Annotated in this window: 219 protein-coding genes, 4 tRNA genes and 3 pseudogenes (1 of these 226 running past the window's edge); 103 read left to right on the plus strand and 123 right to left on the minus strand. The window is 70.7% G+C overall.

What is annotated here, in order from left to right:
* Window positions 1-383 precede the first annotated feature (383 nt).
* The 7 genes from OO67_RS11500 (at window position 384) to era (ending at window position 6,287) form a co-directional block, all read left to right on the plus strand.
* A complete protein-coding gene (locus tag OO67_RS11500; protein ID WP_033299514.1) occupies window positions 384-1,487 on the plus strand; it encodes a carbohydrate kinase family protein in 1,104 nt (367 codons plus the stop codon).
* Between the two features lie 127 nt (window positions 1,488-1,614).
* Window positions 1,615-2,637, plus strand: a complete 1,023-nt coding sequence (locus OO67_RS11505) for a PhoH family protein (RefSeq protein WP_051709292.1) — start codon at window positions 1,615-1,617, stop codon at window positions 2,635-2,637.
* A gap of 12 nt (window positions 2,638-2,649) precedes the next feature.
* Entirely contained in the window at window positions 2,650-3,147 is a 498-nt protein-coding gene (gene ybeY / locus OO67_RS11510; protein ID WP_033299517.1) for an rRNA maturation RNase YbeY, read from the plus strand.
* Window positions 3,144-4,427: a hemolysin family protein gene (locus tag OO67_RS11515; protein ID WP_033299519.1), complete on the plus strand. Its 1,284-nt coding sequence runs from the start codon at window positions 3,144-3,146 to the stop codon at window positions 4,425-4,427. The genes ybeY and OO67_RS11515 overlap by 4 nt, the downstream gene beginning before the upstream one ends.
* The gene (locus OO67_RS11520) at window positions 4,424-4,777 is read left to right on the plus strand and encodes an MmcQ/YjbR family DNA-binding protein (RefSeq protein WP_033299521.1); all 354 of its coding nucleotides are present in this window, start codon (window positions 4,424-4,426) and stop codon (window positions 4,775-4,777) included. The genes OO67_RS11515 and OO67_RS11520 overlap by 4 nt, the downstream gene beginning before the upstream one ends.
* 130 nt (window positions 4,778-4,907) lie before the next feature.
* Complete coding sequence (locus OO67_RS11525) at window positions 4,908-5,261, plus strand: hypothetical protein (RefSeq protein WP_033299522.1); 354 nt, start codon at window positions 4,908-4,910, stop codon at window positions 5,259-5,261.
* A 51-nt stretch (window positions 5,262-5,312) separates the two neighbouring features.
* Window positions 5,313-6,287: a GTPase Era gene (gene era, locus OO67_RS11530; RefSeq protein ID WP_208861002.1), complete on the plus strand. Its 975-nt coding sequence runs from the start codon at window positions 5,313-5,315 to the stop codon at window positions 6,285-6,287.
* Between the two features lie 46 nt (window positions 6,288-6,333).
* Here the strand turns inward: era and OO67_RS11535 are convergent, their stop codons facing one another.
* Both OO67_RS11535 and OO67_RS11540 read right to left on the minus strand, forming a co-directional pair.
* Window positions 6,334-6,600, minus strand: a complete 267-nt coding sequence (locus tag OO67_RS11535) for a protealysin inhibitor emfourin (RefSeq protein WP_033299525.1) — start codon at window positions 6,598-6,600, stop codon at window positions 6,334-6,336.
* A 54-nt stretch (window positions 6,601-6,654) separates the two neighbouring features.
* Window positions 6,655-7,731 carry a M4 family metallopeptidase gene (locus OO67_RS11540; protein WP_033299526.1) on the minus strand — a complete coding sequence of 359 codons (1,077 nt, stop codon included), beginning with the start codon at window positions 7,729-7,731 and terminating at the stop codon, window positions 6,655-6,657.
* A 292-nt stretch (window positions 7,732-8,023) separates the two neighbouring features.
* Between OO67_RS11540 and leuA the strand changes: the two genes are divergently transcribed.
* From leuA to OO67_RS11560, 4 genes are all read left to right on the plus strand, one after another.
* Window positions 8,024-9,814, plus strand: a complete 1,791-nt coding sequence (leuA, locus tag OO67_RS11545) for a 2-isopropylmalate synthase (RefSeq protein WP_033299528.1) — start codon at window positions 8,024-8,026, stop codon at window positions 9,812-9,814.
* A 233-nt stretch (window positions 9,815-10,047) separates the two neighbouring features.
* Window positions 10,048-10,749 carry a TerB family tellurite resistance protein gene (locus OO67_RS11550; RefSeq protein ID WP_033299530.1) on the plus strand — a complete coding sequence of 234 codons (702 nt, stop codon included), beginning with the start codon at window positions 10,048-10,050 and terminating at the stop codon, window positions 10,747-10,749.
* Between the two features lie 88 nt (window positions 10,750-10,837).
* Complete coding sequence (gene recO / locus OO67_RS11555) at window positions 10,838-11,584, plus strand: DNA repair protein RecO (protein ID WP_033299532.1); 747 nt, start codon at window positions 10,838-10,840, stop codon at window positions 11,582-11,584.
* Between the two features lie 22 nt (window positions 11,585-11,606).
* On the plus strand, window positions 11,607-12,419 hold the full coding sequence (locus OO67_RS11560; protein ID WP_033299534.1) for an isoprenyl transferase: 813 nt from the start codon (window positions 11,607-11,609) through the stop codon (window positions 12,417-12,419).
* A 64-nt stretch (window positions 12,420-12,483) separates the two neighbouring features.
* On the opposite strand, the gene OO67_RS11565 is transcribed toward OO67_RS11560, so the two are convergent.
* The 4 genes from OO67_RS11565 to OO67_RS11580 form a co-directional block, all read right to left on the minus strand.
* Complete coding sequence (locus OO67_RS11565) at window positions 12,484-12,918, minus strand: Fur family transcriptional regulator (protein ID WP_033299535.1); 435 nt, start codon at window positions 12,916-12,918, stop codon at window positions 12,484-12,486.
* Between the two features lie 65 nt (window positions 12,919-12,983).
* Window positions 12,984-13,883: a metal ABC transporter permease gene (locus OO67_RS11570; RefSeq protein WP_208861008.1), complete on the minus strand. Its 900-nt coding sequence runs from the start codon at window positions 13,881-13,883 to the stop codon at window positions 12,984-12,986.
* The gene (locus tag OO67_RS11575) at window positions 13,883-14,659 is read right to left on the minus strand and encodes a metal ABC transporter ATP-binding protein (RefSeq protein ID WP_033299537.1); all 777 of its coding nucleotides are present in this window, start codon (window positions 14,657-14,659) and stop codon (window positions 13,883-13,885) included. The genes OO67_RS11570 and OO67_RS11575 overlap by 1 nt, the downstream gene beginning before the upstream one ends.
* A gap of 35 nt (window positions 14,660-14,694) precedes the next feature.
* Window positions 14,695-15,708: a metal ABC transporter substrate-binding protein gene (locus OO67_RS11580; protein ID WP_033299968.1), complete on the minus strand. Its 1,014-nt coding sequence runs from the start codon at window positions 15,706-15,708 to the stop codon at window positions 14,695-14,697.
* Between the two features lie 220 nt (window positions 15,709-15,928).
* On the opposite strand from OO67_RS11580, the gene OO67_RS11585 reads away from it, so the two are divergent.
* The 6 genes from OO67_RS11585 to OO67_RS11610 all read left to right on the plus strand — a co-directional run bounded on the left by OO67_RS11585 (window position 15,929) and on the right by OO67_RS11610 (window position 24,104).
* Complete coding sequence (locus OO67_RS11585) at window positions 15,929-17,311, plus strand: glycine--tRNA ligase (protein WP_033299539.1); 1,383 nt, start codon at window positions 15,929-15,931, stop codon at window positions 17,309-17,311.
* 93 nt (window positions 17,312-17,404) lie between these two features.
* The gene (locus OO67_RS11590) at window positions 17,405-17,608 is read left to right on the plus strand and encodes a hypothetical protein (protein ID WP_033299541.1); all 204 of its coding nucleotides are present in this window, start codon (window positions 17,405-17,407) and stop codon (window positions 17,606-17,608) included.
* 179 nt (window positions 17,609-17,787) lie between these two features.
* Entirely contained in the window at window positions 17,788-17,991 is a 204-nt protein-coding gene (locus tag OO67_RS11595) for a DUF6243 family protein (protein ID WP_033299543.1), read from the plus strand.
* Between the two features lie 187 nt (window positions 17,992-18,178).
* Entirely contained in the window at window positions 18,179-19,327 is a 1,149-nt protein-coding gene (gene dusB / locus OO67_RS11600) for a tRNA dihydrouridine synthase DusB (protein WP_033299544.1), read from the plus strand.
* A gap of 573 nt (window positions 19,328-19,900) precedes the next feature.
* Window positions 19,901-22,612 (plus strand): pyruvate, phosphate dikinase, encoded by a 2,712-nt coding sequence (gene ppdK, locus OO67_RS11605; protein ID WP_033299545.1) that lies wholly within the window; start codon window positions 19,901-19,903, stop codon window positions 22,610-22,612.
* A gap of 472 nt (window positions 22,613-23,084) precedes the next feature.
* Window positions 23,085-24,104, plus strand: a complete 1,020-nt coding sequence (locus tag OO67_RS11610; protein ID WP_033299546.1) for an ArsR/SmtB family transcription factor — start codon at window positions 23,085-23,087, stop codon at window positions 24,102-24,104.
* A 2-nt stretch (window positions 24,105-24,106) separates the two neighbouring features.
* Here OO67_RS11610 and OO67_RS11615 read toward each other — a convergent pair whose 3' ends face one another.
* Window positions 24,107-24,691, minus strand: coding sequence for a hypothetical protein (locus OO67_RS11615; RefSeq protein ID WP_051709294.1), 585 nt, complete (start codon window positions 24,689-24,691; stop codon window positions 24,107-24,109).
* Between the two features lie 168 nt (window positions 24,692-24,859).
* Here OO67_RS11615 and OO67_RS11620 point away from each other — a divergent pair, with 168 nt between their 5' ends.
* Window positions 24,860-25,276: a VOC family protein gene (locus OO67_RS11620; RefSeq protein WP_033299547.1), complete on the plus strand. Its 417-nt coding sequence runs from the start codon at window positions 24,860-24,862 to the stop codon at window positions 25,274-25,276.
* A gap of 60 nt (window positions 25,277-25,336) precedes the next feature.
* Here OO67_RS11620 and OO67_RS11625 read toward each other — a convergent pair whose 3' ends face one another.
* The 4 genes from OO67_RS11625 to OO67_RS11640 form a co-directional block, all read right to left on the minus strand.
* Window positions 25,337-26,503: an alkaline phosphatase PhoX gene (locus OO67_RS11625; protein ID WP_033299548.1), complete on the minus strand. Its 1,167-nt coding sequence runs from the start codon at window positions 26,501-26,503 to the stop codon at window positions 25,337-25,339.
* Between the two features lie 116 nt (window positions 26,504-26,619).
* Window positions 26,620-26,979 carry a nitrite reductase small subunit NirD gene (gene nirD / locus OO67_RS11630; RefSeq protein ID WP_033299549.1) on the minus strand — a complete coding sequence of 120 codons (360 nt, stop codon included), beginning with the start codon at window positions 26,977-26,979 and terminating at the stop codon, window positions 26,620-26,622.
* Complete coding sequence (nirB, locus tag OO67_RS11635; protein ID WP_033299551.1) at window positions 26,979-29,564, minus strand: nitrite reductase large subunit NirB; 2,586 nt, start codon at window positions 29,562-29,564, stop codon at window positions 26,979-26,981. Before nirB ends, nirD begins: the two co-directional genes overlap by 1 nt.
* The gene (locus OO67_RS11640; RefSeq protein ID WP_033299970.1) at window positions 29,564-30,829 is read right to left on the minus strand and encodes an NAD(P)/FAD-dependent oxidoreductase; all 1,266 of its coding nucleotides are present in this window, start codon (window positions 30,827-30,829) and stop codon (window positions 29,564-29,566) included. Before OO67_RS11640 ends, nirB begins: the two co-directional genes overlap by 1 nt.
* Before the next feature lie 148 nt (window positions 30,830-30,977).
* Here OO67_RS11640 and OO67_RS11645 point away from each other — a divergent pair, with 148 nt between their 5' ends.
* Window positions 30,978-31,769 (plus strand): sulfite exporter TauE/SafE family protein, encoded by a 792-nt coding sequence (locus OO67_RS11645; RefSeq protein WP_033299972.1) that lies wholly within the window; start codon window positions 30,978-30,980, stop codon window positions 31,767-31,769.
* On the opposite strand, the gene OO67_RS11650 is transcribed toward OO67_RS11645, so the two are convergent.
* From OO67_RS11650 to OO67_RS11665, 4 genes are all read right to left on the minus strand, one after another.
* On the minus strand, window positions 31,770-32,402 hold the full coding sequence (locus tag OO67_RS11650; RefSeq protein ID WP_033299552.1) for a class F sortase: 633 nt from the start codon (window positions 32,400-32,402) through the stop codon (window positions 31,770-31,772).
* Between the two features lie 23 nt (window positions 32,403-32,425).
* Window positions 32,426-33,097: a hypothetical protein gene (locus OO67_RS11655; protein WP_033299553.1), complete on the minus strand. Its 672-nt coding sequence runs from the start codon at window positions 33,095-33,097 to the stop codon at window positions 32,426-32,428.
* Between the two features lie 432 nt (window positions 33,098-33,529).
* The gene (locus tag OO67_RS11660; protein ID WP_033299555.1) at window positions 33,530-34,006 is read right to left on the minus strand and encodes a DUF5990 family protein; all 477 of its coding nucleotides are present in this window, start codon (window positions 34,004-34,006) and stop codon (window positions 33,530-33,532) included.
* A gap of 27 nt (window positions 34,007-34,033) precedes the next feature.
* Window positions 34,034-34,828 carry an aminotransferase class IV gene (locus OO67_RS11665; protein ID WP_033299557.1) on the minus strand — a complete coding sequence of 265 codons (795 nt, stop codon included), beginning with the start codon at window positions 34,826-34,828 and terminating at the stop codon, window positions 34,034-34,036.
* A gap of 69 nt (window positions 34,829-34,897) precedes the next feature.
* Here OO67_RS11665 and OO67_RS11670 point away from each other — a divergent pair, with 69 nt between their 5' ends.
* The 3 genes from OO67_RS11670 (at window position 34,898) to OO67_RS11680 (ending at window position 36,430) form a co-directional block, all read left to right on the plus strand.
* The gene (locus tag OO67_RS11670) at window positions 34,898-35,476 is read left to right on the plus strand and encodes an NADPH-dependent FMN reductase (RefSeq protein WP_033299558.1); all 579 of its coding nucleotides are present in this window, start codon (window positions 34,898-34,900) and stop codon (window positions 35,474-35,476) included.
* Between the two features lie 97 nt (window positions 35,477-35,573).
* On the plus strand, window positions 35,574-35,912 hold the full coding sequence (gene cutA, locus OO67_RS11675) for a divalent-cation tolerance protein CutA (RefSeq protein ID WP_033299559.1): 339 nt from the start codon (window positions 35,574-35,576) through the stop codon (window positions 35,910-35,912).
* Between the two features lie 5 nt (window positions 35,913-35,917).
* On the plus strand, window positions 35,918-36,430 hold the full coding sequence (locus tag OO67_RS11680; RefSeq protein WP_208861003.1) for a gamma-glutamylcyclotransferase family protein: 513 nt from the start codon (window positions 35,918-35,920) through the stop codon (window positions 36,428-36,430).
* Here OO67_RS11680 and OO67_RS11685 read toward each other — a convergent pair.
* Window positions 36,393-38,468 (minus strand): molybdopterin oxidoreductase family protein, encoded by a 2,076-nt coding sequence (locus OO67_RS11685; RefSeq protein WP_033299561.1) that lies wholly within the window; start codon window positions 38,466-38,468, stop codon window positions 36,393-36,395. The two genes, OO67_RS11680 and OO67_RS11685, sit on opposite strands and share 38 nt — an antisense overlap.
* A 67-nt stretch (window positions 38,469-38,535) precedes the next feature.
* Window positions 38,536-39,288: a SanA/YdcF family protein gene (locus OO67_RS11690; protein ID WP_033299562.1), complete on the minus strand. Its 753-nt coding sequence runs from the start codon at window positions 39,286-39,288 to the stop codon at window positions 38,536-38,538.
* 179 nt (window positions 39,289-39,467) lie between these two features.
* Between OO67_RS11690 and OO67_RS11695 the strand changes: the two genes are divergently transcribed.
* From OO67_RS11695 to OO67_RS11715, 5 genes are all read left to right on the plus strand, one after another.
* Window positions 39,468-40,373, plus strand: a complete 906-nt coding sequence (locus OO67_RS11695) for a sirohydrochlorin chelatase (RefSeq protein ID WP_033299563.1) — start codon at window positions 39,468-39,470, stop codon at window positions 40,371-40,373.
* 36 nt (window positions 40,374-40,409) lie between these two features.
* Window positions 40,410-41,720 carry a deoxyguanosinetriphosphate triphosphohydrolase gene (locus OO67_RS11700; protein WP_033299564.1) on the plus strand — a complete coding sequence of 437 codons (1,311 nt, stop codon included), beginning with the start codon at window positions 40,410-40,412 and terminating at the stop codon, window positions 41,718-41,720.
* Window positions 41,721-41,837: 117 nt separating this feature from the next.
* The gene (locus tag OO67_RS11705) at window positions 41,838-43,097 is read left to right on the plus strand and encodes an NAD(P)/FAD-dependent oxidoreductase (protein ID WP_033299565.1); all 1,260 of its coding nucleotides are present in this window, start codon (window positions 41,838-41,840) and stop codon (window positions 43,095-43,097) included.
* A gap of 96 nt (window positions 43,098-43,193) precedes the next feature.
* The gene (dnaG, locus tag OO67_RS11710; RefSeq protein WP_033299567.1) at window positions 43,194-45,101 is read left to right on the plus strand and encodes a DNA primase; all 1,908 of its coding nucleotides are present in this window, start codon (window positions 43,194-43,196) and stop codon (window positions 45,099-45,101) included.
* Between the two features lie 178 nt (window positions 45,102-45,279).
* Entirely contained in the window at window positions 45,280-46,347 is a 1,068-nt protein-coding gene (locus OO67_RS11715) for an RNA polymerase sigma factor (protein ID WP_033299568.1), read from the plus strand.
* A 37-nt stretch (window positions 46,348-46,384) separates the two neighbouring features.
* Here OO67_RS11715 and OO67_RS11720 read toward each other — a convergent pair whose 3' ends face one another.
* The 4 genes from OO67_RS11720 to OO67_RS11735 form a co-directional block, all read right to left on the minus strand.
* The gene (locus OO67_RS11720; protein ID WP_033299570.1) at window positions 46,385-48,310 is read right to left on the minus strand and encodes an ABC transporter ATP-binding protein; all 1,926 of its coding nucleotides are present in this window, start codon (window positions 48,308-48,310) and stop codon (window positions 46,385-46,387) included.
* Complete coding sequence (locus OO67_RS11725) at window positions 48,310-50,043, minus strand: ABC transporter ATP-binding protein (protein ID WP_033299572.1); 1,734 nt, start codon at window positions 50,041-50,043, stop codon at window positions 48,310-48,312. Before OO67_RS11725 ends, OO67_RS11720 begins: the two co-directional genes overlap by 1 nt.
* A 112-nt stretch (window positions 50,044-50,155) precedes the next feature.
* Window positions 50,156-51,601 carry an FGGY family carbohydrate kinase gene (locus OO67_RS11730; RefSeq protein ID WP_033299575.1) on the minus strand — a complete coding sequence of 482 codons (1,446 nt, stop codon included), beginning with the start codon at window positions 51,599-51,601 and terminating at the stop codon, window positions 50,156-50,158.
* A 67-nt stretch (window positions 51,602-51,668) separates the two neighbouring features.
* Window positions 51,669-51,971, minus strand: a complete 303-nt coding sequence (locus OO67_RS11735) for a hypothetical protein (protein WP_033299577.1) — start codon at window positions 51,969-51,971, stop codon at window positions 51,669-51,671.
* Between the two features lie 181 nt (window positions 51,972-52,152).
* On the opposite strand from OO67_RS11735, the gene OO67_RS11740 reads away from it, so the two are divergent.
* The 8 genes from OO67_RS11740 (at window position 52,153) to OO67_RS11780 (ending at window position 56,555) form a co-directional block, all read left to right on the plus strand.
* Window positions 52,153-52,225, plus strand: a tRNA-Asn gene (locus OO67_RS11740).
* Between the two features lie 5 nt (window positions 52,226-52,230).
* Window positions 52,231-52,303: transfer RNA gene (locus OO67_RS11745), tRNA-Asn, on the plus strand.
* Window positions 52,304-52,515: 212 nt separating this feature from the next.
* A tRNA-Ile gene (locus OO67_RS11750) sits at window positions 52,516-52,589 on the plus strand.
* Between the two features lie 304 nt (window positions 52,590-52,893).
* Window positions 52,894-53,157, plus strand: a complete 264-nt coding sequence (locus OO67_RS11755; protein WP_033299579.1) for a hypothetical protein — start codon at window positions 52,894-52,896, stop codon at window positions 53,155-53,157.
* A complete protein-coding gene (locus OO67_RS11760) occupies window positions 53,154-53,600 on the plus strand; it encodes a hypothetical protein (RefSeq protein ID WP_033299580.1) in 447 nt (148 codons plus the stop codon). The genes OO67_RS11755 and OO67_RS11760 overlap by 4 nt, the downstream gene beginning before the upstream one ends.
* An 844-nt stretch (window positions 53,601-54,444) precedes the next feature.
* Entirely contained in the window at window positions 54,445-54,786 is a 342-nt protein-coding gene (locus OO67_RS36450; protein WP_051709296.1) for a beta/gamma crystallin domain-containing protein, read from the plus strand.
* Window positions 54,787-55,174: 388 nt separating this feature from the next.
* A complete protein-coding gene (locus OO67_RS11770; RefSeq protein ID WP_033299581.1) occupies window positions 55,175-55,408 on the plus strand; it encodes an SGNH/GDSL hydrolase family protein in 234 nt (77 codons plus the stop codon).
* Window positions 55,409-55,973: 565 nt separating this feature from the next.
* The gene (locus OO67_RS11780) at window positions 55,974-56,555 is read left to right on the plus strand and encodes a sigma-70 family RNA polymerase sigma factor (RefSeq protein WP_033299584.1); all 582 of its coding nucleotides are present in this window, start codon (window positions 55,974-55,976) and stop codon (window positions 56,553-56,555) included.
* A 161-nt stretch (window positions 56,556-56,716) separates the two neighbouring features.
* Here OO67_RS11780 and OO67_RS11785 read toward each other — a convergent pair whose 3' ends face one another.
* Window positions 56,717-56,905 (minus strand): ricin-type beta-trefoil lectin domain protein, encoded by a 189-nt coding sequence (locus tag OO67_RS11785; protein ID WP_051709297.1) that lies wholly within the window; start codon window positions 56,903-56,905, stop codon window positions 56,717-56,719.
* A 289-nt stretch (window positions 56,906-57,194) separates the two neighbouring features.
* Here OO67_RS11785 and OO67_RS11790 point away from each other — a divergent pair, with 289 nt between their 5' ends.
* Window positions 57,195-57,524 carry a beta/gamma crystallin domain-containing protein gene (locus OO67_RS11790; RefSeq protein WP_051709298.1) on the plus strand — a complete coding sequence of 110 codons (330 nt, stop codon included), beginning with the start codon at window positions 57,195-57,197 and terminating at the stop codon, window positions 57,522-57,524.
* A 429-nt stretch (window positions 57,525-57,953) separates the two neighbouring features.
* On the opposite strand, the gene OO67_RS11795 is transcribed toward OO67_RS11790, so the two are convergent.
* The 3 genes from OO67_RS11795 to OO67_RS40785 all read right to left on the minus strand — a co-directional run bounded on the left by OO67_RS11795 (window position 57,954) and on the right by OO67_RS40785 (window position 61,829).
* Complete coding sequence (locus tag OO67_RS11795) at window positions 57,954-61,049, minus strand: AfsR/SARP family transcriptional regulator (RefSeq protein ID WP_051709300.1); 3,096 nt, start codon at window positions 61,047-61,049, stop codon at window positions 57,954-57,956.
* A gap of 211 nt (window positions 61,050-61,260) precedes the next feature.
* Window positions 61,261-61,593, minus strand: a complete 333-nt coding sequence (locus OO67_RS40450; RefSeq protein WP_341864641.1) for a DUF5707 domain-containing protein — start codon at window positions 61,591-61,593, stop codon at window positions 61,261-61,263.
* Complete coding sequence (locus tag OO67_RS40785; RefSeq protein WP_382055873.1) at window positions 61,509-61,829, minus strand: DUF5707 domain-containing protein; 321 nt, start codon at window positions 61,827-61,829, stop codon at window positions 61,509-61,511. The genes OO67_RS40450 and OO67_RS40785 overlap by 85 nt, the downstream gene beginning before the upstream one ends.
* A 295-nt stretch (window positions 61,830-62,124) precedes the next feature.
* Here OO67_RS40785 and OO67_RS11805 point away from each other — a divergent pair, with 295 nt between their 5' ends.
* From OO67_RS11805 to OO67_RS11810, 3 genes are all read left to right on the plus strand, one after another.
* A complete protein-coding gene (locus tag OO67_RS11805) occupies window positions 62,125-63,273 on the plus strand; it encodes an EstA family serine hydrolase (RefSeq protein WP_033299586.1) in 1,149 nt (382 codons plus the stop codon).
* Window positions 63,274-64,141: 868 nt separating this feature from the next.
* Window positions 64,142-64,309, plus strand: coding sequence for a hypothetical protein (locus OO67_RS39655; protein WP_244300139.1), 168 nt, complete (start codon window positions 64,142-64,144; stop codon window positions 64,307-64,309).
* A 101-nt stretch (window positions 64,310-64,410) separates the two neighbouring features.
* Entirely contained in the window at window positions 64,411-65,244 is an 834-nt protein-coding gene (locus OO67_RS11810) for an alpha/beta fold hydrolase (RefSeq protein WP_033299587.1), read from the plus strand.
* A gap of 605 nt (window positions 65,245-65,849) precedes the next feature.
* Here the strand turns inward: OO67_RS11810 and OO67_RS11815 are convergent.
* Window positions 65,850-67,247, minus strand: coding sequence for a lipase family protein (locus OO67_RS11815; RefSeq protein ID WP_033299589.1), 1,398 nt, complete (start codon window positions 67,245-67,247; stop codon window positions 65,850-65,852).
* 21 nt (window positions 67,248-67,268) lie between these two features.
* Window positions 67,269-68,870, minus strand: a complete 1,602-nt coding sequence (locus OO67_RS11820; RefSeq protein WP_033299591.1) for a GMC oxidoreductase — start codon at window positions 68,868-68,870, stop codon at window positions 67,269-67,271.
* Between the two features lie 323 nt (window positions 68,871-69,193).
* Between OO67_RS11820 and OO67_RS11825 the strand changes: the two genes are divergently transcribed.
* The gene (locus tag OO67_RS11825; protein ID WP_244300148.1) at window positions 69,194-69,790 is read left to right on the plus strand and encodes a TetR/AcrR family transcriptional regulator; all 597 of its coding nucleotides are present in this window, start codon (window positions 69,194-69,196) and stop codon (window positions 69,788-69,790) included.
* A gap of 110 nt (window positions 69,791-69,900) precedes the next feature.
* On the opposite strand, the gene OO67_RS11830 is transcribed toward OO67_RS11825, so the two are convergent.
* Together OO67_RS11830 and OO67_RS11835 are read right to left on the minus strand one after the other, a co-directional pair.
* Window positions 69,901-70,635, minus strand: a complete 735-nt coding sequence (locus tag OO67_RS11830; protein WP_033299593.1) for a response regulator — start codon at window positions 70,633-70,635, stop codon at window positions 69,901-69,903.
* On the minus strand, window positions 70,632-71,930 hold the full coding sequence (locus tag OO67_RS11835) for a sensor histidine kinase (protein WP_033299980.1): 1,299 nt from the start codon (window positions 71,928-71,930) through the stop codon (window positions 70,632-70,634). Before OO67_RS11835 ends, OO67_RS11830 begins: the two co-directional genes overlap by 4 nt.
* Window positions 71,931-72,230: 300 nt before the next feature.
* Between OO67_RS11835 and OO67_RS11840 the strand changes: the two genes are divergently transcribed.
* Entirely contained in the window at window positions 72,231-73,412 is a 1,182-nt protein-coding gene (locus OO67_RS11840; protein ID WP_051709302.1) for an alpha/beta hydrolase family protein, read from the plus strand.
* A 181-nt stretch (window positions 73,413-73,593) separates the two neighbouring features.
* Window positions 73,594-73,869, plus strand: a complete 276-nt coding sequence (locus OO67_RS11845) for a GlsB/YeaQ/YmgE family stress response membrane protein (RefSeq protein ID WP_033299594.1) — start codon at window positions 73,594-73,596, stop codon at window positions 73,867-73,869.
* A 618-nt stretch (window positions 73,870-74,487) separates the two neighbouring features.
* Here the strand turns inward: OO67_RS11845 and OO67_RS11850 are convergent.
* Both OO67_RS11850 and OO67_RS11855 read right to left on the minus strand, forming a co-directional pair.
* Window positions 74,488-75,597, minus strand: coding sequence for an SPFH domain-containing protein (locus tag OO67_RS11850; RefSeq protein ID WP_033299595.1), 1,110 nt, complete (start codon window positions 75,595-75,597; stop codon window positions 74,488-74,490).
* Window positions 75,598-75,630: 33 nt separating this feature from the next.
* Window positions 75,631-76,068: an NfeD family protein gene (locus tag OO67_RS11855; protein WP_033299596.1), complete on the minus strand. Its 438-nt coding sequence runs from the start codon at window positions 76,066-76,068 to the stop codon at window positions 75,631-75,633.
* Window positions 76,069-76,446: 378 nt separating this feature from the next.
* Between OO67_RS11855 and OO67_RS11860 the strand changes: the two genes are divergently transcribed.
* Genes OO67_RS11860 through OO67_RS11875 form a run of 4 tightly spaced genes read left to right on the plus strand, consistent with a single transcriptional unit; the run spans window position 76,447 to window position 79,372 of the window.
* Window positions 76,447-76,971, plus strand: coding sequence for a hypothetical protein (locus OO67_RS11860; protein WP_033299598.1), 525 nt, complete (start codon window positions 76,447-76,449; stop codon window positions 76,969-76,971).
* Between the two features lie 51 nt (window positions 76,972-77,022).
* Entirely contained in the window at window positions 77,023-78,300 is a 1,278-nt protein-coding gene (locus OO67_RS11865) for a glycoside hydrolase domain-containing protein (protein ID WP_051709303.1), read from the plus strand.
* A gap of 59 nt (window positions 78,301-78,359) precedes the next feature.
* Window positions 78,360-78,686, plus strand: a complete 327-nt coding sequence (locus OO67_RS11870) for a hypothetical protein (RefSeq protein WP_051709304.1) — start codon at window positions 78,360-78,362, stop codon at window positions 78,684-78,686.
* 14 nt (window positions 78,687-78,700) lie between these two features.
* Window positions 78,701-79,372 carry a hypothetical protein gene (locus OO67_RS11875; RefSeq protein WP_033299600.1) on the plus strand — a complete coding sequence of 224 codons (672 nt, stop codon included), beginning with the start codon at window positions 78,701-78,703 and terminating at the stop codon, window positions 79,370-79,372.
* A gap of 168 nt (window positions 79,373-79,540) precedes the next feature.
* Here the strand turns inward: OO67_RS11875 and OO67_RS11880 are convergent, their stop codons facing one another.
* Complete coding sequence (locus tag OO67_RS11880) at window positions 79,541-81,067, minus strand: PQQ-dependent sugar dehydrogenase (RefSeq protein ID WP_033299601.1); 1,527 nt, start codon at window positions 81,065-81,067, stop codon at window positions 79,541-79,543.
* A 760-nt stretch (window positions 81,068-81,827) separates the two neighbouring features.
* Between OO67_RS11880 and OO67_RS11885 the strand changes: the two genes are divergently transcribed.
* Window positions 81,828-82,943 (plus strand): LLM class flavin-dependent oxidoreductase, encoded by a 1,116-nt coding sequence (locus OO67_RS11885; RefSeq protein WP_033299602.1) that lies wholly within the window; start codon window positions 81,828-81,830, stop codon window positions 82,941-82,943.
* 67 nt (window positions 82,944-83,010) lie between these two features.
* On the opposite strand, the gene OO67_RS11890 is transcribed toward OO67_RS11885, so the two are convergent.
* From OO67_RS11890 to OO67_RS11905, 4 genes are all read right to left on the minus strand, one after another.
* Entirely contained in the window at window positions 83,011-83,808 is a 798-nt protein-coding gene (locus OO67_RS11890) for a VOC family protein (protein ID WP_033299604.1), read from the minus strand.
* 82 nt (window positions 83,809-83,890) lie between these two features.
* The gene (locus OO67_RS11895) at window positions 83,891-85,249 is read right to left on the minus strand and encodes a carboxyl transferase domain-containing protein (RefSeq protein WP_244300152.1); all 1,359 of its coding nucleotides are present in this window, start codon (window positions 85,247-85,249) and stop codon (window positions 83,891-83,893) included.
* Window positions 85,242-86,705 carry an acyl-CoA synthetase gene (locus OO67_RS11900; protein WP_033299605.1) on the minus strand — a complete coding sequence of 488 codons (1,464 nt, stop codon included), beginning with the start codon at window positions 86,703-86,705 and terminating at the stop codon, window positions 85,242-85,244. The genes OO67_RS11895 and OO67_RS11900 overlap by 8 nt, the downstream gene beginning before the upstream one ends.
* 200 nt (window positions 86,706-86,905) lie before the next feature.
* Window positions 86,906-88,117 carry an MFS transporter gene (locus OO67_RS11905; protein WP_033299606.1) on the minus strand — a complete coding sequence of 404 codons (1,212 nt, stop codon included), beginning with the start codon at window positions 88,115-88,117 and terminating at the stop codon, window positions 86,906-86,908.
* A 161-nt stretch (window positions 88,118-88,278) separates the two neighbouring features.
* On the opposite strand from OO67_RS11905, the gene OO67_RS11910 reads away from it, so the two are divergent.
* Window positions 88,279-88,710, plus strand: a complete 432-nt coding sequence (locus tag OO67_RS11910; protein ID WP_033299607.1) for an Lrp/AsnC family transcriptional regulator — start codon at window positions 88,279-88,281, stop codon at window positions 88,708-88,710.
* Here OO67_RS11910 and OO67_RS11915 read toward each other — a convergent pair.
* The 3 genes from OO67_RS11915 to OO67_RS11925 form a co-directional block, all read right to left on the minus strand.
* Window positions 88,688-90,193, minus strand: coding sequence for a sensor histidine kinase (locus tag OO67_RS11915; protein ID WP_033299608.1), 1,506 nt, complete (start codon window positions 90,191-90,193; stop codon window positions 88,688-88,690). The two genes, OO67_RS11910 and OO67_RS11915, sit on opposite strands and share 23 nt — an antisense overlap.
* A gap of 16 nt (window positions 90,194-90,209) precedes the next feature.
* On the minus strand, window positions 90,210-91,247 hold the full coding sequence (locus OO67_RS11920; protein ID WP_033299612.1) for a rod shape-determining protein: 1,038 nt from the start codon (window positions 91,245-91,247) through the stop codon (window positions 90,210-90,212).
* Window positions 91,248-91,380: 133 nt separating this feature from the next.
* A complete protein-coding gene (locus tag OO67_RS11925; protein WP_033299613.1) occupies window positions 91,381-91,953 on the minus strand; it encodes a hypothetical protein in 573 nt (190 codons plus the stop codon).
* A 121-nt stretch (window positions 91,954-92,074) separates the two neighbouring features.
* Here OO67_RS11925 and OO67_RS36465 point away from each other — a divergent pair, with 121 nt between their 5' ends.
* On the plus strand, window positions 92,075-92,767 hold the full coding sequence (locus OO67_RS36465) for an SCO2400 family protein (RefSeq protein ID WP_106972734.1): 693 nt from the start codon (window positions 92,075-92,077) through the stop codon (window positions 92,765-92,767).
* An 18-nt stretch (window positions 92,768-92,785) separates the two neighbouring features.
* On the opposite strand, the gene OO67_RS11935 is transcribed toward OO67_RS36465, so the two are convergent.
* Window positions 92,786-93,223, minus strand: a complete 438-nt coding sequence (locus OO67_RS11935) for a MarR family winged helix-turn-helix transcriptional regulator (protein ID WP_033299617.1) — start codon at window positions 93,221-93,223, stop codon at window positions 92,786-92,788.
* 112 nt (window positions 93,224-93,335) lie between these two features.
* Between OO67_RS11935 and OO67_RS11940 the strand changes: the two genes are divergently transcribed.
* Window positions 93,336-94,355, plus strand: coding sequence for an NADP-dependent oxidoreductase (locus OO67_RS11940; RefSeq protein WP_033299619.1), 1,020 nt, complete (start codon window positions 93,336-93,338; stop codon window positions 94,353-94,355).
* A gap of 29 nt (window positions 94,356-94,384) precedes the next feature.
* Here OO67_RS11940 and OO67_RS11945 read toward each other — a convergent pair whose 3' ends face one another.
* Window positions 94,385-94,855: an MSMEG_6728 family protein gene (locus tag OO67_RS11945; RefSeq protein ID WP_033299621.1), complete on the minus strand. Its 471-nt coding sequence runs from the start codon at window positions 94,853-94,855 to the stop codon at window positions 94,385-94,387.
* 126 nt (window positions 94,856-94,981) lie between these two features.
* Between OO67_RS11945 and OO67_RS11950 the strand changes: the two genes are divergently transcribed.
* Both OO67_RS11950 and arfA read left to right on the plus strand, forming a co-directional pair.
* Window positions 94,982-95,410, plus strand: a complete 429-nt coding sequence (locus tag OO67_RS11950; protein ID WP_033299623.1) for an organic hydroperoxide resistance protein — start codon at window positions 94,982-94,984, stop codon at window positions 95,408-95,410.
* A 194-nt stretch (window positions 95,411-95,604) separates the two neighbouring features.
* The gene (arfA, locus tag OO67_RS11955) at window positions 95,605-97,122 is read left to right on the plus strand and encodes an arabinosylfuranosidase ArfA (protein WP_033299625.1); all 1,518 of its coding nucleotides are present in this window, start codon (window positions 95,605-95,607) and stop codon (window positions 97,120-97,122) included.
* A 60-nt stretch (window positions 97,123-97,182) separates the two neighbouring features.
* Here arfA and OO67_RS11960 read toward each other — a convergent pair whose 3' ends face one another.
* The 7 genes from OO67_RS11960 to OO67_RS11990 form a co-directional block, all read right to left on the minus strand.
* A complete protein-coding gene (locus OO67_RS11960; RefSeq protein WP_033299626.1) occupies window positions 97,183-98,349 on the minus strand; it encodes an aldose epimerase family protein in 1,167 nt (388 codons plus the stop codon).
* Between the two features lie 27 nt (window positions 98,350-98,376).
* Window positions 98,377-99,621, minus strand: coding sequence for a multiple monosaccharide ABC transporter permease (gene mmsB, locus OO67_RS11965; RefSeq protein WP_033299627.1), 1,245 nt, complete (start codon window positions 99,619-99,621; stop codon window positions 98,377-98,379).
* Window positions 99,618-101,168, minus strand: coding sequence for a multiple monosaccharide ABC transporter ATP-binding protein (gene mmsA / locus OO67_RS11970; protein ID WP_033299628.1), 1,551 nt, complete (start codon window positions 101,166-101,168; stop codon window positions 99,618-99,620). The genes mmsB and mmsA overlap by 4 nt, the downstream gene beginning before the upstream one ends.
* 32 nt (window positions 101,169-101,200) lie before the next feature.
* Entirely contained in the window at window positions 101,201-102,310 is a 1,110-nt protein-coding gene (gene chvE, locus OO67_RS11975) for a multiple monosaccharide ABC transporter substrate-binding protein (RefSeq protein WP_033299630.1), read from the minus strand.
* A gap of 130 nt (window positions 102,311-102,440) precedes the next feature.
* Entirely contained in the window at window positions 102,441-103,424 is a 984-nt protein-coding gene (locus tag OO67_RS11980) for a hypothetical protein (RefSeq protein ID WP_033299632.1), read from the minus strand.
* A 111-nt stretch (window positions 103,425-103,535) separates the two neighbouring features.
* Window positions 103,536-104,555 carry a zinc-dependent alcohol dehydrogenase gene (locus tag OO67_RS11985; RefSeq protein WP_033299634.1) on the minus strand — a complete coding sequence of 340 codons (1,020 nt, stop codon included), beginning with the start codon at window positions 104,553-104,555 and terminating at the stop codon, window positions 103,536-103,538.
* Window positions 104,552-105,706, minus strand: a complete 1,155-nt coding sequence (locus tag OO67_RS11990; protein WP_033299635.1) for a mandelate racemase/muconate lactonizing enzyme family protein — start codon at window positions 105,704-105,706, stop codon at window positions 104,552-104,554. Before OO67_RS11990 ends, OO67_RS11985 begins: the two co-directional genes overlap by 4 nt.
* 145 nt (window positions 105,707-105,851) lie before the next feature.
* Between OO67_RS11990 and OO67_RS11995 the strand changes: the two genes are divergently transcribed.
* Window positions 105,852-106,643 carry an EI24 domain-containing protein gene (locus tag OO67_RS11995; protein ID WP_033299636.1) on the plus strand — a complete coding sequence of 264 codons (792 nt, stop codon included), beginning with the start codon at window positions 105,852-105,854 and terminating at the stop codon, window positions 106,641-106,643.
* Window positions 106,644-106,709: 66 nt separating this feature from the next.
* Entirely contained in the window at window positions 106,710-107,318 is a 609-nt protein-coding gene (locus OO67_RS12000; protein ID WP_033299637.1) for a LysE family translocator, read from the plus strand.
* Window positions 107,319-107,330: 12 nt separating this feature from the next.
* Here the strand turns inward: OO67_RS12000 and OO67_RS12005 are convergent, their stop codons facing one another.
* From OO67_RS12005 to OO67_RS12015, 3 genes are all read right to left on the minus strand, one after another.
* Window positions 107,331-109,277 carry a flavin monoamine oxidase family protein gene (locus OO67_RS12005; protein ID WP_033299988.1) on the minus strand — a complete coding sequence of 649 codons (1,947 nt, stop codon included), beginning with the start codon at window positions 109,275-109,277 and terminating at the stop codon, window positions 107,331-107,333.
* A 125-nt stretch (window positions 109,278-109,402) separates the two neighbouring features.
* On the minus strand, window positions 109,403-110,401 hold the full coding sequence (locus OO67_RS12010) for an aldose epimerase family protein (protein ID WP_106972735.1): 999 nt from the start codon (window positions 110,399-110,401) through the stop codon (window positions 109,403-109,405).
* Window positions 110,402-110,406: 5 nt separating this feature from the next.
* Complete coding sequence (locus OO67_RS12015) at window positions 110,407-111,306, minus strand: SGNH/GDSL hydrolase family protein (RefSeq protein WP_033299638.1); 900 nt, start codon at window positions 111,304-111,306, stop codon at window positions 110,407-110,409.
* Between the two features lie 359 nt (window positions 111,307-111,665).
* On the opposite strand from OO67_RS12015, the gene OO67_RS12020 reads away from it, so the two are divergent.
* A complete protein-coding gene (locus tag OO67_RS12020; protein ID WP_033299640.1) occupies window positions 111,666-112,160 on the plus strand; it encodes a DUF3145 domain-containing protein in 495 nt (164 codons plus the stop codon).
* A gap of 179 nt (window positions 112,161-112,339) precedes the next feature.
* Here the strand turns inward: OO67_RS12020 and OO67_RS12025 are convergent, their stop codons facing one another.
* The 9 genes from OO67_RS12025 to OO67_RS12065 all read right to left on the minus strand — a co-directional run bounded on the left by OO67_RS12025 (window position 112,340) and on the right by OO67_RS12065 (window position 121,030).
* Window positions 112,340-113,191, minus strand: a complete 852-nt coding sequence (locus tag OO67_RS12025) for a hypothetical protein (RefSeq protein WP_033299642.1) — start codon at window positions 113,189-113,191, stop codon at window positions 112,340-112,342.
* 21 nt (window positions 113,192-113,212) lie between these two features.
* Window positions 113,213-113,824 (minus strand): hypothetical protein, encoded by a 612-nt coding sequence (locus OO67_RS12030; protein WP_033299644.1) that lies wholly within the window; start codon window positions 113,822-113,824, stop codon window positions 113,213-113,215.
* An 11-nt stretch (window positions 113,825-113,835) separates the two neighbouring features.
* Window positions 113,836-115,266, minus strand: coding sequence for a hypothetical protein (locus OO67_RS12035; protein WP_244300153.1), 1,431 nt, complete (start codon window positions 115,264-115,266; stop codon window positions 113,836-113,838).
* A gap of 70 nt (window positions 115,267-115,336) precedes the next feature.
* The gene (locus OO67_RS12040) at window positions 115,337-115,786 is read right to left on the minus strand and encodes a hypothetical protein (RefSeq protein ID WP_051709309.1); all 450 of its coding nucleotides are present in this window, start codon (window positions 115,784-115,786) and stop codon (window positions 115,337-115,339) included.
* A gap of 341 nt (window positions 115,787-116,127) precedes the next feature.
* Window positions 116,128-117,390 (minus strand): beta-ketoacyl-ACP synthase II, encoded by a 1,263-nt coding sequence (fabF, locus tag OO67_RS12045; protein WP_033299647.1) that lies wholly within the window; start codon window positions 117,388-117,390, stop codon window positions 116,128-116,130.
* A 79-nt stretch (window positions 117,391-117,469) separates the two neighbouring features.
* Complete coding sequence (locus OO67_RS12050; RefSeq protein ID WP_014045780.1) at window positions 117,470-117,718, minus strand: acyl carrier protein; 249 nt, start codon at window positions 117,716-117,718, stop codon at window positions 117,470-117,472.
* Between the two features lie 63 nt (window positions 117,719-117,781).
* Entirely contained in the window at window positions 117,782-118,813 is a 1,032-nt protein-coding gene (locus OO67_RS12055) for a ketoacyl-ACP synthase III (protein ID WP_033299648.1), read from the minus strand.
* Window positions 118,814-118,826: 13 nt separating this feature from the next.
* Entirely contained in the window at window positions 118,827-119,741 is a 915-nt protein-coding gene (locus OO67_RS12060; protein ID WP_033299650.1) for an ACP S-malonyltransferase, read from the minus strand.
* 89 nt (window positions 119,742-119,830) lie between these two features.
* The gene (locus OO67_RS12065) at window positions 119,831-121,030 is read right to left on the minus strand and encodes a PucR family transcriptional regulator (protein ID WP_033299651.1); all 1,200 of its coding nucleotides are present in this window, start codon (window positions 121,028-121,030) and stop codon (window positions 119,831-119,833) included.
* Between the two features lie 77 nt (window positions 121,031-121,107).
* On the opposite strand from OO67_RS12065, the gene OO67_RS12070 reads away from it, so the two are divergent.
* Entirely contained in the window at window positions 121,108-121,779 is a 672-nt protein-coding gene (locus tag OO67_RS12070; protein WP_078597849.1) for a pirin family protein, read from the plus strand.
* Window positions 121,780-121,787: 8 nt separating this feature from the next.
* Here OO67_RS12070 and OO67_RS12075 read toward each other — a convergent pair whose 3' ends face one another.
* From OO67_RS12075 to OO67_RS12090, 4 genes are all read right to left on the minus strand, one after another.
* Window positions 121,788-122,444, minus strand: a complete 657-nt coding sequence (locus tag OO67_RS12075; protein WP_033299653.1) for a response regulator — start codon at window positions 122,442-122,444, stop codon at window positions 121,788-121,790.
* Between the two features lies 1 nt (window position 122,445).
* Window positions 122,446-123,630: a sensor histidine kinase gene (locus OO67_RS12080; protein ID WP_033299655.1), complete on the minus strand. Its 1,185-nt coding sequence runs from the start codon at window positions 123,628-123,630 to the stop codon at window positions 122,446-122,448.
* Window positions 123,631-123,634: 4 nt separating this feature from the next.
* A complete protein-coding gene (locus OO67_RS12085; RefSeq protein WP_033299657.1) occupies window positions 123,635-125,860 on the minus strand; it encodes an MMPL family transporter in 2,226 nt (741 codons plus the stop codon).
* 122 nt (window positions 125,861-125,982) lie between these two features.
* Window positions 125,983-126,456, minus strand: coding sequence for a DUF2269 family protein (locus OO67_RS12090; RefSeq protein ID WP_033299658.1), 474 nt, complete (start codon window positions 126,454-126,456; stop codon window positions 125,983-125,985).
* 87 nt (window positions 126,457-126,543) lie between these two features.
* Here OO67_RS12090 and OO67_RS12095 point away from each other — a divergent pair, with 87 nt between their 5' ends.
* Window positions 126,544-126,885 carry a PadR family transcriptional regulator gene (locus OO67_RS12095; RefSeq protein ID WP_033299660.1) on the plus strand — a complete coding sequence of 114 codons (342 nt, stop codon included), beginning with the start codon at window positions 126,544-126,546 and terminating at the stop codon, window positions 126,883-126,885.
* Window positions 126,882-127,556 (plus strand): permease prefix domain 1-containing protein, encoded by a 675-nt coding sequence (locus OO67_RS12100; protein WP_033299661.1) that lies wholly within the window; start codon window positions 126,882-126,884, stop codon window positions 127,554-127,556. Before OO67_RS12095 ends, OO67_RS12100 begins: the two co-directional genes overlap by 4 nt.
* A 159-nt stretch (window positions 127,557-127,715) precedes the next feature.
* Here OO67_RS12100 and OO67_RS12105 read toward each other — a convergent pair whose 3' ends face one another.
* The 6 genes from OO67_RS12105 to OO67_RS12130 all read right to left on the minus strand — a co-directional run bounded on the left by OO67_RS12105 (window position 127,716) and on the right by OO67_RS12130 (window position 131,008).
* Entirely contained in the window at window positions 127,716-128,153 is a 438-nt protein-coding gene (locus OO67_RS12105) for a hypothetical protein (protein ID WP_033299662.1), read from the minus strand.
* A 248-nt stretch (window positions 128,154-128,401) separates the two neighbouring features.
* Complete coding sequence (locus OO67_RS12110) at window positions 128,402-128,803, minus strand: hypothetical protein (RefSeq protein WP_033299664.1); 402 nt, start codon at window positions 128,801-128,803, stop codon at window positions 128,402-128,404.
* Window positions 128,804-128,861: 58 nt separating this feature from the next.
* Window positions 128,862-129,386, minus strand: a complete 525-nt coding sequence (locus OO67_RS12115; protein WP_033299665.1) for an HAD domain-containing protein — start codon at window positions 129,384-129,386, stop codon at window positions 128,862-128,864.
* Window positions 129,387-129,408: 22 nt separating this feature from the next.
* Complete coding sequence (locus OO67_RS12120; RefSeq protein WP_244300155.1) at window positions 129,409-129,933, minus strand: GNAT family N-acetyltransferase; 525 nt, start codon at window positions 129,931-129,933, stop codon at window positions 129,409-129,411.
* Window positions 129,934-130,200, minus strand: a complete 267-nt coding sequence (locus OO67_RS12125; RefSeq protein WP_033299666.1) for a DUF397 domain-containing protein — start codon at window positions 130,198-130,200, stop codon at window positions 129,934-129,936. It lies immediately after the preceding gene.
* Window positions 130,160-131,008, minus strand: coding sequence for a helix-turn-helix domain-containing protein (locus OO67_RS12130; RefSeq protein WP_033299668.1), 849 nt, complete (start codon window positions 131,006-131,008; stop codon window positions 130,160-130,162). The genes OO67_RS12125 and OO67_RS12130 overlap by 41 nt, the downstream gene beginning before the upstream one ends.
* A gap of 84 nt (window positions 131,009-131,092) precedes the next feature.
* Here OO67_RS12130 and OO67_RS39660 point away from each other — a divergent pair.
* Window positions 131,093-131,503 (plus strand): annotated as a pseudogene (locus OO67_RS39660) (ATP-binding protein); the annotation flags it as partial.
* A 2-nt stretch (window positions 131,504-131,505) separates the two neighbouring features.
* Here the strand turns inward: OO67_RS39660 and OO67_RS12140 are convergent.
* Window positions 131,506-132,330, minus strand: coding sequence for a serine hydrolase domain-containing protein (locus tag OO67_RS12140; protein ID WP_033299673.1), 825 nt, complete (start codon window positions 132,328-132,330; stop codon window positions 131,506-131,508).
* Window positions 132,331-132,416: 86 nt separating this feature from the next.
* Between OO67_RS12140 and OO67_RS12145 the strand changes: the two genes are divergently transcribed.
* Together OO67_RS12145 and OO67_RS12150 are read left to right on the plus strand one after the other, a co-directional pair.
* On the plus strand, window positions 132,417-132,872 hold the full coding sequence (locus tag OO67_RS12145) for a MerR family transcriptional regulator (protein WP_033299674.1): 456 nt from the start codon (window positions 132,417-132,419) through the stop codon (window positions 132,870-132,872).
* A 4-nt stretch (window positions 132,873-132,876) separates the two neighbouring features.
* Window positions 132,877-133,893 (plus strand): aldo/keto reductase, encoded by a 1,017-nt coding sequence (locus tag OO67_RS12150; RefSeq protein WP_033299997.1) that lies wholly within the window; start codon window positions 132,877-132,879, stop codon window positions 133,891-133,893.
* A gap of 126 nt (window positions 133,894-134,019) precedes the next feature.
* On the opposite strand, the gene OO67_RS35660 is transcribed toward OO67_RS12150, so the two are convergent.
* The 3 genes from OO67_RS35660 to OO67_RS12165 form a co-directional block, all read right to left on the minus strand.
* The gene (locus OO67_RS35660) at window positions 134,020-134,895 is read right to left on the minus strand and encodes a hypothetical protein (protein WP_157841666.1); all 876 of its coding nucleotides are present in this window, start codon (window positions 134,893-134,895) and stop codon (window positions 134,020-134,022) included.
* 704 nt (window positions 134,896-135,599) lie between these two features.
* Complete coding sequence (locus tag OO67_RS12160) at window positions 135,600-136,622, minus strand: ABC-2 transporter permease (RefSeq protein WP_033299676.1); 1,023 nt, start codon at window positions 136,620-136,622, stop codon at window positions 135,600-135,602.
* Window positions 136,619-137,605, minus strand: a complete 987-nt coding sequence (locus OO67_RS12165; RefSeq protein ID WP_033299677.1) for an ABC transporter ATP-binding protein — start codon at window positions 137,603-137,605, stop codon at window positions 136,619-136,621. The genes OO67_RS12160 and OO67_RS12165 overlap by 4 nt, the downstream gene beginning before the upstream one ends.
* 274 nt (window positions 137,606-137,879) lie before the next feature.
* Here OO67_RS12165 and OO67_RS12170 point away from each other — a divergent pair, with 274 nt between their 5' ends.
* Together OO67_RS12170 and OO67_RS12175 are read left to right on the plus strand one after the other, a co-directional pair.
* Entirely contained in the window at window positions 137,880-139,091 is a 1,212-nt protein-coding gene (locus OO67_RS12170) for a sensor histidine kinase (RefSeq protein WP_033299679.1), read from the plus strand.
* Complete coding sequence (locus tag OO67_RS12175) at window positions 139,088-139,744, plus strand: response regulator (RefSeq protein ID WP_033299680.1); 657 nt, start codon at window positions 139,088-139,090, stop codon at window positions 139,742-139,744. The genes OO67_RS12170 and OO67_RS12175 overlap by 4 nt, the downstream gene beginning before the upstream one ends.
* Window positions 139,745-139,768: 24 nt before the next feature.
* On the opposite strand, the gene OO67_RS12180 is transcribed toward OO67_RS12175, so the two are convergent.
* From OO67_RS12180 to OO67_RS12210, 7 genes are all read right to left on the minus strand, one after another.
* Window positions 139,769-140,977, minus strand: a complete 1,209-nt coding sequence (locus tag OO67_RS12180; RefSeq protein WP_033299681.1) for an acyltransferase family protein — start codon at window positions 140,975-140,977, stop codon at window positions 139,769-139,771.
* Entirely contained in the window at window positions 140,974-142,017 is a 1,044-nt protein-coding gene (locus tag OO67_RS12185; protein WP_033299682.1) for an alpha/beta hydrolase, read from the minus strand. The genes OO67_RS12180 and OO67_RS12185 overlap by 4 nt, the downstream gene beginning before the upstream one ends.
* 191 nt (window positions 142,018-142,208) lie before the next feature.
* Window positions 142,209-142,889, minus strand: coding sequence for a response regulator (locus OO67_RS12190; protein ID WP_033299684.1), 681 nt, complete (start codon window positions 142,887-142,889; stop codon window positions 142,209-142,211).
* Window positions 142,886-144,235, minus strand: a complete 1,350-nt coding sequence (locus OO67_RS12195) for a sensor histidine kinase (protein WP_208861004.1) — start codon at window positions 144,233-144,235, stop codon at window positions 142,886-142,888. The genes OO67_RS12190 and OO67_RS12195 overlap by 4 nt, the downstream gene beginning before the upstream one ends.
* Window positions 144,236-144,405: 170 nt before the next feature.
* A complete protein-coding gene (locus OO67_RS12200; RefSeq protein ID WP_033300001.1) occupies window positions 144,406-145,332 on the minus strand; it encodes a DUF4429 domain-containing protein in 927 nt (308 codons plus the stop codon).
* A 108-nt stretch (window positions 145,333-145,440) separates the two neighbouring features.
* A complete protein-coding gene (locus OO67_RS12205) occupies window positions 145,441-146,661 on the minus strand; it encodes an alpha/beta hydrolase (protein WP_033299687.1) in 1,221 nt (406 codons plus the stop codon).
* 237 nt (window positions 146,662-146,898) lie between these two features.
* A complete protein-coding gene (locus OO67_RS12210; protein ID WP_033299688.1) occupies window positions 146,899-147,567 on the minus strand; it encodes a TetR family transcriptional regulator in 669 nt (222 codons plus the stop codon).
* Window positions 147,568-147,682: 115 nt separating this feature from the next.
* Between OO67_RS12210 and OO67_RS12215 the strand changes: the two genes are divergently transcribed.
* Entirely contained in the window at window positions 147,683-149,293 is a 1,611-nt protein-coding gene (locus OO67_RS12215) for an MFS transporter (RefSeq protein ID WP_033299689.1), read from the plus strand.
* A 208-nt stretch (window positions 149,294-149,501) separates the two neighbouring features.
* Complete coding sequence (locus OO67_RS12220) at window positions 149,502-149,921, plus strand: peptidase inhibitor family I36 protein (protein ID WP_033299691.1); 420 nt, start codon at window positions 149,502-149,504, stop codon at window positions 149,919-149,921.
* A 68-nt stretch (window positions 149,922-149,989) separates the two neighbouring features.
* On the opposite strand, the gene aceE is transcribed toward OO67_RS12220, so the two are convergent.
* Entirely contained in the window at window positions 149,990-152,731 is a 2,742-nt protein-coding gene (gene aceE / locus OO67_RS12225; RefSeq protein ID WP_033299692.1) for a pyruvate dehydrogenase (acetyl-transferring), homodimeric type, read from the minus strand.
* A 482-nt stretch (window positions 152,732-153,213) separates the two neighbouring features.
* Between aceE and OO67_RS12230 the strand changes: the two genes are divergently transcribed.
* From OO67_RS12230 to OO67_RS12255, 6 genes are all read left to right on the plus strand, one after another.
* Entirely contained in the window at window positions 153,214-153,651 is a 438-nt protein-coding gene (locus OO67_RS12230; protein ID WP_033299694.1) for a DUF3052 domain-containing protein, read from the plus strand.
* Window positions 153,652-153,816: 165 nt separating this feature from the next.
* Window positions 153,817-154,275 carry a peroxiredoxin gene (locus OO67_RS12235; protein ID WP_033299696.1) on the plus strand — a complete coding sequence of 153 codons (459 nt, stop codon included), beginning with the start codon at window positions 153,817-153,819 and terminating at the stop codon, window positions 154,273-154,275.
* Between the two features lie 246 nt (window positions 154,276-154,521).
* Window positions 154,522-155,097 carry a TerD family protein gene (locus tag OO67_RS12240; protein WP_033299698.1) on the plus strand — a complete coding sequence of 192 codons (576 nt, stop codon included), beginning with the start codon at window positions 154,522-154,524 and terminating at the stop codon, window positions 155,095-155,097.
* 153 nt (window positions 155,098-155,250) lie between these two features.
* Window positions 155,251-155,826, plus strand: coding sequence for a TerD family protein (locus tag OO67_RS12245; protein ID WP_033299700.1), 576 nt, complete (start codon window positions 155,251-155,253; stop codon window positions 155,824-155,826).
* Between the two features lie 69 nt (window positions 155,827-155,895).
* Window positions 155,896-157,044, plus strand: a complete 1,149-nt coding sequence (locus tag OO67_RS12250) for a DUF475 domain-containing protein (protein ID WP_033299702.1) — start codon at window positions 155,896-155,898, stop codon at window positions 157,042-157,044.
* A gap of 163 nt (window positions 157,045-157,207) precedes the next feature.
* Window positions 157,208-157,942, plus strand: coding sequence for a TerD family protein (locus tag OO67_RS12255; RefSeq protein WP_033299704.1), 735 nt, complete (start codon window positions 157,208-157,210; stop codon window positions 157,940-157,942).
* Window positions 157,943-157,975: 33 nt separating this feature from the next.
* Here the strand turns inward: OO67_RS12255 and OO67_RS12260 are convergent, their stop codons facing one another.
* Window positions 157,976-158,869 (minus strand): TerD family protein, encoded by an 894-nt coding sequence (locus tag OO67_RS12260; RefSeq protein ID WP_033299706.1) that lies wholly within the window; start codon window positions 158,867-158,869, stop codon window positions 157,976-157,978.
* Between the two features lie 212 nt (window positions 158,870-159,081).
* Here OO67_RS12260 and OO67_RS12265 point away from each other — a divergent pair, with 212 nt between their 5' ends.
* The 4 genes from OO67_RS12265 (at window position 159,082) to OO67_RS12280 (ending at window position 164,534) form a co-directional block, all read left to right on the plus strand.
* A complete protein-coding gene (locus OO67_RS12265) occupies window positions 159,082-160,242 on the plus strand; it encodes an HpcH/HpaI aldolase/citrate lyase family protein (RefSeq protein ID WP_033299708.1) in 1,161 nt (386 codons plus the stop codon).
* 74 nt (window positions 160,243-160,316) lie between these two features.
* Window positions 160,317-162,815: a phosphoribosyltransferase gene (locus OO67_RS12270; protein WP_033299710.1), complete on the plus strand. Its 2,499-nt coding sequence runs from the start codon at window positions 160,317-160,319 to the stop codon at window positions 162,813-162,815.
* Between the two features lie 158 nt (window positions 162,816-162,973).
* Window positions 162,974-163,816: an HAD family hydrolase gene (locus OO67_RS12275; RefSeq protein WP_033300003.1), complete on the plus strand. Its 843-nt coding sequence runs from the start codon at window positions 162,974-162,976 to the stop codon at window positions 163,814-163,816.
* 58 nt (window positions 163,817-163,874) lie between these two features.
* Window positions 163,875-164,534 carry an O-methyltransferase gene (locus OO67_RS12280; RefSeq protein ID WP_033299712.1) on the plus strand — a complete coding sequence of 220 codons (660 nt, stop codon included), beginning with the start codon at window positions 163,875-163,877 and terminating at the stop codon, window positions 164,532-164,534.
* A 75-nt stretch (window positions 164,535-164,609) separates the two neighbouring features.
* On the opposite strand, the gene OO67_RS12285 is transcribed toward OO67_RS12280, so the two are convergent.
* From OO67_RS12285 to OO67_RS12300, 4 genes are all read right to left on the minus strand, one after another.
* Window positions 164,610-164,831, minus strand: coding sequence for an FmdB family zinc ribbon protein (locus tag OO67_RS12285; protein WP_033299714.1), 222 nt, complete (start codon window positions 164,829-164,831; stop codon window positions 164,610-164,612).
* 9 nt (window positions 164,832-164,840) lie between these two features.
* Window positions 164,841-165,446: a DUF4383 domain-containing protein gene (locus tag OO67_RS12290; RefSeq protein ID WP_033299716.1), complete on the minus strand. Its 606-nt coding sequence runs from the start codon at window positions 165,444-165,446 to the stop codon at window positions 164,841-164,843.
* 288 nt (window positions 165,447-165,734) lie between these two features.
* A complete protein-coding gene (locus OO67_RS12295; RefSeq protein WP_033299717.1) occupies window positions 165,735-167,102 on the minus strand; it encodes a hypothetical protein in 1,368 nt (455 codons plus the stop codon).
* Window positions 167,103-167,172: 70 nt separating this feature from the next.
* Complete coding sequence (locus OO67_RS12300; RefSeq protein ID WP_033299718.1) at window positions 167,173-167,946, minus strand: DUF4097 family beta strand repeat-containing protein; 774 nt, start codon at window positions 167,944-167,946, stop codon at window positions 167,173-167,175.
* A 205-nt stretch (window positions 167,947-168,151) separates the two neighbouring features.
* Here OO67_RS12300 and OO67_RS12305 point away from each other — a divergent pair.
* A tRNA-Val gene (locus OO67_RS12305) sits at window positions 168,152-168,226 on the plus strand.
* A gap of 100 nt (window positions 168,227-168,326) precedes the next feature.
* Here the strand turns inward: OO67_RS12305 and OO67_RS12310 are convergent.
* From OO67_RS12310 to OO67_RS12360, 12 genes are all read right to left on the minus strand, one after another.
* A complete protein-coding gene (locus OO67_RS12310) occupies window positions 168,327-169,463 on the minus strand; it encodes a tyrosine-type recombinase/integrase (protein ID WP_033299719.1) in 1,137 nt (378 codons plus the stop codon).
* A complete protein-coding gene (locus OO67_RS12315; protein WP_033299720.1) occupies window positions 169,463-169,675 on the minus strand; it encodes a helix-turn-helix domain-containing protein in 213 nt (70 codons plus the stop codon). Before OO67_RS12315 ends, OO67_RS12310 begins: the two co-directional genes overlap by 1 nt.
* On the minus strand, window positions 169,600-171,054 hold the full coding sequence (repSA, locus tag OO67_RS12320; RefSeq protein WP_279626893.1) for a replication initiator protein RepSA: 1,455 nt from the start codon (window positions 171,052-171,054) through the stop codon (window positions 169,600-169,602). Before repSA ends, OO67_RS12315 begins: the two co-directional genes overlap by 76 nt.
* Window positions 171,051-171,245, minus strand: a complete 195-nt coding sequence (locus tag OO67_RS12325; RefSeq protein ID WP_033299722.1) for a hypothetical protein — start codon at window positions 171,243-171,245, stop codon at window positions 171,051-171,053. Before OO67_RS12325 ends, repSA begins: the two co-directional genes overlap by 4 nt.
* A 103-nt stretch (window positions 171,246-171,348) precedes the next feature.
* Window positions 171,349-171,900, minus strand: a complete 552-nt coding sequence (locus OO67_RS12330) for a GGDEF domain-containing protein (protein WP_033299724.1) — start codon at window positions 171,898-171,900, stop codon at window positions 171,349-171,351.
* A gap of 89 nt (window positions 171,901-171,989) precedes the next feature.
* Entirely contained in the window at window positions 171,990-172,301 is a 312-nt protein-coding gene (locus tag OO67_RS12335) for a hypothetical protein (RefSeq protein WP_033299726.1), read from the minus strand.
* Window positions 172,302-172,324: 23 nt separating this feature from the next.
* Entirely contained in the window at window positions 172,325-172,480 is a 156-nt protein-coding gene (locus tag OO67_RS37910) for a hypothetical protein (protein ID WP_106972736.1), read from the minus strand.
* Window positions 172,481-172,492: 12 nt separating this feature from the next.
* Window positions 172,493-172,684, minus strand: coding sequence for a mobile element transfer protein (locus tag OO67_RS12340; RefSeq protein WP_033299728.1), 192 nt, complete (start codon window positions 172,682-172,684; stop codon window positions 172,493-172,495).
* Window positions 172,685-172,705: 21 nt separating this feature from the next.
* Complete coding sequence (locus OO67_RS12345) at window positions 172,706-173,383, minus strand: DUF2637 domain-containing protein (protein ID WP_033299729.1); 678 nt, start codon at window positions 173,381-173,383, stop codon at window positions 172,706-172,708.
* Complete coding sequence (locus OO67_RS12350; RefSeq protein ID WP_033299730.1) at window positions 173,383-173,568, minus strand: hypothetical protein; 186 nt, start codon at window positions 173,566-173,568, stop codon at window positions 173,383-173,385. The genes OO67_RS12345 and OO67_RS12350 overlap by 1 nt, the downstream gene beginning before the upstream one ends.
* An 84-nt stretch (window positions 173,569-173,652) precedes the next feature.
* A complete protein-coding gene (locus OO67_RS12355) occupies window positions 173,653-175,008 on the minus strand; it encodes an FtsK/SpoIIIE domain-containing protein (RefSeq protein WP_033299732.1) in 1,356 nt (451 codons plus the stop codon).
* A 2-nt stretch (window positions 175,009-175,010) separates the two neighbouring features.
* Window positions 175,011-175,364 (minus strand): SCO3933 family regulatory protein, encoded by a 354-nt coding sequence (locus OO67_RS12360; protein WP_033299734.1) that lies wholly within the window; start codon window positions 175,362-175,364, stop codon window positions 175,011-175,013.
* A gap of 156 nt (window positions 175,365-175,520) precedes the next feature.
* Here OO67_RS12360 and OO67_RS12365 point away from each other — a divergent pair, with 156 nt between their 5' ends.
* Complete coding sequence (locus OO67_RS12365) at window positions 175,521-176,252, plus strand: helix-turn-helix domain-containing protein (protein WP_033299736.1); 732 nt, start codon at window positions 175,521-175,523, stop codon at window positions 176,250-176,252.
* Between the two features lie 34 nt (window positions 176,253-176,286).
* A complete protein-coding gene (locus OO67_RS12370; RefSeq protein ID WP_033299737.1) occupies window positions 176,287-176,757 on the plus strand; it encodes an NUDIX hydrolase in 471 nt (156 codons plus the stop codon).
* Here the strand turns inward: OO67_RS12370 and OO67_RS12375 are convergent.
* Window positions 176,745-177,305, minus strand: coding sequence for an HDIG domain-containing metalloprotein (locus tag OO67_RS12375; RefSeq protein ID WP_033300007.1), 561 nt, complete (start codon window positions 177,303-177,305; stop codon window positions 176,745-176,747). The genes OO67_RS12370 and OO67_RS12375 overlap by 13 nt on opposite strands.
* A gap of 246 nt (window positions 177,306-177,551) precedes the next feature.
* Here OO67_RS12375 and OO67_RS12380 point away from each other — a divergent pair, with 246 nt between their 5' ends.
* Window positions 177,552-177,968 (plus strand): hypothetical protein, encoded by a 417-nt coding sequence (locus OO67_RS12380; RefSeq protein ID WP_033299738.1) that lies wholly within the window; start codon window positions 177,552-177,554, stop codon window positions 177,966-177,968.
* A 515-nt stretch (window positions 177,969-178,483) separates the two neighbouring features.
* Here the strand turns inward: OO67_RS12380 and OO67_RS36480 are convergent.
* Entirely contained in the window at window positions 178,484-181,798 is a 3,315-nt protein-coding gene (locus OO67_RS36480) for a type ISP restriction/modification enzyme (protein ID WP_078597853.1), read from the minus strand.
* A gap of 327 nt (window positions 181,799-182,125) precedes the next feature.
* On the opposite strand from OO67_RS36480, the gene OO67_RS12385 reads away from it, so the two are divergent.
* Complete coding sequence (locus OO67_RS12385) at window positions 182,126-182,551, plus strand: hypothetical protein (protein WP_208861005.1); 426 nt, start codon at window positions 182,126-182,128, stop codon at window positions 182,549-182,551.
* 486 nt (window positions 182,552-183,037) lie between these two features.
* Here the strand turns inward: OO67_RS12385 and OO67_RS39665 are convergent.
* Window positions 183,038-183,191: pseudogene (locus OO67_RS39665) on the minus strand (helix-turn-helix domain-containing protein); the annotation flags it as partial.
* Window positions 183,192-183,322: 131 nt separating this feature from the next.
* On the opposite strand from OO67_RS39665, the gene OO67_RS12390 reads away from it, so the two are divergent.
* Window positions 183,323-183,745, plus strand: coding sequence for a VOC family protein (locus tag OO67_RS12390; protein ID WP_033299739.1), 423 nt, complete (start codon window positions 183,323-183,325; stop codon window positions 183,743-183,745).
* A gap of 268 nt (window positions 183,746-184,013) precedes the next feature.
* On the opposite strand, the gene OO67_RS12395 is transcribed toward OO67_RS12390, so the two are convergent.
* On the minus strand, window positions 184,014-184,961 hold the full coding sequence (locus tag OO67_RS12395) for a GlxA family transcriptional regulator (RefSeq protein WP_033299741.1): 948 nt from the start codon (window positions 184,959-184,961) through the stop codon (window positions 184,014-184,016).
* Window positions 184,962-185,031: 70 nt separating this feature from the next.
* Between OO67_RS12395 and OO67_RS12400 the strand changes: the two genes are divergently transcribed.
* Window positions 185,032-185,982: an NADP-dependent oxidoreductase gene (locus OO67_RS12400; RefSeq protein WP_033299742.1), complete on the plus strand. Its 951-nt coding sequence runs from the start codon at window positions 185,032-185,034 to the stop codon at window positions 185,980-185,982.
* A gap of 424 nt (window positions 185,983-186,406) precedes the next feature.
* A complete protein-coding gene (locus OO67_RS12405; protein ID WP_033299743.1) occupies window positions 186,407-186,841 on the plus strand; it encodes a VOC family protein in 435 nt (144 codons plus the stop codon).
* Window positions 186,842-186,992: 151 nt separating this feature from the next.
* Here OO67_RS12405 and OO67_RS12410 read toward each other — a convergent pair whose 3' ends face one another.
* A complete protein-coding gene (locus OO67_RS12410; protein ID WP_033299744.1) occupies window positions 186,993-187,742 on the minus strand; it encodes a VOC family protein in 750 nt (249 codons plus the stop codon).
* A 153-nt stretch (window positions 187,743-187,895) separates the two neighbouring features.
* Entirely contained in the window at window positions 187,896-188,336 is a 441-nt protein-coding gene (locus OO67_RS12415; RefSeq protein WP_106972738.1) for an SLATT domain-containing protein, read from the minus strand.
* Window positions 188,337-188,477: 141 nt separating this feature from the next.
* On the opposite strand from OO67_RS12415, the pseudogene OO67_RS12420 reads away from it, so the two are divergent.
* Window positions 188,478-188,749, plus strand: a pseudogene (locus OO67_RS12420) (SDR family NAD(P)-dependent oxidoreductase); the annotation flags it as partial.
* A gap of 93 nt (window positions 188,750-188,842) precedes the next feature.
* Here the strand turns inward: OO67_RS12420 and OO67_RS12425 are convergent.
* From OO67_RS12425 to OO67_RS12435, 3 genes are all read right to left on the minus strand, one after another.
* Entirely contained in the window at window positions 188,843-189,388 is a 546-nt protein-coding gene (locus OO67_RS12425; RefSeq protein ID WP_033299746.1) for an MOSC domain-containing protein, read from the minus strand.
* 55 nt (window positions 189,389-189,443) lie between these two features.
* Complete coding sequence (locus OO67_RS12430; RefSeq protein ID WP_244300156.1) at window positions 189,444-190,007, minus strand: flavoprotein; 564 nt, start codon at window positions 190,005-190,007, stop codon at window positions 189,444-189,446.
* A 90-nt stretch (window positions 190,008-190,097) separates the two neighbouring features.
* Entirely contained in the window at window positions 190,098-190,631 is a 534-nt protein-coding gene (locus OO67_RS12435) for a hypothetical protein (protein WP_033299749.1), read from the minus strand.
* Between the two features lie 81 nt (window positions 190,632-190,712).
* Here OO67_RS12435 and OO67_RS12440 point away from each other — a divergent pair, with 81 nt between their 5' ends.
* The 6 genes from OO67_RS12440 (at window position 190,713) to OO67_RS12465 (ending at window position 194,021) form a co-directional block, all read left to right on the plus strand.
* Complete coding sequence (locus tag OO67_RS12440) at window positions 190,713-191,132, plus strand: hypothetical protein (protein ID WP_244300158.1); 420 nt, start codon at window positions 190,713-190,715, stop codon at window positions 191,130-191,132.
* 149 nt (window positions 191,133-191,281) lie between these two features.
* Window positions 191,282-191,497: a hypothetical protein gene (locus tag OO67_RS12445; protein WP_033299753.1), complete on the plus strand. Its 216-nt coding sequence runs from the start codon at window positions 191,282-191,284 to the stop codon at window positions 191,495-191,497.
* Between the two features lie 209 nt (window positions 191,498-191,706).
* Window positions 191,707-191,847, plus strand: a complete 141-nt coding sequence (locus OO67_RS39670; RefSeq protein WP_244300159.1) for a hypothetical protein — start codon at window positions 191,707-191,709, stop codon at window positions 191,845-191,847.
* A gap of 110 nt (window positions 191,848-191,957) precedes the next feature.
* Window positions 191,958-192,383: a DUF7144 family membrane protein gene (locus tag OO67_RS12455; RefSeq protein ID WP_033299754.1), complete on the plus strand. Its 426-nt coding sequence runs from the start codon at window positions 191,958-191,960 to the stop codon at window positions 192,381-192,383.
* Between the two features lies 1 nt (window position 192,384).
* Complete coding sequence (locus OO67_RS12460; RefSeq protein ID WP_051709313.1) at window positions 192,385-193,764, plus strand: DUF1254 domain-containing protein; 1,380 nt, start codon at window positions 192,385-192,387, stop codon at window positions 193,762-193,764.
* 35 nt (window positions 193,765-193,799) lie between these two features.
* A complete protein-coding gene (locus OO67_RS12465; protein ID WP_033299756.1) occupies window positions 193,800-194,021 on the plus strand; it encodes a DUF2277 domain-containing protein in 222 nt (73 codons plus the stop codon).
* A gap of 15 nt (window positions 194,022-194,036) precedes the next feature.
* On the opposite strand, the gene OO67_RS12470 is transcribed toward OO67_RS12465, so the two are convergent.
* From OO67_RS12470 to OO67_RS12485, 4 genes are all read right to left on the minus strand, one after another.
* Window positions 194,037-194,696 carry a DedA family protein gene (locus tag OO67_RS12470; RefSeq protein WP_033299757.1) on the minus strand — a complete coding sequence of 220 codons (660 nt, stop codon included), beginning with the start codon at window positions 194,694-194,696 and terminating at the stop codon, window positions 194,037-194,039.
* A 208-nt stretch (window positions 194,697-194,904) separates the two neighbouring features.
* Complete coding sequence (locus tag OO67_RS12475) at window positions 194,905-195,348, minus strand: DoxX family protein (protein ID WP_033299760.1); 444 nt, start codon at window positions 195,346-195,348, stop codon at window positions 194,905-194,907.
* A 113-nt stretch (window positions 195,349-195,461) separates the two neighbouring features.
* On the minus strand, window positions 195,462-197,177 hold the full coding sequence (locus tag OO67_RS12480; protein ID WP_033299762.1) for an alkaline phosphatase D family protein: 1,716 nt from the start codon (window positions 197,175-197,177) through the stop codon (window positions 195,462-195,464).
* Window positions 197,178-197,269: 92 nt separating this feature from the next.
* On the minus strand, window positions 197,270-197,914 hold the full coding sequence (locus OO67_RS12485; RefSeq protein ID WP_033299764.1) for an HNH endonuclease family protein: 645 nt from the start codon (window positions 197,912-197,914) through the stop codon (window positions 197,270-197,272).
* A 237-nt stretch (window positions 197,915-198,151) separates the two neighbouring features.
* Between OO67_RS12485 and OO67_RS12490 the strand changes: the two genes are divergently transcribed.
* A complete protein-coding gene (locus OO67_RS12490; protein WP_033299766.1) occupies window positions 198,152-198,886 on the plus strand; it encodes an ABC transporter permease in 735 nt (244 codons plus the stop codon).
* 98 nt (window positions 198,887-198,984) lie between these two features.
* Here the strand turns inward: OO67_RS12490 and OO67_RS12495 are convergent, their stop codons facing one another.
* Both OO67_RS12495 and OO67_RS12500 read right to left on the minus strand, forming a co-directional pair.
* Window positions 198,985-199,647 carry an HAD-IA family hydrolase gene (locus OO67_RS12495; RefSeq protein ID WP_033299767.1) on the minus strand — a complete coding sequence of 221 codons (663 nt, stop codon included), beginning with the start codon at window positions 199,645-199,647 and terminating at the stop codon, window positions 198,985-198,987.
* 294 nt (window positions 199,648-199,941) lie between these two features.
* Window positions 199,942-200,940: a peptidoglycan-binding domain-containing protein gene (locus OO67_RS12500; RefSeq protein WP_033299768.1), complete on the minus strand. Its 999-nt coding sequence runs from the start codon at window positions 200,938-200,940 to the stop codon at window positions 199,942-199,944.
* A gap of 138 nt (window positions 200,941-201,078) precedes the next feature.
* On the opposite strand from OO67_RS12500, the gene OO67_RS12505 reads away from it, so the two are divergent.
* On the plus strand, window positions 201,079-203,124 hold the full coding sequence (locus OO67_RS12505; protein WP_033300013.1) for an MDR family MFS transporter: 2,046 nt from the start codon (window positions 201,079-201,081) through the stop codon (window positions 203,122-203,124).
* 17 nt (window positions 203,125-203,141) lie between these two features.
* Here OO67_RS12505 and OO67_RS12510 read toward each other — a convergent pair whose 3' ends face one another.
* Window positions 203,142-203,618, minus strand: a complete 477-nt coding sequence (locus tag OO67_RS12510) for a GNAT family N-acetyltransferase (protein WP_033299769.1) — start codon at window positions 203,616-203,618, stop codon at window positions 203,142-203,144.
* 61 nt (window positions 203,619-203,679) lie between these two features.
* Here OO67_RS12510 and OO67_RS12515 point away from each other — a divergent pair, with 61 nt between their 5' ends.
* Together OO67_RS12515 and OO67_RS12520 are read left to right on the plus strand one after the other, a co-directional pair.
* Complete coding sequence (locus OO67_RS12515; RefSeq protein WP_033299771.1) at window positions 203,680-204,771, plus strand: serpin family protein; 1,092 nt, start codon at window positions 203,680-203,682, stop codon at window positions 204,769-204,771.
* A gap of 202 nt (window positions 204,772-204,973) precedes the next feature.
* Window positions 204,974-207,016, plus strand: a complete 2,043-nt coding sequence (locus tag OO67_RS12520; protein ID WP_078597857.1) for a bifunctional glycosyltransferase 87/phosphatase PAP2 family protein — start codon at window positions 204,974-204,976, stop codon at window positions 207,014-207,016.
* 135 nt (window positions 207,017-207,151) lie between these two features.
* Here the strand turns inward: OO67_RS12520 and OO67_RS12525 are convergent, their stop codons facing one another.
* The gene (locus OO67_RS12525; protein WP_033299773.1) at window positions 207,152-208,516 is read right to left on the minus strand and encodes an MFS transporter; all 1,365 of its coding nucleotides are present in this window, start codon (window positions 208,514-208,516) and stop codon (window positions 207,152-207,154) included.
* 335 nt (window positions 208,517-208,851) lie between these two features.
* Window positions 208,852-209,514 carry a TetR/AcrR family transcriptional regulator gene (locus OO67_RS12530; RefSeq protein ID WP_033299775.1) on the minus strand — a complete coding sequence of 221 codons (663 nt, stop codon included), beginning with the start codon at window positions 209,512-209,514 and terminating at the stop codon, window positions 208,852-208,854.
* A gap of 153 nt (window positions 209,515-209,667) precedes the next feature.
* Here OO67_RS12530 and aroQ point away from each other — a divergent pair, with 153 nt between their 5' ends.
* From aroQ to OO67_RS12545, 3 genes are read left to right on the plus strand one after another with little or no spacing between them, the layout of a single operon-like run.
* Complete coding sequence (gene aroQ / locus OO67_RS12535; RefSeq protein WP_033299776.1) at window positions 209,668-210,138, plus strand: type II 3-dehydroquinate dehydratase; 471 nt, start codon at window positions 209,668-209,670, stop codon at window positions 210,136-210,138.
* Entirely contained in the window at window positions 210,135-210,995 is an 861-nt protein-coding gene (locus OO67_RS12540; RefSeq protein WP_033299777.1) for a shikimate dehydrogenase, read from the plus strand. The genes aroQ and OO67_RS12540 overlap by 4 nt, the downstream gene beginning before the upstream one ends.
* Before the next feature lie 50 nt (window positions 210,996-211,045).
* The gene (locus OO67_RS12545) at window positions 211,046-212,890 is read left to right on the plus strand and encodes a bifunctional sugar phosphate isomerase/epimerase/4-hydroxyphenylpyruvate dioxygenase family protein (protein WP_033299778.1); all 1,845 of its coding nucleotides are present in this window, start codon (window positions 211,046-211,048) and stop codon (window positions 212,888-212,890) included.
* Here OO67_RS12545 and OO67_RS12550 read toward each other — a convergent pair whose 3' ends face one another.
* Genes OO67_RS12550 through OO67_RS12570 form a run of 5 tightly spaced genes read right to left on the minus strand, consistent with a single transcriptional unit; the run spans window position 212,891 to window position 218,577 of the window.
* Window positions 212,891-213,769 (minus strand): ECF transporter S component, encoded by an 879-nt coding sequence (locus OO67_RS12550; protein WP_051709314.1) that lies wholly within the window; start codon window positions 213,767-213,769, stop codon window positions 212,891-212,893.
* On the minus strand, window positions 213,766-215,499 hold the full coding sequence (locus OO67_RS12555; RefSeq protein WP_033299779.1) for an ABC transporter ATP-binding protein: 1,734 nt from the start codon (window positions 215,497-215,499) through the stop codon (window positions 213,766-213,768). The genes OO67_RS12550 and OO67_RS12555 overlap by 4 nt, the downstream gene beginning before the upstream one ends.
* On the minus strand, window positions 215,496-216,641 hold the full coding sequence (locus tag OO67_RS12560; protein ID WP_033299781.1) for a cobalt ABC transporter permease: 1,146 nt from the start codon (window positions 216,639-216,641) through the stop codon (window positions 215,496-215,498). The genes OO67_RS12555 and OO67_RS12560 overlap by 4 nt, the downstream gene beginning before the upstream one ends.
* A complete protein-coding gene (locus tag OO67_RS12565; RefSeq protein WP_033299782.1) occupies window positions 216,638-217,321 on the minus strand; it encodes an SCO2322 family protein in 684 nt (227 codons plus the stop codon). The genes OO67_RS12560 and OO67_RS12565 overlap by 4 nt, the downstream gene beginning before the upstream one ends.
* Window positions 217,318-218,577, minus strand: a complete 1,260-nt coding sequence (locus OO67_RS12570) for an SCO2321 family membrane protein (RefSeq protein ID WP_033299784.1) — start codon at window positions 218,575-218,577, stop codon at window positions 217,318-217,320. The genes OO67_RS12565 and OO67_RS12570 overlap by 4 nt, the downstream gene beginning before the upstream one ends.
* A gap of 324 nt (window positions 218,578-218,901) precedes the next feature.
* On the opposite strand from OO67_RS12570, the gene OO67_RS12575 reads away from it, so the two are divergent.
* The 3 genes from OO67_RS12575 to OO67_RS12585 all read left to right on the plus strand — a co-directional run bounded on the left by OO67_RS12575 (window position 218,902) and on the right by OO67_RS12585 (window position 222,471).
* The gene (locus OO67_RS12575) at window positions 218,902-219,363 is read left to right on the plus strand and encodes a hypothetical protein (RefSeq protein WP_033299786.1); all 462 of its coding nucleotides are present in this window, start codon (window positions 218,902-218,904) and stop codon (window positions 219,361-219,363) included.
* A 303-nt stretch (window positions 219,364-219,666) separates the two neighbouring features.
* Complete coding sequence (locus tag OO67_RS12580; RefSeq protein ID WP_033299788.1) at window positions 219,667-220,452, plus strand: 3-hydroxybutyrate dehydrogenase; 786 nt, start codon at window positions 219,667-219,669, stop codon at window positions 220,450-220,452.
* A 42-nt stretch (window positions 220,453-220,494) separates the two neighbouring features.
* Window positions 220,495-222,471, plus strand: coding sequence for a helix-turn-helix domain-containing protein (locus tag OO67_RS12585; RefSeq protein ID WP_033299789.1), 1,977 nt, complete (start codon window positions 220,495-220,497; stop codon window positions 222,469-222,471).
* An 89-nt stretch (window positions 222,472-222,560) separates the two neighbouring features.
* Here OO67_RS12585 and OO67_RS12590 read toward each other — a convergent pair whose 3' ends face one another.
* On the minus strand, window positions 222,561-223,166 hold the full coding sequence (locus OO67_RS12590) for a TetR family transcriptional regulator (protein ID WP_033299791.1): 606 nt from the start codon (window positions 223,164-223,166) through the stop codon (window positions 222,561-222,563).
* 232 nt (window positions 223,167-223,398) lie between these two features.
* Between OO67_RS12590 and OO67_RS12595 the strand changes: the two genes are divergently transcribed.
* The 3 genes in view from OO67_RS12595 to OO67_RS12605 are tightly spaced (at most 52 nt apart) and all read left to right on the plus strand, a layout consistent with a single transcriptional unit that may run on beyond the window.
* Entirely contained in the window at window positions 223,399-224,712 is a 1,314-nt protein-coding gene (locus OO67_RS12595; RefSeq protein WP_033299792.1) for a glycosyltransferase family 4 protein, read from the plus strand.
* Between the two features lie 52 nt (window positions 224,713-224,764).
* The gene (locus tag OO67_RS12600) at window positions 224,765-225,496 is read left to right on the plus strand and encodes a class I SAM-dependent methyltransferase (RefSeq protein WP_033299793.1); all 732 of its coding nucleotides are present in this window, start codon (window positions 224,765-224,767) and stop codon (window positions 225,494-225,496) included.
* Window positions 225,493-226,016 carry the start of a glucosidase family protein gene (locus tag OO67_RS12605; RefSeq protein ID WP_033299796.1) on the plus strand. The gene runs 565 nt beyond the window's last position, so the window shows 524 of its 1,089 coding nt (coding positions 1-524); its start codon is at window positions 225,493-225,495; its stop codon lies beyond the right edge, outside the window. The genes OO67_RS12600 and OO67_RS12605 overlap by 4 nt, the downstream gene beginning before the upstream one ends.

Here is a 226,016-nt window from a genome sequence, read left to right on the forward strand (position 1 = left end):
GGCGGGGGAGGGTGGAGCGGGGCAAGGCAGGGGTAGGGCAGGGGAGGGCAAGGCAGGGGAGGGTAAGGCGGGGGAAAGCGGGGCGCGGTGAGGCAGGGGAGGGTAAAGCGAGAAAAAGCGGGAGAAGCGGCACTCGTCGTCAACTGTCCCGAACGGTGCTCGCGGGCCAATTTGTATCAAGCACGAACCTGCGACGGAAAGTCGGCTCGATGTGATCTGGGTCACACCAAGGTTTATGCGTTTCCGCGCCGGGTAGCAACGCATGTTTATGCAGGTCGGGGTGAGTGCGCGCGACTCGGCGCGGGCTCTGCGGATGGGGAAGCCGATCCGGCACACTGGCCAGATCTCGCACTGTTCAGATCTGCCACGCCGGGGAGCGCACGGTGAGCACAGCTAATCCAGGCATCGACCCGCTGCTCGGGCTGCGCGTCCCGCAGGACCCGGCCTGCGACGTCTTCCTGACCGGCACGGTCTTCCTGGACATCATCTTCACCGGCCTGGACAGCGCACCGGTGCGCGGGACCGAGTCCTGGGCCCGGGGGATGGGCTCCAGCCCCGGAGGCGTCGCCAACATGGCGACCGCACTCGCCCGCCTCGGCCTGCGCACCTCGCTGGCCGCCGCGTTCGGTGACGACCACTACGGCGAGTACTGCTGGGACGCTCTCGAACAGGGCGAGGGCATCGACCTCGCCATGTCGCACACGGTCCCCGGCTGGCACTCGCCCGTCACCGTCTCCATGGCGTACGAGGGCGAGCGCACGATGGTCTCGCACGGTCACGAGGCGCCGGCCCCCGACGCGTCCGCGATGCCCGGCCGTACGTTCCCGCACTGCCCCCCGCGCGCCCGTGCCGCCGTCGCCTCGCTGACCCCCGGCCGCAGCGAGCCCTGGGTGGCGGGGGCCGCCAGGAACGGCGCCATGGTCTTCGCCGACGTCGGCTGGGACGAGACCGGCCGCTGGGACCTGGACGCCCTGCCCGACCTCGGGCACTGCCTGGCCTTCCTGCCCAACGCCGAGGAGGCGATGCGCTACACCCGCACCGACTGCCCGCGCGCCGCCGCCCACGCCCTGGCCGAACGGGTGCCCCTCGCCGTGGTCACCCTGGGGGCGGAGGGCGCCTATGCGGTGGACCGGGCGACCGGGACGGCCGCCGAGGTGCCCGCCATCGAGGTCGAGGCCCTGGACCCCACCGGGGCGGGCGACGTCTTCGTCGCCGGGTTCGTCACGGGCACGCTGGCGGGCTGGCCCCTCGCCGACCGTCTCGCCTTCGCCGGGCTGACGGCTGCCCTCTCGGTCCAGGAGTTCGGCGGCTCACTGTCCGCACCCGGATGGGCGGAGATCGGCGGCTGGTGGCAACAGGTACGCACCACCGCCGGCCAGGACCCGGCGGCGCTCGAGCGCTACGCCTTCCTGGAGGAGCTCCTGCCCGCCACGAGCAGGGCGTGGCCGCTGCGCCGCGCCGTCCCGACCATCGGCTTCCGGCAGTGAAGGGCTGATGATCACCGGGTAAAACCTCTCGGCGTTGTCGGCCCGGAGTCGTACGCTGGTAGTCCAGAGGCAGTCGAGCAGCGACGGCCCTGCAACGGGAGGTATGCGCAGGCCCGAGGGCCGGCCCATGACTCAGTCACCTACACAGCCGCAGGCGCGTGCCCAGATCAGCATTCCGGCCGCACACCCCATGGTGATGCTCCTGGGATCGGGCGATTCGCTGCTGCGCGTGATCGAAACGGCGTTCCCGGCCGTCGACATCCATGTCCGGGGCAACGAGATAAGCGCGACTGGAAGTGCGGCGGACGTCGCCCTGATCCAGCGCCTGTTCGACGAGATGGTGCTGGTGCTCCGCACCGGGCTGCCGATGACGGAGGACGCTGTGGAACGCTCGATCGCCATGCTCAGGGCGAGCGGGAACGGCAACGGGGAGGGCGCGGAGACCCCCGCGGAGGTGCTCACCCAGAACATCCTCTCCAGCCGTGGCCGCACGATCCGCCCCAAGACGCTCAACCAGAAGCGGTACGTCGACGCGATCGACAAGCACACCATCGTCTTCGGTATCGGCCCGGCGGGCACCGGCAAGACCTATCTCGCCATGGCGAAGGCGGTCCAGGCCCTGCAGTCCAAGCAGGTCAGCCGGATCATCCTCACGAGGCCCGCCGTCGAGGCGGGGGAGCGGCTCGGCTTCCTCCCCGGCACCCTCTTCGACAAGATCGACCCGTATCTGCGTCCGCTCTACGACGCCCTGCACGACATGCTCGACCCCGACACGATCCCCCGGCTCATGGCGGCGGGCACGATCGAGGTCGCGCCGCTCGCGTACATGCGGGGACGGACGCTGAACGACGCCTTCATCATCCTCGACGAGGCGCAGAACACCAGTGCCGAGCAGATGAAGATGTTCCTCACCCGCCTCGGCTTCGACTCGAAGATCGTCGTCACCGGTGACATCACCCAGGTGGACCTGCCGAACGGCACGAAGAGCGGTCTCCGTCAGGTCCAGGAGATCCTGGACGGGGTCGAGGACGTGCACTTCTCCCGGCTCACCTCCCAGGATGTCGTCCGGCACAAGCTCGTCGGCCGTATCGTCGACGCGTACGAGAAGTACGACAACACAGACGGCAGCAACAGCCGCAACGGGAAGTAGTCGCAGCGCACCATGTCGATCGACGTCAACAACGAGTCCGGGACCGAGGTCGACGAGCAGGCGATCCTCGACATCGCCCGCTACGCCCTCGCCCGGATGCGGATCCACCCGCTGTCCGAACTCTCGGTGATCGTGGTGGACACCGCCGCCATGGAGCAGCTCCACATCCAGTGGATGGACCTCCCCGGCCCGACGGATGTCATGTCCTTCCCGATGGACGAGCTCCGTCCCCCGGCCAAGGACGACGCGGAGCCCCCGCAGGGGCTCCTCGGTGACATCGTGCTCTGCCCGGAGGTCGCGAAGAAGCAGGGCGAGGACGCGGAGACCCAGCACTCCATGGACGAGGAACTGCAGCTCCTCACGGTCCACGGAGTGCTGCACCTCCTCGGCTACGACCATGAGGAGCCGGACGAGAAGGCCGAGATGTTCGGCCTCCAGGCGGCCATCGTCGACGGCTGGCGCGGTGAGCACGGGCTGACCGGGCCGTCCCCCGCCCCCACCGTCTCGTGAGCGTCCCCCTGATCTCCGGCGCCGTCCTGCTGATCGTCGTCGGCTGGCTCGCGGCCTGCGCCGAGGCCGGGATCGCGCGCACGTCGAGCTTCCGCGCGGCCGAGGCCGTGCGGGCGGGGCGCCGCGGCAGCGCCAAGCTGGAACAGGTCGCGGCCGACCCCACCCGCTATCTCAACGTGGCGCTGCTCGTCCGCGTGGCGTGCGAGATGTCGGCCGGCGTGCTCGTCACGTACGCCTGCCTCAAGGAGCTGCAGGAGACCTGGCAGGCGCTGGCCCTCGCCATGGGGGTCATGGTCCTCGTCAGTTACGTCGCCATCGGGGTCTCGCCGCGCACCATCGGCCGTCAGCACCCGCTGAACACCGCCACGGCCGCGGCGTACGTCCTGCTGCCGCTGGCCAGGATCATGGGGCCGGTCCCGCAGCTGCTGATCCTCCTCGGCAACGCGCTGACCCCGGGCAAGGGCTTCCGCAAGGGACCCTTCGCCAGTGAGGCCGAGCTGCGGGCGATGGTCGACCTCGCCGAGCAGGAGTCGCTCATCGAGGACGAGGAACGCCGCATGGTGCACTCGGTCTTCGAGCTCGGCGACACCCTCGTGCGCGAGGTCATGGTCCCCCGCACCGACCTGGTCTGCATCGAGCGGTACAAGACGGTCCGTCAGGCACTGACCCTCGCGCTGCGCTCCGGCTTCTCGCGGATCCCGGTCACCGGGGAGAACGAGGACGACATCGTCGGGATCGTCTACCTCAAGGACCTGGTCCGCAAGACGCACATCAACAGGGACGCGGAGGCGGACCTGGTCTCCACGGCCATGCGCCCCGCCGCGTTCGTCCCCGACACCAAGAACGCCGGTGACCTGCTGCGCGAGATGCAGCAGGACCGCAGCCACGTCGCCGTCGTCATCGACGAGTACGGCGGCACAGCCGGCATCGTCACCATCGAGGACATCCTCGAGGAGATCGTCGGCGAGATCACCGACGAGTACGACCGCGAACTCCCGCCGGTCCAGGAGCTGGAGAACGGCTGCTTCAGGGTGACCGCGCGGCTCGACATCGGCGACCTCGGGGAGCTGTTCGGCCTCGACGCGTACGACGACGAGGACGTGGAAACGGTCGGCGGACTGCTGGCGAAGGCGCTCGGCCGGGTCCCGATCTCCGGAGCATCCTCCCTCGTCGACCTCCCCGACGGGCGCAAGCTCCGTCTCACCGCGGAGTCCCCGGCGGGCCGCAGGAACAAGATCGTCACGGTGCTGGTGGAACCGGAGGGAGTGGAGTCGGCATGACTCCCCAGGAACTGCGCGCGTTCTGCCTGGAGTTCAACGCGAGCGCGGAGGAGTTCCCCTTCGGGCCCGAGGCCTCGGTCTTCAAGGTCCTGGGGAAGATGTTCGCCCTCAGTGTGCTCGACGCGCGGCCGCTGACGGTGAGCCTCAAGTGCGACCCGGACGAGGCGTTGCGGCTGCGCAAGGAGTACACAGCGGTCGTACCCGGCTGGCACCTGAACAAGCGGCACTGGAACACCGTGACGGTCTCCGGTCTCCCGGACCGGATGGTCCGGGAGCTGGTGGAGGACAGCTACGACCTGGTGGTCGCCGGGCTCCCCAAGGCGGAACGGCTGCGCCTCGACCGGCCGTAGGGCCGCCCGCTGCCGACGGCCGGGCCGTGGCGCCGGGGGACTCGCCCGACGCCCGGCCCGGGGTGCCCCGGGCCGGGCCGGACGGACCCCGTTGCGAGGGGGGTGCATGTCCCCTTCGTATGCTCAGCACATGACCGACAGCACCGGCCTCGGCGCCGAGGACCGCAAGATCGTCACCCTGGCTCGCAGCGTCCGGGCCCGCAACGGAGTGCCCGAGGGCGCGGCGGTGCGGGACGAGACGGGACGTACGTATGCCGCCGGCACGGTGGCCCTGGAGTCGCTGCAGCTCAGCGCGCTGCAGACCGCCGTCGCGATGGCGGTGGCGAGCGGGGCCACGTCCCTGGAGGCGGCGGCCGTCGTCTCCGAGGCCGAAGCCGCCTCGGACGCCGACCGGGCCGCCGTCCGCGACCTGGGCGGGCCCGGTACGCCCGTGCTGCTCGCGGGCCCCGACGGGACGCTCCGGGCCACGGTCACCGCGGGCTGATTCGGGTCGGCGGCGCCCTGCTGTGCAACGCCGCCGCCCGGATCGGGGAGAATGGGCGCCATGAGCGCTCGACCGAACACAGAAGCTGCTGCGCAGCAGGCTGAGAACACCGCCCCCCACCGGGCCGGCTTCGCCTGCTTCGTGGGCCGCCCCAACGCGGGCAAGTCCACCCTCACGAACGCTCTGGTCGGTCAGAAGGTGGCGATCACCTCCAACCGCCCCCAGACCACCAGGCACACGGTGCGAGGGATCGTGCACCGCGACGACGCCCAGCTGATCCTGGTGGACACGCCCGGCCTTCACAAGCCGCGCACGCTGCTCGGGGAGCGGCTCAACGACGTCGTACGGACCACCTGGGCCGAGGTCGACGTCATCGGCTTCTGCCTGCCCGCCGACCAGAAGCTCGGCCCCGGCGACAAGTTCATCATCAAGGAACTCGCCGGGATCAAGAAGACCCCGAAGATCGCGATCATCACCAAGACCGACCTGGTCGACTCCAAGGCGCTCGCCGAGCAGCTCCTGGCCGTGTCCCGCCTCGGCGAGGAGCTCGGTTTCGAGTGGGCGGAGATCATTCCGGTCTCCGCGGTCAAGGACCAGCAGGTGGGCCTGCTCGCCGACCTGATCGCTCCGCTGCTGCCCGAGAGCCCCCCGCTCTACCCGGAGGGCGACCTCACCGACGAGCCCGAGATGGTCATGGTCGCCGAGCTCATCCGCGAGGCCGCGCTGGAGGGCGTACGGGACGAACTGCCGCACTCCATCGCGGTCGTCGTCGAGGAGATGCTGCCGCGCGAGGACCGGCCCGCGGACAAGCCGCTGCTGGACATCCACGCGAACGTCTACATCGAGCGTCCCAGCCAGAAGGGCATCATCATCGGCCCGAAGGGGAAGCGGCTCAAGGACGTCGGCACGAAGTCGCGCAAGCACATCGAGGCCCTGCTGGGCACGCCTGTCTTCCTGGACCTGCACGTGAAGGTCGCCAAGGACTGGCAGCGGGACCCGAAGCAGCTGCGCAAGCTGGGATTCTGAGCAGGTCTTCCGGCCCCGGACGCCCCACGGGCGGCCGGGGCCGTGCCTACGCGCCTTCTTTCAGCACCCGGGAGATCAGCGTCCGCTGGGCCTCGGACAGTCGCGGGTCCGCGCACTCGACCGTCCGGTCACCCACCGTGATCCGGTAGCGGAAACCGTCCGGCACCCCTGCGGGCGGGCCGTCCCGGCCGGTGGCGAGCGCTGCCTCGGCCAGCGCTTCCCACCCGGCGGCGTCGGGCCGCCCCGAGGTCTCGACCTCGCCGTGCCGTGCGATGCCGGCGAACCCGCCGGTCCGGCTCACCTGAATGCGCATGCGTACTGGCTCCTGACTGACCCCGCCCGGACGGCCCCGCGTCTACCTACCCGGTCACCGGGTCGGCACGCCCACCTCCGACCACGCCTTCAGTACCGCCTCGGCCTCGTCACCCTCCCCGAACCTGTGCTGCGCCGCCGCGACGGTCAGCTTGGCGAAGTCCCTGAAGGACGCGTCCTGGGCCAGTTCGCCGCCGGTCAGCACGTCGAACCAGATCCGGCCGGCCCGCTCCCACGCGTTGCCGCCGAGCGCGGTGGCCAGCAGGTGGAAGGCGCGGTTCGGGATGCCGGAGTTGATGTGGACCCCGCCGTTGTCCTCGTCCGTCTCGACGTAGTCGTCCATCGACGCGGGCTGCGGGTCCTTGCCGAGCACATCGTCGTCGTACGCCGTCCCCGGGGCCTTCATCGAGCGCAGCGCGACGCCGTCGACCCGGGGGGCGAGCAGTCCCGCTCCGATCAGCCAGTCGCCCTGTTCCGCACTCTGGCCCAGTGAGTACTGCTTGACCAGGGAGCCGAAGACGTCCGACACGGACTCGTTGAGCGCGCCCGACTGGCCCTCGTACGTCAGGTTGGCCGTGTACTGGGTGAGACCGTGCGCCAGTTCGTGGGCGATCACGTCGATGGCGAGGGTGAAGTCGAGGAAGATCTCCCCGTCGCCGTCCCCGAAGACCATCTGCTCCCCGTCGAAGAACGCGTTGTTGTACTTCTCGTCGTAGTGCACGGAGCCGATGAGCGGCAGCCCCTTGCCGTCGATCGAGCTGCGGCCGTACTCGTTGAGCAGCAGGTCGAAGGTGGCGCCGAGTCCCGCGTACGCGCGGTTGACGCCGGCGTCCCCGGTGGGTTCGTCGCCCTCGTCACGGACCTTGACGCCCGGCAGGTCCGTGCCGTGGCGGCAGTCGTACAGGGTGCGGTGGGGCTTGGTGGGGACCGGGGCGGAGGTGCGGGTGGCCCGGGGGGTCCGGGCCAGCGCGGTCACCCGCCGGTGGTGACGCCGGGCCCCGTCGGCCTCCAGGGTGCGCCGTGCGGGATCTGCCAGGAGCGGGTCGTCGGCCTGGGACAGCTTGTCGAGGACGTGGGGCGGCACGATGGTGCAGAAGACGGGCTGGAACCCGTTGTTCGGTCGAGGCTGCATGCAATTGACTGTGGCACTCGGTCATCGCGGTGTCACTGGTTGCGATCGCGATTGACGAAATAGAGTGATGTATCACCGTTCTGCCTTCATGACGGCTCGATCCCGCATACTGATACGGACCGACGCACCAGGCGCCCCTCGGTTAGTGTTGCCGCATCATGCGTTTCGGGCTGCTCCTTCTTAGCTGCCGCGGCGAGGGCCTGTAGTCGTAGGCCGGCTCCCTCCCCGCGGAGTTCGCTGTTGCAGCGACACAGTCGGCCGCCCCTGCTGGACCTCAGAGGAGCCGTACGCCATGACCGCAGTGAATTCCCCCGTGCACACCGATGCCGTCACCCCCGTCGGTGGCCCCACGCCGGTGACCAACGCGAAGCAGCTGCAGAAGCCTTCCGGGATGCCGGTCCACAAGTACCGCGGCTACGAGGCCGTGGAGATCTCCGACCGCACCTGGCCGGACAACCGCATCACCCGGGCGCCCCGCTGGCTGTCCACCGATCTGCGCGACGGCAACCAGGCCCTGATCGACCCCATGTCGCCGGCCCGTAAGCGCGAGATGTTCGACCTGCTGGTCCGCATGGGCTACAAGGAGATCGAGGTCGGCTTCCCGTCCTCCGGCGAGACCGACTTCGCGTTCGTACGCTCCATCATCGAAGAGGGCGCGATCCCCGAGGACGTGACGATCTCCGTCCTGACGCAGGCCCGCGAAGAGCTGATCGAGCGCACCGTCGAGTCACTGGTCGGTGCCCGGCGCGCCACCGTCCACCTGTACAACGCCACCGCACCCACCTTCCGCCGCGTGGTCTTCCGCGGCTCGAAGGAGGAGGTCAAGCAGATCGCCGTGGACGGCACCCGTCTGGTCATGGAGTACGCGGACAAGATCCTGGGTGACGAGACGGTCTTCGGCTACCAGTACAGCCCGGAGATCTTCACCGACACCGAGCTGGACTTCGCCCTGGAGGTCTGCGAGGCCGTCTGTGACGTCTGGCAGCCCGAGGAGGGCCGCGAGATCATCCTCAACCTGCCCGCCACCGTGGAGCGTTCGACGCCGTCCACCCACGCGGACCGCTTCGAGTGGATGTCCCGCAACCTGAGCCGCCGCGAGTACGTCTGCCTGTCCGTCCACCCGCACAACGACCGGGGCACCGCCGTCGCCGCCGCCGAACTGGCGATCATGGCGGGCGCCGACCGCATCGAGGGATGCCTGTTCGGCCAGGGCGAGCGCACCGGGAACGTCGACCTGGTCACCCTGGGCATGAACCTCTTCTCGCAGGGCGTGGACCCGCAGATCGACTTCTCGCAGATCGACGAGATCCGCCGCACCAGCGAGTACTGCAACCAGATGGAGGTCCACCCGCGCCACCCCTACGCGGGCGACCTGGTCTACACCGCCTTCTCCGGCTCCCACCAGGACGCCATCAAGAAGGGCTTCGACGCCATGGAGGCCGACGCCGCCTCCCAGGGGAAGACCGTCGACGACATCGAGTGGGCGGTGCCGTACCTGCCGATCGACCCGAAGGACGTCGGCCGGTCCTACGAGGCGGTCATCCGGGTCAACTCGCAGTCCGGCAAGGGCGGGATCGCCTACGTCCTGAAGAACGACCACAAGCTGGACCTGCCGCGCCGCATGCAGATCGAGTTCTCCCGGATCATTCAGGCCAAGACCGACGCCGAGGGCGGCGAGGTCACGCCGGCCCAGATCTGGTCGACCTTCCGGGACGAGTACCTGCCGAGCCCCGAGAACGCCTGGGGGCGCGTGCAGATCCGTTCCGGCCAGACGACCACGGGCACCGACGGCCAGGACACGATCACCGTCGAGGCCACCGTCGACGGCGCGGACACGGTGCTGACCGGCACGGGCAACGGCCCGATCTCCGCGTTCTTCGAGGCGCTGCAGGCCATCGGCATCGACGCCCGTCTGCTGGACTACACCGAGCACACGATGAGCGAGGGTGCGAGCGCACAGGCGGCCTCCTACATCGAGTGCGCGATCGACGGCAAGGTGCTGTGGGGCATCGGTATCGACGCCAACACCACACGCGCCTCGCTCAAGGCGGTCGTCTCCGCGGTCAACCGCGCGTCCCGCTGACGCCGTCGCACGGCATTCCGGGCATACGCCCGTTACGCCGGCGAACTGCGTGACCTGAGAGCCCCGTTCACCCCTCGCGGGTGGGCGGGGTTCGGCCATATCCCGGTGTTGTGACGTCCGGGATGCTGACGTCACGACACACATGTGGCTAACATCACGTCCAACGCGGCAATGTTGCCCGGGGGCACCTCCCGTGTCCGAAGGGCTACGGGGGAGTTACGGAGGTGTGCGACGTGCGGGCAGCCAAAGGACATCGCGCCAGGGGACTGCGCATCTACGGCATCCGTACCGTCTGGGACACCGTCGGGGACGGGGAGTTCTTCTGCCCGTGCTGCGGGGGTGACCGCAACTACCGGCGTCTCACCGGCCGCCACCGCCTCACCGTCCTCGGTCTGCCACTGCTGGCCCGGGGCAGCGCCGGCCCTGTCGTCGCCTGTGCGGCCTGCGGGACGCACTTCGCGCCCGACACCCTCGACCACCCCACCACCACCCGCTTCTCCGCCATGCTGCGGGAGGCCGTGCACACGGTCACGCTGGCCGTGCTCGCCGCGGGCGGCACCACCTCGCGCACGGTCCTGGAGACCGCCGCGGCCGTCGTCCGTGACGCGGGACTCGACGACTGCTCGCAGGAACAGCTGTTCACCATCGTCGAGGTGCTCGCCGCCGACACGGGGCCGTGTGACGGTACCGACCCGGCGGCCGAGGCCTGCGGCGCCGCCCTCGCCATCGAGCTGCACGAGGTCCTGGAGCCGCTCGCGCCGCACCTGGCCGTGCCCGGCCGCGAGGCGGTCCTGCTGCGGGGCGCCAGGATCGCGCTCGCCGACGGCCCCTACACCCAGGCGGAGCGCCACGTGCTGACGACGGTGGGCAGCGCCCTCCAGCTCTGCCCCGCGGACACCGCCAAGCTGCTCGAGGCGGCGCGTACGCCCTCGTAGGGCCGCCGCAGGGCCCCGCGAGGCTCTCCGAGGCCCCGCGCAGGGCCTCGCGGGCTCTCCGGGGGCCCCGGTGCGCGACAATGGGCGCATGAGCTTGTTCCGGGACGACGGCGTCGTGCTGCGTACGCAGAAGCTGGGCGAGGCCGACCGGATCATCACGATCCTGACCCGCGGCCACGGGCGGGTGCGTGCCGTGGCGCGCGGGGTGCGCCGCACCAAGTCCAAGTTCGGGGCGCGGCTCGAACCCTTCTCCCACGTGGACGTGCAGTTCTTCGCGCGCGGCAGCGAGCTGATCGGACGCGGGCTCCCCCTGTGCACCCAGAGCGAGACGATCGCTCCGTACGGTGGCGGCATCGTCTCCGACTACGGCCGCTACACCGCGGGCACCGCGATGCTGGAGACCGCCGAGCGGTTCACCGACCACGAGGGCGAACCCGCGGTCCAGCAGTACCTGCTGCTCGTCGGCGGACTCCGCACCCTCGCGCGCGCCGAGCACGCGCCGAATCTGATCCTGGACGCGTTCCTGCTGCGCTCCCTGGCCGTCAACGGCTACGCCCCCAGCTTCGACGACTGCGCCAGGTGCGGAATGCCCGGTCCGAACCGGTTCTTCTCCGTCGCGGCCGGCGGTGCCGTATGCGGCGACTGCCGGGTGCCCGGCAGCGTCGTACCCTCGGCGGAGGCCCTTCAGCTGCTGAGCGCGTTGCTCACCGGTGACTGGGAGACGGCGGACGCGTCCGAGGCGCGTCATGTCAGGGAGGGGAGCGGGCTCGTGTCCGCCTATCTGCACTGGCATCTGGAGCGCGGCCTGCGCTCGCTGCGGTACGTAGAGAATTGACACAGGGAGACGAGAGAAGCCCATGGCAGTACGCGGGATGCTCGGCGGCCGGAACCGGCGTGAGTACAAGACCCCCGAGCCGCACTCCTCCGGTGCCACCCCGCCGAAGATCCCCGGCGACCTGGTGCCCAAGCACGTCGCCGTCGTGATGGACGGCAACGGCCGCTGGGCCAAGGAGCGGGGCCTTCCGCGCACCGAGGGTCACAAGGTCGGTGAAGGCGTCGTCATGGACGTCCTCAAGGGCTGCATCGAGATGGGCGTCAAGAACCTCTCGCTGTACGCGTTCTCCACGGAGAACTGGAAGCGCTCGCCGGACGAGGTGAAGTTCCTGATGGACTTCAACCGGGACGTCATCCGCCGCCGCCGGGACGAGATGGACGAGCTGGGCATCCGTATCCGCTGGGTCGGCCGCATGCCGAAGCTGTGGAAGTCCGTCGTCCAGGAGCTCCAGGTCGCCCAGGAGCAGACCAAGGACAACGACAGGATGACGCTGTACTTCTGCGTCAACTACGGCGGCCGGGCCGAGATCGCCGACGCCGCGCAGCGCATCGCGGAGGATGTCGCGGCCGGGAGGCTCGACCCGTCGAAGGTCAACGAGAAGACGTTCGCCAAGTACATCTACTACCCGGACATGCCGGACGTGGACCTCTTCGTGCGCCCCAGCGGTGAGCAGCGCACGTCCAACTACCTGATCTGGCAGAGCGCGTACGCCGAGATGGTCTTCCAGGACGTCCTGTGGCCGGACTTCGACCGCCGGGACCTGTGGAACGCCTGCCTGGAGTTCGCCCGCCGTGACCGGCGCTTCGGCGGTGCCGAGGACATCACCAAGGGCTGAGACCGCGAGGAGGGGGCCCGGAACCGGGCCCCCTCCGGGACGGTCGTCCTGCGCCCGCCGGAGGTCAGTCCTCGGCGCCCGCGCAGTCTCCGCAGGTCCCGAAGATCTCCACCGTGTGGGCCACGTTCACGTAGCCGTGCTGCGAGGCGATGGTCTCGGCCCACTGCTCCACGGCGGGGCCCTCGACCTCGACGGCCTTGCCGCAGACACGGCAGACCAGGTGGTGATGGTGGTCACCGGTCGAGCAGCGCCGGTAGACGGCCTCGCCGTCGGTCGTGCGCAGGACGTCGACCTCGCCCGCGTCGGCGAGCGACTGGAGCGTGCGGTAGACGGTGGTCAGCCCTACCGAGTCACCGCGGTGCTTGAGCACGTCGTGCAGGTCCTGGGCACTGCGGAACTCGTCGACCTCGTCGAGCGCCGCCGCGACCGCCGCCCGCTGCCGGGTGGACCGGCCGCGCACCGGAGCCGCGTTCGTGCCGCTGATCGGCGCCGTCGCCACAGCTGCCTCCTCGTGTCGCCCGTGCGTATGTCGGGCCATTGTGCCAGCCCGTACCGGCGGCACGGTCACACCCGCACGTCGTCCGACGCCGGGCGGGCCGCCGGTACCTCAAGGGTGCACCGGTCCGCCTCGTTCTCGCGGCCCCTGGCACGCCTGCGGGCCAGCGGCGTGGCGAGTGCCGTCAGCACGACGAACGCGGCGATCGCCAGCAGCACGATCGTCGCGCCGGGCGGTACGTCCTGGTAGTACGAGGTCACGGTCCCGGCCAGGGTGACGGCCGTGCCGATGACGACGGCCAGGACGAACGTCACCTTGAAGGACTTCGAGATCTGCTGTGCGGCGGCGACCGGCACCACCATCAGCGCGCTGACCAGCAGCAGACCGACGACCCGCATCGCCACCGTGACGGTGACCGCCGCCGTCACCGCGACCAGCAGGTTGAGCACGCGGACCGGCAGCCCGGTGACCCGGGCGAACTCCTCGTCCTGGCTGACGGCGAACAGCTGCCGCCGCAGACCCACGGTGACCAGCACGACGAAGGCGGCCAGCACGACGATCGCGGTGACGTCCTCCTCGGAGACCGTCGACAGGGAGCCGAAGAGGAACGACGTCAGGTTGGCGTTGGAGCCGGTGTCCGAGAGGTTGATCAGCATCACCCCGCCCGCCATGCCGCCGTAGAACAGCATGGCCAGGGCGATGTCGCCCCGCGTGCGTCCGTACCAGCGGATCAGTTCCATGACGACCGAGCCGGCCACGGCGACGAGCGTCGCCATCCAGACGGGGTTGGTGGAGAGCAGGAAGCCGAGGCCGACGCCGGTCATCGCCACGTGCCCGATGCCGTCGCCCATCAGGGCCTGGCGGCGCTGGACCAGGTAGATGCCGATGGCGGGGGCGGTGATCCCGACCAGGACGGCCGCGATCAGGGCCCGCTGCATGAACGGGGGGTTCAGGAATTCCAGCATGATCAGCTCAGCAGTCCCGTCCGGACGGGCTCGGAGGCCGCGTGGGGGTGTACGTGGTCGTGGCCGGGCAGCGCGTGCTGGCCCACTGCCTCGGGAGGCGGCCCGTCGTACATGACGCAGCCGTCGCGCAGGACGATCGCCCGGTCGATCAGCGGTTCCAGGGCACCCAGCTCGTGCAGGACGAGCAGCACCGTCGCCCCGCCGGCGACCTGCTCGCGCAGCGTCGTGGCGAGGATCTCCTGGCTGGCCAGGTCGACGCCGGCCATCGGCTCGTCCATGATCAGCACCTCGGGCTCGGAGGCGAGCGCGCGGGCGATGAGGACCCGCTGGTGCTGGCCCCCGGAGAGGGCGTTCACGGAGTCCTTGGCGCGGTCGGTGAGGCCGACGAGCTCGATGGCCCGGTCCACGGCCGCCCGGTCCGCCCGGCCGGGCAGCCGGAGCTTCGTACGGGACAGGCGCCCGGAGGCGACGACCTCGCGGATCGTGGCGGGTACGCCGCCCGCCGCCGTGGTGCGCTGCGGTACGTATCCCACGCGGGCCCACTGGCGGAAGCGCCGCAGCGGCGTGCCGAACAGCTCGACCGTGCCGCCGGTGAGCGGCACCTGGCCGATGACGGAGCGTACGGCGGTGGACTTGCCGGACCCGTTGGCGCCGAGCAGTGCCACGACCTCGCCGCGGTGGACGGTGAGGTCGACACCGCGCAGCACCGGGCGTGCGCCGAGCGTCGCCGTGGCTCCGCGCAGGCTGATCACGGGTTCTGGCGTACTGGGCTCGGGCACGATCGCCTCCGGTGCTGCTGGGGGTGGTTCGGGGGTCACTTCGCGCCGAGGGCCTTCTGCAGCGCGGTGAGGTTGGACTTCATGACCTCGACGTAGTCAGCACCCGCGGACTTGTCCGTGATTCCCTCCAGGGGATCCAGGACGCCGGTCTTCAGGCCGAGGTCCTTCGCCAGTGTCTTGGCGGTCTTGTCGCTGGCGAGCGTCTCGAAGAAGACGGTGGTGGCCTTGTTCTTCTCCGCGACGGCGTGGATCTCGTCGATCCGCGCCGGGCTGGGCTCGGCCTCGGGGTCGATGCCGGCTATGCCCTGCTGGACGAGGCCGTAACGCTCGGCGAGGTAGCCGAAGGCGGAGTGGGTGGTGATGAAGGTCTTCGTCTCGGTGTCCTTCAGCCCGGTCTCGTATGCCTTGTTCAGGTCGTTCAGCTGGGCGACCAGCGTATCGGTGTTCTTGCGGTAGTCCGCGGCGTGGTCGGGGTCCGCCTTCTCCAGGGACTTGCCGACCCCCTCGGCGACCTCCGCGTACTTCACGGGGTCCAGCCAGATGTGCGGGTCGGCTCCCTCGTGGGTGTGCTCCTCGCCCTCGTGGGCGTGCTCGTCGGCGTGCTCCTCGCCTTCGTGGGCGTGCTCCTCGCCCTCCTCGTGCGCGTGGCCGTCGACCTCGGCTCCGTGGTTCTCGAGCGTGGTGAGCTCCGCCGCGTCCACGGTGTTCTTCACGCCGGCCTGCGCCACGGCGTCGTCGACGGCCGGCTGGATGCCCTTGAGGAAGAGGAGGTAGTCGGCTTCGCCCAGCTCGCCGATCTGCCGGGGGCTGAGCTCGAGGTCGTGCGGCTCCACGCCCGGCTTGGTCAGCGAGGTGACGGAGACGTGCGAACCGCCGATCTCCTCGGCCAGGAACTGCATCGGGTAGAAGGACGCCACCACGTCCAGTTTGTCCGCGCTCTTTCCCGCGCCGTCGGCCGCGTCGGAGGAGGAACAGGCGGACAGTGCGGTGAGACCGAGGACGACTGCTCCGGCGACGGCGGTGGTGGGTATGAGGCGGCGTACGTTCATGACATCCATTTTCATCAACACTGGAAACGATTGTCAATAAAGCTGTTGAGATGCCTGGATCACAACCCGAACGCGACGGGACCCCCCACCGATTTGATCCAAGGGGTGTGACCGCCGCTAATCTGAGTCATTCGCCCGCCCGTCTCCCCGATAAGAACCCCCCACCGAGGCGCTTCGAGCGACCCCTGTCCCATTTCGCCGTCGTAATGAAGAGAGCACCGTGGCCGCCGACAAGATCGACACCATCGTCAGCCTGAGCAAGCGCCGTGGCTTCGTCTACCCCTGCAGTGAGATCTACGGCGGCCAGAAGGCCGCCTGGGACTACGGGCCGCTGGGCGTCGAGCTGAAGGAGAACCTCAAGCGCCAGTGGTGGCGTTACATGGTCACCGCGCGCGAGGACGTGGTCGGCATCGACTCGTCGGTCATCCTGGCCTCCGAGGTCTGGGTCGCCTCCGGACACGTCGCCACCTTCTCCGACCCGCTCACCGAGTGCACCTCCTGCCACAAGCGCTACCGCGCCGACCACCTGGAGGAGGCGTACGAGGAGAAGCACGGCAAGCCGCCCGTCAACGGCCTGGCCGACCTCAACTGCCCCAACTGCGGCAACAAGGGCACCTTCACGGAGCCCAAGGCGTTCTCGGGGCTCCTCTCCACCCACCTCGGCCCCACCCAGGACACCGGCTCGGTCGCCTACCTGCGCCCCGAGACCGCGCAGGGCATCTTCACCAACTTCGGCCAGGTGCTGCAGACCTCGCGCAAGAAGCCGCCGTTCGGCATCGCGCAGATGGGCAAGTCCTTCCGGAACGAGATCACTCCGGGCAACTTCATCTTCCGCACGCGCGAGTTCGAGCAGATGGAGATGGAGTTCTTCGTCAAGCCGGGCGAGGACGAGCAGTGGCAGGAGTACTGGATGGAGCAGCGCTGGAACTGGTACACCGGCCTGGGCATGCGCGAGGAGAACATGCGGTGGTTCGAGCACCCGCAGGAGAAGCTCTCCCACTACTCCAAGCGCACCGCTGACATCGAGTACCGCTTCCGCTTCGGCGGCAGCGAGTGGGGCGAGCTGGAGGGCGTCGCCAACCGCACCGACTACGACCTCACCGCCCACTCCAAGGCGTCCGGTACGGATCTCTCCTACTTCGACCAGGAGAAGGGCGAGCGCTACACGCCGTACGTCATCGAGCCCGCGGCCGGTGTCGGCCGCTCGATGCTGGCCTTCCTCCTCGACGCCTACAGCGAGGACGAGGCCCCCAACGCCAAGGGCGTCATGGAGAAGCGCGCCGTGATGCGTCTCGACCCGCGCCTCGCGCCGGTCAAGGTCGCCGTCCTGCCGCTGTCCCGCAACCCGCAGCTGTCGCCGAAGGCCAAGGGCCTGGCCTCCGACCTCCGGCAGAACTGGAACATCGAGTTCGACGACGCCGGTGCCATCGGCCGTCGCTACCGCCGCCAGGACGAGATCGGCACGCCGTTCTGCGTCACCGTCGACTTCGACACCCTCGACGACAACGCCGTGACCGTGCGCGAGCGCGACACGATGAAGCAGGAGCGCGTCTCCCTGGACCAGATCCAGAGCTACCTCGGCTCCCGCCTGCTGGGCTGCTGACCGCACCCGGTATCCAGCCCGAAGCCCCCGGTTCCGCCCACGGAACCGGGGGCTTCGGGCACACTGGGCGCACTCGTCCACAGGGAGGCCAGGATGCCGTCCATGACCACGAGCAAGGTCAGCAGATGGGACCAGCACGGCCGTGAACACGTCGTCCGCGTAGCGAAGTCGGGGATGCAGCGGCAGCTGACCTGCGACACCTGCGGATGGCGCAGGGGGACGCAGTTCCTGCCCTGGCTGAAGGCCGAGGAACACCTGACCGAGGCCCACCAGGCCACGGTCGACCCGACCGCCTGAGCCGCCCGGGGCCCTGGCCGAAAAAACCGGATGAGGCACCCCTTGGGCCGGGGTACATTTTCGGCATGTCTTCGTTCTTCCAGATCTACGAGTGAGAGCGCGACGGGCCCCGCCCGTCGCCCATCGGATCGATACACGACACGTCATCCTCACTTCCTCACTACGAATGGGAGAACCCCGTGGCCAAGAGCCGCAACAACCTCCTCGGCGTGGGCGGGCAGCGCAAGAAGCTGTCCCGCGCCGAACAGCAGGGCGCGAACCCCGCGCGCAACGACGACCGCAAGGCCGCCGAGGACAAGAAGCAGGAGCTGGTGCGCAAGATGCGTGAGCGCGCCGCCGCCGCCGAGGCCGCCCCGGCGCAGGACGCGCAGGCCGGCAGCTGATCTCCTCGCACCACCCGTACGACCACGGGCCCGGATCACCTCGGTGATCCGGGCCCGTGCCCGTCGCCCGTGCCCGTGCGGGGCGTCCGCGGGCCCGGGGCGCCGTCAGGGCCGTGTCCCGCCCCGGACGGGGCTGCCGGGCCCGGCCGGGGCCCGCACCGCCGTCGGCGTGCGGGACAATGGGGCCATGACCACGCTCGCCCCTGCCCTCCCGCTGCTCCGGATCGGCCCGCACACCGTGCAGCCACCGGTCGTGCTCGCGCCCATGGCCGGCATCACCAACGCGCCCTTCCGCACCCTGTGCCGTGAGTTCTCGGGCAACAAGGGTCTGTTCGTCAGCGAGATGATCACCACGCGGGCGCTGGTCGAGCGCAACGAGAAGACCATGCAGCTCATCCACTTCGACGCGAGCGAGACACCGCGCTCCATCCAGCTCTACGGGGTGGATCCGGTCACCGTCGGCAAGGCGGTCCGCATGATCGTCGACGAGGACCTCGCCGACCACATCGACCTGAACTTCGGCTGTCCCGTACCCAAGGTCACCCGCAAGGGCGGAGGCTCCGCCCTCCCGTTCAAGCGGCCCCTCCTCCGCGCGATCCTCCGCGAGGCGGTCGCCGAGGCCGGCGATCTCCCGGTCACCATCAAGATGCGCAAGGGCATCGACGACGACCACATCACCTACCTCGACGCCGGCCGCATCGCCGTCGAGGAGGGTGTGACGGCCGTCGCCCTGCACGGCCGGACCACCGCCCAGCACTACGGCGGCACGGCCGACTGGGACGCCATCGCGCGGCTCAAGGAGCACGTCCCCGAGATCCCCGTCCTCGGCAACGGCGACATCTGGAGCGCCGACGACGCCCTGCGCATGATGCGTGAGACGGGCTGTGACGGCGTCGTCGTCGGCCGCGGCTGCCTGGGGCGTCCCTGGCTCTTCGGTGACCTCGTCAGCGCCTTCGAAGGCACGGGCACGAGGCAGGCGCCCGTCCTGCGCCAGGTCGCGGACGTCATGCTGCGCCACGCGACGCTGCTGGGGGAGTGGATCGGCGACGAGAGCCGGGGCGTGATCGACTTCCGCAAGCACGTGGCCTGGTACCTCAAGGGTTTCGCGGTCGGTTCGGACATGCGCAGGAAGCTCGCTGTCACCTCGTCGCTGGAGGAGCTGGGAGAGCAGCTCCAGGAGCTCGACCTGGACCAGCCCTGGCCGGAGGGCGCGGACGGCCCTCGCGGGCGTACGTCCGGCAACAACCGGGTGGCGCTGCCGGACGGGTGGCTCAAGGACCCGTACGACTGCGCGGGCGTGAGCGCCGACGCGGAGCTGGACACCTCGGGCGGCTGAACGGCCTCCCTGCCCCAGGGCACCGAGTGCCCCATGATACGCCCGCTCAGATGAGCGGGCTTTTCTCGTGGGATCCAGCGCAATCCGCTGCGATCGGGCCGCGGACGCGTGTCCCCTCTCTCACTCCCTCGACCACTTCTCACGTTCCGTGCGAGTGCAGTAGCTCTGAGGTGACTTCCGGTGGGCCTGCGGGCGTCCGTATGGTGACATCTGAGCGCGGGGTGGAGCGTGATTCTCGCCACCCCTGAGGCGGTGTCGGCTCAGATGAGCGCCAGAGTGGACGCTGTACTTCTCAAATGGCGGCACTGGGTGCCAGGTGGGTTTACTTTGATCGATCAAAGCAACCGTTACTGTGCGTGCGAACATCGAGCCCAATTGAACACTGTTCGTGATGATGACTTCAAGAGGTGAACATACCCCTTGGTCAAGGGGTGTCGGCGCGTTACTTTCGATCTGCTGGCGGACGGGTGGTTGAGACCTCATGACGCGCACGTGGCCGTACCCAGACACCTTCGATCTGGGTATGTTCCTCGCCGTCAGGGCAGCCACCGCGTCCTCGAGGAGTCGAGACCCGTGTCGGAAAACAAAGAACCCCAGAAGTTCGTCTACGACTTCACCGAGGGCAACAAGGATCTGAAGGATCTTCTGGGCGGCAAGGGTGCCAACCTCGCCGAGATGACCAATCTCGGGCTCCCCGTTCCTCCGGGCTTCACGATCACCACCGAGGCCTGCAAGGTCTACCTCGACAGCGGTGACGAGCCGGCCGAACTGCGCGACGAGGTGAGCGCGCACCTCAAGGCCCTCGAGAAGCGGATGGGCAAGAACCTCGGTCAGGCGGACGATCCGCTGCTGGTCTCCGTCCGGTCCGGTGCGAAGTTCTCGATGCCCGGCATGATGGACACGGTCCTCAACATCGGCCTCTCCGACGCCTCGGTCGTGGGCCTCGCCGCCCAGGCCGGCGACGAGCGCTTCGCCTGGGACTCGTACCGCCGCCTCATCCAGATGTTCGGCAAGACCGTGCTGGGGGTCGACGGTGACCTCTTCGAGGAGGCGCTGGAGGCCGCGAAGCAGGCCAAGGGCGTCACGGTCGACGTGGATCTCGACGCGGCCGACCTGAAGAAGCTGGTCGAGCAGTTCAAGAAGATCGTCACCCGGGACGCCGGGCGGGACTTCCCGCAGGACCCGCGGGAGCAGATGGACCTGGCCATAAAGGCGGTCTTCGACTCGTGGAACACCGACCGGGCCAAGCTCTACCGCCGGCAGGAGAGGATCCCCGGCGACCTCGGCACGGCCGTCAACATCTGCTCGATGGTCTTCGGCAACCTCGGGCCCGACTCCGGCACGGGCGTCGCCTTCACCCGTGACCCGGCCAGCGGCCACCAGGGCGTCTACGGCGACTACCTCCAGAACGCGCAGGGCGAGGACGTCGTCGCGGGTATCCGCAACACGGTGCCCCTCGCCGACCTGGAGTCGATCGACAAGACGTCGTACGACCAGCTGATGAAGATCATGGAGACGCTGGAGACCCACTACAAGGATCTCTGCGACATCGAGTTCACCATCGAGCGCGGTCAGCTCTGGATGCTCCAGACCCGGGTCGGCAAGCGCACCGCCGGTGCCGCCTTCCGCATCGCCACCCAGCTCGTCGACCAGGGCCTCATCGACGAGGCCGAGGCGCTCCAGCGTGTCAACGGCGCCCAGCTCGCCCAGCTGATGTTCCCGCGCTTCGACGACGCGGCCACCACCGTGCTTCTGGGCCGTGGCATCGCGGCGTCCCCCGGCGCGGCCGTGGGCAAGGCCGTCTTCGACTCGTACACCGCAGTCAAGTGGTCGCGGTCGGGCGAGAAGGTCATCCTCATCCGCCGGGAGACCAACCCCGACGACCTCGACGGCATGATCGCCGCCGAGGGCATCCTGACCTCGCGCGGCGGCAAGACCTCGCACGCCGCCGTCGTCGCCCGCGGCATGGGCAAGACCTGTGTGTGCGGTGCCGAGGAGATCGAGGTCGACACGAAGCGCCGCCGTCTCACGGTCGGGGAGACCGTCGTGGAGGAGGGCGACCTCGTCTCCGTCGACGGTTCCACCGGCAAGGTGTACCTCGGTGAGGTGCCCGTCGTCCCGTCCCCGGTCGTCGAGTACTTCGAGGGCCGCATGCACGCGGGCGCCGACGACGCCGACGAGCTCGTCGCCGCCGTGCACCGGATCATGGCGTACGCCGACCGGGTGCGCCGGCTGCGTGTACGGGCGAACGCGGACAACGCCGAGGACGCCGCGCGGGCCCGCCGCTTCGGTGCCCAGGGCATCGGCCTGTGCCGCACCGAGCACATGTTCCTCGGCGAGCGCCGCGAGATGGTCGAGAAGCTGATCCTCGCGGACACCGACGACGAGCGCGAGGCGGCGCTGGCCGCACTGCTGCCGCTCCAGAAGGCCGACTTCATCGAGCTGTTCGAGTCGATGGACGGGTTGCCCGTGACCGTCCGGCTGCTCGACCCGCCGCTGCACGAGTTCCTGCCCGACATCACCGAGCTCTCGGTACGGGTCGCGCTCGCCGAGTCCCGCAAGGACGCCAACGAGAACGACCTGCGTCTGCTGCAGGCCGTGCACAAGCTCCACGAGCAGAACCCGATGCTGGGGCTCCGCGGCGTCCGTCTCGGTCTGGTCATCCCGGGCCTCTTCGCGATGCAGGTCCGTGCGATCGCGGAGGCCGCCGCCCAGCGCAAGAACGCGAAGGGCGACCCGCGCGCCGAGATCATGATTCCGCTCGTCGGCACGGTCCAGGAGCTGGAGATCGTCCGCGAGGAGGCCGATCGCGTCATCGCGGAGGTCGAGGCGGCCACCGGCACCGAGCTGAAGCTGAGCATCGGCACGATGATCGAGCTGCCCCGCGCCGCGCTGACCGCCGGTCAGATCGCCGAGGCGGCAGAGTTCTTCTCCTTCGGGACGAACGACCTCACCCAGACGGTGTGGGGCTTCTCCCGCGACGACGTGGAGGCCTCGTTCTTCACCGCGTACCTGGAGAAGGGCATCTTCGGGGTGTCGCCGTTCGAGACGATCGACAAGGACGGTGTCGGCGCCCTCGTGCGCAGCGCCGTGGAAGCCGGCCGGGCCACCCGTCCCGACCTCAAGCTCGGCATCTGCGGTGAGCACGGCGGGGACCCCGAGTCGGTGCACTTCTTCCACGAGGTGGGCCTGGACTACGTCTCCTGCTCGCCGTTCCGTATTCCGGTCGCCCGACTGGAAGCCGGCCGGGCCGCCGCCGAATCGCGGGGCAGCGACAGCCGCTGAGACCCGGCTGCCGGTACGCCTCCGGCTCCGCCGTCGGATCACCGAGACCCTCATCGCTCCTACGGCGGGGCCGGATTACCCGGAAGCGGCGGCACCCTGTGCGGGGGTGCCGCCGCTTCGTCAATTGAACAGCGAACCATTAAGTTCGTTCGCTTTTCACCGTTCGGTGCGCAAATCCGGAACGTGCGCCCTGGGTGCGGCCCGGGGATCCCCACCCCCGGACCGCACCCGCTTACCCCTGCCGGGTACGGAGCCGCACCGTCGTTCACCGCCGCCGAACAGGCAAAGCCCCCCACGGCCCTCACCCGCTCTTTCGGTGACGCCGGATGCGTACCCGACGTCGTACAGCTTTTCGGCTGGCGGCGATACGGGCGAGACATTTCAACTGTGGCCGAAACCCCGTGGTGACCTCCTGTGACGCTGTGCATACGCTTCGGTGGGGGGAATTGCGGGTGCAACAGGTGGGGGTTCGGTGCTGCGTATCCATGTGTCCGGGGTGGACCTTTCGCGCGTGCGGATGGCCACGAGGCCGGACGCGATGTGGGAGACCATTCTCAGTTTCCACCGGTTGAGGGACCGGAGGGGTTCCACGGTGTTCGGTAAATGGCGGAAGGAATCCCGCACCCGGTTGAATGGTGAAGCGCGTCTGCTGTCCGCGGTCGTTCCGCCCCGCGGCTATTTCCCGGACTTCCTGACGCCTTCCGGGGGAGGTCCCGAGCCATTCGGGCTCGATGCCGGAATGGAGGCGCTGCGCGACACACCCGCGGACCGTATCCGCGGGGAACTCGGGCTGCTGGCCGGGAACGGCTCCCCGGCGCGGCGCCCCGCCGGCGGACACGCGCCGGCCGCCCTCCCGGAGACGCTGGCCGAGGGGCGTACGGAGCCGCTGGGACGCCTCATCTCCACCCTGCGCGCCTACCACCGCGCCGCGATCGAGCCGTACTGGCCGCACATCCGGGCGAGTGTCGAGGCCGACAGGGCCGTCCGGGGCCGCGCCCTGCTGGACGGCGGCGCGGACGAACTCCTGGCCACCCTGCCGCCGATGATCCGCTGGCGCGCCCCCGTGCTGGAGGCGGACTACCCCGTCGACCGGGAACTGCGCCTCGACGGGCGGGGCCTGCTCCTTCAGCCGTCGTTCTTCTGCCGGGGTACCCCGGTGGTCTACAGGGACCCGGCCCTCCCGCCGGTCCTCGTCTACCCGGTCACCCACCCCGGCGCCCCGGCCTCCGCCGACCCCGGCCCCGGCCCCTGGCTCGGCCGGCTCGTCGGCCACACCCGCTCCGCGGTCCTGCGGTCCATAGGCAACGGCTGCACGACGAGCGAGCTGGCCCGCAGGACCGGGGTGTCCCTGGCCTCGGCGAGCCAGCACGCCTGTGTGCTGCGCGAGGCCGGCCTGGTGCGCACGCTGCGCCACGGCAGCTCGGTCCTGCACACCCTGACTCCCCTGGGCGCCGCGCTGATCAGGGGCGGGGCCTCGCTCGCCGTGCCGTGAGGTCAGCGGGGCTCCTCCTCCAGGAGCGACTTCAGCGCGGCCAGGCGCTCCTTCCAGAACGCCTTGTAGCGGGCGACCGCCTCCGCGTCCGCCAGTTTCCCGTGGCCCACGCCCAGGCGCGTGCGGCCGTCCGGCAGCTCCTCCAGCCACAGCGTGAGCCACCCGGCGTCCCCCGACGCGTCGCTGAAGCCGGCGCTCAGCGACTTCCCGGGGCGCAGGCCGCGCACGGACAGGTCCACGCCGGGCAGCCAGCGCCCACGCAGCTCCGGGTCGGTGAAGGCGTCCAGGACGCGCTCCGGGCCGGCCGCGAGGGTCCGGCTGCCGGAGGTGTTCCAGTCGCCGGTCGAGGACTGACCGACCTGGCGCAGGCCACGCGCCTGCTCGTACCCGACGGTGACCGACTGGGCGTACCAGCCGCCCATCCTGTGTTCCGTTCCGAGGAACGCCGCGATCTCCGCGTGGCTGCGCCGGGTCGCGTCCCAGGCGTCGAGCACGGCGAACCAGCCGGCCCAGTCCCGGCCGGTGGCCCCGCGCAGGACCTCGTCCGACAGCTTCTCGGTGATCCTTCTGCCCGTCGATCCGCTCATGTCCGAGACGCTAGGCGAGGGTCCCCGCAGGACGGGGGTCACGGCGCGCGGAAAGATCTCCCGTCAGGAACGATGAGTTCCGCGCGCCGCCGCCGTCTATCTGTCGTAAGCGCTCGCACGGAGCGCGAGGGAGCACCACAGAGTGCCGGACGGAAGAGTGGACCCATCATGTCTCAGCCTCAGATGATCTTCGTGAACCTGCCGGTCAAGGACCTCGGGACCACGAAGGACTTCTTCGCGAAGCTCGGCTTCGGCTTCAACCCGCAGTTCAGCGACGACTCGACGGCCTGTCTGGTCATCAGCGACACGATCTTCGCCATGCTCATCAGCGAGCCGCGCTTCAAGGACTTCACCAAGAAGGAGATCGCCGACGCCTCGAGGACGACCGAGGTTCTCCTCGCCCTGAGCGCGGAGAGCCGCGAGAAGGTCGACGAGATGGCCGAGGCGGCGCTCGCCAACGGCGGGTCGCCCGCCAACGAGACCCAGGACATGGGTTTCATGTACGGCCGCTCGTTCCAGGACCCGGACGGCCACATCTGGGAGGTCGTCTGGATGGACCCGGCCACGGCCCAGGGCGAGGCCTGACACCTGGCGGGGCAGCGAGTCGCGGAGCCGGCTCCGCGACTCGCTGCCGTGCTGGGTGGGTCAGGAGCGGAACGGCCCCGTGACCTCGTAGGTGATGCCACCGGAGGAGCTTCCGCTGGTCCCTCGCTGCGAGGAGAAGTAGAGCCGCCTGCCGTCCGGGGAGAAGGCCGGACCGGTGATCTCCGAGCCGGACTGGCCGCTGATCCGCAGGAACGGGGCGACGGTGTCGTCCGGGGTGATCAGGCAGATCTCCATGTTCCCGCCGTCCTCCGCGACGTACAGGTCACCGGAGGCGGCGCGGGTGACGTTGTCGACGCCGGTCAGTGGAGCGCCGCCGCCCGTGACGAGCGAGTCGTCGTAGGCGAGCGAGAGGGACGACGTGTTCGCGTCGTACGCCCACACCCGGTTGTCGCCCTTGGTGGTGAACCAGCAGGTGCCCGCCGCGTAGAAGCAGCCCTCGCCGCCGTTGAACACCTTGGCTCCGGAGACCTGGTAGCGGGTCTGGGTGGGCGAACCGTCCGGATCCGGAACCGTCGTCCACGTCACCGGGCCGCTGGTGCCGGTGCCCGCCACCAGCACCTGGAGCGTGCCGGACGACAGATTGCCCCACGTGGTGGGGCGGAAGCGGTAGAAACGGCCGTCCGTCTCGTCCTCGGTCAGGTAGACGTAGCCGTGGTCGGGGTCCGCTGCCGCGGCCTCGTGCTTGAACCGGCCCATCGCGGGGCGCTGCACCGCGGCGGTCACACCCCATGGGTCGGTCTCGTACACGAAGCCGCGGGTGACCTCCTCGCAGGAGAGCCAGGTGTTCCACGGGGTCCGGCCGCCCGCGCAGTTGGTGTTCGTACCGGACAGGATCCGGTAGGCCGAGGTGACGGTCCCCGAGGAGTTGAAACGCACCGCGCTCGCCCCGCCGCCGCTGCTCGCGGACACCTCCGCGTTGGAGACGTAGATCCAGCCGCTGCCGTCGGTGAACGTGGCGCCGCCGTCCGGGGCGCGGTGCCAGGTGTACGAGGTGCCGGGGACGGTCTGCCCGGAGCGGGCGATGATCCTGCTGGTGAAACCGTTCGGCAGCAGGATGCCGTTGCTGTTGGCCGCCTGGAGCGCACCGTAGGGGCCTGCGGCCGGCTGGGCCGGGTCCGCGAAGGCGGCACCCCGCCACAGGGTGCCGCCGAATGCCGCCGCCGAGCTGCCGATCACCGCTGTGCGCAAGAAGGTCCGACGTTCCACGATCACTCCACGGGTGACGTGCTGGCCCGCCGGTCCGGTCGGCCCGGCGGGTCGAACGTCAGGACAGTAGAGGTACGTGGTTGACGGAGCGGCAACGCCCGGTGAAGGGCCGGGGATCAGTCCGCGCGGACCGGGAAGACCGGCACGGTGACGTCGTCGTCGTCCAGGCAGGCACCCGTCTCCAGGTCGAAGCGCTGCTTCAGCAGCGGCGACGCCACGAACGGCCGTCCCTCCGCGGAGCCGACCAGGCCGCGCGAGAGGACGTACGCGCCGGTGAACGGATCACGGTTGTCGATCGCGTACGCGCGCCCCGCCCGGTCCACGAACAGCGCTACCTGCCTGCCGTCCGGGAGGAGCGCCGCCACACCGCGCCCGGGAGTCAGCAGCTCGCGGTCGCAGACCGTGAGCCAGCCGTCCCCGTCCGCCAGCTGGATCGTCCGGGTGTCCCGCGCCGTTTCCATCGTCTGGGTCGTCATCAGGAGGAAGTCCCTTCAAGAGTACGGATGGCAAGCACCGGGCCCGCGAGGATGTCCAGGTCGGGCTTGACCTGGTCGCGCTCGGGGACGAACTTGACCGAGGGGTCGGGTGAGTCGGGGGCGTTCACGAAGGTGACGAAGCGGCGCAGCCGCTCCGGGTCGTTGATCGTCTCGGCCCACTCGTCGCGGTAGCCGGCGACGTGGTCGGCCATCAGCCGCTCCAGCTCGTCGCAGAGGCCCAGCGAGTCGTGGACGACGACGTCCCGCACGTGGTCCAGGCCGCCCTCGATCCGGTCCAGCCAGGTCGAGGTGCGCTCCAGGCGGTCCGCCGTGCGGATGTAGAACATCAGGAACCGGTCGATGAGGCGGACCAGTTCGGCGTCGGACAGGTCCTGGGCGAGCAGGTCCGCGTGACGCGGGGTGGCGCCGCCGTTGCCGCCGACGTAGAGGTTCCAGCCCTGCGCCGTGGCGATGATCCCGAAGTCCTTGCCGCGGGCCTCCGCGCACTCCCGGGCGCAGCCCGAGACCGCCGACTTCAGCTTGTGCGGGGAGCGCAGGCCCCGGTAGCGCAGCTCCAGGTCGATGGCCATCTTGACCGAGTCCTGCACGCCGTAGCGGCACCAGGTCTGCCCCACGCAGGACTTGACCGTGCGCAGCGACTTCCCGTACGCGTGCCCCGACTCGAAGCCGGCGTCCACCAGCCGGGTCCAGATCAGCGGGAGCTGGTCGACGCGCGCGCCGAACAGGTCGATCCGCTGACCGCCGGTGATCTTCGTGTAGAGGCCGAAGTCCCGCGCCACCTCGCCGATCACGATCAGCTTCTCCGGGGTGATCTCGCCGCCGGGGATGCGCGGCACGATGGAGTACGAGCCGTTGCGCTGGAGGTTGGCGAGGAAGTGGTCGTTGGTGTCCTGCAGGGCGGCCTGCTCGCCGTCCAGGACGTAGCCGCTCGCGCCGACCGTCGGGGCCAGCGACGCGATGACCGAGCCGACCGTGGGCTTGCAGACCTCGCAGCCGTCGCCGCCACGGGCCGCCTCGCGGCCGTGCGAGTCGAGGAGGTCGGCGTACGTCGTGATGCCGAGGGTGCGGACGATCTCGTACAGCTCACTGCGGGTGTACGCGAAGCAGCCGCAGAGCCCCTGGTCCTCGGGCTGAGGCAGCAGCTGCCCGATGACCTTGAGGCAACTCCCGCAGCCCGTGCCGGCCTTGGTGCACTTCTTCACCTCGGGCAGCGTGGTGTGCTCGCAGATCGCGCCCTTGGTGACGTTGTGGCAGGAACAGATCACGGCCTCGTCGGGCAGGGACGACGGGCCGAGGGTGACCGGGCCGCCCGCACCGGCCGGCAGCACCAGCTGCTCCGGGGCGACGGGGAGCACCGTGCCGGTCATCGGCCGCAGCGTGCCGTACTGGTCGGCGTCGCCGACCAGGACACCGCCGAGCAGCGTGCCGTCCTGGCCGATCACCAGCTTCTTGTAGACACCCGAGCGTGAGTCCGCGTACACGACGTCGAGGCAGCCCTCGGCCGTGCCGTGCGCGTCACCGAAGGAGGCGACGTCCACACCGAGCAGCTTCAGCTTCGTGGAGAGGTCGGCGCCGGTGAAGGAGGCCGCGTTGCCCGCGATCACCTCGGCGACCGCCAGCGCCATCTCGTAACCCGGCGCCACCAGCCCGTAGACGCGGCCGTCCGAGGCCAGCGCGCACTCGCCGATGGCGAAGACGTCGCTGTCGGAGGTGCGGCACTCCTCGTCGACGATGATGCCGCCGCGCGGACCGACCGCCAGACCGCAGTCGCGGGCCAGCTGGTCCCGGGGGCGTACGCCGGCGGAGAAGACGACGAGGTCGGTCTCGAGCGAGGAACCGTCCGACAGGGACATGCCGTCGACCCGGCCGTCCTCGCCCGCGGTGACCTCCTGGGTGCCGACACCCGTGTGGACGGAGAGGCCCATGTTCTCGATGGTGCGCAGCAGCGCGGCGCCACCGCCGTCGTCGACCTGGACCGGCATCAGACGGGGGGCGAACTCCACGACGTGCGTGTCGAGTCCGAGCCCCTTCAGCGCACCCGCGGCCTCCAGGCCCAGGAGCCCGCCGCCGACCACCGCGCCGGTCTTCGCGGTCTTCGCGTACTCCTCGATCGCGAGGAGGTCCTCGATGGTGCGGTAGACGAAGCAGCCCTCGGCGTCCTTGCCGGGGACGGGCGGGACAAAGGGGTACGAGCCGGTGGCCAGCACCAGGGTGTCGTAGGAGAAGGTCTCCCCGGAGCGCGCGGTGACGGTGCGCGCCTCACGGTCGACGCTCTCCGCCGGGTCACCGACGCGCAGCTCGATGCCGTGGCGCTCGATGAAGCCGGGCTCGACGAGCGAGAGGTCCTCCGGCGTCTTCCCGGAGAAGTACGAGGTCAGCTGTACCCGGTCGTACGCGGGGCGGGGCTCCTCGCAGAGCACGACGATCCTGGCGGTGCCCTGGGCGGCGGTCAGGCCGCGGTCGGCGAGCGCTTCCAGGAACCGCTGTCCGACCATGCCGTGCCCGACGACCACGATCGTCGGCACGCCTGCGGTGGGGGCGGTCGGGGGAGTGGACACCGGCATCAGAAGCCTCCGTCGTTGGTGAGCAGGTGGAGCAGGGACATGTCGGCGGGGAGTGGGTCGTCGTCCTGCCAGGTCCGGGCGAGGGTGCCGACCGCGGCGAGATCGCCGAACAGCACCCCGCCCGCCAGCCGGTCGCCCCGGACGACGACCGTGCGGTACGCGTTCCGGGTGGCGTCGGCCAGCCGGATCACGTCGTCGCCGGGCATCGGTCGGGAGTCACCGAAGGCGGCCAGGTCGAGTCCGCCGGACGTCCCGGAGACGACGGCGGCTCCGGTGGTTCCGGCGGTGACGGGCGCGGCGGAGGGGGAGCGGAGGGTCAGCCGGGTCAGCGCCCTGGTGCCCCCGTAGCGGGCGGGGCGTCCGGCCAGCACCTCGGCCAGGACGTCGGCCTGTTCGAGGGCCGCACCCGCCAGCCCGTAGACCTTCCCGTCGTGTTCTGCGCAGTCGCCGACGGCGTGGATGTACGGGTCCGACGTGCGCAGCTCGTCGTCGACGACGATGCCCTTGCGGACCTCGAGGCCGGCCGCCTGCGCCAGACCCGCCCTGGGGCGGACCCCGCAGGCCAGCACGGTGATCTCGGCCTCCAGCTCGTAACCGTCGGCCATCTCCACAGCACGCACCGCGGGGGTCTCCCCGTCGGTGCAGCGCAGCCCGCGCACCCGGCACTCGGTGTGCACCTCGACCCCGAGGGTCTCCAGGTGACGGCGCAGCATCCCGGCCGCCTCGGCGTCCAGCTGCCGCTCCATGAGGTGCTCGCCCTGCTGGGCCAGCACCACCTGGGCGCCGCACTCGGCCAGTGCGCGGGCGGCCGACACCCCGAGGAGACCGCCGCCGATGACCACGGCGCGCACTCCGGGACGTACGGCCGCGCGCAGGGCCAGGCAGTCGTCGAGGGTGCGGAAGGGATGCACCCCGTCCGGCAGCATGTGGCCGAGGCCCCGCAGCGGTGGCAGCACCGGGTTGGAGCCGGTGGCCAGCACCAGTCGCTCGTAGCCGATGACGCCACCGTCGTCGCAGAGCACCCGCCGTTCCGCCCGGTCGATCCGCACGACCCGCACCCCGCGCCGCACCTCGGCGGGCGGCAGCGCGATCACGTCCGGCTCGTACCGGCCGGCGAGCACCTCGGCGAGCAGCACCCTGTTGTACGGGGCGTGCGCCTCCTCGCCGATGACGGTGACACCGGGGACCCGGGCGGCGAGCCGTGCGCCCGCCATCCCGGCGCCGATCACCACCACCCGCGCCGCGTTCTCCCTCTGTGTCCTCATGTCCATGAGAGTGCGGGGTGGGTGTTACCCGACCGCATCCCTCCTGTTTCCCGGGAGGAACCTTGCGCTCAGCACGCCACGGCGGCCTCTGTGAGGCCGCGGTGACCGGTTGGACGGTGTACACACCATCTGGTTTAGGGTCATGGGCATGCCCGAGATATCACTCACCACCCTGGTCGTCCTGTGCCTCGCCGCCGCGGCGGCCGGCTGGATCGACGCGGTGGTGGGCGGTGGGGGGCTGCTCCTCCTGCCCGCCCTGCTGCTGGGTCTGCCGCACGTCCCCGCCGCGCACATCCTGGGCACCAACAAGGCGGTGGCCATCGTCGGCACGTCGGGGGCCGCCGTCACCTATGTACGCAAGGCGCCCGTCCAGGTCGGGACGGCCGTACGCATCGGGCTCATGGCGCTGGCGGGATCGATGACCGGCGCCTTCTTCGCGGCCGGGATCAGCAGTGACGTGCTGCGCCCGGTGATCATGGTGGTGCTGCTCGCCGTCGCGGCCTTCGTGCTGCTGCGCCCGTCCTTCGGCACCGCGGCGGCCGGCGACGGCACGGGCAGGAAGGTCACCCGGGCCCGTACGGTCACCGCGATCGTGCTGGTCGGCGGTGGTATCGGCTTCTACGACGGGCTGTTCGGGCCGGGCACGGGTACCTTCCTGGTGCTGGCTTTGACCGCCGTGCTCCACCTCGACCTGGTCACCGCTTCCGCCACCGCCAAGATCGTGAACGTCTGCACCAACGCCGGGGCGCTGGCGATGTTCGCCTACCAGGGCACCGTCCTGTGGCAGCTGGCCGCGCTGATGGCCGTATTCAATCTGGCGGGAGCGATGGCCGGGGCGCGCATGGCGCTCAGGAAGGGCAGCGACTTCGTCCGCGGGGTCCTGCTGGTCGTGGTGTTCTCGCTGGTCGCCAAGCTCGGCTTCGACCAGTGGACGGCCTGATCAGCGCACCTCGGTGAGGTGGGCGTACGCCACCACGTTGCCCTGGTAGCCGGTCTCGCGGGTGAAACCGCCGCCACAGGTGATCAGCCGCAGGGAGGCGTGCGGCGTGGGGTCGTAGACCCGCTCGTCCGGGAAGTCGTCCTTGTCGTACACCTCGACCGCGTCGACCGAGAAGACGGCGGTACGGCCGTCCTTGCGGCCGATCTCGACCGTGGAGCCCTTCTTCAGGGATCCGAGGGCGTAGAAGACGGACGGCCCCTCGGCGTTGTCGACATGGCCGGCGACGATCGCGGTGCCCTCGGCTCCGGGCGGTGTGCCGTCCTCGTACCAGCCCGCGAGGTTCGGGTCCCCGGAGGGCGGTGCGTCGAGGCTGCCCCCGGGACCCAGCCCGAGACCCGTCATGGGCGCGTCCACACCGATGCCGGGGATGCGGATCCTGACCGGTGCGGAAGGACGCAGGGGTTGGGCGTGCCGGGTGCCGGGCCGTGGTCCGGAGCCTGCGGCGAAGGCCTCGGCAGTGGTCGGCTGGGGTGCGGCGGTCCGGACGGCCGCACCGTTGTGGACCAGCCACACGCCGCACAGCGCGGCGATGCCCACCAGCCAGGCCCTGGATCTCAGCGCCGTCCTGTCCACGTCCCGTCCTCCGCCGGTCGCCTTCAGTAGCGCGTGCCGCCCGCCCTGCGCCGGCGCAGGAGCAGGGCGGCGCCGACTGCCGCCACCCCGACGAGGCCGGCGCCCGCGGCGAGCTGGGCGGTATCGGGGGCGGCGCTGCCGCCGGTGCCGGTCCCCACGTGCCCGGAGGGCCGGCTCGGGCTGGGTGTGCTCGTGGGCCTGTGCCCCGGGGGCACGGGCGGCTTCGCGGATCCGGGGTCCGTCCCGGGTTCGGGATGGGTTCCCGGCTGCGTTCCGGGGGCCGTCCCCGTGCCGGTCCCCGGCTGGGCTCCGGCCTCGTCCCCGGCCCCTGCCTCGCTCTCCTCCTCCGTCTCCGGCCAGGAGGGTTCCGGGACCGCTGCGGGATCCTCGGCCGCCTCCAGGTCGTCGAGGGGGTCGGGTCCGTCGAGCGGCTCCAGCTCGACGGTCTCCGGGGCGTCGGGGGGCTCCAGGCCTTCGGCCGGGCCGCCGGCCGCCGCCCCGGTGCTGTCGCACGAGTCCGCCATGCCGGTGTCCGCCGTGCCTTCGGCCCCGCAGTCGGCCGCGCCGGGGGCAGCGGCGGCCGTTTCCGGTCTGCCGAGGCTGTCCGCGTGGGCGGAGGGGGCGGCGAGGCCGAGCGCGGCGGCGGCGAGGGCCGCGGCGGCGGTGCCGGTCACGAGGCGGGCGGGGCTGCGCATGGGAATCCTCCGGGCAGACGGATGTGTCTGACTCCGAGGTAACAGGCAGTGGGTGTCCGCTGCATGTCGACGCCGGGCCGCGTTTCACCCGTACGGCCCTGAGCGCCCTTCCGCTCCCTCCCAGGTGCCGGGTCGGGGTGGTGCCGACGGCCGTGGAGCCCGCCCGGCGCCGATCGGGTGACCACCCATTCCGTCGGTGTGACGTAGGTCACAAGAATGGACTCGGTGCGGCCGGGAACACGCTCTCTAACCCCCCCCCACGGGACGGCAGCCCCCCGCCGGCCCATGGCAACCGCCCTCACCGGCCCACCCCCCCCGGGACCCGTGAGGGCGGTGTCATGCCTCCTCCGTATCGGGCACCGTGACTCCGGACCGGGCGCCGTGAGTCCAACTCAGAAGCCGTGATTCCGGCTTGGGCACCGTGACTCCGGCTCAGGAGCCGTGAGGGCCGCTCCCGTGCGTCGCGGACCAGGTGATGTCCGGAGGGCGTACGCGAGCGCACCGCGGCTGCCCCTTGTCGTCGGTCAGCCGCAGGTGTGCGGTGAGGTGCCCCGTCCGCGAGGCGGCCTCCAGGACCTCCGGGCCGACGTCGCTCATCATCAGCTTGGCCCGCCGGAACATGGTGAAGGCGCCCGAGCCGTCCACGGTGCCCCAGGACAGGTAGACGAAGCGCCCCCCGAGCCTGTTCTGGACGTAGGGCCCCGAAACCTCGACGCCCTCGGCGGTGGGTACGGCGGTGCAGTCCAGGGTCCAGGAGGCGAGCGCCGCGTCGCCGGGATGCAGCCCGAGCAGTTCGCCGGGCCGGTCCTTGCGCTGCACCCCGACGTGGATGTTGTCGAAACCGGCGAAGTCGGTGTCAGGGCCGCAGGTGCGGCCCGGGAGTTCTGAGGCTTCGATGTGGATCTGCATGGCCCCATGCTCCCGTACTCCGGGAGGTCAGACAGCCCCGCGAGGAGCGTCCTCGTACACCTGGCCGAGCGTCTTCATGAGGTCCTCGTCGACGGTGAAGGTCATGTCGTCGATCCGGTGGACCGGTGCGATGCCCTGCGAGTTGGTGACGAACGCCGCGCGGTAGGCCACCAGCCCCTCCAGCGTCACTCCGCGGCGTTCCGAGGGGCGGTCCGTCCGTGCGAGCCCTCTCTCCAGCAGGGCCATGGTGATGCCGGTCAGTGCCGGAGCGTCCGGCCACACCACCGAAGTGCCGTCCCAGAAGCCGATGTTGGTGATCGATCCTTCGGTCACCATGCCGCCGGGCGAGGTCAGCAGCGCATCGTCGAAACCCGCTCGCCGGGCCTGCTCCCCGTAGTAGATCTGGCAGAACTCGCCGGATCGCTTGATGTGCGGCACGGAGCGCGCGAACGGGACCGACATCAGGCTGCGCGGCGTATGGTCCGCGGGGACCGGCTCCCGCACCGTCACCATGGTCACGGGCGCCGGGCTTCCCGGCGGCATGAAGCCGTGCACCCGGACCGACGCGTCGTGTCTCCTGGCGCCGTCGAGCGCGTGCCCGACCAGTTCGCGCACGCGCTCCCCGTCGAGGGGAAACCCGAACAGCTCCTGGTTCGCGGAGTCGAGGCGCTCCAGATGCAGGGCGAGTCCCCGCACCGTGCGGTCCCTGACCTGCATCGCGGTGAAATGGCCGTAGCCGGCGAAGGCCGGGATCCGCAGATCGTCCCCGGTGGCGGGGTGTCCGTCGAACTCGACGTAGAGGTCCGGCACGGAAGTCGTCATGGCTTCCAGCCTATGCGTCGCGGTGCGGCGCTTGACCTCAACCATGGTTGAGGCGCGAGTCTGCGGTGCATGGACCTCAACACACCTGATCCCACCGCGTCCGACGCCCCGCTGAAGGTGGCCGTCATCCTCGGCAGCAACCGCGAGGGCCGCTTCGGTCCCGTCGTCGCCGAATGGTTCCTCGGGCGGACGGCCGGCCACCCGGGCATCGAGACCGAGCTGATCGACGTCGCCGAGACCGAGCCGCCCGCCACCGGTGCCGCCGCGGCGACCACGCGGCTGGCACGCGCCGACGCCTTCGTCGTCCTGACCCCCGAGTACAACCACTCCTACCCGGCCCCGCTGAAGAACCTCATCGACCGGCACTACGCCGAATGGCAGGCCAAGCCCGTCGCGTTCGTGTCGTACGGCGGAATCTCCGGCGGCCTGCGCGCGGTCGAACACCTGCGGCAGGTCTTCGCCGAGCTGCACGCCGTCTCCGTACGCGACACCGTCTCCTTCCACAACGCGGGCGCCCTCTTCGACGACCGGGGCGCACTCATGGACCCGGCCCAGGCGAACGGGGCGGCCAAGAAGCTGCTGGACCAGCTGGTCTGGTGGGGGCGAGCCCTGCGCGAGGCCAGGACCCGGCACCCGTACGGCGGCTGACGCGGCACGGGCCGACGGTCGAGGGGCCACGGACACCGGGCGGGAACGGGTCGACAATCGAGGGGCCACGGACACCGAGCAGAAGGAGACCCCCGGGATGACCGAGCCCGCATGGCTGACCGTACTGACCACGACGGACAGCGAGGAGAAGGCCCGCACGCTGGCCCGGGGCGCGGTGGACGCGCGACTCGCCGCCTGTGCCCAGATCCCGGGGCCCGTCACCTCCGTCTACCGCTGGCAGGGCGTGATCGAGACCGGCGAGGAGTGGCAGGTGCTGTTCAAGACGACGGCCGAACGGTACGACGAGCTGGAGGCCCACCTCGTCGCGGCGCACGACTACGAGACGCCCGAGATCATCGCCGTGCCCGTCGTACGCGGCAGCGAGCGCTACCTCGCCTGGGTGTCCGCGGAGACGGCACCCGCCGCGACGCCGTGACGGACATGCGGCTGCCCTTCTTCGTGTACGGCACGCTGCTCCCCGGAGAGCCCAACCACGACCGGTTCCTCCGGGGCCGTACCCGCGAGGAACGGCCGGCCGTGCTGCCGGGCGCCCTCCTCTACGAGGGCCCCGGCTATCCGTACGCGATCGAGGGCCACGGCACCGTCCACGGCGCGCTGATCACCGCCGCACCCGGGGCGTACGCGGACCTGCTCCGGCTCCTGGACGACCTGGAGCAGTACCTGGGCCCGGAGCACCCGCGCAACCTGTACGAGCGGGTGGCCCGCAGGGTCGGCCCCGTGCCGGAGCGGCACGCACCCGGCGACGGAACCGCGGTGTCCGGGCCCGCCGCGTCCGGGCCCGGATCCGGTCCGTCCGGCTCCGCCGGGCCCGTCCGCGCCTGGGTCTACCTCGCCGCCACCGCCGTCGCGCGCTCCCTGCGCACCGGCGGCACGCCCGTGCCGGGCGGTGACTGGCTCAGCCGGCGGCCTCCACCCGGACCGCGCACACCTTGAACTCCGGCATGCGCGACACCGGGTCCAGAGCCGGGTTCGTCAGGGTGTTGGCCCGGCCCTCGCCCGGCCAGTGGAACGGCATGAACACGGTGTCCTGCCGGATCGCCACGGTGATCCGGGCCGGAGCCACCGCCCGCCCGCGCCGTGAGGTCACCGCGACGGCTTCCCCCTCGGCCACCCCGATCCGCTCGGCGAGCCGTGGATGCAGCTCCACGAAGGGGCCCGGCGCGGCGGCGTTCAGCTCGGCCACCCGGCGGGTCTGCGCCCCCGACTGGTACTGGGACACGACCCGTCCCGTCGTCAGCACCACCGGGTACTCCGCGTCCGTCTCCTCCGCCGCGGCCCGGTGCGTGACGGGCACGAACCGCGCCCGCCCGTCGTCCGTGGCGAACCGCTCCAGGAACAGCCTCGGCGTCCCGGCGTGCTCCTCGTCCGGGCAGGGCCAGAACACCCCGTCCTCCGCGGCGATCCGTGCGTAGGTGATGCCCGCGTAGTCGGCGGGACCGCCCGCCGAGGCCCGTCGCAGTTCGTCGAAGACCTCCTCCGGATCGGCCGGGAAGCCCTTCCCGTGCCCCAGCAGACCGGCCAGCGTGTTCAGCACCTCCAGGTCGCTGCGCACGCCCTCCGGCGGCGTGACCGCCTGCTGCCGCAGCAGCACCCGGCCCTCCAGGCTGGTCGTCGTCCCGCTCTCCTCCGCCCACTGCGTCACCGGCAGCACCACGTCGGCCAGCGCCGCCGTCTCCGACAGCACCACGTCCGCGACCGCCAGGAAGTCCAGCGACTTCAGCCGCTCCTCGATGTGACCCGCGTGCGGCGCCGACACCACCGGATTCGACCCCATGACCAGCAGCGACCGCACATCCTGACCCAGCGCGTCCAGCAGCTCGTACGCGCTGCGCCCCGGCCCCGGCAGCGTGTCGGGGTCGACGCCCCAGACGGCCGCCACGTGACGGCGCGCCGCCGGGTCCGTGAGCTTGCGGTAACCGGGCAGCTGGTCGGCCTTCTGGCCGTGCTCCCGGCCGCCCTGGCCGTTGCCCTGACCGGTCAGGCAGCCGTAGCCCGACAGCGGACGGCCGGCCCGCCCGGTGGCCAGACAGAAGTTGATCCACGCCCCCACCGTGTCCGTGCCCTTGGCCTGCTGCTCCGGGCCCCGCGCGGTGAGCACCATGCCGTTCTCCGCCCCGCAGAACATCTCCACGGCCTCGCGCAGCTGCGGCACGGGCACCCCGGTGAGACGCTCCACCAGTTCCGGCCAGTGGGCCATCGCGCCCGCCCTGGCCTCGTCCCAGCCGTTGGTCCGGGTCCGGACGAACTCCTCGTCCACCCGCCCGTCCGCCACGACCAGGTGCAGCATGCCGAGCGCGAGGGCCAGATCCGTGCCCGGCCGCGGCGCCAGGTGCAGATCCGCCTGCTCGGCGGTCCTGGTCCGGCGCGGGTCGATGACGATCAGCCGGCCGCCGTTCTCCCTCAGCTCGGTCAGATAGCGCAGCGCCGGCGGCATGGTCTCCGCGAGGTTCGAGCCGACCAGGATCACGCACCCGGTCCGGGGGATGTCCTCCAGCGGGAACGGCAGCCCACGGTCGAGGCCGAACGCCCGCTGGTGCGCGGCGGCAGCCGACGACATGCAGAAGCGGCCGTTGTAGTCGATCTGCGAGGTGCCGAGCACCACCCTGGCGAACTTCCCCAGGGCGTACGCCTTCTCGTTGGTGAGCCCGCCCCCGCCGAACACGCCCACGGCGTCCGCGCCGTGCTCCGCCCGTGTCCCGCGCAGTCCGTCGGCGACCCGCTCCAGCGCCTCGTCCCAGCTCGCGGGAGCGAGCTCACCGCCGGCGCCGCGCACGAGGGGGCCCGTCAGCCGCACACCGGCGGCGAGCACGGCGGGTGCCGTGCGCCCCTTGCCGCACAGGGCTCCCCGGTTGACGGGGAACTCGGTGCGCTCGACGACCTCGACCACCCCGCCGTCGGTGACCGGTCGCAGCTTCATCCCGCACTGGAGCGCGCAGTACGGGCAGTGGGTGGACGTCTCGGTGCGGACCATGCACCCAGCGTGCGAGGCCGGTATTACGAGTACCGGTGCGCCCGGTTACGCCCCCGGTACGCGCACCTCAGCCCGCCCCGCCCGCCGCCGTGAGGTCGCCGGCGAGCGCCTCCGTCACCCCCGGCTCCCGCGGGCCCAGGAAATGCGGATCCGGCTCGAACACGGCGTCCAGGAGCGCCTTGCCCGCCGCGAACACCTCCCGCGTCCCGCCGTAGTACCAGGTCGCATCGTGTACGGCGTCGACGCCCACCCCGTAGGCGTCGATCCCGGCGGACCGGCACAGGGCGATCGCCCGCCGTATGTGGAAGCCCTGGCTCACCAGGACGGCCCGGTCCACGCCGAATATCTTCTTGGCCCGGACGCAGGAGTCCCAGGTGTCGAAGCCCGCGTAGTCGCTGACGATCCGGCCGTCCGGCACCCCGCGCGCGGTGAGATACGTGCGCATGGCATCCGGTTCGTCGTACTCCGGGCGGCTGTTGTCCCCGGTGACGAGCACGACCCGGACCTTGCCGGCCGTGTACAGCTCGGCGGCGGCGTCCAGCCGGTGTGCCAGATACGGCGACGGACGGCCCTCCCGAAGCCCCGCCCCGAAGACCACGGCGACCTGCCGAGCCGGGGCGTCGGCCGTCGTCCGCACCCTCGCCTCGGCCGTGGTGCGCAGCCAGGTCGCGGGCGCCAGCGCCACCACACAGACGACCATCAGCGCCTGCACCAGCAGCCGCTGCCCGCGCCGGGTCCGCGGCAGCCGCGGCCGCGCGGCGGTCATGCGTCCCAGAGCCCTCCGCGCACGGCCGAGCCCCTTCGGTGTCCCCAGCCGCATGCCGCGCCCCCCCGCGCTCGTACCTGATCCATCATGGAAGGGACGAACGACGAGGGCGAAAGGTTCGCGGCCGGTGTGAACAGGTACTGACACCGCCGGTGTCCCTCCCGTGAGACAGAGGCAAACACCCGTCACCGGTGCGAAACGGCCCGGCAACGTCCACCGGGCACGATCGGTCCATGACGGAGACGGCACCGGAACACCCTCGTGAGTCCCTGCCCCTCGACAGCACGGCGCAACTCCTGACCCGCATCACCACCCAGCTCGGAACCCAGCTCAGCCTCGTCTCCCCGAACGGAACCCGCAGGCCCATGCACCGCATCCGGAGATCCGCCCCCACCCTGGTCGCCGTCGCGCACGGCAGCCGGGACCCGCAGGCCCTGCGCACGGTCCTGGAGCTCCTGGACCGGGTAAGGGAGCTGCGGCCCCTCCTCGACGTCCGGCTCGGCCACATAGAGCTGAACGAACCCCTGCTGCCGGACACCCTGGACGGCATCGGCCGGGGCGACGCCGTCCTCGTACCGCTGCTGCTCGGACGCGGCCACCACGTCCGGCACGACCTGCCCCGCGCAGCGGCTGCCGCGCGCCACCTGCGGACCCGTGTGGCCGCCCCGCTCGGACCGCACCCGCTGCTCGTCGAGGCCCTGTACGAGCGTCTCGTCGAGGCCGGGTGGCCCGGCGAGGACGGTCCGAGCCGCGACGCCGCCGTCGTGCTCGCCGCCGCCGGGTCCCGCGATCCCGACTCGGACGTCGACGCCCGGCGTACCGCCGCCATGCTCAGCGACCGCCTCGGCGGGGTGCCCGTCATACCCGCGTACGCCTCGGCGGCCACCCCCGACGTGCCGACGGCCCTGCGGGCACTCGCAGCCCGCGGCCGCCACCGCGTCGCCGTCGCCTCGTACTTCACCGCCCCCGGCCGCTTCGCGACCGTCTCGGCCGCGGCGGCCCCCGGGATCGCCGCCGCACCGCTCGGCGCGCACCCGGCCATGGCACGCCTCGTGCTGCACCGCTACGACCAGGCCGTGGCCGGTACCGCGCCCGCACACGGCGTCCTGACGCCCCCCTACCTCCTGGCCTCGGCCTGACCCTCCCTGTCGGCCCGCCGGTCTACTGTCGGGGACATGGACGGTACGCACGACTCCAGGGACACGCCCTACGGCACCGCTGACACCGAGCGCTGGGACACCGAGCCCGACAAACGGCCCGGCCGCACCGCGTTCCAGCGCGACCGTGCGAGGGTGCTCCACTCCGCCGCCCTGCGCAGGCTCGCCGGCAAGACCCAGGTCGTCACGCCCGGCACCCGCAGCCGTGCCTGGGACGCCAGCCCCCGCACCCGTCTCACCCACTCCCTGGAGTGCGCCCAGGTCGGCCGGGAGCTCGGCGCCGCGCTCGGCTGCGACCCCGACCTGGTGGAGGCGGCCTGCCTCTCCCACGACATGGGCCACCCGCCCTTCGGCCACAACGGCGAACAGGCGCTCAACGACTTCGCGTCCGACTGCGGCGGCTTCGAGGGCAACGCCCAGTCGCTGCGCCTGCTGACCCGTCTCGAACCCAAACGCTTCGTCCGCGACCCCCGCACCGGGGAGCTCGCCAGCGTGGGCCTCAACCTGACCCGGGCGGCCCTGGACGCCGCCACCAAGTACCCCTGGCCCCGCGGCGCTCACCCCACCGACCCCGGCTCGCCGAAATTCGGGGTGTACGAGGACGACCTGCCGGTCTTCGCCTGGGTCCGCAAGGGCGCGCCGCAGGACGGCAGATGCTTCGAGGCCCAGGTCATGGACTGGTCCGACGACGTCGCCTACTCGGTGCACGACTTCGAGGACGGACTGCACGCGGGACACATCGACCCCGGCTGCCTCTTCTCCGAGCCGGAGCGCGCCGAGATCTGGGGCGTCGCCGTCGGACGGTACGTCCCGGCGGACACCGACCCCCAGGAGCTCGCCGACGCCCTCGATCGGCTCACGGAACAGGAGTGGTGGCCGCACGGCTACGACGGCACCGCCGTCGCCCAGGCACGGCTGAAGGACGCCACGAGCCAGCTCATCGGCAGGTTCTGCCTCGCCGCCGAGTCCGCGACCCACGCCGCGTACGGGCCCGGACGGCTCGCGCGGTACGGGGCCGAGCTCGTCGTCCCGCGCGAGGTGCGCAACGAGTGCGCCGTGCTCAAGGCCGTCGCGGACCGTTACGTCATGCAGCGCGCCGAGCAGGAGGCCATCCGCGCCGACCAGCGGATCGTCATCGCCGAGCTGGCCGCCGCCCTCACCGCCCGCGCGCCCGAGGGACTGGAGCCGCAGTTCCGCGCCCTGTACGCCGCGGCCCCCGACGACAGGGCGCGCAAGAGGGTACTCGTCGACCAGATCGCCGCACTGACGGACGCGTCCGCGCGGTCCCTTCACGGAACACTCACGGGCGTTGGGCAGACTGGACCATGACCGGGCCACATGCCCGTGGCCGGGACCTGATCGGGGCACACCCTCTTTCGTCATCACGCTGCGTGCGGGACGCTCGCAGGTGGCGGCGCCGCGCAGCAAGTACCGAGGAGGCATCAAGTGGTCGACGCACATCGGACGTTCGTCATCATCGGCGGAGGACTCGCCGGAGCGAAGGCGGCCGAGGCACTCCGGGCCGAAGGGTTCAGCGGCCGGGTGATCCTCATCGGCGACGAGCGCGATCATCCGTACGAACGCCCGCCTCTGTCCAAGGGTTACCTGCTGGGCAAGGACGAACGTGACTCCGTCTTCGTCCATGACACCGCCTGGTACGCGGGGGTCGACATCGAGCTCCACCTCGGCCAGGTGGTCACCTCCATCGACCGGGCGGGCAGGTCGGTGCAGCTCGGCGACAACACGGTCGTCCACTACGACAAGCTGCTGCTCGCCACGGGTGCCGAGCCCCGCCGCCTCGACATCCCGGGCACCGACCTGGTCGGTGTCCACCACCTGCGCCGTCTCGCGCACTCCGACCGGCTGCGCAACGTCCTCGCCGCCCTCGGCCGCGACAACGGCCACCTGGTGATCGCCGGGGCCGGCTGGATCGGTCTGGAGGTCGCCGCGGCGGCCCGCGGTTACGGGGCCGAGGTCACGGTCGTCGCCCCCTCCGCGACCCCGCTGCACCACGTGGTGGGCCCGGAGGTCGGCCAGATCTTCACCGATCTGCACGCCGGGCACGGTGTCCGTTTCCACTTCGGCGCCCGCCTCACCGAGATCACCGGACAGGACGGCCTGGTCCTCGCCGCCCGTACCGACGACGGTGAGGAGCACCCCGCCCACGACGTGCTCGCCGCGATCGGCGCGGCCCCGCGCACCTCGCTCGCCGAAGCCGCCGGGCTCGCCATGGCGGACCGGTCCCAGGGCGGCGGTGTCGCCGTCGACGCCTCCCTGCGCACTTCCGACCCGCACATCTTCGCCGCCGGGGACATCGCGTCGGTGGACCATCCGCTCTTCGGCGCCCGGCTCCGCGTGGAGCACTGGGCGAACGCCCTGAACAGCGGTCCCGCCGCCGCGAAGGCCATGCTCGGCCAGCCCGTGTCGTACGACCGGGTGCCGTACTTCTTCTCCGACCAGTACGACCTCGGCCTCGAGTACTCCGGCTGGGCGCCGCCCGGCTCGTACGACCAGGTCGTCATCCGGGGCGATGCCGGCAAGCGGGAGTTCATCGCCTTCTGGCTGAAGGACCGCCGGGTCCTCGCCGGGATGAACGTCAATGTGTGGGACGTCACCGAGAGCATCCAGAAGCTGATCAAGGCGGCCCGGCCCGTCGACCCGGACACCCTGGGCGACCCGTCGGTGCCCCTGGAATCCCTGCTCTGAGCGGTGGGCGGGTCCCCGGGACCGGCCGGCGGCCCCGGGCGGGCCACCCGTCGCCGGCCGGTCCCGGACCTCCGGGTCCACCCGTAGACTTCACCCGTGGCAGGCAGGATCAATGACGACGACGTGAAGGCGGTCCGGGACGCGGTCCCGATCGACGCCGTCGTGTCCGAGTACCTTCAGCTGCGCAACGCCGGCGGCGGAAACCTCAAGGGCCTCTGCCCCTTCCACGACGAGAAGTCCCCCTCCTTCCAGGTGAGCCCGGGCAAGGGCCTCTTCCACTGCTTCGGCTGCCAGGAGGGCGGCGACACGATCGCCTTCGTGATGAAGATCGATCACCTCACCTTCTCCGAGACGGTCGAGCGCCTCGCCGCCAAGGCGGGCATCACCCTGCGGTACGAGGAGGGCGGTTACAACCCCTCCCACCAGCGCGGCGAGCGCATCCGGCTGGTCGAGGCACACAAGATCGCCGGCGACTTCTACCGGGAGCAGCTGAACGGGCCCGAAGCCGAGATCGGCCGGAAGTTCCTCGCCTCACGCGGCTTCGACCAGGACGCGGCGGCCCACTTCGGCGTCGGCTACAGTCCCGCGGGCTGGGACCACCTCACCCGTTACCTGCGCGGCAAGGGCTTCAGCGACAAGGAGCTCATCAGCTCCGGACTCTCCCAGGACGGCCGCCGCGGCCCCATCGACCGCTTCCGCGGCCGGCTGATGTGGCCGATCAGCGACACCTCGGGCGACGTCGTGGGCTTCGGCGCCCGCAAGCTGCGCGACGACGACAACGGCCCGAAGTACCTCAACACCCCTGAGACCTCGATCTACAAGAAGTCCCAGGTGCTGTACGGCATCGACCTGGCCAAGAAGGACATCGCGAAGTCCAGCAGGGCCGTCGTGGTCGAGGGGTACACCGACGTCATGGCCTGCCACCTGGCCGGGATCACCACCGCCATCGCCACCTGCGGGACGGCGTTCGGCGGCGACCACATCAAGATCCTCCGCCGGCTCCTCATGGACAACGGCAGCGCCCGCGTGATCTTCACCTTCGACGGTGACGCGGCCGGCCAGAAGGCCGCGCTGCGCGCCTTCGAGGACGACCAGAAGTTCGCCGCCGAGACGTACATCGCGATCGCCCCGGACAACATGGACCCGTGCGATCTGCGGCTCGCCAAGGGCGACGACGCCGTCCGCGACCTGGTCGAGCCCCGCACCCCGCTCTTCGAGTTCGCGCTCCGCCAGATCGTCGGCCGCTACGACCTGGAGACCCCGGCGGGGCGCGCCGCCGCCCTGGACGAGGCCGCGCCCGTCGTCGCCAAGATCAAGACGAGCAGCGTGCAGCGTGAGGTCGCGGTCCAGCTGGCCGGGTTCGTCGGCATCCTGGACCAGGAATACGTCGTGCACCGGGTCAACCAGCTCGCCCAGTGGGCCCGCGGGCGGGGCGGCGACCGGCGAGGACCAGGGCCGGCCCCCTCCCGTACCGGCGCGCAGCACCAGCAGGTCCAGGCCCCCGCCGCGTCCGGCCCCGCGCTCAACCTCCGCAGCCCCGCGCACCGCACGGAGCGCGAGCTGCTCAAGCTCGCTCTGCAGAAGCCCGCCCTGGTCTCCCCGGCCTTCGACGCGTACGGCGTCGACGAGTTCACCGCCCCGCCGTACGCGGCGGTGCGCCAGTGCATCGCCGAGGCGGGCGGCGCGGAGCTGGGCGTCGCCGAGACCCGGGAATACCTGGTCCAGGTGCTCGACGCCACCCCCGACGACACGGTGCGCAAGCTCGTCACGGAGCTCGCGGTCGAGGTCTTCCACGGAAAGTCCATCGACGAGGCGTACGCGGGCGAGCATCTGGTCAAGGTCCGCCTGCGTGCCGTCGACCGCAGGATCGACGACGTACAGGGCAGCCTCGCCCGGCTCGGCAGCAATGTCGCCCCGGACCATCTGGCCGCCGCGCAGAACGAGGTCTGGGTCCTCCAGCAGTACGCCCAGTCACTCCGGAGCCACGGCGCCGCCGCTCTCTGAGCCGTATCAGCACCCCGTCACGGCCCGGACGCAAAAAGTCACCGCACGCCCCTCGTGGCAGCGATGTGTCGTACCCCACACTGGGTGGCGGTGCCTGAGTCATCGGAGCGCGGCCGGTCCGCCCGGGGCGGACCTCCTTCCCCCGCGATCCGGCAGCGATCACCTGGAGGTCGCCCCCGTGCAGACCCGGACCGTGCCCACCACGACCGAGCATGTCCCGGCGATTCCCTCGCAGAACCGGGTCACACGTCACCCGGAGGCGGCGGGCACGCCGGAACCGGTGCTGGAGGAACCGGTGGAGCCCTCCGAGCCGCGCGGCCGCCCGGAAGCAGGCGGCACGACGTCCGACCTCTTCCGCCAGTACTTACGGGAGATCGGGCGGATACCTCTGCTCAGCGCCGCCGAGGAGGTGGACCTCGCCCGCCGTGTCGAGGCGGGGCTCTTCGCCGAGGAACGCCTCGCAGGCACCCCCGACCCCGACAGCCGGCTCGCCGTCGACCTGGACCGGCTCGTGGTCATGGGGCGGATGGCGAAGCGCCGTCTCATCGAGGCCAACCTCCGCCTCGTGGTCTCCGTGGCCAAGCGCTACGTGGGCAGGGGGCTGACCATGCTCGACCTGGTCCAGGAAGGGAACCTCGGGCTCATCAGGGCGGTCGAGAAGTTCGACTACGCACGGGGCTACAAGTTCTCCACGTACGCGACCTGGTGGATCCGCCAGGCGATGTCCCGCGCACTGGCCGACCAGGCCAGGACCATAAGAGTCCCGGTGCACGTCGTCGAGCTGATCAACCGCGTCGTACGCGTCCAGCGCCGCATGCTCCAGGAACGCGGCTACGAGCCCACCCCCGAAGAGGTCGCGGCCCAGCTCGACCTGACGCCGGAACGCGTCGGCGAGGTCCTGCGCCTCGCCCAGGAGCCCGTGTCCCTGCACGCACCCGTGGGCGAGGAGGACGAAGTGGCGTTCGGCGACCTCATCGAGGACGGCGACGCGGCCTCGCCCGTGGACTCCGCGGCCTTCCTCCTGCTGCGCGAACACCTGGAGACGGTGCTCTCCACCCTCGGGGAGCGGGAGAGGAAGGTCGTCCAGCTGCGGTACGGCCTGGACGACGGGCGGCCCCGCACGCTCGAGGAGATCGGAAGGATCTTCGGCGTGACGCGCGAACGCATCCGCCAGATCGAGTCCAGGACTCTCGACAAACTGCGGGACCACGCCTTCGCAGACCAGCTCCGCGGCTACCTGGACTGAACGGGCCGTACCGTGGTGCCTCCGCCGGACGAGGCCGTCAGTCGACCTCGGCCAGAGCCTGCGCGAACTGCGCCGCGTACAGCCGGGCGTACGCCCCCTTGGCTGCCAGCAGGTCGTCGTGCGTGCCCTGTTCGACGATCGAGCCGTTCTCCATCACCAGGATCACGTCCGCGTCCCGGATGGTGGAGAGCCGGTGCGCGATCACGAAGCTCGTACGACCGTGGGCCAGCCGCGCCATCGCCTTCTGGATCAGCACCTCGGTGCGGGTGTCCACCGAACTGGTGGCCTCGTCGAGCACCAGGATCACCGGGTCCGACAGGAACGCCCGCGCGATGGTGATCAGCTGCTTCTCACCCGCGCTGACCCCGGCCCCCTCGTCGTCGATCACCGTGTCGTAACCGTCGGGCAGCGTACGGACGAAACGGTCGGCGTGGGCCGCCCGCGCCGCCTCCTCGATCTCCTCCCGGGTCACCGCGCGCGAGGCACCGTAGGCGATGTTCTCCGCGATCGTGCCGCCGAACAGCCAGGTGTCCTGGAGCACCATGCCTATGGCTGAACGGAGTTCGTCACGTGACATCTTCGCCGCGTCGACCCCGTCGAGGGTGATACGGCCGCCCGTCACCTCGTAGAACCGCATCAGGAGGTTGACCAGCGTCGTCTTGCCGGCGCCTGTCGGCCCGACGATCGCGACCGTGTGGCCGGGCTCCACGCTCAGCGAGAGGTCCTCGATGAGCGGCTTCTCCGGGTCGTACCGGAAGGACACGTTCTCCAGTGAGACGCTGCCGCGCAGTTCCTCCGGCCGCTCCGCGGGATCGGGGTCGGGCGCCTGCTCCTCGGCGTCCAGCAGGCCGAAGACCCGCTCGGCGGACGCGATGCCCGACTGCACCAGGTTCGCCATCGAGGCGACCTGCGTCAGCGGCATCGAGAACTGCCGCGAGTACTGGATGAACGCCTGCACATCACCGATCGACAGCGCACCCGACGCCACGCGCAGCCCGCCGACGACCGCGACCAGCACGTAGTTCAGGTTCGACACGAACATCATCAGCGGCTGCATGATCCCGCTGTTGAACTGGGCCCTGAAGCCCGCCTCGTACAGTGCGTCGTTCTGCTCGGCGAAGTCCCTCGCCGACTCGTCCTGCCGCCCGAACACCTTCACCAGGGTGTGCCCGGTGTACATCTCCTCGATGTGGGCGTTGAGCTTGCCCGTCACCTTCCACTGCGCCACGAAGTGCGGCTGGGACCGCTTGCCGACCCACGTCGCGACGAACACCGACAACGGGATCGTCACCAGCGCGACCAGGGCGAGCAGCGGCGAGATCCAGAGCATCATGATCAGCACGCCGACGATGGTCAGCAGCGAATTGATCAGCTGGCCCATCGTCTGCTGCATCGTCTGGGAGATGTTGTCGATGTCGTTCGTCGCCCGGCTCAGCACCTCACCGCGCTGCTGCCGGTCGAAGTAGGACAGCGGGAGCCGCGCCAGCTTGGTCTGCAGGTCCTCGCGCAGCTGGAACACGACCCGGTTGATCACTCGGATCGACAGCCGGGTGGACACCAGCATCAGCAGCCCGGCGCCGACGTAGACCACCAGCGCCGCCAGGAGGACCTGGCCCACCGCTCCGAAGTCGATGCCGTCGCCGGGGACGAAGTCGACCCCGGTCAGCATGTCGGCGAGCCCGCCGTCGCCCTGCTCGCGCAGGCCGTCGACGGCCTGCTCCTTCGTCGTGCCGTCAGGCATCTGCCGTCCGACGACGCCGGCGAAGATCAGGTCCGTGGCCTCGCCGAGGATCTTGGGCCCCGCCACGGAGAGCGCCACGCTCAGTGTCCCGGCGCCCAGCATCAGATACAGCGAGGACTTCTCCTTGCTGAACCTTCTCAGGAGCCGCTTCCCGGACCCCTTGAAGTCCATGGACCGCTCGGTGGGCCCTCCGGCCATCATCCGTCCGCCCGGTCCTGCCATCAGGCGGCCTCCGCTTCCGTCAGCTGGGAGAGCACGATCTCCCGGTAGGTTTCGTTGCCGTCCATCAGCTCGTGGTGGCTGCCCGCGCCGACCACGCGGCCCTCGTCCAGCACCAGGATCCGGTCGGCGTCACGGATCGTGGACACCCGCTGGGCCACGATCACCACGGTCGCCCCCGCCGTCTCGCGTGACAGCGCAGCGCGCAGCGCGGCGTCCGTCGCGTAGTCCAGGGCCGAGAACGAGTCGTCGAAGAGATAGATCTCCGGCCGCTGCACCAGTGTCCGCGCGATCGCGAGCCGCTGCCGCTGGCCGCCGGAGACATTGGTGCCGCCCTGTGCGATGGGCGCGTCGAGGCCGTGCTCCAGCCCTTCCACGAAGTCCCGCGCCTGCGCCACCTCCAGCGCGTGCCACAGCTCCTCGTCGGTCGCGTCCGGATTGCCGTAGCGCAGATTGGTCGCGACCGTCCCCGAGAACAGGTACGGCTTCTGCGGGACCAGGCTCACGGTCTTCGCCAGCAGGACCGGATCGAGCGTCCGCACGTCCGTACCGTCGACGAGCACCTCGCCGTCCGTGGCGTCGAACAGCCGCGGTACGAGTCCGAGCAGCGTCGACTTGCCGCTGCCCGTCGACCCGATGATCGCGGTCGTCTCGCCGGGCCGCGCCACGAGATCGACCGAGCGCAGCACCGGCTCCTCGGCGCCGGGGTAGCGGAACTCCGCGCCCCGTACCTCGAGATGGCCGTGCTCGATCAGTTTCGTGACCGGAGCGGTGGGCGGCACCACGCTCGACTCGGTCTCCAGGACCTCCTGGATGCGCTCGGCGCAGACCTCCGCGCGCGGCACCATGATGAACATGAAGGTGGCCATCATCACCGACATGACGATCTGCATCAGATACGCGAGGAACGCGGTCAGCGCCCCGATCTGCATCCCGCCGCTGTCGATGCGGTGCGCCCCGAACCAGACCACGGCGATGGACGACAGGTTCACCACGGTCATCACCGTCGGGAACATGAGGGCCATCAGCCGTCCCGTCGACACCGCGACGTCCGTCAGCTCCGTGTTGGCACCGCGGAAGCGTTCCTCCTCGTAACCGTCCCGGATGAAGGCGCGGATGACGCGGTTGCCGGTGATCTGCTCACGCAGCACGCGGTTGACCGTGTCCAGCCGCTCCTGCATCGTGCGGAACAGCGGCCGCATCCTCCTCACGATGAGGCCCACCGAGATGCCGAGCACGGGCAGCACGGCCAGCAGCACCGCCGAGAGCGGGACGTCCTGGCCGAGCGCCATGATGACGCCGCCGACGCACATGATGGGCGCCGAGACCATGAGCGTGAACGCCATGAGGACGAGCATCTGGACCTGCTGCACGTCGTTGGTCGTACGGGTGATCAGCGAAGGAGCCCCGAACCGTCCCACCTCCCGCGCGGAGAACGACTGCACCCTGCCGAAGACCGACGCCCGTACGTCGCGCCCGAGCGAGGAGGCCGTCCGGGCGCCGTAGTAGACCGCCCCGATGTTGCAGACGATCTGGACGGTGCTGACGACGATCATCACGGCGCCGAATTCCAGGATGTAACCCGTGTCCCCCTGCACGACACCGTTGTCGATGATGTCGGCGTTGAGGCTGGGCAGGTAGAGGCTTGCGCACGTCTGCAGGAGCTGGAGCAGCACCAGCAGCACTATGGGACGTCTGTACGGACCCAGGTAGGTCCGCAGGAGTTTTATGAGCACACGAGTCTCTCGGAGTCGGCGAAGGGCAGAGGCCGGTCCATACTCCGGCACCCCGGACCACGACTGCCATCGCTTTTCCTCAAGCCCCGGTCAAATTCCGGGACCGCGCTCCTCAGACGGCTCCGCCGAACGCCCCGGGGTGGACCTGGTCCCGGGTCGCTCCGTACTGCTGGCGCACCGCCCGGCCCACCGGAAGCTCCTCACCCGGCTCCAGCACCTGCGCCGCCGCGCCCTGCCAGGCCGGGGGAGTACGCGGATCGAGCTTCCCCTGCGAGACCCCGAGAGCCCACGCCGCCTGCCGGGCCGCACCCAGCGCCGCGTACTCGGCGGGCTGCGGCACGACGACCTGGGTGCCGAACACCGCAGGCGCCAGAGCCTGTACGGCGGGCAGCTCGGCGGCCGCGCCGAGCAGGAACACCCGCCGAACCTCCACGCCACGGCCCCGCAGCACGTCCAGCGCGTCGGCCAGCGAGCACAGCATCCCCTCGAAGGCGGCCCGCGCCAGGTGCTCGGGCTTCATCGACTCGCGCCGCAGCCCGCTCAGGGTGCCCGCCGTGTGCGGCAGATGCGGGGTGCGCTCACCCTCCAGATACGGCAGCAGGACGAGCCCGGAGGCGCCCGGCGTCGACTTCAGCGCCAGCGCGGACAGTTCGTCCAGACCCTCCAGCCCCAGCATCTCGGCCGTACCGCGCAGTGCGCGTACCGCGTTGGACGTGTGCACCACCGGCAGATGCATCCCGGTCGCGTCGGCGAAGGAGGTGATCATCCCCGTCGGGTCGGCCAGCGCCTCGTGGTGCACGGCCATCACCGAGCCCGAGGCCCCCAGCGACACGACCGCGTCACCGACGGCGACACCCAGCCCGAAGGCCGCGGCCATCGTCTCGCCGGTGCCCGCCGAGATCAGCAGCCCCTCCGGCGTCGTGCCGGCGGCGTCGGCCGGGCCGAGGACCTCGGGCAGCGCGGCCTGATGGCCGAGCGCCAGCTCCACGAGATCGGGCCGGTAGGACCCGGAGCCCGCCGACCAGTAACCGGTGCCGGACGCCGCACCGCGGTCCGTCGTCCGGCGGGCGGGCCGGCCGAGGAGCTGCCACACCAGCCAGTCGTGGGGCTGAAGAACCGCGGCGACCCGCTGCGCGTTCTCCGGCTCGCTCCGCACGAGCCACCGCAGCTTCGCCACGGGCTGAGCCGCCTGCGGCACGGCCCCGACGGCCTCGGCCCAGGGCTGCCGCCCTCCGAGCCCGTCGATCAGGTCCGCTGCGGCGGCCTGCGCCCGCCGGTCGTTGCCGAGCAGCGCCGGCCGTACGAGGTTGCCCTGATGGTCCAGCGGCACCAGGCCGTGCTGCTGCGCGGACACGCCGATGGCCTGCACGCCTTCGAGCAGCCCTCCGGAGGCCGCCTCACCGAGTGAGAGCAGCCACGCCTGCGGATCCACCTCGGAGGCCTTGGCCTCGATGGGATGCGCGGCATATCCCTGCCGCAGCACCGCACCGGTGTCCGTGTCGCAGACGACGATGTGCGTGAAGGCGGATGAACTGTCCAAGCCGGCCACTATGCCCATGGACAAGATTCTGCCGCACCCGCGACCGTTCCCGTACCGGGCGGTGTGCCCGGCACGGGAACCGGCCTCAGGTGTTCGTCGTACCCCAGTCGTCACTGCCGTTGTGGCCGCTGCGCTCCCGCAGCGAACGCACACGGTCGGAGACGGACACGGGGACCTTGTCCCCGACCTTCTCGCTCACCGAGTGGTAGGCCTTGCCGGCGAAGTCCCGGCCGCCGTGCGCGGCGGACTCCGCCGCGTTCCGCACAGCGGGATTCTCGGCCAGCTGCTGCGCCGCCCTCTTCAGCTGCTCGTAACGCTCGCGCCCCGCTCGCGTGCCGAGCACGTAACCCAGGGCCACTCCGGCGATGAACGTGAGCCGGTACCGCATGGCTGCCACCCTTCCTTCGCTCCGTGCGACGTGTGCTGCCCGCCTACCCGCACACACCCGAGATCACCCCGGGAGATACCGATTGGCGGAGCACCCCCCTGCTTGCGCTAATGTATGTGTCGCAGCGAACGCGCGCCGCTCGGCAGCAGCCAGGTAGGTACGATTCGAGGCACCGCAGCAATCCCCTGTAGCTCAATTGGCAGAGCAGCCGGCTGTTAACCGGCAGGTTACTGGTTCGAGTCCAGTCGGGGGAGCGCGATCCCCTGTAGCTCAATTGGCAGAGCATTCGGCTGTTAACCGGAGGGTTACTGGTTCGAGTCCAGTCGGGGGAGCGATGCGGGAGAGGGCCCTTCGGGGTCCTTTTTCGTGTGCCCGGACCGGGGTCTCGCGTGACTCTTTCGGGGTGATTCCGCGCCGCCTGGAACCGGGCAGCATGCAGCGCTGTCTTCATGGTCACGCGAAGCCGACCATCCGCAGCAGGAGATCGTATGACCGGCTATGCTGCGGCAGACGGCGCGCACACTTGTACGCGCCACGCCGAAACGGGGCGGTAGCTCAGCCGGTTAGAGCAGCGGACTCATAATCCGTCGGCCGTGGGTTCGAGTCCCACCCGCCCCACCGAGCGTCCCCGGGCAGAATCGTTCTGACCTGGGGATACGCATTTTCCGGGGGCTTTTCGCGTGGGGCGGCCGCCTCACGGGTTGTGGCGAACGCGGATTCTCGCGCATCGAGGTTGACCTCCAAACGGCTTTGAGCTGGAGGTTTGCGGCGATGCCTTCGTGGGGGCGTCGTGGAATGCTCCTCACGGCCGCCGATGTACGAAGATGCGGGAGCGCCCTTCGCTCCGACCGGCGCGGAAGTGCGCGCACGCGACTGGTGGTTGCGCGCCTCGTGCGGGTGCGACTCGTGGCATACTTCGAGTATGGCGACTCGGAAGATCACGATCACGGTGCCGGACGAGCTGGTCGAATCGATCAAGGGGCGGGTCGATGCCCGGGGGGTGTCCGCCTACATCGCGGCAGCCGCGGCCCATCAGGACGCGATGGACCGGCTCCGGGAGCTGGGGGACCGCCTGGAGGACGAGTACGGCTCGGTCACGGCCGAGGAGGAGCGGGCAGCGCTGGAGCGCATCGCGGCCATCGATGACTGGCATGACGAGAAGCGCTCGCCCGGCGCCGCGGCGTGAGCCGTTCGAAGCGCGCCGGTGGCTCATCAGCACGTCGGCGCGTCTTCGTCCTCGACTCCCAGGCGCTGTCCAAGGCGGCCCGGGGCGACCGTCAGATGGCGGCCTTGATCAAGGCGGCGCCGCGGCTGGACATCGCTGTCGTCACCAGCGCGCACACCACGCTGGAGGCGTGGAACCCTCAACAGGGTGCGCGCCAAGAGCTGTGGGACTGGGCGTTGTCCCGGATCGATGTGGAGCACACCGACGACAAGGTGATCTCCCTGGCCCGCAGCATGATGAAGACTGCTGGGCTGCACGGGCATGAGTACGCCATTGATGCCGTCTTGGCTGCCGTAGCCGTCAAGACGGCGGAACGCGGTCTCGAGGTCACTGTCTTCACCTCGGATGTCGACGACATGGACCAGTTCCTGGCGGGCCATCCCATTCGGGTGGAAAGAGTCTGAACGCAGGAGTCGGCCCCTTCCGCCCCCGGGTGCAGCGGGCCGGCCAACTGCGCGTACGGGTTGTCGATGATTCTCGGCTCGGTCCGGACCTGTGCTGCCCGCCGGTCAGTCTTCTGCGCCCGGTATAAGGGACGGCGAGCTGAGACGTCGTAGGCCATCTCGCGGCGATGGCGTACAAAGTGCCGACTACGCGGCCGGGCACGAGCACGTTCTCAGCCGTCAGCGGCCGACGCGTCATCGCAAAAGGCTTCGTGGGCGGTGCGGACGCGGACCAGCAGTGAGCATTTTCAGCGTGGCCACTGATCGGGTGACAGTGGCAGGGCGAGGCCCGCAACGGGCTGGGCGCCCGTGCCGTTGAGCTGTCCGGGAGAGCGCTGGGGCTGTTCAGTACTACGGCAATGTGCGGGACCAGCAGATGCCTGGCCGACCACTCGGTGGGTCTTTGGGGGCGGCGGCCCCCTGGCGGCTGGTGTCGCGCCCCACGGCGCCGGGGATCATGGGGGCAGCGGTTGACGCTAAGCCGTTGTGAGTTGCCGCCGCGCTCGACGACGAGCTGGTCCCAGAACACTCCTGGCCCTCGGGGTGGAGTGGCCAGGGGGCGCTCCGTCGGCGGGGCGCGACCGGTTCCGGCGCTCTGCCGGGAGCGTGGAGACGCGCCTTCGGGCGAGGGGCCAACAGACATTGGGGGAGATCGCGACCGCCTCCGACGAAGGGCGCTCAAGTGGTGAACGGGAGCGTCGTTTCCCACGTTGCGCTGATTGGGCGCGCGTGCGTCCCTGCGATGCCGCCGCGCGCTGTGGCCCTCGGCGGCACCACACCACACCATGGAAGGAACAACTCACCAGTGAAGCGCTTCATCACACGCCTCGCGGTAGTCGCGGCGGCCGGAGCTATGGCCGTTGTGCTGCCTGCTTCGTCGGCGTCTGCCATCAACCGCACCGATTGCAATGGATTGGGTCTCCTGTCGCTTCACAACGCGGGCGGCTCCCTCTGCTTCGCCAACGCGGGCGTGCAGAGCGTGGCGATCTACGGCGTGGACCGGATCTGGACCGGAGACAACAAGGTCACGTTGGAGTACGTGCCGAGGCTGGGGGCGCCGGCGACCAGCGCGACCGTTGAGAAGTGGCATTTCGGTAACGTCCCTGGCGAGCCCATCCACAAGATCACGAAGATCAGGATCTGGTAGCACCCGTCGCCGCGAATGAGGTGACAGCGGCTCCTCGTCAGCGACGGCCGGCGCAGGCACCCGGTTCTGGAACCCACCGTGTCCCGGAGGCGAAGGCGCGGCCGGGTGCAGCTGCAGTTGTCCACACGGCTGTATGACGTCGCTGCGATGGGTTCATCGAGCTTTTCCAGCGTTGCCTCTCCAGGGTGAGGACCGCGGCGGCGTTGCCCGTCATGCGGTTCGGCCTTCAGCGGCCGAGGCGTCGCCCGTCAGGACTTCAGGCGGGCGACGCCTCGTTCGGCAGGAGCGCGGCATGGGCGAGTGCCCGGTTCGGCGTCCGCCGATCGGTGACAGTTCGCCGTTGGGTGGCGGATGGCTGTGGTGACCCAGGAGGCGGCACCGATGCCCGTTGCGCACCAAGGTCATCACCCACCGACTGAACTCCATGCTGGCGCCGGCAGCCCTCACGAAGCAGGCCGAGTTTGTCGACACCTCGTCGGTGTTCCGGGGTCACGACATGTGCCGACCCTCCTCCGCGCAGTGGATCAACCCGCCGCTGCCGCAGACGTCCGGATCCGCACATCCCCCCGCAGTCGGCCACCTGATCACAGCCGTCGAGGTGTACGAGCGGCTCGAGAAGTAGTCACCTTCCTCTCTCCGTGGGCCGGAGTAACACTCCGGCCCCTACGGAACGGCCGTAAGGGCGGCTCCGGCCCGCCCCGAGCGCTGTCCGCTGTCAGGACGGCGCGCCGCTGCGCAGCGCACGGCTGCAACAGCCAGACGGTGGCTCTCGCTCAGGACCAGGGCATTTCGCCATGGCGGGAGATGAAGCGCCCGGTTCCGGCGCCAGGCCCCTCGACGGCGAAAGCCACGATCACGTCCGTGCCCTCGGCGGCGGCCCGCTGGCCGCTGTGCTGACGTACTGAGGGCTCGAGCCCGGTCCGGGTACCGCGCCTCGAAGCGATCGCGGTGACCGACGCCACGGAAAGTCTGAAGCCTGCGATCGGTGCCGGTACGAACCGCCGACCGTGTTCGTAGACCGTCAGCCACGTGGTGATCCGAGAGGTGCCAGGGCTTGTGGTCCACAGCAGGTGACGGCAAGAAAGCGACAAGGTCTCGCCAAGGGTTTCCGGCGACTGTGTCACCCGTTCGTCCGCGCATGCGGGTGAGCACGCCACGGAGCACTTGGACAGGATCGAGCACCACGCATGAACGGGATCATGGAAACGGGGACCACTGTCCCCGCTCCGACTTGGTCGCATGATCGGAACCTCGCGTCCGAGGCTGACTGCGACGCCTTCATCAGGGACATCTACGACCAGTACGGCCCTCTGCTCATCCGGTATGCCGCGCGCCTGCTGGACGGTGACTGGCACAAGGGGGAGGACATCTTCCAGGAGACCGCGGCCCGCGCCTGGAAACACGCCCGGTTCCTGGGCACCCGCCACGAAAGCCTCAGACCGTGGTTGTTCACCGTGGCCAGGAACCTCGTCATCGACCACCACCGGGCGCGCCAGATAAGGCCGTTGGAGCACATGCCCGTCGAGGAGCTGGATGTCTCCAGCGACAACACGGCACCCACGATCGACTCCCATGTGGTGTCGCAGGCCCTGGGGGAGCTGAACGAGCAGCAGCGAACCGTCATCCGCCTCATGTACTACCTGGAATGCAGCGTTGCCCAAGCGGCCGAGCATCTCGGCATACCGGCCGGCACCGTCAAGAGCCGAGCCTTTTACGCCATGCGGGCGTTGCGCCGAGCGCTGGAGAAGCAGGGGATTCATGGGGTGTAACCATGGCGCGGTCAGTCCTGCGGCTGACCGCCCGGCGTGCCGCCGCACTGAGAGCCAGGCCAGACTCGGGCGGCGGCCGTGCTGGGCGAGCGGGCCGGCCCCGCGCGGCAATCTTCGCCCTGCACTCCTGGGTCTCGGCGAAGAGCGCTTCGCAGCCCCGATCATCGGCGGGTCCAGGTCTGGTTCGCGGCGCCGGCGCAGGGCCACAGGACGGCCCGGGTTCCGTCGGCGGACCGGCGGTCGTAGAGGTCCACGCACTTGGCGGCGAACTGGGCCACCAAGTCCTCGGTCGCGTTCGGATGGAACTGTTGAGCGGCTGCTCCGGTGCAGGTGGTCATCCGGATGGCCACCCCTTTCAGCCCTTGTGGTGCGGGTGGCCGGCGCGGCTGTCACCCGCAGTGTGAACCGAAGACCGACGCGTGCCGTTGAGCAGATGGACGCCCACGCACGCAGGCCTGTGGGTCAGGCGTACTCCGCGCCTGCCGACCGTGCCATGTGCCGCACGACACAGACCGTTCATCCGTCCCGCCATTCTGTGTGCCGGCGGACTGCTCTCCATGTGAACGCAAGGCGGTGGGCGGCTCCGGCTCCGATCGTCTCGCTCCGCACAACCCCAACTCTCGGAAGGACAAAGCACTCATGAAGCGCACCATCTCCCGGCTCGGACTGGTCCTGGCAGCAGGCGCCGTGACCGCTCTTCTGCCCGCTTCGCCGGCGGCCGCGGTCAATCAAACCGCCTGTGGCGACCGAACCGACCTGGTCAAGGTTTGGTACAACGGAAACCAGACCGCGTGCTTCGCCAACGCGGGCGTCATGGCTCCCGGACTTCCCAGGGTTTCGCGGGTCACCTCCGGCAACAACAACATCGAGATGCTTCTCGGTGATCACGTGGTGGTCGTGCCGAAGTGGTCAGGCATTCGAGACGTCGAGGGACTCAACGCAACGCTGCACATTCTGCAGGTCCGCTGACCCTTGGCGCACGTCACGAAGCCGTGCCCCGGACCGCACAGCGTCTCCGGGGCACGGGCGGTCACTGCCACCCAAGTGCCCGCAACGACCTTGCTGACGACTCGCCCTGAGCACCGTCGTTCACTGTTCGCCGCGCAGGTGAACCGTCGCCTGGTGCCAGCCGTTCAAAGCGGAGGGACACGCGTTCGGAACGACCGTGTGACCCGCTTCCAGCTCGTGGAGTCCTCACCTGCCGGGGCCTTGCCGCACTGGCCGGTCCTCGGGCGTCGGGGCAGATGCTGTCCCGGACGGCCCAGCCGGTAGCCGGAGCCGTCAGGGACAGCTTGATAAGCCTTGGACCCTTACCCATGACCAATTCCGATCAGGTCCTTGCGGCCCTACGGTCTGCAACTCGGTGCCCCCATCCGCTGGACATCCAGGCCGAAGCACTCAAAAGGCGGGATTCCTGTTCCTCGGAACCGGGAGCTTGTGATTCCCGACCGCCCTCTCCGGCACGGCGGGCGCAGGGTCCTCATCCCTGTCGAGGGCGGTGAGCCGGTCACGGACCTGCTGTGCGCTGTGGGACATCTTCCGCGCGTCGGCGTTCTGGAGGGCGTCGACCCAGTCCGCCCGTGCGCCTTCGCTGTCGCCCATGGCCAGCCGGGTGTCGCCCAGCCGCATGAGGGTGCCGATGGCGTTCCTGTGGTCGCCCAGTTCCTCGAACGCCCGCGATGCTTGCCGGTAAGTGGTCACCGAGTCCTCGTAGCGGCGGAGCAGACGGAGGTTGTAGCCGAGGATGTCCCACCCCTGGGCAAGCTGCCAGGGCGCGTCGAGGCGGTGGAACAGGGCGATGCCCTCCTCGCTGTACAGAAGGCTCTTCTCGAGGTTCCCCAGGTTGGAGTGGAACCAGGCGAGTTCGAGGAGGCACTCGGCCAACCACAACTCTTCCCCCGTCTCCCGGGAGAGTTCCAGTCCTCGCTCGGAGGCCGCCACAGCTTCCTCGGTCCGCCCGAAAAGGAACAGCGCACACGCCGTGACGTAGTGGGCTCGTGCCTGTTCACCGATGTCGTCGAGCTCTTCGAAGATCGCCGTCGCGCGTTGCAACTGGTTCAGAGCTTGCTCTTGATGGCCGAGGTAGCCGTGGATGCCACCCAGGTGCCGTAGGCAACGGGCCTCTTCGAGGGGGTTGTTCCGACGTCGGGCCACTTCGAGGGCGGGGGTCAGCGCGGTGATGGCTTCGGGCCAGAACTCCTGACGGTTGAGGTGCTCCTTGAGTGACCAGGCGAGCCCGGTGGTGTGATCGTCGAGATTCTGGCTGACGGCGGTGTGGAGCAGGCCGGTCAGCACGTGGTGTTCGGCGGTGAGCCATAGGGTCGCCTGCTTGACGGTGGTGAGTTCTTCCGGAGTGACGCCCGAGCGGGGAGCACCGAGTTCGAGGTCGTGCGATGTGTCCTGTTTGAGGAACTCGTTCGCCTCGCAGGCGGTGAACATGTAGTGGTCCAGGACCCGGAGAGTGGCGTGGTGGCGTCCCTGGCCGGTGTCGTGCGTGTGGGACAGCTCGGTGGCGTAGCCGCGTAGGAGGTCGTGCAGGCTGTAGCGGCCGGGCAGCGGTTGTTCCACGAGGCAGGAGCTGACCAGCCCGGCGAGCGCACGGCGGGTCCGGGGGAGGGACAAGCCTGCGAGGCTGGCGGCGGCAGGGGCGGTGATGTGAGGGCCCGGGTGCAGGGCCAGCAATCGGAAGAACCGGGCGGTGTGCTCATCCAGGGACTGGTAGGACCACGAGAAGACGTTGCGCACGTCGGTAGTCGTGTCGGGGCCGGCGAATGCTTCGAGACTGCCTTGGGTGTGCTGCAGGTCGTCGACCATGACGTGGAGGGGGAGCGAGGGATCGAGTTCCGCGCGGGCGGCAACCACGGCCATGGCCAGGGGAAGCCGTCCGCACAGGCGGATGATTTCGGCCGTGGCGGTGGGCTCGGTGGCGAGTCGTTCAGCTCCCAGACGCCGTGCGAGGGCCTCGTGCGCCTCGGTCGGCGAGGGCAGCGGGAGGCTGAGGGGCTTGGCACCGTCGGTGGTGATGAGGCCGGGGAGTTGGTTGCGGCTGGTGATCAGGGTGAGGCAGCCCGCGCCTGCGGGCAGCAGCGGGCGCACCTGCTGCTCGTCGCGGGCGTTGTCCAGGACCAGGAGGATTCGCCGGTCGGCAAGGAGACTACGGAAGAGTGTGCTCCGGTCGGCAACGTCTTCGGGGATGCGTGGGGCGGGAACGCCGAGGGCGGTGAGGAAGCCGTGCAGGGCGTCACCGGGCTCGACGGCGGGTGCGTGCGGGTGGAATCCGCACAGGTTGACGAAGAGCTGCCCGTCGGGGAACGCGGAGGCGATGCGGTGCGCGTGGTGCACGGCGAAGGTGGTCTTGCCGACACCGGGAGCACCGCTGATGACCACAGCAGGGGCAGTGGTCGGTCCGGGGCGGCCCGGTGCACCGCTGACGGCGGACAGCCACGCGCCCTCGGCGGCCCGCCCCACGAACACCGGCAGGCTGCGCGGCAGTTGCGCTGGACGCGCCAGAGGCAGGGGAGCTGTTCTTCCGCCATCCGCGACCGCCGCGCCGCGTGCGTCGGACTCGGCGTCCGCGTCGTCGCCGGGGCCGGGGCCCGGGTCGAGCGACGAGGTTGCTTCGCCCCCGTCCGGCTCCCCGGACGTGGTTGCCACGAGAGGATGGTGGCCGTGCCCGGTCACCGTACCGTACGGTCGGTCGGCTGAGCCCATGGGCGGCAGGTCATGGTGGAGGATGCCCTGGTGCAGGGCGCGTAGGGCCGGGCCCGGTTCGAGGCCGAGCTCGTCGGCGAAGTGCCGGCGCACGTCGGTGTAGCGCTGCAGCGCTTCGGGGTGCCGGCCGGCGAGGTACAGGGCTCGCAGCAGCAGGGCCCAGCCGGTTTCCCGCAGGGGGTGCTGCGCGGTCATCTCCTGTGCCGCGTTGAGGGCTTCGGTGATCCGGCCTCGCATGAGGAGGCCAGTGGTGAGGATCTCGCGCGTGGTCTGCCGCAGTTCTTCCAGGCGTGCTGTCTCCTGGGCGGCGAACAGATGATGCGCGGCGTCGGCGAACGCCGTGCCGCGCCACACGTCCAGGGCCCTCTGGGCCTCCTCCACGACGCGGTCGGGCCGGCCTTGGTCCATGAACCGGTGCGCTTGGGCGACGGCACGCTCGAAGCGCGTGGTGTCACGGTTCTCGGGCGGCACGCGCAGGGCATAGCCCAGGGGTTCGGTGACCAGAATCTCGAAGGCGCCCTGCCGGCGAAGGTGCTGGGGTTCCAGGATCGCGCGCACTTTGCTGATGTGGGCGTGCAGGGAGCCCAGTGCCGCGCCCGGTGCCCGTCCCGGCTGCGGCGGCCACAGTTCCTCGCACAGAGTCTGCGGAGAGACCGCCCGGCCGTCGGCGAGCAGCAGGCGAATCAGCAGCAGTCGCTGCCTGCGGCGGCCCGGATCGAGGACAGTGCCCGCCCGCCGTACCTCGAGCGGACCGAGCAGTCCGAAGTCGAGACCTTGCCCCACAGCTGTCACCGTACCTACCGGAATCTCACTTGACGGCGTCACCCCTCGGGGCACGCGCCCGACCGAGGCCCGGCGTGTGGACGGCCTGTTCCGCGCGGTCACGGAGACCTGCTCGACCCCACCGGACGCCCGCATGGGTTCTGTCGCGGCGGCGCTGGGGACAGGGGCGACGAGGACGCCGTTGTCCGCTTCCCGCATATCGGACAGGACATTAGCAGGACGCCGTCCTGCGGCAGGCTTCGCCGGCCGCGCGACGTGCCGGCGTGACATGGGCGCCGCCGCCCCGCTGTGACAGGGGCGTCCTCGCCGCCGCCCGAGGCACCGGTGGCGGGTCGTCAGTGGGAGAGGCCGAAGTGGCGGCGCGGGGCTGGGACACCGTGCCTCCGTCGTTCGCCGTCGCCGGCGTCGAGATGTACCAGGTGCCCTGCTCCAGCTCTACCGCCTCCTCGGTGGTGACCTTCAGCGAGCAGACACAGCGAGCGGTGCTGCCGGTAGTGCCGCGGCACGTGGCGCATGACGTCGCGCATCTCCGCCTTGGCCGGATCGAGCTCGGTGCTGGCGCACGAGGACCTTGAGGCCGCGGACACCCGAATCATCGTGCACCTCCGCCGTGAAGGTGAGCGACCCGGCACGGCTGCCCTCGGGAGCGACGTTTGGACCGACTCCTTCTTCACAGTCGGTTCCGTGGCGGTCGAGGCCATGGCGAGGCCCTCGGTGGTAACCGCGCCGATGACGGCGGCGCCGAGGAGGGACGGGAGAAGGACACGCTTGGACATGGATGGGTCTCCTGGCTCGTGCGGGAGCCGCCGTGGTGTGCCTGCCGACTTGAGCGGGATGGGAGGGGCGAAGAAGTCGGAGGAACCGCCGGTGAAGCGGCCTCCGAAAGTCTCTTGGCCGTCACCGACCGGTCGCCGCGGCCCGAGACCCCGCAGGTGGGAGTCCGCGTCCTCGACGAAACAGCGCCCCCGCGAGAGGGGCATGTAAACAGATGTCATGAACTGCGGTGATGCATGAACCCGTGTGACGTTCATTCCGTTGAGTGATCGAACGGTTGTCGTCCGGAGTGGAGAAAAAAATGGTCATCGTCGAAGGAACGAGCACCGCCCGGTTCGAGCCGGTTCGAGCGGCGCTGGCGGCGCACCTCGAAGCCGGCGACGAGGTGGGGGCGTCGATCGCCGTCGATGTGGACGGGGTCATGGAAGTCGATCTGTGGGGTGGCCATGCAGACGAAGCGCGGACCGTGCCGTGGCACCGGGACACGTTGGTGAGCATGTGGTCGACCACGAAGACCCTCACCAATCTCGCGGCTCTCGTCCTCGTCGACCGGGGCGCACTGGATCTCCACCGCCCGGTCGCGCACTACTGGCCCGAGTTCGCCGCCCAGGGGAAGCAGCACATCGAGGTGCGGCACGTCCTGGCCCACACCTCGGGACTTTCCGGCTGGCACCAACCCTTCACCATGGAAGATCTGTACGACTGGCCTACCGCGAGTGCCCGGCTGGCTGCGCAGGCGCCCTGGTGGGAGCCGGGCTCCGCTTCGGGGTACCACGTGCAGACTCAAGGACAGCTGGTGGGAGAGCTCGTCCGGCGGGTCAGCGGCCGTACCCTGGGGGAGTTCGTCGACACCGAGATCGCCAAGCCGGCCCAAGCCGATGTCCAGATCGGTGCGCGCCAGGCCGACTGGCCGCGTATCGCTGAACTGGTGGCCCCCTCGCAGCTCTCCGGTATACCCACCGGCCTTGACCCCGACGGGATCTTCACCAAGACGTTGCTCGGAAGCCCTGCCCGTGACGAGCACGTGGACACTCCGCAGTGGCGCTCCGCCGAACTCGGAGCCGTCAACGGCCACGGCAACGCACGAGGCATGGCCCGTGCCCTCTCCGTCATCTCACGGCGCGGCCAGGTGAACGGCCTCCGGCTTCTCTCCGCGGAGACGGTGGACAAGGTGTTCGACGTCCAGGCCGACGGAGTCGACCTGTTCCTGGGCGTCCCCGTCCGCTGGGGCATCGGCTACGCGCTCGCCGACCCGAGGACGATTCCGCACATGCCCACCGGAAGGATCTGCTTCTGGGTCGGTCGGGGCGGTTCGATCGTCATGATGGACCTCGACCGGCGCGTCACGTTCTCGTACACCATGAACCGGGTGGGCGACGGAATCCTCGGCTCGGAGCGCACCCACAGCTACATCAAGCATGTCTACGAAGTCCTGGAATCCACCGACTGACGTGCACCCGGACCCTCGGGCTCGGCCAAAGACCCGTGTGCGGAGCTGCCGACGCGGTGGGTCAGGGTTACGTTTCCGCATTCTGCCCCCGCCGCAGGGCGCGGGCGCACCACCCGATGACCAGGGCTCCGAGAATGACGGAGAGGTGGAACGCCGCGGCTCCCTCGGGCAGGAGAGCAGCAGCACGATGCCGGCCGGGACGGTGGCGACGAGCGGGAGGACGAGCGCACGGAACCCTCGGAGCCAGCCGGAGAAGGGACTACCCGGGCGGGACGGTTCGGCGCGGGCCAGATCCGCACCCGGCCATACCGCGGCCTGGGAGCGTGTCAGAAGGAGCGGCAGCAGTCGGTCATCGGTTCGCTTCATGGCGGACGTAGGACCAGGACCGCGAGTGAGCGGCCGTCGTCCGGCTGGAGGGGGAGCCCGCTCTCTTACCTGGGTGGCAGCCTCTGCACCCACGGTGCGACGCGGCAAGCGTCACGAAGGGTGAGGGCCGCGGCACCTCCTCGGCCGTAGGCTCGTCCACGTCGGGAAGCCGCTGCCTCCGGCGCCCCGCACAGCCCCTTCACCATCCGGTGAACCGGTCCGGTCGTCCCCTCGTAGGACAGGACGAAGGGCGCTCCTCATCCGGTGACCGGACGAGGACAATGCCTCAGGATCACTCGGGCGGCAGGCCGACACCCGCTTTCCGGGTCCATTGCCGCCCGCCGGCCACCAGCGATCCGATCCGCGCTGACCACCTGGCGCGGACGGACGCACGTCAACTCAGTCACCGGCAAGGTGACCCGGGGGCCCGCTCCTCGAACGCACCGGCCTTCGCCTGCACGGTCACTCAAGGGCCATCAACCGACCAGGAGGGATCTCACGCATGCGCATCACCCGCCTCGTCCGTCCGAGCAGCAGATCCGCGCTGTGCGGTGCCACCGCGGCCATCGGGCTGTCCGTCACCACCATCGACGCGTCGCACGCGGTATCCGCATCCCGCCCCGAGGCCGTCGCCCGCATCGTCGAGCAGGTGGCCCGCACGGTCCGATGACCGACGGGTCCGCCCTGTCGCTCATCGCGCCTCACCGTACAACCGTGCCCGATCGGGCACTTCACCATCAGACGCATTCACACCGGAAGGCAGCGACCACCATGGCGTTCATCACCGTCGACCACGAAAACTCCACCAGCATCGATCTGTACTACGAGGACCACGGCACAGGGCAGCCGGTCGTGTTGATCCACGGATACCCGCTCGACGGTCACTCCTGGGAGAAGCAGTCCGCCGCACTTCTGTCGGCCGGTTACCGCGTGATCACGTACGACCGGCGCGGTTTCGGCCGCTCCAGCCACCCCACCACCGGTTACGACTACGACACCTTCGCCGCCGATCTGAACACGGTCCTGGAGACCCTCGACCTCGACGACGCCGTTCTGGTGGGCTTCTCCATGGGCACCGGTGAAGTCGGCCGTTACCTGGGCACCTACGGCTCCGCCAGGATCGCCAAGGCCGCCTTCCTCGCCTCCCTCGAACCCTTCCTCCTCAAGACCGACGACAACCCCGGCGGCGTCGACGGCACCATCTTCAAGGACATCGAAGGCGCCGTCACAGCCGACCGCTATGCCTACTTCACCGAGTTCTACGAGAACTTCTACAACCTCGACGAGAACCTCGGTACCCGCATCAGCGAGGAAGCCGTCCGCAACAGCTGGAACGTCGCCGCCGGCGCCTCCTCGTACGCCTCGCTGGCCTGCGTGGCCACCTGGTCCACCGACTTCCGTGCCGACCTTCCCAAGATCGACGTCCCGGCGCTGATCCTGCACGGTACCGCCGACCGCATCCTGCCCATCGAGGCCACCGGCAACCGCTTCCACCAAGAACTCCCTCAGGCCGACTACGTCGTCATCGACGGCGCCCCCCACGGCCTGCTGTGGACCCACGCCCAGGAAGTCTCCCAAGCCCTCCTCGCGTTCCTGGCCAAGTGACCGGCGGCCGACGCCTCACCTGGCGCGGGGTGGCACGCGGCCGGTTACGCACGGGGCGGGAAGCTGAGCCGTACTCCCGCTGCTGCACGGCAGGGCCGTGAGCCGCGCGGAGCATGCCGTCGGCCGGCCACACCCCCGGAGACAGGACGCCCACCCATATATGTGGTCGGGCGGGCGTCTCGCCGTTGACGGCAGGGGCCGCGCGCGGCTCGTCGAGGTGGGTCGCCGGAGACACCGACAGGGACCGGTGGGGATCACGGGCGAGGGCCCGTCATGCCCACCGTTCGCGGTGGGCACCTCGACATGGCACGGAATGACAGGACCGTGCCACCTTCCGCGCCTCCTGGGATTCACCGGCGACGGGGATGGCGACACGGCCCGGGGTTCCGGCCGGAACACCCTTGGTCCGCCGGGTCTCGGCCAGGGCGGCGTTCCCGCGGCAGGAGGTTCGCCCGCATCCGGGACTCCTCGGTGGAAGAGCCAACCGGCCGCTCACCGGCGTCTGCGGTGAAGCGCCGTGCGCCATCTTGTTGGTGCACGCACGAACGCGCCGTGCCCACTGGTGTCATCCGGTGGACACGGCACGATCGGTGTGGACACCTGGTTCAGCGCTGGATCGGCATCGACCAGCAGTTGGAGGTGGCCGGCTTGCCGGCGAGGCGGTCGGTCAGCCAGGAGATGGCGTCGCCCTGGTCGGTGATGAGGGGCACGAGGTGGTTGGTGAGGATCTTGTCGCCGAGGTTGGGCAGCGCGATGGCGTCGTACGTGACGTTGGCGCCCTTGTTGCACCAGTCGACGGCCAGTTGCCGGGCCTGCGAGTGCGGAACGATGTCGTCCTGGACGCCGGTGGCCAGACGGACCGGTCCGGTCGGCTTGAGCCTGCCGATCCGCTGCTTGTCCAGGGCCGCCTTCGCGCGGGGGTCTGCGGCGATGATGTCCCCGATGGACTTGCCGTTGGTGGTCCACTTGCTGCTCTTGGTGAAGCCGTACCCGAAGAGCGCGTCGCCGACGCACATGGTCGACGCGTCCGTCAGGGCGGCCTTGCCGGTGGCGCTGATGTTGGCGTCGACGATCGCGCGCAGGTCCGGGTCGGCCTGGGCGAAACCGCTGATGGACCAGGCGAGCGCGCCGGCGAGCGCGCTGCCGTCGATGCCCTTCATGACCGAGGTCAGGTCGGCCGGGGGTGCGCCGGCGTAGGTGCCGGCGAGTTGGACGTCGGGTGCGTAGGAGGGCTGGAGTTCGGCTGCGGCGGCGCTGGCTCCGCCGCCCTGGCTGTATCCGTAGAGGCCGGTCCGGGATGCTGCGGTGACCGATGCTCCGGGGACGGTGCGGGCGGCGCGAGCCGCGTCGAGCAGGGCATGTGCCTGGTCGAGACGGTTGACGTAGGTGTGCAGGCGGTCGGTGGCGCCGAGGCCCACGTAGTCGGTGACGACGACCGCTGCCCCGGTGGACAGGATGCGGTAGATCGCGAGGGCCTCGTAGCCCACGGACACCGTTTCGCCGTTGAGGGTGAGCGGGTTCTGCAGGGCGAAGGACGGGGCGCACTGGTCGCCCTGGCCCATGGTGCCCGAGGCCACCGCGACCAGGGGGCGTGGTCCGGTGCCTTTCCAGGCTGCCGAGGGTTCGATGTAGGCGCCGGTCACGGCGACGGGCAGACCGGCCGAGTCGGTGGACTTGTACATCAGGCGGGTCGCCGCGCCTGGCATCGGCCGGCCGTCCAGGCCGGGGATGCCCAGTCCGAGCGGCAGGGGTTCCGTACGTATCAACGCTCCGTTTGTAGAGGGGAGTTGGGTCGGCGGCGTGTAGAACGCGGGAATGGTGACCCCGCGGGAGACGACGGGTTCGGGTGCGGCGGCCGAGGCCGGTACCGCCGACAGGCCGGCGCAGACCGTGCCTGCGGCGACGACCCCGGCCAGCAGGCGGAGCCCCGGCTTGGTGGCGCGACCTGTCGCCACGGCGGGAGCGGGGAGGGCGGAACGGGAACGGGTTCTCTTGCGGCTCATGGAGTGCTCCTCGTTCGTCGTTTAGATGATGGTGTCGACGTCGTGCGCGATGATGGCGTCCATCGCCCGTTCGGCCACCGCGGCGATGGTCATCGAGGGGTTGCAGGCGCCGGTGGTGCCGGGGATCAGTGCCCCGTCGAGGACGTACAGGCCGCGCTGGCCCTGGACGCGGCCTTCGAGGTCGCAGACGGTACCCATCGGGGCGCCGCCGAGCGGGTGCCAGGTGCTGTTGACCAGGGCGTTCGTGTCCGTGAGGACGCCGAGCCCCTTGGATACCCTGTCAACGCGCCGCTGGATGCTGCGGTGGCTCGCGGCGTCGCCGCCCAGGGGCCAGTGCAGCGATACGGAGTCGGTGGCGGCGTTGTATCGGAACCGGCCGCGGTCGGCGCTCACCCCGAAGCCGACGAGCATGGTCGTGCGGGAGTTGAGGCCGAGGGGCGGGAGTGAGGCCTGGATGATGGTGTTCGCCGTGGCGGGGTCGTCCCACGCCTTGCTGCCGTAGACGACCGGGCCGCCCTGCTCGGCCCCGAAGTCCTCCTGGAGATTGGTCCAGGCGTAGATGCGGTCGCCGTTGGTTCCCCAGCCCTCGCCGAGACCGTCGGGCAGGTCGGGGATGGCACCGGTGGCTCCCGCGCGGACGAGGAGCTTGCTGGTGTTCATGCTGCCGGCCGCCATGACCAGGGCGCGGGTGGAGAGGACTTTCTGCTCCAGGACGCGGCCCGTGTCGTCGGTCCGGTCGACGTGCACCTCCCAGCGGCCGTCGGCCGCCCGGGCCACGGAGGTGACGTTGTGGTGGGTTTCGACGGTCACCTTCCCCGTCGCTTCCGCCTGGCTGAGGTAGGTGACGTCGACGGAGTGCTTGCCACCGTTGTTGACGCCGAGCGCACAGTCTCCGTTCGTGTAGGACGGCTTCATCTCCCCACGCAGCTCGGCCAGGGCGTAGTCCCAGTCGATCGGCATCGGGATCTTCTCCAGGCCGTAGCCGGCCCTGCGCACCCGCTCGGCGAAGACCCGCGCCGCGTAGTAGTTCGACGAGCTGACCAGTTCGTCCGGTGCCGTGGCCGCCCGGAGCATCGCTGCGACCCGCGGGTAGTGGACCTCGTTCATGCGTCGGTAGTCGAGTTCCTGGGGCAGCCAGGTGTTGAAGACCGCTTCGGAGGGCTGAAGTGTCATGCCCTGGTAGACGAGGGAACCGCCGCCGACCCCGGCCGCGCAGACGCCGAGGATGTTCTGTCCGAGTACCGGCTCCAGCAGGCCCACGTACGGACCGAAGTTCAGCGGTGTGCCGATGAGTTGGGCGAGTGGCCGGACGGCTGCGGGGAGTGTGCCGTACCAGAGTGCCCGTTTGTCGAGGCCTGATACGCGGGGGAAGGCCTCGGAGTTCGGCCCGGTGGGCCAGCGCCGGCCGCGTTCCAGGACGGTGACCGGCACGCCGGCCTGCGCCAGCCGCAGCGCGGCCACACCGCCGCCGAAGCCCGAGCCGATGACGACGGCCCGGCGTTCCTCGCGGGCCAGTCTCACCCGGTCCGGCCCGGAGGTTGCGGCGGCGGGGGAGGGAAGGGCGCTTGCGGCTGCGATTCCTGCGGTAGCGGTGAGCAGGGCACGCCTGCTGGGAGTGGACATGAGCGGCTCCTTGGGGTGGGGTGGGGCGCCGTTCGATCAGTGGGGCGTTCGAGCTGCCCAGGCTGGGCGGGTCCTCGGTGATCGATGTCGCCTGGACTTCGAGCTCGCCCGGTATGACCAGGCACGCCAATGCCGTGCGCAGCAGCGCTGTTACTCGCTGGTCACTTACGGCAGCGTAGGTCTCTGTGTCAGTGAGAGACAAGATGTCTGCGTGCGCCATTTTCGGATGGCTCGCTATGCTGCGGTGACGGGGACAGAGAGCGGGGTCAAGGGTGGGCGAGGCGCCAACCGCGATACGCGGAACAGTGGTTCAGGAAGACGCTGTGCCGTCGCTCGCCGAACGCCGTAAGGCGGCGCTCCGCTTCGAGATCGCCGCCGAAGCCGTCAGGCTGTTCGCCGCGCAGGGTGTCACCGGGACGACGGGTGAGCAGATCGCCCGCGCCGTGGGCATCTCCTCCCGCACCCTGTGGCGCCACTTCCCCACCAAGGAGAGCTGCGTCCTGCCGCTCCTCTCCGCAGGACTCGATGTCGCGGTGGACCGACTGCGCCACTGGCCGGTGGAGGAGGACCTGCTGGACTTCGTCGCGGATTCCTTCCGCAGCGGCGAACTGCCCGCGGTGGCTCCCGTCATCCTCGACCTGATCCGTATGACCACCACCGACCCGGCCCTGCGTGCCGTCTGGCTCCAGGCCCACGACGACGCCTTGCCCGTCCTGGCTCAACTTCTTGCCGAGAGGTCCGGCAGCAGCGCCGACGACCTGAGAATCAGAGTGCATGCCGCCACCCTCAACGGCGCACTGCGAGCGGCTTCGGAGGACTTCGCCCGCCGGTTCGCGGACGATCCGGACGCAGCTGGAAGTGAGATCGCCACATGCCTGCTCGCCGCCCTGCGCGCGGCTTCGGAAGGTCTCCCCTACTGACTGAGGCTCGGGCGCCGGCCACGGCGACCCCAGAACCCTCGGCCGACCGGAGCACCGGCCTGCTGTCCACCGGGAGGCAAGCCCGGAACGGTCTGAACTGCCACGCCGAACTACAGGCGTGGGCTCCGGCCGTTGATCCCAGGACTCGCCTCGGTCCACGTCTGTTCGGCGGCCTCGCCCACCCCAGCACTGACCAGCCCCGTCTCGTACGCGACGATGACGGCCTGGACACGGTCGCGGAGTCCGAGCTTGGCGAGGATGCGGGCGACGTGGGTCTTGACGGTCGTCTCGGCCAGGTGGAGCCGGGTGGCGAGTTCGGCGTTGCTCAGCCCTCGGGCCAGCAGTCCGAGGACTTCCAGTTCGCGCGGGGTGAGCGAGGCGAGGTCGCGGTGGAGGGAGGCGGCGTCGCCGCCGCGCTGTGCGAACCGCTGCACGAGGCGGCGGGTGATGGCCGGCGCCAGGAGGGCGTCGCCGTTACGGATGGTGCGGACGGCCGCGACCAGGTACTCGGGAGTGACGTCCTTGAGGAGGAAGCCGCTGGCCCCGGCGGAGAGCGCCGCGTAGACGTACCGGTCCAGGTCGAAGGTGGTCAGGATGATCACATGGGGCCCACCGGCCCGGGAAGCGGTGAGAATACGGCGGGTGGCTTCCAGGCCGTCCATCTCGGGCATCCGGATGTCCATCAGGACCACGTCGGGCCGGGTGCGGCGGGTCGCTTCGACGGCTTCGGCCCCGTTCGTCGCCTCGGCGACGACATCGATCCCGCCGGCGCCGAGGATCATGCGGAAACCGGTACGGACCAGTGTCTGGTCGTCGGCGAGAAGCACGCGCAACGGCTCGGTCACGGTGCCTCCAGGGGTATCAGCGCTTCCACACGGTAACCGCCCGTCAGGCGGCGGCCGGTGATCAGGGTCCCGTCGTAGACGGCGAGGCGCTCGCGCAGCCCGATCAGACCCCGGCCGTTTCCGGCGGCTGCCCCCGCACTCGTGTGTCCTCCGGTATCGGTGATCTCCACTCGGAGCCGGTCCGGACCGTATTCGACGGTCACGGCGGCGATGGCACCGGTGGCGTGCTTCACCGTGTTGGTCAGGGCTTCCTGGACCACGCGGTAGGCGGCGAGCTCCACGCCGGGCGGGAGGGGGCAGAGTCGGCCGGTCACGGTCAGTTCGACCGGCAACCCGGTGTCCCGTACCCGCCCGACCAGCGTTTCCAGCTGGTTCAGGCCGGGTTGCGGGGCCGGCACCGCCACCGAACCGTCCACGCCCGTCACCTCGCTCTCGTCGGCCATGGTGAGCAGTCCCATGACGTGGCGCAGCTCGGTCATGGCCGCTCGTCCGCCGGCCTCGACGGCGAGCAGTGCCTCGCCGGCCTGCTCGGGGGAGGTTCTCAAGATCTGGCGGGCGGCGCCCGCCTGAATGATCATCACGCTGACGTTGTGCGTGACGACGTCGTGCAGTTCGCGGGCGATCCTGGCCCGCTCGTGCTCGACGGCACGGCGCAGAGCCTCGGCCTGTTCGCGTTCCAGTGCGGTGAGCCGGGTATGCCCCTCATCGGTCCGGAGTTTCCACGTACGCAGGCCGACGGACGCCACGGCCATCGGGACCAGGATCAGCAGGGCGATGTATTCGTTCGGGACGATCGGGGTCACCGGGTTTCCCGAGGCGCTGACCAGGAGGACCGACACCGGTAGCGCCGCCAGGGTCGCCGCTCGGTAGGGGCTGTACACGGCGGCGCTGTAGACGGCGATGACGAACGCGTAGAAGGTCAGCCGCAGGACGCTCTGCGGTGTCGCCAGTGTCGCGGCCGTCACGACGCACAGCACGGCGAGCGGATAGCGGCGCCGCAGCACCAGGGCACCCGAGGCGATGAACGCGAGGGTCACCATGAAGGCCATGCCGCCGGGCCCGTTCGGACGCGTCATGACGCGCTCCACGCCGGGCGCGATCTCCCGCACCACGACGTTGTCGGCGTTGTCGACGCCGTAATAGACGGTGGCGGTACCGATCGTCAGTGCCACCAGCACGTCGAACCGCCAGGCGCGCCGGGTGGGCCGCAGCGGCGGACCGCTGGCGAGCCAGACGTCGCGGACCCTGTGCCGCGCGGCTCGCTGAAGCCGCTCCAGCCCCGTACGCACGTTCATCACGGGTTCATTGTTGCTGCCGCGCGGACTCGCCGAGTCCGCCTTGGCGGTCATTTGCGGCGCACCGGATACATCAACCGCCTACTTCCCAGGGATGACGCTTCAGAAGCTCATCCCAGCGCGGTACCGCAACGGGTCCGAGCGGCCGACGCGTGACAGTCGGTCCCGCTCCTAACGTTCAGGCGTCCGACTTCCCCACCCGAGGAGCCGTTTCATGACCATGCCGGTGATCGAACTGTGTGAGGTGGGCCGCCCGTACGACGACGGCCCGTCCGCCCCGAGTGGAGAACGGACGAACCTGTGAACCCTGCACTCCTGCGTCGTGGCCTCACCGTGGCCACCGCACTGCTCACGCTCGCAGTCGGCCTGGGCGGTCCCCCCGCCGTGGCGGCCGACGGCCCGGGCAGCGCACCGTATCTGCCCAGACCGACCGGGCCCGATGCGGTCGGCACCACGTCCCTGCACCTCACGGACGACTCCCGCCCCGATCCCTGGGCTTCCGGGGTCGACGCGCGCGAACTCATGGTCTCCCTGTGGTATCCGACGGCCTCGCCGAACGGGCGACGGGCGCAGTACATGACTGCGACGGAGTCGGAACTGCTCCTCGGGGAAGGGGGCATCACCGGCGTGCCGTCGGACGTGCTGAGCACGACACGGACCAACGCCTTCGCCGGCGCCCGTCCTGCAGGGCACGCGCGAGGTCTGCCACTGGTCGTTCTCTCTCCCGGCTTCACCAAGCCGCGCGCCACGCTGACCACCCTCGCCGAGGACCTCGCGAGCCACGGCTATGTGGTGGCCGCGATCGACCACACCTACGAAAGCCCTGCCACCACCTTCCCGGACGGGCGGGTGGCTACCTGCACCGCCTGCGAGGTCCCGCATGACGAAGCGTTCTGGAACCGGCTGGTCACGGGCCGGGCCGCCGACGTCTCCTTCGTGCTGGATGAATTGACCGGGGCGCACGCGAAATGGGGCGGAGCCGGGCTCATCGACCCGTCACGGATCGCGATGGCGGGCCATTCCGTCGGCGGCGCGAGCGCCGTCACGTCCATGGTGGCCGACTCCCGCGTACGCGCGGGAATCGACATCGACGGCGCGACCCAGATACCTCTCCCGGAGGGCGGTTCGTCCCGGCCGTTCTTGTTCCTCGGCAGGCAGGCTCAGTACAGCCCGGGCAGCGGTGGCGGGGCCGTCGCCACCTGGGAACGCGACTGGCAGCGCTTGACCGGGTGGAAGCGGTGGCTTGTGGTGGAAGGAGCCGAACACGCCTCCTTCACCGACGTCGGACTGCTGGCCGAGCAGCTGGGTATCGACATCGGCGCCGGCCTGCCGGCCACCCGCGCCGCGGAGATCGTCCGCAGATACACCCGCGCGTTCCTCGACCTGCACCTGGGTCACCGGCCGCAGCCCCTCCTGGACAAGCCGTCCATGCGCTACCCACAGGTCCATTTCTGCATCCCGAGGACGAGCACCTGCGTCTGAGTCCAGTCCGATGGTTCATGTGCCGAACGGGAGCCGGGCCGCCACGAGAGTGACAGCACGAGGAGACGCAGTACAGGCGCACCCTGCCGGCGACGCGGCAGAGGTACGGCGTTTGAAAGGGCGCGGACGGTAAAGACGGTGTTCTGACACAGGCTTTATACGACGAGGCAGGAGACGCATCATGGGCATCATCGCGTGGATCATCATCGGGTTGCTCGCAGGCCTCATCGCCAAGGCACTTCTTCCGGGCAAGGACCCCGGCGGCATCATCATCACGATGCTCATCGGCATCGCGGGAGGCCTTCTCGGCGGCTGGCTCGGCAAGGCCATCTTCGGAGTCGACTCCATCGACGGTTTCTTCGAACTCTCCACCTGGATCGCCGCCATTGTCGGCTCCATCATTCTCCTCGTCCTGTACCGGGTCATCACCGGCAACCGACACTCCCGTCGCGCCTGACACCCGGCTCACGCGGACCGCACTCGCCGAACGGCTCCCCCTCTGCTCGAGGGGGAGCCGTTCTGCCGTTGCCGGAGAAGACGCGGGCAGGACGGGTTCCTGCTCGATCCTGCGGCCGGGGAGGGGGTAGGTGGCCCGTCGTTGTTCTCGCAGGCCCGTCGCGTCACAACCTCCCAACCGTTACTTACGGTGACCAGCCTCCTGTTCCGCGCGGGTGGCCTCGAGCCCGATGTGCGCTCGGCGCCCGTCGAAGCAGGAGTGTTCTCTCCGCGCCGGCCAAGGGGGATCGTGGACCGCATCAGTGCGGTCCCGCCTGCCCGCGCCACCGGCCAGTCGTCCGCAGTGGGCGGCTCCAGGCAGCCGGCCACGCCGACCGGCATCCGCTTCGGGCGGGTATCCGCGCGGCGGACGCCGCACGGAGGTGCGGCGGACGTGGCGCCTGGGGCATGCGGATGATGGACGTGGCCCCTGGGGCATTCGGATGATCGCTGCGCGGCTGGGACGGACCGACCCGACACGAGGCAGACAAGCCTCGACCGCCGGGCCGACGGCCACACGTCACGTCCGGAGGGGGCGATGCCGGTGCGGTGGAACATCCCTCAACGGCCGAGGGTGGGCTCAATCGCCGGACGTCTGCTCCCGGCGCGGCATCTGAGGCGACTTCGCAGCCTCTGCCTCTGCCTTGGCATCGCTCACCGCGGCGGCGGCCTCCTTTTCGGCCTCGTCGGTAGCCCTGGCAGCGTCGAGCGGGAGCGTCGGCCTTGCGTCGAGCTCCGGAGTCCGGCTCTCGTCCGATGCGTCGTCAGCGTCGAGGGCGGCTGCTTCCTCGGACTGCGCAGATGTGGGAGCGTCCGCCGTCGACTGATCACCGAACGCACTGGTGACGGTCCGGACTGCTTCTGTCAACTCTCCCGGGATCACCCAGAACGTGTTGTTGTCGCTGCTCGCCAGGTGAGGGAGCGTTTCCAGATACTTGTAGGCAAGGACCTTCGGGTCGGCGTCGTTGCGGTGGACGGACTGGAAGACGAGCTCTACCGCCTTGGCCTCGCCGTCCGCCCGCAAGATCGTGGCCTGCTGCGTGCCCTGGGCCTCCAGGATGTCCTTCTGCTTGGTGCCTTCCGCAGTGAGGATCTTGGCCTGGCGCTCCCCTTCGGCGTGCAGGATGGCGGCGCGCTTGTCGCGCTCGGCCCGCATCTGCTTCTCCATCGCTTCCTTGATGGTGTGCGGTGGATCGATGGCCTTGATCTCGACGCGGTTGACCCGGATGCCCCACTTGCCGGTGGCATCGTCGAGGACGGCGCGGAGCCGGGCGTTGATCTCCTCACGCGAGGTGAGCGTCGCCTCCAGGTCCATGCTGCCGATGACGTTCCTCAGCGTGGTCACGGTGAGCTGATCGATCGCGTGCAGGTAGTCGGCGACCTCGTAGGCCGCCGATCGCGGGTCGGTGATCTGGTAGTAGAGCACGGTGTCGATGTTCACCACGAGGTTGTCCTCGGTGATCACCGGCTTGGGCTCCGAGGAGTAGACCTGTTCGCGCACGTCGAGTTTGGAGTTGACGCGGTCCGCAACCGGCAGGACCAGGTTCAGGCCGGGCTGGAGCGTTCTGCGGTATCGGCCGAACCGCTCGATGTTGTAACGGCGCGCCTGCGGGACGATCCGCACGGTGGAGGCCACGAGGAAGATGACAACAATGGCCGCCACGAGGATGGGGATGACAACTGGATCCACAGCGCCTGCCTCCGTTGCTATGTGTTCAGCCGTTCATGGAAGGAGTTCGCGGGGGTAGACGATGGCCGTTGCGCCCTCGATCTCCATGACTTCCACCAGCGCGCCCGTCGGGATCACCAGGCTCTCGTCGAGGGCGCGGGCGGACCACTCCTCGCCGGAGAGTTTGATCAGGCCGCGGGTCGCGGTGACCTCCTGCATGACTTCGGCGCGCTTGCCGATCAGCGCATCACTGCCCTCGCGTGTAACGGGCTGCTGTGCCATATGCCTCAGCGCGATGGGACGGACGATGACGAGGCCCGCCGCTGCCGCTGCCCCCAGGGCTATGAGCTGGCCGAAAAGGCCGACACCGACACCGGCGACCACGGCGGCGGCCAACGCGGCGCCCGCCAGCAGCCCCAGGACCAGTGTCAGGGTGAAGAACTCTGCCGCGCCCAGGGCCGCAGCGGCGAGCAGCCATACGAACCACGGCATGGAATCGCCCTCCGTAGGGGCTTTCTCTACCAAGCTACCTCCCGGCACGCCGGGCCGGTCCGGGCGTGGCGACGCGATCACTGACCGCTACGGGGCGGGAGCGCCCAGCCGATCATGTGACCACTTCAGGCACGGTTCGCTACGGCAAGCGCGGCCATGTCTTCCCCGGCACCCCCGGCCGGCGTGGCGGGTGCGGTGGTGACACGGCAGGCCGCCCGCAGCCCGACCCGCAGGGTGTCGATCCCCAGAGGCGTACTCCCTCTGGAGCGGCACCGCTGAAGAAGCTCATGGATCCCCCTGGGCGGAGGCCTCCGTCCGCGTCGGGGAACCAGCCCGCCGGGTACCTCCCTGTCGTCGCGGACGGGTAGCTTGCCGCGCATGACCGAAGACGAGGACTACCTCGACAAGAGTCCGTCCGCCGCCCGCATGGGGAAGGCGGCGGAGTACCTGGTCGCCGCCTCCTGCATCCTCGCGACCGGCGGAGAGCTGAACGTTTCCACGTCGCTGGTCGATGACGAGGGGGTCGACCTGGTCTTTCACCGGCGCGGCAGCTCCGCGACGCTGGCCGTCCAGGTGAAGGCCCGCATGTCCACCACGTCAGTTGTCCAGAAGGGGATGTGCGTGGCCAACGTGCGGTCGCAGACGTTCCAGCCACGTGCGGACCTGGACATGCTGTTCATAGCCGTGGACGTGGAGAAGGGTGCGGTGATGACAGCGTGGCTGGTGCCGAGCCCGGTGTTCGCCGGCATGGTGAAGGAGCCCAACAGCAGGGGCCTGTACAGGTTCTCTGCTTCCATGAAGGCGGAGTCCAAGGATCGCTGGAGCCCGTACAGGCTCACGGCTGCCGAGCTGCCGAAGCGGATCATGTCCCGACTGTCCGAGCTGGACAGAACAGGCGCGTAGCCCTTCCCCCGGAGTTCCCGTCCCTCCGCGCCATGTCGTTCCGGATACGCCTTGGGCCGTGGCTGCGGAGGTGAGGCGTCGAACACGCGCCGCCGGCCCACCCCGCCGGGGACGTCGGACGCTGTTGCCGCCACGGAGGCCGCCATCGGGCACGGGTTCAAGAAGGGAACCCGTATCTACTTCGCCATCGACTACGACAACACCGACGAAGAGATCACCTCCCGCCTGATTCCTCACTTCGAGGGCATCAAAGAAGGCATGGCCCAGGCCGGTGGCCGCTACCAGGTCGGCATCTATGCCACCCGCAACGCCTGCTCCCGCGTATCCGATGCCGGACTGGCCACCGCGAGCTTCGTCTCCAACCTGTCCGCCGGCTACTCCGGGAATCTCGGGTTCCCGATGCCGTCCAACTGGGCGATCGATCAGATCAAGACCATCTACGTCGGTACCGGCGCCGGTCAGATCGAGATCGACAACAACATCGCCTCCGGGGTGGAAGCCGGCCAGAACAGCTTCGACACCCCCCCGGCCAAGACCGACCTGGACGTCCCCTTCTCCATGGTATGGGCGGATCAGTTGGTCACGGACGTCCAGGCGTACATGAAGTCGATCGGTATCCCCGAGGAGGGGCCGCCGGACAGCTGGCCCTGGCCCGGAAAGACCAAGTACAGCACCAGTTTCTGCGTCGAGTTCATGCTGAACTGGGATGATCTGTTCACTTCCCTCGCCCGCATTCTCAAAATGCGCAAGGCGCTGATTCAGGTCTCCGCCATCTGGGAACTGCGCCACCACAACATCACCAGCATCGGCGACCTGTCCGTTCCCAAGGTCAACGACAACTTCTCCGACGCCTGTGTGTGGGAGTACCACAACGACGGCGAGGCCCCGGGCTGGGTCACTGAATTCGGCAACATGATCACACCCTTCAACGACTGTTCCACCGGTGTCGGGCAGATCTTCGGCACGCGGGCCATCAAGGCGCGGAACCACGCCATCGACCTGGGGCTCCTGGACGAGGCGAAGCGCGACGCGTCCAAGGACTCCGACATCTGGGCCGTCTGGGAGAAACTGCACTTCAACCAGTCGTACAACATCTCGACCGTGCCGTTCATGCACATTCTCCACGCGCACGAGAACGGGATGTCCCGCCCCGGCCTGACGACCAGTGAGACGGACAGCGAGGCGCTGCTGAAGTTCTACCAGGGCAACACGGCGGAGGCCGCCCAGCAGGCCAAACTGCGTATGGGCCTCTACCGGTTGCTCGAGGACAAGTACAACAGCGTGTTCCGCGGGGCGGAAGCCCGGGGTACGAATCTGCGCATGAGGTGAGGGCGACGGTGACTCAGGAAAGCGACGCCCCGGTCCGATCGGGCCGGTGGTGGCGTCCGATGCCGCTCGTGGTCAACCTGCTGCTCGGCATTCCTGCCATGCCGCCTCTCCATTCGGCCTGGCTACTGCTCACCGAATACAGTCCGTGTGCCTGGAACACCTCCGGATACACCTCCGACTGCGGTGACGTAAGCATGATCGAGGCGGCGGGATGGCACAGGGCGAGCGTGATCATCATCGGCGGCCTGGGCCTGCTGGTGATTCTCGCGGTCGACGTGCTTCTCCCCGCGAGTACGGGGCGACGCGTGCGGACCTGGCTCACAGCTTCGTTTCTCCTCCCGGTGCCCTACCTGTTCACCGTGATCGCGTTCGCGATCTTCAACTGAAGGATCGATCAGCCATGACACACGAAGCCATGCCGCGGCGCGCGCTGCTCAAGAGATTCGCCGGAATCGGCGCGGGTGCCGCTCTCATATCCATGCCTGTCGGCCTGCTGGTGCCCGCGACGGCGGAAGCGGCAGACCGGAAAGATCCTGTGGTCGACCCGCACCCGACGTCTCTCAACGGGTGGGCGCTGGCCGACAAGACCGACGCCGGCCAGGGGGTGTGGTCGTGTTCCGTGCCCGGGACGGGATTCAGTATCGACACCCGGCTCGGCATGGTCGAGATCCTGCTCGTGCACGCCATCCGGCGCTGGCACTACGAGATCGAGACGCTTCGTGAGGGTGAGGTGATCGGCTGGCGCCCCGTCGCGGAACTGGATTCCAAGGGCCCCGAGTCCAACCAGGCATCCGGCACCGCAGTCGCCATCCGCCCCGCTGCCTACGGCAAGGGACTCAAGGGCGGCCTGACCGACGCTCAGACGCAGACGGTGCGCAGCATCCTGGACGACTGCGGCGGCATCGTCCGGTGGGGCGGCGACGACGAGACGCCCTACGAGGCACTCTTCTACATCGACACTCCGCCGGCCGCCGTCGCCGCTCGTTCCGTGACCAGCCCTCTGGGGAAGGCCGCCGGCAGGCTCAGGACCTGGAACCAGGCACCCGGCATGGGCGCCGGCGCCGCGGCATGACCGTGGGACACGGGTGCCGGAGATCTTGAGTACCGCGGCCGGCCCAGGGTTCGCCCGCGCCGGCCGCGGTGGAGGTGCCCTGCTCGTCCTGCCCGTGTCCACGGGCAGAACGAGCAGGGCACCATGTCTGCCGCTCCGCCCTCCGGTTCCGCCCGTACGGCCGGTCGTTCAGTCGCCGACGGCGCAGGCGTCCCCGTTGAGCATGAACCGTTGGGGTGACGACGCGTCACCGGTGTGGCCGGCGAGGTATCCGAGGGTGATGCTCGCGCCCGGCGCGATCCTGGAGTTGTGCGAGGCGTCGGTCGCCCTGACCGTGTTGCTGAGCTGCATCAGGTCCGTGTTCCAGTCGGAGACGACGGTCTGTCCGGGAGGCAGTGTGAAGTCGAGCCTCCAGCCGTCAACGGGGGTGCTGCCCGTGTTGGTGACGGTCAGGTCGACCGTCGTGCCCGTGCCCCAGGCCTTCACGGTGCGGTCCACGCGGCAGGTGGGTTCCTCCTGGGCGAACGACACCCGGTGCAGGCCGCCGGGCAGATCGTTGACCACGTAGAACTCCCCGTCGACGGTCGTGCCGACCGACGTCACCTGGGTGGGCATATCCCCGATCTCGGCCTGTTCGTAGCCGCCCTTTCCGTCCGCGCGCAGTGCCCAGACCGTGGACGAGCAGTAGTCGGTGGCGATGTACGTGCCGCCGACCAGATTGGCGTACTTCTGGCCCCGGTAGACGTGACCGCCGACGACGGAACAGCCGCCGGTGTAGGGGGAGTACGTGAAGACCGGTTCGGTGTACGTCTCGCCGGGCACGCAGTCGCCGCCCTCGAACTTCTCCAGCCCCTCGTAGCAGGACCAGCCGAGGTTCAGCCCTCCCTGTCCGGGTTCGAGGTGGTCGATCTCCTCCCATCGGCCCTGGCCGACGTCACCGATCCACATCGAGCCGTCCGCACCGTCGAAGGAGAAGCGCCACGGGTTGCGCAGTCCGTACAGCCAGATCTCCCCACGGGCGCCGGGGGTGCCCACGAAGGGGTTGTCGCCGGGCACGCAGTAGGCGAGGGGGCCGCAGCTCCGGCTCACGTCGACGCGCAGGATCTTGCCGAGCAGGGTGTCCAGCCGCTGTGCGGAGCGCAAGGGGTCCGCGGAGCCGCCGCCGTCGCCGATGCTCCAGTACAGGTTGCCGTCCGGGCCGAACGCGAGCTGGCCGCCGTTGTGGTTGCTGTGCTCGGCGTGCTCCTGCGAGAGCAGGACCTCCAGGCGGGACTCGTCGAGCCGGTAGCGGGCGAGAGTGACGGAGCCGTCGGGCCGCGCCGTGTAGGCCAGGTAGAGGTCCTGACTGTCGGCGAAGTCGGGCGGGACGGCGATGCCGAGCAGGCCGCGCTCGTTGCCCGATTCGTCCACGGCGGACCTGATGTCGATGACCGGGGTCGCGGCCAGTCCGCTGTCCGGGTGGTAGACGCGGACGGTGCCGGACTTCTCGGTGATGAACAGCCGGTCCGTGCCGTCGTCGGGGGCGGCGATGGCGGTGGGCCGTCTCAGTCCGGAGGCGACCTGGGTGGTCGTCGCGCTGAGTGAGGGGAGGGGGACGGCCGAGGCACTTTCCCCGGGCGGCACGGCGCCGGCGGAATCCGCCGTGGCGGGTAAGGAGAGGGGGGCGGTCAACAGGAGGGCCAGCAGGAGGGACACGGCCCAGCGGCGTCGTGACATATCGGCTCCAGGGGAGAGGACGCTTGCACAGCGGTGGTCTTGCCGAGCGGTTTGCACAGCGGTACTGCACGTGGTTCTGCACAGCGGTGGTGCTTGCGCGCGGTGGCGTTGCGTGGAGAGGGACGAGGCCGTACCGCGGAGCGGGTATGGGAGCGCTCCCGCGCCCTCCAGGCTGCGCGTAGTGGACCAGGGCGGCAACGTGCGAACGCGCCACTTTCGCGCCGTGTGGCGCAATCGGTGCCATGGCCGGGCGGTGATCCACCGGCCCCGCCTCCCCGACGGCCGTCCCGGAGTACCCCGCCGACGGCCGTCCCTGAGTCCCCGGTGGCGGCGGTGACCGGCGGCGGCCGCGCGTACGCGCTGGTGGTGGGGCCGCCGGGGCCGCGCGGGCCCATCTCCGCGCGGGTACGGCGCGCGGGCCGCAGCCGTGGAGCACCCATGGCGTCCATTCCCTGGTACGAGGTCGTCCGGCATACGGGCGGCGCTTGTCGTCATGTCCTCGGCGCCGCCAGGATGCCGGTATGGCCCCAGCTCTCGTGTCGCGACGTCACGTGGATCTCCTGCGTGTCTCGGCCGTGCTCTGTCGGGCCGGCCTGCGCTGTCCGTCCTGTCGCTGACGTGACACCCCGCCGGCCCCTGGCGCCGGCCCTCTGACGCCTTCGCCACCCTGATCTCCGCCCGAACACCCGGGCCCGCCGGCGCACTCGCGCGTCCGCCCGCCCCGGTGTGTGCCCCGCCGCCGTCCCCAGGAGGATCCGTCATGCCCGAGAACCCGCTCCTGCTGCACTGGTTCCTGCCCACCGGCGGCGACGGCCGCGATCCCGGCGGAGTCACAGCCGTTCAGGGGAGGACCGGCGCGGCCACCCGCCGTCCTGCCGACATCGGCTACCTGGCCCAGGTGGCACGCGCCGCCGAGCATGCCGGTTTCCACTCGCTGCTGACCCCGGTGGGGCTCGGATGCGTCGATCCGTGGATCCTCACCGCGGCCCTCACGCAGCACACCGACCGCATCGGCTTCCTGGTCGCCTTCCGTGCCGGGTTCGCCGCTCCGACCCTGCTGGCCCAACAGGCCGACGCCTTCCGGCGGTTCGCCGGCGGGAGGCTCGGGCTCAACGTCGTCACCGGCGGCGACCCGGCCGAACAGCGGGCTTACGGCGACCACTTGGACCACGACCAGCGCTACGCGCGCACTGACGAGCTGATGGCCGTCCTGCGTGATCTCCTCGGAGGCAAGCGCGTCGACCACAGCGGCGAGCACCTGAGGATCGAGGGAGCCCAGCTCCACGACCCGGCCCTCCGGCACCCCGTCCCCCTCTACTTCGGCGGGGCGTCCCCGGCCGCCGAAGCCGTCGCCGCACGCCGGGCCGACGTACAGCTGCTCTGGGGCGAACCGCCCGCGGCCCTCGCGCAGCGTATCGGCCGGCTCCGCGCGGTCGCCCCACGGCTGCGCTACGGACTGCGGCTGCACGTCATCAGCCGGGACACCGCCGCCGAGGCGTGGGCCGAGGCGGACCGTATCCTCGCGGGTCTCGACCCGGAGGCCGTCCGGGCCAGCCAGGCACGGTTCGCCCGCATGGACTCCACCGGGCAGGCCCGGATGGCCGCACTGCACGGGGGCTCCGCGGACGCCGCGAAGCTGGAGGTCGCCCCGAACCTGTGGGCGGGGATCGGGCTCGTACGGGAAGGGGCCGGCACGGCGCTCGTCGGCTCGCACGACGAGGTCGCCCAGCGGCTCTACGAATACCGGCGCCTGGGGATCGGCGAGTTCATCCTCTCCGGCTATCCGCACCTGGAGGAGGCCTACCGCGTGGGCGAGGAGGTCGCCCCGCGGCTGCGCGCCCTGGTCGCGGGGGCCGGAGCGGACGCCGAGGCCTGACCCTGCCGGGCCTACGGCCGGGCCGGCGACCTCAGGACCACCAGGCCCTGGGGTCGTGGCGGGGCGGTCAGGAGGCGTCCGTGACCTCCGGCACCTCGCCCCCGGTCGTCGTCGGGTCGATCAGTGAGAACACCGCGCCCTGCGGGTCCGCCAGGGTGGCGAACCGGCCGTACGGGATGGTCATCGGGCCGAACCGGAGCTCCGCACCGAGCGCCTTCGCCTTCTCCACCGCCGCGTCGCAGTCGGTGACGCCGAAGTACACGTTCATATGGGCCGGCACCACGGACGGGAAGTCGTCCCCCATCTTCATCCGGCCGAGCACCGGGTCCGCGCCCAGGTCGTAGAGCGAGAAGTCGACCGCGTCGTCGTCCAGGTGCTTCACCCCGTACCCGAAGACGGCCGCGAAGAAGGAGTCGGCCTTCGCCGGGTCCCGTGTGTAGACCTCGGCCCAGGAGTAGGCGCCGGGCGCCCTCTGCGCCTGGAACCCCTCGTGGCTGCCCGCCTGCCACACCCCGAACGGCGTCCCGCCGGGGTCGGCGGCCAGCACCATGGTCCCGAAGTCGCCGACCCGCATCGGCTCGACCAGGACCTCGCCCCCGTGCTCCCGGATCTTCGCGGCGGTGGCGGTGGCGTCCGGCGACGCGAGGTACAGACACCAGGCGGGCGGGGTCTCCTGGCCGGGCATGGGAGGCGACAGCGCGGCGACCGCCTTGCCGTCCAGATGGGCCTGGGTGTAGTCGCCGTACTCCGGCATCGAGTCGCCGTACGTCCAGCCCAGGAGCTCACCGTAGAAGCGCTTCGCCCCCTCGAGATCGCCGAACGTGCCGTCGGCCCAGCACGGAGTGCCCTCGGATTCTGCGGCCATGACTCGGGCCTTTCTTCACTCGTCGGTCGGTCCTGTTCGTCACGCTAGCCAACCGTCGCCCGAGTGGCGCGCCGAGCGCGTCTCAGCCCTCCGGCCCCGCCGGACCGACGACCGACCGGGCGACCCCGAGCTCCACCAGGTCCTGGGGGCGCAGCCGGAGCTGGTCCGCGGTGGGCCGCACCTCGTCGGGGCCGCGCTTCAGGATGGCCGCAGCCAGCTCCGGGGCGATCACCGAGAAGTAACTGTCGGTCGTGACATGGGTGTTGTCCGGTGCGGCCAGGGCCAGGGCGCCGCCGGAGCCGCCCTCGCCGATCACGAGCGTCGTGACGGGGACCCGGGCACCGGCCACCGCCGCGAAGGCGTCCGCGATGGCGGCGCCCGCGCCCGCCCGTTCCGCCTCGGCGTCGTTGGCCGCGCCGGGGGTGTCGACCAGGGTCAGTACAGGAAGACCGAGCCTGTCCGCGAGCCGGATCACCCGGGCCGCCGTGCGGTAGCCCGCCGGGCGGGTCGCCGTGCCGCACTGGGCGGCGTAGGCCACGGGCCGCCCGGCGTGCAGGCCCACTCCGCAGAGCAGCCCGGGGTCCCTGCCGCCGCACCGGTCGCCGTTCAGCGGCAGCCGGTGCTGGAAGTACGCGTCCAGATAGGCCTCGGCCCGCGGGCGCGCCGCCGCCCGGGCCTGCTCGACGGCCTCCCAGCCGGTCGCCGGCAGCCCCGCGGCCGACAGGGCGCCCGGCACGGGGGCGGCCCGCGCCGGGCCCGTGACCGTCAGCGCGGCCAGCCAGCGGCCCAGCGTCACGGGCAGCTCGTCGGGTGTGACGACCGCGTCGATCTGGCCCGCCGCCAGCTGCCCCTCGGCGGTGTACGCGTACGGATCGGCGTCGGCGGGCCGCACCCGGGAGCCCGCGAACCCGATCTGCGCCCCGGGCAGCGCCAGCACCACATCGGCTCCGGCCCCCACGGTCGCCCAGCCGCCGCCGGTCGTCGGATCCCTCAGGACGGCGATCTGCGCGAGCCCTTCGGCCCTCAGGCGTGTGGACGCGCGGGCCACCCGGTGAAGCTGTGTCAGCGCGATCATGCCTTCCTGCATCCGGCTGCCCCCGGTGGCGACGAGCGAGACGAGCGGGAGCCGCCGCTCACCCGCCAGCGCGTACGCGGCTTCCAGGCGGTCCCCGGTGCTTCCGCCCAACGAGCCGCCCAGGAAGCCGAACTCGAAGGCGACGAGGACGCACTCCCGGCCCTCCACGACGGCGGTCCCGTAGAGGACGGACTCCTCCTCGCCGGTCCGCGCGGAGGCGCGCGCCCTGGACTCCGCGTAACCGCTCCAGCCGAGGGGACCGTCCGGGGGAGCGGGGCTCGTCGGCGGCCGGTGTTCCGTGAAGCTCCCGGTGACGGTGGCGATCACCTCCCGCGCCGGCACGCGGTCGCACCGGGCGTCAGGCACGGAGCGACCTCTTCATGATCTTGCCCAGTTCGTTGCGGGGCAGGGCGTCGAGGTAGCGGACGACGCGCGGGCGTTTGTGCGGGGCCAGCAGGTCCGCCACATGGTCCGCGAGCTCCCGCTCCCCGGGAGGGGCTCCGGGGCCGGCCGGCACCACCCAGGCGACGATCCGCTCGCCGAGGTCCGCGTCGGGCTCGCCGGTGACGGCCGCCTCACGCACGCCGGGATGCTCCAGCAGGGCGTTCTCGATCTCACCCGCGCCGATCTTGTAGCCGCCGCTCTTGATGAGATCGGTGGCCTTGCGCCCGACGATCCGCACGTAGCCGTCGGGGTCGATCGTGGCCATGTCGCCCGTACGGAAGAAGCCGTCCTCGGTGAAGGCGGCCGCCGTGGCGTCCGGCCGGTTCAGGTAACCGGTGAAGAGGTTCGGGCCGCGCACCTGGATCTCGCCGATGGACGCCGTCTCCCGGAGCACGGTGCCGTCCTCCTCGACGAGCCTCAGCTCCACGCCCGCCAGCGGCGGGCCGACCGTCCCGGCGCGCGGTGCTCCGTCGGCCCGGACGCCCGTGTTCATCAGGGTCTCCGTCATCCCGTACCGCTCGATGACCCCGCGGCCGGTGGCCGCGGCGATCCGTTCGTGGTCGTGGACCGGCAGCGCCGCCGAGCCGGAGACCAGCAGGCGGGCGCCCGCCAGGGCCTTCGCGAGGTTCCCGGGGCCGGCGGGACCGGCCAGTTCCCCTGCCAGCCGGTGGTACATCGTCGGCACGCCGAACAGCATCGTCCCCCCGGAGAGCAGTTCCCGGGCCACCCCCTCGGCCGAGAACCGGCCGAGGTGACGGACGGAGCCGCCCCGGCGCAGCGGGCCGAGGACGCCGAGGATCAGCCCGTGCACGTGGAACAGCGGCAGGGCGTGGACGAGGACGTCCTCCCCGGTCCAGCCCCAGGCGTCCTCCAGCGCGTCCAGCGACGCGGCGATCGCCCGGCGGGGCAGGACGGCCCCCTTCGGCGGGCCCGTGGTGCCGGAGGTGTAGACGACCAGGGCGGGGGACTCCTCGGAGGGTTCGGGGAAACCGGCCTCCGGCGGAGGGGCGGCCGCGGCCGTGCCGACGTCGATCCGCTCCAGGCCGCCCAGCGCGGACGGCAGTTCGTCGTCCGCCCCGGCCAGCACCACCGAGGGCGCGCTGTCGGCGACGATGTGGGCGAGTTCCTTCTCGCCGGTCTTCGGGTTGAGCGGTACGGCGGGCACTCCCGCCCGTAGGGCCGCCACGACGGCGACCACGGTCTCCGGGGTGGACGTGGCCCAGACGGCGACGCGTCCCGCGCCCGCGATCCGGGCGCCGAGGGAGGCGGACGCATCGGCCAACTGTGCGTAGGTCAGGACGTGTTCGCCGAACCGGACGGCCTCGGGGGAGTCCGTCCGGCCGGACGCTCCGCGCAGCGCGGGCAGAAGAGAGGTCACGCGGTGCAGCCTAAGGGCTGACCCTGATCCCCGGCGGGCGCACGACGACAGCTACGGCACTCGCCGCGTTGCCCGAACGCCGGATACATCCGGTGTGCGGACGTCCCTCCGCCTCGCGGTGCACCGCGTACGACGCCGCACGCCGACCCCCAGGGATTCAGCTCTCAGGGGGTGGCCGAAGAGGCCGTCCGGTTCCGGGGTCAGCCCTCGCGCCGGACGGTCCGCATCCGGCCGTACGCGTACACGGCGCCCGCCAGCGCCAGGTCGGACAGCAGCATGAAGCCGATCGCGTACGACTCCTTCGCGCTGTAGATCGCGCCCATGACCAGCGGCGGCACGAATCCGCCGAGCCCGCCCATCGCGCCGACGATGCCGGTCACACTGCCCACCTGGGCCTGCGGTGTCACCTGGGAGACCAGGGCGAAGACGCTCCCGCTCGCGGTGCCGAGACCGGCCGCCATGCACAGCAGCGCGATCGTGCCGAGCGGATCCAGCGGTGGCTCGAAGGCCTGGACGATGGCCATCAGCGCTGCCAGCAGCAGAGCCCCCGCCGTGACCATGGCGGGGTGGATCCGGTCCGACAGCCAGCCGCCGATCGGCCGGAAGACGACCGTGACCAGCGCGAACCCCGCCGCCTTGGTGCCCGCCTCGGTCGGTGACATCTCGTACCAGGTCTTCAGGTACGTCGGCAGGTACACACCGAACGCGACGATGCCGCCGAAGCCGATCGCGTACAGCGCGGACAGCTCCCAGGTCACGCGCAGCCGGCCCGCCTCGCCCAGGCGGTGGGCGAGGGAGTCCGCCGGGACCCTGCGCCCGGGGTGGTCGGTGATGAGGACCGCCGCGAGCAGCGAGTAGACCAGGAGCGCACCCGCGACGATCCAGAAGGGCAGGTTCTCGCTGTGCTCGGCGATCCGCGGCGTGAAGTAGCCGGACAGCGCGACACCGCCCATGCCCATCCCGAACACCCCGAGCGCGAGGCCCCGTTTCGACGGCGGGAACCATGAGTTGACGAGGGGGATGCCGATCGCGAACGTCGTGCCGCCGAGGCCGAGCAGGAAGCCGACGGCCAGCATCGCGCCGTAGGAGTCCTTCGCCGGGATGAGCAGCAGCACCGGGACGATCGTCAGGGCCGAGACGGCGGGGAACATCAGCTTGGCACCGTACTTGTCGGTCAGCGCGCCCGCCGGGATGCGGCCGAGCGATCCGACGAGCACGGGCACCGCCACCAGCAGCGACTGCTGGAAGGAGCTCAGACCCAGCCGCTCCTTGAACTCACCCGACAGCGGGGAGATCAGGTTCCACGCCCAGAAGGTGAGAGTGAACCCGATCGTGGCCATGATCAGGTTCCGGTAGGCGGCGGCGGATTGTCTCCGGTCCGGGGCAGGGGCCTGCTTGGCGGTTGTGTCCACTCCGTCAGTCAAGGGCGCGGCAGGGGGCGGGGCACGGTGGGCTGAGCCATCCGGGTAGGGCCGTCGCACGGCAGACGCCCCATGGGCAGCGGGCCCCTCCGCGCCCCCCGGAGGGGCCGCTCGACCGTCGCTTCCGGCCCCGGGCTGCGACAATCGCCGGTATGGACCGGCTGGACAGAGAGATCCTCGGCATTCTCCAGGAGGACGCCCGGATCTCGTACCGCGATCTGGGTGTGCGCGTGGGACTCAGCGCCAACGCGGCGGGCGACCGTGTGCGCCGCATGCGCCGCGACGGCGTGATCCGTGGCTTCACGGTCATCGTGGACCCGGCCGCCGACACCCGTTCGGGCCTCGTGGTCTTCATCGACGTGTCCCTGCGTCTCGACACGACCAACGAGGAGTTCGAACGCTCGGTGCTCACCCTGCCCGGCATCACCGAGGTGGTGCACGTGACGGGCGCCCACGACTACCTCGTGCGTGCCACGGCAGCCGACCCCGGCTCCCTGGACACGCTGCTGCGCCGGCTGAAGAGGGACGCGGGCGTCGCCCACTCCAACACCCGGATCGCGCTCAGAGCGGCGCCTGCCAGATGACCGTCGGCGACCGGGTCCCGTCCTCGGTGCGCCCGTCGTCCGCGACCACGAGCCGCACCGCGGCGCGCCCGTCGGGCAGCCGCGCCGCCGCGTCCACCTCCACCTCGACGGCCGACACCCCGGTCCGTCGGTGCGCGGCGGCCAGGGCCCCGCGCAGCACGTCGAGCAGCTCACCGTCCACCGGCTCCGTCACGAGGGCGTCCACCGCGCCGGTGAACTGGACGGACGGCTGGAAACCGAGGACCGCCGCCGCGCCGCCCGTCTCGCGCAGGACCCGGCCGCGGAATGTCGTGGGGGCCTCGGCGGGCGGCTGCTGGAGCGCGAAGATCGTGGTCCTGACCTCCTGGATGGTGGAGTCCAGCTCGTCGACCGCCTTGGCGAGCAGCTCGGCGGTCTCCGTGTCGCCGGCCAGGTCCTTGCGGCGGGTCGACTCCAGCATCATCTCCGTCGCGAACAGCCGCTGCACGACGAGGTCGTGCAGGTCGCGGGCGATGCGGTCCCGGTCCTCGTAGACGGCCAGCTGTTCCCGGTAGTGCTGTGCGTCGGCCATCACCAGGGCCAGCGCGGCCTGGGAGGCGAACTGGGAGGCGAGCAGCCGGTCCGTCTCGGTGTACGGCGCCCCGCCGCGCCTGCGGGGGAGGGCGAGGGTGCCGATGAGCCTCCCCCCGCTCTGCAGGGGCAGCATCATGCTGGGGCCGAAGCGCGAGCGGACCGGGGTCGTCATCCGCTCGTCCGTCGCGGAGTCCTCGATGAAGACCTCCTCGCCGCCCAGCAGCTGGACCAGGACGGGGGAGCCCGGCTCGATGGCCGTACCGACGAGGCCGGCCGGATCGTCGGGGGTGGAGGCGGCGACGATCTCCATCCCGCCGCCCGGGGTCGGCTGGAGGATCACCCCGGCCGCCGCGCCGGCCAGCACCCTGGCCCGCTCGGCGACGGTCGTCAGGGCGTCCGTCGTGCCCGCCCCGGTCAGCAGCGCCCGGGTGACCGCGGCCGCTCCCTCGATCCAGTGCTCCCGCTGCCGCGCCGCCTCGTACAGGTGGGCGCCTCCGATCGCGGCGGCCGCCTGGGAGGCCAGCAGCCGGAGCAGCGCCAGCTCGGTGTCGGTGAAGTGTCCCGGTTCCTCCGCGGTGAGGCAGAGACTGCCGAGCACCTCGGTGTGGACCCGGAGGGGCGCCCCGAGGAAGGAGCGCATCCGGAGGTGCGCGGGGGGTGTGCCCCGGGGGTGCGTACCCGCCGTCAGGTCATCGACCCGCACGGCCTGCGCGTCGTCCACCAGGACCCCGAGGGCGCCCGTGCGCCCGTCCAGGAGCGGGCCCGCGGCGCGGCGTTCGCCGTCGGACATGCCGGTCGTGAACAGGTCGGTGACGTGGCGGTCCTCCCCGTGGAGGAGGGCCAGGGCACCGTGGCGGGCCCCGGCCAGCGCCGTGGCGGTGTCCACGATGTGCTGGAGGGTGGTCCGCAGGTCGAGCCCGGTACCGGCCACCGGCGAGCCCTCCGGCTCAGCGGGCGATCGGGGTGAGGACCAGCGGCTGGACCGTGCCGTCCAGCATCGCGCCGAGCCCCAGCACGGAGCACACGTCGGGCCGGTCGGCGATGGTCACCGGGACGCCCGTCGCGTCGCGCAGCATCTGGTCGAGCCCCGGCAGCAGGGCGCTGCCGCCGACCATCATGATTCCGGACTCCGCGATGTCGGCCACCAGGTCGGGAGGGCAGTCGCGCAGCACCTTGCCCAGCCCGTCGAGCACCGCGGTGAGCGGGGTGTGGATCGCCTGGCGTACGGCGGCGGTGTCGACCTGCACCGAGCGGGCCAGGCCGGTGGCCACGTCACGGCCGTGGATCTCCGTCACCGCCGGGCCCTTGAGCGTGAGGCCGTTGCCCCGGAGCGCCAGTTGGAGGGGGCGTACGGACTGGGTCGGCAGCATCAGTTCGTGGTGCTGGCGCAGATGCTGGATGACCGCGTTGTCGATGGCCTCGCCGCCGATGGGGATGCGCACGGCCGTCACGATCGAGCCGAGCGAGAGCACGGCGATCTGGGTGGTCGCGGCCCCGCACACCATGATCATGGTGGCGGTCGGCTGCTCGACCGGCAGCCCGGAGCCGATGGCCGCGGCGATCAGGGTGTCGACCAGCTCCACCCGCCGCGCACCGAGCCCCACGAGGGTCTCGACGGCCGCCCGCTGGGCCAGCGGATCGGCGTCGTGCGGGACGCAGGCGGCGGCCCGCAGCCGGGGCTTGCGGCGCAACTGGCGGCGGAGCTTCTCACCGAGCAGATGGCGCAGCATGCGCTGGGCCATGTCGATGTCGACGACGGTGCCGCCGGAGACCGGGCGGGCCACCCGGATGTACGCCGGCGTGCGGCCGGTCATCTGTTCGGCGAGCGAGCCGACGGCGATGAGGGAGCCGGTGCGCGTGTTGACGGCGGCGACACTGGGCTCGTCGACGACGAGGCCCACTCCCTTGACGTACACCCGGGTCCTCGCGGCCCCGAGATCGACGGCGACATGGCAGCGGCGCAACTGTTCGAGACTGACGGTCACGGCAGATTCTCCCGGGAGCGCTGGCGGGCGGCACCGGCGGCAGCCGGCTGTCCTGGCATCGTCGCGCCGTGGCCGGGGCCGCGCGCGCTGGGTGAGCCGTAGGGGGGACCCGCAGCTGACGGAGCGACAGACCTCAGGCGCCGCCGGGCAGCAGTCGCTGGAACAGTCCCCAGGTGAACTCGGCGACACAGGGCCGCCCGCCCGCCGGGTCGGTGAAGGCCAGCGCCCAGCGGGTCGGCGCGCTGCCCTCCATGGGGCGCGCCGGCGCGAACGCCCTGGCCACCTCGTCCACGGTGCAGGACCAGGGGCGCAGATCGGCGGCCGTACGCGGTTCGGGGCCCGCGGCACCCGGGGCCCGTACCAGCCATTCGTTCCAGACGGCTCCACCGGGACCCGCCATCACCTCGAACCGCAGGTCCGGCCAGAGCGGCAGCGGCCACAGCAGCGCCTCGCACTCCAGGTCGCCGACCTCGCGGCGTACGGACGACTCGGGTTCGCCCAGGACGGAGCGGTAGCGGCGCAGGGCGCCCCGGCCTCGTGGGGCGCGCAGCATCGCCTGCCAGCGGCGGTTCGCCTCCCGCATGTCGGCCAGGGAGGCGCTCAGTTCGTGGCGGGCGTCCTCGACCAGGTCCGGCTGGTGGTCGGCCATCCGGCGCAGCAGGACGAGCTGGAACTGGAGCGGCCCGAACGGGGCGGGAGCGGTCATGGAAGCCATCCTGCCGCGTCAACGCGGAGAGCGGCGCGCCCCCGGAGTCCCCGATTCCACACAGGATCCTCACCTGCGTGCCTTCCTGCGCAGTTCGCCGCGCGTCTAGTCTGCGGGCGCGATGGATTACTGCCACCCGTGCCGACGGCACCTCAACGGGGCGTTGGCCTGCGCGGGTTGCGGGACCCCGGCCGACGCACTGGTCCCCTATGCCGTCGCGTACGGTCCCGGCCGCGCGGCGGAGCCCGCCGACGAGACGCCGGTGGCCTCCGGGCCGGCCGGCCACCGCCGCCGCGCCCGGGCCGCCGCCCGCAGGCCCGGCCGCCGTACGCACCGCCGGCGTGGCCGCGCTCTGCTGCTGACGGCGGCGGGCCTCGTGCTGGCGCTGGGGGCGTTGAGTCTGGCGGAGCTGGCCATGGAGCCGGGGGGTGACAGCGGTGCCTCGGAGTACGTGAGCGAGGCCACGTCGTCCCCCACCGAGCCTCTCCCGTCCGCCTCGTCGAGCGCGGAGCCCGACGATCCCGGGCCGGTGGGCGCGCCCACCGTCGTACCGGTCACCGATTCCCACTCCGCGACGGCCACGGGGGCTCCCTCCCGCACCGCCGAGCCGGCGGCGCCCCCGCCGTCCTCCGCCCCGGAAGTCCCCTCACCGTCCGCCCCCGCCCCAGCGGACCCGGACCCGACGGATACGCCGGCCGAGCCCCCGGGGGCCGGGGAGCCGACCACGGCCCCGACGTCGCCCGAGCCCTCGGACGAGCCCGCCCCCACTCCGTCGCCGACGGAGACCTGCATCTGGTGGATCTTCTGCCCCTGACGCGGTGAGGGGCAGCCCTCAGACGTCGTCCTCGCCGAGCATCCTGCGCAGCAGGTCGCGCAGCACCGTCCGCTCCGACTCCGACAGTTCGGCCAGGGGTTCCCGGGCGAAGTCCAGAGCGTCCCGCAGATGCCCGGCCGTCCGCATGCCCTCCTCGGTCGGGGCGGCGAGCTTGATCCTCCGGTCGGCCGGGTCCGGGCGGCGTTCCACCAGGCCTCGGAGCTCAAGCCGGTCGACTATGCCGGTGATGTTGGACGGTTCGCACTTCAGTTTCCGGGCAACCTTGCGCATGGGCATCGGCTCCAGGGAGAGCAGCCCGAGCACCCTGGCCTGCGCACCGGTCAGCGCGTGCGTGGCCGCGGCCCGGTCGTACTCCTCGTGGTAGCGCGCCACGACTCCGGCGATCAGCTGGATGACGTCGAGGGTGAGCGGATCCGTGCGCGACTGGGTGGCCATGACACCCAGGGTACCGAATTACTTGACAAGGTGAAATATCTGGACGCATGGTTGTTTCATGTCCTGAAGCTTTTCGCTTCCCCCCGTACGACATCGAGGAGACCCCGAGCCCATGTCTGCACTCCCCACGTCCAGCCGCGAATGGCACCTCGTCGCCCGCCCGCACGGCTGGCCCGAGGCCTCGGACTTCGCGCTGCGCGAGGCGCCGGTGACCGCCCCCGGTGAGGGCCGCGTCCTCGTCCGCAACCTCCACTTCTCGGTCGACCCCTACATGCGCGGCCGGATGAACGACGTGAAGTCGTACACCCCGCCCTTCAAGCTCGACCACCCCATGGACGGCGGCGCGGTCGGCGAGGTCGTCGCGTCGAACGCCGAGGGCTTCGCCGTGGGCGACCACGTCCTGCACGGCCTCGGCTGGCGCGAGTACGCCGACGTCCCGGCCAAGCACGCGGTCAAGGTCGACGGTTCGATCGCCCCGCTCTCCGCCTACCTCGGCGTGCTCGGCATGCCGGGGCTCACCGCCTACGCAGGCCTCTTCGAGGTCGCCTCCTTCAAGGAGGGCGACGCCGTCTTCGTCTCCGGCGCGGCCGGCGCGGTCGGAAGCCAGGTCGGCCAGATGGCGAAGATCAAGGGTGCCTCCCGGGTCATCGGCTCGGCCGGCTCCGACGAGAAGGTCAAGCTCCTCGTCGAGGAGTACGGATTCGACGCGGCCTTCAACTACAAGAACGGCCCCGTCCGGGAGCAGCTCGCCGAGGCCGCCCCCGACGGCATCGACGTCTACTTCGACAACGTCGGCGGTGAACACCTGGAGGCCGCGATCTCCGCGTTCAACGTCCACGGCCGCGCCACCATCTGCGGAATGATCGCCCAGTACAACGCCACGGAGCCCACGCCGGGCCCGCGCAACCTGGCGCTCGTCATCGGCAAGCGGCTGCGCCTGCAGGGCATCCTGGTCGGCGACCACGCCGCGCTCCAGCCGCAGTTCGTCCAGGAGGTGGCCGGCTGGCTCGCCTCCGGCGAGCTCAAGTACCGCGAGACGAAGGTCGAGGGCATCGAGAACGGCTACGACGCCTTCGTCGGCCTGCTGCGCGGCGAGAACACCGGCAAGATGATCGTCTCGCTGGACGCCTGACCGGTCCCGGCCGCCCGTGAAGCCGTCCGTCACCGCCCCTCGCGGTCCGAGGGAGGCCAGACGTACGGCAGATCGGGCGGCACGTCCGGGAACAGGGGGCGGTAGAAGGCCGGGTCCTTGCGTACGAGCGCGGAGCGGTGGCTCTCGTGCAGCGCCTCGTCACCCAGCCACGGGGGAAGCTCGCCCTCCGCCGCGAGTTCCGCCTCCGACCGCACGGTGGAGCGTCCGAGTGCCGCGGCGAGGTCCTTGCGCAGCGTCGCCGCGCAGGTGTCCGCTCTGCCCTCGGCGGTCCACGCGGCGCACATGTCCAGGCCGTAGCGCACGAGTGCCTCCTCGTAGCCGGTCCACATGCGGACCGCGGGGTGGTGCCGCCAGCCGTAGCCGGGGACGGTCAGCCCGCGCAGGACCTGGATCGTCTCGACCCGCTGCTTGCCCAGCCGCCGCGGGTCCAGCGTGAGGGCGCTCCGGCCGAAATCGGCGTACGGCAGGAATGTCTGCATGGTCCATGCCTATCCCATGTGTGCCCGACGGCGGTCCCGCCCCACGCACCGCCACCCGCTAGGCTCGGCGCAGACCGTCGCGGTCGTGGGCGCGAGTCGCGACGCATCAGCAGGAGGATCACCCGTATGACCATCCAGAGCATCGACGTCGCCTACACCGCCGTCGCCACCGCCGAGAACGGCCGTGACGGCCGCGTCTCCTCCGACGACGGCAAGCTCGACGTCGTCGTCAACCCGCCGAAGGAGATGGGCGGCAGCGGCGCGGGGACCAACCCCGAGCAGCTCTTCGCGGCCGGCTACAGCGCCTGCTTCCAGGGGGCGCTCGGTGTGGTCGCCCGCCAGGAGAAGGCCGACATCTCCGGTTCGACGGTGACCGCGTCGGTCTCCATCGGCAAGACCGAGGCGGGCGGCTTCGGCCTGGAGGTCGCGATCAGCGCCTCCATCCCGAACGTCGACACGGCCACCGCGCAGGCGCTCATCGAGAAGGCGCACCAGGTGTGCCCGTACTCGAACGCCACCCGGGGCAACATCAAGGTGGAGCTGTCGGTCGCCTGACCTGAGCAGTGACTCCCGCCTGATCCGCGTACGTCCGAGGGCCGCATCCCGTCACAGGGGTGCGGCCCTCGGTCGTGTGCCCCGCCCGTATCCCGAGAAGCGCGCGCAGGGGCATTGACGGCCATGGAGGTGGAAACTTACGGTCCGTTCGAGGTTACGAGCAGCATTCGAAATATCGAACGAATAAGGAAGCCATGACCCGCACCGCGCGCTTCACCCTCGACCCGGCCTTCACCGTCGGCGACGTCGACCCCAGGCTCTTCGGCTCCTTCGTCGAGCACCTCGGCCGCTGTGTCTACGACGGCATCTTCGAGCCCGGCCACCCGTCGGCGGACGAAGCCGGACTGCGCACCGACGTCCTGGATCTCGTCCGTGAACTCGGTGTCACCGCCATCCGCTACCCCGGCGGCAACTTCGTCTCCGGCTACCGCTGGGAGGACAGCGTCGGCCCCGCCGACGAGCGCCCCCGCCGTCTCGACCTGGCCTGGCGCTCCACCGAGACGAATCGTTTCGGCCTCTCCGAGTACATCGACTTCCTCCGGAAGATCGGCCCGCAGGCCGAGCCGATGCTCGCGGTCAACCTCGGCACCCGCGGGGTCCAGGAGGCCATCCAGCTCCAGGAGTACGCCAACCACCCCTCCGGGACCGAACTCTCCGACCGCCGGATCGGCCACGGCGACAAGGACCCCTTCGGGATCAGGCTGTGGTGTCTGGGCAACGAGATGGACGGTCCGTGGCAGACCGGCCACAAGACCGCCGAGGAGTACGGGCGGCTCGCGGCCGAGACCGCGCGTGCGATGCGGCAGATCGACCCGTCCGTCCAGCTCGTCGCCTGCGGGTCCTCCAGCCGAGCGATGCCGACCTTCGCGGCCTGGGAGGCGACTGTCCTCGCCGAGACCTACGACCTCGTCGACTACGTCTCGCTGCACGCCTACTACGAGGAGACCGACGGTGACCGCGACTCCTTCCTCGCCTCGGCCGTGGACATGGAGTCCTTCATCGAGAGCGTCGTCGCGACCTGTGACCACGTGGGCGCGCGCCTGAAGTCCACGAAGAAGATCGATCTCTCCTTCGACGAGTGGAACGTCTGGTACCTGAGCCGCTACCAGAAGGAGGCGGAGGAGAACCCCCTCGACTGGCCCGAGGCGCCCCGGCTGCTGGAGGACAACTACAGCGTCACCGACGCCGTCGTCTTCGGCAGCCTGCTCATCGCGCTGCTGCGCCACGCGGACCGGGTGACCGTCGCCTGTCTCGCCCAACTGGTCAACGTGATCGCGCCCATCATGACCGAGCCCGGCGGCCCCGCCTGGCGGCAGACCACCTTCTTCCCCTTCGCCCAGGCCGCGCGGTACGGACGGGGCCAGGTCCTGGACGTACGGGTGGACTCGCCCACGTACGGGACGGCGAAGTACGGAGAGGCGGACCTGCTGCACGCCACCGCCGTACGGGACCCGGAGACGGGTGCCGTCACCGTCTTCGCCGTCAACCGCAGCCAGGACGCCGTGCTGCCGCTCGAAGTCGCCCTGGCCGGGCTGGGCCTGGACCGGGTCGCCGAGCACCAGGTCGTCGCGGACGCCGACCCGGAGGCCCGCAACACCCTCGCGGAGCCCGAGCGGGTGGTCCCGCACGCCGCAGAGGGCACGGAGCTGGCGGACGGCACGCTGAAGGCCGCCCTGGAGCCGCTGTCCTGGAACATGATCCGGCTCGTCTGACGACGGCGGACGGCGCCCTCCCCGCCGGGGGAGGGCGCCGTCCGGCTGCGCGGGCAGGCTTCAGCGTGCCGAGAAGGCGTGCACCGTCGTCGAGCGGAAGGTGTCACCCGGCCGCAGCACCGTCGAGGGGAACGACGGCTGGTTGGGGGAGTCCGGGAAGTGCTGGGACTCCAGGCAGAACGCGTCACCCTGACGGTAGACCCGGCCGGAGGTGCCGGTCAGGGTCCCGTCGAGGAAGTTCCCCGTGTAGACCTGCATGCCGGGCTCCGTCGTGTACATCTTCATCACCCGGCCGGAGCCGGGATCCGTCACGGTCAGCGCGTACTCCGGGCGGGCCGTGATCCCCTTGTCCAGTGCGTAGTTGTGGTCGATCCCCTGCCCGTGGCCGATCTGCTCGTGCGGGGTGCGGACGGCCTCCCCGATGGCCCGGGGCCGCCGGAAGTCGAACGGCGTACGCGCCACCGGGGCGAGCTCGCCCGTCGGGATGAGCGTCGGGCCGACCGGGGTGTAGCGCGCGGCGGCCAGCTCCAGCAGGTGCCCGTCGACGCTGCCGCTGCCCTCGCCCGCCAGGTTGAAGTAGGCGTGGCTGGTCAGGTTGAGGACGGTGGCCCGGTCCGTGGTCGCCGTGTAGTCGATGCGCCACTCGCCCCGGGAGGTGAGGGTGTAGACGACCCGGACGGCGAGCGCGCCCGGGTAGCCGGCCTCGCCGTCCGGACTGGTCCGGGTCAGGACCAGCCCGACGTCGCCGCGCTCGGTGAAGGGAGTCACGTCCCAGACCCGCTTGTCGAAGCCCTGGTCCCCGCCGTGCAGGCTGTTCGGACCGTCGTTGACCGGCAGTTGGTGCGTGACACCGTCGAGGGTGAAGCGCCCCTCGGCGATGCGGTTGCCGTACCGGCCGATCAGACCGCCGAAATACGGGGACTTCGCCACGTAGTCCGCGAGGTTGTCGAAGCCGAGCGAGACGTTCGCCGTCCGGCCCCTGCGGTCCGGGGTCTCCAGGGACTGGACGACACCGCCCCAGGAGAGGACCTTGAGCCGGGTCCCACCGTTGGCGAGGGTCCAGCGGTACACCTTCGTCCCGTCGGCGAGCGTGCCGAAGAGCTCCTTGGACGGGGTGCGTCCGGTGGCCGCGGCGTGCGCGGCGGGGGCGCCCGCCGCCATGGCCAGCCCGGCGGCGGCCGTGGCCGCCAGGACCGTGCGTCTGCTGGTTCCGGTCGTGAAGGTCATGAACAACTCCTGTCGGATGAAGGGGTGTTACGAGCCGACCTTGCGCTTGTTCCAGACGTCGAAGCCGACCGCGGCCAGCAGTACCGCGCCCTTGATGACCTGCTGCCAGTCGGTGCCGATGCCGACGAGGTTCATACCGTTGTTCAGCACGCCCAGGACCAGACCGCCGATGATCGCGCCGAGGACCGTGCCGACGCCGCCGCTCATCGACGCGCCGCCGATGAACGAGGCGGCGATGGCCTCCAGCTCGAAGTTGAGGCCCGCCTTGGGCGAGGCCGCGTTGAAGCGGGCGGCGAAGACTAGACCCGCCAGGGCCGCGAGCATGCCCATGTTCAGGAAGACCAGGAAGGTGACCTTCTTGTCCTTCACGCCTGACAGCTTGGCCGCGGGCAGGTTGCCGCCGATGGCGTAGATGTGGCGGCCGATGATCGCGTTGCGCATCAGGTAGCCGAACCCGACGACCAGCACGCCGAGGATGAGCAGCACGACCGGGGCGCCCTTGTAGCTGGCGAGCAGCATCGTGACGACGAGGACGGCCGAGACGAGTGCGACCAGCTTCAGCAGGAACAGCTTGACCGGCGGCACTTCGAGGGCGAACTCCAGCTGCCGCTTGCGGTCGCGGACCTCCTGGATCACCACGAAGGCGATCAGGGCGAAGCCCAGCAGCAGGGTGAGGTTGTGGTAGTTGGTGTGGGGGCCGACCTCGGGCAGGAAGCCGTTGGCGATCTTCTGCAGGTCCTTCGGGAAGGGGCCGAGGGTCTGGCCCTTCAGGAAGATCTCCGTCAGCCCGCGGAAGAGCAGCATGCCCGCCAGGGTCACGATGAACGACGGTATGCCGAGGTAGGCGATGAAGAACCCCTGCACCGAGCCCGCTACGGCGCCGATGGCCAGGCACAGCACCACCGCGAGCGGCCAGGGGAGGTTGTGTTCGACCATGAGCACGGCGGCCATCGCGCCGATGAACGCGGTCAGCGAGCCGACCGAGAGGTCGATGTGGCCGGCGATGATGACGAGCATCATGCCGATCGCGAGAATCAGGATGTAGCTGTTCTGCAGCACCAGGTTGGAGACGTTGCGCGGCAGCAGCAGGTCGCCGTCCGTCCACACCGCGAACAGCACCACGATCAGGCCGAGGGCCATCAGCATGCCGTACTGGCGCATGTTGCGGCGCATGCCGCCGAGCATCAGCTGCAGCAGGCCGTCGCCCGAGGCCGGTCCGCCTTTGCCGGGCGGCACGGGTGCCGGGGTCTTGGCGGTCAGGTCCGTGCTCATCGTGTTACCTCTTTGTCCTTCGTCATCTGACGCATCAGCGCTTCCTGCGAGGCCTCGGCCCGCGAGAACTCACCCGTCAGCCGTCCCGCGGCCATCGTGTAGATGCGGTCGCACATGCCGAGCAGTTCCGGCAGTTCGGATGAAATGAAGACGACCGCCTTGCCCTGGGCGGCCAGCTGGTCGATGACCGTGTAGATCTCGTACTTGGCACCCACGTCGATGCCGCGCGTGGGCTCGTCCAGGATCAGCACCTCGGGACCCGCGAAGATCCACTTGCTGAGGACGACCTTCTGCTGGTTGCCGCCGGACAGCTTGCCCACGGGCTCGAAGACCGTCGGCGCCTTGATGTTCATGGAGGTGCGGAAGCCCTCGGCGACCTGACGTTCCCCGTGCTCGTCGACCACACCCCGCCTGGCGACCTTGCCCAGCGCGGTCAGCGAGATGTTCCGGTTGATGGTGTCGATGAGGTTGAGGCCGTAGTGCTTGCGGTCCTCGGTGGCGTAGGCGATGCCGTGCTTGACCGCCTCGGGGACGGTCTTCGTACGGATCTCGGTGCCGTCCCGCAGGACGGTGCCGCCCGCGTACCGGCCGTAGGAGCGGCCGAAGACGCTCATCGCCAGCTCGGTACGGCCGGCGCCCATGAGCCCGGCGATACCGACGATCTCGCCGCGCCGCACCTCGACCGAGACGTCGTCGACGACCTTGCGCTGCTGGTCGATGGGGTGGTGCACGGTCCAGTTGCGGATCTCCAGGGCGGGGGCGGCCCCCTCCTCCGGGTGGTGCGGGGTCCGCTCCGGGAAGCGGTTCTCCAGGTCGCGGCCGACCATTCCGCTGATGATCCGGTCCTCGGTCGTCTCCGCCGCCTTCACGTCGAGCGTCTCGATGGAGCGCCCGTCGCGGATGATCGTGACCGAGTCGGCGACCCGGCGGATCTCGTTCAGCTTGTGCGAGATGATGATCGAGGTCATGCCCTGGTCCTTCAGCGAGCGGATCAGGTCGATGAGTTTGCCGCTGTCCTCGTCGTTGAGCGCCGCCGTCGGCTCGTCGAGGATGAGCAGCTTCACCTTCTTCGACAGCGCCTTGGCGATCTCCACCAGCTGCTGCTTGCCCACGCCGATGTCGGCGACGCGGGTCTCCGGGTGCTCGTCGAGACCCACCCGGCGCAGCAGTTCACCGGCGTGCTTCAGGGTGTCGTTCCAGTTGATCAGTCCGCGCTTGGCGTGCTCGTTGCCGAGGAAGATGTTCTCCGCGATGGAGAGGTACGGCACCAGCGCCAGCTCCTGGTGGATGATCACGATGCCGTGCTGCTCGCTCGCCCGGATGTCCTTGAACCGGCAGGCCTCGCCCTCGAAGAGGATGTCCCCCTCGTAACTGCCGTGCGGATGGACGCCGGAGAGCACCTTCATCAGGGTCGACTTGCCGGCGCCGTTCTCTCCGCAGATGGCGTGGACCTCGCCCTGACGGACGGTCAGTGTGACGTCCGAGAGCGCCTTGACGCCGGGAAAGGTCTTGACGATCGAGCGCATTTCCAGGACGGGTCCCGCCATGGTCTTGCCTTCCAATCCTTGAGGGGGCCCGGTTACTTGAGGTCGTTCTCGGTGTAGTAGCCGCCGTCGACGAGGACCTCCTTGTAGTTGGCCTTGTCGACGCTGACCGGCTGCAGCAGGAAGGCGGGGACGACCTTGGCACCGTTGTCGTAGGACTTGGTGTCGTTGGTCTCGGGCTTCTTGTCGTTCAGGACCGCGTCGACCATGTTCGAGGCGACCTCGGCGAGCTTGCGCAGGTCCTTGTAGACGGTCTGCGTCTGCTCGCCCGTGATGATCGACTTCACCGAGGCGACCTCGGCGTCCTGGCCCGTGACGACCGGCATCGGCTTGGCCGCGGTGCCGTAGCCGTCCGACTTCAGGGCGGAGAGGATGCCGATGGAGATGCCGTCGTACGGAGAGAGCACGGCGTCGACCCGGGCGCTGCGGTAGCTGGACGTCAGCAGGTCGTCCATGCGCTTCTGCGCGGTGCCGCCGTCCCAGCGCAGGGTGGTGACCTGGTTGAGGGCGGTCTGCTTGGACCTGACGACCAGCTCGCCCTTGTCCACGTACGGCTTGAGGACGTTCATCGCGCCCTGGAAGAAGTACTTGGTGTTGTTGTCGTCGTTGGAACCGGCGAACAGCTCGATGCTGAAGGGGCCCTTCTTGCCGTCCCCCAGGCCGAGCTTGTCCACGATGTACGTGCCCTGCAGCTCGCCGACCTTCTCGTTGTCGAAGGAGGCGTAGTAGTCGACGTTCGACGAGCCGAGGATCAGCCGGTCGTAGGAGATCACCGGGATGTCGGCGTCCTTGGCCTGCTGCAGCACGTTGTCGAGGGACTTGTTGTCGATCGCGGCGACGATCAGGGCGTCGACGCCCTGCGTGATCATGTTCTCGATCTGCGAGACCTGCTGGTCCGGGTCGTCCTCGCCGTAGGCGAGCTTGGTCTCGTAACCCTTGGCCTTCAGTTCCTTCACGACGTTGGCGCCGTCGGAGATCCAGCGCTCCGAGGACTTGGTCGGCATCGCGATGCCGATGGTGCCTCCGTCGGCGCTCCCCTTCTTCTCCTCGCTGCCACCCTCGCTGTTCTGGCCACAGGCGGTCAGGGCGAGAGCGAGGGAGGCGGCGGAGGCTATGGCGGCAAGTGCGGCTCTGCGGTTGCGCATAGTCATCATCCTTGATGTGGGTCAGGGCTCGGTCCGACGGTGCGGACCGCCGGGGGCGGATCGACCGAGAACAGGTGTGTGGGATTGTGCGCGGCTGTGTCTTCTTTTGTGGAGCGAAGTTTCCGGAACGTTATGACGAGATGCCGAACCGGTTGAGCGGGCCCGGCAGCCTGCTGCCGAGCTGGGCCATGCCTCCGTCCGCCCCGTGCCGCGCGAGCAGGTCCAGCGCGAGCCGGCCGCGCCGCACCCGCTCCTTCGCGGTGGCGAGCGCCAGCTCCCGCAGGTGCTGGCCGTACGGATAGATGCCGGGCGACTTGGAGAGGCCGAACTTCAGGTAGAGCGGCGCGCCGCGCCGGATCAGTTCGGCGGCCTCGTACATCCGCACGTAGCCGCCGAGGTCGTCCGGGGCCTCGATGTAGAGGTCCATCGGGGCCCCGGAGACCCGGCGGATCTCGGTGAGCTGGGCGAGCGTCAGGTCGGACGGGATGTTGATCGAGTCCGCGCCGAGCTGCTCGAACACGGCGTACGAGGCCGGGTTCACCGGGCCGATGAGCGCCGACACCTTGAAGGTGGTGTCCGCGGGCAGGACACCCTGCTCACGCAGCCGGTGCAGGGTCCACAGCACCCCCTCGTCGGCCACGAGCAGGCACTTCACGCCCAGCCCGGTGGCCCGCAGGGCGTCCTCGACACAGCCGGCCAGAGCGTCGTGGCCGCGCGAGCGCAGACCCGCGCCGCCGGAGTCCGTACGGACCGAGGCGCCGGTGTCCCAGGTGCCGCGTGGCCCCGTGAAGAGGCAGAGCTCGATGTCCCGTTCGGCGCAGCCCTCCACCATCTCGGTGATCTCCGCGTCCGTCAGCATCCAGATGCCGCTGCCCTGACTGATGCGGTGGACCGGGACGTCGAGCCTCGCGGACTCCTTGAGCACGACACCGAGGGCCTCCGGACCCTCCACGGACGGCACCTCGGTGCGCCAGCTCCCGCCGTCGGGGAAGGAGTGCGGGGAGGTGTCCGCCGGGGACAGGGGCGCCGGGCCGAGGCCGAGCGCGGTGAGCACGGCGTCACCGGGGCGGCGGGCGCCGGCGGCACCGGGGGAAGAGACAGGGGCGTCGGTCACGACTGGTCCTTCACGTTCGGTATTTCGGACGAAGTTCGGATCTTTGGGAGTACGCCGGTACGGAGGCGGTCAGGACGCCGCCGTACCGGCGTACGGATCAGGGCGGGCCCTTCACGGCCGCAGCAGCACCTTCCCGGTCTCCGGATTCCCGGATCCCACCAGCGCCACGGCTTCGGCGAACCTCTCCAGCGGGAACTCGTGGGTGATCAGCGGCGCCGGGTCGAGCAGCCCGGCCGTGAACGCCCGCACCGCGTACGACCAGGCCGACGAGGGCGCACCGAAGACGCTGCGCACGGTGAGCTGGCTCAGCGACAGGTGCACCGGGTCGATGCCCACGGCGCCCGGGGTGAACATCCCGGTCAGCACCACCCGCCCGCCGCGCCGCGCCAGCAGGCACGCGTCGGCCGCGGTCGACGGCGCTCCGGCCGTCTCCACGACCAGGTCGTAGCGGCCCCGCACCTCCTCGGCCTCCTTGGGCACCCGCGCCTCGCTCGCCCCGAAGTCCAGGGCCTGGGCGGCCCGTCCAGCCCTCGGGTCGATCACGGTGAGCTCCGCGGGTGACACCGCCGCCAGCAGCTGCACCGCCAGCAGGCCGAGCGTGCCCGCACCCAGTACGGCGATCCGCTCACCCGGCTCGGGCGCCCCGGCCCGTACCGCCGCCGCGATCACCGCGGCGGGCTCCAGCAGGGCCGCGGCCCGCAGGTCGGCGTCGTCGGCCAGTGGGTGCAGCAGCCGCGCGGGGACCACCAGGTGGTCGGCGAACGCGCCGGGCCGGGTGAACCCCGTCTCGTCGTATCCCGCCGTGCACAGGGAGGTCTCCCCGTACCGGCACCGCTCGCAGCGCCCGCACGCCCGGAAGCCCTCGGCGACCGTGCGCCGGCCGGTCAGCGCGGGATCGACGCCCTCGCCCACCGCGTCGACGGTTCCCGACCACTCGTGGCCCGGCACCACCGGGTAGCGCACGTAGGCGGGGTCACGGTGGCCGTCGTACACCTCGCGGTCGCTCATGCAGATCCCGGCGGCGGCCACCCGCACCCTGACCTCGCCGGGGCCCGGCTCCGGGAGCGGGCCCTCGGCCAGCCGGTGACTGCCCGGCGAGTCGATGGTCAACGAGCGGGATGCAGAGGTCACTTGGGCTGCCTCTTCTCCCAGCCGTCCGCCCACAGGTCGAACCGCGCCTGCTGCTGCGGGAACTCCGCGGCCGCGTCGACGTCCAGCTCCACGCCGAGACCCGGGGCGTCGGAGAGTTCGAAGCAGCCGGTCGCGGGGTCGACGGCCGGGGCGCCCTTGACGACCTTCTTGATGTCGGCGTCCGCGAAGTCGTTGAAGTGTTCCAGGATCTTGAAGTTCGGGGTGCAGCCCGCGACCTGGAGGCTGGCCGCGGTCAGCACCGAACCGCCCACGTTGTGCGGGGCGATCAGCGTGTAGTGGGTCTCCGCGGTCGCAGCGAGCTTGCGGGTCTCCAGGATGCCGCCGATGTGGCCGACGTCCGGCTGGATGATGTCGGCGGCCTGCGACTCGAAGAGCTCACGGAACTCGATCCGGTCGTGGATGCGTTCACCGGTCGCGATCGGCAGGTCGACCTTCTCCGCGACCTTGCTCAGCGCCTTGAGGTTCTCCGGCGGCACCGGCTCCTCCAGCCACGCGGGCTTGAACGGCGCCATCTCACGGGCGATCCGCACCGCCGTCGACGGGCTGAACCGGCCGTGCATCTCCAGCATCAGCTCGGTGTCGGGCCCGATCGCGTCCCGCACGGCCTCGATGAGGGACACGGCGTAGCGGGTCTCCTCCTGGCCCAGCTCGAAGTGCCCCGTACCGAAGGGGTCGATCTTCAGCGCCCGGTAACCGCGCTCGACGACTCCCTGGGCCGCCTTGTGGTACGCCTCCGGGGTCCGCTCGGTGGTGTACCAGCCGTTGGCGTAGGCCTTGACCCGGTCGGTGACCTTTCCGCCGAGCAGCTGCCAGACGGGGACGCCGAGCGCCTTGCCCTTGATGTCCCAACAGGCCATCTCGATGACCGCGATGCCGGACATCACGATCTCCCCGGCCCGCCCGTAGTCGCCGTACTTCATGCGGCGGACGAGGTCCTCGATCGCGAACGGGTCGGACCCCTCGATGTGGTTGGCCGACGCCTCCCGCAGATAGCCGAGCAGCGCGTCCGTACGGCCGAGCATGCGGGTCTCGCCGACACCGGTGAGGCCCTCATCGGTGTGAACCTGGACGTAGGTGAGGTTGCGCCACGGCGTGCCGACGACATGCGTGCTGATTCCGGTGATGCGCACGTGTGTTGCCTCTCAACGTGTTCGGTATTTCGTCGCTCGTTCGAAATGCTGGCGTGACCGTAATGACGGGCCGGGTGAAGTGTCAATGGTTCGCGTAAGACCGACCGGCGCACGGGGGTCCGTCCGGCCTGGGTACGCTGACGCCATGAGTGATCTCGGGGCGGGTTTCGGTTACTTGATCAAGGGCCAGCGCTGGGCGTTCGGGCACGGCCGCTGGTTCGGCTTCGGCCTGCTGCCGGCGCTGGTCACCCTCGTCATCTACGCTGCCGCGCTGGTCGGACTGGGCTACGGCGCCGACGACTTCGTCGCCTGGGCCACCCCGTTCGCCGACGACTGGTCCTCGCCCTGGCTGGGCCTCCTGCGCAACACCCTGGTCGTCCTGGTCTTCGTGTTCGGGACGTTCCTCGCGGTCATCACCTTCACCGCGGTGACCCTGCTGGTGGGCCAGCCGTTCTACGAGTCCCTCTCCGAGGAGGTCGACCGCACCGAGGGCGGTGAGGTGCCGGAGTCGGGCCTGCCGCTCTTTCGGGAGCTGTGGATCTCCGCGCGCGACTCCGTCCGCATCCTGCTGCGCGTCGTGCTGTACGGGGTGGTGCTCTTCGCCCTCGGGTTCATCCCCGTCATCGGGCAGACCGTGATCCCCGTCCTGGGCTTCTGCGTCTCCGGCTACTTCCTCTCCGAGGAACTCACCTCCGTCGCCCTCCAGCGCCGTGGCATGGTCCTGAAGGACCGGCTCGCGCTGCTGCGCGGCCGCCGCATGATGGTGCTGGGCTTCGGGGTCCCGCTCACGCTCGCCTTCCTCGTCCCCTTCGTCGCCGTGTTCCTGATGCCGGGCGCCGTCGCCGGGGCCACGCTGCTGGCCCGGGAGCTCACGGCGACGCCCGCCGCCGGGCCGGTGCCGGCCCCCTCGTCGGCGTACACCCTGCACAAGGACTGAGCCGGAAGCGCCCGGACGAGCACCGGCCGTACGGCCGGGAACCGCAGCCGACCGAGGGGGAAGAACGTGACCGAGATCCTCGCCGTCGCCCTGATCACCGTGCTCGCCGTGATCAGCCCCGGCGCCGACTTCGCGATGGTCGTCCGCAACAGCTGTCTGTACGGGCGCAGGACCGGCCTGCTGGGAGCCGCGGGGGTCGCCGCGGGTGTCCTGGTCCACGTCACCTACACCATGCTCGGTGTGGGCCTCCTGATCGCCTCGTCCACGACGCTGTTCACCGCGATCAAGCTGGCGGGTGCCGTCTACCTCGTGTACATCGGCGTCCGGACCTTCCTCGACCGCGGCGAACTCACCGTCGACCTGGACGGGAAGAGCGGCCTGAGTGGTCTCGGGGCCCTGCGCACCGGCTTCCTCACCAATGTGCTGAACCCCAAGACCACCCTGTTCGTCGTGTCCACGTTCACCCAGGTCGTCGGGCCGGACACGGCCCTCTGGCAGCAGGCGGGCTACGGGCTGTTCATGTCCCTGGCCCACTTCGGGTGGTTCGGCCTGGTGGCGCTGTTCTTCTCCCACGCGCGGCTGCGCACCGCGGTGCTCCGTCGGCAGAAGGCGCTGAACCGGGGGATCGGCTCGGTCCTCGTGGGCCTCGGGGTCACCCTGGGCCTGGCCCGCTGACCGGTCCGCCCGTCAGGCGCCGTGGACCTCCAGCGCCGCCCTGACCGCCGACTCCAGGGCGCCCTCGATCCAGGCCGGCTTGATGGACGTGTGGCAGCCGGCGAAGTGCAGCGGCCCCTCCGGGGTGCGGACGTCGGGGAACAGCTCGGTGTGCTGGCCGGGCAGCAGCACCGACGCCTCGCCGTACGCGTACGGGTCGCGCATCCAGGACTGGGTGCGGCCCACGCCCGTGTAGAAGACCTCGACGCGCTGCCCGTACACGTCCTGCACCCCGCCCAGGGTGCGCGGGTAGCGCTCGTCGTCGTCCAGCGAGTCCCACTTCAGGGCGTCGTCGGCCCAGCTGTACGAGGCGAGCAGCACTCCGCCCGCACTGCCCTCCACGGGGTGCGAGGGCTGGTACATGAACCTGTTGGCGCTGTCCGTCACCGAGCCGCCGCCGATGACGCCGGCCGCCTCCGGCTGGTTACGGGCGGTGGCCCGGCAGGCGGCGTAGTGCACCCGCTGGTCGGGCGGGATGTGGCCGCGCGGTACGGAGGGGTGCGCGCCCAGCAGCGAACCGTCGGCCGGAGCCTTGCCCAGCCGGTAGGCCTCGTACAGGCCGGGCCGCACGGCCTCCAGCTCCCGCTTCCAGTCGGCCTCGTCGAACTCCCACCAGCGACGGCTGAACTCGAGCAGCACCTTGGTCGCCGCGTCGTAGTGGACCTCGGTGATCGCCCGCCGCTTGCCGTAGGACAGCGCCGGCGTCACCGGGATGTGCCGCAGCCCGGAGAAGGGCACGGTGATGATCGCCCGGTCTCCGGTGAAGGTCTCCCGGACGACGGGCCCGCCCCGGCCCTCCGAGACCGTCTCGACGCTCACCCCGTCCTCGGTGTGGCTGATGCGGGTGGCCCGGCGGTCCAGGTGCACCAGCTCCTTCACCTGCGCGTACATCGCGTCGGCCAGGGTCGCGGTGCCGTCGGGCAGCTCGAAGAAGGAGGTCGCGGGGCTGATCAGCGAGGCTCCGATGAAGCTGTGCAGGAAGGCGAGATGGAGGCGGGAGGTCATGTTCTCGACGGTGCCGATGAGGTCGACGGTGCGCTCGTCGAGCTTCGCCACCTCGGTCATGTACCGGAACATCGAGAAGTGCCCGTACCGCTGGAGCACCGTCGCCCAGCCCTCGACCAGGGCCGTTCCCTCCTTGCCCTCGATCTCCGCGCGTACGGGGGCGAACGCGTCCCGCACGATCTGCGAGGCGGGCGTGTTCTCGTAGGCCGCGGGAACACCGAAGGACCGGTTGACCGCCTGCGGCTTCGCGGCGTAGTCGGCGCGGCGCATCCGGACACCGTTGACGTGGATCCAGGTGCGGTTGGCGGGGCGTCCCTCGGCGTCCACGTCGACCAGGTGGAAGCGGCGGGTCTTCAGCCCGAGCCCGGCCATCAGCCCGGTGACCAGCGGGTGGCTGTCCGGGATGCGCATCGCGCCCGCCTCGGCGTACTGCTTCGGATCGGCGAAGGGCGGGTCGGACTTCTCGTGGCCGCCTGCCCTGAAGGTCTTGATGCGGCCGCCGACACGGTTGCCGTTGGCCTCGATCACGGTGACGGTGTGTCCGGCCTCGTGGAGCAGCCGTGCCGCGGTCAGCCCGGCCGGTCCGGCGCCGACGACCAGCACCTTCCTGGGCGCGACCCGGGTGCGGGGCAGGCCCTTCTCCAGCAGGATCTCCCGGTAACGGGGCACCAGGTCACGGTCGTTGCCGTCGCGCACCAGGATGGCGCGGGCGGCGGTGAGGCAGGCCTCCCAGTCGGAGCCGGGCGCCGCTCCGGGCGCGGCGGCGGCCCGGGGCGTCGTGGTGCCCGCGGACGGGGCGGCGACGGACGGGGTGGCGGCGGTCACGGCGAGGGCCGCGGCACCGGCCGTCGCGCCCGCGATGAGGGAGCGACGGGAAGGTCGGGCGGCTGACGATGCGTCAGCGGGTGAGGTCATGGTGATCACCCTGCTGTGCGGGACCGTCCGCGACCGTCACGGACGCGCCCCCGGCGCCCTGATTCACCCACCGGTGATCTTGGCCTTCCGGTGTTGACCCAGGCCGGTACAGGGGGAGTTGGGCCTCAGCGCACGGAGAATCCGTACACCGTGGTGGAGGTGAACTCCTCGCCGGGCCGCAGCACCGTGCTCGGGAACCGGGGCCGGTTCGGCGCGTCCGGGAAGTGCTGGGTCTCCAGCGCGATCCCGGCGCACGGCACGTACGGATCACCGTCGAGGTGGTCGGCGGTGTACAGCTGCAGCCCCGGTTCCGTCGTGCGGACCGTCAGCAGACGGCCGGACGCCGGGTCGTACAGCTCGGCGGCCGGCTCCCCGCCGGTCTCCTCCAGCACGTAGTTGGTGTCGTAGCCGGGGCCCACCGGCTTCGGCTCCCGGAAGTCGAAGCGGGTCCCCTCCACCGGCAGGAACTCGCCCGTGGGGATCGACTCCTCGTCCCTGGGGGTGATCCGCCCGGCCGCGAGCCGCAGCTCGTGCCCGAGCGCGCTCCCGCTGTCGGCCCCGGCGAGGTTCCAGTACGTGTGGTTCGTCAGGTTCACCACGGTCGGCGCGTCCGTCGTCGCCCGGTAGGCGATCCGCAGCGCTCCGTCCGCGTCCAGGGTGTACGTCACCGACACCGCGAGCCGCCCCGGGAAACCCTCCTCGCCGTCCTCGGCGACCAGGGAGAGCCGCACACCGTCCGGCACCTCCTCGGCGTCCCACACCCGCTTGTCGAAGCCGCGCCCACCGCCGTGCAGGGTGTTGCGGCCCTCGTTCCGCGTCACCTGGTGCGTACGCCCGTCCAGGACGAAGGACCCGCCCCCGATGCGGTTCGCGTACCGGCCGACCACGGCGCCGAAGTAGGGGCCCGTGTGCCTCTCGTACCCCTTGAGGTCCGGCAGCCCCAGGGCCACCTCGGCCCGGATGCCGTCCCTGCCGGGCACCGCGACGGACTGCACCACGGCGCCGTACGTCAGCACCCGCACCCGGGTGCCCTCGCGCTCCAGGGTCCAGCGCCGGACCGGCGTACCGTCGCCGAGCGTGGAGAAGTCTTCGCTGTGTACCGCTGCACCCGTCGTCACGATCAAGAACTCTACGCGGGGGGCCCGGCCGCCGTGACATTGCGGTAAGCGATTTCTGCCAGCCTGGCCTGGCCGTTGCGTCCCGGATGGAACCAGTCCCACTCACTGAGCTGCTCACCGGTGAACCGGTAGTCGAACACGGCCCCGCCGTCGTAGCGGCAGCGCTCGTCCCGCGTGCAGACGTCCCTCAGCACCCCGTTGTACGCGACGACCCTCTCCCGCACCGCGTCGCGCCGTGCGACGGCCGCGGCACCCATGTCGTCGGCGTCACCCAGCATCGACCGGCAGATCCCCAGCTTCCAGATCTGCTTGCCCAGCGGATTCTCCCGCCCGGTCGACCAGAGCCGCTTGAGATCCGGCACGCTCGACACGTACACCTGCGACTTCGGGGCCGAGGCACGCAACCGCCGCATCGACGCCTCGAAGGAGGCCCGGAAATCGGCCACCGGGGTCATGAGCCCCACCGAGTCCCGGCAGGCGTCGTTCGCGCCGATCATCACCGTGACCAGCTCCGGCTTCTCCTGCGCCGCCAGCGCCATCTGCTCCGGCAGCTGTGCCATCCTGGCGCCCGAGACGGCGTGGTTCCAACTGTGCGAGGCGGCCTTCGACGCCCCCAGGAGACGTACGGCGAGGCTCTTCACCCCGCCGTCGGTGCCGGTCGCCCAGGAGACCTCGGGGCAGTCGGCCAGCACCGCGCAGGCGTCGAAGCCGCGGGTGATCGAATCCCCGACGGCCGCGACGGAAGCGGGGCTCGCGTCCCACGCCGGCGTCGGAGAGGGGGAAGGGCTCGCCGCGCCCGCCGTGCCCCCGTCCGAGCTGCAGCCCGTGAGCGCGGCCGTACCGGCGAGCGCGACCGCCGCCAGAGTGGTCGCGGCCCCCCGGACGCGACGGCGTGACGAACGCTCAGGCATACCTGTTCCCCTCGGTCACACGGGTGATTTTGCCCGTGGCACACCCGGACAGTCCCAGGTGGCGGGCCCTCACGCCCTCGCGGGTGAATGCTGAGCGAATCACAGGCCCGGGACCGACGGTACGTCACACACCCGGCCCCGGCGCACGGTAGCTTTTCCCCGTCGAACCAGTGGGGCCCGACGGGCCCGCACACGAACAACGGGTCCGGTAAGTTATCTCACGTCACATACTGTCCCTTTTCAGGAGATTCACTCCCGATGCTGTTTACTGATGACAACCTCGGGAGCCGGCCGGGAAGAGGCGGTACGGGCGCGAGGCCGCTGGGGAAGGCGAACCTCGTCCCACACTGGAGGTCCCGGTGACGACACGTGGAGTTCTTTACGTTCACTCCGCACCGCGCGCGCTGTGCCCGCACGTCGAATGGGCGGTAGCGGGCGTACTCGGTGTGCGGGTCCAGCTGGACTGGACCAGACAGCCGGCCGCGCCCGGCACCTGGCGGTCCGAATTCTCCTGGAAGGGCCGTGCCGGTACGGCCTCGGAGCTGGCTTCCTCCCTCCGGGGCTGGGACCTGCTGCGCTTCGAGGTGACGGCGGAGCCCTGCCCCACGGCGGAGGGCGAGCGCTACAGCTCCACGCCGGGGCTCGGTATCTTCCACGCCGTCACCGGCATGCACGGCGACATCCTGGTCCCGGAGGACCGGCTGCGGGCGGCGCTGGAGCGGTCCCTGCGCGGCGAGACGGACCTGGAGGCCGAGGTCGCCAAACTCCTGGGCAAACCCTGGGACGACGAGCTGGAGTCCTTCCGCCACGCGGGAGAGGGCGCGCCTGTGCGGTGGCTCCACCAGGTGGTGTGACGGGGGCCGTCCCTCGACCCGGCCTTGAGGCAGAGGGCGCGGAAACGTTTGCCCGCGTCGTCCGGCTGCCGCGCCGGCGACTGCCCGGGGATCACGGTCGCGCTCGTCGCACCGGGCGAGGCCTGGGGCAGGACCGCCCCGGGACGGCCCGGGGCCGGGGCCCACCCCCGGCCTCGCTCCTAGGCGGCGCCCGAGCGTCCAGCGGCGTTCCGGAGCTCGTCCTGGTCGGGCAGCAGCGCGGTGATCCGCGTCCAGATCGTCTTGGCGTCCACGCGGACGAGCCTGAAGGGGGAGCCCGGGGCGACCCGTGATCCGGGCACAGGTTCGGTGGGCAGCTCACGGAGCCAGTAGCCGAGCGGGCCGCAGTCCCAGACCGCGAAGCCGCGGGCCTCCATACCCTCCCGGCCGGCCTGGACCTGCCAGGCCGAGGTCAGGCGCCAGCTCGAACGCAGCTCGGAGATCAGGTCGGTGAGGAGCGTCAGCGACGGCTCAGCAGGGCCGCCGCCCGCCGCGAGGGCATGGTGGACCGCCTCGCGCTCCTCGCCGGCGGACCGGACGAGCCGCTCCCCCTCCAGGATCGCGAGCCCCGCCTCGACGGCGCCGATGGTCGTCTCGACGACGGGGACGGCCGCCTCACGGGCCACCGAGGACTGCTGGAGGTTCACCATGTCGGCGAGCTTCCACACCAGCATCTTCGGCTCGACGCAGGAGTACTCGGCCTCGGCCGTGCCCGGCCACCCTTCGTGGACGACGACGTGTTCGTCGCCGATGAACATGCCGTGGTGCAGCTTCCCCTGCCTGCCGGCCGCTTCCAGCGTGATGATCACCCCCGGCGCGAGGATCGTCTTCATCAGCGGGAGCAGCAAGGGGGAGAGCTTGCCCTCCCCGTTGATGAGGCCGCAGCCCAGCAACTCCTCACGGGCCTCTGCGAACTCGTCCGGCGACGGGTTCCCCGCCGCCAGTTCGGAGAGCACGATCAGGTGCCCGTCGGCCAGCCTGAAGCGGGCACGGGAAATGTCGAACGAAGGCATACGCACTCACTTGGTAGTGGCTCAGGCCTGGGACTCGGACCAGAAATTGAAGATTCTCGCGAAACCCGCCCGGACCGCCCCGCGCCGGGTCAGTACGGACCGGTCGACTCCGGTGAAGAGGACCGCGAGGGTGACGTCGGCGGGCAGGACCCGGCCGGTCGCCTCCACGGTCATCCTCCGACCGTTTCCGCGGCCCGACTGCCGCACGGTGACGACGCATCCGGGGTCTTCGGAGTCGGCTTGCCGGGACAACGTGTACGCCCGGCGGTTGGCCGCCTTGAGCTTGTACACGTCGCCCAGGTACGTCATACGCAGGGAGCGCCCCCCGTGCGTAGGCGCCCACCGGTTCCGGCTCATCCGCACGAGCCCGTCCCCGACGCGAAGCGTCGAACGGTTGATGGTCGGCATCGAAACGACCTCCGCGTGCACGCCACGGGTTTCGAACACGGCCGTGGGGATCACGCTGCCGCGCACCTCCGTGACCATCACGTTGGGCACGTCCCTGCCCGCCGGGTACACCACTTTGATGTCGCCGAACTCGGGGGAGGTGCCCTGCCAGCCGAACTTCTTGAGCCCGACCGGTTGCCTCTCCTTCCAGGACGCGAGCGTGAACGGGGTGATCCTCGTGTGCATGTCTTTCCTCGCTAGTCGAACGGGTTGAGGGCGCTGCCCAGCTTCTTCGCACCGTCGGCGATACCGTCCCCGATGTCCGAGGCCTTGTCGCCCACCCATTCACCGGCCTTCTCGATCCCGTCGCCGATGGCCTCGTGGTTGTCCCAGACGAGGCAGCCGGCATACACCAGGCCCGTGCCGACCGCCAGACCCGCCGTGACCGGGTTGGGCGCCACGGTCAGCGCGGTCATCGACGCGCTGAACGCCGTACCGCTGAGGTCGCTGGCGAACTTCGCGGGGTCAGCCTTGATCATGTCCGTGTCGTACGTGGCCAGGTTCGCCACGCCGTAGGCGGTGGCCGCGACGCCGCCGACGACACCCGCGCCCCGCATCCATCCGGCCGCCTTCGCGGCGTTCGCCAGGCCACCGTTCTGCGCGACCTTGACGAGGCTGGCCTCGCCCGCGCTCGGCATGAAGAAGGCGCCGTTCCGCATGTAGCCGCCGAGCATGGCGGCCTCGTCGGACCCGGTGAGGGCGGTGACCAGGCCCGGCGGCACCTTGCTCAGCATGCTTCCGGGCACGGCTCCGGCCATGCGGTTGTTGATGAGGGTGGAGAGGAAGGTGCCGGGCGCGGTGACGACCTTGTCCTTCTTCAGGTACTTGAACAGCTTGAAGGCGCTGCTCCCGCTCCCGCCGACCGCCGCGGCGAATGCCGCCGCGGTGATCGTGCCCTTCTGTACGGCGGCGAAGAGCTCCGCGAGCCGCTTGCTGCCCGTGAGCTTCTCGACGCCGTCCTTCTGGAGGCGCTGGATGTAGTCGTCCAGGGTCTCGCCGTCCCGCATGGCCAGCGAGGCGAGCTGCATGCGGTCCTGCTTCTGCTGGTCGTCAGCCGTCGCGACCTTGTCGGCGTTGCCGTTGAAGCCGCCCGTCGTGCCGTCGCCCTTCCCGCCGCCGCTGTCCTTGACCACGGCTTCGAGGTCCTTCTGGAAGTCCTTGTCGGCCTCGTCCACGAGCTTCACGCAGGACTTGATGTACTCGGCCCAGGACTGCTCGCTGTCCCGGACGCTCTTGGCGTAGTCCGGATCGTGACGGAGGGCGTCGCGCTCGCTCTCGGTGGCCCGCTCGTAGTCGAAGGCCACATTGCCCTGTTCGGAGACCCGCATACCCGCCTTGACGGCGTCGGCCCGGGCCCTTTCCAGCCGCTCCTTCAGTTCCACGAACTGGGTGTGCGCATTCAGCAGGAGCGTCGCCGTCGCTTTGGCCTGCGTCTGGGCGGCCTGGTACTCGTACCGGGTCGCCGCGAAGTTCAGGAATGCGGCGTTCGCGCTCTCGCCCCGCCAGGAATCACCGAGTGTGACCTTCTGAACACTGTCGCGATATCGTTTCTCGACCTTCGCGAATTCCTCCGCCATCGACTTCCACTTGTCGGCCGCGGCGGAGAGTTTTGCGAAGTCGGTCGTCATGACTTCGCTGTAGGTCAGCATGCCCGGCCCCCGTGGAACGTCTCGAAGTGGTGCGGCGGTCGGCGCTCGCTCACCGGTAACCGTCGATCGCCGAAGGCAGCCGGATGACGTCGATCCCGTCACGACTGCCGATGTCGGCGCCCCGCAGGGTGGTGGCGGTGCTCCTGAGGCCGTCGCGCTCGCGTCCCAGCCGGCCGAGCAGCGTCTTGACCTGCCCGTCCCAGGTGGTCTGCACCTTCTTCAGTGCAGCCGCGGTCGCCCAGCCGCTGAAAGCCGTGACGGCGCTGCCGTTGGACTCGTCGGCGTGGTTGCCCGCCCTCTTGGTGCTCGTCAGCAGTTCGTTCTCGATGACGCCGGCGGCGGCGTTCTTCTCGGACGCCGTCGATGCCAGCGTCGACGTGCCGCCGGGACCGTAGCCAGGGGCCGGGCCCTCCTCGGGGAGGCCGTTCAACCGCATGCCCGTGGAGCCGTGTTCGGCCGCCGCGGCCCGCAAGCCGGACCATTCCTCGTCGAAACCCATTCCGCGCCGACCCCCGGTCCTGATGATCACTAATTTGCGCTGAATTGTATAGGCGAGGTGCTTGGGCGTCACTTCGGTACTCCCTCGGCATCAGAATTGATGACGCGTGAAGCTCCACTTCGGTTCCCGTCGGCATATCGGCCGCTAACGGTGAAATTTCGGATGAAAATGGATCAGCCGGAATGGTGGCGTAACTCTCGGAGAGCAGCGGGTGGCCCTCTCTCCGGTCGTCGGGTTCTCCCGAGCGGCATCCCGTCACGCCGGCTCGCCCCGGGGACGGTCCGCACGCATGCAGGAGGCCCGCCTCCCGGAAGGGAAGCGGGCCTCTCGGCAGGCTGAGGTCAGACCGAACGGAACGCCAGCACCACGTTGTGGCCACCGAAGCCGAACGAGTTGTTGATCGCCGCGATCGACCCCTCCGGCAGCGCCCGGGGCTCACCGCGTACGACGTCCGCTTCGACCGCCTCGTCGAGGTCGTCGACGTTGATGGTGGGCGGCGCCGTGCGGTGGTGCAGCGCCAGCACGGTCGCCACGGTCTCGATGCCGCCCGCGCCCCCCAGCAGGTGACCGGTCATGGACTTCGTCGCGGAGATCGCGACGTGGTCCAGGTCGTCGCCCAGCACCGCACGCAGTGCCTTGATCTCCGCGATGTCACCCTGCGGTGTGGACGTGGCGTGCGCGTTCAGGTGCACGACCTCCGACGGCTTCAGATCCGTGGAGTCCAGCAGGTTCTGCATCGCCGCGGCGATGCCGCGACCGGTGGGCTCGGGCTGCGCGATGTGGTGGGCGTCGGCTGACAGGCCCTGGCCCAGCACCTCGCAGTAGACCTTGGCGCCCCGCGCGGCGGCGTGCTCCGCGGACTCCAGGATCACGACGCCCGCGCCCTCACCGAGGACGAAGCCGTCACGGGCGGTGTCGTAGGGGCGCGAGGCCTTCTCGGGCTCGTCGTTGCTCTTCGACATCGCCATCATGTTGGCGAACGCCGCGATCGGCAGCGGGTGGATGGCCGCCTCGGTGCCACCGGCGACGACCACGTCGGCACGGCCGGTGCGGATCATCTCGACGGCGTAACCGATGGCCTCGGCACCCGACGCGCAGGCGGAGACCGGGGTGTGGACACCGGCCTGGGCGTTGACCTCCAGGCCGACGTTGGCCGCCGGGCCGTTGGGCATGAGCATGGGAACGGTGTGCGGGGAGACGCGGCGTACGCCCTTCTCCTTCAGCACGTCGTACTGGTCGAGCAGGGTGATCACGCCGCCGATGCCGGAGGCGATGACCGAACCCAGACGCTCGGGCTGGATCTTCTCGTCCTCACCGGCCTTGCCGGTGAAGCCGGCGTCCGCCCACGCCTCGCGGGCCGCGATCAGCGCGAACTGCGCCGAGCGGTCCAGCTTGCGGGCGAGCGGACGGGGCAGTACCTCGCCGGGGTCGACGGCCGCGAGGGCGGCGATCCGGACGGGCAGTTCGGCGAAACGTTCGCCCTCGAGAGGCTTGACGCCGGAACGGCCGGCCATCAGACCTTCCCAGGTCGATGCGGAGTCGCCACCCAGCGGAGTGGTTGCGCCGATACCGGTGACGACCACGGTGCGATTGGTCGGGCTCACTGGAAAATCTTCTCCACGTGTAGAGGGTCGTGAATCAGCGGCGCCACCGCCGGGTGGCGACACACGGGACGGGCTGGGATCAGCCCTGGTGCTTCAGGATGTAGTCGGCGGCGTCGCCGACCGTCTTGAGGTTCTTGACGTCCTCGTCGGGGATCTTGACGTCGAAGCGCTCCTCGGCGGCGACGACGACCTCGACCATGGACAGCGAGTCGACGTCCAGGTCGTCGGTGAAGGACTTGTCCAGCTGGACGTCCTCGACCGGGATACCGGCGATCTCGTTGACGATCTCGGCGAGACCGGTGACGATCTCTTCCTGAGTGGCGGCCATGTTGGCGCTCCTTCGATGTGTTTCTGCAGGGTTCGGGCGTGCGGACCGAAAGGTCCGGTGTGCCTAGGGGAGGGTAACGACCGTCGCGGCGTAGACGAGACCCGCCCCGAAGCCGATGATGAGCGCCGTGTCGCCGCTCTTGGCCTGACCGGTCGCCAGAAGCCGCTCCATTGCGAGCGGGATCGAGGCGGCCGACGTGTTGCCGGTGGTTTCCACGTCACGGGCGACCGTGACGTGCTCCGGCAGCTTGAGCGTCTTCACCATCGAGTCGATGATCCGCATGTTTGCCTGGTGCGGAATGAAGACATCCAGGTCCTCCGGGGAGATCCCGGCCGCTTCCAGCGCCTGCTGGGCGACCTTCGCCATCTCGAAGACAGCCCAGCGGAAGACCGCCTGGCCCTCCTGCGTGATGGCCGGGAACTTGACCTCGCCCCGCTCGTTGAGCGGGAGGTTCGAGACGTCGCCGATGTTGAAGTCGTTCCACGCGACGGTCTGCTTGATGGTCTCGGACTTGTCGCCCTCGGAGCCCCAGACGGTGGGGCCGATGGCCGGCTCCTGGGCCGGGCCGACGACGACCGCGCCCGCGCCGTCCCCGAACAGGAAGGCCGTCGCGCGGTCCTCCAGGTCGGTGAGGTCGCTGAGCCGCTCGACGCCGATGACGAGTACGTACTCCGCCGAACCCTCGACGATCATGCCCTTGGCGAGGGTCAGCCCGTAGCCGAACCCCGCGCAGCCGGCCGAGATGTCGAAGGCGGCGGGCTTGCCCGCGCCGATCCTGTGCGCGATGTCGGTCGCGACGGCAGGGGTCTGCTTGAAGTGCGAGACGGTGGAGACGATCACTCCGCCGATCTGCCCGGGAGTGATCCCGGCGTCCGCGATCGCCTTCCCGGACGCCTCCACGGACATCATGGACACGGTCTCCTCGTCGGAGGCCCAGTGGCGGGTGGCGATTCCGGAGCGGGAGCGGATCCACTCGTCGGACGAGTCGATCGTCTCGAGGATCACCTCGTTGGGCACGACACGGGTCGGGCGGTAGCCGCCCACACCCATGATCCGTGCGTACGGGGCGCCCTTGCTGGGCTTGATCTTCGACATGCTCTCGGGCTCCTTAGGCGCCCGCGTGCTCGGAGATGAGCGCGCGGGCCGCGTCGAGGTCGTCGGGGGTCTTGAGCGCGAGGGTCTTCACGCCAGGCAGCGCGCGCTTGGCGAGCCCGACCAGGGTCCCACCCGGTGCGGCCTCGATGAGGGCCGTGACACCGAGCTCGGCGAAGGTCTCCATGCACAGGTCCCAGCGGACCGGGTTGGCGACCTGGCCGACCAGCCGCGAGATGACCTCGTCGCCGGTGGCGACCGTCTTCCCGTCCGCGTTCGACACGTACGTCACCTTCGGGTCGGCGACCGTCAGGGCGGCGGCCGCCGCACGCAGCTTCTCCACGGCCGGAGCCATGTGGTGCGTGTGGAACGCGCCGGCCACCTTGAGCGGCACCACGCGGCGTACGCCTTCGGGCTTGTCCTCGGCCAGTTCGGCGATCTGGGCCGCCGTGCCGGCTGCGACGATCTGCCCGCCGCCGTTGACGTTGGCCGGGGTGAGCCCCAGCTTCTCCAGGTGCGGGACGGTGACGTCCGGGTCGCCGCCGAGGAGCGCGGCCATGCCCGTCTCGCTGACCGCGGCGGCCTCGGCCATGCCGAGCCCCCGGGTGCGTACGAGACGGAGCGCGGCCTCGTCGTCGATGACGCCGGCCAGCGCGGCGGCGGTGATCTCACCGACGCTGTGTCCGGCCACGACGCCGGGCGAGGCGTCCAGGGCCGCGGCGGAGAGGAGACCGGCGGCGACCAGCAGCGGCTGAGCCACCGCCGTGTCGCGGATCTCGTCCGCGTCGGCCTTCGTGCCGTAGTGGGCAAGGTCGAGCCCGATGGCGTCGGACCATCCCGCGATGCGGTCGGCGGCACCGGGGAGTTCGAGCCAGGGAGTCAGGAAGCCGGGCGTCTGAGCGCCTTGGCCGGGAGCGACGAGTACGAGCACCCTCACACTCTCTCTTGTGGACGGCCCCGGGCGCCCGTGGGGACAGGGACGAAGAACCGTCGGGGGAATTGTTGAAGTTCGACAAAAGTCTAGGACTGCGCGTCTCCGGCGGCCAAGCGCCCCAGGATGAGAGCGATTCGCAGAGTGAACGCGGAACGGACGTCGGAGGGTGACCATCCGGTGACGTCGGTCACACGTCGCAGCCGGTAGCGCACGGTATTCGGGTGCACGAACAGCATGCGTGCCGCGCCCTCAAGACTGCTCGCCTGCTCCAGATACACACTCAGCGTCTCCAGAAGTGCCGATCCCGCCTCTTCGAGCGGTCTGTAGATCTCCTCCACCAGCTGATCGCGCGCGGCCGGGTCGCCGGCCATCGCACGCTCAGGAAGGAGATCGTCCGACAGGACGGGCCTCGGAGCGTCCTGCCACGCCGAGCAGGCCTTCAGACCGGCTGCCGCGGCCTGCGCGGACCGGGTGGCCGCGAGGAGGTCGGGCACGACGGGACCGGCGACCACGGGACCGGCCGCATAGGGGCCGATCAGCGACTTCGCCACGTTCAGGGGGTTGTCGCTGCCGCCGGCGATCACGACCAGACGGTGTCCGAGGACCCCGGTCAGGACCTGGAGCTTGGCGTGCCTCGCCGCCCTCCGGATGGCCTCCACGGTGAGCTCGCTGTCACCTTCGGGAGCGGTGCCGAGGACGACGCACACGTGCTCGGGGGAGTTCCAGCCGAGGGCGGCGGCCCGGGACACGGCACCCTCGTCCGCCTCCCCGGACAGCACCGCGTTCACCACCAGCGACTCCAGCCGGGCGTCCCAGGCACCGCGGGCCTCGGCGGCCTGCGCGTAGACCTGGGCGGTCGCGAAGGCGATCTCGCGCGCGTAGACGAGCAGCGCCTCGCGCAGCACCGACTCGTCGCCGGGCGCCGCGACCTCCTCGATCGCGGTCTCCATGACCTCGATCGTCGTACGCACCATCTCGACCGTCTGGCGCAGGGTGATCGCCCGGGTCAGCTCGCGCGGAGCCGTGCCGAACACGTCGGTCGAGATCGCCTGCGGTGTCTCCGGGTGCCGGAACCACTCGGTGAACGCGGCGATACCGGCCTGGGCGACCAGGCCGATCCAGGACCGGTTCTCCGGTGGCATCGCCCGGTACCAGGGCAGCGTCTCGTCCATACGGGCGATGGCGTTGGCCGCCAGCCGGCCGGAGGACTGCTCCAGCCGTTTCAGGGTCGCGGCGTGGAGATGGGCGGCATGCGAGGCGGGCTGCTCAGGATCGGGTCGGGGCACGACACAAGACTGCCTTATCGGGACAGGTAACCGGAGGGGCGGGGCTCGGGGGCGGCCGGCGGGGATACCTTGGGGGTGTGATGGACGTACGCCGGTCCGGGGACCGCTTCCGTGGCGGGGACCCGGCCACGGGTGGCTCCGCAGGCATCGAGACGCTGCACGCGTTCTCCTTCGGCCGGTTCTACGACCCGGACAACCTGCGCTTCGGACCGATCCTGGCCTGCAACGAGGAACGCCTCGCCCCCGGAGCCGGGTTCGACGAGCATCCGCACAGCCACACCGAGATCGTGACCTGGGTGGTGGAGGGCGAGCTCACCCACCGCGACTCGGCCTCGCACGCCACCGTCGTACGGGCCGGGGACGTCCAGCACCTGAGCTCGGCCGCGGGGGTGCGGCACGTCGAGCGCAACGACGGGGAACACCCGCTGACGTTCATTCAGATGTGGCTGGCCCCTCTGCGCCCCGGAGGGGACCCCTCCTACACGCACGTCGCCGGGATCGCCGACTCCACGCCGTACGCCCTCCCCGAGGCGGGCGCGATGCTTCACGTACGCCGGCAGTCCGAGGGCGAGCGCACCGCCGTGCCGGACGCTGCGGGCGTCTACGTCCACGTCGTGCGGGGCCGCGTGCGGCTCGCGGGCGAGGAGCTGCGGCCGGGGGACTCGGCCCGGATCACGGAGGCCGGAGGGCTGGAGCTGGAGGCGCTGGAGCCGGCCGAGACGCTGCTCTGGGAGCTCGCCGCCGTGTAGGGGCGGCACTACGGGCGCCGCTCCAGCAGCCCGCGCTCGAGCGCTGTGACGACCGCGTGGGTGCGGTCGCTGACGTCGAGCTTGGCGAAGACCCGCAGCAGATGCGTCTTCACCGTGGCCTCCGTGATGACCAGCCGCCGCCCGATCTCGACGTTGGACAGTCCGTCGGCCACCGCGCTCAGCACCTCCACCTCCCTCCTGGTCAGGGTCACCGGCGCCGGCCTCCGCATGCGGGCCACCAGCCGCGCCGCGACGCGCGGAGCCAGGACGGTCTCTCCCCGGGACGCGGAGTGGATGGCGTCCACCAGCTGCTCGCGGGTCGCGTCCTTGAGCAGGTAGCCGATCGCACCGGCCTCGACGGCGCGCTCGATCTCCGTGTCGGTGTCGTAGGTGGTCAGGATCAGCACCCGGGTCCGGGTGCGGCCGGCGACGATCTCGGTGGTGGCACTCGTCCCGTCGAGCACGGGCATCCGCAGGTCCATCAGCGCCACGTCGGGCTCCAGCCGCTCGACGAGCCCGACGGCCGCCCGGCCGTCCCCGGCCTCGCCGACGACGTCGATGGTGGGTTCGTCGGCCAGCAGGGCGACGACCCCTGCGCGCATCACCGTGTGGTCGTCGGCCACGATGATCCGGACCCTGCTCCCGGCCGCTGCGCCCTCTCTCACTTCAGCCCCTTCCGTCGGTGGGAACCATGGCGAGGACGCGGGTGCCGTCGCCGGGCGAGCTGGTGACGGTGAGGTCGCCACCGAGCTCGGCGAGGCGTTTGCGCATGCCGTGCAGTCCGAAGCCGCGGGAGTCCTCGGTCACGAAGCCGCAGCCGTCGTCGGTGATCTCCAGCTCCACACCGTAGGGCGACGCCGTGAGGACCACCTCCACCGCCGAGGCCGCCGCGTGCTTGCGTACGTTGGCGAGGGATTCCTGGGTGCAGCGCAGGAGCGCGATCCGTGTCTGCTGGTCGCACGACACGTCCGGCAGTTCCGAGGTGACGCCGATCCCGGTGTCCTCGGTGAACCGGTCCAGGGTCCGGCGCAGGGTGTCCGCCACCGAGCCGGTCGCGACACCGCTCCGCGGGGCCGCACCGACGAGCACCCGCGCCTCGGCGAGGTTCTCGCGCGCCGTGTTCTCGATCGCGAGCAGCTGCCTCGCGCTTCTCGCGGGATCGGTCTCCGGGGAGGACCGGGCCGCCTCCGCGAGCACGACGACGGACGCGAATCCCTGGGCGAGCGTGTCGTGGATCTCCCGCGCGAGCCGCTCGCGCTCGTCGGCCGCACCCTGGCGGTGGTGCGCCTCGGCGAGCCGGAGCCGGGCGTTCTCCAGCTCCGCCCGCAGCCGCCGGGCCCGCTCGTCGGCGTCCTCGGTGATGCGGTTCACCCCGAGACCGATCAGCACCCCCGCCGCGTAGCCGATGAGCGTGAAGAGCACGTTGCCGGTGAAGAACTCCCCGTCCGGGCCCTGCCGTACGGCGTTTCCGGCCACCACCCCCGCCGCGGCGAGGCCGCTGAGGGCGATCGCCGCACGCGCGTTGGCGGTGTAGATCCAAAAGTGCGGCAACGTCACCACGAAGAGCGCCGCACCGCCGTTGAGCAGGTACGACATCGCGCCGAGACCCGCGACGAGCACGTACAGGTAGGTGCGACGGCGCAGGGCGGGGCTGCCGGGGAACAGCCCCACCGCGCCGTAGGACAGGGCGAGCACGGCCAGCAGCGCCAGCACCGGGAACCTGGTCGTGCCCGGTGCGTCGGCGACCGCGACGGCCGGCGGGACCACGCCCAGCAGCACCCAGAAGACGGCATTCCACCGGTGCAGCGCCGGTACGGTCAACCCGGCTTCGGGCTGCGGCCGTTGATTCACCGCATCAGCCTACTTCCGCCAGGGGCCCGGCGGCGGGGATCTCGGTCCGCCCGCCCCGCCGCCCGGGGCGCCCCGGCCACCACGCACGCTCGCCGAGGAGCAGCAGCACCGACGGCAGAACCATGAGCCGGATGATCACGGCGTCCAGCAGGACGGCCACGGCCAGGCAGAAGCCCATCTGCTTCATCTCGGTGAGGTGCAGGGCCACGAACGCGCCGAACACCGTCACCATCACGATCGCCGCGCTGGTCACCACCTTGGCCGACCGGTTGATGCCCTCCACCACCGCCTCACGGGCGGACATGCCGTTCTGCCTGGCCTCCTGGATCCGGCTGACCACGAACACCTGGTAGTCCATCGACAGGCCGAAGAGGATCACCACGAGGAACAGCGGCACCCTGGACGCGATCGCTCCGAGGGAGTCGAAGGCCAGCAGCCCCTCCGCCCACGTCCCCTGGAAGACCAGGACCAGCAGGCCGAGCGAGGCACCGGCGGACAGCAGGTTGAGGACGACGCCGACGATGCCGATGACCACCGAGCGGAAGGCCCACACGGTCATCAGGAACGTCATCAGCAGCAGGAACCCGATGACCAGGGGCAGTTTGTCGCTCTCGTGGGCCACGTAGTCCTGGCCCCGGGCCACGTCGCCGCTCACCCCCGTCTCGACGCCGGGCAGTTGACCGACCGTGGCGGGGATGTGGTCCTGGCGGAGGTGGACGAGCGACTCGATCGCCTCGTCGGAGGGCGCGGGGTACGGGACGGCCAGTCGCAGCACGCTGATCCGGCCGTCGGGTGACGTGCGGACCGTCGGCCCGGTGCCCTTCGTGCCCTCCACGCCCTCTGCGAACAGCGGATCCGCCTGGGCCCGCCGCCCGAGGTCCACCAGGGCCTGCTTCACCCGCGGGGCCTGCTCAGGGGTGGAGCGGGCCACGACCTCGTGCGTGACGAGGAGTTCGGGGAAGCTGCCGGTCAGCCGGTCGTAGACCTGCATGGCCGGGATGTCGCGGGAGAAGGTGTCCTTGCCCGGGTCGATGAGCTTCAGGCCCAGCGCGGGTGCGGCCAGTCCGAGCATGACGAGGACCGACAGGCACAGGGTGAGGCCGGGGCGGGTCCGCGCGGGCCGCAGGAGGGCGCCGAACACCCGCCCGGTCTCCGGCTTCGCGACCGGGGCCGGCTTGCCGCGCTTCGCCCTGCGGGCGGCCCTGCGGGGGGCGAGGCGTTCGGTCCGGCGGCCGATCTTGACCAGCAGCGCGGGGAGCGCGGTGAGCGAGCTGGCCACGGCGACGGCCACGACGAGGATGGTGCCGGTCGCCAGCGAGGAGAAGATGACGTCCGTGGCGAGATACAGGGTGGCTGTGGAGACGATCACGGCGAGACCGGAGACCACGATGGCCCGGCCCGCAGTCGCCGCGGCCAGCTCCACGAGGGCCTCCGAACTGAGCCGGCCGCCCGCGCGCGCCCGTTCCTCGCGTTCACGCTTGAGGTAGAAGAGCGTGTAGTCGACGCCCACCGCCAGACCGATGAGCAGGATGAGGTTCGTCCCGACCCCGGCGTCGGGCATGACGTGCGAGGCGACCATGGACAGGCCGATCGCGGCGGCGATCGAGGAGAGTGCCAGCATCAACGGCACACCGGCCATGACCACCGAGCCGAACACGACCAGCAGGGTGAGGGCGGTGACGGGCAGGCTGATGCGCTCGGAGAGCGCGAGGTCCTCGCCGCGCTGGTCGTTGACGCCCTTGCTGATGGCGGGGGATCCGGTCTCCTCCACGATCACGTCCGGGTGGCTCGCACCGGCCTCCGCCGTCTGTTCCAGGAGCGGTACGACGGTTTTCCTGCCCTCCAGCTCGGGCCCGTTCATGGTCACCGAGACCAGCAGGACCTTGCCGTCCTCCGAGCGGACGGGGGCCGCCACGCTCTCCACCTCGGGCAGGTCCCGCATCCGCGCGGTCACGTCCTGGGCCGCCGACCCGGCAGCGGCCATGTCCAGCGGTCCGGACCGGGGCCGGATCAGGATCCGCTCGGTTGGCTCGCGTTGCAGACCGCCCTCGGTCGCCATCGCTTCGGCGCGTCCCGCCTCGCCGACCCAGAAGTCCTCGGTGGTCGCCTGGTTGGTGCCCACCGTGATGCCGGCCGCGAGGCACAGGACGACGAACGCGAACCAGCCGGCTATCGCGCGCCCGGCGTGCCGGGCGCTCCACCGGGCCATCCGTACCTGGAGTTGTCTCATGCCGGAAATCCTGGTCGGCGAGGGGTTCTCCCCGGCACGTACGGCCGGTTGAACCTGTTGTCCACCGGCCGGTGGACAACAGGGGTGGGGCTGCCCTCAGCCCGGCGCGGTCCGCGCGGGGATCACGCGCCCGTGGTGGAGCCGGGGCGGACGATCATCAGGACGACGACCACGGCCCAGACGAGGTTGAAGACGCCGGTGAGCATCGTCAGCCGGGCCGCCGTGGGGCGCGCCTCCTCCGCGGTGGGCGCGTCCTCACCCTCGGCGAGCAGGCGCCGCTGCCCGGGCAGGATGGCGAATCCGAGGAGGACCGCGGCGATCACGGTCAGTGCCAGCGAGACGATCAGCCAGGCATCGGTGAGCACCCCGAGCGCGGCACCGGTCGCTATCCCGAACACGGGCACGACGATGCCCCCGAGCGCGTAGGCGTAGCAGACGCGGTGCAGGAGCGCGGCGACCCCGGCGGACCGGCCGGCCGCCTCCGTGCGGTCCAGCGCCTGCAGCGCGTAGCGCGGGAACATCGAGGCGGCGACGGTGATCGACCCGACGGCCACGATCGCCGCGAGGACATGGATGGATAGCAGCAGCTTGGTCACTGCGGGTGCCTCCTGCTCGGAACGCGCATATGTGTTGGCTGCCAATACATACACTGCCTACGGTTCTTTTGGGTAGGCTGCCTACCTATGAAGACGGATGCGGTGCGAGGGCACCTCGACGGACTGCTGCTGGCCGTGCTGGAACCGGGCCCGCTGCACGGGTACGCGATCATCGCCGCCGTGCAGAACCGCAGCGGCGGCGTACTCGAACTGCGTACGGGCACGATCTACCCGGCTCTGAACCGGCTGGAGCGGGTCGGGCTGCTGAGCAGCAGCTGGGAGTCGGCCGGTGAGCGGCGCAGGCGCTGTTACGAGCTCACCGAGGAGGGGCGGCGCACCCTGGCGGGTGAGCGGACGGCCTGGGACGAATTCACCACGGCGATCGGCTCCGTCCTGAACCCCTCCACCCCGCCCGGGCTGCCCACGTGAACGCCGCCGGCAGGCAGGCCGACCCCATCGCGGAGTACGAGGCAGCCCTGACGGCCGTCCTGCACGGACCCGGCGGGGAGAAGGCCCGCATGATCGAGGAGCTGTGGGACGGCCTCGCGGACACGGCCGAGGCCCACGTCGACGAGGGGGAGTCCTACGAGCGTGCCGCACGCCTGGCGGTGCGGGAGTTCGGGACCGTCGAGGAGATCGCACCGGTCTGCCAGCGCGAACTGACCATCGCTCAGGCCCGGCACACGGCCCGGACGGTCATCCTCATCGCGCCCTTCCTGGTCGCCTGCTGGTACCTGGCCCGGACGTCCGGCCTCCCCGGAACGGCCTGGCAACTTCCGCGTACGGCCCAGTCGCTGGCGGTGCACCTGGCCGCCGTCGCGATCGCCGCCGCCCTGCTCGCCGCGTCGACGCTCGCCGCCACGGGCACACTCGCCCGTCGGCTGCCCACGCCACGCCGGCTGCCCCTGGTGGTCGCCTGGGCGGGCACCACGACCAGCGTCACCATGGCGGTCGCGACACTCGCGCTCGCCGTCGCCGCCGCGCTCGCCACGGACTGGCCGCTGCTCGCCCTGGCCGGTGCCCTCTCGGCCGCCTCGCACGCTGTGGTGGCGTCCTCGGCCCGCGCCAGCCGCCGCTGCGCCCGCCTCGCCGTCGCGTAGAGCCCGGGGCCGTGCGATGGCCGGCCCGGCGACCTCGGCGGCGAGACGGTGACAGCAGTGGTGACAGCGACCCGCTGGGGCTACGACCATGGTCGAGGAGAGGATTCACTCGCTGAGTGCGACATGAGGGAAGCCGAACCCCTCACCTGGCCGGACGGATCACTTGGCCTTCAGGTCCCCGGCGATCATGGATGTGGTGGACGCCAGACGGCCGATGCCCTTCTGTACCTCGCGTATGCCCTCGGAGGCCCGTGGCTGGTCGTCCTCGCCGGCTCCGGCGACGCACTCCTCGCCTCCGTGCTCGAAGGCCGTCAGTGCCTCCTCCCAGAAACCCCGGGCGTTCTCGCTCGGGAGGGTGTCGAGCTCCTTGGCTTCGGCCACCTCTGTCAGCAGTTCCTGGCAGGCGGTGCTCCAGACATCCATCGGGCGGACACTCACCTCGTTGACCCGGCCCGAGGTATCCGAGAGCGCCTTGATGCTGCTCTCGCCCCCTGAGGACCACCAGTCCTCCAGTTCCTCGGCCGGGGTCGAGCTACAGCCGACGAGCAGCGCCCCGGCGGCGACGGCGGTTGCGAGTAATCCGACGTGGAAACGCATGAAGCCCCCTTGTTCGGTCGTGCAGATGCTGCCAGGAATCCCCCGGCCGGGTACGAACAAAGCGGGAACTGAGGGCAGACGCCACGATGCTGAGCAGCGCCGGGCCTCCGGCCCGCAACCGACCGACGTCGCAGGCCGCCCACCGGTTCCCGCTTGCGGGTGCCGACGAGGACCACTACGGCCTCCTGGCCGGCGCCGTCGTCGACTCGCGGCGGGCAACCCAGGGCCGGCGCACCCGTCCGGGGTGCTCAGCTCTTCGGTGTCCGCGCCAGCACGTCCAGCTCGCGCATCGCCTCGCTGTGGGCGCTCATCCGGCGCGACACGGTGCCGACGGTGTAGAGCCCCACACCGGTGATGGACACCGGCAGGGAGGCGCCCAGCACCGCTATGACCTCGGGCCAGTCCCGTTCGTCCCCGCAGTAGTCCCCGTTCCGGAGGCCCTCGTTGGCGGTGGCGCGGTCGGTGAACAGCCGCGACTCACACTCCGCCGGGTACTCGTCGTCGGGCTCCTCGTCCACCTCGTACGGCATGAGCAGCAGTACGGCGCACCAGGCCCACAGCAACGCGGCCAGGGAGAGCAGAACCAATCCCCACGTGCGTGTCCTTCCTGCTCGGTACCGGAAATCCTGGTCGTAATCACGTGATCGCATAGCGGCCGAATCTATCGGAGCCCCCTCGCGGGGAGCCTGCCCGGTGTGACCGGCGGGATCAGCCCCCGGGAAGCCTCAGCCAGTCGTCCAGGGCAGTGAAGTCCGCGTCGGTGAGGCCTCGCCAGGCATCGACGCGAAGGAGGAGGGCCCGCCCCGGGTGGTGCGCCTCCACCCAGGCGCGGTCGGTGTCGTTGATCTCGTCGTCGACCCAGGCGAAGGGGCGTCCCGCGGCCCACCGGAGGAGGGCCGGGGTCTTCCAGTGGAGACCGTCGGTCCCGACCGCAGGGGGCGGTTCCGGCCAGCTCACGACGGGCAGTTCGGGCAGGCCGAGCCACGGCGCGATGCACTCGTTCGCCTCGGACTCCCACGTCGTGGCCCACACCAGCTCGCACGGCAGCGCCCTCAGCCGGGGGCCGAGGTCCGGGTCGATCCTGGCGATCAGCGGATTCCCGCCGGTGCCGCCGGATCCTTGCTCCGGCTCGAAGACCGGATACCCGTCCGGGAGTTGGTGCCGGGTCGCGCCGAAGGGGATGAGCGGACCATCGACATCGAGGAAGAGGAGCGGCGGCGCGGAATCGGACATGCCTGGAAGGTAACGCCCTCGGTCAGTCCCAGTCCGCGTCGACGTAACCGAGGCGCCGGTTCATCGCGATGACGCCCGTGTTCGCCGGGTGGTGGACCGTGCGTACGCGGTCCACTCCGCACAGGCCGGCGAATCCGATGCCGTACGTCTTCATGGCGAGCGCGACACCCCGGCCGCGGTAGGCGGCCCTGACGCCGGTCATCTCGTTGAAGACGTGCCCCGACGCGCGGCGGTCGGAGGTCGCCGCCATTCCGCACCACTCGTCACCGTCGAGTGCGATCACGACACCGCGAGGGTCGTAGGAGGGCACGGCGAGCCGACGCTCGACGTACTGGTCGTAGGTGTGGAAGGCGCCGCGGCCGGGGATGTCCGCGGAGCACTCCCTGTTGAGCTCGTACAGGCTTCGCCACCGGCGTTCGTCACCCAGCTCGGCCATCGTGGTCAGCCGGATGCCCGCGTCGCGGCAGCGCTCGACGTACGGGGCGAAGCGGGCGGCCTGGAAGGCGGTGACGTCCAGCTCCAGCTTCACCCAGCGGACGTCCGGCACCTACCGCAGCCCGTCCACGAACGCCTGCCAGGCGTCGGCACCCAGGACGAGGACGGGACCGGCCGGGTTCTTGCTGTCGCGGACGGGGACGGAGGCGGAGCAGCCGTCGGCCACCTCGACGCATTCGCCGCCGGTGTTTCCGCTGTACGAGGACTTCCGCCAGGCGGCGCCGCCGGTGACGGTGCACTCGACGCAGTCGCCGCCGGTGCTGCCGCTGTAACTCGACTTACGCCACGCCGTGCTCTTCGAGTTCGGGCCGATTGCCATAACGCTCCTCCATCACACGGGCGATCAGAGCCGCGGAATCCTCGATGGAGAGGGCTGCGGCCTGCAAGTGAGCGTAACGGCGCGCGGCCTCTCTGATGGTTTCAGGGTTGGCGGTCATATGGCCGGAGATGAGGTCCTCCGTGTAGACGATGTCCGGGTCGTTGTCGAAGCGCATCGCGGTGAACGATGCCGCCAGACTTGAGTGTTCACCCGCTGTGAACGGCAGCACCTGAATCCGCATCCACCGGTGCCCCGTGAACTCCAACAAGCGGGCGAGTTGGTTCCGCATGACCTCGTGGCCCCCGATCGGCCGGTGCAGCACCGCCTCGTCCAGGATCGCCCAGGCCAGCGGCGGCTGTTCCCGCTCCAGAATCCTCTGCCGTTCCATCCGGGCTGCGAGGAGGCCGTCCAGATCGTCCGGCATGCCCGTCGTCAGCACCGCTCGCGCGTACTCCTCCGTCTGCAACAGCCCGTACACCAACTGCGCCTGGTACGTGGAGATGTACGTCGCCTTCGCCTCCATGACCGCGTACTGCTGGAACCAGGTCGGCAACTGGCTCCGCAGGACCAAGCCGACCAGCCGCGAGAACACCCCGTCCGTGCCGAGCGCCGCGTCCAGGCGCTCCGAGAAGTCGCGGGTCGGCACCTTCTTCGTCGTCTCGATCTGGCCGATCAGCGAGCCCGTGCAGAAGATGATCTCGCCGAGCTGGCCCTGTTTGAGGCCGTTGGCCTCCCGCAGGCGGCGCAGCTCCCAGCCGTAGTAGTCCAGAGGAGAAGCGCTGGGGTCGAGTGACTGCACGTTGGCCACGGCGGGGTGCCTCTCGCTTCAACGCCTGGCGGCGTTCGTTTCGGGTCGTAGCCGAGAGTAATCAAACCAGTGCACTCTGGTGACATGAATCACGTATCCGATACCCGGACCGGTGACGCGGAGGCCGCGGTCTACCGCGCCGACCTCGCGATGGGGGAGCACTCCGCCCGTCATCTGCGCCGCATCCTCCGGCTGTATCTCACAGGCTGGGGCCTGCTCGACGTGGCGGACGCGGCGGAACTCGCCCTCACCGAGCTGATCGCCAACGTCGTACGGCACGTTCCCGGCCGCCGCTGCCAGACCCTCATCTTCCTGCTCCCGGCAGGAGGCGTGCGGGTGGAGGTCGCCGACCCCTGCCCTCGGCTGCCCCGCCCGGCCGTGGGGGACCCGCTGGACGAGGGCGGGCGGGGGCTGCTGCTGGTCGGCGCCGTCACCGACACCTGGGGCGTGGAGGTGCGCCGCGACGGCTGCGGGAAGACGGTGTGGTTCGAGTGCTCTCAGCGGCCCGAGGTGCCCAGCTCCGCCAGCACCGCGTCGGTGAACGGCGTCCAGACCTCGGCCGCCCACGGCCCGAAGGCGCGGTCCGTCAACGCGACGCACGCCGCGCCCGCCGTGGGGTCGATCCACAGGAACGTGCCGGACTGGCCGAAGTGGCCGAAGGTGGCGGGGGAGGACGAAAGCCCGGTCCAGTGCGGTGACTTGGAGTCACGGATCTCGAAGCCGAGTCCCCAGTCGTTGGGGTTCTGATGGCCGTAGCCGGGGAGCACGCCCTTGAGGCCGGGGTGGACGACGGTCTGCGCCTCCAGGACCGTGCGCGGGTCCAGGAGGCGCGGTGCCTGCACCTCCGCGGCGAACCGCACCAGGTCGTCCACGGTCGAGACGCCGTCCTTCGCGGGGGAGCCCCCCAGGGCCGTCGACGTCATGCCGAGGGGTTCCAGGACCGCCTGCCGCACGTACTCGGGGAACGGGATCTCCGTGGCCTTCGCGATGTGGTCGCCGAGCACCTCGAAGCCCGCGTTGGAGTACAGCCTGCGGGTGCCTGCGGGCGCCGTGACCCGGTGCTCGTCGAAGGCGAGACCGCTGGTGTGCGCGAGGAGGTGGCGGACGGTCGAGCCCTCGGGGCCGGCCGGTTCGTCCAGCTCCACGGCACCCTCCTCGTAGGCCACCAGTGCCGCGTACGCCGCGAGCGGCTTGGTCACCGAAGCCAGCGGAAAGCGGTGCGCGGTGGGACCATGGGTACCCAGGAGCGTGCCGTCCGAGGTGACGACGGCGGCTGCCGCGGTGGGGACGGGCCAGTTCTCGATCATCGCCAGGCTCTGCATGCGTACGAGCCTAACGGGAGCCGGGATCCGGATCGCCACCCGTTTGCGCTTGCTTGGAGTGCACTCCAAGGTTCTAGCGTGGAGGCATGACGGTGATGGAGAGCGTTTCCGCACGGACCGACACCTGCGCTTCTGCCCCGAAGGCGCATCCGCGTCCCGAGGGGCAGGACCGCTACACCATCAGCGAGGTGGTCGCCTTCAGCGGACTCACCGCGCACACCCTGCGGTGGTACGAGCGGATCGGGCTGATGCCGCACGTGGACCGCTCCCACACGGGTCAGCGGCGGTTCAGCAACCGTGACCTGGACTGGCTGGCCTTCGTCGGCAAGCTTCGGCTGACCGGCATGCCCGTCGCCGACATGGTCAGGTACGCCGAACTGCTCCGCGAGGGCGACCACACCTTCGCGGAACGGCAGGAGCTGCTGGAGGCGACCCGACGCGATGTGAGGACGCGGATCGCAGAACTCCAGGGGACCCTGGCGGTGCTCGACCACAAGATCGAATTTTATGGCGGCGCCCGTGCGGCGCCGGAAAGGGCCTGACGCCATGAGCGACACCGTGAAGATCGCTACAGCGGAGCTCGGTACAGGTGGCCCGCAGGTCGGTGTCCAGGGGCTCGGCTGCATGGGGATCAGCGAGTTCTACGGAGAGACCGACGAGGCCGCCGCCCGGGACACCCTGGAGGCGGCGCTGGAGGTCGGCGTGACGCTCTTCGACACCGCCGACGTCTACGGACGTGGTGCGAACGAGACGTTCCTCGCGCCGTTCGTCGGGGCGCACCGGGACGAGATCACGCTGGCGACGAAATTCGGCATAGAGCGGACCGACGACCCGCGCTACCGAGGCGTGCGCAATGATCCCGCGTACATCCGTGAGGCCGTCGAGGCCAGCCTGCGCCGGCTGGGCACGGACGTCATCGACCTCTACTACATGCACCGCCGCGACCCGCTGGTCCCGTTCGCCGAATCGGTGGGTGCGATGGCCGAGCTGGTGCGGCAGGGCAAGGTCAGGCAGCTCGGGCTGAGCGAGGTGACCGGGGACGAGCTCCGTGAGGCACACGCGGTGCACCCGATCGCGGCTCTGCAGTCCGAGTGGTCGCTCTTCAGCCGGGACGCGGAGCTCAGCGCCGTGCCCGCCGCGGTCGAACTCGGAGTGACTCTCGTGCCGTACTCCCCGCTGGGACGCGGGTTCCTGACCGGGGCGTTCGCGGACGCCGTCAAGGATCTGGGGCAGGACGACTTCCGTACGCACCAGCCGCGCTTCACCGGGGAGAACGCGAGGACCAACGCCGCCCTGCTGGAGCCCGTGCACAGGATCGCGGCGGCGCACGGCGCGACGGCCGCGCAGGTCGCCCTGGCCTGGGTGCAGCAGCGGGCCCAGGTGCACGGCCTGACCGTGGTGCCGATCCCCGGGACCCGTAAGCGCAGCCGCCTGCTGGAGAACGCGGAGGCGGCCCGGCTGACCCTGACCGAGCAGGAGCTGGGGCTGCTGGAGCCCATCGCGGGCCAGGTGGCGGGGGACCGTTACCCGGACATGAGCAGCACGGCGACCGCGCGCGAGTAGACGGCCCGGCGGCCTCGGTCCGGCCGGAGCGCGAGTACCGCGCACTCCTCCGCGGTCGGACGCTTCCGGCCCGATGCCGGCGAGAGGCTGCTCCCGCCCCCCTTCGGGGCGCGCCGAGGCCCCGTGTCAGCGCTCGGCCGGATAGTCGTGGGCCCACCTCTGCTGAACCGGGTAACCGGAATTGCCGTGCGTCGAATCGACGGGGGAGGGGAGGAATACGCCGGTGCCCTGGCTGTAAGGCGCGTATTGCGCGGTTTCACCCTGTCCAGGGGAGTTGTCGGCCGGCGGTGGCCATGAATGGTTTTCGCTCGAGCTCGATTGCAGGGCCCGGTCGAAGTCATGGGCGGTCTCGACGGTCCGGGTGAATTCGTCCGTGAGGCGCCGGTGACGGCCCCGGTCGCGGCGTACCTGCGCGAGGCGGCCTTCCGCGTACAGCAACTGGGCACGGGAGACCAGTTGGGTGAGCCCGACACCGAGTTGGGCGGCGAGGGCTGCGGCGTCCGTGCCCTTGTTCCATCCGTCCGCGAGCAGGGAGTCGTGTGCGTGGGACCACTCCTTCACTCCCACGGGCGCCGCGGGTGCCGCCTGCCGAGTCGGGAGCCGTTCCGCGCGGGGTGCCGGAATGGAGGGGTGCGTGGTCTCCAGATGTACTTTGACCGCGGGATTCCCGCCCCTGGGGGCCGGCTTGCCGGAAACCTCCTCCTTCGCCGCGTCGACGTCCCGAGCATCGGCCGACGGATGACTGAGCAGTGCCCCGGCGAGCGAACGGGCATCGCTCTTTCCGACGGTACGGCGGGCAAGTCGCACCTCGCGCTCATTCAGTCCCAGCAGCTCGGCAACCGCGGCGTCGCTACCCACAGTGACGGCGAAAGCGGCAAGAGTTCTTGCACGCTCCGCCTGGGCCCCGTCGAACACCGACTGCGCCTCGCGCACGCGGTCGTCCGCACCGCAGAAGGCGTCGGCCAAAACGGCGTGCCGATTCCACATCTCCCTGGCTTCCACGGTCGGTCAACGCCGTTGCGGCTGAATAGGATTCAACGAGATCCCGAAATGACCCGATTGGGCCTGTGAGGTCATACCGGACGAAAATCGTGCCGCGTCATGTTCCCGGTCGTTCGTACTTTTTGTTCGTGAACCGGGATTGTCTCCGGTGGGCACATCATCCGATCGGCGTGCTTTTCTGCAGACGGAGTATCCGCAACGTCCGCTCCGTTTCCTCCTGGTGGTGCCGGTAGGAGGTCAGTCGGCGCCACTCCGCGTCCGGGACGCCGGGAAGTGCGTTACCGCGAGAAGCCCAGATCCTGAACAATTCCCGGTACATCGGCGTTTCTGTTCTCTCCTGACGTGCTGCTGGGGCTGCCATGTGCGGTTGCAACTCGGATCGGTGCTCCGCGGCCCTCGGGCCGGGCACATTTCTCGCTCTTCTCGGCGCATGTTCAGGAACAAAGAATGCGTAGCCGGTGCCCGTCACCGTTGCCGCTGAAGCAATGGATGTACTCATGCCGTGAAAACGAACGCCCGCCCCACTTGTCACTACGCGTGCAGCTGTCCCGGGGTGGCATCGGCGGGTTCTTGAGCGGCGGTTCGGGCGAGTTCTCGCGTGCGGCCCGGAAGTGCCGCTGGGAACCCGTACGCCGTGCGGTCGAGGAGGTCCCGGCACCCCCGGGCGCTCCTCGACCGGCTCGCCACCGCCCGGAGGCCGCGGGTCACAGGAGCCGCTTGCGGCCCCGGAGGATGACGAAGGCGGCGACGGCGGCGGCGACGGCGAGCATGATGCCGGCTCCGAGCCACTGCATCGTCTGCATCTGGGAGACGGGGAGATAGTCGATCGACCAGCCGATGACGTGCTTCGACTCCAGGCAGGCGGCGTGCGCCCGGTCGTTCTCCACCTGGTCGAGACAGGTCATCCAGTCCAGGCGGTCCCCGGAGCTGGTGAGGAAGTAGGCGCCGTCTCCCGACTGCTCGGCCTGGGTGGGCAGCTCGGGCCGTACCGCGCCGGGTCCGACGCCCTTGTCGGTGCTGACCGACATGACGTTCCCCAGGCTCCGCCAGACCTCGTCCCAGACGAAGCCGATCGCCACGACGATGCCGAGCGTGACCACCATCGATACCAGCGTGCGGCGCAGGAGCAGGCCGGCCGCCGCGCCCACGGTGAACGTGAGCAGGGCGTAGGCGACCGGTACGACCCCCGTGACACTGAAGAAGGAGGTCCAGATGAGTCCGTCGGAAAGCCCCTTGACCGGGCTCCACCACCAGGTGAAGACGGCGGTGAGCACGCCGGCCGACAGAGCGAGCATCGCGGCGGGAACGGCGAGTTTCATGGTGAGCCACCGCAGCCGGCTGACGGACTGCGAGGTCACCAGCTTGGCGGTGCCGGTCTCCAGGTCGCCCGCGATGAGCGGGGCCCCGAGGAAGACACCGGCCAGGACGGGGAGGTAGCCGAGGTAGCTCCCGATGCTGAACAGACGGTCGACATGGGTCTCGAACTCGGGCGGCAAGCCGCCGGACCTCCGCGAGGCCGGGGCCTGGGCGGCCAGGAAGTCCATCGTCTGCCCGCGCAGGTGGACCATGACGAGTACGCCGAGGAGGGTGACGGCGACGAGCGTCCAGAACGCGGCGCGGTGCTGGCGCCAGACCAGCCAGACCGGACCGCCGAGCCGGGGGATCCAGTTGTCTCGTATGGGTCCGGCGGGTGCCGTACGGGCGGGGTCGCGGGTGAGCGTGGTCATGCCGTCACAGCCTTCGTACGGTCGCGGGTGATGATGTCGTGGATGTCGCCGACCTGGGCGCCGGGGGCGATCAGCGGGGGCGCGTCGGGTGACCGCAGGTAGGCGAGCAGCAGCTCCTCCAGGGTGGGAGGCTCGGCCTGCCCGCCGTATGCGACCGGTCCGCCGAGACGTGCCAGGACGCCGGGCCGGCCCTCGTTGCGGGGCTCGATGACCCTGTGCGGCGCGAGTGCGGGGGACGAGCCGTCCCCGGAGACGGCGAACAGCGCGTGTGCGGCGCGCAGTTCGTCCACCTCGCCCGCGAGACGCAGACCGCCGTTCGCGATGACGAGGAGGTAGTCGCAGATGTGCTCCAGTTCGGCGAGCATGTGCGAGGAGACCAGCACCGTGGTGCCGTGTTCGGCGGCCTCCTCCGTCAGGGTGGCCATGAGCTCGCGGCGGACCAGCGGGTCCAGATCGGCCATCGGCTCGTCGAGGATGAGCAGGTCAGGCCGCTTCCCGAAGGCCAGGGCGAAGGCGACACGGGTGCGCTGCCCGCCGGACAGCGTTCCGACCCTCGCTTCCAGCGGCACCTGGCCCGCGCGGACGATGCCCTCGGCGACCCCCTGGTCCCAGCGAGGGTTGAACTCACGGCCCAGCCGCAGGGTCTCCGCCACGGTGAAGCGCCGGAACAGCGGCTTCTCCTGGGTCAGGAACGCGGTCCGCAGGACGGCCTCGGCCGACCCCGGTGCCGCGCCGAACACCCGCAGGGCGCCGGTCGTCGGCCGGATCATGTTCGTGGCCAGGCCCATCAGGGTGCTCTTCCCGGCGCCGTTGGGGCCGACGAGGCCGCACACGCGCCCGGCAGGCAGCCGGAAGGAGACGTCCCGCAGCGCCCAGCCGCGCCGGTACCTCTTCCCGAGTCCATGGGCCTCGATCGCCGCCGCGCCGACGGGCGGCCGCGCGAACCCCGTTCCGCTTCCGTGCTGCGACTTCGCGTGATCCATCCGTGGCTCCTGTGCGTGGGGGAGGGGCGGGCCCTGTACGGGGGGAGGGCCCGCTGTGTGCGGTCGACCGCTGGTGCGCGATATCGCCTGCGCGGGGTTCCGCTACGAGGCGAGGCCGGCCGCGACCGTGACATCCTCCTGGTGTGATGAACGGCGAACGCCGCCCGGTGGGGACAACTCTCGCCCGCCGCGCCTCGCGGCGGATCGGGCGAAAGACAGATCATGCGCGGCCGGCTCCGACTTTCGGCCGGTCGTCGGGAGGACGGTGAGAGAGATGCTGGAGAGGCCGGCCGCACCCCCAGCCACATGGGGAAAGGGCCATCCGCAGCTACTGCTCGCTGTCCGGCTGCTGCTGGTCGTGGGCCTCGTCGGCCTCGTCGTGATGGACCGGGTGGGCGGCGATTTCTACCGGGTCGGGGAGTCCGGCACGTCCGCGCTGGGCCCCGCCAAGCTGGGTGGCGCCCTGCTGGCCGTCGCTCTCGTCGTCGCTTCGTCCCGGCTCGGCAGCCGGGCGCTGCCGGCGGCCGCCTGCACACTGGCGGCCGTGTCGCTGTGTCTCTCGGCGTTGCTGCACATGGAGATGTCGATCGGCTCCCAGGCGCTGGGATTCGCCGAACCGGCGGCTCTGGTGTGGCTGCTCCTGGTCGTCGCCCGGCGGGGGAAGCCGTCGTGGGCGGCGGTGGCCGTTCCGCTGCTGTACCTGGCGATCGTGCTGCGACCGGTGTCGGTCTCCGTGAAGCAGTCCACGGTCATCTACGCGCTGATCTTCGCCCTGGTCGCCCTCATGGCGTTGGGCATCGGCCTGGGGACGCGTCTGCTCCTCGTGGACCGGCGGCGGCAGGCGGCGGCTCTCAGACTGGAGCAGCGGACGGAGTTCGCCAGGGACCTGCACGACTTCGTCGCCCACCACGTGACCGGCATCGTCGTCCAGGCTCAGGGCGCCCATGCGATCGCCGGCCGGCGGCCCGAACTGGTGCCGCCCGCGCTGCAGCGGATCGAACAGGCGGGATCGGAGGCGCTGGCCTCCATGCGGCACATGGTGGGGATGCTGCGCGACGCCGATGGGGAGGTTGCACTGACACCGTTGGCGGGCATCGGCGAAGTGCGTTCGCTCGTCGAGGAGTTCTCGGCCGTCGGGGGTGCGCGGGCCCGGCTCGATCTGGAGGGGGCCTTCGACGACCTGCCGGTGGAGGTGACCACCACCGCGCACCGCGTGGTGATGGAGGCCCTCACCAACGTGCGTAAACACGCCCACGGATGCACCGAGGTGCGGGTGCGCGTGGACCGCTCGGGAGACCAGGTCACGGTGCGGGTCAGCGACGACGGACGGCCGCGCCACGTCTCCCGGAACGGCTTCGGGCTGAAGGGCCTGGCCGAGCGGGTGGGCCTGATCGGCGGAAGCGTCCAGGCGGGCCCGGTGACGGCAGGCGGCTGGGGCGTCGAAGCGACGCTCCCGGTGGCCACGGCGGGGGTGGCGGCGTCATGACGATCCGGGTACTGATCGCCGACGACCAGGCCATGGTCCGCGCGGGGTTCGCGATGATCCTCGCCGCGGAGGACGACATCGACGTCGTCGCGGAGGCCCCGGACGGGGTGTACGCCGTGGAACTCGCCGAGCGCCACCGGCCCGACGTGGTGCTGATGGACATCCGTATGCCCCGCATGGACGGGCTGGAGGCACTGCGCAGACTGACCCGCCCCGGCACCGTGAACCCGCCGAAGGTCGTCGTGGTCACGACGTTCGACGACGACGACTACGTCCAGCGCGCCCTGAGCGAAGGTGCGTCGGGCTTCCTGATCAAGGACTCCGGCCCCGCTCTGCTGGTCGAGGCCATCAGGGCGGCCGCCTCCGGAGAGGCGCTGGTGAGCCCGGCCATCACCGTCCGGCTGCTGCGGCGCCTCAACAGCGCCGCGCCCGCCCCTCGGAAGCCGCACACCGCGCTCTCCGCACGGGAGGAGGACCTGGTGCGTCTGGTGGCCAGAGGACGGACCAACGCCGAGATCGCCGCCGAACTGACCATCTCCGTGGGCACGGTGAAGACGCACCTCGGCAACGTGCAGACCAAGCTGTCCGCCCGTAACCGCGTGGAGATCGCCGCCTGGGCCTGGGAGTCCGGCCTGGTCGAAGGGCGCCGGTAGGCCGGTACACCCCTGCGGCGCGCCTCACGCCAGCCGGAGCGCGAAGACCGCGAAGCCCGCCGCGAGCAGCCCGGCCGCTGCCCGGCGGGCCTTCCCGGAGCGGCTGTCCGTCTCCCAAGGGGCCTCGAACCGGCGGGCGTACCGGGAGACCAGTACCAGCAGGGCGGCGAACAACGGCATCCACGCGAGCCGGGCCAGGATCCAGCCGACGGAGTCCGGGCTCGTCGTCAGCCCGGGCACGGCACCGGCGAACGACGCCGGGACGGCCGCGGCCAGCATCGCCGTCTGGTGCCAGCACAGGATCGTCATCGCCGACAGGTTGATCACCACCACGGGGGCCCACAGCGCGGGGCGGCGCAGCGCCTTGCCGATCCGGCCGTGCAGCAGGATCGCCGCACCGCTCTGCGCCGAGGCCAGCGCGAGGACCAGCAGCGACGGCGGATGCGAGTTCGTCCGCGCCTCGCCCGGTACGCCGACCATCGACGCCGGATAGTGGAAGACGAGCAGCAGCACGGCGAACAGCGCCGTACCGCCGGCGAGCAGGAGCCGGGCGCAGCCCCGGGAGAGACGGCCCTGGCCCCAGCTGACGCCGAGTTGATACGCGAAGAGCCAGCCGGGAAGGATGTTCAGCACGCCGATCCAGGACGGCACGGCGTCCGCGTACGGCCCGTAGCGCAGGAAGTCGACCACGGCGACCGAGCCGATCAGCGGGGCCGCCGCCCAGCCGCCGATCCGCCGGGCCAGGCGCACGCAGTACGGCGTGAGCGCCGTGACCACGGCGTACACCCCGACGAACCAGAGCGGCTGGATGACCAGCTTCGCCCCCGTACGCAGGGTGGCCTCGGGCACCCCGGCGGCGTACAGCACCGGAATCATCAGCGCCCATACAGCGGTCACACCGAGCACCGGTCTGCCCAGCCGGACCATCCGGCCGCGCAGCCACGCCCCGGTGGTGGACGGCCTGCGGTGGTAGGAGAGGACGGAGGCGTAGCCGCCGACCAGGAAGAAGACGCCCAGCATCTGGAGCACCCAGCTCACCGGGGAGAACACGGCGAACGTGGAGAGCGGGCTGGCGTTGTGCAGCGCGCCCCCGCCGCCCAGGTCGAATCCGCCGAGCAGCCAGTGACCCGCCGGCACGGCCGCCAGGGCCAGGGCGCGCAGCCCGTCGACCGCACGGTCGCGGTGGGCGGGGGTGCCCGCGTCGATCCGGGAGACCAACTGCCGCACGCTCATCGGGAGACCCCCTCGGCGATGGCGGCGAAGGCGCGGAGCGAGTCCGTGCCGGGAGCGAAGTACCCGGTGTGGCCCTCGGCGTCCTCCGCGGGCACCCGGCGCGCCCCGAACTCCTCGTCCGCCGGGTCGGTGCCGTGCCCGAGACCCGCCACCTCGACATGCGGTACGTCGTCGATCCAGTCGGTGTCGTCCTTGGCCGCCCAGACCCGTGCCCCGGTGCGCAGACCGGCCACGTCGTCGGCGCGCATCCCGGGGGAGCCGAGCACCACCAGGTCCGTGGCCCCGATCCCGGAGGCCGCGAGCCCGCACACCACCGAGCCGTAGCTGTGGCAGAACACGCTGGGCGCGGGGAGCCCGTCGGCCGCCAGCCCCGCCGTGAACCGCGTCAGCCGCCCGGCCCCCGCCTCGGCCAGACCACCGGTCGCCGCGTCCAGACCGAGTCCGACCGGGGTGGTGTAACCGGCCCAGGCGATCACCGCGTTGCCCTGGCCCGTCTCGGCGTACAGCGACTTCGCCATGCCCGCCGGAGTGCCGTACACGTCGTCGCGCCGGTCGAAGGTCCCGGCGTCGATGTCCGACCCGGGCACGACGACCGACACATGACGCGCGGAGCGCAGGTCCCCGAACACCTCGGCGACCTGGCCGCGCCCTCGCGGGTCGAACGCGAGGATCTGCCGGCCGGGCCGCGCGAGCCCGGCGTACCGGGGGTCCTGGGAGGCCTGCAGCGCACGGGCGTTGGCGCGGTAGCGGAGCTCCAGCGGCGCCCCGTCCAGATTGCCGACCACCGACGGGTGCCGTTCCACCAGCTTCCGCTGTTCGGCAGCGGTCAGCCCACGGAAGAAGTTCTGCACTCGAGCCGGACGCGCGCGGCCCGGGTCGGGCAGCTCCCGCCCCAGCACCCCGTCGGCACGCCACGCGGCGCTGCCGGGCGGCGGCCCCGTCACCGCCCGCTGGGTGGTCCCGGACGCCCAGCCGGCCGTCCCCGCCACCACGGTGGTCGCCAGTGCGAACGCTGTCAGCGTCCTCGCGAATCGGCGCATCGTATCCTCCCCGTCCTGCTCGCGCACACCGTCCGGTGTGCCGGAGAGGAAGGTAGGAAGACGACGGGTGACAAGGCGTCACCCCGCGGAGCCAACTGTCCGGTGATACCGGGGTAGGGGGCGTACGGGGGGAGAGCCCCACCTCTGACCGGGGGTCACCGGGGGCCGCCCAGGGGCACGGCGGGAAGGTTCTACGCGTCCCCCGGGGTCACCAGCCCCGACTCGTACGCGAAGATCACGGCCTGCGCCCGGTCCCGCAGGCCGAGCTTGGCCAGCACCCGGCCGATGTGCGTCTTCACCGTCTGCTCGGCCAGCACCAGCCGCGCCGCGATCTCCTGGTTCGACAGGCCCCGGGCGATCAGCTCCAGGACCTCCGTCTCACGCGGTGTCAGGCCGTTCAGCCGCAGCGCCGGTCCGCCCGACGGCGCCGCCGGCCGCTGACGCGCGAAGTCCGCGATGAGCCGCCGGGTCACGGACGGCGCGAGCAGCGCGTCCCCCGCCGCCACCACACGCACCGCCGAGATCAGGTCGGCCGGCGGGGCGTCCTTCAGCAGGAACCCGGACGCACCGGCGCGCAGCGCCTCGTAGACGTAGTCGTCGACGTCGAACGTCGTGAGCATCAGGACCTTCGGCCGGTGGACCACGCCCACCGGCGGGGCCAACAGCTCGCGGGCGGCGGCCAGTCCGTCCATCTCCGGCATCCGGACGTCCATCAGGACGACATCCGGATGCACCGTCCTGCTGACCTCCACACCCTTGCGCCCGTCCGGGGCCTCGCCCACCACGTCGATATCGCTCTGCGCCGCCAGCAGCGCGGCGAAACCGGCCCGCACCATGGCCTGGTCGTCGACGATGATCACGCGGATGGTCACAGGTCCTCCGGATGCGGGGATGCCGAGGGCGGCCGGGGCGGCGGCAGCGGGAGCCGGGCGGCCACCCGGAAGCCCCCGTCCGGCAGGGGGCCGGTGTCGAGCGTGCCGCCGGTCAACCGTACGCGCTCCCGCATGCCGACCAGCCCGTGTCCCGTCCCCGACTCCTCCAGCGGCGGACCCGGCTTCTGCGGCCGGTCGTTGACGACCAGCACCGTCAGATGGCCGTCGAGCATCGTGACCGACACCCTCGTCCGCGCACCGGGCGCGTGCCGGACCACGTTGGCCAGCGCCTCCTGCACGATGCGGTACGCGGACAGGTCCACCGCCTGGGGCACGCGGCCCCGCTCCACCGCATCCGCGACGTCCGCCGCCAGCGACAGCTCGGCCGGGAGCCCCGCCCGCACCGTCGCCTCCACCAGTTGCTGCACCCTGTCCAGACCGGGCTGCGGGGCCAGCTCGCCCCGGCTGCCGTCACTGCGCAGCACCGACAGGAGCCGTCGCATCTCGGCCAGCGACTCCCGCGCACCGGCGGCGATCGACGCGAACTCCGCCCGCGTCTCCTCCGAGAGCCCGCTGATCCGGTACGGAGCCGAGTCGGCCTGCACGGTGATCACCGACATGTGGTGCGCGACCACGTCGTGCAGCTCACGGGCGATCCGGGTGCGCTCCTCCAGCAGGGTCCGCTGCGCCCGCTCGGACTCGCTGATGGTCCATTGCTCGACCAGCCGGCGCTGTGCCTCGCTCCGCTCCCGTACCGAAGCCCCGATCACGAGCACCACCGCGCCGAGGACGAACAGCAGGAGCGCGCCGCCGTCGCTGCGGACGGGCGCGATCAGGTGCAGCGTCAGGCCGGCCGCGCCGGTGACCAGCCACACTCCGATCACGGTCCGTCGGCTCTCGCGCAGTCCCAGGGCCAGCAGCACGAAGAGGTAACCGACGACGCCCGGTGGGGTCCACGGCCAGATGGTGCCCTGCGGCTCAGGCCGCGCCAGCAGCACCAGGGCACCCACGATGTCGACGGCGAAGACGATCCACCAGGCCTGCAGCGGCCGGTGCGCCAGCATCAGCATGGGCACGGCCTGCCCGACGGCCAGCGCCCCGGCCAGGCCGCCAGGCACCTCGTAGTCGCTGGTCAGCACGTCGATGGTGACGGGGACGAAGACGGCGGTGAGCGCGACCACCACGGCGTACGGCAGCAGACGCAGCCAGCGCCTCGGCGACTCGGCGAACAGCGGGGTCGGCGGATGGGACGCGTGGGACAGCCCGTGGGCGAGCTCGCGCAGATTGCGGCGGGCGGCGCTCAGCAGACCGTCGGCGGGCGGGGGCCCGGCGGGAGAAGGGGGCATGATCGGGTCAGAGTAGGCGGGGAAGGCGGCGGGCGGCGTCATACCGGGGTGCGGACTGCCGTCCTCGGCCCCCTACCCGGGTAGGGGGCCGAGGACGCCAGCCGGGGAGCGGACCCGGGGCGCCGGTCGTCCCGTTCCGCGCCGGGCGCCTGTCCCGCAGCCGTCGGCTCCTACAGCTCCGCGAGGAGCTCCGCCTTCTTCGCGCTGTACTCCGCGTCCGTCACCAGACCCGCCTGGTGCAGGTCCCCGAGATGACGTATCCGCTCGGCGATGTCCGCGGGGTCCCGCCGCGCGCCGCCCACCCGGACGGGAGCGGTCATGACGGGCACCGACTGGGTGCGGCGGACGGATTCCAGGACCGCCGCGGCGAAGGGCAGCGACTCGTGAACCGGTCCGTAACCCAGGCCGAACACGACGGCGGCAGGATCCTGGTCCGGCTGGACACGCGCCACGCCGGTCTTCCCCGCGCCGGGCGCCGGGTCGGGCTCGGGGCCGCCCGCCTCGGCGTCCGCCGCCGCGCCCCGCGGCACCAGCCGCAGATACCCCTCGAAGGCCTCGGGCGACCGCCACTCGATTCCGGCCAGATCCGCCACGGGAAACGTCTGGTCGCCCGCCTTCCACTTGGCGCTCGACGCCCCCGTCCAGAACCACCGGAAGGAGACCAGGGCACCGTCGAAACCGGCCCGGCCGTCGTACGCCTTGAAGTGCATCGGCGCCTCGGGAGCCGTCACCATGAAGCGCTCGGCGGGCAGGGACGCCTCGGATCCGAGCACGGCGCGCAGCTCGTCGGCGTAGTACTCGGCGAGCGTCTCGCTTTCGGGGGGCAGCACCAGACGGTACGGGTCGTTGCCCTCGGAAAGCTGCCCGGCCGCAGCCTCCAGCAGTGGATCGGCACCGGGCCTCGGCACCGCGTGCAGGACCACCGTGCCCCGCTTGCCCGGGGTCAGCGTCACCGACGACAGCGCCGCGTACGGAACGCGGCGTTCGCGCAGGCTCTGGAAGAGCCTCGGCGTGCGGATCCCCCGTTCGAAGCGGATGAGCACGGAGTCGGTGTCGAACTCCCAGGTGGCATGAATTCCGGCCAGCGCATCACCCATGTGCCTCATCGTATGTGGCACAGGCCCGCACGTCCCCCTCCGGTACGGGCAGAATCGCGATCAGGCAGACAGGCCGTTCGCCGCTCTCTACGCGCGTCAGACGTCCTTCTACGCGCGTCGGTCCTCCGGCTCGCCGGAAATCTCCCGGTGGCACGCGCCGTCGGAGGCCGCGCAGCTGACCGCGTCATAGGCCCCCACGCCGATCGCGGCGAAGTTGCTGAGGCTCTCCGTGCCCGGCTCGAAATAGCCGCTGTGCCCGACCGCGCCGCTCGCCGACACGATCCGCGCGCCGAAGGCCGGGTCGACCGGATCGGCGCCGTGTCCGAGCCCGCCGACCGCCATGTTCGGTACGTCCTCGATCCAGTCGTCGCTGTCCCGCATCGCCCACACCCTGGCCCGGGTCTGCAGGGCGTCGGCGCTGGCCGCCCGCATCCCGGGGCTGCCCGCGACCGCGATGTCGGACACCCTCGGTGGCAGCTGCTGTGCGGCCAGGCCGCACACGACCGAGCCGTAGCTGTGGCAGAACAGCGAGACGTCCGACGTGCCGGGCAGTGCTTCCACGAGGGCGTTCAGCCGTACCGCGCCCGCCGCCGCGAGTCCGCCCAGCGCGGCGTTCATACCGATCCCGGCGGGCGCCGTGTAGTCGGCCCACGCGATGACCGCGGTACGCGAGCCGGGGCGCGCCGAGCGCTCGGCGCCGTACAACGACCGCGCCATGCCGACGGGCGCCGCGTTCTTCCTGATGCCGCCGCGTTCCAGCGTCAGAAGGTTCGTGTCGACCCCGGGCACGACGACCGAGACCCGCTCGGCGCGGTCGAGGTCGCCGAAGACCTCGGCCGCCCGGCCCCGGCCCGACGGGTCGAAGGCGAGGATCTGCCGGTCACCGGCGAGCAGGGAGCGGAAGCGTGCCAGCCGGAGCACGGCCTGATGTCGTCCGTCGGGAGAGAGCTGTGTGTCCCGCGTCCGTCGCTCCTCCGCCGATTCCGCCTGCACCAGGGCGTGCCGGTTGGCCCGGTAGCGCAGGGGAGCCGGGGCGCCGTTCAGATTCCCCACCACCAGCGGGTACTTGTCGGCCAGGGCAACCTGCTGGCCCGCCGTGAGCGTCGCGAAGAAGTGGGCCAGCCGGTACGCCGGCGCGCTCACGTCGGGAAGGGCGTGACCGGCTATCCGGTCCTTCGCCCAGGAAGCGAGCGCGATCTCGCGCGGCGCCGCGGAGTGCTGGTGACGCACGGCGGTCCATCCGGTGGTCGCCAGCATCACGAACACCACCGCGATGGCGAGCAGCGCGCGCCAGGCGGTGAGAGTGGGGGACGAGTCGAAGGAAGTCACTGCGCCCCACCCTAGGAGACGGGCGCGTGACGTCGTCGCAGGGGTGACACGGATCACTCGACCGCGGGGAATTGACCACCCGTCTCTTACGCTCCGTGTGCGCCGGCTTCACACACCGGTGCCCTCGGGGCCCCGCCGGATACGCGAGACGGCGGGAGCGGACGGGGCTTTGTGAGTTCGGCCATGCGCCACCGATGAGGGGTGCGGCACACGTGTGCGGTCCGCGTAAGGGTGTACCTACGCGGCACGCCAGCTGCCGGAGAGCGCAGGTCCGAGCTGGTCCAGGTGGAGTTCGGTCAGCTCCCGGAGCGCGTCCGCGCCCGCGTCGCTCCGCCGGCCCCAGAGCTGTCCGGTCAGCCGCATCACCCCGGAGAACGCGGCCACCGCGACCCGGGGGCGCGGATCGGCGTCCGGGTCGAGACCCTCACGCTCCGCGATCAGCAGAGCGGTCTGCTGCTGCAGGCCGATGTGGCGCCGCATGTGGGCGGCGTGCAGGGCGGGGGTCGATTCGATCATCCGGTAGACGCGCATCCGGAGTTCGGCCGTGACGTACTCGCCGTCGGCTTCGGGGGTGGCGTCCCAGGCCTTCAGAGCGGCCCGGCGCATCGCCTCGAAAGGGGCCTCCGCGGCGGGACGTCGACGCAGCTCCGCGAGGAAGCGCGCGTCCACCGCCTCCTGGGCGGCGAAGGCGACGGCCTCCTTGTTCGCGAAGTAGCGGAAGAAGGTGCGCTGGGAGACGTCGACGGCGTCGGCGATCTCGTCGACGGTGGTCCGGTCGTACCCCTGCGTGGTGAAGAAACCGAGGGCGGCGTGCAGGAGGGCCTCGCGGGTGCGCCGCTTCCTGCGCTCGCGCAACCCGCCCGGAGCCCCCTGCGCGGGCACCCCGGATGTCTGCGTGCGTGTCACGTACCGGACCTCTTCTCGCTGCTCTGCGCTGCTCAGCCTACCTGTGAGCTACGTGACAGTTACTGTCCCGTGAATTCGTTCGTCAACTGTCAGTGACTGACATAACGTCCTGTGCATGACTAGTCAGACCACTGTCGAGAAGGCGCCGCGGGAGCCTGAAGACACCCTTGCTCCCGCACCGGCGAAAGGGCTGCGCGGCCATCCCTGGCTGACGCTCTTCGCCGTCGCCATCGGCGTGATGATGGTGGCGCTCGACGGCACGATCGTCGCCATCGCCAACCCCGCCATCCAGCAGGACCTCGGCGCCTCGCTCGCCGACGTCCAGTGGATCACCAACGGCTACATGCTCGCCCTCGCGGTCTCCCTGATCACCGCCGGCAAGCTCGGAGACCGCTTCGGCCACCGCCAGACGTTCCTGATCGGCATCGCGGGCTTCGCCGCCGCCTCGGCCGCCATCGGTCTCTCCGACAGCGTCTCCCTGGTCATCTTCTTCCGGGTGCTGCAGGGCCTCTTCGGTGCCCTGCTGATGCCGGCGGCGCTCGGACTGCTGCGTGCCACCTTCCCCGCCGAGAAGCTGAACATGGCGATAGGCATCTGGGGCATGGTGATCGGCGCCTCGACCGCGGGCGGGCCCATCCTCGGCGGCGTGCTCGTGGAGCACGTCAGCTGGCAGTCCGTCTTCTTCATCAACGTGCCCGTCGGTGTCGTCGCGCTCCTCTTCGGCTTCGTGATCCTCAGGGACCACCGCGCCGAGAACGCGCCGAAGTCCTTCGACATCGGGGGCATCGTCCTGCTGTCGCAGGCGATGTTCTGCCTCGTCTGGTCACTGATCAAGGGCTCCGAGTGGGGCTGGGGCGACTGGAAGACGCTCGGATTCCTGGGCGCCGCCGTCGTCCTGTTCTTCGTGTTCGCGCTGTCCCAGAAGAACGTCCGCGAACCGCTGATCCCGCTGGCGATGTTCCGGTCCGTGCCGCTGTCGGCCGGTGTGGTCCTGATGGTGCTGATGGCGTTCGCCTTCATGGGCGGCCTCTTCTTCGTCACCTTCTACCTGCAGAACGTGCATGGCATGAGCCCGGTCGACAGCGGGCTGCACCTGCTGCCGCTCACCGGGATGATGATCGTCGGCTCTCCGCTCGCCGGCGCCGCGATCACCAGGTTCGGCCCGCGCGTGCCGCTGGTCGGCGGCATGGTGTCCGTCGCGATCGCCATGTTCGGCATGTCGCAGCTGACCATCGGCACCGGCACGCTGACCATGTCGCTCTGGTTCGCCCTGCTCGGCTTCGGCCTCGCGCCGGTCATGGTCGGCGCGACGGAGGTCATCGTGGGCAACGCCCCGATGGAGCTCTCCGGTGTCGCGGGCGGACTCCAGCAGGCCGCGATGCAGGTCGGCGGCAGCCTCGGTACGGCCGTCCTGGGCGCCGTCATGGCCGCCCAGGTCGACGCGAAGCTCGGTGACAACTGGAAGGCGGCCGATCTTCCGCCCGTCGACCCGGCGCAGCTGGACCAGGCATCCGCCGCCATCAAGGTCGGTATGCCACCGGTCGCCCCCGGCACCCCGCCGGAGATCACGGCGAAGATCACGGGTGTCGCCCATGACACGTTCGTGTCGGGGATGAGCTCGGCCTTCATGGTGGCGGGCATCGTCGCGGTGGTAGCCGCCCTCGTCGCCACACTCACCAAGCGCGGCACGAACGCCGAGGCCGGAATGGGCGCGGGTCACATCTGACCCCCTGGGGGACACCTGCCCACCCCGGGCAGGTGTCCCGGCCCGGCGTCAACACGGCGCATCCGACAGCCCCGCCGGACGGTTCCGGCGGGGCTGTCGCCTATCAGGGTGGTCCGCCCTCCCCGCCCTTCCCGGCCCGTACTCGCGCAGGTCAGAGTGCGGACATGGCGAGCCACCCGGCCCGCCCGACCACGGGGGTTGATCCACCATGCGCACGACCGTCCTCGCCGCCGCCCTGGCGGCCACCGCACTCGTCCCGGCCACGGCCCTGTCCTCAGGCGCCACGCCGGCCGCACACTCCGTCCAGGAGCGCGCCCGCAGCGCCCCGCAGGCCGCACCGGCAGGCCTCGCACCCTGCGGGGCGGGGCAGCTCTGCCTCTGGGCGAAGCCCGACTTCACCGGGGCCCGGCAGGCCCATGAGCTGTCCACCGTGGACATCGAGAGCTGCGTCCCCCTGCCGGCAGGCAGCCACGCCCAGTCGCTGGTCAACCGCACCGGGAGGCCCGTCACCACCTACCAGTCCGCCGAGTGCGCCGAGACCGGCGAATTCGAGACGTACCCCGGCGGTGGCACCTGGGTGCCCAGGTCGCCGTACACGGTCAGGGCCTTCAAGATCTGGGAGAACTGAGCGCCCGGCGACGCCGAAGGGCGGCGGACCCGGGGGCCCGCCGCCCTTCTTCAGGAACCGTGCGTCGCTTACGCGTCACCGCCGGCCGGACCGGGGCCGGCAGCGGCCACGTCCAGCAGCTCGTAACGGTCGAGCGCCGTCTTCAGAGCCGAACGGTCGACCTTGCCCTCCTTGGCCAGCTCGGTCAGCACCGCGAGCACGATCGACTGCGCGTCGATGTGGAAGAAGCGGCGGGCCGCCCCCCGGGTGTCGGCGAATCCGAAACCGTCCGCACCCAGCGACTGGTACGCGCCGGGCACCCAGCGCGAGATCTGGTCGGGCACGGAACGCATCCAGTCCGAGACCGCCACGAACGGGCCCTCGGAGCCGGACAGCTTCTGCGTCACATAGGGGACGCGCTGCTCCTCCTCCGGGTGGAGCAGGTTGTGACGCTCCACCTCCACGGCCTCACGGCGCAGCTCGTTCCAGGAGGTCGCCGACCAGACGTCCGCCTTGACGTCCCACTCCTCGGCGAGGATCCGCTGGGCCTCGACGGCCCACGGGACCGCCACGCCGGATGCCAGGATCTGGGCCGGGATCCGGCCCTTCTCGCCGCCCCGGTAGCGGTGCACGCCCTTGAGGATGCCCTCGACATCCACATCGGCGGGCTCGGCCGGGTGCTGGATCGGCTCGTTGTAGACGGTGAGGTAGTAGAAGACGTCCTCGTTCTCGTCGGGGGCCCCGCCGTACATCCGGCGCAGACCGTCCTTGACGATGTGCGCGATCTCGTACCCGAACGCCGGGTCGTAGGAGACGCAGGCGGGGTTCGTCGACGCGAGCAGCTGCGAGTGGCCGTCAGCGTGCTGCAGCCCCTCACCGGTCAGGGTCGTACGACCGGCGGTCGCACCCAGGACGAAACCGCGCGAGAGCTGGTCGGCCATCTGCCAGAACTGGTCACCGGTGCGCTGGAAACCGAACATCGAGTAGAAGACGTACACCGGGATGAGCGGCTCGCCGTGCGTGGCGTACGCCGAGCCGGCGGCGATCAGCGAGGCCGTGCAGCCGGCCTCGGAGATCCCGTCGTGCAGCATCTGGCCGGTCGGCGACTCCTTGTACGCGAGGAGGAGCTCGCGGTCCACGGATTCGTACTGCTGGCCGAGCGGGTTGTAGATCTTCGCACTCGGGAAGAACGCGTCCATGCCGAACGTGCGGTACTCGTCAGGGGCGATCAGTACGAAGCGCTTGCCGATCTCCTTGTCCCGCATGAGGTCCTTCAGGACACGGACGAACGCCATGGTCGTGGCGATCGACTGCTGACCCGAGCCCTTCTTCGCGGTCGCGTACGCCTTCTCGTCAGGGAGAGGCAGCGGCTTCGCACGCACCACGCGCGTCGGGACGTAACCGCCCAGACCCTTGCGGCGGTCGTGCATGTACTGGATCTCTTCCGAGTCGCGGCCCGGGTGGTAGTACGGCGGGTTGCCGTCCTCCAGCTGCTTGTCCGCGATCGGGATGTGCAGCCGGTCGCGGAAGCGCTTGAGGTCGTCGGCCGTGAGCTTCTTCATCTGGTGGGTCGCGTTGCGGCCCTCGAAGTTCGGTCCGAGGGTCCAGCCCTTGACCGTCTGCGCCAGGATCACGGTCGGCTGACCCTTGTGGGCCTTGGCCGCCGCGTACGCCGCGTAGACCTTCCGGTGGTCGTGACCGCCGCGCCCCAGGTGCAGGATCTGGTCGTCGGACATGTCCTTGACCATGTCGCGCAGCCGCGGGTCGTCACCGAAGAAGTGGTCCCTGATGTACGCCCCGGTCTCGGTGGCGTACGTCTGGAACTGGCCGTCCGGGGTGGTGTTCAGCTTGTTGACCAGGATGCCCGTGCGGTCCTGCGCGAGCAGCGGGTCCCAGGTGCGGTCCCAGACCAGCTTGATGACGTTCCAGCCGGCCCCGCGGAACTGTGACTCCAGCTCCTGGATGATCTTGCCGTTGCCGCGCACCGGGCCGTCGAGTCGCTGCAGGTTGCAGTTGACCACGAACGTGAGGTTGTCCAGGCCCTCACGGGCGGCGATGGAGAGCTGCCCGAGGGACTCCGGCTCGTCCATCTCTCCGTCGCCCAGATAGGCCCAGACGTGCGAGGCGGAGGTGTCGGCGATGCCGCGCGCCTCCATGTAGCGGTTCATCCGGGCCTGGTAGATCGCGCCGAGCGGGCCGAGGCCCATCGAGACGGTGGGGAACTCCCAGAAGTCCGGCATCGACCGCGGGTGCGGGTAGCTGGACAGCGCGTGCCCGGCCTTCGACTTCTCCTGGCGGAAACCGTCGAGCTGCGCCTCGCTGAGCCGGTCGAGCAGGAAGGCGCGGGCGTAGATCCCCGGGGACGCGTGTCCCTGGAAGAAGATCTGGTCGCCGCCCAGACCGTCGTCCTTGCCGCGGAAGAAGTGGTTGAAGCCGACGTCGTACAGCGAGGCGGAGGAGGCGAAGGTGGCGATGTGGCCGCCGACACCGATCCCGGGGCGCTGCGCGCGGGAGACCATCACCGCGGCGTTCCACCGGGTCGCGTTGAGGACCTTGCGCTCGATCTCCTCGTCGCCGGGGAAGAACGGCTCGTCCTTCGTGGCGATCGTGTTGATGTAGTCGGTGCTGCGCATCTCGGGCACGGCCACGCGCTTCTCGCGGGCGCGCTCGATGAGCCGGAGCATCAGGTAGCGGGCCCGCTCACGGCCGCGCTCGTCGACGGCGGCGTCGAGGGAGTCGAGCCATTCCTGGGTCTCTTCAGGATCGAAGTCCGGGACCTGGCTCGGAAGGCCGCCAATGATGATCGGGTTGCGATCGGATCCGGAAGCCACGCTGTTCCTTCGCTGTTCGGTGGTGCTCTTCGGGGCCTGGTTGCGGGGAACGTACCCCCGGGGTGGCTGCTGTAAGCCGCCTCCATCGTGTACCGCGAGGATCCAAACGTCATCTCTACTGTGGGGTAACACAAGGTTCCCGGACGCCGTGTCCGGGCACGAGCACCAGCAGCGGTTCGGGCGGCCCTGCCCAAACCGCAACCATACGCCCAACCCGTCCAAGCGTTCCCAAAGCCCGTTCGAATCCGAATGGCGGAGCGAAACGGCATAAGCTGAGGAAGGACGTAAAGGGTCCGGACACCATTTCCGGCCCCGCAGGAGACATGCCGGACGTTGCGGCGACGTGGCAGGGAACGTCACCGTTTAGGCGGTCTCGTACGCCGGGTACTTGCGCGATTCGCCGAGCCCGTGTGGACTACGGCCAACGCCCCGCGCACGCGCGTGGCTGCAGCATTTTCCGAAACATGATCAGGAGGCAACCCGTGAGCGCGACCGCGGACCACGCGGAGGAACGGACCAACACGGCCGCGAGGCTTGGGTTCGAACCCGGACAGGTGGTCCAGGAGATCGGCTACGACGACGACGTCGAGCAGGAGCTCCGTGAGGGCATTGAGGCCACAATCGGCCAGGAACTCGTCGACGAGGACTACGACGACGTCGCCGACGTCGTCCTGCTCTGGTTCCGTGACGAGGACGGCGACCTTACGGACGCGCTGGTGGATGCCATTGGTCTGATCGAGGACGGTGGGGCGGTCTGGCTGATGACGCCCAAGACCGGCCGAGACGGATACGTCGAGCCGAGCGACATCAACGAGGCTGCCCAGACAGCTGGTCTTGCCCAGACCAAGAGCATCAGCGCGGGCAAGGACTGGACGGGCAGCCGTCTGGTCACCCCCAAGGGGGCCAAGGCCAAGCGCTGAGAGCTCTTTCATCACCCGAGGCCCCCGACGGCAGCCCGCCGCCGGGGGCCTTCGTACGTGCCCGGCGGGCCTCCCCGGGCCCGCCGGGGGACGCTGCGTAGGGTGGGTGTCACCCGGACGGCCCAGGCCGGGGAAGTATGACGTTTGCGAAGGGATGCGTTTTACATGGCGATCGAGGTCGGCACGCAGGCTCCGGATTTCGAGCTGAAGGACAACCACGGGCGGACCGTGAAGCTCTCCGGCTTCCGTGGTGAGAAGAACGTGGTGCTGCTCTTCTACCCCTTCGCCTTCACCGGTGTCTGCACGGGCGAGCTGTGCGCGCTCCGCGACGAGCTGCCGAAGTTCGAGAACGACGACACCCAGCTGCTCGCCGTCTCCAACGACTCGATCCACACCCTGCGCGTCTTCGCCGAGCAGGAGGGCCTCGAGTACCCGCTGCTCTCCGACTTCTGGCCGCACGGCGAGACCTCGCGGGCGTACGGGGTGTTCGACGAGGAGAAGGGCTGCGCGGTGCGCGGAACCTTCATCATCGACAAGGAGGGCGTGGTCCGCTGGACCGTCGTCAACGGCCTGCCGGACGCACGTGACCTGAACGACTACATCAAGGCGCTCGACTCGATCTGATCCGGGTAGGTTCCCGGGACCGGCGCCCCGCGCGGGGTCCGGGAGTCCGCGATGTGGCGGATCCGGGACCCGGGATGTACGGGATCCGGGTTTGCGACCCACCGGATCCGGGGATCTCCTGGCGGCGACCGGCCAAAAGCCTGTTTTGGCCGGGAACCGGTCACTAGGATCCAGTCGTTGATCCTATGCCAACGCACGACGGGGGCGCTGGTGTCTGCCGGCCCTCGCAACACTTTTGGAGGACTCGTGGGAGTCAGCCTCAGCAAGGGCGGCAACGTCTCGCTGACCAAGGCCGCGCCGAACCTGACCGCGGTCATCGTCGGTCTGGGCTGGGATGCCCGGACGACCACCGGCGGTGACTTCGACCTCGACGCCAGCGCTCTGCTGACGAACGCCGAGGGCAAGGTCGGCGGCGACGGTAATTTCGTCTTCTTCAACAACCTCAAGAGCCCCGACGGCTCCGTCGAGCACACCGGGGACAACCTCACCGGTGAGGGCGAGGGCGACGACGAGGTCATCAAGGTCAACCTGGCCGGTGTCCCGGCCGACGTCGACAAGATCGTCTTCCCGGTCTCGATCTACGAGGCCGAGAGCCGTCAGCAGAGCTTCGGTCAGGTGCGCAACGCGTACATCCGCGTGGTGAACCAGGCGGACAACACCGAGCTCGCCCGCTACGACCTCAGCGAGGACGCCTCGACGGAGACCGCGATGGTCTTCGGCGAGCTCTACCGCAACGGCGCGGAGTGGAAGTTCCGCGCCATCGGTCAGGGGTACGCCTCGGGTCTGCGCGGCATCGCGCAGGACTTCGGCGTCAACGTCTGAGCCGGTCCGGAGGATCATCCGGACACCACCAGCTCCATCCGCGTCCGGCGCCGCACCACGTGCGGCGCCGGACGCGCTCGGCAGGGCGCCCCCGCGTCCGGAGGCGCCCGTGCCGGGCCGGCAGACCGTCCACAGACTCGGGGAGGACACACCATGGGCGTCACGCTCGCCAAGGGAGGCAACGTCTCCCTCTCCAAGGCCGCACCCAATCTCACTCAGGTGCTGGTCGGGCTCGGCTGGGACGCACGATCCACGACGGGGGCCGACTTCGACCTCGACGCCAGCGCACTGCTGTGCCAGTCGGGCCGCATCCTCGGCGACGAGTGGTTCGTGTTCTACAACAACCTCACCAGCCCCGACGGTTCCGTCGAGCACACCGGGGACAACCTCACGGGTGAGGGCGACGGCGACGACGAGTCCGTCATCGTGAACCTGACGCAGGTGCCGGCGCACTGCGACAAGATTGTTTTCCCGGTCTCGATCCATGAAGCCGACAATCGAGGGCAGACCTTCGGACAGGTCAGCAATGCCTTCATCCGCGTGGTGAACCAGGCGGACGGTCAGGAGCTGGCGCGGTACGACCTCAGCGAGGACGCGTCGACGGAGACGGCGATGATCTTCGGTGAGCTGTACCGATATGGCGGGGAGTGGAAATTCCGTGCAGTCGGACAGGGGTACGCGTCCGGGCTTCGTGGCATCGCTCTAGACTTCGGGGTCAACGTTTCATAAAGCCGCGCACGGCGCGGGGGAGCCCCGTACTCACCGGGGGAGACCCTTACACACATGATGGGGTAGCCAGTGGTTCTGAAAACCTTCGGCTGGTCGTTCGCGGTTACCGCGCTCGGTCTGGTCGCAGCGGTGTTCTACGGGGGGTGGCAGGCTTTCGGCATCGTCGCGATCCTGTCGATCCTGGAGATCTCGCTGTCCTTCGACAACGCGGTGATCAACGCCGGAATCCTGAAGAAGATGAGCGCCTTCTGGCAGAAGATCTTCCTCACCATCGGCATCCTCATCGCGGTCTTCGGTATGCGACTGGTCTTCCCCGTCGTGATCGTGGCCATCAGTGCCCAGCTCGGCCCCATCGAGGCCATCGACCTCTCCTTCAACGACCCCGATCGCTACAAGGAACTGGTGACGGACGCCCATCCGTCCATCGCGGCCTTCGGTGGCATGTTCCTGCTCATGATCTTCCTCGACTTCATCTTCGAGGACCGTGACATCAAGTGGCTCGGCTGGCTGGAGCGTCCCCTCGCCAAGCTCGGCAAGGTCGACATGCTGTCGGTCTGCGTCGCCCTCATCATCCTGATGATCACCGCCATGACCTTCGCGACCCAGGCCCACCAGCACGGTGGCGGGCACGCGAACAAGGCGGAGACGGTCATGCTCTCCGGTATCGCCGGTCTGATCACCTACCTCGTCGTCGGCGGTCTCTCCGGATTCTTCGAGAAGAAGCTCGAGGACGAGGAGGAGCGCGAACACGAGGCCGAGGAAGAGGCCAGGAAGGCCGGCAAGCCGGTCTCCGGTGTCGTCCTGGCGGGCAAGGCCGCGTTCTTCATGTTCCTCTACCTCGAGGTCCTCGACGCGTCCTTCTCGTTCGACGGCGTCATCGGTGCCTTCGCCATCACCAACGAGATCGTGCTGATGGCCCTCGGCCTCGGTATCGGCGCCATGTACGTCCGTTCGCTCACCGTGTACCTGGTCCGCCAGGGCACGCTCGACGACTACGTCTACCTGGAGCACGGCGCGCACTACGCGATCGGCGCCCTCGCGGTCATCCTGCTCGTCACCATCCAGCACGAGATCAACGAGCTCATCACCGGTTCCGTCGGGGTCATTCTGATCGGCTGGTCCTTCTGGTCCTCCGTGCGCCGCAACAAGCGGCTCGCGGCGGCCGGCGGCGACGACGGCGGCTCCGGTCCGAAGGCGGAAGTCTCCTCCGGGGTGTGACCCGGTAGGGATTGAGGAACGCTCTCTCTGCGGGGCGGCCAACGGCGGCGGTTCTCCGGGAACACCCGGACCCGGCCCGGTGGCCGCCCCGCAGCGGCGTGTGGGGCGTGTGGACCGTACAGACGGGGCCGGACGGTACTTACCGATATGAGTGGGGGTTGGGATGGCCTTCTGGGACGGCCTTTTTCCGCGGCGGGCGGCGCAGTTCGAGTCGGGTAACTCCGCGACGAACTCGATCGTGCTCTCCAAGCGCAATGCCACGGTCTCGCTCAACAAGCAGGGCGCGCTGACGGGCAACCTGCGCGTCAACCTGTCGTGGCGGATGCGGACGTCGGACTTCGGCGGCAGGTCGCGGCAGAGCGGACGGCTGCTGCGTCCGCTGAAGCTCTTCAAGCCCGATGTCGTCCAGGCGCACACCCAGGGCATGGTCAACGTGGACCTGGACCTGGGCTGCATGTACGAACTGATGGACGGTACGAAGGGGGTGGTGCAGCCCCTGGGCAACTTCATCGGCGACCTGAACGCGGCGCCGTACGTCAGGCTGAGCGGCGACGACCGCTTCGGGGCACCGTCGGGCGAGACCGTCTACGTGAACCTCGACAAGCGCGACGAGATCAAGCGCCTGCTGTTCTTCGTGTACATCTACGACCAGACGCCGGCCTTCGACCGTACGCACGCCAAGGTGACGCTCTATCCGGGCAACGGCCCGCGCATCGAGATCGAGCTGGACGAACGGGCCCCGCAGGCCCGCTCCTGCGCGGTGTTCACGGTGGAGAACGTCAAGGGCGAGCTGATCGTGCGGCGCGAGGTGAAGTTCGTGTACGGCTTCCAGTCGGAGCTGGACCGGATGTACGGCTTCGGCATGCAGTGGGGACGCGGCTACAAGACGCGGGCCTGAGTGAGCACCGCCAGGGGTGTGCGCACCTCCGGTTCACGACCGGAGGAACTGCGGACCCTGCGGGGGCAGCACGAAATTCGGGTCGGCCGCATGGGCCGCCGCCGCGGCGGGCTGGGGATAGCCGTACGCCGGCTGCGCCGCGGGGGGCTGCGGGTAGCCGTATGCGGGCTGGGGCGCAGCGGTGGGCGGCTGCGGGTAGCCGTAGGCCGGCTGGGGCGCCACAGGGGGCTGTGGGTACCCGTAAGCGGGCTGCTGGTGCTGGACCGTGGCCTGGGAGTCGGCGGCGGACGCGGCTGGCTCCGGCGCCGGCGGGAACGACGCGGACGTCTCGCCGGCGCCGGGCACGGCCGCCGGGCCGGCTTCGGAGGCCGCCTCGGCCTCGTCCACCGAGATCCCGAAGGCGGTGGCCAGTCCGACGAGGCCCGTCGGGTACCCCTGCCCCACCGCCCGGAACTTCCAGCCGTCGCCGCGCCGGTACAGCTCGCCGCAGATGACGGCGGTCTCCTCACCGGTCTCCGCCCGCACGTCGAACACCGCGAGCGGCTCCCCGTCGGCGGATGCCGCGTCGTACAGCGATATCCGCAGGTCCGTCACGCGTTCGAACGCGGCCTCGTCGCAGGACGCGGCGATGACCACCTGGTCCACGGAGGGGTCGAGCGAGGAGAGATCCGCCTCGATCGTGTCGGTGAGCCCTTCGGGGGAGCTGCGCTTGGGCAGGCGCCGTACGAGACCCGACGGATGCCGCGGCTGGTTGTAGAAGACGAAGTCCTCGTCGGAGCGCACCCGGCCGGAGGGGTCGATCAGCAGGGCGGAGGCGTCCACATCCGGGACCCCGGCGCCCGGGGTCCAGCGCAGCACGGCCCGTACGGCCATGGCGTCGAGAGGGACGTTCGAGCCCTTCAGCATCGCGTGCGTCATGTCGGTCATCCTGCCTGCTGGTGGGGCGTCCGGACAACGCGGGGGTGCGAACCAGTAGGCCAGCCCCTGCCGGCGAGGAGCTCGCAGGCGCGCCGCGCGGGGTGTGAGAAATGCCCGGGACACCCGAAGTTCATATGGGTGGGGAACCCGCGACACCTGTCCGAACGTACTATTACCGGCCATACGTTTATCCGGTCTCTATGGCAGTACGGGGGAATCACATGCGTCATTTCGGGCACATCTCGCCCGCTGTCCGGGAGGGGCTGTTCTTCAGGGAGCCCTGCGAATTCGACCCGGGTTCCTCCTCCCGGGTGCTGTCAGCGGCGCTGGGCGCCACGCTGTACAGCCCCGCGACCCGGCCGCGGCTGGCCGACGACGTGATCAAGCAGAGCGGGCAGGGCGTCGTCTCCATGGTGCTCTGCCTGGAGGATTCCATCGACGACGCCGAAGTCGTCGGCGCCGAGGCCAACCTCGTCCGGCAATTCGCCGATCTCGAGGCGCGGGGCACCGAGGTGCCGCTGCTCTTCGTGAGGGTCCGTGAACCGGAGCAGATCTCCGACCTCGTACGGCGGCTGGGCAGCTCCGTCCGATTGTTGTCCGGATTCGTACTTCCCAAATTCACGGAAGAGCGGGGAGAGCTCTTCCTGGAGGCCCTCACCGCGGCGGAGGCCGAGAGCGGGCACCGGCTGTTCGCCATGCCCGTCCTCGAATCACCCGAGCTGCTCCACCTGGAGACCCGGGGCGAGACACTCCGGGGAATCGCCCGCACCGTCGACAAGTACCGCGGACGTGTCCTCGCGCTGCGGCTCGGTGTCACCGACTTCTGCTCCGCCTACGGTCTGCGCCGGGCGCCCGACATGACCGCCTACGACGTCCAGATCGTCGGAGCCGTCATCGGTGACGTCGTCAACGTGCTGGGCCGTGCGGACGGCACCGGATTCACCATCACCGGGCCCGTGTGGGAGTACTTCCGCCTCCAGGAGCGCATGTTCAAGCCCCAGCTGCGCCGCAGCCCCTTCATGGGGCAGGCCGAGGAACTGCGCACCACGCTCATCGAGCACGACCTCGACGGGCTGCTGCGCGAGATCGAACTCGACCGGGCCAACGGGCTGCTCGGCAAGACCTGCATCCATCCGTCGCACGTCCTGCCCGTGCACGCGCTCTCGGTCGTCAGCCACGAGGAGTACAGCGACGCGCAGGACATCCTGCGGCCCGAGCGGGGCGGTGGCGGGGTGCTGCGCTCCGCGTACACGAACAAGATGAACGAGGTGAAGCCGCACCGCGCCTGGGCCGAGCGGACCCTGGAGCGGGCCGAGGTCTTCGGCGTGGCACGCGAGGACGTCGGCTTCGTGGAGCTCCTGGCCGCGGGGCTGGCGAGGTGAGCGCGGACACGGGCGAGCACGGGCCGGCGGGCGAGCACAGGCGAGCACACGAGCGCATACGGGAAGAAGAGGCAGTGGACGTTGAGTGGTCGGGTAACTGGGTCGCGGGGCGGCTCGGGATCGAGCTCGTCGGCGACGGGGAACTCCGGGAGCTGCTGGGCCTCGCCCTGCGCAGGAACCCGAAGCGGGCCCATCTGCTCGTCTCGAACGTCCTGGGCAAGCACGTGCCGCAGCGGCCGTCCGTCGTCCACGGCGTGGGCTACGAGCTCGGCGAACGGGTACGGAACCTGCTGGGTGAGGCGGAGGCCGGCCGTGCCGTCGTCCTCGGGTACGCGGAGACGGCGACGGGCCTCGGCCACGCCGTCGCGGACGGGCTCGGGGTGGCTCCGTACCTCCACTCGACCCGGCGGCCCGTCGCCGGCGTCGCACAGGCGGGCGGCTTCGAGGAGGCGCACTCGCACGCCACCTCGCATCTGCTGCTGCCCGAGGACCCGGACCTGCTGAACGCCGCCGCGGACGGCTCGCCCCTGGTCCTGGTCGACGACGAGTTCTCCACCGGCAACACCGTCCTCAACACCATCCGGGCCCTCCACGCGCGCTACCCCAGGGACCGGTACGTCATCGTCGCCCTGGTGGACATGCGGTCCGAGGCCGACCAGGGGCGTCTCACCGAATTCGCCGAAGAGATCGGCGCCCGCGTCGACCTCGTGGTCCGGGCCCGTGGCACCGTGCGCCTGCCGGACGGAGTCCTGGAGAAGGGCCGGAGCCTGGTGGCCCGGCACGACGCGCAGGACGCGGGCCTGGCGGGCGACGCGGCCGGCGAGCCCCCCGCGCCGTCACGGCCCGTCCCCGTACGCGTGGCCCTCGACTGGCCCGCCGGCGTGCCCGACGGCGGACGCCACGGCTTCACCCCCGTGCACCGTGCGGCCCTGGAAGCCGCCCTGCCGGCCATGGGCGCCCGCATCGCCGACGCCCTGGGCGATGCCCGCAGAGTGCTCGTCCTCGGCTTCGAGGAGCTGATGTACGCGCCCCTGCGGCTCGCCACCGCCCTGGAGGAGAGCACCACGGCCGAGGTGCGGTACTCCACCACCACCCGCTCGCCCGTGCTCGCCGTCGACGACCCCGGCTACGCGATACGCAGCCGCCTCGTCTTCCCCGCCCACGACGACCCCGCCGACGGGCCGGGCGACCGGTACGCCTACAACGTCGCGGGCGCGGGCTTCGACGCCGTCGTCGCCGTCGTCGACTCCACCGCCGACACCCCCGCGCTGCACGCCCCCGACGGGCTGCTGGCCAGGCTCGCCGGGCACACGGACCAGGTACTGCTCGCGGTCGTCCCCTCGTACGTCCCGCCGGCAGCGTCCGACAGGGGCGTCCCGACGTCCTCCGACAGGGCCGTGCCGACGGCCTCCCACAGGCAGGAAGCCGCCATGCTGCCCGAACCCCTCCGGGGCCCCGCCTTCTCCTCCTACGCGGCGGACGACGTCGGCTGGCTGCTCCAGGACCTCTCGGACACGCCCCTGGAGGCACCCACCGAGGAGCGCGAGGAGGCGATCCAGAGCGGCGGCGCCCACTACGCCGAATCGCTGCCCGTCGAGTACCAGCCCAGCCCCCAGTACCAGGAACTGTTCAAGACCGCCCTGGACACCTCGGCGGCCCGTATCGCCCGGGCCGTCGGCACCGTCACCGAGACCGTCCTCGCCGAAAGGGGGCCTCGCCCCGTCCTGGTCTCCCTCGCCCGGGCCGGCACGCCGGTCGGGGTCCTCATGCGCCGGTGGGCGCAGCGCCGGCACGGCCTCGACCTGCCGCACTACGCCGTCTCGATCGTCCGGGGCCGCGGCATCGACGCCAACGCCCTGCGCTGGCTCGCCGCCCACCACGACCCCGCGGACGTCGTCTTCGTCGACGGCTGGACCGGGAAGGGCGCCATCACCCGCGAACTCGCCGTGGCCCTGGAGGAGTTCGACGGGTTCAACCCGGAGATCGCCGTCCTGGCCGACCCGGGCGGCTGCGTACGGACGTACGGGACGCGCGAGGACTTCCTCATCCCGTCCGCCTGCCTCAACTCCACGGTGTCCGGGCTGATCTCCCGCACGGTCCTGCGCTCCGACCTGGTCGGCCCGCACGACTTCCACGGCGCGAAGTTCTACCGCGAACTCGCGGACTCCGATGTGTCAGGTCCGTTCCTCGACACGGTCGCCGCCCGCTTCGACGAGGTCGCCGACGCCGTGGACGCCGAGGCGAAGGAACTGCTCGCCGCGGACCGCGCGCCGACCTGGGAGGGCTGGGCCGCCGTCGAACGCATCAGTGAGGAGTACGGCATCCACGACGTGAACCTGGTCAAGCCCGGCGTCGGCGAGACGACCCGGGTGCTGCTGCGCCGTGTTCCCTGGAAGATCCTGGCCGAGCGCGGGGCCGGGGCCGACCTCGACCACGTGCGGCTGCTCGCCGAGCAGCGCGGCGTCCCGGTCGAGGAGGTCGAGGGCCTCCCGTACACCTGCGTAGGGCTGATCCACCCCAAGTACACCCGCGGCGCCACCGGCGCGGACGGCACGGCGGTGACTGCCCGGTGAGCGAGACCCTGAGCACGCCCGAGAACGCCCCCGAGAAGGTGTCCGTGAACGCGCCCCTGGACGGTCCCGTGCCCGAGGGCTCGGGCGACCTCATGAACCCGCCCGCGAACGGCCCGGGCCCGGTGCACCCGCCCGCGGACGGCCTCGCGGACGGCCCGGTGCACCCGCCCGCGGACGCCCCCGTGACGCTGGTGGCCAGCGACCTGGACCGCACCCTCATCTACTCGGCGGCGTCCCTTCAGCTGACCATGCCGGACGAGCAGGCCCCGCGCCTGCTCTGCGTGGAGGTGTACGGCCGGGCGCCGCTCTGCTACATGACGGAGACGGCCGCCGCACTGCTCGACGAACTGGCCCGCACCACGGTCTTCGTGCCGACCACCACCCGCACCCGGGAGCAGTACGCGCGCATCCACCTCCCCGGCCCCGCCCCCCGTTACGCCATCTGCGCCAACGGCGGGCACATCCTGGTCGACGGCGTCTCCGACCCCGGCTGGCAGGACCACGTGGCCCGCCGCATCGACGACGAGTGCGCGTCCCTCGCCGAGGTCCAGGCCCACCTCCGGGCCGCGGCCGACCCGTCGTGGCTGCTCAAGGAACGGGTCGCCGAAGACCTCTTCGCCTACCTCGTCGTGGACCGCGGGGCCCTCCCCGAGGGCTGGGTGAAGGAGCTGACCGCCTGGGCGGACCCCCGGGGCTGGACCGTCTCCCTGCAGGGCCGCAAGATCTACGCCGTACCCAAGCCGCTCACCAAGAGCGCCGCGATGCACGAGGTGGCCCGCCGTTCCGGCGCCACGCTGACGCTCGCGGCCGGTGACTCGCTCCTGGACGCCGACCTGCTGCTCGCCGCCGACCAGGCGTGGCGCCCGGGCCACGGCGAACTCGCCGACTGCGGATGGGGCGCGCCCAACACCGAGGTGCTCAGGGAGCGGGGCGGCGCGGCGGGCGAGGAGATCCTGCGCCGGTTCCTCCGCGCCGCCGACCGCCGGCGGGCGGGTCGCTGAGCGGACGCGGGCGATCTTGGGCAAGCTGGTCGGGCCGCCGCGAACGGAGGAGAGGCGCATGACCAAAGGCAACGACACCGAGATCACGGACGAGCTGTACGCGTACGCGCTGGCTCACAACCCCCCGCTGGACGTCGTGCAGCGCGAACTCGTGGAGACCACGTACGCCGAGCTGCCCGACCAGGCGGGCATGCAGTCCGCCCAGGAGCAGGGGCCGCTGCTCGCCTTCCTCGTCCGGCTGACGGGCGCCCGGCACATCGTGGAGGTCGGCACCTTCACGGGCTTCTCGGCCCTTTCGATGGCCCAGGCACTGCCCGCGGACGGGGTGCTGATCGCGTGCGACATCTCCGAGGAGTGGACGGCGTACGGCCGGGAGGCGTGGCAGAAGGCGGGCGTCGCCGACCGGATCGACCTGCGGCTCGCGCCCGCGCTGGAGACCCTGCGCGCGATGCCGGCCGAGCCACACGTCGACATGGCCTACCTGGACGCTGACAAGGGCAACTACATCGCGTACTGGGAGGAGCTCGTCCCGAGAATGCGCCCCGGCGGGCTCGTCGTCACCGACAACGTCCTCTTCCACGGACGCGTCACCGACCCGCTCGCCACCGGGGACGCGGCCGCCATCAGGGGTTTCAACGACCACGTGGCCGCCGACGACCGGATGGACAGCGTGCTGCTGACCGTGGCGGACGGGCTGACGCTCTCGCGCAGGAAGTAGCTGACGCTCGCGCGGGGGGACGTGGCAGGGTCCCCGGGGTCAGCCGCAGCACCCGCCCGCGGGGGCCCCGGGGTGTCAGCCGCAGCAGCCGCCGCCACAGCAGCCGCCGCCTCCGCCGCCCGACTGGGGGGCGGGAGCCGCGGAAGGGGCCGAGCCGCCCACCGCCACGGTGGAGAGCAGCTTCACGGTGTCCTCGTGCCCGGCGGGGCAGGAGGCGGGGTCGGACGACTCGGCCATCGGGCGGCTGAGCTCGAACGTCTCGCCGCAGGGGCGGCAGCGGTACTCGTAACGAGGCATGGCCCCAGATTAGAGCCTCTTTCCCTTCGCGACCTCGGGCATCGGGGCGCGAGGCCGGCGTTCCTCCCTGGCGACCTGCTCGGGGTGGCGGGCTCGCCAGTACGGATTGTCGTGAGGCAGGCCGCCACTGACCCTCCCGTACATGCCGAACATCATCAGCAGCAGCCCGACCACGAAGCTGAACAGCACGTTCTGCATGCGGAAGGCCAGGAAGTTCATGCTGCTGTCCAGCAGGGCCAGATTCACGAAGCCGCTGAGGATGAAGGCGATGCCCAGCACCATGTTCAGGGTCGAGGCGAAGTTCCCGCCCACGACCATGCCGACGAAGAGCAGCAGGCCCACGCAGATGGACAGGATGCTCAGCGCACCGTTGGTGTTCAGGCCCGCCACCGTGTCGCCGCCGGTGTCGAAGAAGCCGATACGGTCGATGAGCCCCAGGATGCCGAAGGCGAGGAGCAGCAGACCCATCAGGCCGGCCCCCACCCGGTAGAACCGGCTGAGGCTGTGGTCGACGGGCAGGTGCTCGTCGAGGCGGGTCGCCTTGCGGCGGGCGGACCTGCCGCGGGCGGGCTCGCCCTCGCGCCGGCGCGAGGGGTGCAGGACGTGTGTGGCCATGACGGCCTCCTTCGGCCGCGTGCGGGCCAGGGACGCCTCAGCGGAAGCCGCTGCGTACCTCCAGGATCGGCCCACCGGCTGCCGGGGACAAATCAGCCGTTGCCGGTGAGGCCGGCCGGTCGGTCACGAGGCGTCCAGGGGCGTCCGGGCGGAGCGGCCGCGGATCATCGGTGACGGGGCCGTCCCCGGCTCGCCCGGGTCGCCCGCAGGCTCGCCCGCCCGGGTCGTCCGCAGGCTCGCCCGCCATGGGTCATTCGTAGCAGGACGGCTTCGGCAGGCCGTGGGCGCTCAGGCGCCGCCTCCCAGCTCCTCGCGGATCGCCGAGACCACCCGGTTCGCCGTCCGGCGCACGGCCTCGGTCTCGGTGAGGAAGTGCCAGTAGTCGGGATGGCGCTCGTCGAGCCCGGCGATCGCCCGCTCCAGCCGCGCCACGGCGTCGTCCAGCGGCCGGGCGTGGCGAGGGTCGGGCGTGTGGCGCCCGGCCATGGCCAGGCGCTGGGCGTCCCGGATCGCGAACCGGGTGCGCTCGATCTCCGCCTGCGGGTTCTTGGCCACCGCGTCGAGCCGCTGCAGCCGGTCCCCGGCGGCGGACACCGCCTCATCGGTCGTGTTGAGCAGCGCCCGGACCGTACTCAGCCGGGACGTGGCGTCGGCCCAGCGCTGCTCGGACCGCGCCTCGGCGGCCTCCGCCAGCTTCGCCTCGGCCTGCCGCACATTGACCGCCGCCTGCTCGGGAACCGGCTGCAGGTCCTGCCAGCAGGCAGCCGAGAAACGCCGCCGGAGCTCGCTGAGCACCGGCTCCACCTGCCCCGCGCGCGTCGTCAGCGCCTGGGCCCGGGTGCGGAGCGACACCAGCCTCCGGTCGATCTCGGCAGCCCGCTCAGGAAGCTGGTCCGCCTCCGCCCGGACCGCCTCGGCGTCCCTCAGCACACGATCGGCGCGCTGCAGCGTCTCGGCCACGCCGTGCTGCCCCGCGCCCTGATTCATCTTGGTCAGCTCGGGGGCTAGGGACGCGAGCCGAGCGGCGAGATCATCGGCCCGCAGCCCGGAGGCGCGTACCGCGTCCAGGGCGTTGCTCGCGGCCAGCAACGTCTGACGGGCCCGCTCCACAGCGGGTGCGAGCCGCGCGAGCTGGGTCTCCGCACTGCTCAGCAGCGTCCCGAGCCCCTGGGCGAACCGGTCGAGCTCACCCTTCACCCGTACGAGCTCGTCCTTGGCCCGGGTCAGCTGGGTCCGCGCACCGGCCGCCGCCGAGGGCTCCAGATCGTCCCGGTCGAGGTCATGGGCGTCGACCGCGGTGATGTACTCGTGGCTGACCTCGTCGATCCGCCGCCCCAGCGCCGCGAAGTCCTCCGCCACCTTGCGCGCACGGGGCGAACTGTCCACGGCGGTGATGGTCTCGATCGAGATCCGCAGATCGCGCTGAGCGGTGTCCAGCTCGTAGAAGGCCGCAGCAGCCGCGTCCTTCGCCGCCTGCGCGTCGGCCCGCTGATTCTCCCCGCGTCCTCCGAACCAGCGCCGCGTGCCCCCGCCGGCGAAGGCCCCCGGCAGCGCCGCGACGACCAGGGGGACCGGCAGCAGCATCAGCACCAGGACGTCCTTGACGGCGGAACCAACACTCGCTTTCGCCTGCGGCCGCGTGTGTGTCGCCGTCACATCCCTCTCCCGTGCCGATTCGCCCTGCCCGGTTCATTCTCGCACCAGTTAGGACGAACGCACGGGCCGGTTAGTTCGCGCTTCGGACGGTGACTTCGCCGTTGTCGCTGCGCGCCTTGACCACGTGCTCGCTGCTCTCGCTGCGCGGCACGTCGACGGAGACGTCACCGTTGTCGGCCTCGGCGGACACCGCGTACACGCTCTTCCCGGCCGGCAGGTCGATGGAGATGCTCCCGTTGTCACTGACGGTGTCCACCAGATCCGGGACCCGGGTGAAACCGAGCTGGACCGACCCGTTGTCCGAGCGCGCGATCACGGAACTCCCCGACACCCGCTCGGCCTCGATCGAGCCGTTGTCGGCGCTCAGCTTCAGCGGCCCGGACGCGTCACGTACGGTGACCCCGCCGTTGTCGGCGGAGATCGTGAGCGGCGCGGTGAAGCCTGCCGCGGTGACCTCCCCGTTGTCCCCCTGCACGGTCAGGGCCAGCCCGCGCGGAACCTTCACCTCATGGTGCGCCTCACAGTTGCTGACCACCGCCCGGCACTTCACCTGGAGCCGCAGTTCGTCCCCCTCGAGCTTCCACACGGGGTCCGGCCCGCTGCCCAGCACGACCCACCCGTCGACCCGGCGGGTCACCTCGATCTGCTCCACGTCGGCCGGCACCAGATCCAGGGTCGAGTTCTCGGCGTCGATGGTCAGCGCCTTCCCACTGAAGGCGAACGACTTGTGCTCGGCAGCGGCGTCCTCCGCATCCGCACTGCCACAGCCACTGAGCGCGGCGACGAGAAGCACGGTCCCGGCGGTGGCCACGAGGGCGTCGGTACGTCGAGTACGGATGGTCATGATGTGGGGTCCCCCTGAGAGCGCTGCCGATGTGGCTCCACCGTATGTACGGGCCCACCCCGGGGACGATCCGGACGGCTACCGTCTCGGGGTGGGGATATCCCCCGTACCGTCCTCCCGGCCCGGGGGGACCGGCGGGGCAGACCTGAGGGGAACCGGTTTGCCGCGGGGGGTCGTGGGCCATGTAACCTGTTGCCTCATCCACGGGTGCGTAGCTCAGGGGTAGAGCGCTGCTCTTACAAAGCAGATGTCGGCGGTTCGAAACCGTCCGCGCCCACCAGCAGTAGGCACGACGAAGGCCCAGGTCACCGGTACAGAACCGGGAGCCTGGGCCTTGTTCGTTCCTCAACCGTGGAGGTGGAGGAGAGGCGTCGTGCCAGTCACGTGCCAGATGCGTCGTCGGGCTCCGCAGGCCGGACCTTTCTGATCTGCTCGTCGACGTGAGCGGCGATCGCGTGGTCACGGCCGTTCACCAGGTGCTGATAGATCAGCGCGGCACGCACCGAGGAGTGCCCCATCCGCTGCATCAGCTCGCGGGTAGTCGCACCGCCGGTCGCGGCGAGGGTGTTCCCGGTGTGGCGCAGATCGTGGAAGTGGACGTCTCCCAGACCGGTCGTCTCCAGGGCCCGGAGCCACAGGCGGCGGAAGTTGTTTCGTCGAAGCTGTCCGCCTCTCGCTCCCGTGAAGACGAGCCCAGTGCGCCCCGGCTCGGCGTAGGCCGCGAGGTGCGCAGCCAGGCTCTCCGTCAGCGAGGCCGGGAAGGCGACGGTACGCACACCGGCCGCGCTCTTGGGTGTCTTGACCAGGATGCCGTCCGTGCGAGTCTCGGCCAGGGCACGCCGTACGGCGACGGTCCGCCGCTCAAGGTCGATGTCATGGCGTTGGAGCGCGGCGAGCTCCCCGAAGCGGAGACCGGTGAAGGCCGCCAGGAGGATGAACACCCGGAAGCGCGCGGGCACGGCGTCGGCGAGCTGGAAGACCTCGGTGACATCGAGGAAAGGCCGCTCTGCTGTCTTGGCCGCCCCAGCGCCCTTGATACGGCAGGGGTTGCGCTGGATCACCTCGTCATCGACCGCCGTGTTCATAATGGCGCGGAGGATTTGATACGCCTTGGCTACCGTCGGCTCACCGACACCGGACTCCAGGAGGCCGGCGCGCCAACGGCGGATCTGCGGTGTGGTGATCTCGCTCAGGACCACATTCGCGAAGGTAGGCAGGACGTGGAGACGTAGGGCGCTGCCGTTGCGTTCGCGGGTGGTCGCCGCATAGTCGCGCTCCTTGAACCAGGCGTCGGCGTAGACCCCGAAGAGGACCTTGTCGTCCGGGTTCCTCCACCGTCCGTCGAGGATCTCCGCTTCCTTGCGGACGAGCCACCGATCAGCATCGGTCTGAGTGGGGAAGGTCTCCGGCGCCGAACGCATCAGACCATCCGGGCCGGGATACCGGGCCTGGTAGCGGCCGGACGGCAGCTTGCGGACCGAACCGAACCGGCGGCGTTTGCCTCTCTGGTTCGCCATTAGGCCACCGCCCCGAAGCGCCGCCGGCTTGTGACGATGGGCTGGACGGTGTTGGCCGAGATGAAGTCAACCAACGCGCTCTCAGGGATGCGGACGTGGCGCCCCACCTTCACGAACACGATCCGCCGTTCGGCGATCAGACGGCGAGGGAAGCGAGCGGTTGTACCGAGGAGTTGCGCGGCCTCCTCGACCGTGAGCAGTCGGTCAGACATGCGGTCATCTCTCCTTCTAGGGCGAGGGCTTCGCGTGCGGTTTCTCGGTTGTGTTGCAGGTCTCTGGCGATCGAGGCGGCGAGGATGGATTCGCCGGGACTGTGGCCTTGTCCGGCGTACTGCCAGTCGGTGAGGACGAGGACGGTCGGGTCCTGGTCGGGGTCGGGCAGGCCGAGTTCTTCGCGCTGCTGGGCGGCGCGGTAGTCGGCTCGGATCTGGCGGAGTGTGCCGAGGGTGGTGGAGTAGCGGCGGGACTTGGAGGAGAAGTGGCCGCGGAAGCCGAGCATGTGAGCCCAAGCCCGTAGCCGCCGGTCGGGGTAGAGCGGGTCGAGGTCGAAGCAGGCTTCGATGAGTCGGCGCGGGTGGTCGGGTACGTCGAGGAGGACGAGGGCTTCGCGGTTGCCGATGCAGCGGTCGATGGTGCCGGTCGTTTCGGCGGCTTTGGTGGCGTATTTGGCGACGTAGGAGGCGACGGCCTGTTCGGTGATGTCGGTCCCGGCGTCGAAGGCGCGGATGGGGCGGATGTCGAGCTGGGTGCCCCAGCGAAGTGCGCGGGTTGGTTGGCCGGCGGCGGCTGGGACGGTGATGGTCGTGTACGAGTGCGCGGCGGCGGCGCGGATGGAGTCGTCGAGCAGCTGCACGGAGGCCCAGGCGGGTGGCGGGCTGTCGGGTCCGTCCGGGCCGTCGAGGCGTATGACGGCGTGGAAGTGCACGGCCCCGCGCTTTTGGAACTCGGCGACCTTCCCGTAGGAGACGCGTGCGGTTTCCTTGAGTTCGCGTTGGGTGAGGCCGGCGCGGGCGGCGATCTCGCGGCGGAGGCGGTTGGTGAAGCGTTGCCACAGGTTCCCGGCGTGGTTGTTGAAGAGGACGGCGCCCGCGTAGTCGTAGGTGTCGGGGTCGAGCGGGGTGCCGAGGGCATCGTCATCGGCGGTGTGCTGGGCACCGCAGCGGCAGCGGCCGGTGTCGGGGCGGTTGTGGACCGGGCCAAAGGACGGGGCAGTGAGCGTGGCGAAGACGCGGGGATGGTCGCGGACGGTCGTGGGGACGTCCTTGTCCTGGTCGCCCGCGAGTCCGGCGCGGATCAGGTGGTAGGTGTCGGCGGAGTAGGTCCAGGCGCAGGCCGGGCAGCGGGAGGCGCGGCGGTTGCCGCAGGCGACGCGGAGCCGTCCGCCGGGCTCGGTGTCGGTGGAGTAGCGGTGCAGGGTCTGGCCGGTGGTCTTGTCCTTGGTGAGGGTCCAGCCGGAGAGGTGGATGGGGTTGGAGCAGCCGCCGGTGCGGCGGATCTGGTCCTGCCAGCGGTCGAAGCCGGTGGACCCGGCCACTCGCAGCAGGTCGCCGAGGGTGGCCGGGTCCAGACCCGTGAGGATGGTGTCCGTCACGCGTGCTCCCGCTGGACGGCCGGAGCCGGGACCGTGGTGCGGGTCGTGCCGGTGCCCTGGCAGGGGCGGCAGGTGATCGTGAGGGTGGCGCGGGTGCCGTCGTCGAGGAGGGTGCCGGTGTCGATGGCGACGGCGGGGAAGCCGTCGCAGTCCGGGCAGATACGCGTCGGGGGAGGGGTGTGCTGGGCCATGATGGTGGTCCTTTCGATTGCGGTTGGAAGGGGCCGGACCGTCCGGGCGGCGGCGATGCTTGGCGGCTTGTGCGCCGTCCGGAGGCCGGTCAGAGCGCTGAGATCAGCGGTTGAGCGTGCGGGGGCCGCGTCGGCCGGACGTTCCCTTGGCCGCGTACATCGCGCTGTCGGCGGTGGCGAGCGCGTCGGAGAGGCTGCGGACCGCCAGGTCTTTCACGTGGCAGGAGCCGACAGACACGGAGACCGGGAGCCGGTGTCCGGCGTAGGCCACGGGCTGGTTCAGGGCGCGGTGGAGGCTTTCGAGGTCGGGGGCCTGGCGGGCGATGGCGACGAATTCGTCTCCGCCGAGGCGTCCGGCGATGCCGTTGCGGCCGCACCAGGTGGCGAGGCGTTCGGCGGTGACGACCAGGGCGAAGTCCCCGGCGGCGTGGCCGTGGGAGTCGTTGAGGTTTTTGAAGTCGTCGAGGTCGAGCAGCAGGACCATGGCGTCCTGGTGCCGGCGGATGATGCGCTCGGCGAGGGCGGTCCATCCGGCGCGGGTGCGCAGGCCGGTGAGCGGGTCCCGGCGGGCGGTGGCGAGCCGGTGGGTGAGCAGGGCGGTGTGGGAGGCCCAGCCGATGAGCGGTAAGGCGAGAGCGAGCGCTTGGGTGTCCACGGTTCTCCTTCGATGCGGTTGGAAGGGAGTTCGTGGGCCGTCCGGGCAGTGGCGATGCTTGGCGGCTTGTGGCACCGCCCGGAGGCCGGTCAGCGGTGCTGGTTGTCGGAGGCGATGAGCGAGCGGATGACCAGGGCGCAGATGGCGACGGATGCGCCGGTGATGGCGACCGCGAGGAGCATCGAGACCAGGACCGCGCCGACGACCAGGACGACAGCCGCCCCACCACCCACGAGCGCGAGGGCGGAGCCGGGCGTGAGCTGGACGGTGGGCCGGGCCGCAGGGGTCGAGGCGACCAGCGGTGTGGGGCTCTGCTGGACCACGGTGGTCGGCTCGACGACGGCCGGCGGGGTGATGAAGCCGGTGGGCTGCGGCATGGTCGGGACCTTGGGCTTGAACATGGTGGGTCTCCTTTCGAGGGCGGTTACTTGGTGACGCTGTCGATGGCGGGGGCCAGGAAGCTGTCCGCGAGGAGGTAGCCGCCCAGGAGCAGGACGGCGACCAGCCACAGCGGCGGGCGGATGAGCTTGATGCCGAGAGCGCCGACGACGATCAGGGCGAGCCAGAGCGGGACGTCCATGGGGTCGGTCTCCTATCGGGCGGTGCAGCGGTGGGTGCGGGCGGCGAGCTGGGCGGCACTCTGGCTGGAGTAGTCGGCGGACCAGCCGCACCGGTCAGCGCTGCAGACGGCGGCGTGTTTGGTGCGGCCGTGGCGGTCGCGATGGGTGCCGATCTGCACCGGGCCGATCCGCATCACGGAGTGGAAGTGGTCACGAACGGGCATGGCGGTGGATCTCCCTTTTGATCAGACGAGTTGGGCGGCGATGGTCTCGGCAAGCTGGGACGGGACGCCGAGGCGGGCGCGCAGGGTTTCGGTGTCGATCCGGGCGCCGGTGCGGGCGTGGTGGTCGTCGGCGAGCTTGCGGGCGTGGTCGACCAGCGCAGCCGGGACCGGCGGACCAGCCGGGGCGGTGGGAGCGGGGGCGAGTTCCGGGATGTCCTCGGCAGCCGCGGCGATGGGCTCCGGTCGGGGATCGGGGGTGGTCTCTCGCTCGACTTCCGGAGTGGGCTCCGGGGCTGCGGGTGCCGGCGGAACCGGCTCGAGCTCCGGCTCCTGGGCGGCGTGGGAGTGGGCGAGGAGGGTGCCGCCGAGGAAGGCGAGGGCGGGCCAGCCCGCGATGCCGAACCGCAGCCAGGCCGGCGGGTGCGCGAGGTCGAGGAACCCGGCGGTCGCGACGTTGGCACCCAGCGAGGCGAACAGCGCGATCAGGAACCAGCACCAGGCCAGCCGGGACGGGCCCTCACTGCGCAGGCGACGCCAGGCAGCAACCAGGAGCAGATCAACGCTGATCGGGTAGGCCCAGGCCTTCCATCCGTCCTGGCCAGCGGCGGCGGCAAGGTCGTGGAGGTGGGCGAAGGACAGGGCACCGGCGATGACGGCCTGGACCAGCACGGCATCCACCCGGAACGCGGGCCGGGCCATCAGATGCCGCCGATGGGGTCGTAGCCGGGCGGGAACATGCCCGGCGGCGGCTCCGGGAGCGATACGGCCAGGGACGGGCCGATGGTGTCGATGAAGTCGTTGTCGGCGCCGGGGATCTCGGCGTACAGGGCCAGGGCGCCGAGCATCAGGACGGTGCGGTGGAAGTCCTCGATGTGCTCACACATGGGAGTCGCTCTCCCTTCCTTGAGGCATGGAGCGGGTAGGGACCTGGCGCGATGCGGTCACGCCGACCGGTGGTGCGGGAGGAGTCAGGCCGTCGCCGGGGCAGCCTTGGTGAGCGGCTCGGAGGCCGGAGCCAGGGAACCGACGGCAGGGCGGAAGGCTGCGAGGACGGGCAGGTCCGGGGTGCGGTCGGCATGCCGGTTGCAGATGTTCACGGCCGCTCGGAGCGAGGTGTGCGGGGCGCGGATGCGGGCCCATCCTCCGGAGGAATCACCGGTGACGGCGATGCCGGGAGTCTCGGTGGGAATCTGGATAGCGGCGAGGACGGCGTCCGGTGCGATGTCGCCGAAGGCCATGTTGGCGGAGGACTCGTCATTCACGCGGTGGGCGGTGCGGCCGGTGAGCTGGGCGCGGAGCATGGTGATGCCCTTGCCGAGTTCGGAGCCGAAGCGCTGCCCGCAGATCTCCAGATAGATCCCGGCAGCCCGGCCGAGCTGGGCCAGCCGAATGAGCGCGGTGATGATCCGGTCGCGCCGCTTCTCCTCGTCCTTCGTGGCGAAGAGGGCGAGTTCGGCGACCTCGTCCACCAGGACCACAACCGGCACCGGCCGCAAGTGGTCGGGCAGGTCCCAGATGTCAGCGGCGATCTCCGCATCCGGCACGTTCACCGTGATCCGCTGTTCAGCCCGGATCAGTTGGTAGACGTCCTCCATGTGCGAGACGAGCGCGTCGAGGAGCTCCAAGGCGGTGTCAGGGTTGTCGGCGAGCGCGGAGAACCGGCGAGCCAGCGGGAAGAGCTCGACGCCCTGCTTGCAGTCGATCCCGACCAGCGCGACGTCCATCGGTGCGAGGCCGGCCACGAGGTTGCGCTGATAGACGGACTTCCCCGACTCGGTGGCACCGAGGGTGAGGCCGTGCGGCACGGCGTGGTAGTCGCGGTAGTGGACTGCCCCGTCCTCACGCAGGGCGACCGGGACCCGCATCGGTGCAGGGTCGATCTTCACGGGCATCTGCACCCGCTTGAGCACGTCGTAGCCGGTCATCCGTACTTCGACGACGCCGGAGCGCAGTTCACGGGAGGTCACGCCGTACATGCCGAACGAATGACGCAGCCGGTCCGAGGCGGCGGAGACGTCGAAGGCATCCTGCCCCGGGCGGAGCTTGAGGCGGAGCACCAGGCCGGTACGGGTGGGGTGGACGCGCAGGATGCGCGGGGCGCGGGACTCCGGCACGGGCCGGTTGGTCATCCGGGCTAACGCCAGGCGCCAGCGGGAGGGCGGGACGGTCAGCCCGCACGCGTCCATCACGGAGGCATAGCGGACCAGGACCCGCGCAGCGGCGAGGGCCGCACCGAAGGCCAGCCAGTACCAGGCGGGGCGCCGCCACCGCAGGATCACTGCGGCAGCGACAACCAGCACTAGGGCGACCGTGAAGCCGGTCATGATCAGGCCGCCTTCGAGGCCGATGACGCAGCGGCGAGCGAGGTGACCGCGACCGCGCGGAACGCGATCCCGTGCCGCTTCTGCCCGTTGAACTCGTTCTCCCACGCCGAGGCGACCAGCCCCGTCAGCGCGACCGGAGTACCCATGGCCAGGTCCTCGGAGACGCCCGGCTGGGGAACGGTGAGCTTGAGGATCTCCACCTCGTCCGGCGTGGAGAACATGACCTCCACCGTCATCAGCGTGACGCCGTCCTTGTCGAGCGCGATCTCACCGGTACGGCGGTCCTTGACCTTCGGCTGAGGGGCCTTGGCGACCATCACGGTCGCGTTCGTGGTGTCGACGGGAATCTGTCGCATCGTCTTGGCTCCTGTAACTAGCGGCTGTTGTCCGGCCCTTGCCGGTGAGAACAGGAGACCGCGAGAGCCCATGGACGTATCACGGTCCGTCTGGACGTTTAGGGACGTCTGAGTTACCGTCAAAACGTCCCTACGTCCCAACGGGAAGGACACCTCATGGCGAACGAACGCCTGCGGGCTGCGATTTCGGCGAAGGGCGAGACGATCCAGTCCACTGCTGATCACGTCGGCGTTGATCCGAAGAGCGTCGAGCGGTGGATCACCACCAACCGCACCCCCCACCGAGGCCACCGCTGGAAGGCCGCAAGTTTCCTGGGTGTCGATGAGGTCTACCTCTGGCCGACAGTCGAGAAGCGGGCAGAGACCGCGAGCACATCCGAGTTGGTTACGTACTACCCGCACCGCGGAGCGGTCCCAGCGTCGCTGTGGTCCTCGCTGATCGAGCAGGCCTCAGACCAGGTGGAGATCCTGGTCTACGCTGGACTGTTCCTCTTCGACAGCCACCCGGACCTACCGGACCAGCTTGCCGACAAGGCAAAGGCCGGCACCCAGGTCCGCGTCCTCCTGGGGGACCCAGACTCGCCCACGATTCGCCAGCGAGGCGAAGAGGAGGGCATCGGCGACGATCTCGCTGCCCGCGCTCGGATAACTCGCCGGTACCTCGAACCAGCAGCAAAGACACCCGGCGTCGAGATCAGGCTTCACGACACGATCCTGTACAACTCCATCTACCGTTTCGACCAGGACGTGTTGGTGAACCCACACGTTCTGGGGGCGCCGGCGGGACAGAACCCCGTTCTGCACTTCCGCTACATCCCCGGGGCCCGCACCTTCCGGCACTACATGCGCAGCTTCGACTACGCGTGGGAGCGAGGTAGGACCGCCTAGTACCTCCGGTGACCAGTCGTGCGAGGCTGGAACCATGGCCCGCGTCGACTACATCAATGATCCGAACGCTCCGAAGGCGAACAGCATCGTCCCCTCGGTCACTGCTGTTGCGCGCAACGATGCTGGTGAGGTGCTACTCATCCACAAAACCGACAACAATCTGTGGGCACTGCCCGGAGGCGGTGTCGATGTAGGCGAGTCGGTTGCGGATGCGGCGGTGCGTGAGACGAGGGAAGAGACTGGCTTCGACGTCGTGGTGACAGGTCTGGTCGGTCTCTACACGGATCCCGGCCACGTCATGGCCTACGACGACGGCGAGGTCCGCCAACAGTTCTCGATCTGCTTCACGGCGCGGATCACTGGCGGTGCACTCAGGACCAGTAGCGAGAGCAAGGAAGTCGCCTTCGTCGACCCGAGCAAGCTGGACGAACTGAACATCCACCCGTCCATGCGGATGCGGATCGAGCGCGGCCTGTCTGATCAAGCGGAGCCCTACATCGGCTGAGCGACCATGCGCGCTCGCGTCCGCTCGACAGCCCCCTTCAGGTAGGGCCGCGCCTTACTGATCGCGTTGTGCACCTCACTGCCCGGTTCATAACGCACGAGGATCTCATCGATCCGGACGTCGAAGTCGAAGGACTGTCCGGCAGGCCCCGTCGTCATGTCAGCGAAGATCAGCGCGTCCAGAACCGCGGAGTCTTCCCGGTCGTAGGCAGCCAGCTCCACCGACAATCCTCGCTGTTCAGCTTCGTACACCGCTCCAGAGTGATGGGCGACCAAGCGGACTAGGCGCGCCGGCGCATCGAGTGCCTCCAGGTGGCGAGCACCATCAAGCGGATGAAAGCCGGTATCCCGCAGCTCGGGTGCATACCCGATGTCGTGCAGCCACGCAGCGGCGACCAGAAGGTCCCGGTCATCCTCTGGCACAGCCGCAGAAGCCTCTTCAGCGCGAGCAGCCACGGCCTGAGTGTGCAGCCAGCGGTTCCCGAGCGGAGGAAGCAGAGACTCGGCGAGCTCGGCCGCTCCTCGAGGCGTGTCCAGTGCAGAAGGCATGAGTGGAACGGTAGCCGAGATGAGCACCAAGCCGACAGAGCGCGGCCAAGCGGTACGAGCTCATGCGTGCGGTAGAACTTTCTCTACTTCATCAAGGCCCGCGCACGGCGCGGGCACGCGCCGCCTTGACGGCGGGGCCGCCGCCCTGTCTTCGCCAGCGGCGGCCCCGCCCGGCGGCGCGCCACGTGCAGCGGGCAGGCGAGAAACAACCTCCCCCCGACCAGAGGGCGCGGGCAGGCTTGTCCCATGGAGACCCCGGCAGTACCCACAGCCTTCCGCGTCACGTTCAACGACTACCGCCAGGACCCGAACGACAGCGACGTCCTGCGGCGAGCGGTGACCATCTACGCCGACCGGCTCACCTTCGACAGCGACCACATCGCCCTCTGGCTAACCGGCACCGAGGTCGGCTGCTTCCCAATCAGCATCATCGAGTCGATACACCCCAAGGCAGGCCCGGGCAGACAGCAGGAATCACAAGAAGTGCTCCGGGCCCGATACCCCCGGATGGGCCAACCCTGGACCCAGGAAGACGACACGCACCTCCTCGCCCTCTACCAGCAAGGAGAGCGGGACCTGGAAGCCCTTGGGAAACAGTTCGACCGCAAGCCAAGCGCCATCAGGTCACGCCTGGCGAAACTAGGCTTGGAAGGCCTCGGCTGACCCGAGGAGGCACAGTGCGGAAGCAGCTACGGCTTCAAGAGGTTGCCTCCGGCGGGGGCGCTCAGACTCCGGGATGGACGGGGCGCCGTTCGCGAGTGCCGGCCGGAGCGTGGTGAGCGTCGTGGTGGCTCCCATCCCGACCACCTTCGACCCAGGCAGAGCCGAGCAGTCGCGGCCCAGGGCGTCAAGGTCGTTCGTACAGTGGCGCGCTCCACCTTGACGCCCCGAACCACGACCGCTCCACGGAGCGTGGGTCGAAGGCGGACGGGATGGGAGCCGGGGTGAGCAGTGGGTTGAGGTGCCGATCAGCGGCAGCGCGAGAAGGAAGGGGGGAAGGCGGCCCCTCGTGAGGCGAGGGCACCTGGTGAGCCAGCTCATCAACGACTTGAAAATGATGCCCGCTGGGCGGCAGGTCCTACACTATGACCTGCGGCCACCGTTGATCATTTGTCCTGACACTTGTGATCAGCGGTGGCCGTCTCCATGCGAGCGACATACTCGCCCAGGCCGCGCGCTTAGGCGGGGGGAAGCTCGTCGAACAGCCCCCCAGTAACGGTCAGTCGAGGGCGCCTGTCTGCGTCGGTGGTGGGCCATTGTGCGCCGGCCGCAGCTAGTTCCTGTCGGGTGAAAATCTCGCTGGCGATAACGTCTGTGAGAAGGTCGCTCATTTGATCTTCGAGATTCACAAGTTGTGTGAGAATGCTGAGCAAGTTGGTCAGCTCGGTAGACCATTGAGAATCCCACTGCGGTGCATTCATCTCGTCTAGTGGCGACGTGATGCGCCCCTTTGGCTCCGCCATGCGGTAATCCAGCCAGGAGTCGAGTACCTTTCTGCCGCCCACGGTGTATTCAGCTGCCTGCTTAGTGAGACCGTCCCACCTTCCAGCTCCGACGTGCAGTGAACGAATTGAGGCGTCGTATCGCCAATCAGTAGGCATATTGCTGCCTACCGCTACGGCATAACTAGGGTGGTCAACTGAGATGGCTGGATCTCGAATTTCTGTAAGACCCTGTGGATGATTGCCAGCCTCGCCGTAGGTGTGAAGCCACTGGACATGCGCTCCCAACTGGCAGGCTCGCGCCCATAGATGTGGATCCTTCGTCACGGGAACTCTCACTCCGGGTGTACGGAGCTCGTCGTCGAATTGGGCGACAAAGCCAGAGTGCCCAGTGATGCCCGCAATGTAGGAGAAAATGTCGTCGTGTGAAATGGGTACGCCCATGAGCCTTGACAGTGCGTCAACTAGACCTGGTGCGACGTTCGGTGTGCCGTCAGGGTGAAGTTTAGGTAGGGCGCGTCCCCCGCCACTGCCGCGAAAATGATGCACGTCCGGAATTAGGTTGGTGTATACGATTCCGGGTCCAGCCTTCGGATACTCTGAGTGCAGTTCAATAGCGAAGACCTGGCCGTCGACGCGCCCCTCCCACAGGGTGGGTGAGGGTTGGCTTAGTAGCCTGGAATCAGCGATGAGCCACTGTCGGTCGAGCATGCGGAACCCGCAACGTACTGCGTGCGCCTCCGTAAGCATCGTGATCCGACCAAACGGGATATTGGTTTCCTGTTCCGTGTCTGCCCCTGGCAAGGGCTTCTTCGTCTTAACCAAAGAAGCGTCGCGCTTTTCTTTGAACTTCTGAGATTTCACTGCCGGATCATCTTCGTTGATTACGCTGCGGAGGCGGAAATCAAGCACGCCCGGAGTGGGGGCGTATACCCAAGAGCGTCCGGCCATGATGCCGTTTGCTCGCCAAGGAAGAAGGTCATCTACTGCGGGGTAGTCATCCCATCCAGTTGCAGCCGAGGGGGTGAATGGAGCTGTCCATTCGGGACGCACGTTGCGCCAGTGCTGGTGGTCGAATGTGAGAGCGGAAAGCTGTTCGAACTTCTGCTTCTTGGTGCCGTGTAGGTCGATGTACTTGATTTCGGCCGGCTTGGTGTCGTCGACTCCTTGCTTGCGCAGGAACAGGGCAATAGCGACTGGTGTCTCGATATTGAAGACCGCGTTGGCTGCTGGGGGCTGCTTCCCTTCGGGTGTGACGTTAATGATCCACCCGTGGGAACACATTCTGCGCAAATACTCGCGCATTCCTTTGAAGCCAGGACCTGCGAGGTAGCCGGTGGCGGTGATGAAGCAAATGACGCCGTTACCGCCGTCACGCTCGTCTGGTTGGTTGGTGGACTCGAAAACCTTCCAGGTTGCCCAGCGCCAGAAGTAGGCATAGAGGTTACTCAGATGACGTTCATGCTTGCCATTTCCGGGCAGCTTGAACGCCTCAAGCGGCGGTTTGCCCGTAGCGGGGTCGGCGCCGTTTTCGACCCAGCCTCCCACGCCGCCAGCGTGGTCCTTATAGGGCGGGTTGCCAATGCAGACCTGGACATTGCGTTCCCGCTTCATTTGATTGGCGCGTTGACGTTGCCGGGCAATCAGTTGCGCTGTGAAGGATAGTTGGCTGTCGCTCGCACTGTAGGGATCTTCGAGAGTGTCCGCAACAAACAGGTTGAGTCCATCGCTCGGGAGGTCGGCTCCGAGATCACTGATAGTGGAACTAATGCGAAGTTCGGCAACGGAGAACGGACCGGACTGAAGTTCAATTCCGTAGGTGCGAGAGACAGCATTGCTCACAGCTTCAGGCGCGGCTCCCGGCCCGTATTGAGCCGCGGCTTCACCTGCTACGTGCCGAAGAATCGAGAGGGGATAGGTCCCCGTACCCATAGCGGGGTCGACGATGTTGACATGTGGGTTACGAAATCCATCGGGTTTCCCCATGTAGTGCTTGAGCGCGAGATCAGTGAGCCGCACCATAGCGTCGACCACGGGAACAGGTGTGTAGTACGAACCGGAGCTGCGGCGCTTCTCCGGATCGTAGGAGGCTAGAAAGTCCTCGTAGAGGTGTAGGTACAGCTCGTCGCCGTTTCGGCCCAGGCGGCCCCAATCTGCGGCAGCAAGAACGTGAAGGATAATCTCTATGGCTGACCAGGTCGGAGTTTTTTCGACGTGCTCCGTAAGTAGATTCAGTGCCCTACCCATGAGCGAGTGATGACCTTCGAGCTGATGTGCAATCTCGCGGATCGGCTCGTTGTCAAGGTCGATTCCTTCGCTGAGTGCAAGGAGGAGAGCGAATACAACAGTCTGTGCGAACCCGTCTGAGAACTCGGAATCCGTGGCTTGCGGGAAGAGCAGTCTTCTCCAGTCCTTCGAGATACCCGTAAATGGCATACGCGCTGCATCGGCACCTGCCCTGATGGCGCGGCGTTCGGCTCGCAGAGCTTCGTGCACCTCTTCGCGGAGAAGGCGAGCCAGTGGTGCCAGAACGCTGACCAGTTTTGGCACTGACACGATGGGTGTGGGGGACCACTGCAAGAAGGAGTTGAAGACCAGTTCGAGCCTGCCTGGCGCCGTCAAACGCCCACTCTCGCTGACCAGGTCAACTCGATGGATATGAACAGGCGTGTCTACAAGCTCGCCGTAACGCCAGAGACGAAATTCAGTTCCATTTGTGTGGAGAAGGTTGGGCAGTTCCCGAAGTCGTTGCCATTGCTTGTAGTTGTGCGTCGAGATGCCATACGACGAAGGGTCAAGGCTGACGCCAGGAGCCTTCAGCTCGACGTGGCCCGTAATGACCCCGTTGACCCTGACTCCGAAATCTGGTCTCACGCTTCCGTCCAGCTCAGCCACCTCGTTGTGAGCCACCACAGACAGCCCAAGCAAGGCTCCCGCCTGCTCGACGAGATTAGAGACCGGGGTGATGAGAAGGGCCTCACGCTGCCCAGGCCCAGACAGCCGCTGTTTGGCGTCCTGGCCGTAGGCAGCGACCACTTCTGCGAAGTTCATCCGTGACTTCCCCTCAACGTCGGCTCAGTCTCACCCAGGACGGTTGAGCGGAGTAAGGCGATCCGACAGATAGACAACGAAAGGTGCCTTCCGACCTGCGGCGATGTGAGAGCCGAGCTCACGTCACAGCAGATGTGGGGGGCACCTTTTGAGTGTCTGACTCTACTGGGTGTCACTGTGGGTTGTCAGCTGAGGACAGCTCACACAACCGACCGGCCCATGTGCCTGGGCCAGTCGCTCGCCCAGTACCCGCCAATCGGGCGATTGTGGTCCCTCGTCCAGCACTGTACGTTCCCGCTTACTGATTGGTTCTGTTGAGGGGGCGGGATGCCTGGATACGGCCGCGCGGACAGTGAGTGGGAGTTGCTGGTAGACACCGGGCGAGATTTCCTTGTCGAGCGGGCGAAGCTTGGCAAGGTCACCTCGTACACCGAGCTCAACGTCTCCCTGGCCAGGCGAACCGGCTGCAGGAGCTTCGACTTCGAGCGTGCTGACGAGCGAGCAGCCATGGGCCATCTGCTAGGGCTGATCGTGGAGCGGGATCAAGAGAGTGCCCCTTCCGATCCTCCTCTCATGCTCTCGGCGCTGGTGAACTACTTGGATGCCAACGACGCCGGCCCGGGCTTCTATCAGTTGGCTAAGGAGCTCCAACTTCTGCCCGTGAGTGCATCGAAGGACGAGAAGTTCAGCTTCTGGATCCAGCAAATGAAGGGTCTCTACCAACGCCACGGGGCCAGCCCGGCCGCGGCGTGACATAGGGCAGCGCGAGCCACGCGTGCCAGATCCGTGCCAGATTGAGCGGTCACCCACGGTCAGTTGGGGCGTCAGGCGGTGCGGGCAGGCCCTGATGGGCTTGGCGCTGCAGTACCGCCGTTGACCAGCTAAGGCCGTCCGGTTGTCGGCGCCAGGCTTACAAAGCAGATGTCGGCGGTTCGAAACCGTCCGCGCCCACCAGTGCGAAGGCCCCCAACCGATCATGGTTGGGGGCCTTCGTCATCTCCGTCCGACATCGACGGGCTTGGTCGCGTGGGGGAGGCGGCCGGTCGCGGGCGCCGACCGAAGCGTGGCGAGTGTCGTGGGCTCCGTTCCGACCACCTTCGTCCCGGGGCGAGGCGGAGCGCGCCACAGTACGGACGACCTCGACGCCTGGGTCGGCCGAGGCGCACGTCGGCGAGCACCGGCTGAAGAGGCCACACATGTGCCAGGCGGGCGTACCCGTCGGCGGTCCTTCGACGGTGATGACCGGGCGGCCGAGTTCGTGCGGGCGGTCGATGTCACGGCGCACGGTGCGCGAGGTGATGTCGAGGCGCTCGGCGAGATTGTCGCCGGACCAGTCACGGTGCGCCTGAAGCAGCAGAGCTGCCGCGAGGACGTATCGCGGCAGACAGTGCAGGACACGACCTGTCCGCTACCCCTGTCATCGTGGCATCCGAGCCGTTCGGGAGCATCGCTCCTGGTCACGGCAGCCGCCGCTGGAGCCTGGGCGACCAGCGTGTGTTCGTCACATGAAGCAAGGAGCAGGTCATGGCTTTCAAGACCACCACCCACCTGAACTTCCGGGGCACCGCACGTGAGGCGCTGGACTTCTACCAGTCCGTCTTCGGCGGACGCAGCGTCGCGGTCACCTACAAGGACGCGGGCGCCGTGCAGGATGAGAGCGAGGCGGACTGGGTGATGTGGGGCGAGGTGGCCGGCGACGACGGCTTCCACGTCATGGCCTACGACGTGCCCTCGCGGCTGCCCTGGAACCAGGGTGAGAACCCGTTCTTCGTCTCCGTGCGCGGCGAGACCGCCGAGGAGATCAGCGCCTTGTGGGGCAAGCTCGCTGAGGGCTCGGCCGTCGTGCGTCCGCTGGAGCCCGCACAGTGGGCACCGCTGTACGGCATGCTCACCGACCGCTTCGGCATCACCTGGGTCCTGGACGTCGCCGCTCCGTACAACGGCTGAACCAACTGACCTGACAGGGCTGCGCCGTCCCGGCCGCCCGTGCGGTCCGGGGCTGTTCGGCGACCGGGCGATCCCGGTCACGACAACTTCGTGCGCCTGATCCACCGGTCGCCGGAGGGGTGCAGCGAAACCGTGGAGATCGGCAGAAGGGCCTCGGAGGGCGCCGCGACGAGGCCGTGCCGGCGACCGGGTTCGACGAACCGATGGCGAGGACCCCGACCGCGGCGGCGACTCCTGGCGCCGGGTCGTCCAGGCGGTCGAGGGCCGGCTAGTGCATCGCCTGGAACGTACGGCGGTATGCCTGCGGCGAGACGCCGATCGCAGCGTGCAGATGCTGGCGCAGAGACGCGCCCGTCGCGAAACCCACCTCGCCTGCGATCTGGTCCACGGGCAGGTCGCTGGACTCCAGCAGATGCCGGGCGCGGGCCACGCGCTGCTGGATGAGCCAGCGACCGGGGGAGACGCCCACCTCGTCGTTGAACCGGCGCGCGAACGTGCGCAGGCTCATCCGGGCGTGGCCGGCGAGGTCGGCGAGTGTCAGGGGGTCACCGAGGCGTTCGAGGGCCCACTGGCGGGTGTCCGCCGTACCGGCGGCCGAGGGCGCGGGGACCGGCTGCTCGATGTACTGCGCCTGACCGCCGTCCCGCCAGGGCGGCACCACGCAACGGCGCGCCACCGTGTTGGCCAGCGCGCTGCCGTGGTCCTTGCGGATCAGGTGCAGGCAGACGTCGACACCGGAGGCGGCGCCGGCCGAGGTGAGGATCGTGCCGTCGTCGACGAAGAGCACGCCGGGGTCGAGGTCCACCGCCGGGAACATGGCGCGGAAGTGCTCGGCGGTCTGCCAGTGCGTGGTGGCCCGGCGCCCGTCGAGCAGACCGGCGGCCGCCAGCACGAAGGCGCCGGTGCAGATCGAGACGATGCGGGCGTCGGGGCGGATGCGCGCAAGCGCGGCCGTCAGTTCGTCGGACAGCCGCGCGGTGACGTCCGACGGGGAGATGGGCGGGATCACCACCGTGTCAGCGGTGTCGAGCACCTCGGGGCCGTGCTCGACGGTCACCGAGAAATCGGCGTTCGTACGGACCGGGCGGCCGTCGACGCTGCAGGTCAACACTTCGTACCGGCCGTCCGCCGCACCGAAGATCCGGCTGGGGATGCCGAGCTCGAAGGGATAGACCCCTCTGAGCGCCAGGACCACGACACGCTCCACATGGTGCATGGCACGATCCTATCGGACATTGGCAATCTTGCCATTTTCCTGATCCGCCGACCCCGGCACGCTTGGGGGTATGAGCACTGCTGAAACGATGCGAGCCATCCGCCAGACCGTCCTCGGCGGCCCCGAGGTACTCGACGAAGTAGAAGTGGAGCGGCCCGCCCCCGGACCGAGCGAACTGCTGGTGCGGGTGCGCTCGGCGGGACTGAATCCGACCGACTGGAAGCACCGCGAGAACGGCGGCTTCCTCAAGGAGCCGCCTTTCGTCCTCGGCTGGGACGTCTCCGGGGTCGTCGAGGCCGTCGGCCTCGGGGTCGCCCTCTTCGAGCCCGGAGACGAGGTCTTCGGGATGCTGCCCTACCCGTACGGTGCCGGCTCGCATGCCGAGTACGTCACGGCGCCGGCTCGCTCCTTCGCCCGCAAGCCCGCCTCCGTCGACCACGAGCAGGCAGGCGCGCTCCCGCTCGCGGCGCTGACAGCCTGGCAGGCCCTCGTCGACACCGCAGACGTGCGGCCGGGTCAGCGGGTACTGATCCACGCCGCCGCCGGCGGGGTGGGCCATCTGGCGGTGCAGATCGCCAAGGCGCGCGGCGCGTACGTGATCGGGACGGCCAGCGCGGCCAAACACGACTTCCTGCGCGAGCTCGGAGTCGACGAACCGGTCGACTACCAGAAGACCGACTTCGCCGAGGCCGTCCGTCACGTCGACGTCGTGCTCGACACGATCGGCGGCGACTACCGGTTCCGCTCGCTGCGCGTCCTGCGTCCCGGCGGTCTCCTCGTCACGCTCCTGCCCAGCGGCGCGACGGACTTCATCGAGGAGGCCGACAAGTTGGGTGTCCGGGCTGTGGAGATGCTCGTCGAGGCCGACCACGCAGGGATGAACGCGATCGCCGAACTGGTCGAGGGCGGCAAGCTGCGCGCGACCATCGCCGGAAGCTTCCCGCTCGCCGAGGCCGCCAAGGCGCACGCTCTCGGCGACACCGGCCGCACGACGGGAAAGCTGGTACTCACGCTTCCTTAGCGCGGGGAAAGGCCTTCGCCCCCGCAGAGCTGGTGCGGGCGGAGCGACAGCCTTCCGGGGGGACCATGGCCCCTCTGGCGAACGGCCCCGGCAGCCGGTCGAGCAGGTGGAGTTCGGTGACATGGTCCGGCCGTGGACCCGGCGGGCATCGCGGATGCCCGCCGGGTCGGAGCGGCCATCCGCCCACCCGCTGACCGTGAGTTCACGGACACCGGTCGACAGGCTGATCAGACCAGGGTGTTCCTGCATCAGCTCAGGACCATCCCCGCGGGCGCGGGGAGCGGGCCGGAGAGCCGCCGTCGACCACGAGGGTGGTGCCGGGCCACCCGGCAGGACGCGCACGCAGGTCCGGAATTCCTCGGGCAGCCGCCCCGGCGGACGCGCAGGGGGTGAGCCCGTGGAGGCGAACCCCTATGGTGGGCCGATGGCGTCGATCAAGCAGGTCCAAGTCACCTTCGACTGCGCGAACCCTGAGCGCGTCGCCCGTTTCTGGTGTGAGGTGTTGGGATACGTCGTACCCCCGCCACCGGAGGGGTTCGACAGCTGGGACGATTTCGATCGCGCGCTGCCGCCTGAGCGTCAGGGTTCGGCGTTCGCATGCATCGATCCCTCGGGTGCGGGCCCGCGACTGTTCTTCCAGCGCGTTCCCGAGGGCAAGGTCGTCAAGAACCGGGTGCATCTCGACGTGCGGGTCGGCACCGGACTCGTGGGTGAGGAGCGCGTCGCCGCACTGGAGGCCGAGTGCGCACGACTGGTCGCGCTCGGCGCGGTACGCGGGCGACTACTGCGTGCCGACGGCTTCAACGAGTCGTGCCTCGGGATGCAGGACGTCGAGGGCAACGAGTTCTGTCTCGACTGAGTGGCCGCGAACGTGGCACCTGTGAGAGGCGCGGACACCCGTCGAGGCGACTTTCCAAGGACTCGCCGGGAACACTGTCCCGGCGCCCGTGCGCGTTCGGGACGGCGTGGGGACGGGCAGTGCCGCACGGGGCGGAGTACGGCGCTCGCGGTTACGCCCGCGGTGGCTTTGCCTCCCGGTGTTCGGCGCCGCCCGGCTCGCTCTTCACCCGCAGTCGTTCCGCGTCGGTGAGCGGGATCGTCTCCAGCTCCTGGATCCAGTCGTCGATCCCGTCCCGCTCGTCCAAGGCGGTCGAGAGCTCGATGAGGGCCGCCAGTGCCAGTGCCCGGTCGATGGCCGGCGCCTCTGGTCCGTGCCTGCGCAGACCCGACTTGACGGCCCGGAACGCGGCGCGGTCGTCGTTCTTGAACTCGCGGAGGATACGGGCGTTGTCGAGAGCCTTCGCCAGCCCGTGCAGACTCTTGGAACCGCCGTACTCGAGCTCTGCCGGTTCGTCGCGCTGGATGAAGATCAGCGAGTTGCCGGACGGGTCGATGAGAGTGAAGCGGGTCTGTCCGGGGCGGAAGCGCGTGATGCGTGGACGCCCGGTCACCAGCACCTTGCCGTAGGCGGCCCGCATGGCCCGGGTGAACGCGGCGTGATACGGCGCGACGGTGTCGACGATGACCAGACATCCGCCGCCGTCCTCCCGGCTCGGATCGTGGCCCTTGGGCGGCTTGCCGAAATGCACGTCGAAGCCGTTGCGGCGCAGAGCGAGGTAGAGGTAGGGCTTCGTCTGCTGGTAGGTGACCTCGAAGCCGAGGGCCTGGAAGAACTCCAGCGTCTCCTGGACCGTCGAGCACGGCAGCAGGGGCACCGCCGTCTCATGCGCGAACGTCGTCTCCGTCGGGCTCTCCGGCACGGGTCTCCTCCTGGTGGTCGGGTTCCCGCGGTAACCGGCCCGGCTGCGCACGGCGGCGCGATCGGGCCTCGACCGCATGCCTCACAGCCTACTGGTCAAACTTTACTAGTGTCCCGCGGTACGGGCAGCCCGTTCCGGTGGCGGCGGCCGCGCCTACGGCAGTGCCTGGCCCCCGGGCGGTGGCTGCGCGAGGCGGCGGCTGGTGGCCCAGCTCTGCAGCTCCGTGTCGGCGACGGCTTCGACTTCCTCCAGGAGGCGCTGTCGGTTGTCGTCGCTCCTGTCGGCCTCGGCGACCAGGGTGTAGCGCTGGATCGCGAGCCGTAGCCGTGACCAGGCCTCGGCGGCCTGTACGTGACGCTCCGCGTGATGGAACAACTGGCGGAACCCGCCGACGAAGAGTGTGGTCCCGGCGATCGATGCGGTGACGGCGGCGGGGGCCTGGATGCCTGCGGCGACCACCGCGCCCGCCCCGGTGGCCAGCGCGGTCAACTCCGTGACGGCGGCCCAGCGGCGGGAGCGCCTCATGATGCGCTCGTACCAGGCCAGATCCCTGAGGGCCTGCTCCAGCACCGGGTCTTCGTTCGCCTGCGGCACCGGCGGTCTCCCTCCGTGGGGCAACTTCTCCGCGGAGCAAGTGACTTGAGGATCACCGGCATCCTGTGGCACACGTTATCCGCATGGACGTCCACCGAGCCACCCTCACCTTCCCGTGCGCTCGCGATCCAGGGCGCGGGCTCCGACGCCCACGCCGCCTTCTACGCGGCGAAGAGCGCCCAGGCAGGGTTCGCCGAGATCCTCTCCCAGCGCCTCCGGCCTCAGGGGGGCAGGATGATGTCGCTCTACCCGCCCGGCTTCGACAACGGTGACCCGCTCTCGGAGGAGTGGGGACCACTCGTCGCACGTCCGGCTCCACCCTCACGGCACACTCACTGGTGCAGTGCATCCTCTTCGCGGTCACCCAGCCCCGGGACCGCTTCATCAAGTCGTTCCATTTCGAGCAGGGTTGAGCGGTTCCCGTGCTACGGCCTCCCGCGCTCAGACGCGGGGAGAAGTACGGCCTCCCGCGCGCTCAGACGCGGCAGGCGCACGGTCTCCCGCGTTCAGACGCGCTCCAGCGGGCGGTGCGGGCCGGGCGGGAGCTCGATCCCGACGGCGTCCCGCGGGCGGACCGTCCCGCCGTGGCGGACCACGGCCATGATGCCGGACCTGAACGTGAAGTCCCCCGAGACGGGGTCGAGCGCGAAGACCTCGCCGAGCAGGCCCTGACGGAAGTCGTTGATCTTCGCGCACGGATTGCGCAGACCCGTCACCTCCACCACCGCCTCGTCGCCGAGGTGCAGCAAGGCGCCCGTCGGAAGGCCGAGCAGATCGACATCACGGGTGGTGATGTTCTCGCCGAGCTGGCCCGGGGCCACGTCGTAACCCTTGAGGGCCAGTTCGTCGAAGAGTTCCTCGTGCATCAGGTGTACCTGACGCAGATTGGGCAGGTCCGGCTCGTAGGTCATGCGGAACTGGTGGCGGATCGTCCCGCCCGCGTGGACGTCTCCCTCGACCCCGAGGCCGGCCACCAGCGTGACGGACTCGCGGTTGGGCTTGCTGAAGGAGTACGTCCCGTTGCTGCTCACCGTCGTGACCCGGCCTGACATCTCCCACCCCGTCCGTCGGCCTGTGTACCTCGGGCCATCCTAGGGAGGCCGTACGTCAACGGGTCCGGGCAGTCACGCACTCCAGGATCGTCGCCCAGGGGAGTTCCTGGACCGCCGGGCCCTGACGCGGCTCGTGCAGGGGCCAGACGTCCGGTCCGTACACCAGCTCCACGCCCGCCCTGCGCAGAGCCTCGATGTGTCCCTCCCACGCCGGGTGCCGCGCATGTGCCGCGTTGATCCGGGGGAACACCACCACCGGCACGCCGAGCGTGCCCAGCGCCTCGCTCACCTGCGTCAGGGCCTGGTTGTCCGCGATGCCCGTCGCGAGCTTGGCGACGTAGTTCGCGCTGGCCGGTGCGACGACGTGGCAGTCGGCCACCGGGTGCGGGCGGGGCTCGGCCGGAAGGCGAGGTGCGTCCCGCACAGGCAGACCGGTCAGTGACTCCAGCCGCTCCCACTCGCCGGTCGCCCGCAGCCAGCGGCCGGCGTTCGGTGTGAGGGTCACGGTGACCCGCCAGCCCCGCGCGACGGCCGGCTCCACCAGTCCGGTGCGCAGCGACTCCACTCCATCGGTTGCCGTACCCACTACTCCCAGCACTCCGCGGCTGCGTGCAAGCACCGTTCCTCCACCCTGCGTCGGTCTGGCGACGCGGCCACTCGGCCGACGACACAGCAGAGACGTACCACGGCCCCGGCCACTGCCGGTAGCTCACGCGTCTTCGGCGGCGCTCCGGCCGGGGGCACCGAGGTCCTGGCGCATGACGTGATGCATGGCGGTGAGTTCCGGATCCGCGGCTCCGAGTTCCAGGAGCAGCCGCTCGGCTGTCTCCCCGTCGCGGGGGAGGCCCCTGTCGACGCGCTTGAGCGCGGCGTCCACCCCGGCGAGGATGACGTTGAGCCGGCGGGAAGCGGCGAGGACCGCGTCGGGAACGATCATCTGAGCCTCGGCGTAACTGTCGCGGTAGTCGCGCCGGCCTTCCTCGAGGCCGGCGCGGTCCTCGTCGGTATAGACCCCGTCACGCATGCGGTGCAGGGCGTCCTTGAGGAGGGTATGGAAGTGGCGGGTCGCTCGGTTCATCGAGGTGTACGCGGCGCGCCGTTCCTCGAAGTGCCGTCGCCGCTCCTCGACCCGGCGCTCCTCCGCGCGTTGCCGCTTCGCCACCCGGCTCGTGACCACCGGTGCGAAGAGCGTGCCGAGCACTCCGACGACGGCGGTGATCATGGCGGCTGTCGCGGCACTCATGCCGACGACCCTAGCCAGTGTGCCTCCGCGCCCGGTGTGTTTTCCGGTTTGTCGTCCGCCCTTCGTCCTGGAGGAATGAGCATGGAACCGTCGGTCCACGAGTCGGTCGGGTTCTCCGCCGGATGCCCGGACTGCGGCGCGGAGCTGGAGGGATGGGGTACCCATGCTCTGGTGGGCGGCTCCCTGCGCTGGGACACCGGGATCAACTGCCCGGCCTGCGGATGCGCGGTGCTCTCGTGCGGGGACGACGACGTGCCGGCGGAGCTGCGGGCCCGACTGCTCGCGGACCACGGACCGGCGCGGCTTCAGGTGGATCCATCGGCGGGTGGCACCGCGATCATGCGCGTGCTGAGGGTCGAACTCGGTGTCGATCTGGCGAACATCAGGTCAGTCCTGCACACGGTTCTGACCGGGGAACACTCCGGCACGCTGCCCGAAATGGAGTTCCTGGCGCGCAAGCTGAGGGCGGCGGGGGTCGACGCCGTCGCCGCCCGGCCGTAGGGAGTGCCGGCCGCCTCCACCGGCGCGCGCGCCGCCGTCGCAGCGGCGGCTCTCCTGCTGCTCACACCGTTTTCGCTGCGGCTTCGGCCCCCGGCCGCCCTGGTGGGCTCCAGGATGCGAGCCGGCGGGGCGCGGGAGACCGTGGAGGCATGTCCGGACACCCACCTGTGATCGTGTACCCGCCGTCGCCGACCGGCGGGCGGCGGGTGACCGTACGCGGGCAGATCGTCGGGCTCGCGCACGGGCGTGGGGACGTCGCCTCGTTCCTTCGCCGGGCCGGGCTCGCCCAGGGGGTCCAGGAGATCGATCTGGACCAGCCGGAGTTGATCGAGTGGCGGGGCGGAGATCTCGACACCTGGAGGTGAGCCCCGTGAGGCGTCGTGCGGCACACCGGTGCGAGGCGTCACTCGAACCCCCTCCCGGGTACTACGCGGGACGAGCGGAGGGGCCCCTGACGTCACGCAGCGCGGGCTGATCCTCGACCGGGTGGTGAGCCGGCGGGTCGCGGCCGGGTGGCGGGTGGAGTCCCGGTCCGGGAGCCAGGCCGTCCCGGTGCGCGGGCAGCCGGTCAACCATGTGCGACGCCTTTCCGGCGGTCCTCTCCTGCCGGGTGTGGGGCCCCGCATGGGCGGTCCTGGCACTGACGAGCAAGATGGAGCGGGTGGTGCTCACCGTCGCCGCGCAGGGGCAGGCCGTCACCGTGGGAGCGCCCTGATCAGGGCTGTCACCCGAACGGGCGCGTCCAGGTCGTGGCGGGGGAGGCCGTCGCACAGGGTCGGATCTGCCCGCAGCAGTCCGGGGCGGCCCGTCGAGTGGAGGTATTCCATGACCCAGTCAGCATCCGCACCCGGCCCCGCCCGACCCTCCGCCCCCGATCCCTGGGCGGCCACCGGGGCCATGTTCGCGGGGGTCGTGCTCCTCGTCGACGGCATTCTCGCCGTCGTCAAGGGGATCGCGGGCATCGCGTCCGACGAGGTGTACACGCGCATCAGCAACTACACGTTCAAATTCGACGTCACCGCCTGGGGATGGATCCACCTGATCCTGGGGGTGTTCCTGGTGGTCGTCGGATGGGGCGTCCTCAAGGGCTCGGCATGGGCCTGGGGCGTGGGCATCGGGCTGGCCGCGCTGAACCTGATCGCCAACTTCGTCTGGCTGCCGTACCAGCCCGTGTGGGCGATCATCTCCATCGCGCTCGACACCTTCGTGATCTGGGCCCTGTGCGCCCACCGGGCGAAGCCGGTCATCTGACGTGAAACCGGGGCGAGGCGGCCTGAAGCCGGACGCGATCACGGCGCTGGCCGCCGACGCGTACGTCTACGGGTCGCCGCTCGTCCGTCAGCTGTCGGCCGTCCAGGCCTGTCTCCAGGAGGGCTGCGGGACGTTGGCGCCCGCGCCGTTCAACGACTTCGCCCACGCGGAGGGGCCGGCCACGCCCGGTACCCACGTCCCCTTCGCCCCGGCCGACCTCGTCGATGCTCTCGCCCAGCTCGACCTCTCCGGAGGGCCGGTCAGACTGCATGTGCCGGACACCGGCGGGGCGTACTACGTGCTGCAGTTCGTGGACGCGTGGGGCAACGCCTTCGCCTACCTGGGCCCCCGGGCCACCGGCGCGGGGGAGGGGGACTGGATGATCGTGCCGCCCGGCTGGGCCGGCACCGTGCCCGACGGGGTGTCGGGGGTGATCGACGCTCCCACCTCCGTCGTCTCCGTCGTCGGCCGCCTCGCGTGCGACGGGCCCGAGGACATGCCCCGGGTCAGGTCGCTCCAGCAGGAGCTCACGCTCACGCATCTCGGCGACCGCGCCCATCGGACCGGTCTGCCGGCGACGGAGCCCGGGGTGCCGGGGGAACTGCGGTTCTTCGAAGAGCTCCGGGTGTGGATGGGCGACTTCCCGCCCGCGGCCGCCGATCGCGCGTACCAGGACCGTTTCCAGCCCCTGGGGCTCCTGGAGGAGGGCCTCTCGCCGTACGTCTCGGCCGGGCCCGTCCTCGTACGTGCGCTGAGGCGGGGGCTCGCGCTGGGCCGGCTGCGGGTGGAGGAGGCGGCCCGCCGCCCCGCGGTACCGGCCGGTCCTCCGGGCGCCTGGCAGATGGTTCCGCACCTGCGCGACCACAACCTGGACCACTTCGGTGTGGGCACGCTCGGCTCACCGGAGTGGACGATCTCCGACCGTGAGGCGTCGTACCTGGTGCGGGCGGTCGCGGCACGGCGGGGGCGCTGGCTGCCCCATGGGTACGAAGCGCTCTACGCACATGCGTCCCGTGACTCCGGGGGCCGCCCGCTCGACGGTGCCCACGTCTACGAGCTGCGCCTCGCCCAGCCGCCTCCGGTCCGGGCGTTCTGGTCGCTCACCGTGTACGACAGTCCCGGAGGCCACCTGGTCGCGAACGCGGCGGACCGGTACGCGGTCGGGGACCGGACGCCCGGGCTCGTCCGCGGTGCCGACGGCTCGCTGACGCTGCGCCTGTCCGCGGAACGGCCGCAGGACCCGGCCGGGGAGGCGAACTGGGTGCCGGTGCCGGCCGGCGGCTTCCGGCCGATCCTGCGGCTCCACCTGCCCGGCCAGGCCCTTCTCGACGGGAGCTACGTCATCCCGGCGATCGAGCGGCTCGGGGAGCGCAGGTCCTGAGGCGCGTTGTCAGTGGCGCGTCGCACACTGGAGGCATGTGCCGCAGCATCAAGACGCTTCGTCCACCAGCCATCCCCGAAGAGGCCACCGAGGAGGAGATGAGAGCCGCCGCTCTGCAGTACGTGCGCAAGGTGTCGGGCTTCCGTGCGCCCGCCGCGCACAACCAGGAGGTCTTCGACCGTGCCGTGGCCGAGATCGCCGAGGCGACCCAGCGGCTGCTCGACGGCCTGGAGATACGGGGCGCCGCCCGGGTCTGACGAGCGCGCGGGCCGTCAGGTTCCGGCCGGGGCTCCGGCCGCCGGAGCGGCGGTTGCGGGGGCCGGACGACGGACGACGAGAGCCGCGAGGGCTCCTGCGAGGAACAGGGCGAGGACCGAGACGGCCGTGCCCAGCCAGCCCGCGCCCAGCCACTGGCCGCCGACGTAGCCGAGGCCCACGCTGTAGACCGCCCAGGCGACCCCGGCCACGGCCGACCAGGGCAGGAACTCCTTCACCTTGCGGTGCGCCGCCCCGGCACCCAGGGAGACGACGGACCGGCCGGCCGGGGCGAAGCGGGCGATGACGACGAGCGCTCCGCCGCCACGGCTCAGCGCCGCACCGAGGTGCTGCTGTGCGGAGGTGAGGCGGCGGGAGCGGGCTATCGCCCGGTCCAGGCGGTCGCCACCGCGCCAGGCGAGGCGGTACGCCACGAGGTCGCCGAGCACCGAGGCGGTGGCCGCGCAGAGGATCAGCGCCAGAAGTGAGGGCACCTGGCGGGTGGCCTCGCCTGCCGCCGCGGTGACCGTGGTCGTGCTCGCGGCCGCAGCCGTGGCCGCGGTGATCACCAGCACGCCGCTGGGGAGGACGGGCAGGAAGACGTCCAGGAGCACCGAGAGGGCGACCACCGCGTAGATCCATGGGCTGCCGGTCAGCGCACCCACCGTCTCGAGCACTTTGCTACTCCCCGTTCCGGTGTTCCGTGCCAACGCCGCGACGTCGCAGGGGAGCGGCAGGAGCGGCAGGGTCAGCTGTACAGCGTACGCCTGCCGTTCACCTGGTTCACCTGGTATTCGCAGGGTGGGAGGCCGATGTCGCGCAGGTCACGCACGAACCCGGCCCCCCTCCTGCGCAGGAGGGGGGCCGGGTCAGCGGAACGTGCGGTCAGACCGAGACGGCCTGGGTCTTCTCGCGGGCCGGTTCGCTCGCGCGTGCGGAGCCGCCGCGCGAGAACAGCCCGTCCAGGGCCACGGCGCCGGGCCCGGTGAAGACCAGCAGGAGGAAGGCCCAGCAGAACAGGGCCGAGGCCTCCCCGCCGTTCTGCAGGGGGAACAGCGACTCGGGCTGGTGCACCTTGAAGTACGCGTAGGCCATGGAGCCGGAGGCTATGAACGCGGCGATACGGGTGCCGAGGCCTAGCGCGACCAGGGTGCCGCCGACCAGCTGGATCACCGCGGCGTACCAGCCTGGCCAGGTGCCGGTGGGGACGCTGCCGCCGCCGAGTACTCCGAAGAGCGAGGCGGCGCCGTGGCAGGCGAAGAGGAAGCCGATGACGACGCGGAAGAGGCCGAGTGCGTAGGGCTGGGCCTGGTTCAGACGTATGACCATGGGGGGGTGGGGCTCCTTCGGTCTGGGGACGGGAACCGATCGGGGCCCCTCAGGTTAGGGTGACCTCAGTATTACTTGCAAGTTCAACATTCTGTCGAGTGGCTGAAAATAGGTCATTCGTTCGAGGTTAGTGTGCGGTCCAGAACGGTCTCGAACTGGGCGCCCGTAGGCCTGGCTCTGGCCTGAACCAATGTCAGCGCAGCTTTCCGGCCGTGCAGGGTGAGGGTCATGAGCTGGTTGCCGAACCACGGTCCGCCCGTCTTGCGCCAGCGCAACGGCGGGCTCCCCGTCCGTCCGTGGAGCGCCAGCGCGCGCCCGAGCCATCGGCCCGCCCGGCTCCAGCCGAAGCGGAATCCGGTGCGGATGTATCCGGGGACGGAGTTGTGCACGGGAGAGCAGGTCAGCTGCAGGACGCGTGCGGTCGGAGCGCCGTCCGGGACGGAACCGGGCCACTGGGGTTCGGCGATGTACGCATGGTGCACATCACCGGAGAGCACGCATACCGTCGCCGGGGCGCCGGGCCCGCGCCCCGCTTCGCCCAGGAGCTCCGACAGGCGGCGGAAGGACTCCGGGAAGGCGGCCCAATGCTCCAGGTCACCGGCCCGGCGCACCTTCTCTCCGATGCGCGCCCAGCGCTCGCCCCGCCCGCCGCGGCACAGTGCCGCGTTCCAGGTCTCCGCTTCGTGTATGAGGGGTGGCAGCAGCCACGGCAGCGAGGTGCCGATCAGCAGATGGTCGTACGCGCCGGGGTCCGAGAGCATCTCCTCGCGCAGCCAGCGCTCCTCCTCGTCACGGAGCATCGACCGCTGCTGCTCCTCGAGATTCCGGGCCGCCCGGGTGTCCACCATCAGCAGCCGGACTCGGCCGAAAACACGCCTGTAGCTCCAACGGGTCCGTGCGGGGTCGGCGTCCGCCGCCGCCGCGTGGCCCCGGAGGATCTCGGTGCCGTCCGGGACGGCGCGTACGGCCGCGTAGACCGGGTCGGCCTCCAGCGCCTCGGGGGAGAGGTTGCCGAGGTGCTGATAGACCCAGTACGACATGAGCCCGCTGACGATCCGCTCGTGCCACCAGGGAGTACGACGCATGTCCCGCACCCAGGCGGCGCTCGTGTTCCAGTCGTCCACGACGTCGTGGTCGTCGAAGATCATGCAGCTGGGGACCGTGGAGAGGAGCCACCGCACGTCCGGGTCGCGCCAGGACTCGTCGTAGAGAAGGGTGTACTCCTCGTAGTCCGCGACCTCCGCGCCGGGAGCCTCGCTCAGATCGCGGCGTGCCGCGAGCCGCCGCTGGGTGGCCGGGGACGTCTCGTCCGCGTACACCTGGTCGCCGAGCAGCAGGAGGACGTCGGGGCGTACCGCTCCGGGGTCGGCGGCGAGGCTCGCGGCCAGCGTGTCGAGAGCGTCGGGGCCGATGGGGTCTCCCCCGGTCGAGCGCAGCCGGGAACCCGGGGAAGTGTCGTGCCCGTGGGCCGGCGGGGCCGCCCACCGGCAGGAGCCGAAGGCGACCCGGACCGGACCCGCCTCGTCGGCCTGCGGTGCGGCGGGCGTGGTGATGGTGCTGGGCGGGAAGCGGGAGTCCTCGGGCGGCCACACGCGGCGGCCGTCGAGCAGCACCTCGTAGGGCGTGGTCGAGCCGGGTGACAGGCCCGTGACCACCACCAGGGCGTAGTGGTGGCCCTGGACGGCGAACGTGGGGGAGGCGCCGGCCGCCCCGTCGGCGCAGCGGACCTCCGCGGTGCAGGGCCTGGTCGCCTCCACCCAGACCGTCGCCCGTGAGCCGGACTCCCAGTCGACGTACCTCAGCAGTGGTCCCAGGCGTAGCCCGGCCATGTGTGCCCTCCTCGCGTCGCCGTGACCGATGGCTCCGTAGGGTACGGGGCGGCGGAGGAGGGCGGCTGGATCCGCCGGGGCGGGAGGGTCGGTCAGCAGCCGTTGAGGACGGACTGCAGGGCGCTCTTCTCGGTGGTGTCGATGCTGAGGCCGTAGTGGTGCTTGACGTGGACCCAGGCGCGGGCGTAGGTGCAGCGGTAGGCGGTGCGTGACGGGAGCCACTCGCCGGGGTCCTGGTCGCTCTTGGACTGGTTGACGTTGTCGGTGACCGCGATGAGCTGAGGGCGGGTCAGGTCGTTGGCGAAGGACTGGCGCTGGGTGTTGGTCCAGCCGCTGGCCCCGGAGCGCCAGGCCTCGGCGAGCGGGACCATGTGGTCGATGTCCAGGTCGGACGCGGCGGTCCAGGTGGCGCCGTCGTACTGCGAGTACCAACTGCCGCTCGTCGCGGCACAGGCGGAGTCCTGGACGACGCCGGTGCCGTCCCGCTTCAGGACCACTTCGCGGGTGTTGCAGGCCCCGGACTGGGTGATCCAGTGCGGGAACTTGTCGCGGCTGTAGCCGGACGAGGAGCCCTCGGTGGAGACGGCGAGCTGACTCAGATACGTACGGGCGGTCGAGGCGCTGACCGGGGTGGGCATCGCGGCCTGGGCGGTCGGGGCCGTGAGAAGCCCGGTGGTTGCGGCGAGCGCGGCCGAGGCGGCGACGACGGCTATGCGACGCGCGTAGCTACCGGACATGCGAACTCCCTTGATGTGGGGGGACCTTGGGCAGGCGACCTGCGGGCCGGACCATCGTGTCGGCGCCGGGTTTCGGTGGGGTGGTCGCCAGGTAACAGGGTGGCGACATGCGCACGTCACATCAAGAGGTAGGACGGTCGCTCTGACGTCCCGTCCGAAAGTTGTTCGAGGCGCGGAGTTGACGGTCGGGCGGCCGCGGCGGTGCGCCGGGGGGTGCGTGCGGCCTAGGGTGGCCGCGTGCTGCTTCCGGTCGGTCCCGTGCTCGGCGTCGTGCTGGCCGTGCTCCTGGTGTGCGCCGCCGCCGTCGCCGCGTGGGCCTCGCTCGGCCGGTCCCGCGAGATCGCCGTCGCCGGGGTTCGGGCGGCGGTCCAGCTGGCCGTGGTCTCCCTGCTCATCGGCTGGGTGGTGCGCTCCCTGGGGCCGCTGCTCGGCTTCCTGGCGCTGATGTTCGCAGTCGCGGTGCGTACCGCCGGCCGGCGGATCACCCGTAACCGCACCTGGTGGTGGGCCGCGCTGCCCATCGGCGCGGGCGTCGTGCCCGTGGTCGTGGCGCTGCTGCTCACCGGGCTCCTCCCGCTACGCGGCATCGCGCTCATCCCGGTCACGGGCATCCTCATCGGCGGTGCGCTCACCGCGACCGTGCTCGGCGGGCGGCGTGCGCTGGACGAGCTCGGGACGCGGCGGGGGGAGGTGGAGGCCGGGATGGCGCTCGGCCTGCTCGACCGGGACGCCCGGCTGGAGATCGCCCGTCCCGCGGCGTCGGACGCGCTCCTCCCCGGGCTGGACCAGACCCGGACCGTGGGGCTCGTCACCTTGCCCGGTGCCTTCGTGGGCATGCTGCTGGGCGGCGCCTCGCCCGTGGAGGCGGGCGCCGTGCAGCTGTTCGTCCTGGTGGCTCTGCTGGCGGTGCAGGTGGTCGCCGTCGCGCTGGTGCTGGAGCTGGTCGCGCGGGGCGTGCTGCACAGGGAGTGAGGCGCGGCGGGTGCGCTTCAGGGGGTGGGGCGGGGTGTCCCTGAGCCCGCGGGGCCCCAGCCGGGTCCCCGAGGCGCACCCCGGGGGCCCGGGAAGGGCTACGAGGCGTCGATGTGCAGACGGATCGAACCGTCCGCGCCCGCTTCCACCCTGAGCCGGGTCAGGTCCTCGACATGGGCGTCGGGGGAGAGCGCGGCCGCGCGCGGGCCCACGCCCACGACGCGCATGCCTGCTGCCCGGCCCGCCGTGATGCCCGCCTCGGAGTCCTCGAACACGATGCAGTCCGCCGGGTCGAAGCCCAGCTCGGCCGCGCCCTTGAGGAAGCCCTCGGGGTCCGGCTTACTGGCGCCGACCATCTCGGCGGTGACGCGCGTCTCCGGCATCGGCAGGGCCGCTGCCGTCATCCGGGCCTGGGCGAGAGCCTCGTCGGCCGAGGTCACGAGCGCGTGGGGGAGAGTGGCGATCGACGCCATGAAGGCGGTGGCGCCGCCGATGGGCACCACGCCGTCCGTGTCGGCGGTCTCCTCGGCGAGCATGACGCGGTTCTCCGCGTAGTTCTGCTCCATCGGCCGGTCCGGCAGCAGGGCGGCCATCGTGGCGTAGCCCTGGCGGCCGTGGACCACCTTGAGCGCGGCCTCGGGGTCGAGCCCCTGTGCGATCGCCCAGCGGCGCCAGCAGCGCTCCACCACCGCGTCGGAGTTCACGAGGGTGCCGTCCATGTCCAGCAGGAGGGCGCGGGCTTCGAGGACGGTGGCCGGCATCGGCATGCTCCAGAGCGCGGGGGAACAGCTCATAGCTGCGGAGGAAGAAAACAAGTAGCCCCGCCCGCCGGTCAGGGAGAACGAGCGGAGGCTACTTTGTTTCTCCACGGTACAAAAACCTGCGCCGAAACGCCAATCCTGCACCGGAACGCCGGAACGCCGGAACGCCGGAACGCCGGAACGCCGGAACGCCGGAACGCCGGAACGCCGGAACGCCGGGACGCCGGTCAAGAGGGCCGGGGCGGTGTCATGCAGCCCGCGCGCCGGCGCGCGGGCCCGTCTCGGGAGCCCGTCTCAGGAGCGGCGTCCCCTGCCGTTCGTCTGCGCCTCCAGGGCGCGGCGTGTCTCCGGGCCGTAGACGCCCGGCGGGTCGCTCCTGACCGACACCCACCTCTGGAACTCGGAGACGGCCTCCTCCACCCGCTCCGTGTAGGCGCCGTCGTCCGGCCCCCGGTAGACCCAGATCTCCTGGAGCCGCCGCTGGAGCTCGGAGACCTCCGAGCCGCGGTCCCCGCGTCGCAGCGTGACCCCGGACAACTCCTCCGCGGGCGGCGTCGCCGCTGCCGTGGTGGGGGCCTTCGTCGCGGACGCCGAGGGGGCCGGGGACTTCGAAGCGGCGGCCGAAGGCGACGCCGACGGACTCTTCGACGGGGTGGGGGACGCCGAAGCCGAAGCCGAAGTCGAAGTCGACGCCGACGCCGACCGGGACGGCGTGGCCGAGGGTGACGCGGAGGGGGACGCGGACACGGACGCGGCCGGCTGGCTGCCCGCGTCCGGTGCGCTCGTGGTGACCTCGGGCGGCAGCGCCGTGTCCCTGCTGTCGTCGTCGTCGAACAGGCCGCCCGCGAATGCGGCCGTGCCCACCACCGCTGCCACCGCGGCCCCCACGGCGACGACGGCGAAGGGCCGCCGACGGCGCGGCTGCACGGGATCGGGCCCACTGCCCGCGTAGGCCGCGGCGGTACGCCGACGGGCCTCGTCCGCGGTGACCGCGCGGGGCGGAGGGCCCGGAACGGGCCCTGGCGCTCCGGGCCCCGGCGCCCCGCCGGGCGCGCCGTCCAAAAACAGCGGCATCGTCGTGGCGGCACCGGGCGCGCCGTCGTCCTGCGTGTGGTCGCTGTTCAGCGTCACGTACGGCCGGATCCGCAGCGGGTCGAAGTCCTCGGCCGCCGCCACCTCCGCCGCACGGGCGTCCCGCCCCGTCCGCGCGGCCGTCCCGGCTCCGCAGGCGCACCCCGCCCCGGGTCTCGCACTCCGCTCGTCGCCGCACTCCGGGCACATATGTCCGGTCATCGTGGGTTCCCCTCCCCTTTGAACTGCCTGCGATTATGCAGGCCGCCGCATGGAAGCCCAACGCCCGCAGTCCTGCTCGGCAGGCCATAACGGCACACAGCGGCCAGGATGGGGGTGAAGCGGACCGAGGAGATGCTCATGGCCCAGCAGTTGAGCCCGCCACCCCTTGCGGAAGGTGAGGGGCGGTCCAGGCGGAACGTCCTGGTCTCCATCGGCGCGCTGCTCCTCGGCATGCTGCTCGCCGCACTCGATCAGACCATCGTGTCCACCGCCCTGCCCACGATCGTCAGCGAGCTGGGCGGCCTGGACCACCTGTCGTGGGTGGTGACCGCCTACTTGCTGGCGGCCACCGCGGCCACCCCGCTCTGGGGCAAGCTCGGAGACCAGTACGGGCGCAAGAAGCTCTTCCAGACGGCCATCGTCATCTTCCTCATCGGCTCCGCGCTCTGCGGGGTGGCCCAGAACATGCCGCAGCTGATCGGCTTCCGCGCCCTCCAGGGGCTCGGCGGCGGCGGGCTCATGGTGCTGTCGATGGCGATCGTCGGCGACATCGTCGCCCCGCGCGAACGAGGCAAGTACCAGGGTCTGTTCGGCGCGGTCTTCGGTGCGACGAGCGTGCTCGGACCGTTGCTCGGCGGTTTCTTCACCGAGCACCTCAGCTGGCGCTGGGTCTTCTACATCAACCTGCCCGTCGGCGTCGTCGCGCTGATCGTCATCGCCGCGGCCCTGCACATCCCGGTCCGCCGCACCAAGCACACGATCGACTACCTGGGCACCTTCCTCATCGCCTCGGTCGCCACCTGCCTGGTACTCGTCGCCTCGCTCGGCGGCACCACCTGGCCCTGGGGCTCCGTGCAGATCATCGCCCTCGCGGTCCTCGCCGTCGTGCTGCTCGTCGCGTTCGTCGCGGCCGAGCGCCGGGCGGCCGAACCGGTGCTGCCGCTGAAGCTGTTCCGGAAGAGGACCTTCACCCTCGTCGCCGTCATCAGCTTCGTCATCGGCTTCGCGATGTTCGGGGCCATGACCTACCTGCCGACCTTCCTCCAGGTCGTGCACGGCATCACCCCGACCCTGTCCGGGGTGCACATGCTGCCGATGGTCTTCGGGCTGCTGCTCACCTCGACGGGCTCCGGCCAGATCGTCAGCCGGACCGGGCGCTGGAAGGTCTTCCCGATCGCCGGCACGGCCCTCACGGTGGTCGGTCTGCTGCTGCTCCACACGCTCTCCGAGAACAGCTCCACCTGGACGATGAGCCTCTGCTTCTTCGTATTCGGCGCCGGCTTGGGCCTGGTGATGCAGGTACTCGTGCTGATCGTGCAGAACTCCGTCGGCTACGAGGACCTCGGCGTCGCCACGTCAGGGGCGACCTTCTTCCGCTCCATCGGCGCGTCGTTCGGCGTGGCGGTGTTCGGCACGATCTTCACCAACCGGCTGACCGGCAAACTCGAGGACGCGCTCAGCGGCAGTTCGCTTCCGCCCGGTGTCGACGCCGGGGCACTGGCCGCCGACCCCCGGGCCATCGGCCGGCTCCCCGCGGATCTGCGCCCGTCGGTCCTCAGCGCCTACTCGACCTCGATCACCGATGTCTTCCTCTACGCGGCACCCGTCGTCCTCGTGGCGTTCGTCTTCGCCTGGTTCCTCAAGGAGGAGCCGCTGCGCGGTTCGGTGACGGCGCCCGACAGCAGCGAGACCCTGGCCTCGAACCCGGTCCAGCGGTCCTCCTACGACGAGTGCGCCCGAGCCCTGTCGGTGCTCGCCACCCGGGAAGGGCGCCGGGAGATCTACGAGAAGATCACCGTGAAGGCCGGATACGACCTGCAGCCCGCGGCCAGCTGGCTGCTGCTCCGCATCAAGCGGCACGGCACCGTCGAGCCCGGCCGGCTGGCCGAGGTCGCCCCGGTGCCGCTCAGGGTGATCACCTCGGCCGCCCGTCAGGTGGAGGGGCTCGGTTACGCGCGGCGCGAGGGGATGCAGCTCGTGCTCACCGAGCGGGGCGCGGAGGCCGTGGTGCGGCTGTCCCAGGCCCGCGAGGAGTCCCTGGCCGAGCTGCTGGGCGACTGGTGGGGCCCCGACCGGCCCACCGACCTGGTCCGCCTCGTGACGGAGCTGTCGGCGGAGGTGAGCGGGTCGAGCAAGGAGCGGCCGCACATGCCCGAACCGCGCCGCGACCACTCGGTGGGCTGACCCTCCGGCCGCGGGGCTCAGAGTTCCTTGGCGAACCAGTGCTCCGCGTAGGGGCCCTGGTTGAAAGCCGGGACCTCCCGGTACCCGTGCTTCGCGTACAGCCCGCGCGCCTCGACCAGGTCGTTGCGGGTGTCGAGCCGGATCCGCCGCACCCCGTAGGCGCGAGCGGCGCTCTCGATGCCCGCGAGCAGCAGGCCGCCGCCGCCCGTCGAGCGGAACGCGGGGCGGACGTACACCCTGGTCAGCTCCGCCGTCTCCGCGTCGGCCAGCCGCAGGCCCGCGCAGCTCCCCGGCTTGCCGTCGTACCGCCCCACCAGGAACTCCCCGGTGGGCGGGGCGAGCAGGTCCGCGCCGTCGTCCCTCAGGCCGTCGTCGATCTCCGCCGTGGTCGCCGGGCGGCCCCAGTAACGGCTCGCCACCTCGTCGTAGTAGTCCCGTCGCAGCCAGGCCGCTTCGGGACTGTCGAAGGGTTCGGGGGCCACCGTCCAGGTCATTGCGTCATTCTGTCCAGGATGTGAGGGGATGACGAACCATTAATACGTGCAGGGGGAAGCGATGCGTGACACGGACCTCGACGCGACCGTCCGGAGGCTCGGGGAACGGTGGATCCAGGAGCTGGCCCGGCCCGGCCGGCGCAGCTTCGTGTGCTCGCCCGCCGGACTGTGGCTGGCCCTCACCGCCGTCGCCGCGGGCGCCCGCACGGAGACGGCCGCGGAACTGCGGGCCCTGCTCGGCGTGGCCGGTCCGGAGGCCGCGGCCGTGGTGACGGGGGTGGCGCGCGACTGGCGGCGCACCGAGGCGCTGAAGGTGGCGACCCGGGTGTGGAACAGCGTGCCGCTCCGCCCGGAGTACGAACAGTCGCTGCCGGACGTCGCTTTCGGCCCGGTGGACGTCGCGGAGATCGACGCGTGGGTCCACGAGCAGACCGGCGGCCTGATCGAGCGGCTCCCCCTGGACCTCGACGGCGCTGTCGCGCTCGCCCTGGTCGATGTGCTGGCCCTGAAGGCGTTCTGGGAGCTGCAGTTCGACACGGCGCGCACCCGCGACGTCCCGTTCACCGACGTGGCGGGGGTCAGCCTCCCGGTGGCCACGATGCACGCGTCGGTCGGGCTCGCGGACGTGTGGACGGTGGCGGGCGCGTACGTCGTCGAACTGCGCTGCCGCGCGGAGCCGGGCGGCGCCCCACCCGCACGGGTCAGGTTCGTCCTGGGGGAGCCGGGCGAGGAGGCGGCCCGGGTCCTGCCGCTGGCGTGGGCCCCGGAGGGGGCGCGGGCTCCTCTGGACGCCGACGAGGTGACCTTCGCGCTGCCGCGCTTCACCCTGCGGACGAACGTCCAGATCACCGACCAGCTTCCGGCGCTCGGCGTGCGGTTCGCCACCGACGCCGCCGCGGCGGACTTCTCCGGCCTCGCGACCGCGCCCCTCTTCATCACGGACGTGGTCCAGGAAGCGGTCGTGAAGATCGCCGAGAGGGGCGTGGAGGCCGCGGCGGTCACCGTCGTGGCGACGCGGCGCTCCGCCCCCGGACCGCGGACGAGGCGGCACATCGCCTTCGACCGGCCCTTCGGCTTCGTCGTCCTGGAGGGTTCTTCGGACGTCCCCCTCTTCGCGGGCTGGCAGGCGGACCATCCGGTGTACGAGGACTGAGGCCTGCCCCGGTCCGGGCGGCCCGGCGCCGGCGGCCGCAGGAGCCGCCGGCTCGGCATCCGGACATTCTTTGGGCGAATCGGTGGTGACAGTCAGGCGAAGAGGGGGTTGATTGTGTCTACCTCATAGGGCAATGCGAGGCTTCATCCGCACATACCCGGGCCGAGGGGACAGTGCATGAAAACGGGAGGGTCGGCGCAGCGTGACAGATGTGGAGCGCAGTGTGCGGGGGGACGCGGCGGCGGATCCGGGGACGAGGGCAGCGGCGGTCAGGGCCGTCCTCTGGCTGCTGGTCGGCGTCCTGGCGGTACGGCAGGTGGCGGTGGTGCTGCGCCGGCCGCCCGGTGAACGTCTCATCGACCTGGAGACCTGGACCGGCGCGACAGGAGTCCTGCACATGGCGGGATCCCTGTACGACCCGGGCCGGTTCACCGGGACGCCGTTCGCCGGTCTCGTGCTGAAACCGCTGACGGTCTCGGCCGAGCAGGCACTCGGCGTCGTATGGACCTTCGGTTCACTGCTGCTCGTCGTGCTGCTCGGCTTCGTCGCCGTACGCGCCCTGCCCGCCCCGGTGAGCCGGCGCACCGCCTTCCTGGCGGCGCCGGCCGCGATCACCCTGCTGATGGTGTCGCTGCCCGTCCGCAACGCCCTGCACCTGGGCCAGACCAGCATCCTGCCGGTCCTGCTGGTGCTCGTCGCCTGCTTCGCGGTGCGCGGCGAGCGCCTTCCGGGCGTGCTGACCGGTGTCGCCGCAGCCCTGCAGCCCGCCGTCCTGCTCTTCGCCGTCCTGTTCTGGCTGACCGGGAGACGCGGGGCCGCCGTCAGCGGCGGTGTCACGTTCGCCGTCTGCACGGCGCTGGCCTGGGTGGTGATGCCGCGTGACTCCTGGGCGTACTGGGTGCACCACCTCGCGGGTGCGGGACTCGGTGATCGTCCGGACAGCCTGGCCAACCAGTCCCTGCACGGCGCGCTGCTGCGGTTCGGGCTCCAGGGCCCGCTCGAGATCGCGCTGTTCCTCGCCCTGGCCGCCGCCGTCGTCGTCCTCGGGCTGCGCCGGGCGGCCCGCTACGCGCGGGACGGACAGCTGCTCCTGGCCGTCGCCGTCACGGGATGCGTCGCCGTCGCCGTGTCGCCCACCGCGTGGCAGCACCAGCTCCTGTGGGTCCTGCTCGCCGTCGTCGGGCGCGTCGGCACCCGGGCCTCCGACCGGCTGGTCTGGCCGGCGGTCGTGGTGCTCGTCCTCACCCTGCCGGGGAAGATGCTGCTGCCGAACGTCGGCGTCGTCCTCCCCGTACGCGACAACGCGCTGCTCATCGTCGCCCTCGGCGCGGCCTGCGCGGTGCCGTTCCTGTCCCGCTCCTCGCCCCACTGGCGGCGGCCGGTCCCCACGGACTACGCGAAGCCGGTGCCCGCACGGTTCGCGTGGGTGCCGCTCCTGCCGTTCTGGCGCCGGGTGCTCAGCCGCCCCAACCTGCTCCTGGAACTCCTTCTCATCCGGGTCGTCTACTCCGCCTACGCGAAGGTCCGGCTGGCGGCGACCGCCGGACGTCCCACCGCCGAGGAGCACGGCCGGCAGATCCACGCGGCCGAGCAGTGGCTGCACATCGACATCGAGCACTGGGTCAACCACACCGTCGTCGGCATTCCCTGGCTGCGGGAGTTCTTCGACTACTACTACTCGACCTTCCACTTCCTCGTACCGCTCGCGATCCTCGGAGTGCTGTACGTGCGCCGGCCCCCGGACTACCGCTGGGCCCGCAGCACCCTCGGCTTCGCCACGGTCCTCGCGCTGGTCGGCTTCTGGCTCTACCCGCTCGCCCCGCCGCGCCTGATGCCGGGGCTGGGCTTCATCGACACCGTCCACGGGGTGCAGGACCTCGACAGCCCCGACTTCGGGGCGCTGACCGCGATGACCAACCAGTACGCGGCGATGCCGTCGCTGCACTTCGGCTGGTCCCTGTGGTGCGGTGTGGTGATCGCGCTCCTCGCGCCGAAGGCGTGGATGAAGGTCCTGGGGCTGCTGCACCCGCTGTTCACGGTCTCCGCCATCGTCGCCACGGGGAACCACTGGGTGCTGGACGCGGTCGGCGGTGCGGCGGTCGTGGCCGCGGGCTTCGGACTGACGTACGTCCTGGCCGGACCGCGCAGGCTCCAGGACGGCACCGGCCCGGCCGTACGGACCGGCCCGGAGGCCGGGGAGACCGCCGGGGAACCGGTACCCGAACCGGCGGGCAGCAAGGCGTAGCACCCGGAGGGGGCGGGGACGGTTCCGCAGAGCCGTCCCCGCCCCTCCGGCATGGATCGCCGCGTCCTTCGAGGATCCGTCCGGGACGGGTGTCCCGCCACTCGGACGGCCCGGCCTCCGGGGCCGCGACGGAGGTCAGGCCTTGACGGTTGTTCCCGCCTCCGCCGTCACCCCGTCGTTCCGCTCCCCGAGCTGTTCCGTCTCCACGTGGGCCGTCTCCCGGGCGGACAGCGCCGCGACGACCGGCGGCACGCAGAGCGCGGCGGCGAAAAGGGCGACACCTCCCCAGTTGTCGCCGTCGGGGCCGGCGATCTGTGAGGCGAAGGCCACGGCGAAACCGGCGATGGCGAAGCCGGTCTGGGTGCCGATCGCCATGCCCGACAGCCTGACCCGGGTGGGGAACATCTCGGCGTAGAAGGCGGGCCAGATGCCGTTGGCCGCGCTGTAGACGACGCCGAAGACCAGCACTCCGAGGATCAGCACCAGCGGATAGCTGCCGGTGGAGATCGCCCACAGGTAGAGGGGCATCACCACCGCACTGCCGACGGCGCCGACGAGGAAGACCGGCCGGCGTCCCACGCGGTCGGAGAGCCGGGCCCACAGCGGGATGGTGAACAGGGCGACCAGATTGGCCAGCGCGCCCACCCACAGCATGCCGGTGCGGCTCAGGCCGACGGCGTCACTCGTCGCGTAGGACAGCGCCCAGACGGTGAAGATCGTGCTGACGGTGGCGATCACGGAGGCGGCGACGACCCGCAGCACGTCGGCCCAGTGGTCGCGCAGCAGCACGGCCAGAGGCATCTTCGCCACGCCCTCGGTGGCCGCCTGCTTGGTGAAGACAGGGGTCTCCTCCAGGGTGCGGCGGATGACGTACCCGGTGACCGCGACGGCGACGCTCAGCCAGAACGGGATGCGCCAGCCCCAGGAGAGGAGCTGTTCCTCGGGCAGGGCGGCGACCGGGATGAAGGCCAGGGTCGCGATCAGCTGGCCTGCCTGGGTCCCGTTGATGGTGAAGCTGGTGAAGTAGCCGCGGCGGTGCTGGGGCGCGTGTTCCAGGCTCATGGAGTTGGCGCTGGCCTGCTCGCCCGCCGCGGAGATGCCCTGGAGGATCCGGAGGACGACGAGCAGGACGGGGGCGGCCCCGCCGATCTGGTCCCGGGTGGGCAGACAGCCGATGAGGAACGTCGAGACGCCCATCAGCATCAGGGTGAAGACCATGATCTTCTTGCGGCCGAGCCGGTCCCCGACGTGTCCGAGGAAGAGCGCGCCGACCGGACGGGCCGCGTAGGCGACACCGAAGGTGGCCAGCGACAGCAGGGTCGCGTTCGCGGGATCGGACTCGTCGAAGAAGACCTTGGGGAAGATCAGCGCCGCCGCGCTGCCGTAGATGAAGAAGTCGTAGTACTCCAGCGCGCTGCCGATCCAGGCGGCGAGCGCGGCTTTACGGGGCTGTGCTTCTGACTGGGGCGGGGGACCGGCGGAAGGGTCGTCAGTGGTCACGGCGGGCTCCTTCGGGGACGTTCCGTGCGGGGGAGGGGCGAGCGGACCCGGCTAATTAACGCACTAGGTAGTTAGTTGCGGATGGCTAGGGATGTTGCGAGCAGTTGACGCCCCTGTCAAGGGTTCGCACAGAATCCGGGCCCCGGTCCGTCCGCCGACCGGGCTCGCCGTGGGGAGGTACCGCCCGGGGCGCCCGGCCACTTCGCCGCGGAGACGCCCTCCGGGGGCCGGTCCGGACCGGTCGCGCCCTGAGCCCGCCCGGCCGCCCACCCGCCCGGCCGCCCGGCCGCCCACCCGCCCGGCCGCCCGCCCGGCCGCCCGCCCCGCCCGGCCCTCTAGGCGGCCCGGTCGGCCGTGAGGTACGCGATGATCATGTCGCCCAGCATGGTCCGGTAGTGCTCGCGCCTCCCGGCGTCCACCAGGTCGCGGCCGAAGAGCGCGCCGAAGGTGTGTCTGTTGGCGATGCGGAAGAAGCAGAACGAGCTGATCATCGCGTGCAGATCCACGGCGTCGACGTCCGCCGTGAAGAGCCCCGACGCGCGCCCCGTGTCGAGGATGCGCCGCAGCACCTCGATGGCCGGGGAGCTGATACGGCTCAACTCGGCCGAGGCCGCGATGTGTTCGGCCTCGTGGATGTTCTCGATGCTGACCAGGCGGATGAAGTCCGGGTGCTCCTCGTGGTGGTCGAAGGTCACCTCGGCCAGCCGGCGGACCGCCGCCACGGGGTCCAGGTGCTCGACGTCCAGCAGCTGTTCCGCCTCCCGGATCCTGGAGTACGCGCGCTCCAGGACGGCGGTGAACAGCTGCTCCTTCCCGCCGAAGTAGTAGTAGATCATCCGCTTCGTGGTGCGGGTGCGGGCGGCGATCTCGTCGACCCGGGCACCCGCGTAGCCGAGGCGGGCGAACTCGCGGGTCGCCACGGTGAGGATCTCGGCCTTGGTGCGCGCCGCGTCACGGGTGCGCACGGCGGGCTGGGCGGGTCCTTCGGTGCTGGTCATCCCGATCCTTCGCGGCAGGCGGTGCGTGCTCGCGATTCTAGAGCCGGTGCCCCGGGCAGCGGTTTCGGCCCGGGCCCTTCCCAGAGCGGCCGTCTTTCGGTATGACTAACTAACCAGTCCGTACATTAAACGCCGCATCAACGGGAGTGAGCGATGCCGAACCCCCCGGTCCCGCCGACAGGCGTCCCCGTGCTCGTGCTGAACGGGCCGAACCTCAGTCTGCTCGGCCTGCGCGAGCCCGAGGTGTACGGCACACACACTCTGGCGGACGTCGACGAGCTCTGCCGGAGCACCGCCGCGGCCCACGGGCTCCGCGCCGACTGCCGGCAGAGCAACCACGAGGGTGTGCTCATCGACGCCATCCACGAGGCCCGCACCGCGCACCGGGGCATCGTGATCAACCCCGCCGGTTACAGCCACACCTCGGTCGCCGTCCGGGACGCGCTCGCCGCCGTGGAGCTGCCCGTCGTGGAGGTCCACCTCTCGAACATCCACCGGCGGGAGGCCTTCCGCCACCACAGTCACGTCTCGGCCGTCGCCGACACCGTCATCTGCGGGGCGGGTGCCCACGGATACGCCCTGGCGCTCACCCACCTCGCCCAGCTCCTGGAGGACAACCGGTGAGCCCGGACTCCTATCTCGTCGGCCTCATCGGCTCCGGCATCGGCCCCTCGCTCAGCCCGGCCCTCCACGAGCGCGAGGCGGACCGGCAGGGCCTGCGCTACCTCTACCGCCTCATCGACATCGGCACGCTCGGGGTCCCGCCGGAGAAGACCGGCGAACTGGTCCGCTCCGCACGCGACATGGGATACGACGGCCTCAACGTCACCCATCCCTGCAAGCAGCAGGTCCTCACCCACCTCGACGAGCTCTCGCCGCAGGCCGAGGCGCTCGGCGCGGTGAACACGGTGGTCTTCGAGGGCGGCCGCGCGATCGGCCACAACACCGACGCGACCGGCTTCGCCGCCTCCTTCGCCCGCGGGCTGCCCGACGCGCCGCTGGACCGGGTCGTGCAGCTGGGAGCGGGCGGTGCGGGAGCCGCCGTCGCCCACGCCCTCCTCGCCCTGGGCGCCGCCCGGCTCACCGTGCTGGACGCCCTGCCCGACCGGGCGGCGTCCCTCGCCGCGTCCCTGAACCACCACTTCGGCCCCGGCCGGGCCGCCGCCGCGGACCTCCTGGACATCGCGGCACGGACGGCGGACGCCGACGGCCTGGTCAACGCCACACCCATCGGCATGGCGGCACACCCCGGGCTCCCGCTCCCCGCCGGCCTGCTGCACCCCGGGCTGTGGGTCGCCGAGGTCGTCTACCGGCCGCTGGAGACCACCCTCGTCCGCACCGCCCGCGCCCTGGGCTGCCGGACGCTGGACGGCGGAGGCATGGCCGCCTTCCAGGCCGCCGACTCCTTCCGCCTCTTCACCGGCCGCGAACCCGACACCGCCCGCATGCTGGCCGACATCACCGATCTCACGTCGCCCTGAAAGCCACACCGCGGCACCGAAGCCGCACCGATGCCCGCAGGAGGACCGACATGCGTACGTCCATCGCCACCGTCTCGCTCAGCGGAACGCTCACCGAGAAGCTCGCCGCGGCAGCGCGCGCGGGCTTCGACGGCGTCGAGATCTTCGAGAACGACCTGATCGGGAGTCCGCTGAGCCCGGAGGAGATCGGGGAACGGGCCGCGGATCTCGGCCTGACGATCGATCTCTTCCAGCCGATGCGCGACATCGAGGCCGTGCCCGCCGACGAGTTCGCCCGCAATCTGCGGCGCGCCGAGCACAAGTTCCGGCTGATGCGGCGGCTCGGCGCCGACACCGTCCTGGTCTGCTCCAGCGTGTCGCCGTACGCCGTCGACGACGACGACCTCGCCGCCGAGCAGCTGCGCCGGCTCGCGGACCTCGCGCAGGAGGCCGGTGTCCGGGTCGCGTACGAGGCGCTGGCTTGGGGCCGCCACGTCAGCACCTACGAGCACGCCTGGCGCATCGTCGAGGCCGCGGACCATCCCGCACTCGGGGTCTGCCTGGACAGCTTCCACATCCTGGCCAGGGGATCGGACGTGACCGGGATCGAGTCCATCCCGGGTGACAAGATCTTCTTCCTGCAGCTCGCCGACGCCCCGCAGATGGCCCTGGACGTGCTGCAGTGGAGCCGCCACCACCGCTGCTTCCCCGGCCAGGGCGACCTCGACGTCGCCGGGCTCGTGCGGGCGGCGGTCCGTGCCGGATACGACGGGCCCCTCTCGCTGGAGGTGTTCAACGACGTCTTCCGCCAGGCGGACGCGGGCCGCACCGCGGTCGACGCCCGGCGCTCGCTGACGCTTCTCCACGAGTCGGCGGGACTGACCGCGCCTCCGGCACCGGTCGTCCCCACCGGATTCGCCTTTGTCGAGATCGCCACGGCCGACACCGCCAGGATCGCACCCCTGCTGACCGCGCTGGGCTTCTCGCGTACGGCCAGGCACGCGGGCAAACCGGTGGACCTCTGGGAACAGGGCGAGGCCCGCATCCTGCTCAACACCGACACCGGAAGCCACCGGCCGGAACCCTCACTCACCGCGGTGGGCCTGGAGAGCCCCGACCCGGCGGGGGCATCGGCACGGGCCGAGTCGCTGCTCGCGCCCGTCCTGCCCCGGCGCCGCGCCCCGGGCGACGCCCCGCTGGACGCGGTGGCCGCGCCCGACGGCACCGAGTTCTTCTTCTGCGTCACCGGCCGCCCTGCCCCGTCCGAGGGCGAGGCCACCGACAGCTCCGGATTCGCCGGCAGCCCCGTCCGCGCCGGGTGGACCGGTGACTTCGCGCCCGCCCCGCACACCCCCGCCCCCATCGGGATCACCCGTGTCGACCATGTCGCCCTGACCCAGCCCTGGCACCACTTCGACGAGGCGACCCTCTTCCACCGCGGCGTGCTCGGCCTCCGCCCGCACGCGAGCGTGGACCTCGCCGACCCCTACGGCCTGCTCCGCAGCCGCGCCGCCAGCAACGAGGACGGCACCGTGCGCATCGCCCTAGGGGTGGGGGCGTCCCCGACGGAGGACCCCGCCCGCGGGGGCAGGCCCCAGCACGTGGCGCTGGTCACCGACGACCTCGTCACCACGGTCCGCCGCGCCCTCGCGGCCGGCGCCCGGATGCTGCCGGTTCCGCCCAACTACTACGACGACCTGGCCGCGCACCACGAGTTCGCCCCGGGCGAGCTGGAGACCTACCGGGACCTGGGCATTCTCTACGACCGTGACGAGAAGGGGGAGTTCCGGCACTGCTACACCGTGACGACCGGCCGCGTCTTCTTCGAACTGGTCGAGCGCAGCGGCGGATACGACGGATACGGCGCCCGGAACGCCCCCGTCAGGCTCGCAGCGCAGCACGCGCTGGCCGAATGATCAGTCCGCCCGGGCCTCGGAGGAGGTCCGGGCGTCGGAGGGATTCCGGTCGTCGAGGGAATTGCCGGCGTCGAAGGAGGCTCGGGCGTCGAACGCGGCGCGGCGCGTGGCCCGGCGCAGCGCCCGCAGCAGCGTGGGGCCGAGGGTCAGGGTCAGCACAACGGTCAGGACCGCGCGGCCCAGGTCCCAGCCGAGCGAGGTGGCGAGGCAGTACGCGAGGAAGCGGACGAGGTTCTCGTGCAGCGGGGCGCCCTCGGCGAAGGAGATCCCGGTGCCGAGCCCTCCCACGAGCGTCCAGCCCTGCAGGTTCATCGCCGTGCCGTACGCGAACGCAGCCACGCATCCGTACGCCGCGAGCATCAGCACCTCGCCCCGGCCGCGCAGCCGCTCCGGACCGGGCAGCAGGCCCGCGCCCATCGTGAACCAGCTCATCGACAGCATCTGGAAGGGCATCCACGGCCCCACCCCTCCGGTGAGCAGGGCGGAGGCGAACATCGTCACCGAGCCGAGCACGAAGGCGAAGCCGGGCCCCAGGACCCGGCCGCTCAGCACCATCAGGAAGAACATGGGCTCCAGGCCCGCGGTCCCCGCACCCAGAGGGCGCAGCGCGGCGCCCACCGCGGCGAGGACGCCGAGCATCGCGACCGACTTCGCGTCCAGGCCGCCGTCCGCGACCGTCGCGACGACCACGCCGACGAGCAGGACGAGCAGCGCGGCGAACAGCCACGGCGCGCCCTCGGAATGGGTGGTGACACCGGAGCCACCGCCCGCCAGCAACGGCCAGCCGAAGGCCATCACCCCGATCGCACTGACCAGGACGAGCGCGGCGGCGGCACGCGGGCCGATGCGCACCGGGCGGGCGGAACGGGAGCCGGTCATGCGGCGGGCCCCCCCGGGGCGGACGCCTCCAGCGCCGTGCGCACCTGCCCCACGGTCAGCCACTGCCGCGGGGCGAGGATCTTGGCGGTCTGCGGGGCGAACGCGGGGGAGGAGACCACGACCTCCCGGGTCGGGCCGTCGGCCACGACCTCACCGTCGGCCAGGATCACCACCCGGTGGGCCAGCTCCGCAGCCAGCTCCACATCGTGCGTGGCCAGGATGATGGCGTGCCCCGCACCCGCCAGCCGGCGCAGCACGCCGACGAGCCGCGCCTTCGCCGCGTAGTCCAGGCCGCGCGTCGGCTCGTCCAGGAGGAGCAGCGGGGGCCGGGCGGTGAGCACCAGGGCGAGGGCCAGCGCGAGCCGCTGACCCTCCGACAGGTCACGGGGGTGGACGTCGTCGGGCACCCCGGGCAGCAGCTCGGAGACCAGCGCCCGGCAGCTGCCCGCCGGCGCGCCCGCGTCGGAGTCGGCCGCGGCGCACTCCGCGCCCACCGTGTCCGCGTACAGCAGGTCACGGGGCTCCTGCGGGACGAGCCCGACCCGGCGCACCATGTCGCGGGGCGGGGTGCGGGACGGGTGCAGACCGCCGACGAGGACGGATCCCGTGGTCGGTCCGGTCATCCCGACGAGGGTCGTCAGCAGCGTCGACTTGCCGGCGCCGTTGCGCCCCATCAGTGCCACGGTCTCACCGGGTGCGACGGACAGGGTCACCCCGCGCAGCGCCTGGACCCGCCCGTGCCGCACTCCGAGTCCCTCGATCCGGACGGCGGCGTCGAGGACCGGAGGCCGTTCGGGTGCCGGGGCCGGCCGACGGCCCAGCAGCCGGCCCAGGAAGCCGGGGCGGGCGGCAGCCGGAGCGGGGAGCGGGGCCACCACGGCGTCCGCCGGGGCCTCGCGCGCCGGGGGTTCCACGTCGGCCAGCCGTTCCCGCAGGTCCACCGCCCGGCGCCGGGCGTCGCGCACCGACAGCGGCAGCGGGTCCCAGCCCACCAGCCGGCCCAGTGCCACCACCGGCGGCCGGACGGGCGAGAGCGCCATGACGTCCGCTGGCGCACCCATCACGGGGGCGGCGCCGGGCGCGGGCAGCAGGAGGACCTGGTCCGCGTACTGCACGACACGTTCCAGGCGGTGCTCGGCCATCAGGACCGTCGTCCCCAGGTCGTGCACCAGCCGCTGGAGCACCGCCAGCACGTCCTCGGCCGCGGCCGGGTCCAGGGCGGACGTCGGCTCGTCCAGGACCAGGACCTTCGGATGAGGGGTGAGGACCGAGCCGATCGCGACCCGCTGCCGCTGGCCCCCGGAGAGCGTGGCGATCGGCCGGTCCCGCAGCTCGGCGAGCCCCAGCAGATCCAGCGTCTCCTCGACCCGGCGCCGCATCACGTCCGGGGCGAGGCCCAGCGACTCCATCCCGTACGCCAGCTCGTCCTCGACGGTGTCCGTCACGAAGTGGGCGAGCGGATCCTGGCCCACCGTGCCCACCAGATCGGCGAGCTCACGCGGCTTGTGGGTCCGGGTGTCACGGCCGCCGACCGTGACCCGGCCGGTCAGCGTCCCGCCGGTGAAGTGCGGCACGAGACCGGACACCGCGCCCAGCAGAGTCGACTTGCCGACACCGGACGGACCGACGACCAGCACCAGTTCGCCCTCGGGGACCGTGAGATCGATCCCGGACAGGGTGGGGCGCCCGACGCCCTCGTACCGCACCGAGACCTGCTCGAACCGGATCATGCGAGCTCCTTGGAGTCCGAGGGGGAAGAGGGCACCGGCGCCACCGCGGCGGGCAGCAGCCCGACCAGCACGGCGGCGGCCGGCCACAGCGGCAGGACGGGAGCCGTCAGAGGGACGACGCCGGGGCGCAGGGCGTCCGGGTCGGTGGCCCCCGCCCAGATCATCGCCGCCGCGACGGCCACGCCCGAGGCCGCGACGAGCCAGGCGCGTACGCCCCAGCGGTCCGGCCGGTAGCGGGTACGGACCGAGCGGCGCCCGCCGAGTCCGAGGCCGGCCATCGCCGCGGCCAGCCCCACCAGCAGCAGCGGCAGTCCGTGTACGGCGCCCTGCGCGGCCAGCAGCCCGTACGTCCCCGCGCACACGCCCAGCAGGCCGCCGAGCGTCAGCACGTGCGTGGTGCGGCGGACGGCGGGCGGGACCTGCGCGGTGCGCCCGTACCCCCGCGCGTCCATCGACGCGGCGACGGCCACCGAGCGCTCCAGCGCGCCCTCCAGCACCGGCAGCCCGATCTGGAGCACCGCCCCGATCCCGCCGGTCGGACGGCCGCGCAGCCTGCGGGCCGTCCGCAGCCGCGCCACGTCGGCGACCATGTTCGGCGCGAACGTCATCGCGACGACGACGGCGACCCCCACCTCGTACAGGGCGCCGGGCAGGGACTTCAGCAGCCGGGCCGGGTTGGCCAGCGAGTTCGCCGCACCGACGCAGATCAGCAGCGTGGCCAGCTTGGCCCCGTCGTACAGCGCGAAGACCAGTTGCTCCGCCGTGACGCGGCCGCCGATCCTGACCCCCTGGGCCCAGTCGGGCAGCGGCACCTCGGGCAGCGTGAACAAGGGGTGCGTACCGGGGACGGGGGAGCCGAGGAAGACGGAGAAGACGAGCCGGACGGCGATGACGAAGAGCCCGATCCTGATGAACGCCCCGTACGAACGCGCCCACGGCGCGTCGGTGCGCCGCGCCGCCACCACATAGCCCGCCACTCCTACCAGCAGCCCGAGCAGCAGGGGGTTGGTGGTACGGGACGCGGCGGTCGCCAGCCCGAGTGCCCACAGCCACCAGGCGCCGGCCGGCAGCGCGTTGCCGCGGGTGGCCTCGGGGGCGCGCAGGGCAGGGCGGAGCCGGGCCGCACCGGTCGAGCGGGTCATCGGCGGCGGCGGGCCTGCAGCACAGCGGCGACGCCCAGGACGAGCACCGCCCCGACGCCGGTGAGCACACCGGCCGACGGGCCGCCGCCTCCGGAGGCACCGTCGGGGTCGCGCTCGTCGGCCGAGGAGGCCGTGGCCGGACCGCCGGAGTCCGTGGCGCCGGAGTCGCCCCCGGTCTGTTCGCCACAGCCCGACCGCGGATAGCCCGTGATCGCGCAGAGCATCGCGGAGGTGTCGTACCGCAGCGGCTTCGCCACCGCGGCGAGGGCCTCCGCCGTGCTCGCGTCCGGCGCCACCCGGGCACAGGCGGTGCGCAGCGGTGGCGGCTTCTCGCCCTCCGGCGCGTCGGCCGCCGTACCCGGGTCGATGACCAGTGCGATCCGCTTGAGGCCGCCCTTCGCCGGGGTGGCCGCGCAGACGGCCCCGAAGTCCGGCGCGCGTCGTGGCTGCGCCGAGTCCTGGGAGTCGTCGCTCACCGAGAAGCGGAACCCCTGCACCGCGCCGTCGTCCGGCCGGACCACGGAAGGCCCCTGGGTGGCGTACGTCCAGCCCTTCCCGCCGTCGCTCTCCCAGAACGACCAGTAGCGGTAGCCGGCTGCCTGCGCGCTCCCGGTGCCCAGCACGGCCAGCACGGCGCCGACGAGAAGAAGCAGCACCGCCCTGCCCAGCGGGCGGCTCACAGCTGCTGGTTCTTCCGGCGTCCGCTGAGCAGGAAGCCGATGCCCGCACCGAAGGCGAGACCGATGCCGATGATCCACCAGAGGCCGAGCCCCTCGTCGTCGCTGCTCGTGTCCGCGGGCTTGGAAGGTGCCGTCGCGGTCGGCGAGGGCACGGCGGTGGCGGCGGGCGCCGGGCCCGTCGCGTTGAGCTGCCGGACGAGGTCGACGCCGCCGAAGTCACGGGCGTCCGCGCCGGTCGCGTGGGCGGCGAGCACCAGCTGGGCGGTGGCGGCGGGGCCGCCCTCCTTCGCCCAGCCCTGTGCGTGCTTCTCCAGGTACGCGACCGCTCCGGCCGCCTTGTCCTTGTGGCCGGACGCGGCCAGCGCCACGACCGCGTCCGCCGTGTTCCCGAAGTCCGGCTGCGGCGCGGACTCCTCGGCGCCCGGCATCGGCGGCAGATCCAGGTGCCCCGTCCCACCGAGCGCCTTCGCCAGGTGGAAGGCGCCGTTCTGCGCGGACTGCTCGGGGGTGAGGCCGGTGCCCTTGTGGCAGACGGGGGCCTTCACCGCGTTGTAGTTGCCCGCGGCCAAGCCCTTGCCCATCGCGCCGAGCACCGCGGCCGCCGTGGCGTCCGCGTTGGCGGTGAGCACGCCCTTCTTGTCCGGCTGGTAGGCGAACGCCCCGCCGTCCTCGCCCCCGCAGGGCAGCGCGAAGGTCTGAAGCGCCGTGTACGGGGTCTTCCCACCCGCCTTGGTGACCTCGGCGAGCGGCACGCCCGCCCGGGCCAGGGCCCCGGTCACGACGCCGGTGGAGTTGGCGTCGCTCGGGCTGCCCGGGTTGTAACCCCAGCCGCCGTCCGCGTTCTGCACGGACTTCAGCCAGGCGACCCCGTTGTCCACGACCTCACGGTGCACACCGAGCTCGACCAGGGCCTGGACCGCCGCCGCCGTGGCGTTGGTGTCCGCGACCGTCATGGCGTCGCAGGGCTCGGAGGCGTCGCGGTACGAGGGGAAGGCGCCGCTGTCGCACTGCTGGCCGACGAGCCAGTCCACCGACTGCGCGGCGGGGGTGACCAGCTCGATCTTCTGCGCGAGGAAGGCCAGCGACTGGCGCCACACACCGTCGTACGTCGGGTCCTTGGTGCCGTACAGCCCCGCCGGGAGGCCGGGGGCCGAGGGGGACGGGGACGGACTCGGCGCTGCGACCGCCACCGGGGCGGCCGCTCCACAGAGCACGGCGGTGATCGCGAGCGCTGCCGCGCGGCGGCGTACGGACATGGCGGGCTGGGCCTCTCGAATGGCATTTCCCCCGCTCGCTCGGACTGAGCCGAGCGCTCAGGGGCCGGGTCGGCGCCGGATTCGCACCGGCTTCCCCCTGTACGGGCATGATGACGACCCGCCCACTCTACCGGGGCCCTCCCGGACCCCTCCGGGCGGACAGCCGCCGTGCGCGGGCGAGAGGTCTTCCCAGCAGTTCAGAGCCCGTGCGAAACTCCGGCGGGGGTCACACGGGCGCGGGCCCGTGCGGGAAGGACGACCGGGTGGGAAACAGCAGTGCGCAGACGAAGGGCGGCGGCCTTCTCCGCCGTGGCGGCAGGACTCATGACGGTGACATCGGCCTGCGGCCTCGTCGGGGAGAGTGAGGGCGCTCCGGCCCCCTCCTCCCGGGAGCCCGCCCCGCCGTTCACCACGCAGACGGTCGCCGACGAGATAGCCGGCTTCGCCCGTGCCGGGGGGCTGCCTGAGGGCGACACCTCCACGGCAGACCTGCCGGAGGGCGAATGGCGTAAGTGCGTCGTGCCCTGGACGGGCGACGCGCCGGCGGCGGGGGCCGCCGGCGCGTTCGAGGGAACCGTGCTGCGGTTGCGGCAGCACGACTGGGAGATCGTCTCCAGCCACGCCGAGCGGGACGTCACCTACCGCACCCTCGCCAAGCGGGGCTGGAAGCTGTACGCCCGGCACCACGCCGTCAAGGGCGCGGGGCAGACCGTGTCCCTCACCGCCGTCGAGGACGGCTGCCGGCTGCCCGGGAGGATCAGGAGCACCTACGAGGACCCGGCCTGACAGCCGGAGCCGGCGAGCACGAAGTGGCCCGCCGGCGCCTCCCGGAGGGTGTGGGTGACGAACACGTTGTACAGCCCCATGTCCTGCGCCGAACCCTTCGCGTAGGCGTGGCCGCCCGAGGTGTACGGCCGGCCGCCACATGCGCGTATCTCGTCGCCGTGAGGCTCTCGCGTGCGGTCCGGGCCCCCGGCCGCACGCCACGCCCAGCGGCAGGCACCACGTACGCCGCCACCATGCGGCCGCACCGGGGTGTGTGCACCGGCCCCATGTGATGCGGACGGCGACGTCCTTACGGTGACGCCCATGCAGACTTCCCGGACCCCTCAGCACGGTCCCCCCGCCCCCTCCGCACTCGCCGGACGCACCGCCCTGGTCACCGGGGCCGCGAGCGGCATCGGACTGGCCTGCGCGGAGGCACTCGCCGCCGCGGGAGCCCACGTGCACGTCGTGGACAAGTCGGGCGACGCCGCCAGGAGCCTGGCCGACCGGATCGGCGGAACCGCCTGGGTGGCCGACCTCTCCGTGGCGGAGGCGGTGGACGGACTGCCCGCCGACGCGGACATCGTGGTCAACAACGCGGGGCTGCAGCACGTGGCGCCCGTCCACGAGTTCCCGCCGGACCGCTTCGCGCTGGTCCACCGCGTGATGGTGGAAGCACCGTTCCGCATCTTGCGCCGCACACTCCCCGGCATGTACGAACGCGGCTGGGGCCGCGTCGTCAACATCTCGTCCGTACACGGGCTGCGCGCCAGTCCCTACAAGTCGGCCTACGTCTCGGCCAAGCACGCACTGGAGGGGCTCAGCAAAGTGGTCGCACTCGAAGCGGCGCCGCACGGCGTCACGAGCAACTGCGTCAGCCCCGGCTACGTCCGCACGCCCCTGGTCGAGGACCAGATCGCCGACCAGGCACGCAGCCACGGCATCTCCGAGCAGGAGGTGGTGGGCCGGGTGCTGCTGGAACGCAGCGCCCTCAAGTCACTGATCGAGCCCGGTGACGTCGCCGGTGCCGTCCTGTGGCTGTGCGGGCCAGGCACGGCGCACATCACGGGCAGCTCCCTCACGATGGACGGCGGCTGGACCGCCAACTGACGTCCCGACCACCCCCGGAGCCCGGAAGAACGATGGCCGCCCATGTCTGAACCGCCCCCCTCCGCCACACCCCTCCTGGCCCACCTCCTCGACCTGCTGGCCGACGACGCACCCGCCGAGGAACTGGGCGCCGTCACCTCGGCGGCCAGGACCGCGGGCGTGCCCGCGGCCGAACTGGCCGAGGTGGAGCGGGCGGCCGCCACCGCCCTGCGGATCAGGGGCGCCCTGCGCCAGCACCGGCGCAGGGAACTCCAGCTCACCGCCCTCTTCGACACGGCCGGCGACCTGGCGGCCTCCCGGGACCTGGACGACGTGCTGAAGGCGATCGTGCGGCGCGCCAGGATGCTGCTCGGCACCGACACCGCCTATCTCACGCTCCCCGACGAAGAGGCCGGGGACACCTACATGCGGGTGACGGACGGGTCGGTGTCCGTGCTGTTCCAGCGGCTCCGGCTCGAACTGGGCGAAGGGCTCGGCGGCCTGGTGGCGCAGACCGCGAGCCCGTACGCGACCCCCGACTACCGCACGGACGACCGCTTCCGGCACACCCGCAACATCAACGCCGGTGTGCTGGACGAAGGGCTGGTGGCGATCCTGGGCGTACCCCTGCTGCTCGGCTCCAGCCGGGGCGGCACGGGCAAGGTCATCGGGGTCCTCTTCGCCGCCGACCGTGCCGCGCGGGTCTTCAGCCCCGACGAGGTGGCCCTGCTCTGCTCGCTCGCCGCGCACGCCGCCATCGCGATCGACACCGCCCGGGCGCTGGACGACACCCGGACCGCCCTCGCGGAACTCGCCGGCGCGAACGCGGAACTGGCCGAGGCCAACGCCGCCGTACGCGCCCACTCGGCCGCCATGCGGCGCGCGGAGGAGGCCCACGACCAGCTCACCGACCTGGTGCTGCGCGGCGGCGACGTGAAGGACGTCGCGGTGTCCGTCGCCGGGCTGCTCGACAGCCCCCTGACCATCCACGACCCCGGTGGGCGCCCGCTGGCGGCCGTACGGCCCGACGGCACCGGACGCGCCGCCGACAGCATCGATGCCGACTGGCTCGCCGGCACCGCCGAGGAGTCCCGTCACGGGGCGCGCGCCGTGCACCGCGACGGGCGGTGGATCTGCGCGGTGCTCGCCGGCCAGGAGCTCCTCGCCGGCCTGGTGCTGCACCGGCCGGACCGGCTCGACGACTCCGACCGGCGGCTCTTCGAACGCGCCGCCGTCGTCACCGGGCTCCTCCTGCTGCTGCGCCGCACCGTCGCCGAGACCGAGAACCGGATACGGGGCGAGCTGATCAGCGACCTGCTCGGCGACCCGGAGCGTGATCCGGCCGGGCTGGCCGAGCGGGGCCGGAGGCTCGGCATCGACCTGGACCGGCCGCACCTGCTGCTGGTGGCGGAGGCGGCGGCCAGGGAGAAGCTGGGCGGCGCCGCGATGCGGTATCTGTTCGGCGGGGACATCCACGGGGTGAGCGCCGAACACGCGGGCACCGTCGTGCTGCTGATCGACTGCGACGACGCGGGCGCGCCCGCGGGCGCCGCCGCACGTGCGGCCGCCGCGCAGCTCGGCCACCTCGTCCAGGCGCCCGTCACCGTCGCCGCCACGGGACCGGCGGCCGGCGCCCGCGAACTCGCCGCCGCCTACGCGGAGGCCGCTCGCTGCCTGCGGGCCATGCGGGTGCTGGGCCGTGAGGGCGAGGGGGCCTGCGTCGACGAACTCGGCTTCCTGGGCGTCGTCCTGGGCAACGCGAAGGACGTGGACGGCTTCGTGACCGCCGCCCTGGGCCCGCTCCTGCGGTACGACGAACGGCGCGGCACCCATCTCGTACGGACGCTGCGCGCCTACTTCGGCGCGGGCGGCAGCCTGATCCGGGCCAAGGACGAGCTGCACGTGCATGTGAACACCGTGGTGCAGCGACTCGACCGTATCCAGGTGCTGCTGGGCCGCGACTGGAACGAGCCCGACCGCGCGCTGGAGCTCCAGCTGGCGCTGCGGCTCCACCTGCTGTCGGGCGGCCGGGAGGGCTGAGCTCGGGGGAGTGGACCGGGCCCACCCGCACGCGGGGCCGGACCCGGCCACGGTCGGGTGCCGGTGCGGGCACCGCACACGGGCAGGTCTCAGCGCCTGTCCGCCGGAAGGTCGATCAGCCCGCACACCGTCTCGATGTCGCGCTTCACCTGGGCGATCGACTCCCGCCCCGACAGCCAGGTGATCAGCGCCGAGTGCCAGGTGTGCTCGATGACGCGGACCACGGACAGCTGCTCCTGCGTGGGCTCCTCCACTCCCATCGCGTCCAGGACGATCGCCGTGGTCAGCCGGGAGACGGCGTCCACCTCGGGGCTCACACCCCGGTCGGCGAAGGTCAGTGCACGCACCATGGCGTCCGCCAGATGGGGATCGCTCTGGAGCGCCCGGAAGGCCCGCATCAGGGTCTCGGACACCCGCCGGGCGGCGTCGTCCCCGGCGGGCGGGCGCCTCCGGAGCGTGATGTGCAGGTGCTGGAGCTGGTCCTGCATGATCGCGACCAGCAGATGGACCTTGGACGGGAAGTAGCGGTACAGCGTGCCCAGGGCGACCCCGGCGGCGTCCGCGACCTCGCGCATCTGGACGGCCTCGAAACCACCACGCCCGGCGAGCTGGGCACCGGCCCGCAGGATGCTGCGGCGACGGGCCTCCTGGCGTTCCGTCAGGGGAGCCGCTGCCGGCCTGGCTTCCGCTGTCATGTGTCCCCATTCACAAAGGGAGAACCGGTTCCCTGTCCGGCCGGGCGCCGCTCTCCGGGCGCGCACAGCCTGCCAGGGCGTCCGTCGTGGCGCGAATCACCTGATCCGGCCGTCACGCCGACGCTACCTGCCGGTAGATTCGGTGCGGATTGAACGAACGAGTCTGAAACTTGTTCTAGATTAGCGCGACCGGTTACGCTCCGGCGAAAACGCAGTGAGAAGGGGGCCGAGTGTGACCGCTGAGGCCATAGAGTCGGGCCCCTTCGCGGGCGGCAGTGCGTCGGGCACCGACGGTGACCGGCCGTTGCGCATCGCGCTCCTGACCTACAAGGGCAACCCCTTCTGCGGCGGCCAGGGCGTCTACGTCCGCCACCTCGGCCGCGAGCTGGCCCGGCTGGGCCACAGCGTGGAGGTGATCGGCGCCCAGCCCTACCCCGTACTCGACGAGGGCGTCCCGCTCACCGAGCTGCCGAGCCTCGACCTCTACCGCCAGCCCGACCCGTTCCGCACGCCGGGACGCGGTGAGTACCGCGACTGGATCGACCTCGCCGAGGTCGCCACCATGTGGACCGGCGGCTTCCCCGAGCCGCTCACCTTCAGCCTGCGGGCACGGCGTCATCTCCTCGCCAGGCGGGGCGACTTCGACGTCGTGCACGACAACCAGACGCTCGGTTACGGCCTGCTCGGGGATCTCGGCGCCCCCCTCGTCACCACGATCCACCACCCGATCACCGTCGACCGCCGGCTGGACCTGGACGCGGCGGAGTCGGCGCGCCGCAGGCTCTCCGTGCGCCGCTGGTACGGCTTCACCCGCATGCAGAAGCGCGTCGCCCGCCGCCTGCCGTCCGTCCTCACCGTCTCCGGCTCGTCGCAGCAGGAGATCACCGAGCACCTCGGGGTGCGCCGGGACCGAATCCAGGTCGTGCACATCGGGGCGGACACCGGCCTCTGGTCGCCGGACCCCTCCGTGGCCGAGATCCCCGGCCGGATAGTCACCACCTCCAGTGCCGACGTCCCGCTCAAGGGCCTCGTCCACCTCGTGGAGGCCCTCGCCAAGCTCCGCACCGAGAACCCGGCGGCGCACCTCGTGGTCGTCGGCAAGCGGGCCGAGCGCGGCCCCGTCGCCCAGGCCATCGAGCGCTACGGACTCCAGGACGCCGTCGAGTTCGTCAAGGGCATCAGCGACGCCGAACTCGTCGACCTGGTCCGCAGCGCGCAGGTGTCGTGCGTCCCGTCGCTGTACGAGGGCTTCTCGCTGCCCGCCGCCGAGGCCATGGCCACCGGGACCCCGCTGGTCGCCACCACGGGCGGCGCCATCCCGGAGGTCGCCGGACCCGACGGGGAGACCTGTCTCGCCGTGCCGCCCGGCGACGCGGGGGCGCTGGCCGCCGCTCTCGGCCGGCTCCTCGGCGACCGTGAACTCCGTGCCCGCCTCGGCGAGGCCGGCCGCGCCCGGGTACTGGCCAACTTCACCTGGGCCAAGGCCGCCGTCGGCACCGTCGAGCTGTACCGTCAGTCGATCGCAGCCCGGGGAGCCCGCAGGTGAGCGCCCCCGTGGCTCCCGGAATCCGTACCTCCGACCTCGAAGGCAGGCCCCCGTGCTGACCGTCGACTTCACCCGCTTCCCGCTCGCCGCCGGCGACCGGGTGCTCGATCTGGGCTGCGGCGCCGGCCGGCACGCCTTCGAGTGCTACCGGCGGGGCGCCCAGGTGGTGGCCCTCGACCAGAACGGCGAGGAGATCCGCGAGGTCGCGAAGTGGTTCGCCGCGATGAAGGAGGCGGGCGAGGCACCCGCGGGCGCGACGGCCACCGCGATGGAGGGCGACGCGCTCAACCTGCCGTTCCCCGACGCGTCCTTCGACGTCGTGATCATCTCCGAGGTGATGGAGCACATCCCCGACGACAAGGGAGTGCTCGCGGAGATGGTCCGGGTGCTGAAGCCGGGCGGCCGTATCGCGATCACCGTGCCCCGGTACGGCCCCGAGAAGGTCTGCTGGACCCTCTCCGACGCGTACCACGAGGTCGAGGGCGGCCACATCCGCATCTACAAGGCCGACGAACTCCTCGGCAGGATCCGGGAAGCCGGGCTCAAGCCCTACGGCACCCACCACGCGCACGCCCTGCACAGCCCCTACTGGTGGCTCAAGTGCGCCTTCGGCGTCGACAACGACAAGGCGCTGCCCGTGCGCGCCTACCACAAGCTGCTGGTCTGGGACATCATGAAGAAGCCCCTGGCCACCCGCGTCGCCGAGCAGCTGCTCAACCCGGTCGTCGGCAAGAGCTTCGTGGCCTACGCGACCAAGCCCCACCTGCCGAAGGCCGAGGCGTGAGCACGCCGGAGCAGACCGAACACCTCGTCCTGCCGGGCGTCCTCACCGCCGAACAGGCCGCCGAGACCGTGGCCGCCCTGCTCGCCGTGCAGTGCGAGGACGGGGCACTGCCCTGGTTCCGCGGCCACCACCTCGACCCGTGGGACCACACCGAGGCCGCGATGGCACTGGACGCGGCCGGTGAGCACGAGGCAGCCGCCCGCGCCTACGCGTGGCTGGCCCGCCACCAGAACGAGGACGGCTCCTGGTACGCCGCCTACCACGACGGAGACCCCGGCCGCCCGACCGACCTGGGTCGCGAGACCAACTTCTGCGCCTACGTGGCAGTCGGCGTCTGGCACCACTACCTCGCCACCGGTGACGACGCGTTCGTCGACCGGATGTGGCCGACCGTCTACGCCGCGATCGAATTCGTGCTCGGCCTCCAGCAGCCCGGCGGCCAGATCGGCTGGAAGCGCGAGGCCGACGGCACCCCCGTCACCGACGCCCTGCTGACCGGCTCCTCCTCCGTGTACCAGGC

The organism is Streptomyces atroolivaceus, from assembly GCF_000717025.1.
Classification (GTDB): domain Bacteria; phylum Actinomycetota; class Actinomycetes; order Streptomycetales; family Streptomycetaceae; genus Streptomyces; species Streptomyces atroolivaceus.

Excerpts from the sequence above, each read along its gene's own strand:
- OO67_RS39670 (WP_244300159.1), top strand. The coding sequence starts at position 191,707 with ATGTGCGACGCCTTTCCGGCGGTCCTCTCCTGCCGGGTGTGGGGCCCC.
- OO67_RS12390 (WP_033299739.1), top strand. The coding sequence starts at position 183,323 with ATGGCTTTCAAGACCACCACCCACCTGAACTTCCGGGGCACCGCACGT.
- OO67_RS12365 (WP_033299736.1), top strand. The coding sequence starts at position 175,521 with ATGGCGAACGAACGCCTGCGGGCTGCGATTTCGGCGAAGGGCGAGACG.
- OO67_RS12435 (WP_033299749.1), bottom strand. The coding sequence starts at position 190,631 with ATGAGTGCCGCGACAGCCGCCATGATCACCGCCGTCGTCGGAGTGCTC.
- OO67_RS12360 (WP_033299734.1), bottom strand. The coding sequence starts at position 175,364 with ATGCGACAGATTCCCGTCGACACCACGAACGCGACCGTGATGGTCGCC.
- OO67_RS12040 (WP_051709309.1), bottom strand. The coding sequence starts at position 115,786 with ATGGGTTTCGACGAGGAATGGTCCGGCTTGCGGGCCGCGGCGGCCGAA.
- OO67_RS11815 (WP_033299589.1), bottom strand. The coding sequence starts at position 67,247 with ATGAGCCGCAAGAGAACCCGTTCCCGTTCCGCCCTCCCCGCTCCCGCC.
- OO67_RS11845 (WP_033299594.1), top strand. The coding sequence starts at position 73,594 with ATGGGCATCATCGCGTGGATCATCATCGGGTTGCTCGCAGGCCTCATC.
- OO67_RS12095 (WP_033299660.1), top strand. The coding sequence starts at position 126,544 with ATGAAGACGGATGCGGTGCGAGGGCACCTCGACGGACTGCTGCTGGCC.
- OO67_RS11720 (WP_033299570.1), bottom strand. The coding sequence starts at position 48,310 with ATGGCAGGACCGGGCGGACGGATGATGGCCGGAGGGCCCACCGAGCGG.
- OO67_RS12560 (WP_033299781.1), bottom strand. The coding sequence starts at position 216,641 with ATGACCCGCTCGACCGGTGCGGCCCGGCTCCGCCCTGCCCTGCGCGCC.
- OO67_RS11890 (WP_033299604.1), bottom strand. The coding sequence starts at position 83,808 with ATGGCCGCAGAATCCGAGGGCACTCCGTGCTGGGCCGACGGCACGTTC.
- OO67_RS11875 (WP_033299600.1), top strand. The coding sequence starts at position 78,701 with ATGACACACGAAGCCATGCCGCGGCGCGCGCTGCTCAAGAGATTCGCC.
- OO67_RS12455 (WP_033299754.1), top strand. The coding sequence starts at position 191,958 with ATGACCCAGTCAGCATCCGCACCCGGCCCCGCCCGACCCTCCGCCCCC.
- OO67_RS12035 (WP_244300153.1), bottom strand. The coding sequence starts at position 115,266 with ATGACGACCGACTTCGCAAAACTCTCCGCCGCGGCCGACAAGTGGAAG.
- recO (WP_033299532.1), top strand. The coding sequence starts at position 10,838 with ATGAGCTTGTTCCGGGACGACGGCGTCGTGCTGCGTACGCAGAAGCTG.
- OO67_RS12025 (WP_033299642.1), bottom strand. The coding sequence starts at position 113,191 with ATGCCTTCGTTCGACATTTCCCGTGCCCGCTTCAGGCTGGCCGACGGG.
- OO67_RS11615 (WP_051709294.1), bottom strand. The coding sequence starts at position 24,691 with ATGAGCGGATCGACGGGCAGAAGGATCACCGAGAAGCTGTCGGACGAG.
- chvE (WP_033299630.1), bottom strand. The coding sequence starts at position 102,310 with ATGCGCAACCGCAGAGCCGCACTTGCCGCCATAGCCTCCGCCGCCTCC.
- OO67_RS12570 (WP_033299784.1), bottom strand. The coding sequence starts at position 218,577 with ATGTCCGTACGCCGCCGCGCGGCAGCGCTCGCGATCACCGCCGTGCTC.
- era (WP_208861002.1), top strand. The coding sequence starts at position 5,313 with ATGGGCGCCATGAGCGCTCGACCGAACACAGAAGCTGCTGCGCAGCAG.
- OO67_RS11695 (WP_033299563.1), top strand. The coding sequence starts at position 39,468 with ATGACGGAGACGGCACCGGAACACCCTCGTGAGTCCCTGCCCCTCGAC.
- OO67_RS11520 (WP_033299521.1), top strand. The coding sequence starts at position 4,424 with ATGACTCCCCAGGAACTGCGCGCGTTCTGCCTGGAGTTCAACGCGAGC.
- OO67_RS11620 (WP_033299547.1), top strand. The coding sequence starts at position 24,860 with ATGTCTCAGCCTCAGATGATCTTCGTGAACCTGCCGGTCAAGGACCTC.
- OO67_RS12335 (WP_033299726.1), bottom strand. The coding sequence starts at position 172,301 with ATGTTCAAGCCCAAGGTCCCGACCATGCCGCAGCCCACCGGCTTCATC.
- OO67_RS11940 (WP_033299619.1), top strand. The coding sequence starts at position 93,336 with ATGTCTGCACTCCCCACGTCCAGCCGCGAATGGCACCTCGTCGCCCGC.
- OO67_RS12140 (WP_033299673.1), bottom strand. The coding sequence starts at position 132,330 with ATGCAGAGCCTGGCGATGATCGAGAACTGGCCCGTCCCCACCGCGGCA.
- mmsB (WP_033299627.1), bottom strand. The coding sequence starts at position 99,621 with ATGAGCACGGACCTGACCGCCAAGACCCCGGCACCCGTGCCGCCCGGC.
- dusB (WP_033299544.1), top strand. The coding sequence starts at position 18,179 with ATGACCACGCTCGCCCCTGCCCTCCCGCTGCTCCGGATCGGCCCGCAC.
- OO67_RS12465 (WP_033299756.1), top strand. The coding sequence starts at position 193,800 with ATGTGCCGCAGCATCAAGACGCTTCGTCCACCAGCCATCCCCGAAGAG.
- OO67_RS11655 (WP_033299553.1), bottom strand. The coding sequence starts at position 33,097 with ATGCGCAGCCCCGCCCGCCTCGTGACCGGCACCGCCGCCGCGGCCCTC.
- OO67_RS12380 (WP_033299738.1), top strand. The coding sequence starts at position 177,552 with ATGGAGACCCCGGCAGTACCCACAGCCTTCCGCGTCACGTTCAACGAC.
- OO67_RS12340 (WP_033299728.1), bottom strand. The coding sequence starts at position 172,684 with ATGCCCGTTCGTGACCACTTCCACTCCGTGATGCGGATCGGCCCGGTG.
- OO67_RS11670 (WP_033299558.1), top strand. The coding sequence starts at position 34,898 with ATGGACCTCAACACACCTGATCCCACCGCGTCCGACGCCCCGCTGAAG.
- OO67_RS12530 (WP_033299775.1), bottom strand. The coding sequence starts at position 209,514 with ATGACCAGCACCGAAGGACCCGCCCAGCCCGCCGTGCGCACCCGTGAC.
- OO67_RS12175 (WP_033299680.1), top strand. The coding sequence starts at position 139,088 with ATGACGATCCGGGTACTGATCGCCGACGACCAGGCCATGGTCCGCGCG.
- OO67_RS12105 (WP_033299662.1), bottom strand. The coding sequence starts at position 128,153 with ATGCGTTTCCACGTCGGATTACTCGCAACCGCCGTCGCCGCCGGGGCG.
- OO67_RS11790 (WP_051709298.1), top strand. The coding sequence starts at position 57,195 with ATGAAGCGCACCATCTCCCGGCTCGGACTGGTCCTGGCAGCAGGCGCC.
- OO67_RS12425 (WP_033299746.1), bottom strand. The coding sequence starts at position 189,388 with ATGTCAGGCCGGGTCACGACGGTGAGCAGCAACGGGACGTACTCCTTC.
- OO67_RS11805 (WP_033299586.1), top strand. The coding sequence starts at position 62,125 with ATGGTCATCGTCGAAGGAACGAGCACCGCCCGGTTCGAGCCGGTTCGA.
- OO67_RS11680 (WP_208861003.1), top strand. The coding sequence starts at position 35,918 with ATGCGGCTGCCCTTCTTCGTGTACGGCACGCTGCTCCCCGGAGAGCCC.
- OO67_RS11835 (WP_033299980.1), bottom strand. The coding sequence starts at position 71,930 with ATGAACGTGCGTACGGGGCTGGAGCGGCTTCAGCGAGCCGCGCGGCAC.
- OO67_RS11645 (WP_033299972.1), top strand. The coding sequence starts at position 30,978 with ATGCCCGAGATATCACTCACCACCCTGGTCGTCCTGTGCCTCGCCGCC.
- OO67_RS11735 (WP_033299577.1), bottom strand. The coding sequence starts at position 51,971 with ATGCGGTACCGGCTCACGTTCATCGCCGGAGTGGCCCTGGGTTACGTG.
- OO67_RS11880 (WP_033299601.1), bottom strand. The coding sequence starts at position 81,067 with ATGTCACGACGCCGCTGGGCCGTGTCCCTCCTGCTGGCCCTCCTGTTG.
- OO67_RS11560 (WP_033299534.1), top strand. The coding sequence starts at position 11,607 with ATGGCAGTACGCGGGATGCTCGGCGGCCGGAACCGGCGTGAGTACAAG.
- OO67_RS12475 (WP_033299760.1), bottom strand. The coding sequence starts at position 195,348 with ATGGTCATACGTCTGAACCAGGCCCAGCCCTACGCACTCGGCCTCTTC.
- OO67_RS12315 (WP_033299720.1), bottom strand. The coding sequence starts at position 169,675 with ATGTCTGACCGACTGCTCACGGTCGAGGAGGCCGCGCAACTCCTCGGT.
- OO67_RS11820 (WP_033299591.1), bottom strand. The coding sequence starts at position 68,870 with ATGTCCACTCCCAGCAGGCGTGCCCTGCTCACCGCTACCGCAGGAATC.
- OO67_RS11995 (WP_033299636.1), top strand. The coding sequence starts at position 105,852 with ATGAGTGATCTCGGGGCGGGTTTCGGTTACTTGATCAAGGGCCAGCGC.
- nirD (WP_033299549.1), bottom strand. The coding sequence starts at position 26,979 with ATGACGACCCAGACGATGGAAACGGCGCGGGACACCCGGACGATCCAG.
- OO67_RS12495 (WP_033299767.1), bottom strand. The coding sequence starts at position 199,647 with ATGCCGGCCACCGTCCTCGAAGCCCGCGCCCTCCTGCTGGACATGGAC.
- OO67_RS11690 (WP_033299562.1), bottom strand. The coding sequence starts at position 39,288 with ATGCGGCTGGGGACACCGAAGGGGCTCGGCCGTGCGCGGAGGGCTCTG.
- OO67_RS12345 (WP_033299729.1), bottom strand. The coding sequence starts at position 173,383 with ATGGCCCGGCCCGCGTTCCGGGTGGATGCCGTGCTGGTCCAGGCCGTC.
- OO67_RS11730 (WP_033299575.1), bottom strand. The coding sequence starts at position 51,601 with ATGGGCATAGTGGCCGGCTTGGACAGTTCATCCGCCTTCACGCACATC.
- OO67_RS11870 (WP_051709304.1), top strand. The coding sequence starts at position 78,360 with ATGCCGCTCGTGGTCAACCTGCTGCTCGGCATTCCTGCCATGCCGCCT.
- OO67_RS37910 (WP_106972736.1), bottom strand. The coding sequence starts at position 172,480 with ATGGACGTCCCGCTCTGGCTCGCCCTGATCGTCGTCGGCGCTCTCGGC.
- OO67_RS11685 (WP_033299561.1), bottom strand. The coding sequence starts at position 38,468 with ATGGTCCGCACCGAGACGTCCACCCACTGCCCGTACTGCGCGCTCCAG.
- OO67_RS11580 (WP_033299968.1), bottom strand. The coding sequence starts at position 15,708 with ATGAACGTACGCCGCCTCATACCCACCACCGCCGTCGCCGGAGCAGTC.
- OO67_RS12445 (WP_033299753.1), top strand. The coding sequence starts at position 191,282 with ATGTCCGGACACCCACCTGTGATCGTGTACCCGCCGTCGCCGACCGGC.
- nirB (WP_033299551.1), bottom strand. The coding sequence starts at position 29,564 with ATGCCGGTGTCCACTCCCCCGACCGCCCCCACCGCAGGCGTGCCGACG.
- OO67_RS12385 (WP_208861005.1), top strand. The coding sequence starts at position 182,126 with ATGCCTGGATACGGCCGCGCGGACAGTGAGTGGGAGTTGCTGGTAGAC.
- OO67_RS12290 (WP_033299716.1), bottom strand. The coding sequence starts at position 165,446 with ATGGCCACACACGTCCTGCACCCCTCGCGCCGGCGCGAGGGCGAGCCC.
- OO67_RS12160 (WP_033299676.1), bottom strand. The coding sequence starts at position 136,622 with ATGACCACGCTCACCCGCGACCCCGCCCGTACGGCACCCGCCGGACCC.
- OO67_RS12030 (WP_033299644.1), bottom strand. The coding sequence starts at position 113,824 with ATGCACACGAGGATCACCCCGTTCACGCTCGCGTCCTGGAAGGAGAGG.
- OO67_RS12375 (WP_033300007.1), bottom strand. The coding sequence starts at position 177,305 with ATGCCTTCTGCACTGGACACGCCTCGAGGAGCGGCCGAGCTCGCCGAG.
- OO67_RS12580 (WP_033299788.1), top strand. The coding sequence starts at position 219,667 with ATGCAGACTTCCCGGACCCCTCAGCACGGTCCCCCCGCCCCCTCCGCA.
- OO67_RS12590 (WP_033299791.1), bottom strand. The coding sequence starts at position 223,166 with ATGACAGCGGAAGCCAGGCCGGCAGCGGCTCCCCTGACGGAACGCCAG.
- OO67_RS12200 (WP_033300001.1), bottom strand. The coding sequence starts at position 145,332 with ATGGGTGATGCGCTGGCCGGAATTCATGCCACCTGGGAGTTCGACACC.
- OO67_RS12180 (WP_033299681.1), bottom strand. The coding sequence starts at position 140,977 with ATGAGCGTGCGGCAGTTGGTCTCCCGGATCGACGCGGGCACCCCCGCC.
- OO67_RS11700 (WP_033299564.1), top strand. The coding sequence starts at position 40,410 with ATGGACGGTACGCACGACTCCAGGGACACGCCCTACGGCACCGCTGAC.
- OO67_RS36480 (WP_078597853.1), bottom strand. The coding sequence starts at position 181,798 with ATGAACTTCGCAGAAGTGGTCGCTGCCTACGGCCAGGACGCCAAACAG.
- OO67_RS12235 (WP_033299696.1), top strand. The coding sequence starts at position 153,817 with ATGGCGATCGAGGTCGGCACGCAGGCTCCGGATTTCGAGCTGAAGGAC.
- OO67_RS11505 (WP_051709292.1), top strand. The coding sequence starts at position 1,615 with ATGACTCAGTCACCTACACAGCCGCAGGCGCGTGCCCAGATCAGCATT.
- OO67_RS12550 (WP_051709314.1), bottom strand. The coding sequence starts at position 213,769 with ATGACCGGCTCCCGTTCCGCCCGCCCGGTGCGCATCGGCCCGCGTGCC.
- OO67_RS12050 (WP_014045780.1), bottom strand. The coding sequence starts at position 117,718 with ATGGCCGCCACTCAGGAAGAGATCGTCACCGGTCTCGCCGAGATCGTC.
- OO67_RS12370 (WP_033299737.1), top strand. The coding sequence starts at position 176,287 with ATGGCCCGCGTCGACTACATCAATGATCCGAACGCTCCGAAGGCGAAC.
- OO67_RS11910 (WP_033299607.1), top strand. The coding sequence starts at position 88,279 with ATGGACCGGCTGGACAGAGAGATCCTCGGCATTCTCCAGGAGGACGCC.
- OO67_RS12195 (WP_208861004.1), bottom strand. The coding sequence starts at position 144,235 with ATGCCCCCTTCTCCCGCCGGGCCCCCGCCCGCCGACGGTCTGCTGAGC.
- OO67_RS12545 (WP_033299778.1), top strand. The coding sequence starts at position 211,046 with ATGCGTACGTCCATCGCCACCGTCTCGCTCAGCGGAACGCTCACCGAG.
- OO67_RS12585 (WP_033299789.1), top strand. The coding sequence starts at position 220,495 with ATGTCTGAACCGCCCCCCTCCGCCACACCCCTCCTGGCCCACCTCCTC.
- OO67_RS12350 (WP_033299730.1), bottom strand. The coding sequence starts at position 173,568 with ATGTGTGAGCACATCGAGGACTTCCACCGCACCGTCCTGATGCTCGGC.
- OO67_RS12245 (WP_033299700.1), top strand. The coding sequence starts at position 155,251 with ATGGGCGTCACGCTCGCCAAGGGAGGCAACGTCTCCCTCTCCAAGGCC.
- aroQ (WP_033299776.1), top strand. The coding sequence starts at position 209,668 with ATGCCGAACCCCCCGGTCCCGCCGACAGGCGTCCCCGTGCTCGTGCTG.
- OO67_RS11950 (WP_033299623.1), top strand. The coding sequence starts at position 94,982 with ATGACCATCCAGAGCATCGACGTCGCCTACACCGCCGTCGCCACCGCC.
- OO67_RS12285 (WP_033299714.1), bottom strand. The coding sequence starts at position 164,831 with ATGCCTCGTTACGAGTACCGCTGCCGCCCCTGCGGCGAGACGTTCGAG.
- mmsA (WP_033299628.1), bottom strand. The coding sequence starts at position 101,168 with ATGGCGGGACCCGTCCTGGAAATGCGCTCGATCGTCAAGACCTTTCCC.
- OO67_RS12220 (WP_033299691.1), top strand. The coding sequence starts at position 149,502 with ATGCGCACGACCGTCCTCGCCGCCGCCCTGGCGGCCACCGCACTCGTC.
- OO67_RS12515 (WP_033299771.1), top strand. The coding sequence starts at position 203,680 with ATGCGTGACACGGACCTCGACGCGACCGTCCGGAGGCTCGGGGAACGG.
- cutA (WP_033299559.1), top strand. The coding sequence starts at position 35,574 with ATGACCGAGCCCGCATGGCTGACCGTACTGACCACGACGGACAGCGAG.
- OO67_RS12575 (WP_033299786.1), top strand. The coding sequence starts at position 218,902 with ATGACGGTGACATCGGCCTGCGGCCTCGTCGGGGAGAGTGAGGGCGCT.
- OO67_RS12300 (WP_033299718.1), bottom strand. The coding sequence starts at position 167,946 with ATGACCATCCGTACTCGACGTACCGACGCCCTCGTGGCCACCGCCGGG.
- OO67_RS12485 (WP_033299764.1), bottom strand. The coding sequence starts at position 197,914 with ATGTCCGGTAGCTACGCGCGTCGCATAGCCGTCGTCGCCGCCTCGGCC.
- OO67_RS12115 (WP_033299665.1), bottom strand. The coding sequence starts at position 129,386 with ATGTCCGATTCCGCGCCGCCGCTCCTCTTCCTCGATGTCGATGGTCCG.
- OO67_RS11665 (WP_033299557.1), bottom strand. The coding sequence starts at position 34,828 with ATGACGACTTCCGTGCCGGACCTCTACGTCGAGTTCGACGGACACCCC.
- OO67_RS11925 (WP_033299613.1), bottom strand. The coding sequence starts at position 91,953 with ATGACCGCTCCCGCCCCGTTCGGGCCGCTCCAGTTCCAGCTCGTCCTG.
- OO67_RS11810 (WP_033299587.1), top strand. The coding sequence starts at position 64,411 with ATGGCGTTCATCACCGTCGACCACGAAAACTCCACCAGCATCGATCTG.
- OO67_RS11660 (WP_033299555.1), bottom strand. The coding sequence starts at position 34,006 with ATGCAGATCCACATCGAAGCCTCAGAACTCCCGGGCCGCACCTGCGGC.
- OO67_RS36465 (WP_106972734.1), top strand. The coding sequence starts at position 92,075 with ATGGATTACTGCCACCCGTGCCGACGGCACCTCAACGGGGCGTTGGCC.
- ybeY (WP_033299517.1), top strand. The coding sequence starts at position 2,650 with ATGTCGATCGACGTCAACAACGAGTCCGGGACCGAGGTCGACGAGCAG.
- leuA (WP_033299528.1), top strand. The coding sequence starts at position 8,024 with ATGACCGCAGTGAATTCCCCCGTGCACACCGATGCCGTCACCCCCGTC.
- OO67_RS11540 (WP_033299526.1), bottom strand. The coding sequence starts at position 7,731 with ATGCAGCCTCGACCGAACAACGGGTTCCAGCCCGTCTTCTGCACCATC.
- OO67_RS12355 (WP_033299732.1), bottom strand. The coding sequence starts at position 175,008 with ATGACCGGCTTCACGGTCGCCCTAGTGCTGGTTGTCGCTGCCGCAGTG.
- OO67_RS12480 (WP_033299762.1), bottom strand. The coding sequence starts at position 197,177 with ATGGCCGGGCTACGCCTGGGACCACTGCTGAGGTACGTCGACTGGGAG.
- OO67_RS12165 (WP_033299677.1), bottom strand. The coding sequence starts at position 137,605 with ATGGATCACGCGAAGTCGCAGCACGGAAGCGGAACGGGGTTCGCGCGG.
- OO67_RS12185 (WP_033299682.1), bottom strand. The coding sequence starts at position 142,017 with ATGCGCCGATTCGCGAGGACGCTGACAGCGTTCGCACTGGCGACCACC.
- OO67_RS12055 (WP_033299648.1), bottom strand. The coding sequence starts at position 118,813 with ATGTCGAAGATCAAGCCCAGCAAGGGCGCCCCGTACGCACGGATCATG.
- OO67_RS12510 (WP_033299769.1), bottom strand. The coding sequence starts at position 203,618 with ATGACCTGGACGGTGGCCCCCGAACCCTTCGACAGTCCCGAAGCGGCC.
- OO67_RS12110 (WP_033299664.1), bottom strand. The coding sequence starts at position 128,803 with ATGCGATCACGTGATTACGACCAGGATTTCCGGTACCGAGCAGGAAGG.
- OO67_RS12400 (WP_033299742.1), top strand. The coding sequence starts at position 185,032 with ATGAGCACTGCTGAAACGATGCGAGCCATCCGCCAGACCGTCCTCGGC.
- OO67_RS11860 (WP_033299598.1), top strand. The coding sequence starts at position 76,447 with ATGACCGAAGACGAGGACTACCTCGACAAGAGTCCGTCCGCCGCCCGC.
- OO67_RS12255 (WP_033299704.1), top strand. The coding sequence starts at position 157,208 with ATGGCCTTCTGGGACGGCCTTTTTCCGCGGCGGGCGGCGCAGTTCGAG.
- OO67_RS12085 (WP_033299657.1), bottom strand. The coding sequence starts at position 125,860 with ATGAGACAACTCCAGGTACGGATGGCCCGGTGGAGCGCCCGGCACGCC.
- OO67_RS12395 (WP_033299741.1), bottom strand. The coding sequence starts at position 184,961 with ATGCACCATGTGGAGCGTGTCGTGGTCCTGGCGCTCAGAGGGGTCTAT.
- OO67_RS12150 (WP_033299997.1), top strand. The coding sequence starts at position 132,877 with ATGAGCGACACCGTGAAGATCGCTACAGCGGAGCTCGGTACAGGTGGC.
- OO67_RS12325 (WP_033299722.1), bottom strand. The coding sequence starts at position 171,245 with ATGGCCCAGCACACCCCTCCCCCGACGCGTATCTGCCCGGACTGCGAC.
- OO67_RS12145 (WP_033299674.1), top strand. The coding sequence starts at position 132,417 with ATGACGGTGATGGAGAGCGTTTCCGCACGGACCGACACCTGCGCTTCT.
- OO67_RS11590 (WP_033299541.1), top strand. The coding sequence starts at position 17,405 with ATGCCGTCCATGACCACGAGCAAGGTCAGCAGATGGGACCAGCACGGC.
- OO67_RS11945 (WP_033299621.1), bottom strand. The coding sequence starts at position 94,855 with ATGCAGACATTCCTGCCGTACGCCGATTTCGGCCGGAGCGCCCTCACG.
- OO67_RS12405 (WP_033299743.1), top strand. The coding sequence starts at position 186,407 with ATGGCGTCGATCAAGCAGGTCCAAGTCACCTTCGACTGCGCGAACCCT.
- OO67_RS12265 (WP_033299708.1), top strand. The coding sequence starts at position 159,082 with ATGCGTCATTTCGGGCACATCTCGCCCGCTGTCCGGGAGGGGCTGTTC.
- OO67_RS12170 (WP_033299679.1), top strand. The coding sequence starts at position 137,880 with ATGCTGGAGAGGCCGGCCGCACCCCCAGCCACATGGGGAAAGGGCCAT.
- OO67_RS12310 (WP_033299719.1), bottom strand. The coding sequence starts at position 169,463 with ATGGCGAACCAGAGAGGCAAACGCCGCCGGTTCGGTTCGGTCCGCAAG.
- arfA (WP_033299625.1), top strand. The coding sequence starts at position 95,605 with ATGACCCGCACCGCGCGCTTCACCCTCGACCCGGCCTTCACCGTCGGC.
- OO67_RS12555 (WP_033299779.1), bottom strand. The coding sequence starts at position 215,499 with ATGATCCGGTTCGAGCAGGTCTCGGTGCGGTACGAGGGCGTCGGGCGC.
- OO67_RS11935 (WP_033299617.1), bottom strand. The coding sequence starts at position 93,223 with ATGGCCACCCAGTCGCGCACGGATCCGCTCACCCTCGACGTCATCCAG.
- OO67_RS12280 (WP_033299712.1), top strand. The coding sequence starts at position 163,875 with ATGACCAAAGGCAACGACACCGAGATCACGGACGAGCTGTACGCGTAC.
- OO67_RS12440 (WP_244300158.1), top strand. The coding sequence starts at position 190,713 with ATGGAACCGTCGGTCCACGAGTCGGTCGGGTTCTCCGCCGGATGCCCG.
- OO67_RS12500 (WP_033299768.1), bottom strand. The coding sequence starts at position 200,940 with ATGACCGGACATATGTGCCCGGAGTGCGGCGACGAGCGGAGTGCGAGA.
- OO67_RS39655 (WP_244300139.1), top strand. The coding sequence starts at position 64,142 with ATGCGCATCACCCGCCTCGTCCGTCCGAGCAGCAGATCCGCGCTGTGC.
- OO67_RS12260 (WP_033299706.1), bottom strand. The coding sequence starts at position 158,869 with ATGACCGACATGACGCACGCGATGCTGAAGGGCTCGAACGTCCCTCTC.
- OO67_RS12005 (WP_033299988.1), bottom strand. The coding sequence starts at position 109,277 with ATGACCTCACCCGCTGACGCATCGTCAGCCGCCCGACCTTCCCGTCGC.
- OO67_RS11640 (WP_033299970.1), bottom strand. The coding sequence starts at position 30,829 with ATGAGGACACAGAGGGAGAACGCGGCGCGGGTGGTGGTGATCGGCGCC.
- OO67_RS12015 (WP_033299638.1), bottom strand. The coding sequence starts at position 111,306 with ATGCCTGAGCGTTCGTCACGCCGTCGCGTCCGGGGGGCCGCGACCACT.
- OO67_RS11525 (WP_033299522.1), top strand. The coding sequence starts at position 4,908 with ATGACCGACAGCACCGGCCTCGGCGCCGAGGACCGCAAGATCGTCACC.
- OO67_RS11855 (WP_033299596.1), bottom strand. The coding sequence starts at position 76,068 with ATGCCGTGGTTCGTATGGCTGCTCGCCGCTGCGGCCCTGGGCGCGGCA.
- OO67_RS11960 (WP_033299626.1), bottom strand. The coding sequence starts at position 98,349 with ATGACCTTCACGACCGGAACCAGCAGACGCACGGTCCTGGCGGCCACG.
- OO67_RS11885 (WP_033299602.1), top strand. The coding sequence starts at position 81,828 with ATGCCCGAGAACCCGCTCCTGCTGCACTGGTTCCTGCCCACCGGCGGC.
- OO67_RS11535 (WP_033299525.1), bottom strand. The coding sequence starts at position 6,600 with ATGCGCATTCAGGTGAGCCGGACCGGCGGGTTCGCCGGCATCGCACGG.
- OO67_RS11755 (WP_033299579.1), top strand. The coding sequence starts at position 52,894 with ATGGCGACTCGGAAGATCACGATCACGGTGCCGGACGAGCTGGTCGAA.
- OO67_RS12215 (WP_033299689.1), top strand. The coding sequence starts at position 147,683 with ATGACTAGTCAGACCACTGTCGAGAAGGCGCCGCGGGAGCCTGAAGAC.
- OO67_RS12125 (WP_033299666.1), bottom strand. The coding sequence starts at position 130,200 with ATGGCAATCGGCCCGAACTCGAAGAGCACGGCGTGGCGTAAGTCGAGT.
- OO67_RS11780 (WP_033299584.1), top strand. The coding sequence starts at position 55,974 with ATGAACGGGATCATGGAAACGGGGACCACTGTCCCCGCTCCGACTTGG.
- OO67_RS12505 (WP_033300013.1), top strand. The coding sequence starts at position 201,079 with ATGGCCCAGCAGTTGAGCCCGCCACCCCTTGCGGAAGGTGAGGGGCGG.